This is a genomic window from Aurantiacibacter sp. MUD61, assembly GCF_027912455.1.
Taxonomy (GTDB): Bacteria; Pseudomonadota; Alphaproteobacteria; order Sphingomonadales; family Sphingomonadaceae; genus Alteraurantiacibacter.
Genome location: NZ_CP115446.1, coordinates 515,172 through 741,245 on the forward strand (window position 1 = coordinate 515,172; position 226,074 = coordinate 741,245).

Consider the following 226,074-nt stretch of genomic DNA (forward strand, 5'->3'; position numbering starts at 1 on the left):
AATGTGACAGTTTTGTTGCAGTCGATCTCTCGTCGCGCCATAAAGTGGCCAGAACTCAAGGAGAGAGAGATGTTTGCAACGCTGGTTTTGGCACCCCTGATGGCAGGTCAGGCTGTGACTGCGGAAATGGTCGAGCAGCAGTATGAAACGCGCGAAGTCGCTTTCGAGCAGTTGATTGAAGGCGATGCCGCTGCGGCAGTGACGCGTCTGGAAGCAGAGCTCGAGGCCAATCCGGGCGATCCTGCGATCCTGATCAATCTGGGCAGCGCCCACGCGCAGCTGGGCAATTACGAACAGGCAGAGACCTATTATCAGGCAGCCCGCGATTCCGATGAAGAGTATCAGCTTGAGCTCGCCAATGGCCGCTGGCTCGATTCGCGCGATGCCGCCCGCCTCGCTCTTGCCAGCGTTGAATTTCAGGCTCTCGCTTCGCGCTGATAGGTAATTATCGGCGCGCGCCTTTCGGGAACGTAAAATAAGGGGGTCGGTAGGCAAAAGCCACCGGCCCTTTTTGCGTTTGTGCCGCCTTTCTCCCGGTTCCGTTAACACTACCTGGTAATCGTGCTGTCCAAGCACTCTGCAACGACATTCGGCGAAGACTGTCACGTCTGTGTCATTTGTTGTAAGCATTGGCGGTACGGACCCGAGGGATTTGATGATTCTGCGTTTTGCCACCTTAATGGCCGCGAGTGTGCTGGCCGTGCTGACTGCGCCTTCCGCGCAGGCACAAGTGCTGGAAATCGGCGGCGACGGCGATGCGCGCTGGGTCGATGGCGCGGCGCAGGGGCAGTACGTCAATCCGGCAGCCATTCCCGCCACGCCGGTGGCGGACGTGCCGGTAGAGATCGCCACCGCCGTGCCGGACAGCGCGATCGCAGATACGCAGCAACATGCCGCAGGCGTTCCCGCAACCTACACCGCCACCATCGCCGCCCTGGCCGCGCAATACGATCTCAGCCCCGCTCTCCTTGAGGCTCTCGTCTGGCAGGAAAGCCGCTGGCGCGAGAATGCAGTATCTCCGGCAGGAGCGCGCGGCCTTGCCCAGCTGATGCCCGGCACGGCGCGCGATCTTGGCGTCAATCCGGACGATCCCTTTGCCAATCTTGAAGGCGGCGCGCGTTACCTGCGCCAGCAACTCGATCGTTTCGATGGTGATCTCGAGCTTGCACTCGCCGCCTACAATGCTGGCCCCGCGCGCGTGGCGCGTTCAGGCCGCGTTCCGAATATTCGTGAAACACAAAACTATGTGGCTGCCATCATGGGTCGCCTCTCTGACCACTCCCGGAGTTCTGAATAACAATGCAATTCTTCGCTCGCACCTTTGCCCGTCTGGCCGCTTTTCTGACCGTGGTGGCACTGCCCGCTACTGCCTATGCGCAGGACCCGGCAGGCTCCGATCCGATCAACAATGCCGCGCAATGGATGCAGGGCACGCTGCTTGGCACGCTGGCCACCACGGTTGCCGTGATGGCCGTCGCCGCAGTTGGCTTCATGATGCTGACAGGCCGCGTGAACTGGCGTTTCGGCGCCACCGTGATCGTCGGCGTGTTCATCATCTTCGGTGCCGCATCGATCGTGGCTGGCATCCAGACCGCTGCGGGCTGACGCGAGACACGCCATGCAACTCACCCGTTACCCCGTACATCGCGCGCTGACCCGCCCGCAGATGTTTGCGGGCGTTACGTTCAATTACTTCATCATCAATGCATTGGTGACGGTGGAGGCCTTCCTGATCCTCAAGAGCTGGTGGATCCTCCCCATCCCCTTCATCATGCATGCCATCGGCTATTTCGCCTGTTTGCGAGAGCCGCGCTTTTTCGACCTGTGGATCACCAAGGTCAGCAAATGCCCACGCGTAAAGAATTACAAGCGCTGGGGCTGCAACTCATACGCCGCGTGAGAATAATGCGGACGGGAGCAGAGACATGACGGGCACAGGGCCCAAGAACTGGCTGGGAGCCGCCGCGTGGAGCGCCAAGGAAGCGCATGCCGGCGATCGCCTGCCATATGCGCAGCTGGTGGAGCCCGGCGTCATGCTGCTGCGCGATGGATCGCTGATGGCGGCACTGCAGGTCCCTGGCCTGCTGTTCGAAACCGAAGATACCGAAGCGCTGAATGCCCATGCGGCAACGCGCGAAGTGATGCTGCGCAGCAATCTCGATGCGCGGTTCGTCATGTATCACCACGTCATCCGCCGCCGGGTGAGCGTGGAGCTGGACGCGGAATTTCCCGATCCGCTATCTGCCCACATCGACCGGCGCTGGCGGCAGAAGCTGACGTCCGGATCGCTGTTCGTGAACGATCAGTTCATCACTTTGGTCCGCCGCCCCGCGCGCGGCAAGGCGGGCTTTGTCGAGCGGGCGCGCAAATTCTTCCGCCGCACCCCGACGGAAGCCGAAGAAATCGACGTGAAGGACCTGCGTTCCTTACGCAGTGCGATCCAAGCGCTGACAGCCAGCTTGGGCGAATATGATGCGCAGCCGCTTGGCGATTACACCGGCAATTCGGGCCATACGAATAATGAGCTGCTGGAGCTGCTCTCCGCGCTCTACAATGGCGAAATGCGCCCCGTGCGCCGCCCCGACCCTGAAGTCGATATCGGCGACATGCTCCCCTATCGCCGCGCGAGCTTTGGCCTCGATGCCATGGAATTGCGCGGTGCGGGCGGTGTCGACTTTGCCTCCATCCTGAGCCTGAAGGATTACCCGGACGCGACCAGCCCCGGCCTCCTCGATGCGATGCTGCGCCTGCCTTATGAAATGGTGGTGACCGAAAGCTTTGCGCCGCAGGAACGCCAGAGTGCGCGCGAACGCATCGACCTCGCCATCCGCCGCCTCCGCAGCGCCGATGAAGAAGCGCAGGCCGAACGCGGAGACATGATGGCCGCGCGCGATGAGCTGGGCGCTGGCAGCGTGGCCTTTGGCGATCACCACCTTTCCGTCCTCGTGCGCGAGCGTGATCTTGTGCGGCTGGATGATGCGACCGCCTCGATCGCTGCAAGCCTCGCCGACACCGGCGCGATTGCCTTACGTGAGGATACCAATCTGGAGCCCGCTTTCTGGGGCCAGTTCCCGGGCAATGAGCAATATCTCGTGCGCCGCGCGATGATTTCGACCGCCAATATGGCGAGCTTCGGCAGCTTCCACGGCTTCGCGCTGGGGCAGGCCGAGGGCAATCACTGGGGCGATGCCGTCACCCTGTTGCAGACGACCAGCTCCACGCCGTTCTTCTTCAACTTCCATAATGGCGACCTGGGCAATTTCTCGGTCATCGGCCCGTCGGGTTCGGGCAAAACGGTGGTGATGAATTTCCTCGCCGCGCAGGCACAGAAGTTCCGCCCTCGCACAGTCCTGTTCGACAAGGATCGCGGCGCGGAACTGTTCATTCGCGGTATCGGCGGCAATTATGACCGCATCTCGTCTGGCCAGCCGACCGGCTTCAATCCGCTCGCCCTGCCCGATACGCCGGTCAATCGAGGCTTCCTGCGCGATTGGCTTTCCGTCCTGCTGAACGCACAGGGCCCGGAGGAAAGCGCGACCATCGCGGCTGCGGTCGATGCGGCCTATGCGAATGACAGCTCGCTGCGCCGCCTGCGCCACTTCAAGGAACTGGTCTCTGGCAGCCGCCGCCCTGAACCGGGCGATCTGGCAGACCGCCTCTCCGCCTGGATCGACGATGGCGAGCATGGCTGGCTGTTCGATAACGCCACCGACAACCTCGATCTCGAAACCCGGGTGATGGGTTTCGACATGACTGCGCTGCTAGAAAATCCCAAGCTGCGCACCCCGGTCATGATGTACCTGTTCCATCGCATCGACGAACGGCTCGACGGACAGCCGACGATGATCCTGATCGATGAAGGCTGGAAAGCGCTGGACGATGAAGTCTTCGCCGCGCGCATCCGCGATTGGCTCAAGACTCTGCGGAAACGCAACGCGCTGGTCGGCTTTGCCACGCAGAGTGCGCGCGATGCTCTCGACAGCAAGATTTCGACCGCGCTCGTCGAACAGACCGCCACGATGCTGTTCATGCCCAATGCCAAGGCGCGGGCAGAGGATTATTGCGACGGTTTCGGCCTGACCGAGCACGAACTGGCGCTCATCCGCACCTTGCCCGCCCATAGCCGCTGCTTCCTTGTCCGCCAGCCCGATGCGAGCGTTGTCGTGCGGCTCGACCTGTCGAATGCGCCCGAAGTGCTGACTATCCTGTCGGGCCGCGAAAGCAGTGTGCGACGGCTCGACCACCTGCGCGGCAATCTGGGTGATGCGCCTGCGCAATGGTATCCCGAACTTACCAACACGCCGTGGCCCGGCCCTGACACCCCCGACAAGAGGGAGGCAGCCGAGTGAGCTCCACCCTTGGCAGTGTGACAGCAGCATGCCAGCGCCAGATGGAAGAGGTCGGCGCCGGTATCGGCGCGTCCCTGCGCGGCGTCGACTGCGCTGCCAATGCCATGAGCGAAGCGACGTTCAACAACCTCTTCGCTGAAGGCGGCTTCCTTGGCCCGACTCTCACCGCTGTCCTGACCATTTTCGTCGCGCTGCTGGGCTATGCGCTGATCACCGGGCGCACCCGCATCGGCGTGGCTTCGCTGACGCCCAAAATGGTGACGCTGGTAGCCGTGGTGACCTTCGCGACCAGCTGGTTCGTATTCCAGATTTTCTTCTACAATCTCTTCGTTTGGGGCCCGGACTCGATCGCCACCGCGCTGATGGGAACCGATGGCTCCGCCACCACGATTTTCGCCGACAAGCTGGATGCCGTGATGCTGGCGCTGATGGAGGCGTCGGGGGGCGATGCGATGGATGCGAACACCTCGATCTTCTCGCCACCGGGCCTGCTCTGGTCGGGCGGCACCATGCTTCTGCTGGGCACAGTCGGCGTGCTGGCGACGACCAAGATCGCGCTCGCTATTCTGATGGGTCTAGGCCCGATTTTCATCCTGACAGCCTTGTTTGAAAGCACGCGCGGCCTGTTTACTGGTTGGCTCAAGGCTGTCGTGCTTATGGCGCTCGCCCCGCTCTTCGCAGTGCTCGGCGGATCGCTGATGCTCGAGCTCGCAGTGCCAGTCCTGTCCAGCCTCGCGACCACACCCGGCGAGATCGACGTGCGGCCAGCCATGGCCTTCTTCATGATAGGCGCGGTGCATCTGGCGCTCATGTTTATGGTGCTTAAAGTCCTTTCGACCATGGTGTCTGGCTGGACGGTATTCGGCTTTGCCAACCCTGAACGCGCTGCCGATCGCGCTGCAAATGTCGCAGCCGCTGCGAGCACTCCGCAGGCAATCTCTGCCGCAATCGCCAGCACCCGCGCGCAGGACCGCGCTGGCGAGACAGGATCCCCTTCGCGCCGCGCCATCCGCGTCGCGTCGACCACGCCGCTGCCTGCCAACGATCCCGGCTCAAGCAGCACCAGCGTGAGAGAAACGCGCATCGTTTCAGGTGGCCCATCCGGCACCAGCGATGGCCCCACCAGTTCAGCCCCTTCGCGCGCCCGCGGCATCGGCAGCCGCTTCAAATCCGCGCCCAATCGCTCCACGGAGAAAATCTGATGTTCCGCGCCCTGTCTTGCAGCATCGCAGCAGCACTGGCCTTCACTACGCTCGCAGCGCCTGATGTCCAAGCCCAGGATCCGCGCCTGATGGAGCGGCTTTACGATCCCACCCAGGTCGTGCGCATCGAAGGCCGCACCAATGTGCAGACGACGATCCAATTCGGCGAAGGCGAGCGGATCGAGAATGTCGCAGTCGGCAATTCCGCCACTTGGCAGGTGACGCCCAGCCGCAGCGCCAATTTGCTCTTCGTCAAGCCGCTGGAGCCGCGTGCTGCAACCAATATGACGGTGGTGACCAATCGCCACACCTATCTTTTCGATCTGGTCGCCAATCCGGGCAATCGCACGCCGCTTTATATCCTCACTTTCACCTATCCTGAGGAGCTGGTGCCGGAGGATGAAACGGGGATGGCGATGACGCCGCTCCCGTCGGCCAATGCTTTGGAAATGGCTGCGGCGAATGACGATCTGGCGGTGCTTGATCCGGCGGACCTCAATTTCGCGTGGTCGAGCACCGGCACCGCTGCCCTCGTGCCTGCCGAGATTTACGACAATGGCCGCGCCACATTCCTCAACTGGCCGGAGGACCGCGCACTCCCGGCCATCCTGTTGATGGACCGTGACGGTAACGAAGGCCCTGTGAATTATGCCGTGCGCGGGGACACGATCGTCCTCGACCTCGTGCCCGGAGAAATCATCCTGCGATCGGGCGATGATGAAGCACGCCTCGTCAATCTTGGGCTTGCAGGCGCCTATCTGGCGGACGGCACCGCACGCACCGAAACGGATCGGGACTGAAGGGAACAGATGCCATGAAACTCGCCATGCGAATGCCCGAAAAAGGCACTGGAACCGACACCGATCCGCGCGAAGCGATGGACACGGAAGTCATCGATCTGGCGAGCCGGACGAGCTATCCGGTCGTCGCCAATCGCAACCCGCGTTCCGACGCGCTGGGCCTTGCTGCAGGCATCGGCTTCGTCGGGCTTTTGGGCGCAGCAGTTCTCTGGGGGCTCAGTTCTAGCCGCCTCGAGGACGAGAATGCGCAAGCCGCTGGACAAGTGGATCAAGCAGCACCGCCTCCGGTGATGGTTGGTGGAACACCCACTGATGGTCTGCCGAGCGCCAATGCCGTTGCGGCAGAGGTTCCCGCGCCGGTGGCAGCACCCGGCGCCGTGCTGGCCCCCGCGCCTGGCCCCGGCTTTGTTGGTTCGCCCGCTCCGGCTGGCAATCCGTATAACTCCCCCGCCCTGGTATTCGACGGCAGCGCCGCTCCGGCAGCAAACGGGGCCGGAGTTCCTGCAGGAGCAGCCGTCCCGGCGGCAGCCGATACCGGCACCGTCCCGGGCGCTGGCGGCGCTGGGGAATTTGCCGCGCGTATCGGCGGCGTTGGCGGCGGTCCGGCCAGCGCAACGCAAGATTTCAATCCGGCAACCACGGTGACGCAGGGAACGATGATCCCCGCAATCCTCGAAACCGCGATCAACACCGATGTACCGGGATATGTCCGCGCGGTGGTGAGCCAGGATGTGCGCAGCCACGATGGTGCGCGCGTGCTTATTCCGCGCTCGAGCCGCCTTGTCGGACAATATCAGTCCGGCCTGCAGGCAGGCCAGCGCCGTGCCTATGTGATCTGGGAGCGGGTGATCCGCCCCGATGGCGTGTCGGTGCAATTGCGCAGCCCTGCAACATCCTTCGATGGCACTGCGGGTCTGGAAGGCGACGTCAACAACCACTTCTTCAGTCGCTTCGGCTCAGCCATGCTGCTGTCAGTCATCGGCGGGCTGACCACCGTGGCGAGCGGCGGAGCCTCGGTCGTTCTCGGTGGCGGGCAGAGCGCAGCGAGCACCGCCCTCCAGCAGGACGGTCAGCGCCCTCCGACCATTCGCGTCCGCATGGGTGAGCCGATCCGCGTTTACACCGCGCGTGATCTCGACTTCGGCTCTGCGCCAGCGGTTCGCTGAAGGCAGGATCCGGGATGAGCGCAGAGGTATACGATCTTGGCAGCGAGGCGGGCGTAACGCCCGTCGCAGACCAGCCCCTCGCCGCGGGTGGTTCGGTCTATCTCGACGCCTATCTCGCGCCGTTTCGCGAATGGCTGGAGCGGGACACGGTTACCGAAATCCTCGTCAACAAGCCGGGCGAAATGTGGGTGGAGGACGCCGCGGTGCCGGGTCCGATGCAACGCATCGAGCTTACCGCGATTGACGACAAGCTGGTGCAGCGCCTCGCCGAACAGGTCGCACGCATTAGCCATCAGGGCATCAATCGCGAGCATCCCCTGCTCGGCGCGACATTGCCCGATGGCGCCCGCATCCAGTTTTGCGGACCACCTGCCACGCGCAAGCACTGGGCCATGGCCATCCGCCGTCACCGCAGGCTCGACCTGACATTGGACGCTTATGATGCAGGCGCGCTCGCACCGCCCCAGCAGCCGGAACTGCCCGATGCGCAGGCCGAGCCGATCGCTTTCCTCCGCGCTGCCATCAAGGCGCGCAAAACGATCCTAATTTCCGGCGGCACGAGCACCGGCAAGACCACCTTCCTCAACGCGATGTTGGCTGAAATACCCCGCGATGAGCGCGTTGTGCTGGTTGAGGATACGCCCGAGCTAAAAATACCGGGTGCCAATGGCGTGGGCCTAGTTGCCGTCAAAGGCGAGCTTGGCGAAGCGAAAGTCACGGCCAATGAGCTGCTGCAATCGGCCCTGCGCTTGCGACCCGACCGGATCGTGCTTGGCGAGCTGCGCGGCGCGGAAAGCGTCAGCTTCCTGCGGGCCATCAACACCGGCCACCCGGGCAGTTTCTCGACCATCCACGCCAATTCGCTGCGCGGCGCACTCGAGCAGTTGAGCCTGATGGTCATGCAGACCGGCATCGGCCTCACCCGATCGGACACGATCGCCTATGCCGCGAGTGTCATCGATGTGATCGTGCAGCTCGATCGCACCAATGGCAAACGCGGGATCAGTGCGATTGCCGAAGCGCACAAACTGGCGGACAGCTGGGCCTGACACGCTCAATTGTGACCCGGCGCGCTGCTGTCTTGCGCAGCGACGATAGACGCGCCACATGACACCTATGGCGAGCGATCCGAACCTTACCCCAACCGCTGCCAATGATGGCGAGACGACCAGCGCGCCGACGAGCGCGGAAGACCGCTATTTCAACCGTGAGTTGTCATGGCTGGCGTTCAACGATCGCGTGCTCGAAGAAGCCAATAATGAGGCTTACCCGCTGCTCGAACGGCTTCGCTTCCTGTCGATTTCGGGAAGCAACCTCGACGAATTCATGATGATCCGCGTCGCCGGCCTGATCGGGCAGGTACGCAGCGGCGTTTCGGAAACCAGCATCGATGGCCGCACTCCCCGCCAGCAATTAAGCGCGATCAATGCGCGAGTGGATGAGCTGGAGCAGAAGCAGCAGCAGGCACTCGCCACGCTAAGGCCGCTGCTTGAGGAAGAAGGCATACATATCACCGGCGAAGACCGGATCGATGATGAAGCGGAAAGCTGGCTGCGCGCATATTTCCTCGATCACATCATGCCGGTCATCACGCCGCAAGCGCTCGACCCGGCGCACCCCTTCCCCTTCGTGGCGAATGGCGGGATCGGTGCGCTTTTCAATCTGAAGCGGCACGGCACCGGCGGCAGGCTCATCGAAATGGTGCTGATCCCCAGTGCTCTGCCGCGGTTCATCCGCATTCCGGGCGAGGAAGCGATCTATGTCGCGATCGAACGGCTCGTGTGCCGCTATGCCGATATCCTGTTCCCCGGCTTCGACGTGCTGGGTGACGGTGTGTTCCGCGTGCTGCGCGATAGCGATATCGAGATTGAAGAGGAGGCGGAGGACCTCGTCCGCCTGTTCCGCAGCGCCATCCAGCGCCGTCGTCGCGGCCAGGTCATCATGCTGGAGATCGACGAAAGCTTCGATCCCGAAGCCGAGGAATTGCTGCGCGAAAAACTGGGCCTGAGCCAGGCCGCCATCGCCACGACCGAAGGGATGCTTGGCATTTCCGGCCTGTCCGAAGTGGTCGAGGAAGAGCGGCCCGATCTCAAATTCCCCAGCTACTCGCCGCGCTATCCCGAACGCGTGCTCGAACATGATGGAGATTTGTTCGCGGCCCTTGGAGCCAAGGACATCATCATCCACCACCCTTACGAGAGTTTCGAAGTAGTTGTCGATTTCCTGCGCCAGGCCGCAGCCGATCCCAAAGTGGTCTCCATCAAGCAGACGCTCTATCGCGCGGGCAATCAGCCGACGCTCATCAATGCGCTGATCGAAGCTGCCGAAGCGGGAAAGTCGGTGACCGCTGTGGTCGAGCTGAAGGCCCGCTTTGACGAGGAACAAAACCTCAAATGGGCAGGTGAGCTGGAGCGCGCCGGGGTGCAGGTGATCTACGGCTTCATCGACATGAAGACTCACGCCAAGGTGAGCATGGTCGTGCGCAAGGAGGATGATGGTATCCGTACCTACTGCCACTTCGGCACCGGCAATTATCACCCCGTCACCGCGCGCATTTATACCGACCTGTCCTATTTCACCGCCGATCCTGCGCTTGGGCGCGATGCCGCGAAACTGTTCAATTTCGTCACCGGCTATGTCGAACCGCAGAGCATGGAGCGCCTTGCCATCAGTCCGCTGACGCTGGACGACAGAATCATGGAGCATATCGATCACGAAATCGCCCTGGCGCGCGAAGGCAAGCCGGCGACGATCTGGGCGAAGATGAATTCGCTCACCGAAGAGGCGATGATCGACAAGCTATACGAAGCCAGTCAGGCGGGAGTCGATATCGTGCTTGTGGTGCGCGGCATCTGTTGCCTGCGACCAGGCGTGCCGGGCCTGTCCGAGAATATCTCCGTCAAATCCATCATCGGCCGTTTCCTCGAGCACAGTCGGATTTACGCCTTTGGTAATGGCGAACCGATGCCGAGTGACAAGGCCAAGGTCTACATCTCCAGCGCGGACCTGATGGAACGCAATCTGCACCGCCGGGTTGAAGCTCTTGTGCCAATCATCAATCCTACGGTGCACGATCAGGTTCTTGATCAGGTGCTTCTCGCCAATTTGCTCGATACCCAGCAGAGCTGGCTGCTCGATGGCGAGACGGGGGATTACGAGCGTGTGGAGCGTGACGCAGAGGGTTTCAACTGCCACGAATACTTCATGACAAACCCATCCTTAAGCGGGCGCGGCGAAGCGCTGAAACAGGGCGGCGTCCCCAAACTCACATTGCGCAAAGAGACGCAGTGATCGCAATGAGGGGGAAGCGGGGCACACAGATGATAGAGCGGCCTGACAGGGCTGTCATCGACATCGGCTCCAACACCGTACGCCTTGTTATCTATTCCGGTCCGCCCCGCGCTTCGAACGTTTGGCTCAATGAAAAGGTCACCGCGCGTCTTGGTCGTGACCTGACCGCCACTGGCCGAATTCCGCAGGAAGCGGAAGATCTGGCGTTGTCAGGCCTCAAACGCTTTGCCGCCATTATCGACGATCTGGGCGTTACGGATGTGGCCGCAGTGGCAACCGCCGCCGCGCGCGAAGCAGAAAACGGCCCGGAGTTTATCGAGAAAGTCCGCGCGCTTGGCATCAATCCCCGCGTGCTTTCCGGGGTGGAAGAGGCGACCACTTCTGCCTTTGGCGTCATCGGCGCATTTCCCGGCGCTCGCGGAATTGTGGCGGATCTTGGCGGCGGCAGTCTTGAGCTCGTCGCGGTCGAAGACAACGCATGTCACGATGGCATCAGCCTGCCGCTCGGCACTTTGCGCCTGCCCGCGCTGAGGGCCGATGGCGATGCCAGCTTCGATGAAGCAATCACAGCGAATCTTGCCGATGCGAAGTGGGCGAAAGAGCAGGACGGTAATCTCTACCTCGTCGGTGGAACGTGGCGAGCACTCGCGAGCTACGCCATGCACAAGCAGGATTATCCGCTGACCGACCCGCAAGCCTTTTGCATGACCCCACAAGAGGCGGACGCAATCGCCGCCGAACTTTCCGAATCCGATCCCGATGACCTGACATCCATCTCCGGCATTTCGTCGAGCCGCGCGTCAGGCCTCCCCGATGCCGCTGCAATGTTACGCGTGATGATTGCCGAATTGCAGCCTGAGGCGCTTGTCATCTCCGCCTGGGGCATTCGCGAAGGATTGCTGTTTGAGCGGCTGAGCGACGTTGCGCGCCAACAAGACCCGCTGCTCTCTGCCATCACCCACTTCGCGACCCCGCGCGGGGCAGACATCACCAATGCCACTCTCACCGCAGCATGGACGGCGGAGGCTGTCGACGGGCGCAATCGTGGCAGTGAGCGTATCCGCCTGGCAGCGACCCTGCTCACGCAGGCTGCCGCGCGGGTCGAGCCGAACTTGCGGCTCGCCCACTCGGTGGACTGGGCACTCGAGAAACGCTGGCTGGGGCTCGATCACACCGGCCGCGCGATGATCGCGCAATGCCTTCGTGCGAGTTGCGGCTCCCCAAAAATCGTCGATGAATACACCAGGATGGCGAGCGAAAAGCAGCTCCACCGCGCGTCAGCCTGGGGCCTCGCCAATCGCCTTTGCCGCAAAATCGGTGCCGGCACACGCATTTCGCTCACCGGCAGCGCATTGCGGCGGAAGGACGATACGCTCGTCCTGCGCTTCGACGAAAGCCGCGCTTACCTGATGGCAGACAGTGTGGAGTCAGAACTCGCCAATCTGGCAAAGTGGCTGGAGCTCGATCACCGGATGGTGATTGGCCTCGATTAATCAGGCGCATCGCCAAAACTGTTAGTTTCGGGATCACCTTTTCCAGCGAGCAGAATGCACAAGACTGCAAGAGACAGCATATAGAGAAAGTTGCTCGCAAAAATTGCGAGGAACTGTGTCATGTCATTGTTTTCCGACCCGAAGTATTGGCGCATGGATACGGTTGAAAAGATGATGAAGGGCACCGGCAGAAAACCCCAGAACCCACGCATACCACGATCATGGAGACGCCGTGCCACTGCTGCAGCCAAAAGAATGAATGCCAGACCGAAAAAGGTCACCAACCAAGCGAAAATGAGGTTCGTATCTGGCATCAATTCGGGATGATGCCCTTCAACGGTGATTGAATAATGATCAGGTCCGCTACGAATTGTCGCCTTATCTGGATTAGCTTCGGCAAACTCCTGCATTCTGGCCATGCTTTCCGCCATGAGCGGCATAAAAGCGAGCATTCCGCCACCAATTACTACGATGGCAACACCAGAGACATACAGCCAGAACGACTGTTTCGATTCTCTACCCGAGAATTTTAGGAGCCGCGAAAGATTGCTCCTAATTGCTGCCCACCACATGATCGTTTCCCCCTTTTCCTAGAATCCCCAGCGCAGGCCAATCCACACGGTCCGCGGGACACCCAGATCGATACTGCCGCCCTGGTTGCGGGTGACGATTTCCTCATTGAGAAGGTTTTCGGCGCGCAAAGTGAAAGACAGCTGATCTACGATGGGGACCTGCGCAAACAAGTCGATCGTCGTTGCGGCGTGGAGCAGGTCGTTCTCCTGATCGCCTTCGAATTGCGAGCCGACGTGGCGCAGAGTGGCGGAAATCCGGCCGTCGGTCATAAAGGCATAGGCGGCGGTGACACTGGCTGAGAATTCGGGCGTTTGCGGTGGGCGGTTGCCGTCGAGGATGGCTGCCGAGCCCGTGCCGACCACCTCTGCATCTGTGTAGGCTAGCGTCCCGTTCAGACTGAATGGACCGCGCCGCACGCTCGCCGCAAATTCGAGGCCCTGCGCGTCGATGGCATCCAGATTGCGGCGCTGGCGCAGGGTGGGCTCCAGCGTCACATTCGCAATCGCGCCTTCCACCTGATTGTCGAAATAGGTGAGGGAGAGAAAAACTTCGGGTGCCGGGAAAACATCCACGCCCAACTCCCAGCCCTCGAGCCGCTCGGGCTCAAGCGATTCATTGGCTTGGGTCACGACGGGGAAGACCACGAAGGGCCGGTAAAGTTCATTCAAGGTCGGCAGGCGGAAACCCGAATAGACGGCTCCGCGAACTTCCACCGCTTCGCTGAGCGCGTAAAGCGCGCCGGCGCGCCAGGTCACTTCCCAGTCGGCGCGGTCGGCGAATTCATCGTCGCGCAGCACCGTTCCGTCCGCTGCCAGTGCGCGATAGAAGCCATCACCGATGGTGTATCGGTCCGCGCGCAGGCCGCCGGTGAGGAGGAGATCGCCGACCACCCAATCATCCTCCACAAACAGGCCGAGGTCGGTGTTCACGCCGCCAGCAAAGCGGTTCTCGCGCAAGGCGCCGGTGAAGGCCGAATAGGAATCCTCGAACAGCTCTCCCTCGCTGCGGCGATAATCGGCACCGAAGCGCAGCGTGTGCCCGCCGCCGACCGGAGGACGCACTTCAATCTTGCCGCCAAGGCCGGTCGCAGGCGTGTCCTTCTGATCGAGCACACGCACAAACCGCGTCGAGGAAATCACGACATTGGTGAAATTGCGCCACTGGGCATAGCCGAGAACGTCGATTTCCCAATCCCCACGGCTGACAAGCCTCAGGGCGATGTCCTGACCTTCAGAGGAGTTGTCCGCGCCATCGAAGCGCAGCGTGCGATTGTCGTCGAAAGCGAGCACTCGTGCCTGAATCTCAAGATCATCGCCCAGCGGCTGCACTATGCGCCCACCGAGCGACCAGGATTCATAATTGGCCCTGCTGGAGGCTGGAACGCGCTGGTTCTCGGGCGTGGTGAAGAAACCGTCTCCGCGATCCCAGCGACCGTGGATTACGGCAAAGCCATCACCAATTTGCGGCGCGAGGCTTGCAGACAGCTCGGTGCCGCCACGATGGTTGACCAGCGCGCTGGCGTTGAAAAGGCCGAGCGTATCCGCGCCTGCGCTTTGCATGCGGATCGTGCCTGCGAGAGCGCCCGCGCCGAATGGACCGGAGCCGCCACCGCGCGTCACCCGGATTGCGCTCAACTGTTCGGGGCCGATCGAGCTGAAAGGGATATACCCGAAGAAGGGATCCGAAATCGGCACGCCATCGAGCAAGACGAGCGCGCGGCTTGTCGCATTGCCGCCTAGCGCGCGAAGGGTTGCGCCTTGTGCGCTCGGATTGGCCGCGCGGCTATCCGACCGGCGAAATTGCTGGAAGCCCGCGACGCTGGACAGGGCATCTTCCAGCCGCCCGCTACCTGTTGATGGCAGCGCATCGCGATCAATAACGATGGTGGAATATGCAGGCGCGGCAGGCGTCTCGGGCAAACCCTCGCCGAGCACCACGATCTGATCGACAACCGTGACAGGCTGGGCATCAAGTTGATCACGAGCCGTACTGCCAAGATGGCAGTCATCGATCCCGGCATATTCCTCGGGCATGGAAGGACAAGGATCGTCCCTCTCGGGTGTCTCTCGATCCTGCCCTTCATCCTGCGCGGCAGCGGGGAAGGCGGCGAAAATCGCGGCGGTGCTGGCCAGCAACAGGCGTTTCATGATGGATTGTCCGAACAAAAAGGGAATTACACGGCGCATGGCCCTGCAACAAGAAAGCGCGAATGATGCAGGCGTTCCGGCGCTGCCCCGATGGCCGATCAGCCTTCCGCACCGCAGCGGTTTACGTAAATGCGCTCACCCAGGATCGTCACGCGGGCAGTATCACCATTGCTCAGCGTATATTCGCGAATATCGAGCCCGCTGCCGATCTGTTCGTAATCATCGCCCCACAGGTCATCGAGCTCAGCGACACTCGGCGGGGTTTCGCCCTGCAGATCAGCGCATGCGCGCTCTTCTGTCATCTCATCGCCGGAAAGGACATCCTCAACCGGGTCCGCTTCAACTGCAGCAGGCTCTGCGTCGAGATCGCTCAGAAAGTCATCGCCAAGACCGCTGTCGTCAGTCGGCTCATCCCTCTCATCAAGAGCAGCGCTCTCCTCTGCGAGATCGCTCGCCTCGACGTCTTCGAAAGTCTCAGATTCCGGAGCGGGTGCGGGTTCTACGTAAGGCTCTTCGATCACCGCATTGTCGCGGTCGTAAATGCGACCATCTTCAAAGGGGCCGATGGCGGTTCCTGGCGGGACGCGGATCAGCGGGAATGGCTCGAGCGGCGTATCGACATAGGTCATGCGCACCTGGTGCTCGCCGGTCTGTTCGAACTGGAAGACGTTTGATTGGCCTCGCTCGCGGAAGACCAACCGCACCGCGCCCTCGCGTTCGGCTCCGCCGGCTGCCTCCAGCGTGGTCGATCCGCTCATCCGTGCAAATACCGCCCCATTGGTTCCGAATTCGGCGGGCCTCGTCCAGCGCCCACCCCATGTTCCGTCCTCTGCCTGATCCAGCTCGAACAGGAATATCACGGCATCGTCTATCTTCAGCGCCCACACGCCTTCGAGATCGTTGGCGAGAGCCTGCGCCGGGAATGCCAGCAAGGCGGCGATGAGAATGGCGATCCGCTTTATCATGGCTGGACTTGTGCCGCAGCAAGCCGCTGCCTTGCAAGCAAAACCACCGGCGCGCTCTATGCGAGCCAGCGGGCAATGGCCGTGTTGACCTCCTCTGCGCGCTGAAGAGTAATCAGATGGCCTGCGCTTTCGATCACGAGGAATTCGGAGATCGGCGCATGGTCGGCAATCGCTTCATGCTCGGCAGGTGGGGCCATGCGATCATGCTCCCCCGTGATGCTGAGCACCGGACCGGTGAAGTCGCTCAGCACATCGGCAAACGGCGGGCGAGCAAGCAGGGCCTTGTTATGCGCGTCGAACACGGCCTGCCCCTGCGCAATGCACATTGCGCGGAGATCATCGGCATAAGGAGCATCCGCCTCGTCTTTGGACAGCAGGACACCCATCCAGCGGTCGACCAGCGCCTCATACCCCTGCTCATAGCCAATGCGCTGCATTGCCTCGCGCTTTTCTGCTTCGCCCGGAACGGCAGGGTTGAGGCCGCTGGATGCGAGCGCGAGGCGGGTGACGCGGTCGGGCGCGATGCGAAGGACTTCGGCTGCGACACGCCCGCCCATTGAATGGCCGAACAGTTCCAGAGTGTCTGCACCCCGCTCATCAGCCAGCGCCAGAACATGCCGCGCCATCTGGCCAAGCGTATCCGCCATTCTATAGCCATCGAGAAACAGAGCGTCCGGAAAGGCCGCTTTCTGCGGCGCAAATACACGCGAATCGCACAAAAGGCCGGGGCAGAAGACGAGCATCGCAAAATCCCTTTCGTTTCATGGCGCGCGAGCCGCAAAATGTGTCGGAAAAGCGGGGCGAAAGCCAGTGATCATCCGCCGGAGGGGTGCCAATCCCGCGCGCGCCTTCTATAAGCCCGGCCAGACACAAAGCGCGCCAGCGACTGGCAGCAGCAGGATTGGGCCGATGGCAGATATCATAGACGGGCGCGCGATTGCCCGCCAACTCGACGAGCAGACCAAGGCCGATGTGGATGCGCTGGTCGCGGCCGGCCACCCCGCGCCGGGCCTGACCGTGATCCTTGTCGGCAATGATCCGGCGAGCGAAGTCTACGTCCGCCGCAAGATCGAGGCATGCGAGCGCGTCGGCATCCGGTCCAGCGAGCATCGCCTGCCCGACACGATTTCGCAGGAAGCCTTGCTCACCCTGATCGCGCGCCTCAATGTCGATCCGGAAGTGCACGGCATCCTGTGCCAGGTCCCTCTCCCTGCGCATATCGACACCGGCAAAGTCCTCGGCGCGATCGTGCCGGAAAAGGACGTCGACGGCTTTCACCCGGTGAATGTCGGTCGCCTCTCGACCGGAACCGGCGGCATCGTGCCTTGCACACCGCTCGGCATCATGAAGCTCATCCATACGGTGATCGATGACTTGACCGGCAAGGATGTGGTCGTCATCGGCAAGTCCAATATCGTCGGCAAGCCGGTCGCAAACCTCCTGCTGGAAGAGGAAGCGACCGTTACGGTCACCCACATCCACACCCACGGTCTGCCCGATATCGTGCGCAAGGCCGATGTCATCGTGGCGGCTGCGGGCGCGCCGCGCCTGGTGCGCGGTTTCTGGGTGAAGGAAGGCGCGGTGATCATCGATGTCGGGATCACCCGCGTTCCGGGCGAAAACGGCAAGACCAAGCTGGTGGGCGATGTTGCCTTCGACGAAGTGCAGCACGCCAAGGCCGTCACGCCAGTACCCGGCGGCGTTGGCCCGATGACGATTGCCTGCCTGCTGTCCAACACGGTGAAAGCCGCGCGTGCCGCCTATGGTGTGAACACCGATGTTAATAGTGACATTGACCGCGACAGCGGGCATCATACATTTACCGGATCGGGCAGCCTGCCAAACTAAGTGCCCCCACCCAAGTGATACGCAGCAAATGGAACAGCGCATGAGCAAGCCCGACACTGACGTCCTGATCATCGGGGCAGGCCTGTCCGGCATTTCCATGGCTGGCCATATGAAGATGCACTGCCCGGATCGCGATTTCGTGATCCTTGATCGGCGCGACCAGCTGGGCGGCACGTGGGATCTGTTTCGCTATCCCGGCGTGCGCTCGGATTCGGATATGCACACGCTCGGCTTCAGCTTCGAGCCATGGAAGCATGACGATGCGATTGCCGATGGCCCGGCGATCCTCGAATATCTGAACCGTGTCGTCGATGAGCGCGGCATTCGCGAACACATGCGCTTTGGCGAGGAAGTGCTGAGCGCCGATTGGGACAGCGACAATGCGCGCTGGACGATTACCAGCCGGGGCAAGGACGGCGCAGAAAGCACGATCACCGCAAACTGGCTTTATTTTGGCAGCGGCTATTACGATTACGACAATCCGCACGATGCCGAGATCCCGGAGATCGACAAGTTCGGCGGGCAGGTGGTGCATCCCCAATTCTGGCCCGAGGATCTCGATTACAGTGGCAAGAAGGTCGTCGTGATCGGATCGGGCGCTACGGCGGTCACGCTGGTGCCGTCCATGGCGGAGGATGCCGAAAGCGTGACCATGTTGCAGCGCACGCCGACCTGGATGGGAGAAGGGCCGCGACGCGACGAATGGGATCACCGCTTCCGTCGCTGGTTCCCTGAGAAGCTCGCCTATTGGCTGACCCGCCGCAAGAACATCCTTTTCCGCGCCTACGTGTTCAGCCTTTCGCGCCGCAACCCTCAGAAACTGGCCGACAAGCTTCGCGACATGCAGCGGGATGCACTTGGCGACCTGCGCGACCCAAAGCATTTCGAGCCGCCGTACAATCCGTGGGAACAGCGGCTGTGCCTCATTCCCGATGGCGACCTGTTCCAGGCGATGCGCAGCGGCAAGGCGAAGATCGTAACCGATCACATCGAAGGCTTTGACGAAGGCGGCATCAAGCTGAAATCGGGCGAGCACCTCCCCGCCGATATCGTGGTGACCGCAACCGGCCTGCGACTGACTCTGGCGGGCAAGGTCGCGATTTCGAAGGATGGCGAGCCGGTCGATTTCACCGATCACTATTTCTACCGCGGAACGATGTTCTCCAACCTGCCGAACCTCAGCTTCGTTTTCGGCTATCTCAACGCAAGCTGGACCCTGCGCGCCGATTGCAATGCAAAATATGCCTGCGATGTACTCAATGACATGGCAGCGGCTGATGCCGATGTGGCGGTACCTGAACTCGCGCCCGAGGATGAGCCTGAAACGGTTGAGCCTTGGGACTACTCTTCCGGCTATCTTCAGCGCGCGCGCGATCTGATGCCCAAGGTCGGCAAGGATCGGCCGTGGTCGCTGAAGCACGAATATCTGGCCGATGTGCGTGATTTCCGCCAGCGTCCGGTGCGCGACGGCGTGCTGCGCTTCTACAAAGTGGAAGCGGAAAGCAGCGCGAGCCAGCCGGAAGCCGCCAATCAGGGCGAGGCCGACCACTCTGCCATCGCTGCCGAATAAGCGCGCAAGACCATGACGGCATCGGACAAGATCTGGACAGCGGCGCTTGTGGTTATCGGCGATGAAATCCTTTCCGGCCGCACGCAAGACAAGAACATCGCCCAGATCGCCAGCTGGTTGCAACTGCAGGGCATTCGCCTGAATGAAGTGCGCGTGGTGTCGGATGATCTCGATGCGATCGGCGGCGCGGTCAACGCGCTTCGCCAATCGCATGATTACCTCTTTACCACCGGCGGCATCGGCCCGACGCATGACGACATCACAGTGGACGCGGTTGCGGCGGCGCTTGGCGTCGAGGTGGTGATCCACCCCGAAGCGCGCGACATGCTCGCCGCCTACTACGCCAAGAAGCCCGGCGGTTTGAACGAGGCGCGACTGCGCATGGCGCGGGTCCCCGAAGGTGCGGAGCTTATCAAGAACCCGCTTTCCGGCGCGCCGGGCATTCGTCACGGCAATATCTTCCTGATGGCAGGCGTGCCCAATATTACCGCCCAGATGCTGGAGGGGCTCACCGGCCAGCTCGAAGGCGGCAGACCGCTCATTTCCGAGACGATCGGCTGCTGGGCGCAGGAAAGCGAAATCGCCGATATCCTTCGCGCGGTCGAGGATGCGCATGACGATTGCCAGATCGGCAGCTACCCCTTCTTCCGCGAAGGACGCGTGGGAGCCAACTTCGTGATCCGGTCCACCAGTGCGGAAATCCTCGAGAGCGCTGTCGACACCTTGTGCGAAGCCCTGGGTGAAGAGGGATTCGATTTCACGCCCGGCGGGATCTGATCACTTCGCGCTTGTGCAGCGGCGCGGCGGCGTTAGTCTCGATCTTTCGGGGGTCGTAGCATCGTGGAATGGCTGATCATTATCGGACTGTGCGTGGTCGTCGCGCTCATGTTCACACGGCTGCAGGCGCTTGAGGCGCGCATGCAGCGGATTGAGCGCTTCGACTATTCTGACCTGCCCGAACTGATTGACGAGCCGCAAAAGCTGGACGGTCCCACAACTGTCGTGCCGGAGGAGCCACGCGGGACGATTGCCCGAACTGCGCCTATCGCAGCGCCAATCAGTGATGAGCTACCGCCACAAGCCGAGCCAGAGGCGGAGGCCGTTCCGGAGCCGGAGCTTTTCCATTCGGAGGAGCCGCGCAGCAATATCGACTTCCGCCTGCCGAAGCTCGATTTCGAGGACATTTTTGGGCGCAAATTGCCAATCTGGGCAGGTGGCATCGCGCTGGCTGTCGGCGGGATCTTCCTCGTTCGCTATTCGATTGAAGCGGGTCTGCTTGGCCCGCAAGTACGCGTTGCGCTGAGCTTTGTGTTCGGCTTCCTGCTGCTTGCCGGGGCGGAAGCCGCTTACCGATTTGAAGAGCGCATAAACGATCCGCGCGTGCGACAGGCCCTGGCAGGCGCGGGCATCGCGACGCTTTACGCTGCGTTCTACCTTGCTGGCGCGCAATACGGATTGATCGGCCCCGGTGTGGCCTTTGGCGGACTGGCACTGGTGACGGCAGGAGCGCTGGCGCTGTCCTTCCGCTTTGGATTGCCGACAGCTGTATTGGGCTTGGTTGGCGGCTTTGCGACGCCCATGCTGGTCGCGAGCGAGGATGCCAATCTGCCGGTCCTCGCCTTCTATCTCGCACTGCTGACTGCGGGCCTCGCATTGACCGCGCGGCGGCTCGGCTATCGCTGGCTGGGTGCATCGGCGCTGGCGGGCGGGTTTGGCTGGGGGATCCTGATGCTCTTCGGCCAATCCACCGAGCCGAGCGATCATCTGGCAATCGGCCTTTATCTGCTGGCGCTGGGTGCAGCGGTGCCGCTGATCCTCGGGCGCGCGATTGAGCTGCCCTTCATGCGGATGGTGGCGGGCGCGATCGCCACTCTCCAACTCGCAGCGCTCGTGGCACTGGCAGAGTTCTCCATGCTGACATGGGGCCTCTACATGCTGCTGGCGGCTGCCCTTGCCATCCTCAGCTGGGGTGAGGATCGTTTGCGCGCGGCCAATGCCATGGCCCTGGGACTGGGCGTGGTGCTGCTCTTCATCTGGCCCGATGCGCCGCCCGAGGAGTTCGCGCGGATCACCCAGGCGCTTGCAGTGATCGGCCTCGGCTTTCCGTTGTCGCTGGTGTGGAGTAACCGCGCGACCCCGCTGGAGCTGGCGCAATTGAGCCTTGGCGCGGTAGGCCTTGGCTGGGCTAACCACGCCCGCTTTGCCATTCCCTTTGTCGACGCGTTCCAGCCGTGGCTGGCCACGACCCTGATCCTGCTTGCAGCTGCGGCGGCGCTGGGTGCGGGGCGGCTCTGGATGAAGGACAGCACGCTTTCCCGCCTTATCGCTCTTCCCGTGGCTGCCGCTGCCATCCTGACCTACGGCGCAGTCCACGCGCTGTTGCCCGAATGGTCCGAAGTCATCGGCGCTGCCGCCATTGCGCTTGCCATCGCCGAGCTGCTGAGAAGGCGGCGCGATGTGCCTCTGGCTGGCGTAGCCTGGGGAGCTGCGGTACTGGCTCTCTTCACCTTGATCGGGACAGGCCTGACCGGGCGCGAGCTTTCCTATGCGATCGGCGATGCCTATGGCGAACGCGATCTGGGGCAGGCGATCATCCGCTGGAGCGCCGCCGCCCTTCCCTTTGCTGCGCTCGCCTACCTCGAATGGCGGCGTATACCCATGCGCATTGCCGAGGTCGCCCTTGTCCTGACGGCCTATGTCGCGCTCTCCCAATTCGTGCCTGCCGAGCTGCTCGCTTGGACTTGCGCGCTGGCGGCGGCGGCGGCGCTGTGGTTCCTGCCGCAGCGCACCGGCCTCTGGACTACGCCGCTCAGCTTGGCCTTCCTGTGGACCCTGATCCCTATGGGCGAATGGGCGACCCATGCACTCGGCGCGGTGGGCGGCGTGCCGATGCTTGTCGGTGACGTCCCCTCACCAGAGGATACGCTGCTATACGTTCTGCCTTTCGCTGCCGCCTGCGCCTTCGCTGTGTGGCGCGTGGCAGACCGGATGTGGCTCCGCCGTGCGCTCATCATGCTCGCAGCCTTCAGTGCCGCAGTGGTCGTGCATTCGCTCTGGAAGCAGGTCTTCGCCATCGACAGTGACGACGCCTTCACACAAGTGGGAATGGCCGAGCGCACTCTCTGGCAGGCTCTCCTGATTGGCTCCGGTATCGCGCTCCTTCGCTGGCAAGCGGGTTGGCGCAGAATAGGCGTAGGTTTGCTTATCGCAGGCCTCGGCCATTTCGCCTGGTTCACGCTGATGCTGCACAATCCGCTGTGGAGCGAGCAGGCGGTCGGCGCATGGCCTATCTTCAACTGGCTTGCCCCTGCCTATCTGGTCGCCGGTGTCGGCACGTGGTGGCTGTCCCGGCAAGGAGACGGCGCGATGCAGGCGCGCTTCCGGCAGCTGGGCGATGCGGTCATCATGGCGCTGATCCTATTGTGGGCCTTGAGCGAACTCCGCCACGCCTTTGCGGGCAGCTTGTTGACATCCATGCCGATGAGCCAGACCGAGGACCTGCTGCGCTCACTGACCGGCATCGTCTTGGCAATGGCTTTCCTTATGTGGGGATCGCGCAGGGATCAGCGGCGCTGGCGCATCGGATCGCTGGTCCTGATGGTGCTCGCGGTGTTCAAGGTGTTCCTGCTGGATACTGCTGGACTCGACGGCTATCTCCGCGCCGCCAGCTTTATCGCTCTCGGCTTCAGCCTGATCGGTATCGGTTGGTTCTACTCCAAGCAATTGTCAGGCCGGAGTGCTGACCCGGCGGAAACCTAGCGGCGTCCTCTTACGAGTTGCGCATCTCGCGCGTGTTCTGCTCGGCCTTGCGATAGGTCGCGTCGCTCGCGCGCTTGTTGCTCACATAGCCGTAGATAATCACACCCAGCAGGGCGAGCGCGCCTGCGCCTGCTGCGATGCGTGTGTCGGTCCAAAGGGCGAGGCCGGTGATAAAGGCGGCAATCGCGACGAGGGCGATAAGGGTCTTATTCATGATACGTCCTTTCACCCTGTCAACGCGCGGCGTGGCTGATCTATCCGTGCGCGACCTACGGCAAAAGGGCCGTGGAATCGCTCCCACGGCCCTTTCAGACGGCTTTCCCAACCTTGTAGGAAAGCGTTTTCTGTAGCTTGGCAGGCCAAACGGAGCCGCGAGGTTCCGCAAGGCCGACTGGCCGCCCGCAGCGGGGTCAGCTTGCCTGACCGCCTAGCGAGGACGTCCGCGCGGATGCGCGGACGCAAGCCAATCAGGCTCCTTCGATCTCACCAAGATCGACCTTCAGGCCCGGGCCCATGGTCGAGGTCAGCGAGACCTTCTTGACGTATTTGCCCTTCGCGCCCGACGGCTTCGCTTTCACGATAGCCTGCGTCAGAGCGGTGAAGTTCTTCTTCAGGTCTTCATCCTTGAAGGAGAGCTTGCCGATGCCCGAGTGGATGATGCCCATCTTCTCGACGCGGAATTCGACCTGGCCGCCCTTGGCGTCCTTCACGGCCTGTTCCACATTCGGGGTGACGGTGCCCAGCTTCGGGTTCGGCATCAGACCCTTGGGGCCCAGCACCTTACCGAGGCGGCCGACAACGCCCATCATGTCCGGCGTGGCGATCACGCGGTCATAATCGAGATTGCCGTTCTGCATGTCTTCCATCAGGTCTTCGGCGCCAACCTTGTCGGCACCGGCGGCTTCTGCCTTTTCGGCATTCTCACCACGTGCGAACACGGCGACCTTCACGTCCTTGCCCGTGCCACCCGGCAGCGAGACCATGCCGCGGACCATCTGGTCTGCGTGACGCGGATCGACGCCGAGGTTCATGGCGACTTCGACGGTCTCGTCGAAATTGCCCTTGTGCTCACGCAGCGTCGCGATGGCTTCGTCTACGGTGTAGAGCTTCTCACGGTCGAGTTCAGCGACCTTCTGCTGCTTCTTTGTCTGTGCCATGGTTTCAGCCCTCCACCACTTCGATGCCCATCGAGCGGGCGGAACCGGCGATGATCTTGGTCGCCTGGTCGATGTCGTTGGCGTTCAGATCAGCCATCTTGGCTTCGGCGATCTCGGCCAGCTGGCTGGTCTTGATCGAGCCGATGATGTCCTTGCCGGGCTCTTTCGAACCCGATTTGATCTTCATCGCCTTCTTGATCATGTAGCTTGCCGGCGGCGTCTTCGTTACGAAGGTAAAGCTGCGGTCGGCATAGACGGTGATCTTCGTGGGGATCGGCGCGCCTTTTTCCATGTCCTGCGTAGCGGCGTTGAAAGCCTTGCAGAATTCCATGATGTTCACGCCGCGCTGGCCCAATGCAGGGCCGATGGGGGGCGATGGGTTGGCGGTGCCGGCGGGCACCTGAAGGTTGATGTAACCTTCGATCTTCTTGGCCATGATGGCCTCCTTTTCTCACTGTTCCCCGCAGTCGAAACTGCGGAGTCATGTTAAGCGGTCGAACGGCTTGCCAGGGCGAGCCTCCCGCACGGGTTTCCCGATACTGTGAACGAGAGAGCGCGCACTTAGCGATTTTGGCGGCAAATGCAAGCGATTCGCCCTCTGATCCGTCCTGTGGCAGGCCGCAGGGTGTGACAGGTGTGACAGTGTCCAAAGCGGAAAATCCGGAGCGGCCGGAATGGCGCAATTCTGCGGTTTGCGGTGCTTTCGGAGAAAACGGGACCAGTTGCAGAGAAGTGCGCATCATGCCTTCGTCCGACCACATGCCACGCCTGTAGGAAAGCACGACTGTCCTCTTGTGCCGGAGCCTTTCCCGCGCGAAAGCGATTATGACGGGCAGCAAGGGGTCTATGATGAATCAGTCGGCAGATGTTTTCAGAGATGAACCAGGGTCGCCAACGCGCAGCTCTGTGACTTTCCCGCCGCCAGCTATTGAGAAAATCGGCTGGGGTCTGCTGCTGGCGCAAATCATCACGGTGGGAGTTATCTATATCGTCGGCAGCACCCTGCCCGCGCTGCCCGCCGTCTTCGCCCATTTCGCCAGCGGAGCCGAAGGCGAGCCCGTGCTCGGCTCCTTCACCGTGTGGTCCACGGTCATCGTCGGCATGGCGCTCGGCCTGATGGTCGCGTTCCTGTGGCTGCGGCGCGAGGCGCGCGTGCTCGACGCATGGACGCTGACCTCGCCTCCGGGCGGCTGGGGCAAGGCGCTCGGCTGGGCGGCAGTGGGAACTGCCGTGATTTTCCTGATCTTCGGCCTCGGCGGAGCAGCGGTGGAAGCGCTTGGCCTCGACTCGCCCGATGCCAGCATGGTGCTCGATCTGATAACCGAGAGCCCGGTGATCTTCGCGCTATGGATCGTCGGCGTGGCGTGGCTGGCGGCGGGCACGGGCGAAGAGTTGCTGTATCGCGGTTTCCTGATGGACCGCCTCGCCCGCTTATCGGGCCTGCGCGGCAAACCCTGGCTCGTCATCGTGATCCAGGCCGCCCTGTTCGGCCTACCACACGCCTATCAGGGCTGGGGCGGCGTGCTGGTGACCGGCGCTGTCGGCCTGTTCCTCGGCTGGCTGCGCATGCAGCAGAAAGGCAATCTGTGGGCCTGCATCATCGCCCACGCCGCCGTAGACACGATCGCCATGGGCCTGTTCTACGCAGAAGCGATGGGGTGGATTGCGGTCTGAGGCTGGAAGCGGTAGCGCTGATCGCGTAATCCTCACTCCCATGCGATCGCTCATCATCGATGCCAGGACCGGATCTGTCAGAGCCAGCACTTGGGTGGTCGCCGGTGCCGCCCTGCTATTCACCGCCTACGTTCTCGTCTTCGCGCTGACCACGGGGGACGATTTGCGGGACAACGCCCGCGATGCAGTAGTGAACACGCTGCCGGCCATTCTATTGGCGCTCTTGTTCCACGCGGTTTTGAAAACGCAAATCTGGCCGCGCTCTCTCCCCATTCGGCTCGCGTCGCAAATCCCCTTGGCGCTGCTTTTCGCCTCATCGTGGTATCTGACAATCTTGCTGATGCAGGGCCTGCAATCGGGCTGGATGCAGTCGGGGATTGCGATCCGCCCCTTCGTGCCGATCGCCTTTGTCTGGCAAATGTTTCAGGGTGTGACACTTTACGCCGTGATTGCGCTGGGCAGTTTGAGCTGGTGGCTTTCCCTCAGGCTCGCGCTTGAGACTGGGGCTACCGAAGAAGAGGCTAGACCGCCAACTCCAAAGACCCTGCTGTTGCGCAACGGCAAAGAAAGCGAAGCGGTCTCGATTGACGACTTAGTGAGGATTTCTGGTGCGGGCGATTACAGCGAAGTCGTGCTCCGCACCCGACGGGTGATGTCCACATCCCCGCTGACGTATTTTCAGAAGCGCCTGCCCGAAGCCGAATTCCTCCGCGTGCACCGATCGCATATTGTGCGGCTCGGCGCGGTGGAACGGTCCGAGCCGGGCGGCAATGGCCGCGCAATACTACACCTCGTGAATGGGGACAGTATAACCAGCAGCCGCTCGGGCGCGCAGGCCTTGCGAAAACGCGTGCTCTAATTCCGCGATCGATGTCGATTGGCGTCTCCCACATGTCGGTTGGCGGATTTTTTCCTTCCGAACCAAGAGATCGGGCGACAACGGGCGATGACCCCGTTTCCGGAGATTTTGATGTTTCGACTGTCTGCCGCCTTTGCTGCTTCTGCCATCCTCCTTTTCCAACCCGCCCTCGCGCAGGACTCTACGTCAATCGCATTTGACGATGTGCGGGTACTGACCATGCAGGATGGAGCCATTATCGAAGACGGCTATGTGATCATCGAAGGCAGTCGGATTGCTGCGCTGGGCGAAGGCGCGCTGCCTGCCGATTTTGCAGGCCACGTGATTGATGGCGATGGCGCGACATTGATGCCGGGCCTCTCCGACATGCATGTGCATTGGTATGAGACCGACATGGGCGCGATGTTCCTTGCCAATGGCATTACGCGTGTCCGCAATTTGACGGGGAGCGTCTGGGTGCTGCGACGCAATCAGGCGGCGCTCGATGGCACGCTGATCGCACCCCGCGTCGATACCAGCGGCCCGATCATCGATGGCGGTGAAGGTTTCCCGAATGATTTCTTCGTGAGGGCGCGCAATGCGGATCAGGCCGTGGGTGCGGTGCGCAGCCAGGCGCGCAGCAGCTATGATGCGGTGAAGCTCTACTCCAACCTCTCGGAAGAGGCTTATCGCGCAGCTTTTGCCGAGGCACGCGCAAACGATATGCAGGTTTACAGCCACGTTCCGGACAGCATGACGCTTGGCGATTTGCTTGAACTGGGGGTCGACAGCATAGAGCATCTCGATGGCTTTGCCATCGCCCTGGCTCGCGACGGTTTCAGCACCGAGCGCGATAATGCGTGGCCCGAATATTGGGCCAACATGGATGAAAGCCTGATGGATGAGTGGATCGAGCGCACGATTGCTGCCAATACATGGGTCGTGCCGACGCTCGCGATCACTTACGGCCGCATCGCCTCTGCCGATCCCGACGCTTATTTCGCGCGGCCCGAAGCCGCCCTGTTGCCAAGCTGGGCTAGCAGCTGGCGCGGCAACATCGAGCGTTTCGACCTCAACCGCCGCTATTTCGAAGCGCAGCTCGCCAATAAGGGGCGATTCTCGCTGGAGCTATATCGCGCTGGCGGCGGTGTGCTGATCGGCACCGATGCGCCCAATCCCTTCGTCACGCCGGGCTATTCGATCCATGACGAACTGGCCGGCTTTGCAGCTGCCGGATTCACGAATGAAGAAGTGCTCTATATAGCCACGGCGGAAGCCGCGCGGTTTTCCGGCGAGGAAGGGCGAGCTGGCGTAGTCGCGGAAGGCGCAGTTGCCGATCTCATACTTCTAGGCGGCGATCCGCTAACGGATCTGGACGCGCTGCGCGACCTGCGCGGGGCCATGGTGAATGGCCATTGGCACGATCGCGCTGCGATCGACGCAGCGCTGGACGCGCGAGCACGGCGACTCGCGCAGTAAAGCGAATGCTTACTTGACCAGTTCGACCTGGTCGAAATCCAGTTCCACCGGCGTTGCGCGGCCGAAGATCGAGACGCTGACCTTGACCTTCGCCTTGTCGAAATCGAGCTCTTCGACTTCGCCGTTGAAGCTGGCGAAGGGGCCTTCCAGCACCTTGACCTGATCGCCGATTTCGTAATCGACGTGAATGTCTTTCTTCGGCGCGGCCTTGGCTTCTTCGACACCGCCGAAATAACGTGCGGCTTCCTTCTCGGAAATCGCCTGCGGCTTGTTGCCGGCGCCAAGGAAGCCCGTCACCTTCGGGGTGTTCTTCACAAGGTGATAGACGTCATCGGTCATATTGAGCTTGGCGAGGACATAGCCGGGCATGAACTTGCGTTCGACCTGTACCTTCTTGCCGCGCTTGATCTCGGTGACGGTTTCGGTGGGGACTTCCACCTCTTCCACGCCTTCGGACAGGCCGAGGCGTTCGGCTTCGGAAAGGATCGCGTCGCGCACCTTGTTCTCGAAACCGGAATAGGCGTGAATGATGTACCAGCGGGCTGCCATAATAGTCCCTTTTCCCTCAATAATCCTGTTGGCGCGTGTCTGCGATCAAAGCAGGTCGAGCAGCGATTGCACGACCCAGCCGAACAGCGAATCAACGCCGAGGAAGAACAGCGAGAGGATCACCACGAGGATGAACACGAAGATCGCGGTGCGGATGGTTTCCTCACGCGTCGGCCAGACGACCTTGCTCATTTCCGAGCGCACCTGGCGCACGAATTCGCCGGGGCTGGTTTTCTTCTTCGGTGTTGGTTCGGCCATGATGGCGCTCTTTCCGCTGTTCAAAAACTGTTCGCGCCTTCCGGGTAAGGCTCCGCGCCGCCCCGGGCTAGGTCCGGGAGGGGCTCGATGCTTTACCAATGTCGGAAGACGATTGGCTATCTAGGCGCGTCTCCACACCTTGGCAAGAGTGCGAATTGGGGTGCGATACGGGAAATTGCCAGCAAAACCGGTGCAAATTCGCGCCACTATGCAGATGGGGGCTAGGCAGGGCTGCTCGCCGCCGATAGCAAGGCGCCAATATTTTTGAGGGACGCAAGGGGAATTTCGCAAATGTCAGCGCAGGACGCACCGGTCACTTTGGTAGACCGGGTCACAAATGTTTCCGATTTTATCTGGGGCGGTACATGGAACGGCGAAGTCCTTCCGTGGCTTTCCATTGGCGACCAGCCGATCCCGCCCATGACGCTGATCCTGCTGGGCATCGGCATGTGGATCATGATCGGCCTGCGCTTCTACCCCATCATCAAGCTGGGCAGTGCTTTCAAGGGACTGTTCACCAGCCGCAAGGGCCAGGGCGATGGCGAGATTTCGCCTTTCGCTGCGCTCTCCACCGCATTGTCCGGTCAGGTCGGCACGGGTAACCTTGCCGGTGTCGCGACTGCCATCGCGCTTGGCGGCCCGGGCGCGATTTTCTGGATGTGGATCACCGCTCTTGTCGGCATGGCGCTGGCTTTTGCCGAGGGTTCGCTCGCCATTCGCTACCGTGAGAAGACCTCGGACGGCGTCTATCGCGGCGGCCCGATGACCTACATCATGATGGGCCTCGGCAAGAAATGGACCTGGCTCGCGATTTTCTTCTGTATCGGTACGCTCTTTTCTGCGCTGGTCACAGGCAACTCGATCCAGGCAAACGCGATTGCAGACGGCATGAATGAGCTGTTCGGCATCGAAGAATGGCTGGGCGGCGCAATCACTGCGATTCTCGTATTCATCGTGATTATCGGCGGCATCAAGTCGATCGGTTCGGTCGCTGAGAAGATCATTCCGTTCATGGCAGCAAGCTACATCGTCATGGCGGTGATCGCGCTGATCCTCAATTTCAGTGACCTGCCGGCGACCTTTGGCCTGATCTTCCATGGCGCATTCAATCCGCAGGCGGCAACCGGCGGCTTCGCCGGTGCGGCAATTATGCTGGCCATCCGCGCCGGAGTGGCGCGAGGCCTGTTCTCGAACGAGGCAGGGCAAGGTTCCACCCCGATCGCTCACGCCGTTGCGCAGACGAACGACCCGCAGCAGCAGGGCCGCATGGCGATGCTCGGCACGTTCATTGACACGATCGTCATCTGCACCATGACGGCGCTGGTCATGCTGACGGTGGAAGGCAATTTCACCGCCGGCGAAGAGGCTGTGCGCCACGCATGGAATTCGGACCTTGAAGGCTTCGCCATGACCAGCGGTGCCTTTGCTGCCGCTTTCCCGTTCGAAGTCTTCAGCGTTCCCATTGGCACGCTGATCGCCTCGCTCGCGCTGATCCTGTTCGTGTTCACTACTCTCCTGACCTGGAGCTATTACGGCGAACGCGCGATCACCTTCATCTACGACCGCGTGCCGGGCTCGACTCGCGGCGGCGAGAAGGTGCTGCACATGATCTGGCGCGTGCTGTGGTGCGTTGTGATCTATCTCGGCTCCACTCTGGACCTCACGCTGGTGTGGCGCATGGGCGATATTTCCAACGCCGCGATGGCGCTGCCCAACCTGCTGGCACTCGCATTGCTGTCTGGCGTGGTATTCAAGCTGGCCCAGGGCCAGAAGGATGCCGGCCCCACACACACGGCTGAGACGCCTGAGGAGCCGAATGAATATTAGGACGGCCGCGCCTCGCTAGGCGCAGCTCGCAGCTCAAATGAAAAGGGCCGGAACGCCTTACCCGCGTTCCGGCCCTTTTTCTGTGTTTGGTTGAAGACTGTTAGTAACGACCGAGCATGCGATCGAGCCAGCTGGGTTCTTCCATTGGCAGGATCTTGCCGCGCGAAATCGTCGGTCGGTTCAGTCTCTCGTTGGACATCGGTTCGTTCCAGGCATCGCGCCTGCCCGATCTAAAAATTCTGCGCATATAAGCCTCCGTAAAAGCCCATCCGCGAGAACAATGCCTAAGGATTACGGAAGGTTCCTGCTACTCGTCAGAGATCAGTTTCTGCCGCCGCGCGACCAGATCAGCCACACCAGCGCCAGTGATGCGAGCGGCATAAGGTTTACTCCCAGCGGCAAAGCGGCCGCACGCGTCGCGTAGGGAGCGAGAAACAGCAGGACCAGACCGAGCTTCTCGAAGTCTCGAAAACCTTGGCGCAGACCTTCATGCACCAGCCACAGGATCGGCAGGATGAGAAAAGGCAGATCGTAATTGAAAAGGTATGGCGAGGTGAGCGCAGTCGCTGCCAGCACCAGCGCGCCGCTCGCCAACGGATCGCCGCCAAAACGCTTCCATGAGAGGAAAGCGAGCACGATCATCACCAGCGCCACCGCCGCATTGACCGCCAGGGCGATCGGTACCGGCACGAACAAACGTAGCTGGCTGTAAAGCGTGGCCATGCGCAGGTAGAACTCAGGATCCTCCGCGCGCATGATCGCAGCGCTCGCATTCCAGCTGTCGGCATAGGTCACCATCGTGGCCGTGCCGAAGGTCATCCAGCTTAGCAGCAATAGGCCAATCGCGCTCGCCGCCGCAGCGAAGAAAGCGCGCCACTGCTGTGCTCCGGCAAGCCAGAAGGGAATGAGGATCGCCAGATGTGGCTTGATCACCAATGCGCCGATCAGCGCGCCCGCCAGCAATGGCCTCTGGCCAAGCGATGCAACGGCACCCACCAACAACGCACCCGTCAGGAGGCCAGTCTGCGCGTGTCCTGCCGCGAGCAGAGCACCGGGGAAAACCAGCACGATGGGCCACAAGCGCGGGAACGCCTTGATGCCCGCCCATGCCCACAGCGCGAAAGTGACCACCACCCAAGCGATCCATGCCAGCGGAAATGGCAGCGCTCCAAAGGGAGCTGCGGCAAACAGGAAAGGTGGCGGGTTGACGAAAGCAAACCACCCCTCGCTGCCCGTCCCGGTCTGCACCTGCTCCTGAGCGACAAGATGATACGCCAGCGCCGGATCGCCGCCCACGGTCAGATGCCCTGCGCCCCAGAAGGCGAGGAAATCGGTCCCATCCGGCCCCATGGCTTTGAGGTACGAATTTACCAGCAAAGCGAGCGAAGCAATTCCAAGGATGACCGCATAGCCGCGCACCCTCTCAGGCGTCAGCCAGTCGGACTGGCGGATATGTTGTAGAAGTGGCGCGGTCATTCGGAGAGGATTAGCGCATTCTCGTTAAGATGGAATCCCGCCTAGGTTGCCCCTCCACCATCCTCCGGATGGTCCCCCTCCCCGTCACGGGGAGGATTTCGCGCATCGCGAACTAGCGAACGAAAAACGTGAGCGAAGCGAGGGCAAGCGCGAACGCGCGCCCGCAGCCGCCCCGCAGAGAGGCGCAGCCGACAGAAGGGATTCAGGCGAGGATAGCCTAAGGGAGCGGATGCGACCGCCGGCGCTTGAGGCTAAAAGAATTGGCAGGGGTGACAGGATTCGAACCCGTGGCCCTCGGTTTTGGAGACCGATGCTCTACCAGCTGAGCTACACCCCTGCATTCAGGAGCGCCGCCTCTAGTATGCGAATTGCGCAATGGCAAGCGACGACATGCATCTTGCATGCTACAATTGCGCCATGCACGCCCCCACCACTTCGACAGAGCCGAAGCTGATTCCGCCGGAAATCCTGCTGCTGGCCTATCGCAGCGGCGTATTTCCGATGGCTGATTCGCGCGATGATGAGGAGGTCTTCTGGGTCGAGCCGCGCAAGCGGGCGATCCTGCCACTGGATGGCTTTCGCCGTTCGAAATCACTCGCCAAGCTGCTCAAGCAGGATCGCTTCACCATTCGAGTGAACGGCGATTTCGGAGGCGTTATCCGCGCCTGTGCGCAGCCGCGCATCGACCATCCCGAGACCTGGATAAGCGAAGTGATCGAGGCGAGTTATTGCAACCTCAACGCTCAGGGCCACGCGCATTCGGTCGAATGCTGGCAGGATGATGCGCTGGTTGGCGGGCTCTATGGCGTCGCATTCGACCGGGTGTTTTGCGGGGAAAGCATGTTTGCGCGCACCGCCAATGCCAGCAAGGTGGCGCTCGCTGCGCTAGTCGTGCTGATGCGACGGGCGGGCTACAAACTGCTCGATTGCCAGTTCATCACCGATCACCTTGCCTCGCTGGGCGCAGTCGAAATTACGCGGGACGATTATCAGGTGAAATTGGCAGCGGCCGCATCAGCCCGGCCGATCTGTTCTCTGGCTCAGGCGCTGGAGCAATTGCGTCAGGATTCTGAAGCGGCTTCCTCTTCGCCGGGGAAGCTCATCGCGCAATCCTTGACCCAGACATCATAGACCGGGTGCTCGACCACATTAAGGCTGGGCGATTCCTTGAACAGCCAGCCTGAGAAAATGCGGTTCCACTGCGTGTCATCGCCCGCTTCCTGTCGCTCGTTCACGAATACCTGCACGAAGGCGCCGGTCATTTCCGGGTCTTCCCACGGCGCGGTGCGCTCACAGGCGGCCAGCCGCACGATCACATCGTCGAAACGGCGCGTTTCGCCCGGATACATTTCGATATCGCGGGTTTCATTGTTGCGCTTGTTGACGAGGCCGATGGTGGCGAGCCGCTCTTCCATGGGCGTCCCGATGGCTTCGGGATTGCCGATTTGCAGATCCTCTATCGGTTGCAGCTCTTCGGGAATTTCGGTGGCTTCCGCGCCGGGTTCAGGCGCATCGCCGCCGCAGGCCGAAAGCAGCGCAACTCCTGCCAGCAGGATTGCCGGGCCAAGGGGGCGCCGCGAGAGGATCACGCGTCGGGCGACCATGCTTCGTAATCGCCGCGTGCCGGGGCACGCTTGCCGCCGCGCTCCAGCGCACCTGCAGGCAGGTAGCGGGCATCGGTGCCGGTGGCATTCGGCGTAAAGTCGGTTTCCCAGATCTTGGGCGGCGGCAGGTGGCTTTCGGGCAGCGCGTCGTAGGATCCGTGCAGCCAGCCATGCCATTCGGCAGGCACGCGGCTTGAATCGTTCGCGCCGTCATAGATGACCCAGCGGCGTTCCTGCTGGCCTTCTTTCACCTTCTTGGAGCGGTAATATTTATTGCCCTGAGCATCGGTGCCGACATGCTCGCCATTACGGGCACTCCACAGCATCGTGCCGATGGTGGCGCCTTCCCACCAGGTGAAGATTTTCATCAGAAAGTTCATGGGATGCGCGATTAGCGGATTCGGGTGCGCAGGCCAATAGCCATTACCACTCCACCGTGTCGCCCGGCTGAAGCCCCAGTTCCTCGGCGCGGCCGGCGTTGAGTTCGAGCACGGCGATGCCGTCCCGATCGGATGTAACCGGCTCTTCATTATAGGGCTCGCCCCGCGCGATATTGATCACTTCATAGTTCTCATCGATGAAAATTAGGTCGAGCGGGATGAAGGTGTTGCGCATCCAGAAGCTCTGCGGGCGCGGCGCGTCATAGGTGAAGATCATGCCTTCATCGAGGCCCATCTCATCGCGGAACATGAGGCCGCGCCTTTGGGAATCTTCGGTATTGGCGACTTCTGCCTGCACCACATGCGTACCGGCGGAGGTGTTGAGCGTGACAGGGATGATCTGCAGGCCGGAGACCGGATGCGTATCGGCTGCCTGCTCCTCTACGGCTGCAGGCTGAGCGCTCTCCTGCGCGGCCTCTCCTCCGCATGCTGCCAGAGCCAGCGCCGCGAATGCCGCCAGAGCGCGCTTAGGAAAAACCAAACCCACCATCATTCTCCTCTTCGGCATCCTCTGCTTCGGATACCCAATCTGTAACTGCTGCTTCTCCCAGCGCATCGATCACCGCGCGGGCATGATCGAAGGAATGGCCTGCGCGCAGCATGGCTGCAATCTGTTTTTCGCGTTTTTCCTTATCCGGCGGCTCTACCGCGAAAGGACCGAACCGCCGCCGCTGCGCCAGCCGCATGGCGGCCTGCCGCTTCGCCGCATCGCCGGGCTGCATCGATTCGCGAATGCCCTCACCCACGCCCGCCTGGCCGAGCGCCTGACTGACTCGCCGCGCGCCATAGCCGCGCCGCAGCAGATCGCCCGTCTTCGCCCGCGCCCACACTTCGTCATCGACATAGCCTTTGTCGACGAACCGGCGGACCAGTCCGGGCACATCCGCCTCGCGCTCATCCTCCCACCCGCGCTCACGCAATTTGCGCGCCAGATAGCGTTCCAGCTTTGCCGCTGTGGTGGCAAAACGCGCTACATAGGACAGCGCCAGCTCCTCCATAGAGGCGGCTGAAAGCGGTTTTGGCGCCCGTCTTTTGCGCGTTGCCCCTTGTCGATTGCTGTCCATTGGCCTTATTCGTGCCACACTTCCCTTCAAATGGGAAAGTTTGCGGCGCGGTAAGTTCAACTTCCCCGCCGATTTACTTTGTGGGAAGCGTCAAAAAGGCGCGCTGGAAATGAGGGTTCCCCATCACAGACATGACCGAGCTCACGCCGACGCCCAACGATTGTCCGCTGCCGCGCCGCCGATCCGATTTCGCCACGTTCAACGAGGCGATCGATTATGCTGCGCGTAGCGAAAAGGGCCTGAACTTCTACGATCCGCGCGCCACGCTGGAGCGGGTCTACCCCTATTCGCAGATGCGCGAAGACGCGCTGGTGCAGGCTCGCCGCCTTGCGGGCATGGGAATCAGCAAGGGGGACCGTGTCGCCCTGATCGCGGAAACCAGCCCCGAATTCGTTTCCGCTTTCTGCGCCTGCGTGCTCGCCGGGGCATGGCCGGTGCCGTTGCCGCTGCCGACCACGTTTGGCGGCAAGGATAGCTATATCGATCAGCTGGGCGTGCAGCTTTCCTCGAGCGATCCCGCCGTGCTGCTGTTCCCCGCCGAAATAGACGAGATGGCGCGCGCCGCTGCTGACAAGCAGGGCTGCAAAGGTCTCAACTGGGATCAATTTGCAGAGCTGGATGCGCCCGATGCCGAGCTGCCCCAAGCCGACCCGGACGATATCTGCTATCTGCAATACAGCTCGGGCTCGACCCGCTTTCCCACCGGCGTCGCGGTCACCCACCGCGCGCTGCTGCACAATCTCTATGGTCATGCCGCCAGCATGAATATCGGCGAAGGCGATCGCGGCGTAAGCTGGCTGCCTTTCTACCACGATATGGGCCTTGTCGGCTGTTTCCTGTCGATGGTCGGCAATCAGGTGAGCGCCGATTATCTGCGCACCGAACATTTCGCCCGCCGCCCGCTCGCCTGGCTCGATCTCATCAGCCGGAACGAAGGCAAGTCGATGAGCTACTCGCCCACTTTCGGCTATGACATCTGCGCCCGCCGCATTTCCAGCCAGAGCCAGGTTGCCGATCGCTTCGACCTCTCCCGCTGGCGGCTTGCGGGCAATGGTGCGGACATGATCCGCCCAGATGTGATGCAGCAATTCGTCAACGCTTTCGCCGATGCAGGCTTCAAAGCCTCTGCCTTCACCCCGTCATACGGCCTCGCCGAAGCGACACTCGCCGTCACGGTGATGCCGCCGGGCGAAGGCATTCGCGTGGAACTGGTCGAGGAAGAGCGCCTGTCGGGCGGCAAGCGCGACCTCTCGCGCCCTGCCCGCTACCGCGCCATCGTCAATTGCGGCAAGCCACTACCCGACATGGATGTCGAAATCCGCGGCGAGAACGAAGAGGTCAAAGGCGACCACCAGATCGGCAAGGTCTGGTGCCGCGGCCCCAGCGTCATGCACTCCTATTTCCGCGATCCGCAGGCGACCGAAGACTGCCTGGTGGACGGGTGGCTCGACACTGGCGACATGGGCTACATGGCCGATGGCTACCTGTTCATCGTCGGCCGCGCGAAAGACATGATCATCATCAACGGCAAGAACCACTGGCCGCAGGATATCGAATGGGCGGTCGAGCAATTGCCCGGCTTCAACCATGGCGATATCGCTGCCTTCTCGGTCGAAACCGACAATGGCGAAGAAGCACCCGCCGTGCTGGTCCATTGCCGCGTGAGCGATCCGGAAGAGCGAGTGAAACTGCGCAACGAAATCGCCGACAAGGTCCGCTCCGTCACTGGCATGAACTGCGTCGTCGAACTGATCCCGCCCCGCACCCTGCCGCGCACCAGCAGCGGCAAATTGAGCAGGGCAAAAGCGAAGAAGCTCTACCTCTCCGGAGAAATCGCCCCGCTGGAACTGGCGGCCTAAGGCGTCATCAGCAAGCTCATCACATTGGGATAAGGCAAGGGCTCGCCGACAGCGGCCGCCGCTTCGTTCGCTGCGGCCATTGCCCCTATCATCGCGCTTCGCGCCGCTGCGGTCGCAGCAGCATCATCGCCTGCCGCAGCTGCGTAGTAGGCGGCCTCTGCGCTCTGTGCCGCAGCAAGTTTGGTCGCATAAGTGGTCTGTGCGGTTGTGAATTCGCTTTCTGGCGTGAGCGCGCCGGTCACTGCAGTGCCAAGCGCTTCGGACTGGCCGCTGAGAACATCGGCAACGGCGATGCCGAAACGGCTGGGGCGCCGAACCACGATGAAGGAGACGCGCGCATTGGTAGCGCCAAGCTCGCTCCGGTGGAGGCCGCTGGTCGGCTCACCCTGATCGTCTCTGGGCTGAGGGGCGCAGCGGCTCGCGCCAAAAACGGCATCGTAGAATTGCGCCGGATCGCTCACCGTTCCAAGCGGCGAATAGGAGACACCGCGTAGCCGGCAGCTTTCCGCTTCGGCAGCGGCCAGCGCTGCTCTTGCCACGCGAATTCGCCCTTCGGCCACCGCGATTTTAGTCGGGTCACGAGTGGTGGCAGCTTGCAGTGAGTGAAGGCCGACCAAAGCGTTGAACATCTCAATCTGCGCCGTCACGCCGCGCTGGTCAATCGCATTGAGCGCATTCACGCGGCTCGCAGGATACCCTTCGGCAGGCGCGTTAGGATAGAAAATCTCCGAGACCTCGGAAAGATCTGCCGCATTATAGACCTTATCCCGATTGGGGCGCAGATTTGGCAGCCGCATCCGTGCCACGGAATAAATCGCACCCAGGTCCTGGTTTTCAGCATTCGCAGGAAGGGCCAGTTCGACAAGCAGTTCTGCCGGTCTCGTTCGCGAAGACCCGTTCGCAATCGAGGCACCATACCATGCTGTTACCGGCGTGATGTGCGTGCCCTCAGGCGTCGGCTGAACGCGGATTTCAAAATAGGCGCGCGGGGTGTTGTCCAGAAAACCATACTGTGCAAACACGCCAGCCGGTGTCGAGTCGTCCTCGCTCGCCGCTGCGGTTAAAGCCGTTATGTCAGCGTTTGTAAGACCTGTGTCGCGGAGCAAAGCGGCTTCGAAATTATCCCAGTCATCACCCCCACTTGATGGAACGAAAAACACAAGGCAGTGCGCATCCGCCGTATAGCGCCACGGCCTTGCCGGACTTTCGGTTGGCTGGTGCAGCGTACCGGCGAAATAGGATGTGCTGTCCGATGCGGTGTAGGCATGCTCTTGCGAGGCACGCCGAATGGCGTCGGAAAGTCCGGACAGGGCTTGCTCTGCCACACCGCCGACTACGCCCGCGAGAATGGTTCCAATCAAGCTCTCGGTCTGGCTTTGGCTGGCCTGATGAACGGGACATTGGTCCAGGACTTCCAATCGGCCGACGATTTCGGTCTCGCCTGAACTGGCGAAGGCCGGGCCAGCAGAAATGGCTGCCAGCACGCTGGCGCATGCGTATTTCCAGATTGTCTTCATTTGTTACCCCCTAGTCCAATGAATTCCTGATCAAGCATGAAAGTCGGGTTGGATAGCTGCAGCTGGTCACTTTCCGATGCGGGAAGCCTGATATTGCCGCCGACGATTAGCCCGACGAATGCGGGCGTGTCGGCGTCGGAATCGGCCAGAAAGACCGGCGATCCCGACATTCCGATCACTGTGTGACAGGCCAGGTGGCTCGTGCCCTCCTTGCCGCGCCTCACCGCAACGACTTCGCACAGGTTATCGCGCGGAAAATGGAGCGCATCGACCAAATGCTCTGGGCGATCCCTGCGGTCGTCAAGGTGCGGCCATGCGGCGATAAGGGTGGCTTCGGTGAACGGGGCGGCTTGCTGGTAGGAGACTTTCCTCACCGATACGCTGCCCGGGTCGTCCACCGAATATACCGCCCAGTCCCGGCGATTATTCGTTCCGCCTCCCCCGCCCACAAAAGTGACGTTCAGTGCGCTTCCGCTAGAGGCCTGAAAAATACGATGCCCGGCATTCTGGACATGTTCTACACAGTGATGGGCCGTCAAGAATTGTCCATCAGTCGCGATCAGCCCCGCGCAGATTGGGTTGCTGTCACTTCCGAGGACGATGCCGATCGCGCTGCTCAGCCCGTCAGCTTGCTCTGCATTCTCCAGCACGGCAGCGCGCGATTCTAAAGGCTCGGAAGTCAGCGAGGCGAAGCAATGCGAAAGATAGTTCCGACGCGTCGCCGCCGTCGCTTGCTGCGGAGAGCGATAATATTTCTGAAAACCCGAAGCTGACGTCGCGCAAAGCCGGTTTTCAGCCGCCCCGAGCAGGATTCGATAGACTGATCGATGCGCTTCGCTGAGCAATTCGCATTCATCATCAGGTGATCGCGCGCATCGCTGCCGGAGTCGCATCAAATAGTCGAACATCCTGCCCGGATCAGTATGTTGTTCTCCGCCAGGCGAGGAAAGCAGATGCTGAACCCACTGCCCGTTTGCATCCATCCAAAACTTGAATGAAGGCATGGCCATGGGAGCAGCCGATTTCTCGGCGGCTGTTTCGACGCTGCTGCTATCGTACAGTTGTGGTCGATCTTCTACGCCGGCGGAGGCTGCCATTGACCAGCCCCCCAAACACGCCGTCAATAATATAGACCCCAATCGCAACGAACCGCCCCCAGCCAGCACGTGAATGGGGCAGAGTGAACGCGGTTAACAGTAAGGAGTCAATTCCGCAGCGATTAAACTCTCGTAATCGCGCGCTCCTTCAGGCGCTAAGCCACAGCTAGTTTAGCCCAGCAGCAACACGCCCAGTACATACAGGAGTGCCAGCAGGCTTACCGCCCATACGTAGGTTCGGACCTTAGGAATGCCTGCCCAATAGAGCGGGAGATACACGAGCCGCGCGCCGAGCCACACCCAGGCGGCAATGGCGGTCCACTCGTTCGCCTTGTCGGCCAGCACCACGCCCAGAAGCGCGATGATCGCGAGCGGCAGGGTTTCGCGGAAATTGTCTGACGCGCGTTGCAGCCGTCCGGCAATATCATTGAGCGGCTCTGTATCCTCATCGCGCGCGCCCATATTCCAGTCGACGCCATATTGCTTCGTCTTGTAATGGATCGCTACGAAGATGTGGACGATCAGCAGCACGCCGGAAAGCGCAAGGACGGTAAGTTCGGCTGGCATGATTATTCCCCTGTGACCCATTCGACGGTGACCGTGCCGTAGCCCGGGCCGGTGACGTCTTCCATCATCGTGCGCTCTTCAGCCGAGAGGATCGTGCGCAGCATCGCCACAGATTCGGCCGGACCCGTCAGGCGGACCGGAATGCTCGTCCGGTCCTGCGCCCAGCTTGCCACCATGAGCGCGCGGCGCCCCTCTGCGGTGGGTCGCCACGCCGGACCATCGCCCTCGCCATCAGCCGCCACGCGTTCGAACGGGATGTCGGACAGCGGGCGGACGGGCGGCGTAAAGCGGATGTCCCATTCGGGCTCGGTCGCATCGATCCGGCGCTCAAGCTCGGCATAGGTAGCCATGGTCGCGCCGGTCAGCGGGCGCGCGACAACCAGAGCACGGCGGCGCTGGCGATCAATCGTCACGTCGTCTGCAGGCACGCCTGCAAGCAGTGCGAGCCGATCGGCGATATTCTCCATCTGCTCTGCCGCTTCGGCCTCTCGCAGGCGGGCAGCGGCCAACTGAGCTTCTTCGGCGGCATCCTCACTGGTGCCGACCGGGATCTGGGTGAGCGAAACATCGACCGGACGGCCCAGCCGCTCGGCTATCGATGCTTCGGCCAGGAGCTCAGCATCAGCGATGATTTCAGGCGTCAGCACTGTGGTTACGATCTGGATGGTTTCGCCTTCGTAATTGGGCTCCATCCGGTCCACCCGGGCGCGGCCGTCAAATATCTCCACGATGGCGGAGTTCATCGTGCGGGTGGCGGTCGATTCCCACACGATCTGTCGCAGCGAGAGGAACAGCGGGATGGCCAGCACTACAAAGGCGCTGAAAATCAGGAAGGCCTGCAACTGCGTCTGTTTCTCGGAAAGGCTCGTCGAAAAGCCGTAAGCGCGCGCCATCGCGGTGGCGGTCAGCGCGATGGCTGTGAGGTTGGTAATGAAGAGGAACAGTGCGCCCCAGAAGACCGTGCCGTTCCACACCGCAAGGCCGAAACCGACCACGGCGAGCGGCGGCATCAAGGCGGTGGCGATCGCCACACCCACAATCGTGCCTTCGCGCCCGCGGATCATGGCATAGGCGCCCGCGACCGAGGAAAAAATCGCCACGCCAAGGTCAAGCAAGGTCGGACGGGTTCGCGCGGCAATTTCCGAGGTGATCTGCTGCACCGGCGAGAAGAACACGATCAGCGCGCAGAACAGGATCGCGAATATCACCCCTACTGCGAGCGACTTCGCCGATTGTCGCAGCCATTGGAAATCCCCTATAGCCAGCGCAAAGCCGACGCCCATAATCGGGTCCATCAGCGGGCTGAGCAACATCGCGCCGATCACGACTGCGGTGGAGCCCTGCAGCAGACCGAGCACGGCGATGCCCGCGCTCATACAGGTCATCAGCAAATAGCGGGCGGACAGCGCACATTCCGCGCGGCGCTTTTCGATCACCGCGATCTGGTCCACCGTGCCGCTTACATCCTTGCGCCACCAGCTGTTGAAGTGGGTCAATATCTCGGCGAGATTGGCTTTCGCTTTTTCCAGCGGCTGCTCGGCCGCGCTCGCCTTCTCCGCCTCAGGTGCGTTTGGTGTTTGCATTGCAGCCTATTATCGCGGAAACTCCCAAGGACAAAGGTTGAAACACGTGTCTTGCATCACTAATACAGTGAAGTAGGAGCAGAGAGGGATTTTTGCCGCGATGGCCACGACGAACCAGACGACGACCAAGACCGAAAACGATTTGGAGCTGACACCGCCCGATCCGGTGCCGCATGTCGCGCCCGAAAAGGCCGCTGGCCTCGTCCCCGTGAATGAGGAGCAGAAAAGCAAGCTGCAACAAAAGGTCGATGGCTTTGTTGACGAGCTGATCGCGCTCGATGCCAATTCGCCCGATTTCGGCAAGAAGGTGGACCAGATCACCAATATGGGGCGCAAGGAAATCATGGCGGCCAGCCAGATGTCCAACCGCTTCCTCGATCGCCCGGTCCGCGCGATGGACCAGGATTCAGGCGTCGGTGCCGACCTTGCAGAACTGCGCCGCACGGTCGAAGATCTCGATCCCGGCCGCAAGGGCAAGCTGACCGGGCGCAAGCTCTTCGGCATCATCCCCTTCGGCAACAAGCTCAAGAACTACTTCGACAGCTACACATCTGCGCAGGGCCATATCCAGTCGATCCTCGCCCGGCTCTCCAGCGGCAAGGATGAGCTGATCATGGACAATGCCGCCATCGATGTGGAGCGGCAGAAGCTGTGGGAAGCCATGGGCAAGCTCGAGCAGATGATCCATATCGCCAAGACGCTGGATGGAGAGCTTGAGGAAAAAGCCGCAGAACTCGACGCGACCGATCCGGAAAAGGCCAAGGCTATCCGTGAAACCGCGCTGTTCTATGTTCGCCAGCGCACGCAGGACCTCCTCACACAGATGGCGGTTAGCGTGCAGGGCTATCTCGCGCTCGACCTCGTCAAGAAGAACAATGTCGAACTGGTGAAAGGTGTCGATCGCGCCAGCACCACGACTGTCGGCGCGCTGCGAACGGCAGTGACGGTGGCGCAGGCAATGACCAATCAGAAGCTGGTGCTCGGCCAGATTACCGCGCTGAACCAGACCACTGCCGGGATCATCGATTCCACCGGTGAGATGCTGCGCGAGAACACCGCCAAAATCCACGAGCAGGCCGCCAGCAGCACGATCCCGATGGAGACACTGCAGCGCGCCTTCCAGAATATCTATGACACGATGGACGAGGTCGACAGCTTCAAGATCCGCGCGCTCGACAGCATGAAGCAGACCGTGGATATGCTCTCGACCGAAGTCGAGAAATCCAAGGGCTATATCGCCCGCGCCGAAGGGCAGGCCCAGGCCGCCCAGCAGGTGCAGGACAGCGGCCTGCTGACGCTGGAGCCGTAAGGGCGCGTAAATGGCTGACAGTACACACGAATCTGACCGGATCATGCGAGAGGCTCGCAGCAGCCTGCAGGTCCAGCGCGATGGTGGCTATCACCGCCGCGCTGGTTCCATCGGGGACGGTTCGCGGCGGATCAAGCGCTCCAACCGGATGCAGCGGCTCAAGCTGTTTCTCGGCACTGTTCTCGCCATTCTTGCGGGCGCGAGCATTTTCGGCGCCTTTGTGAATGCGCTTGGTTTTGGCGGCGTGATGATTGTTGCCATGGCGATTATCGCGGCGATTTTCATCTTCTCCAACTTTCCCAAGGTCAAAGCGCCCAAGCGTGCCGACCTCAGCCGCACCATCGATGCCCAGCAACTGGTGGCGCGCACCGAATTGTGGCTGGAGCACCAGCGCGATGCCCTGCCCGCACCTGCGGCGCGTATTGTCGGCGAGCTTGGCGGACAGCTCGATGCGCTCGGCAAGCAGCTCGCCCATGTCGATCCCGGCCATCCGGCGGCAGGTGAAGTGCGCAAGCTGGTGGGCGAGATCCTGCCCGAGACGATTGAGAGCTACACCAAAATCCCTGCGCATTTGCGGACCGAGGAACGCGCCGGCTCAACGCCCGATGCGCAGCTGGAACGCAGCCTCACGAAAATCAGCAAGGAAGTCGATGCCATGACCCGGCAGCTGGCGGAAGGTTCGCTGGACGATCTGGCGATCAAGGATCGCTATCTCGATTACCGTTATGGCGATGCCGAGGGCAATCCGCTGGAAAACGGCGTGCCACTGAACGAGGGATCGGGCGTTCCCCTCCCCGATTTCGATAAAACAAAGGCCAGGAACTGATGCAAGTTGCGATACCGCACAATCTGGGCCGGGAAGAGGTCCGCCGCCGCTTGCAGGAAAACGGCCACCAGATCGGCGACAACATGCCGGGCGGCATGGCCGAAATCACCACCAGCTGGCCGACCGAAGACCGCATGGCGCTTTCCATCACGGCGATGGGTCAGGCGCTGACGGGCACGATCGACATTGAAGACGAGCAGGTGCTGTTCGAAATGATCCTGCCGCCCGCGCTCGGCTTCCTGAAGCCGATTGTCGAAGGAGCCATTGCCGATCAGGGTCGCCGCATGCTGGAGCCGCCGAAAGAATAGGCGATCAGAGCGTGCGCTCTTTCTCCAGATAGCTTTCCGGAATGCGCAGCGCTTCGGTCGCTTCGCGTGTTTCGCGCAGAAACAGCACCAGCGCCCACATCAGCAGCCCAATCGCCAGGATGAATGTGCCCGCTGCAATCGGGTTGAGCCCGATATGCGCGAATTCCTCGGCAAACAGCAGCACCACCGTGACCCCGATTATCAGGCCTGACTGCACCAAGGTCCTCAGCGCGCTGCCGATCAGATCGATGCGCCGGTCAAGCTGGCGGATCTCGCGCACCACCATATCGTGTTCCGCGCCTTCGGTTTTGCCATGAAGCCTCTGCAATTCCCGACTGCGATCGACCACACGCCCCAACCGCTGCGTTAACGTGCCGATAATGCTGCCAATTGCCACCAGCACGAACACCGGCGCCAGCGCCAACTGGATGGTTTGGGCGATCATTGCGCCAGTCTCGATCATGCGTAAGCTCCGTAATTTACTGGACTTTGTGCCCGCGTTCAGCTTCGGTCAGGCCAGAGTAAGTAATCACCTATAGGATTGCGAAGACAAGTTTCCAGCGCGACAGCGCTGCGGGGTGGAGAAAGAGGTCGTGACACAAGAGACCGAAACGGTCCCATTGCGCCTGTTGCTGCGCCAGGAGACCGCTGCGAGTCACGCGGCTCTTGATGCGACAGCCAGCGCCGACGATCTGACCGACCCGGTTGGCTATGCCCGCTTCCTGACGCGTCAGTATCGTGCGCGTGTGCCGATTGAGGCCTGGGTGGAGCGCGCATGCCCGGAGCAAGTCGCGCCGCCTCCTGTCGCGCATCTTATCGCCGCTGATCTTGCCGCCATGGGCTGTGCAATTCCGCAGACCTCTCTCCAGTTCAAACTTCCTGTCGGGGTCGATCCGATCGGTCTGGCGTGGGCTATCGCCGGTTCGCACCTCGGCAATCGCATGATGCTGAAAACGCTACAGGATACCGAGTCCGATTCGCCCTGCAGCTTCCTTGCTGATAAAAAAATGCAGCGTTTCTGGTGCGAGCTTCGCCCGCAACTTGACCGACCTGTGTCCGCAGTCCATGCGCAACCTGCGATCACCGCTGCATCAACGGTTTTTGCTCATTTCTTGACCGTCTTCGCCGATCAGGCAGAAAGCAAAGCCGCCGCATGAATGTTCATTCGCAACCTGTCGATTTGACTAGCTGCGATCGGGAGCCGATCCACCAGTTGGGTCACATTCAGGACTTCGGCGCGCTGATCGCGGTGACCGCCGACTGGAACGTCGCGTTTCGCTCGGCCAATCTCGATGATGTCCTGCAAGCACGCAGCGATGTTGGCATCGGAGACAGGCTGTCCGACCATTTGAGCGCCGATGCTCTCTCCACGCTTCGCGAGAGGATCAGCCACGCCCGCGAGATGGAAGAGGTCGAGCGGATCTTCGGCGTTGATCTGCTGCACGACAATCGCATCTTCGATGTCGCCGTGCATATCTCTGGCGACTACATCGTAATCGAGATCGAGCCGACCCCGCGCGATGGCGCAAATCACCAGACGAGCGCGCTGCGTCCCGTTATGCGCCGGCTTGAGCAGCTCTCCACGATCCCCGAATTGTGTGATGCGGCCGCTCGCGAGCTGAAGACCTTGCTCGGCTTTGACCGGGTCATGGTTTACCGCTTCCATCCCGACGAAAGCGGTGAAGTGATTGCCGAAGCAAGGGAGCGCGATCTCGAAGCGTTCCACGGCCTGCGCTACCCGGCTAGCGACATTCCCAAGCAAGCGCGCCAGCTTTATCTGCGCAACCTGTTCCGCATCATCAGCGACGTCGATGCAACGCCTGTCCCGATCGAGCCTGCAACGACGCTAGATGGTGCGCCGATCGATCTCTCCATGAGCACGCTGCGCTCGGTGTCACCTATTCACATCCAGTATCTGCAGAACATGGGTGTGAAGGCGAGCCTCAGCATCTCGATCGTAGTGCGCGGCAAATTGTGGGGCCTGTTCGCCTGTCACAATTACTCGGCGAAAGTGTTGCCTTTCCCGGTCCGCACCATGGCGGAACTGTTCTCGCAGCTGTTCTCCATGCAGCTCGATCTCGCCATAGTATCTGCAGGACACAAGGTGCGAGATAAAGCCCGCATCTTGCATGAAAAGCTGATGAGCGTCCTTGTCGGCGGAGGATCGCTGTCCAAGAATCTCGGCGTGATCGAAGAGTCGATCGAAAAGATCATCCCGCATGACGGGCTCAGCGCCTATATCGATGGCGAATACACCTCGCGCGGACATGCGCCGAGCGAAAGCGAATTTGCAGCGATCATCCCCTCTCTCAACACCTCTTCTACCGGCAGGCTTGTTCACAATGATTCGCTTGCCGGCATAATCCCGGCCGCCGGAGCTTTTGCCGACAAGGCAGCCGGCGCGCTGATTATCCCCGTATCCAGGCGGCCGCGCGATTATGTCGTGTTGTGGCGGCGCGAAATGACGCAGGTGGTGACCTGGGCCGGCAACCCGCAAAAGCCCGTGCAGGCGGGCCCCGATGGCGACCGGCTCACTCCGCGCGAAAGCTTTGCCGCGTGGAAGGAAGAGGTCAGCGGGAAATCCGCGCCCTGGACCGAAGAAGAGCTGCTGATTGCAGAAAACCTGCGCGTCACGCTGCTCGAAGTCATCCTGCGCATTACCGACGAGCAGATGCAGGAACGCACCCGCGCGCAGGAGCGACAGGAACTGCTGATCGCCGAGCTCAACCATCGCGTGCGTAATATCCTTACGCTGATCCGCAGCCTGATCGGGCAGAGCAAAAGCGAAGCGACAGACATCGGCCAATTCGCAGACATGGTCGGTGGGCGAATTCGGGCGCTGGCGCTGGCGCATGACCAGATTACCCGCAAGCAGTGGTCACCCGCCTCGCTGAAAGAGCTGATCCTTGCCGAGGCCGAGGCCTATCTTTCGGATAAGGCCGACAGGGTAACGATCACCGGACCGGACGCGCTGATTTCGCCCGAAGCCTTCACCGTATTGGCGCTCGTGATCCATGAGATGATGACCAATTCGGCGAAGTACGGCTGTCTGTGCGATCGCAAGGGCCATCTGGAAATCGCGCTTGAATTCAATCGCCATACCGATCTGGAAATCCACTGGCGCGAAATTGGCGGGCCTCCGGTCAAGGCCCCCAAACGGCGCGGTTTCGGCTCGACGATCATCGAGAAATCGATTCCCTATGAGCTCAAGGGCGACGCGCAGATTCGCTATGAATTGTCAGGCGTGGAGGCTGATTTCGTTATCCCATCCAATCTGGTTGACCCTTCGGAACATAGTGAAGAGAAGGATGCAGAGGATGCTGCCATTGAGAAAGAAAGATCTGCACGCGTGAGCAAATCCGATCGCCGCGATGGCGTGCTGGTGGTGGAAGACAGCATGATCATCGCGATGGACGCAGAAGAGATGCTGTCCGACATGGGCTTTGCGAATATCAATGTCGCGGCAAGCTGCGCTTCGGCGCTCGACATGCTGGAAAGCAGTTCACCCGCTTTCGCCATGCTCGACTTCAACCTGGGCGATGAAACCAGCGAGCCAGTCGCAAAGGCACTCGCGGAGCGGGGGATCCCGTTCTGGTTCGTTACCGGCTATGGCGAAGCGATGGACAAGCTTACCCGCACGGAAGCGCGCGGCGTCATCCAGAAGCCTTACGCCAAATCCGATCTCGAAAAGATCGTCGCAGAGCTGAAGAGCTAGACGCGATTACTGGTTTTTCGCGCCCGGAAGCGAGCCGACTTCCTGTGCGCCAGCCATGGTGGTGACGAGCACATCGCCATCGTCGACGACGACAGCCACATCGCTGAGCCCGATAACCGAAACGCGCGGCCCGTCACTGTCGACCAGCACATTGCTGCAATCGACCAAGTCGGCCTTGCCACGCACGCGGTTTCCCTCACCATCGGCCTCGCGTGCATCGCGCAGCGAATGCCAGCTGCCGATATCGGACCAGCCCATGGAGACCGGCACCATGGCCGCGCGGGATGTTTCTTCCATTACCGCGTAATCGACCGATTCAGACTGGATTTGCGCAAAGGCATCGGCCGCCGGATGGAACCGCGCGCCATCCTGCTTGCCGCCATCCACGGACGCACGGACTGCCGCCGCCAGCTCAGGGCGATGTGCTTCAAGCTCGGCGATGAAAGCACCAGCTCGGAAAGCGAAAATCCCGCCGTTCCAGCTATATCCGCCATCGGCCATGAACCCGGTGGCACGTTCCAGATCGGGCTTTTCAACGAACTGCCGGACAGCAAAGCCGCCCTCTAGCGCATCACCCTGCAGGATATAGCCATAGCCCGTTTCAGGATGCGTCGGCGTGATGCCGAAAGCCACCATGTGATCGTCTCGCGCCAGCTTTGCCGCTGCCTGCGCTGCGGCCTGGAAGGCGGGCACATCGGCGATGTGATGATCGCTCGGGCAGACCAGCATCACCGCATCTTGAGGAAGGCGGAGCGCAGCGAGAGCAATCGCGGCGGCGGTGTTCTTCGCCTCCGGCTCGACGATGATTTGCGCGCCCGGCGCCGACAATTGCGCTTCGACATGCGGCAAATGCGCTGTGCCGGTGACAATTACGGGCGCTGCGAATTGTGCCGGATCGCTCGCGCGAGCGAGCGTCTGCTCGAAAAGCGTCGTATCTCCTACCAGCGGCAGGAAAGGCTTGGGCTTGGACTTGCGACTGCGCGGCCAGAGGCGCGTTCCGCTGCCCCCGCACATAATAACAGGATGAATGAGGCTCATGCCGCTACCCTGTGTGGAAACGCGGCCAAGACTGCAAGCCCGAACTCTAGGATCGCGCGCGGAAATCCACGCGGTACCCGTATCGCGCTTCTACCGGCGTGCCCTCTGCGGTCGTAGCCGGATTGAAGCGAATGCGCTCCATCACCAGCGGGCAGACCTGTGCAGTTGTAGCGGCATCGACATTGCTGGAAGCGACCGAGCAGTTCCTCGCGCGGCCATCGGTAGTGACGGTGAAATGCACGGTCACCGATCCGCCGAAGCGCGCCTGCCGGCCCCCTTCGGGCACGGGGAAATCGCGTGCTTCATTGAGCTCGCCGGAGCGGACCGACGGCCCCACTGCAACTGCACCGCCGCTGCCCGAACCGCGCCTGCCGCTGCCCGTGCCATCGCCATCTCCGCCTGCGCCTGTTCCCTCGCCCTCGCGCCGTGCGCCCGAGGCATTGGCGGTGCCGGTGGAGGATGCGCGGGGGGCCGGACTGGGGCGCGGCAGGGGCTGCTCGGGCGCGGTGACTTCCCGTGCCGTCGCTTCGCGGCCTTCTTCTCCGGCAGCGCCTTCATCGGGCTGGGGCGGCGCAATGCTGGGTTCGGCTTCGGGCTCTGCGGTGCGCACGGTGACGGTGACGATCGAGGTCGCCTGCTCAATCACATTGGCGGTGAACTCGGGGACCAGAGCACGGGCAAGACCGTAAAGCACCAGCAGGTGGAACAGCACGATGCCGACCACCAGCTTCCAGTCCAGTTTCTTGCGTTTGCCGAGATATCCGGTTTCCGCCATTACCCTTGTCTCCTCACGCGCCTTTTCGCGCGCTCCCTTTCCTGACGCAAGCGTGGCAATTGTGTTCCGCTTTGCTTAGAGATCGGCGGATGACGGCATCTTATCGCTTCGCCATAGATCGCGGCGGCACCTTCACCGATGTGGTGGCGCAGCTGCCCGATGGGCGGCTGGTGACAACCAAGCTGCTTTCCAGCAATCCGCAGCAATATCCCGATGCCGCAAGCGAGGCCGTGCGGCGCGTGATGGAAGAGCATGGAGAGGCTCCGATTGCAGAGCTGCGCATCGGCACGACGATTGCCACCAATGCTCTGCTGGAACGTCAAGGTGCGCGCGTTGCTCTCGCGATAACGCAGGGACACCGCGATGCGCTGCGGATCGGCAACCAGTCGCGTCCGGACATTTTCGCGCGGCACATCGTAAAGCCCGAACGGCTGGAACAACGCACGATCGAAATTACCGAACGCCTAGGCGCTGACGGCGAAGTGCTGACGCCTCTCGATGAAGCGGCCGCAAAGCGCGACTTGCAGGCATTGCGCGATGAAGGCTTCGACGCGCTTGCTATCGTGCTGATGCACGGCTGGACCTACACCGATCACGAGAAGCGCGTGGCAGCGATCGCGCGCGAGCTGGGTTTTACGCAGGTCAGCGCCAGTCATGAAGTGTCCCCTCTGATCCGCCTCGTCCCGCGCGGCGATACCAGCGTTGCCGACGCCTATCTCTCGCCCGTGATCCGCGAGTACGTCGAGCAATTGGCAGAGCGCCTTCCCGATCACGGCAGTTTGCGCTTCATGCAATCGAACGGCGGCCTCGCCGATGCCCACGCCTTTCGCGGCAAGGATGCGGTGCTTTCCGGCCCGGCAGGCGGCGTTGTGGGCATGGCCCGGACGGCAGAGGCGCTCGGTTACACCAGGCTTATCGGCTTCGACATGGGCGGCACAAGCACCGATGTCTGCCATTATTCGGGCGAATATGAACGCACTGGAGAAAGCGTTGTCGCAGGCGTGCGCATCGCCGCGCCGATGATGCAGGTTCACACGGTGGCAGCGGGTGGTGGCTCGATCTGCCGCTTCGACGGGCAACGTCTGCGCGTCGGCCCCGAAAGCGCGGGCGCTGACCCCGGCCCCGCCTGTTATCGCAAGGGCGGCCCGCTGACGGTGACCGATTGCAATCTGGTTCTCGGCCGGATCGACCCGGAGGAGTTTCCGCATGTCTTCGGGCCGGATGGTGACCAGCCGATCGATCCCGAAGCATCGCGCGCACACCTCGCGGAAGTCGCCGCAACGCTGCCGGAGCCGATGGCGCTGGACGAACTGGCAGAAGGTTTCCTCACCCTCGCCGTCGATGAAATGGCGAATGCCATCCGCAAGATTTCAACCGCGCGCGGGCATGATGTGACCACCCACGCACTAGCCTGTTTCGGTGGAGCGGGCGGGCAATTCGCCTGCCGCGTGGCGGATGAGCTGGGGATGGAAACGGTGCTGGTGCACCCCTTCTCCGGCATTTTGAGCGCCTATGGCATAGGCCTCGCTCCGGTTATCGCCATGCGCGAAGCGGGCGTGGTGAAACCACTTTCGGAAGATTACTCAGCCGCGCTCGCCGATTTGCAGGATGTCGCGCGCGGTGATTTGAATGCGCAGGGTATCGCAGACATCAATATCGCTCTCATCACCCGTTTGCGACTGCGTTTCGATGGCAGCGATACGACGCTCGACCTGCCGCTGAGTGACGATGCAGACAGTACCTTCCGCGAAGAGCATCGCAAGCGTTTCGGCTGGTCTGACGAGGACGCACCGATCATCCTCGAAGCGCTGAGCGTGGAGGCGCAGGGAACCAGCGGCGGGCTCGCCGCACGTGCTGAATGCGAGACCCGGGGTCAGCTTGCGCGCGGTGAGTCTCTGGAAGGCCCCGCGCTCATCGCCGATCCCAGCGCAACGACAATCGTCGAGGAGGGGTGGAGCGCAAAGCTCGTAGAAGACGGCTCTATCATCCTCACCCGCAGCGCAGAGCAGACGCGCGCACCCGCTGCCGGAACGCAGGTAGACCCCGTCCGCCTCGCCATTTTCAACAACGCCTTCATGGCGATTGCCGAAGAGATGGGCGTGGTGCTGGAAGCCACGGCCAGCTCGGTGAACATCAAGGAGCGGCTCGATTTTTCCTGCGCGCTGTTCGATGCGGAAGGATCGCTGATCGCCAATGCGCCGCATATCCCTGTGCATCTGGGCAGCATGTCGGCAAGCATCCGCACGGTCATCGCCAATCGCGCAAACAGCCCGCGCGGCATTCGGCGCGGTGACGCTTACGCGGTGAACGATCCCTACAACGGCGGCACTCATCTGCCCGATGTGACGGTGATCGTGCCGGTATTCTGGAGCGAGAGCTCGCCCAATCCGCAGGCCTTTGTCGCCGCGCGCGGGCATCATGCCGATATCGGCGGGATCGCGCCCGGCTCCATGCCGCCGAACAGTCGCACAATCCACGATGAAGGCATTCGCCTCGACGATGTGCTGCTGGTGGATGAAGGGCGGTTCTGCGAGGCGGAGATACGCGCATTGCTGGGGGCAGGCGAACATCCGGTACGCAATCCCGATCGCAATATCTCGGACCTGAAAGCCCAGCTTGCCGCCTGCGCGCGGGGAAGCGACCTGCTCGGCAATGCCGCGAGCGAGCACGGCGGCGAGGTCATCACCGCCTATATGGGCCATGTCATGGACAATGGCGAAGCGGCCGTGCGCACTTTGCTGGAAAGCCTGCCCGAAGGCGAGTTCGCCTATGGCATGGACAATGGCGCTAAGGTGCGCGTAGGCATCTCCATCGACCGCGAAAACCGCTCCGCAATCTTCGACTTCACCGGGACCAGCGCGCAGCTGGGTGACAATTTCAATGCCCCCGCCTCCATCACCCGCGCCGCCGTGCTCTACGCGCTGCGCTGCCTTGTCGATGACGATGTGCCGCTCAATGACGGGTGCCTGCGGCCTGTAACCCTGCGCATTCCCGAAGGCTCAATGCTCTCCCCCAATCCGCCTGCCGCGATTGTCGCGGGGAATGTCGAGACGAGCCAGGTCGTCACCGACGCGGTGCTGGCGGCGTGCGGCGCGCTTGCCCCAGCGCAGGGCACGATGAACAATCTTACCTTCGGCAATGCCGAGCATCAGTATTACGAGACGATCTGTGGCGGATCGGGTGCGGGACCGGATCATCCGGGCACTGATGCCGTGCAGACTCATATGACCAATTCGCGCCTCACCGATCCCGAAGTGCTCGAAGCGCGGCTGCCGGTGCGGGTGGATGCCTTTGCCATTCGCAGCGGCTCGGGCGGAAAAGGGGCTCAGCGCGGTGGAGAAGGGGTTGAACGCCGTCTTGCCTTCCGCGAGACCATGCAGGTGCAGATGCTCGCCAATCGCCGGAAGATCGCTCCGCACGGCATCAAAGGTGGCGAGGATGCAAAGCCGGGGGAGACCTTTGTGGAACATACCGATGGCCGCGTCACGCAGCTGGGCGCGCAGGGCTCTGCAGAAGTCGAACCGGGCGATATGGTGGTAATCCGCACGCCGGGTGGCGGCGGATACGGGCCAGCGAAATGAGCGTGGATCCATCCATGGCCGGACGTTTCGCGCGCACCGCGCTGGGCCATGTCACTCAGGAATATCCCAACAAGCTTGACCATGTGATGGGAAACGATGCCGATGCGCAAAGCCCGCGCGTGCTGCATCCGGTGTTCTTCGGCAGTTTCGACTGGCATAGCTGCGTGCACAGCTGGTGGCTGCTGCTGACGATCCGGCGGATCTATCCCGATCTGCCCGAAGTCCCGCAGATCACCGCGCTGGCGGACGAGCTTTTTACGGCTGATAATTTCGCCGTCGAAACCGCCTATGCCAAGCGCCCGGAATCGCGCGGGTTCGAGCGGCCCTACGGCTGGGCATGGTATCTCAAGCTGCATCTGGAGGCATCGCAGGATCAGGCAAAGCCCTGGGCGCAGCATATGGAGCCGCTCGCGCGCCAATTCGCCGCCGGGTGGCGCGATTACCTTAAAGCCCTCGCCTATCCGATCCGCACCGGAACCCATTTCAACACGGCCTTCGCCATGCGCCTGTCGCTCGATTGGGCGGAGGTGTTCGATCCGGCGCTCGCCCGTTTGATCGGCGATAGCGCAATGGGCTGGTTCGAGGGGCAGCGCGATGTCCGCCCGATTGAACCTTCCGGCGATGATTTCCTCTCCGGCACGCTCACCGTGGCGCAGCTGATGCGCAAAGTGGGCCGCGTGCCCTTTGCCGAGTGGCTGGATGGCTATCTGCCCGATCTGGAGCAGGGCCGCCCCGCCTGCCTGTTCGATCCCGTGGTTCCCCGCGACCGCAGCGATGGCAAGATGGCCCATCTCGACGGGTTCAACATCTCGCGCGCATGGAGCTGGATTGAAATCGGCAAAGCCGCCAATCTGCCGCCCCGCGAGGGCCCCCCGGAAATCGCGCTGTATAACGCCTCCATCGATCAGATCGATCAGGATTATATGTCATCCCATTGGTTGGCGAGTTTCGCGCTGCTCACCATATTGGCCTATGAGGAAAGGCATTCATCATGACCGATACAGACACCGCTCTCCAGCAAGCCACCACGCAGGTAGAGGCAGCATTGGCCGATGCGGCAAAGCGCCCCACCATCGCCGGTTTCTTCGACGAGGCGACCAATACCATCAGCTATGTCGTCAGCGATCCTGCCACGAAAGAAGCGGCGGTGATCGATTCCGTGCTCGATTATCAGGCGGCATCCGGGCGCACGTCCTACGGCTCGGCTGACCGGATCATCGAATATGTCGAGGCGAACGATCTCACCGTCACCTGGCATATCGAGACCCATGCCCATGCCGATCACATTTCGGCAGCGCCCTATCTGCAGGAAAAGCTCGGCGGAAAGCTTAGCATCGGCAAGCAAATCATCCGCGTGCAGGATGTGTTCGGCAAGCTCTTCAATGCAGGCACCGATTTCGAGCGGGACGGATCGCAATTCGATCACCTGTTCACCGATGGCGAGCATTTCAGCATTGGCGAATTGGAAGGCATCGTCCTGCATGTGCCGGGCCACACGCCCGCCGACATGGCATTCATCATCGGCGATGCGGCCTTTGTGGGTGACACGCTGTTCATGCCCGACTTCGGGACTGCACGCGCGGATTTCCCCGGCGGCGATGCACGCCAGCTATTCCAGTCGATCCGCCGCCTGCTCCGCCTGCCAGACGATACGCGGCTCTTCCTCTGCCATGATTACAAGGCGCCCGGGCGCGATGAATACGCTTGGGAAAGCACGGTCAAATTGCAGCGCGAGAACAATGTCCACGTGAAGGACGGCACCAGCGAGGATGAATTCGTCGCCATGCGCACCGCGCGCGATGCGACGCTCGACATGCCGACGCTGATCCTGCCCAGCGTGCAGGTGAATATTCGCGGGGGTCGCCTTCCCGAACCTGAGGAGAATGGGGTGAGCTACATAAAGATTCCGGTGAACGCGGTATGACGCTGCTCGCCTTCATCCTGCCCGGCTTTCCCGACGCGGCACCGCTGGCGGGTCTTGCCGGCGGCGCGCTGATCGGCATTGCGGCGGCCATCATGCTGCTCGGTCTTGGACGGATCGCCGGTGTCTCCGGCATCGCTGCCAAAGCCGCAGGCCTCGGCGGAAGCGGCATGGACCGGATGAGCGCATGGGCCTTCGTCATCGGCCTGCCGCTTGGCGCTTTCATCATCGCGCTGGCGAGCGGCGGGCTTGAGCCGAGCTTTGCCGGCCCCGTTCCGCTGATCATCGCCGGATTGCTGGTGGGCGTGGGCACGCGCATCGGCAGTGGTTGCACCAGCGGGCACGGCGTATGCGGGATGAGCCGCCTGTCGGTGCGCTCGATCGTCGCAACGCTAACTTTCATGGCGACGGGCATCGCCACGGTGGCAATAATGAACGCCATGGGGCTGGAGGTGCTGTCATGAGCGCGCGGGCTATCACAGGATTGATCGGCGGGACCGTGTTCGGCGCTGGCCTTGCACTTGGCGGAATGACCGATCCGGCACGTGTGCGCGGTTTCCTCGATCTCTTCGGCGATTGGGACCCGACCCTTGCCTTCGTCATGGGCGGCGCGCTCATCGTCATGGCGATCGCGTGGCGTATCGTTCCCGGTATGGCGCGCCCGCTGTTCGAAGACGGCTTTCACGTCCCCACCCGCAGCGATTTGGACGCAAAACTGATTGGCGGCGCAGCGCTGTTCGGCATTGGCTGGGGCGTTGCAGGCCTTTGCCCCGGCCCTGGCTTTGCCGCGCTCGCAATCGCCCCTGTCGATGCCGCAATCTTTGTTGTCGCGATGATGGCAGGCATGCTGCTGGTGCGTTTCACCGAAAGGAAAAGCTGATGTATATTCGCAAAGTCGATGATCGTTTCGCGGTCGCGCCGCAGGTGCAGGCAGAGGACATGCAGGCGCTCGCCGATGTGGGCTACACCGCCGTGATGTGCAATCGCCCCGATGGTGAAGAGCCCGGCCAGCCGCCGCTCGCAGAGCTCAAAGCCGCAGCCGAAGCAGCGGGCCTCACCTTTCACCACGTGCCCGTATCGGGAGGCCATTTCCCTGAAGAGGCCTTGGCGGAATTCGCCCGCATCCGCCGCGAAGCCGATGGTCCGCTGCTCGCCTATTGCCGCAGTGGTACGCGCTGTATCACGATGGAAACGCTCTCCAACCCGATGGGCCTCTCTGTCGATGAACGCATCTCCCGCGCGGCCGAGGCGGGATACGATCTCTCCTCCCTGCGCGGCCATCTGAGTTGAGACGATACTTCCCCATTCTCGAATGGGGACGCGGCTATAGCCGTGCGATCCTGACAGACGATCTGGTGGCGGCGGTGATCGTCACCATCATGCTGATCCCGCAGAGCCTCGCCTATGCGCTGCTCGCAGGGCTTCCGCCGGTTGTCGGCCTGTACGCATCGATCCTGCCGCTGGTCGCCTATGCGATCTTCGGCACCAGCCGAACGCTGGCGGTGGGCCCCGTAGCCGTCATCAGCCTGATGACCGCGAGCGCAGCGGGGGCTGTCGCGGCGCAGGGCACGGCGGAGTATCTGGAAGCGGCAATTACGCTCGCTTTCCTTTCGGGCATCATGCTTGCCGTGCTTGGCTTCCTGCGAGCGGGCTTCCTCGCCAACCTTCTTTCCCACCCGGTGATCAGCGGTTTCATTACCGCCAGCGGCATATTGATCGCGACGAGCCAGCTGAAACACATCCTCGGCATATCGGCGGGCGGAGACAATTGGCCGACCATGCTCGCCTCCCTCGCTGCGAGCATTGGCGAGACCAATCTCTGGACGCTTGCTGTCGGTGTTCCGGCGACGCTTTTCCTGTTCTGGGTGCGTAAGGGGATGAAGCGCAGCCTGCTGGCAACCGGCATGAACGCGCGCGCGGCAGATATCGCGATCAAGGCCGGGCCGGTACTGGCCGTGGCGGTGACGATCCTTGCGGCGATCGCTTTCAACCTCGCTGAGAAAGGCGTCAATCTGGTGGGAGAAATCCCCGCAGGCCTGCCGCCATTCGCCCTGGCTTCAACCGACCTTTCGCTGATCGAGCAGTTGTGGGTGCCCGCCCTCCTCATTTCGATCATCGGCTTTGTCGAAAGCGTTTCGGTCGCGCAGACGCTCGCCGCCAAGCGCCGCCAGCGCATTGCCCCCGATCAGGAGCTGATTGGCCTCGGCGCATCCAATATCGCCAGCGCCTTTTCGGGCGGATATCCGGTCACCGGCGGCTTTGCCCGCTCGGTGGTGAATTTCGATGCGGGTGCGCAGACACCCGCCGCTGGGGCGTTCACCGCAGTGGGCATTGCGCTTGCCAGCCTGTTCCTCACCCCGCTGCTCACCAGCCTGCCGATCGCGACATTGGCGGGGGTGATTATCGTCGCGGTGCTGGCGCTGGTCGATTTCAAGACGCCGGGGCAATTGTGGCGCTATTCGAAAGCCGACTTTGCCGCACATGTCGCCACCATCGGCATTACCCTGCTGGCAGGCGTTGAGCTGGGCGTCATTGCCGGTGTGGGCGTTGGCCTGCTGCTTTACCTCTGGCGCGCCAGCCGTCCGCATGCCGCCATCGTGGGCCGCATGCCCGAAACCGAGCATTTCCGTAATGTGGAGCGGCACAAGGTTTTCACTGTGCCGCATGTGCTTTCGATCCGCATCGATGAAAGCCTCACCTATCTCAACGCGCGCTGGCTGGAGGAATATGTGCTGGAGCGCGTGGCCGAGCGGCCCGAACTGCGCCACGTCATCCTGATGGCGAGTGCGGTAAACGAGATCGATGCCTCGGGCCTCGAAAGCCTCGAAGCGATCAATCACCGGCTGATCGACGGCGGCATCGGCTTGCATTTGTCCGAAGTCAAAGGCCCGGTGATGGACCGTCTCCAGCGCACCGACTTTATCGAAGAGCTGAACGGCCGCGTCTATCTCTCACAGAGTCGCGCCTTCGACGAGCTGCTGCGCGATGACGGAGAGGACACCGCGATACCGGACGATTTCCCGCGCGGGGTGATCTGATCGCGCGCCGCCGCGTCAGCAGCGGATATACACGAATGGCTCGCCATCTTCGAAGCTCTCAGTCAATTGCTGACCATCGGAACTGAGAGTGTAGGTTGTCACCGTAGGAGTGCCTTCGACGCCCTCATCAGAAACGAAAAGCGCGCTCATACGGTATTCTCTATCGTTTACGCGGGTGATGTCGGAAAGCCGTGCCGTGCCGAAGGGGTAAACAAGACGCCGCGCTTCGATAGTGAAGGCGTTGCCGCTATTGCCGGTACAAGCCTCGCCACCTTCTTCATAACCATAGGTCATGTCCCATTCACCATGGAAGCTGCGGGGCAGTCCGCCGCCTTCTTGCGCCACTTCCTGCAGTGGCTCAGCCGGCGCTTCAGCGCAGCGCTCCATCCGCAGGGATGACGATCCCGGCGAGCTCATCATCAGCATGTCAGGCCCTGCCACTGTCAGCCCGAAACGATAGTCTGCTTCGGGAAATTCGGGGTTGCTCACCCGGTCGAATTCGACAACGCCATCGTCCAGAATTTCCATCTTGGACAGTGGCGGCTGGTCGTCGCCCTCGCCCACTTCGGTTGCCGTGATGACAATCGGGTTGGCGCAATCACCCATGAAGCCCCAGGTGCCGTGAAACTCCGCCGGGATTGTGACAGCGGGTTGCTCTGTCAGGGTCTGCCCATCCGCTACCGCAAGCGCGTCAGCCATGCTTTCGCCCGTTTCGTCAGACGCGCTGGCACCGCTTTCCCCGCAAGCCGTCAAGGCCAGCGCAGCGACGACGCCAAGCGGCACGAATAATCCTTTATGCATGAAGCATCCCCCTGATTGTGTTCGCAGTAATGTGAAACAGAACAGCGGGGCTTGTCCAGTGGCTGCGGCGCACCTGCTTACTGATCGGAGATCAGCGCTTCTGCCTCAATCTCGACCAGCCAGTCTTCGCGGCAAAGCCATGCTACGCCGACCATGGTGGCAGCAGGCCGCGCATCGCCGAAATGCTTCTTATGCACTTCGCCGACAGCCTCCTGATCGCCTGGCGAGACGAGGAACATGCGCGTGCGCACCACACCTACTGCGCTGCCGCCCAGGTCTTCGATCGCCTTGATGATGAGGCGGCAACAGCGATCGGCCTGCGCAGCCGCATCGCCTTCAGTCGTGGATCCATCCTCCTCGATTGGGCCTGTGCCCGCGACCACGATGCGATTGCCTTCCTTCACCGCGCGGGTGAAGCCGAATTGCTCTTCAAACGGTGATCCGGATGTTGCGTGGCGGCGCATGAGTTCGATCCTTCTCTTTAGCCAGCGCAGCGTTTGCGGGGCAGCCCGTCGAAGGCATCCTCGCCAACGCCGGACACGATCAGGAACTGGCCTGAGGAATCCATTTCAAACCGATAGGCCTGCTCCCAGCTTTCACCCTCACCGCTCATCGACACGCTGACTAGCCGGTCGCCATTGGACTCGCGCTCGATCCCGGTGATTTCGCCCGAGGATTCGTAGAACTGTAGGGTATCAGCGGTGATTTCGAGCCGCATGTCGGACATGGGATCGCATGTGCCTTCCACATAATCCCACACGCCGTGATAGGTCGGATCGAGCTGGTCGGAATTGGCGAGCTCTTGCGCATCTGTCATGTCTGTCGTTTCTGCGCCTGTCGGCTGAGCGGCTTCCAGAGTCTCCTCGCCATACGCACCTTCGCTCGTCGCCGCGCTTTCCTCCGCCTCGCCGGAACAGGCGGCCAGAGCAAGCGCGCATGGTAGCGCAGTCAGGAGCAGCTTAGTCCGCATCGTCAGTCCTCTTCTTCAATCTGTCCCAGCACACGGCGATCGAATTCGGCCTGCGCCTCTGAAAGTGCATTTCTGGAATACCATCGCGGCGCTGGCAAGTCGCGTTCCCACGCGACCTGCTCGGTCAGCGTGCCCTGTGCGCTCGGGGTATCGTAAGTCGCCGCAAAGGCCGCGAAGGGATCGGCATAGGCCTCGTCTGCCGTGATGATAGACCAGCCATCGGCTTCGAGAGCGTGGATCAGATCGGCGAGGAAGAGCACGGTCACATCGGCCTCATGCAGCAGCATGACATGCGCAGGCGATCGGCCGATCGTCCGCACTGCGAGATCATCGAAGAAATTGGCGGCCTCGACATGGCTCTCGACAAAGAGCTCGCCGAGTGCCTCCATGTCCACGTCGCGGCCTTCGCTGCGCGCTGTGCTGGCAGCCTGATCGTAGAACCAGTCGCTGGCATCGACGGTCACATAGCCATTGGTAAGACCGCGAGCGGCCAGCCCGGCGCGCACGCCATCGCGCTTGGCAATGTCTGCGCGCCCTTCATCGAGGAAGGGATAGCGGAACCACGGCCGGTGGCCTTCCAGTTGCACCAGCCATTCTTCCGCCGCGTCTATTTCGGCGAGATATTCTTCCACCGAGAGATCGCTGAGCGAGGGATGGGTAGCGGCGTGATTGGCCATGACATGACCATCCGCCATATAGGCCAACAGGTGCCCCAGCCCGTTCGCGCGCTCTTGCAGCTTGCCCGTATTGACGAAGAAAGCCGCCTGCTCGACGCCGGCCTCACGCAGAGTTGTCCGCAGCATCTCGGCGCGTTCATCGGTGTCCAGGAAAGCGCCCTGATGCCGCGGGATGTCATCGAACGTAAGCGCGATGCGCCGCTCGCCTACGGGCTCTGCGTCGGTGACGGGCGCGGGAGACGGCATGCAGGCCGCCAGCGCCATTGCCGTGATCAGAACCAACAGCAAACGCGCCAGCATTGTGCTTATCCCATCGTTGGAATGACGAAGGCGTTCGATCCGTCGCCACCGCCATCGGGCCAGCGCTGGGTGACTTTCTTCGCCTTGGTCCAGAAGCGCATGCCTTCCATGCCGTACTGGTCCGCATCGCCAAAGCCCGACCGCTTCCAGCCACCGAAGCTGTGATAGCTCACCGGCACGGGGATCGGCACGTTGATGCCCACCATGCCGACATTCACCCGGTGCGCGAATTCGCGCGCGGCGTGGCCGTTGCGGGTGAAGATGGCGACGCCGTTGCCGTATTGGTGATCGCTCGGCAGCTTGAGCGCATGCTCGAAATCCGTGGCGCGGACGATCTGGAGCACGGGGCCGAAGATCTCTTCCTTGTAGCTTTCCATGTCTGGCGTGACATGGTCGATCAACGTCGGGCCGACGAAGAAACCGTTCTCATGGCCTTGCAGGGTGAAGCCGCGACCGTCGATCACGATCTCGCCGCCTTCGTTTTCCGCCGTGGTGATCCAGTCTTCGACGCGCTGCTTGTGCTCTGGCGTGACGACCGGCCCGTAATGCGCATCCTTGTCGGTCGACACTCCGACGCGCAGCGCATTGATCGCGGGGATGAGCTTTTCCTTGAGCCGCTCTGCGGTGTCTTCGCCCACGGGCACCACCACCGGCAGCGCCATGCAGCGCTCGCCCGCCGAGCCAAAAGCCGCGCCAGACAGATCGTTCACCACCTGGTCGAGATCGGCGTCGGGCATCACAATGCCGTGGTTCTTCGCGCCGCCCATCGCCTGCACTCGCTTGCCCGCAGCAACGCCGCGCTTGTAAACGTAGTGCGCAATGTCGGACGAACCGACGAAGCTGACCGCGGCAATGTCCTCATGATCGAGGATCGCATCGACCATTTCCTTGTCGCCATGCACGACCTGCAACAGTCCTTCAGGCGCGCCCGCTTCGACGAACAATTCGGCGAGCCGCACCGGCACTGAAGGATCGCGTTCCGAAGGCTTCAGAATGAAGGCATTGCCCGCCGCCACGGCCATGCCGAACATCCACATCGGGATCATCGCAGGGAAGTTGAACGGCGTGATGCCCGCGCCAATGCCAAGCGGCTGGCGCATCGAATAAACGTCGATGCCCGGCCCCGCGCCATTGGTGTACTCGCCTTTCAGCACCTGCGGGATGCCGCAGGCGTATTCGATGACTTCGAGCCCGCGCTGCACATCGCCATGGGCATCATCGACAACCTTGCCATGCTCGCTCGAGAGAAGCTCAGCGAGCTCCTGCTTGTGCTCTTCGACCAGCCGCTTGAATTCGAACATCACACGGGCGCGCTTTTGCGGATTGGTCGCCGCCCACTCGGGCTGGACTTTCTTCGCGTTGGCGACAGCGCGGTCGAGCAAAGCCGCATCGCCGAGCGAAACTTCGGCCTGCACTTCGCCTGTCGAAGGGTTCCAGATCTGGTGTTTGCGCGCGGAGGCGTCGCTGCCTTCGAAGCCCTGGATGAAGTGATCGATCTGACGCATGGATATATTCCGTTACAAATGAAACTTGTTGCCTTGGAGCCCTAGGCCTTTGCCGCGCGCGAGTCCAACTCTGGCGCGGCAAATTGAGCTTAGCGGCCCTTCCACTCCGGCGGACGCTTTTCGACGAAGGCTTTCATGCCTTCTGTCTTGTCTTCGGTGGCGGTGAGGATCTGGAACAGGCGCCGTTCGTGGATCATGCCCTGGCTGAGCGTCGTCTCATACGCTGCATCGACCAGCTCCTTGTTCACCTTGACTGCCATGGGCGCCATGGAGGCGATAGTTTCGGCGGCCTTCATTGCTTGGTCGAGCAGCTGATCATGCGGCACCACGCGGGCGACGAGGCCAGCGCGCTCGGCTTCTTCGGCATCCATCATCCGGCCCGTCAGGCACAGATCCATCGCTTTCGACTTGCCGACCGCGCGGGTGAGACGCTGGCTGCCACCCATGCCGGGTGCAACGCCCAGCTTGATTTCGGGCTGGCCGAATTTCGCATTCTCGGAAGCGATGATGAAATCCGCCATCATGGCGACCTCGCACCCTCCGCCGAGCGCAAAGCCGTTGACCGCAGCGATCCACGGCTTGCGCGTTTTCGCGGTCATTTCGTTCCAGCCGGCGAAGAAGTCTTCATTGTAGAATTCGGCCGCGGGCTTGTCAGCCATTTCCTTGATGTCGGCGCCAGCGGCAAAGGCCTTGTCGCCAGAACCTGTGATGACCGCGCAGCCCTGGCTGTCATCGGCGTCATACTCGGCAAAGGCTTTCGTCAGTTCGGCCAGCACAGTGGTGTTGAGCGCATTCAGCGCATCGGGACGATTGATAGTGATCAGCGTGACCGAACCGCGCTGTTCGGTGGTGATGGTTTCGTATGCCATGGTTTGTGGTCCTGAAAATCTGTGTTTTTTCGCTTCTGTAAAGGAAGCGCGTGAGGGGCTATTCGAGTTCCAGAATCACCGCATCCACAACGAGCGTCTCGCCTTCTTCGGCATTGATGGTGGCGATAGTGCCCGCCTTCTCGGCGCGCAGGATGTTCTCCATCTTCATCGCCTCGACCGTGGCGAGCGGCTGTCCGGGCTGGACTTCCTCGCCCTCCTCGACATGCAGTTTCACCAGCAGGCCGGGCATCGGGCAAAGCAGCATTTTGGAAGTGTCGGGCGGCTCTTTTTCGATCATGTGTCCGGCGTGCTCGGCCAGCCGCGCTTCGAGGACGCGCAGCTCATGGCTCGCGCCGTGGGTGGTCATGACATAGCCGGTGCGGGTGCGATCAATACCGATGCCGTAGCTGGCCACCGCTTCCGCATCTTCATCGGTGCTGTCGAACACCGAGACATCGACCATTTTTTCGCCCGGCGTGTAGGTAAATTCGAGAACGACCTGTTCGCCGTCGACGAGCAAGCCTTCCTCGCCCAGCGTAACCTCGTGGTCACTCTCACCATTGCGGATAATCCAGTCGCCGGGCGGAAGCAGCGGGCCGTTGAGCTGGCCCGAAATCCGCCGTGCGCGATCGGCATCGGCTGTGGCCATGACGCCTGCTACCGCGGCGAGGACGCGCCACGTCTGGTCACTGACAGCTGCACCCTCAAACCCATCGGGATATTCCTCGGCGATAAAGCCGGTGGTGAGTTCACCGCTGCGGAAGCGCGGATGCTGCATCAGCGCGGAGAGGAAATCGACATTGTGGCCGAGCCCGTCGAGCTCGATCCGGTCGAGCGCGGCGATCTGCAAATCCGCCGCTTCGTCACGCGTCGGTGCCCATGTCACCAGCTTGGCGATCATTGGATCATAGAAGATCGAGACCTCGCCGCCTTCCTGTACGCCGGAATCGAAGCGGGTGCCGTCCACACCGCGAAGGTCGCCCGCCCATGGCTCCACGGGGGTGCGATATCGCACCAAGCGACCGGTTGAAGGGAGGAAGCCGCGATACGGGTCTTCGGCGTAAATCCGGTTCTCGATCGCCCAGCCATCGATACCGATATCGTCCTGCGACATCGCGAGCTTTTCGCCCGCCGCAATGCGGATCATTTGCTCGACCAGGTCGATGCCGGTGATCGCTTCGGTGACGGGGTGTTCCACCTGCAGTCGGGTGTTCATTTCGAGGAAGTAGAAGCTTTCGCCCGTCGGGTCCGCGCCGCTGACGATCAGCTCCACCGTGCCCGCCGAGTGGTATCCCACGGCCTGCGATAATGCGACCGCCTGCTCACCCATCTTACGGCGCATTTCGGGCGTGACGAAGGGAGACGGCGCTTCCTCGACCACCTTCTGGTGGCGGCGCTGGATGCTGCATTCGCGCTCGTTCAGATAGAGCACCGTGCCGTGCTTGTCGCCGAGCACCTGGATCTCGATATGGCGCGGGTCTTCGATAAATTTCTCGATGAAGACGCGGTCGTCGCCGAAGCTGTTGAGGCCCTCGCGCTTGGTCGCCTCGAACCCGTCCTTCACATCCTGATCGTTCCACGCGAGCCGCATGCCCTTGCCGCCGCCGCCAGCGCTGGCCTTCATCATCACCGGATAGCCGATTGCGTTGGAAACGCTCAGCGCCTCGTCGGTCGTATCGATGGCATCTTCGGAGCCGGGGACGGTGTTGACGCCCGCTTCCTTGGCGAGCTTCTTGGACTCGATCTTGTCGCCCATCGCCGCAATCGCGCTGGCGGGCGGGCCGATAAAGGCGATGTTCTCTTTCTCCAGCGCCTCGACGAAGCTCGCACGTTCGGACAAGAAGCCATATCCCGGATGCACCGCCTCTGCCCCGGTCTGCTTGCAAGCCGCGATGATCTTGTCGGCGAGCAAGTAGCTCTCGGCAGCAGGCGGCGGTCCGATATGCACGGCCTCATCGGCCATCTGCACGAAAGGCGCGCGCGCATCGGCATCGGAATAAACCGCGACCGTGGCGATATCCATGCGCCGCGCAGTCTTGATGACCCGGCACGCGATTTCACCACGATTGGCGATGAGGATTTTGGAGAACATTTAGGTATTTACCCCTTGATTGTCAGAGAGGCGGACCATCGCCTGCCAAGCCGTGATTTGATCGCCCTGCTGCAAATCCGTCCATGTCGCGCCGTCACCGACGTGTTTCGACAGATGACGTATGAAATCATGAAAGTCTTCGTATGCGATGTCAGGCGCCGCAAGCTCCGTCCCGACATAGCCGTTCGCCGCCCACATTAAACCGCTGGAAGTCGCCTCGCACCACAAGTGAATATACTCCAAGTCAGGCCGAGCGACTTCGACGCGTATAATTGGAGACCCGCTCACTCCGCGCCCTCCCACAACCGCTTAATCGCCCACGCCCATACCAGCATCAGCGCGAGGGCGACCAGCCACAGCACGTTCTCATACCAGTATGGCGCGTCGGGAAAGCCGGAGATGCGCGCATCTTGCTTTTCCGATGCCGATCTGCCCGCGAGGCAGGATGTCGGCAGCAGGACCAATGTGATGATGACCGAGCGAAAGATGAAGCTCTTGTTCACTCTCCCTCCTCGCACGGCACGTCAAAACCCCATTCCGCATCGAAATCATACCCGGTCGGCAGCAGGTACTGCATCACCGTGGGGGTGAGGATGTGGTAGGCGGTCGCGTGCGTCAGTTCAGGCGTTGCGAGCAAGCAGCCCTGCTCTCCCGCTACCGCTGCGACCATTTCAACCGCTTGCTGCGTTTCCGGACCTTCGTTGGAATAGCTGATGATAAGACGCGGCGCGTCATCCTCGCCAGCCCGTGTTTCCGCAGCCGAGCGGGCGAGCGCCTGGCCGTCCCACCACAGGCTGGGATTGACCGCGCCATAGGCATCGAAGAGGTCCGGTTCTATCAGCCACGTTTCGACGATGAAAAGCCCCGCAAGCGATTCCCCGAGCGCCACATCCGTGCCGTCGGTGCGATAGGTGCTGTCGATCAGCGGCTTTACCTCGTCGCGGATAAAGGCGCGAAAAGCTGAGGCATTGCCCGCTGTCGGAAAAGCCTCCTGCTCCTCCGCCGTTCCGGTCGATCCGATCAGCTCCGCGCGGCGATCGCGCGTTGTGATGCCGACGACGATCGCGGACTGCGAGCGGCCCCACAGCGCATTGAGCGCACTGGTGCCGGTGACGTGGAGGAAATCCTGGTTCATGCCGCCATCGATCAGGTAAATGACCGGAAAGGCCTCCTCGCCCTCGCGATAATCGGTCGGCAGGTAGACATTGATATGCCGCGCGACAGGCTCTTCATCGAAGGCGAGCATGTGCGTTTCGCCAATGGTTATCGGCGCAGCATCTTGCGCCAGCGCGGGGCTGACGGTCAGTGCAACACTCGCTGCGAAGACAAGCGCGGCGCGGCGGATCACTCGGCATCCTCCAGCGTTTCGTCGGCGGGAGGCATGTTGTGGCCGAGTAGGCGCAACACATCCGCCGCCGCCTCGACCACATTGGTGCCCGGCCCGTAAATGCCCTGCACACCGGCCGTTTTGAGAAACTCATAGTCGGGCTGCGGGATCACGCCGCCTGCCACCACCTTGATATCCGCGCGGCCTGCATCGCGTAGGTGCTGGATCAGTTCGGGGATCAGGGTCTTATGGCCTGCCGCGAGTGAGCTTGCGCCCACGGCATCGACATCGTTGTCGAGCGCCATTTTCGCCGTTTCTTCCGGCGTCTGGAACAGCGGGCCGGAGAGCACGTCGAAGCCCATGTCGGCAAAGGCGGATGCGATCACATTCGCGCCGCGATCGTGCCCGTCCTGCCCCATCTTCGCGACGAGGATACGCGGCTTGTGACCGAGGCGGCGCGCGACGGCTTCGACACCGGCAACGACTTGCGCGTAACGCTCGTCATTCTCGTAAGCCGCGGCGTAAACGCCCTTCACGGGCTTGGGCAGCGTGTCATAGCGACCGAAAGCGTTTTCCATCGCGCTGGAGATTTCGCCCAGCGTCGCATCGTGGCGGGCGGCCTCGACTGCAAGGGCGAGGAGATTTTGCGAAAGGTCCGTTCGTGCTGAGCTTGTCGAAGCGCGATTGTCCTCCGCCGCGCCTAGTCGCCCTTCGACAGGCTCAGGACGAACGGGGGTGGTGCGGCATGCTTCGGTAAGCGCCTTCAACGCCTCCTGGCATGCGCTCTCATCGCGGCCCGAACGGACTTTCTCCAGCCGCGCGATCTGGCTCTGGCGCACCGCGTGATTGTCGATATCGAGCGTGTCGATTTCGTCTTCCTTGTCGCGGCGGTACTTGTTCACGCCGACGATCACTGTCTCGCCCTTGTCGACCTTGGCCTGCTTCGCGGCTGCAGCTTCCTCGATCGCGGCCTTCGGCGCGCCGGAGGCCACGTAAGCGGTCATCCCGCCCGCTTCCTCGACTTCGGCCAGCAATTCGCGCGCCTTGTCGGCGATTTCGGCGGTCAGCGCCTCGATGTAATAGGAGCCACCCAGCGGATCGGCGACATTGGTGATGCCGGTCTCTTCCTGTAGGATAAGCTGGGTGTTGCGGGCGATGCGGGCGCTGAAATCCGTGGGCAGCGCGATGGCTTCATCCAACGCATTGGTGTGCAGAGATTGCGTCCCGCCGAGCACTGCCGAAAGCGCTTCCAGCGTGGTGCGGATGACGTTGTTGTAGGGGTCCTGCTCCTGCAGCGAGACGCCGCTCGTCTGGCAATGCGTACGCAACATTTTCGACTTGGGGTTTTTGGCGCCCAGATCTGTCATGACATCGTGCCACAGCATGCGCGCGGCGCGCATCTTGGCGATCTCCATGAAGAAGTTCATGCCGATGCCCCAGAAGAAGGACAGGCGCGGCGCAAAGGCATCGATGTCGAGGCCCGTTTCCATCGCCCGCTTCGCATATTCCTTACCGTCGGCGATGGTGAAGGCGAGCTCCTGCACCGCCGTCGCCCCGGCCTCGTGCATGTGATAGCCGCTGATCGAGATGCTGTTGAACCGCGGCATGTGCTGGCTGGTGTAGGCGATGATGTCCGACACGATCCGCATCGATGGCTCGGGCGGATAGATATAGGTGTTGCGGACCATGAACTCCTTCAGGATGTCGTTCTGGATGGTGCCGCTGAGCTTATCCTGAGAAACGCCTGCCCGCTCCGCCGCGACGATATAGAACGCCATCACCGGGATCACCGCGCCGTTCATCGTCATGGAGACGGACATCTCGTCGAGCGGGATCTGGTCGAACAGAATTTCCATGTCGCGCACGGTGTCGATGGCGACCCCCGCCTTGCCGACATCGCCAACAACGCGCGGATGGTCGCTGTCATATCCGCGGTGGGTGGCAAGATCGAAAGCGACCGACAGGCCCTTCTGTCCTGCAGCAAGGTTGCGGCGGTAAAAGGCGTTCGATTCCTCGGCGGTGGAGAAGCCCGCATATTGCCGGATTGTCCACGGGCGGCCAGCGTACATGCTGGCATAGGGTCCGCGGGTGAAGGGCTCGAAACCGGGCAGGCCCGGGCCTTCGTCAGGCGCATCTTCCGCCGTGTAGAGCGGCTGCACGGCGATGCCTTCGGGCGTGTGCCACGTCAGGTCGCGCCCTTTGACTTCCTTCGCGGCCTTTTCCTGCCAGTCTGCCTTGGTGGGTTTGTCAGTCATAAAACAATCCGGATGCCCTGAGCTTGTCGAAGGGCTGCACTTTCTTTTGTAGGCCCGCGCTTCAACAAAAGCAGCCCTTCGACAAGCTCAGGACGAACGGGTGTGTGGTTGATGCCCTCAATTGGACCAATGCGCGCCGTCCTTGGGCGTTTCCATGATTTCGGTCAGCTGGCCCATCATGTCCTTCGGGTGGAGGAAGAAGATCGGCGTGCCATGCGCACCGATGCGGGTGGGGCCGAGGATGCGCTTGCCTAGCTCCTCGAACCATTTGCGCGCGTCCTCGATATCCTCGACTTCGTAACAGACATGGTGCTGCCCGCCCGCCGGGTTCTTCTCGAGGAAATTGGCGAGCGGACTGTCGGGGCCGAGCGGCTCGATCAGCTCGATCTGTGTGCCTTCCGTGCCGTTCTGGCCGGGCGTGTCGACAAAGCAGACCTTCACCCCCTGCGCCTCGAGGTCGAATGGCTCATGGAACGAGGTCGCGCCCATGACATTGCGGTAATAGCGTATCGATTCCGCGATGGATGGCGTGGCTACACCGATATGGTTGAGACGGCCTAGTTTCATGATGCGGCTCCCAAGAATTCCATGACCTCAGTCCACTTTGCCACTAGCAAAACGCTGGGGCCGACAACGCCAAGCAACGCAAAGATTGCAATGTACATCCAGAACAACAGAGGCTCTTTGTCTCTGGTTGATGTCCGCCCGCGAAAGGTTAGCGCCCCTTCTTGCAATGACACTCGGATTCCCCAAACAGCCCATATCGGCATGGCTACAATCATCGATAGAATGCCCGCAGCTTGACCAAATGCCTCCCAAACCAATAGCAAAGCTATCGAAAGCGCGACACCAAGCACCCATCGGCTAACTGCCATTAAGCGCCCATCCTCGAATGCAAGCCCGAGACGAAAACTCACAGCGGCAGATTATCATGCTTCTTCCACGGATTCTCGAGCTGCTTGTTCCGCAGCTTCCGCAGCCCCAGCGCGATCCGCTTGCGGGTCGAGTGCGGGTAGATCACTTCGTCGATATAGCCGCGTGAGGCTGCCACGAAGGGGTTGGCGAAGCGGTCTTCGTATTCCTTCGTTTTCTCGGCGATCTTTTCGGGGTCGTCGCGGTCCTTGCGGAAGATGATTTCCACCGCGCCTTTGGCGCCCATCACGGCGATTTCGGCGGTCGGCCAGGCGTAGTTCAAATCGCCGCGCAGGTGCTTCGAGGCCATCACATCATAGGCGCCGCCATAGGCCTTGCGCGTAATAATAGTGATCTTGGGCACGGTCGCCTCGGCATAGGCGAAGAGCAGCTTTGCGCCGTGCTTGATGATGCCGTTGTGTTCCTGCGCGGTGCCGGGGAGGAAGCCGGGCACGTCCACCAGCGTCACGATCGGGATGCTGAAGGCATCGCAGAAACGCACGAAGCGCGCGGCCTTGCGGCTGGCATTGATGTCGAGCACGCCCGCCAGCACCATCGGCTGGTTGGCGACGAAGCCCACCGGGCGGCCTTCGATGCGGCCGAAGCCGGTGATGATGTTGGCGCCGTGTTCGGGCTGGATTTCGAAGAAGGTGCCCTCGTCCACCACCTTCGCGATCACCTCATGCATGTCATAGGGCATGTTGGCATTGGCGGGGATGATCGTGTCGAGGCTTTCCTCGTGCCGGTCCCACGGATCGTCGGTCGGCAGTTCGGGCAGATCGGCCTTGTTGTTGGCAGGCAGGAAACCCATCAGGTCGCGCGCGGCGAGCAGCGCCTCGATATCGTTTTCAAGTGCGAGGTCGGCAACCGAAGTCTTGGTGGTGTGCACCACTGCCCCGCCAAGTTCTTCCTGTGTGACTTCCTCATTGGTGACGGTCTTCACCTCTTCGGGCCCGGTCACGAACATGTAGGAGCTATCCTTCACCATGAAGATGAAGTCAGTCATGGCGGGCGAATACACCGCACCGCCCGCGCATGGCCCCATGATCAGCGAGAGCTGCGGCACCACGCCGGATGCGAGCACATTCGCCTGAAACACTTCGGCATAGCCGCCGAGCGATGCCACTCCTTCCTGAATACGCGCGCCGCCGGAATCGTTGAGGCCGATGACCGGCGCACCCACGCGCATCGCCATGTCCATGACCTTGCAGATCTTCTCCGCATGCCGCTTGGACAATGAGCCGCCGAAGACAGTGAAATCCTGCGAGAATACGTAAACGAGCCGGCCATTGATCGTGCCCGACCCAGTGACGACGCCATCGCCCGGGATCTTTTGGCTTTCCATGCCGAAATCGACGCAATCGTGCTCGACATAAGTGTCCAGCTCTTCGAAGGAATCCTCGTCAAGTAGGACGTCCAGCCGCTCTCGCGCGGTCAGCTTGCCCTTGGCGTGCTGTGCGTCGATGCGCTTTTGTCCGCCGCCCATGCGGGCAGCTTCACGGCGGCGTTCCATTTCGGCGATATTCGCGGACATATCTGTGGCTCTCCTCGTGCCAATGCCGTTGCACGGGAAACCGGTTGAGGTCAACGCATCGGGCAGCCAATCATGGCCGCGATGTTACATTGCGCAGGCGGGTGCTTCCTGCGGCTGGGCCTCGAGCCAGGCGATGGTCGCATCGACCTGTTCTGCTGAAGCACCGAGATAGCTGTCGAAATCGAGCAGCTCGTCGATCTGTCCGGCGATCAGCGGAGCCAGCCTGTCATCTGCGAGCAAAGCTTCGCGGAAGGGAATACCCTCTTCCTGCGCGTGATTGGCGGCTTCGGCGACATGTTCTTCCGCAGCTTCCTTGCCAAGCTCATCTTCGACCGCGAAGACGATCCGCTGGGCGAGCACCATGCCATCCGTGCTTTCGAGATTGGCGCGCATCCGATCCGGATTGATCACCAGCCGATCGAGCAGCGTGTTGAGATCGCCCGTCATCTCTCCTGCCGCCAGCGAGATATCCTCGATGGTCGAATTGGGGCGCGAAGTGTTGTCGCGTTCGAAATAGTTCGCCACGTCGTCGATCAAAATGCTCGAAATCGCGGGGATCACCCGGCCTGCATGCATCAGCTGTTCGGAGCGGCTGGGATTGATCTTGTGCGGCATGGAGCTCGAGCTGACCGCTGTCGAAATGCGCCGCTCGTAGAGCTCGCCGATATCGGTCATCTGCATCAGGAACACCTCTTGCCCGACATGCGCCTGCGTGCGCGACATGATGGCGAGCACGCTGGCATATTCGCCGAACACATCGCGAAGCCCGTGCCAATCCGCCGGTGTCACCGGGCCGAGGCCGAGATAGTCCGCCGCTGCGATCTCCATTGCCGGGCCATCGGGGCCGAGCCCCAGATGCGTGCCGACCGCGCCGCGCAGCACGCCAAGCGTTCCCACCCGGCACGCGACTGCATCGAGCCGCTCGATATTCCTGCGATTGGCCGCCGCCCATGTCGCCACTTTCTTGCCGAAAGTGATCGGCAGAGCATGCTGGCCGAGCGTGCGCCCGACCATTGGCGTATCGCGATGCTCCCGCGCCAGCGCGATCATGCGGCCTTCTGCCTCCACAAGATCGGCGCGCAGCAGGGCAATCGTCTGGCGGATCTGCAGGATGCGCACCGTGTCATAGACATCGACTGTGGTGACACCGCGGTGGAGCGCATTGCTCGCATCTTCCGACAGCACTCGCCGCCACACATTGAGCAGCGCAACCATGCGGTGGCGCACGCGGCTGTATTCATCGGAAACGTCTTCGAGCGGGGCGTATTCGATCGACGCGGTGCGCGCGATTTCGTCCGCCGCCTCCTGAGAGATATAGCCGTAATCGGCCTGTGCCTGCGCGAAAGCCGCCTCGACATCCATCACCAGCTCGTTGCGATATTCGTCGGTGAACACGGCATCCACATCATCGGGAACGGGTGTTTCCGATTGCGCGAATGCGGGTGTGGAGCCGCATAACAGGGCGGCAAGCAGGGCGCGTTTGAACATCAGTCGGTCTCCGCAGGCGGAAAGTCTTCGAGCAATTGTGCCATCATGGCTTCTGCAGCCGCGCGTGCAAGCCGCTGGGTGCGCGCAAGATCGGTCTCGTCGCCGATTTCGAGCGTTACGCCCGGACGGTGAAAGGTGCGGGTAAACCAGCTGCGCGCCGTGGGCAGGCCGGGATTGTTGCCGGTGATCGGTTCGAAGCCGGGCTCGTCACCCATCCTCGCATCCACACGCGCGATCCAGTTGGAGAGGAACGGCTCCACACCCGGCGCATCGGGCTGCGGCACATAAAGGACATCGCCCACCCGCGTTGCATGGAAATCGACCATCAGAACAGGCCGCTCGCCCGCCTGCCAGCGATCGTAGACGAAGCTGCCAACAGCATGGCTTTCGATCTGCGAGTAGATACCCCAGTCGCGGTTCAAATCCTCCAGTCCCGCCGTCGTGCGCCAGTGCCCCGCCGCGATCCCATCGGGATTGAGCAGCGGGAAAGCGTCGATCCGGAAGCGGGCGCGGAACCGGTTGGCGAGTGCACCATCCTCCGCGATCCGCTCCAGAAATGCGCGCATGGCGAGGGAGCCGGACACTTCTGGCGGGTGCTGTCCGCCGAGCAATAGCACGATGAGCGGGCTATCGCTCACATCTGACGTGAGCCGGACGATGTTGCGCCCTTCACGCGAAGCACCGGCGATATGGAAGGAGAAGTCACTGGCTTCAGCGAAACCGCGCGCCCATGCGACGCGATCGGGACTTGGGATGACCGGCTGGGCAGATACGCGGAAGCGCCCGGCAGGGAGAGTCAGCGTCAATATGGCGCGCTCGCCAAGGTCCTCGGTCGAAACACTCGGCTCCATCTCCGCGCGCGAAGTATCGCGCACTTCGATTTTCGGGACGTAGCGATGCTCGCCATAGGTATAGCGGAGTTCCACCTCCACGGTGGCTGGCTGTTCTGCCGTGATATCGAAAGCATACCACGGGCTGCGATTGATGGGCGTCGTTTCGGGCGCGATGGTGATGGCAAATCCCGTGTCGGTGCGCTCGCAATCGCGGCCACCCGCTCCCTCGAAATCGAGATGGAGGCCGACCTCGCCGTCAGCGCATGACTCGGATCGTCCGTCCTGCGCTGCAGCAGGCATCGCGCCCACTGCCACTGCCGCGCCAATCAGAGAGAGAAAGGCTCGGCCGAATTTCACCCGAACACCACCGGCACCAAATAGATCGCCGCCAGTGCCAGCACGCCCACGCCTACGAGGTTGAGGACGAAGCCCGCCCGCATCATGCGAGGAATGGATACCGCGCCAGAGCTAAACACGATTGCGTTCGGCGGGGTCGCTACCGGCAGCATGAACGCACAGCTGGCAGCAAGCGTCACCGGTACCACGAACAGCAGCGGGTCCTGCCCGGTCTCAACCGCAACGGCCGCCATTACCGGCAGGAAAGTGGCCGTGGTGGCAAGATTGCTGGTCAGCTCGGTGAGGAAAATCACCAGCGCCGTCGCCGCGATCAGCAGCAGGGCGATATTAAATGTGCCAAGCGGCGCGAGCGACTGGCCGATCCATTCGGTGAGACCGCTATCGGTCATCGCGCCCGCCAGTGCGAGGCCGCCGCCGAACAGGATCAGGACCCCCCACGGCAGGCGGCGCGTATCGTCCCAGGTGACCAGCGCCTTGCCATCGTCCCCGCTGGGAATGATGAAAGCGAGCACCGCCATCGCCATCGCAATACCGGCATCGGAAAGGCCCTCCAACCCGGTGAGGTCTGCTACAACGCCACGGAACATCCAGCCGATCACGAGGAAGGCAAACAACAGCGCGGTACGCTTTTCGCCCGTGCTTGCCTTGCCCAATTCGCCGCTCAGCCGCGTGAGGTGCCGCTTGGCTTCTTCCGTCGCGCGGAAGCGGACTTTGTACATCAGCTGCGTCAGCACCAGCCAGGTAATCGGCAGCATAACCAACGCAACGGGCAGACCGACCAGCATCCAGCGGCGAAAGTCGATCTCGATGCCGTAATTGTCTTCCAGGAAGCCGGCCATGAAAGCATTGGGGGGAGTGCCGACCAGCGTCGCGACCCCGCCCAGCGTTGCGCCATAGGCAAGGCCGAGCAGCAGCGCGGTCTCGAAATCGGCGCGTTCCTTATTGCCCATATCGCTCATGGAATCGCGGATCACGGCGATCACCGACATGGCGATCGGCAGGAGCATGAGCGTGGTCGAGGTGTTGGAAATCCACATGCTGATCGCCGCAGCCGCCAGCATGAAGCCGCCGATCAGCGAGCGGCCATTGACCCCTGCCATGCGGAAAATCTGCAGGGCGACACGCCGGTGCAGGCCCGATCGCTCGATAGCGAGCGCGATGACGAAACCGCCGAGGAACAGGTAGATAATCGGATTGGCATAGCGCGGCGCGACTTCGTCAATCGGCAACACGCCTGCAAACGGCAGCACCACGAGTGGCAGGAATGCGGTGACGGCGACCGGAATGGCCTCCGTCGCCCACCACACTGCCATCAGCACCGCCATCGCCGCCACAAACCGTGCGGGCTCTCCCAGCCCCGCTGGGTCGAACAGCGCATAGGTAATCAGGGACAGCACCGGTCCTCCAAACAGGCCGATAGTCTGATAGCGCGGACGTTCTTCCTGCGCAGTTGTCATAAATTCTCCAGCCAGGCTGATTGTGTATCAGAAAATACGCCCCGCCAAAGGTGCTGGCGGGGCGTTATCGGCAATCAGAAGCTGATGCGTACACCGGCGCGGAAAGTCCGGCCATTGAAGGATGCGAAGTCCGGGAATTGCTCACCGCGGCCACGGGTTTCGTAGGTCGTCGGGCGGCGACCGCCATCGAGCAGGTCGTTGACCGAGGCATAGATGCTCGCCCGGCGCAGACCCAGCAGCCCCTCCAGCGAATATTCCACATCCACATCGAGGAAGCCTCGGCCCTGCTGATACTGGCTGAGACCGAACGTGCCGATCTCTTCCAGCTGGATACCCTGATAACGGTAGGCGATCGTCGCCTCGAAGCTGTCATCCGTATAGTAGAGCGCGGCATTGCCCGTCACGCTGGGCGAATTGAACAGGTCGAATTCCTGCGTGAAGGTGTCTCCGGCGGACGCGATGCCCGCGACGACGACCGCATCGCCCGCTTCAACCCTACCAAGATCGAGATCGATCGCGCTTTCCTGCAACGTCAGATTGCCAGAGAAGCTGAGATTGGACAGGAGGCCCGGCAGGTAATCCATCTGGTGGAACACCCCTAGTTCGATGCCGTAGACTTCGGCGCGATTGCCATTGGCCGGCTGGCGGATGTTCACCTGTGCGCCCGGACGGGCCAGGATTGCTTCAAGCCCGCCAAGCTGTGCCAGCAAGGCTTCACCTTCGGCGCTGAACGGCGCATCGCGCACGGCACTTGCCGGATCGAACTGGCCGCCACCTGGCGTAATCGCCCCTTCGATCGCGAAGGAGTTGAAGATGAAATCGTCGATGGTTTTGTAGAAAGCGGCAACCGAGAACACATTGCCGCGGCTGGCATACCATTCGAAGGACAGATCGAGGGCCTGCGAATAGGCGTTGCGCAGGTTCGGATTGCCGAGATCGAAATCGATTTCGACATCGGTAATGTCCGCCGCAGTCGCCGAATTCGGATTGACGCCATCGGCTAGCTCGATACGGAAATCGCCGTCCACTTCGGCTGCAAGCAGGTCGAAAGTCGGACGCGCAATCGCCGTCGTGTAGGAGAAGCGCAGCAGCATGTCGTCGCTCAATTCGTAGTTGAACGCGACACGCGGCAGCACCTCGAAATTGTCGGTCTCGGTGACGTTCTGCTCGAGCGAGGGAGCGGACAATTCGACACTGTCATTGCCCGAGCCGAGATCGAAGGAGATGCGGGCATCGAATGTCTGCGGCGCAGAAAATTCGCCGTCATATTGCTCGATACGCGCACCACCCACGATGTTGAGGCGGCCGAATTGCAGTTTCGCCTGCGCGTAACCTGCATAGAAGCGCTCATCGGCTGTGACAAAGGTCACTTCCTCGAAATCGGCGCCAGAAGCGAAGAAGGTGTCACGGAAAGTGCGGCGCAGATTGCGCAGCGCAGTCGGGTCGAACAGGACGACCCCGTTCAGCCCGATATCGGCGAAGGGATTGCCGATCCGGTCGTATGTGGAGAGCGAGCCGTCCACCAGGCCATAATCACCGATGACGGCGTTATTGTCCGGCAAGCTGCCGCCAAACGCGTCGGAGTCGTCGACGCCGAGGAATTCGCCATTGGGCCCCAGACTGTCATCTACATCGGAAATGTCGACGAACCGGGTTTCGAAATCGGACTGCTCGATCAGCCCACCGAACTTGATGTAATCGAGCACGCCGCCATTGGTGAATTCATAGGTCGTGTCGAGCCGCGCCGAATAACGCTGGTTTTCCCGGCTATCTTCAAGCGCCTCGTCGAAATCGTTGATTTCACCGCAGCGCCCCGAGCTCTCGGCAGGATTCTCGCAGAACGGATCGATGCCAAGCAGGAAGACATCGAGATCGCGCGGGAGAGGTGCGGCGAACGGCGGGTTGGAAAAGTCGAGCGGCACGAAGGTGACTGCATTGTCATTTCTGCCACCAGGCACATCGTCGAAATCATTGGTGAAATCGATCGAGAGGACGGGCTCATCCTCATAGGCGCGCGAATAGCCGAGCGTGTAATCGAAGGTCCAATTGCCCGCTTCGGTCACACCGTTGAAGAAATAGCGCTCGCGAATTTCGACCGAGTCTTCGATCTGGCCTTCGAATGTGACTTCCGGATCGGGGAAGTCGGACGGCAGGAAACCGCCCATGCCATCGGGATCGATATCGCCATTATCGGCATCGAATTCGACGTTGGAGGTCGTCTGGGTCGTGTCATCGCGCGTGTAGCGCCCACCGAGGGTGAAGATGGTCGAGCTGCTCGCCTGCCACTGCAGCGATCCTGACAGGCTGTAATTGTCACGCTCGATCAGATTGTCTTCAAAGTTGATCTGCTCATTGGTGAAATCATTGGGATCGAGGAAGCCCTCCGGCACCAGTTCGAGCGGATCTTCTTCGGTGAAAGTGGTGCCATTGATGGTGATCGCGTTCAGCTGCTCGAGAGTGAAGCTGGCGGGATTCACATACAGCGTATCGAGATAGGTGCGGCGGAAAGCGGCGTTTACATTGACCGCGAAATTGTCCGTCAGCTGGTGTGTGTATCCGCCCGCAAAGCGGAAGCCGTAGTCATCGACAAATGTGTTGTCGGTGATCTCTGCGGAAAGGAAGCCGCCCTCGCGCCGTTCCAGCGCGCCGCGGGTGCGGATGTTGACGATACCGCCGAGGCCTTCGGAGTAGTGCTCGGGCAGCGGGGCCTTGATGACTTCAATCAGCGAGACGCCGTTAGAGGTCACAATATCGAGCGCGGTTCGGCGGAATTCGTCTGCCGTACCGGTACGAAGGCCGTCGTAGAGAACCGTATTGTAGGCAGCGTCGAGACCGCGGATCGAGATGAACTCACCATCGCCTGTGTCGTTTTCACGCTGGAAGCCGACGCCCGGAATACGCGCGAGAGCCTCTGCCACATTGGGATCGGGGAAGCGGCCGGCCTGGTCGGCGCTCAGCACGTCGATCACCGAATCCGCATCGCGCTTCACATCGATCGATTCAAGGATGGCTCCCACCTGGCCTTCCACGATGATCACATTTTCCGGGTCTGCCTGATCCTGCGGCGCGGGCGCGGGCGTCGCACCATCGGTGCTCTGCGCCGCGACGGACGCAGGCAGTGCGGCGAATGCCAGTGTGATTGCGGTTCCGGTTAAAAACGCTGCGCGCTTGCCCTGCATGATGAATCCTCTCTGCAATTTATGTTTATTCGCCTCATGACGTAGTCAGCACCTGAACACTGTCAATGTTTTTTGAACAGTCGGTTCAAAAATATCGCTTGAGTGTGTGGCCTGCATGTCACATAGGATGCACCATTGCCGATCATCGGGATCGAGGAGAACAGACTGTGGGAAGCCCTGCCGGGGTGCGATTATCCAGCGCATCACGCGATGAAAAACGGGGCCTTATCCTGAGCGAAGCGGTGCGCCTGTTCAACCAGCAGGGCTATTTCGATACGCGGCTGGAAGATGTGGCGCAGCGGCTCGACACCGCTAAGACCAGCATCAGCTATCACTTCAAATCGAAGGAAGTGCTGCTTGCCGAAGCCTATGGCGCGAACCTCGTCTTCGCCGAGCAGATCATTGCCACGGCAGCGAAGGAGAATAGCGGCCTTGACAAGGTCACCAAATGGCTGCGCCTCTACGCCGAAGCCGCTAGCGAAATAGCTCTCGGATCGCGCGCGCCGTTCGCCACGATCAGCGACTTGGCAGGCCTCTCCGATGCCGATCGAATGGCGATCACATCGCGCATGGAAGCCGTCGCGAACGAGCTTGGCACTTTCGTCGAGCAGGGCGTGGAGGATGGCAGCATTGCGGTAACATCGGTGGAAGCGACGTTGTTCTTCCTCCTCAATTCCGCGCACTGGCTGGCCACCTGGCTCGGGCAAATCCCGCCATCCACGCATGGCGAAGCGGTGGACGCGCTGGTCGATCTTATTTTGTACGGAGTGCTCAGCAATCCGGACATGCCGCACCAATCCTATCTGGGCAGCAGCGCGATGGAGAATCCGGACTTCCTGTTCGATCGGGAGGCGCGCAACAAGGTGAAAGTGGATGCATTCCTGCGCGCTGGGACGCGGCATCTGAACCGCAAGGGCTACACCAGTGTTTCGCTGAGCGATGTCGCGGCAGACCTGGGTGTGAGCCGCGGATCGTTTTATTATTACATCGATGACAAGGACACGCTGCTGCGCGGCTGCGTCGACCGGTCGCTTTCACAGATCGAGAAAGCTTTCGAGCAATATGGCAAGCGCGGCCCGGCGGGCGAGGCCCTGTTCCAAATCGCTGCGACGATTTACCAGGGCCACGTCACCGATCTCGACCCGCTTCTGCGCCTGCCGATGCTGCATGCACTCTCCACCACCGAACGCCGCGCCGCCAATGCAAGGCTCGCCCGCATCCGGGCGAATTTCGATGAGCTTGTCGCCACGGGGATGGCAGATGGCAGCGTCCGGCAGCTTGAGGCGGAAGCGATTGGCGAGATTATTCTCGGCGCCATTCACGCGGCAACCCCGCAGCGGCTGGAGTCCTTCGGTATTCGCAAGGCAACGCCCGGGCCGCACTCGGCAACCGCGACGGCTTTCTTCGAACCGCTGTTCACAGGCATTGCCGCCCGCGAATAGGGGCGCAATCAGCTGATGTCAGAGATATCGGAGAAAAGGTGGTGAGCCGTGCTGGGTTCGAACCAGCGACCTACTGATTAAAAGTCAGTTGCTCTACCGACTGAGCTAACGGCCCGACCACGGGCGCTGCAACTAGGGGCAGGTGGCGGGCGGGTCAAGCCGCTTGGTCAATTCGCTGCGGCTAATGCGCGTTTCGGCAAGCTTTCCACCGGTTTGCATTCAGTTTGCAGCAAGCCCGATCGTTGATAGGTGAACGTTCTCAATTTCTCCAGCAAGGGAATCGACATGTTTCGCCTGACACTGCCACTTGCCGCCGCTCTTCTGGCGAGCACTGCCCCTGCCACCGCGCAGGATATCGAGCCGCGCAATACTCCCGGCCTGCCCGACCACCTCTCCGCGATCGATGATGTTCTCACCGGCGGACTGCTCAATGATCCGACCGATCTCAATTGGGCGCATTACGGCCTGGGCCGCGAGCTTATAGTGGATGAGACATATCCCGGTGGCGGCGCCGCTCTGCGCATTGCCATTGGTGAAACAGCGAATGCCTATGATGGCGGGGTGAGCATCCCCCTGCTCGGCCGCATCCGTGCGCGCGACACAGTGACTATCGGGTTTTTCGCGCGGACGATCAGCAGCGAAGCATCCGACGGGCTTGGCCGCGTCAATGTCCGCTTCCAGATCGATCGCCCACCCTACGGCGGTTTTGGCGATCAGGTTGTCGAGATCGGCGCCGGATGGGACTTTTATGAAGTCACCACGACGGCAGACAGGGCCATCAGCCGTGATGGGATTGTGGCGCTACAATTCGGTCTCGAAGAACAGGTCGTCGAGATCGGTCAGGCCTTCGTGGTGAGCGGCGCGCCGTCTATCCTCGACTGACACTAGCCCCGTCGGGCCGCCAATTGGCGCAGGGTGAACCCGCTCAGCGGATCGCGCCAGTCGGGCGCGATCTCAGCCGCGGGTCCGAGAACGAAGTCTCGCTCGCGGAACAGCGGATGGGGGATGATCAGGTCGTGGGTCGCAACGATCCCCCCACTCCACAGCACAATGTCGAGGTCGAGCACCCGCGTCTGCCAGCGCTGCCCTCTGCGCTGACGACCCAGCGCCGCTTCCGCTTCATGCAGGACGGCGAGCAGGCTAAGCGGATTGAGCCGCGTCTCCAGCAACAGCGCGGCATTGGCGAAACGGCGCTGACTCGGCCCGACGGGGTCACTGTCGACGATGTGAGAGCATGCGGTGACCGTGCCCGCCGTCCCATCGAGCAGCTCCATCGCCATCGCAACGATCTCTCGCGGCCTACCGAAGAGCTGATGCCGCTGATTGCTGCCGAGTGCGATCACATAGGTGTGATCAGCCTTGGCCACACCCACCAAATCGTCTCGCAGCCTGCGCATCGCGATCAGATGTCCTCCGCAATCCGCCCGTAAAGCTGGGGGCGGCGATCGCGGAAGAAACCCCAACTCGCACGGTGCTGGCGCGCAGCGTCGAGATCGAGCGTGGCGGTCAGCACGCCGCTTTCCGCCGCGCCATATTCGGCCAGCATGTCGCCCCATTCGTCGCAGATGAAGGAGTGGCCGTAGAAGGTCGTGCCGTCACTATCGCCGCCTTCATGACCGATGCGGTTGGCGGCGACGACAGGCATGCAATTGCTCACCGCATGGCCGATCATTGCGCGGCGCCACATGCGGCTCGTGTCCATCTCCGCATCCTTCGGCTCGGAGCCGATGGCGGTGGGATAGAACAGAACCTGAGCGCCTTTCAGCGCCAGCACACGCGCGGTTTCGGGATACCACTGGTCCCAGCAGATACCGATGCCTATGCGCGCACCGAAAACATCCCACACTTTGAACCCGTCATTGCCGGGGCGGAAATAGAATTTCTCCTCATAGCCCGGCCCGTCGGGGATGTGGCTTTTGCGATAGGTGCCCATAATCTCCCCATCGGGACCGATCATCGCGAGCGTGTTGTAATAGTGATGCCCGTCGCGCTCGAAGAAGCTGGTGGGAATCGCCACGCCAAGGCTCTTCGCAAGCTTCTGCATGGCCACGACCGAGGGATGCTCCGCCGTGGGCCGTGCGAGGGCGAAGAACTCGTCCTTCTCCTCGCGGCAGAAGTAAGGGCCGGAAAATAGCTCGGGCGGCAGGATCACCTGCGCGCCCTGCTGTGCCGCTTCCTCTACCTGCGCAGAGACAGCGGCGATGTTCTCGCTCTCATCGTCGGAGCCCAGCGCAAGCTGGAGCGCTGCAACGGACAGTGTGGCCAAGGCGCGTCAGTCCCGCTTGCGGAAGAGCAGCGTCATGCGGTCGCTCTCACCCACGGCTTCGTAGCGCGCGCGGTCTTCATCGCCGTAACGCAGCGTCGGCGGGAGCGTCCACACGCCGCCTTCCCAATCCGCCGGATCGTTCGGATTGGCATTCACTTCGCTGGTGCCTGCAAGCTCGAAGCCGTGCAGCTCGAACAGACGGACAACATCGCTCTGACGCAGGTAGCCGCGCGAGCCGTTGGCGTCTTCGAAAGAAGCGTCTTCCGGCGCGCGGTGCTGGACCACGCCAACCATGCCGTCATCAGACAGCATCGTGCGCACACCACGCAGCACGGCGTCCGCGTCATTCCCGCCCAGCAGGCCGTGGAGCGAGCGGAAGATCAGCACGCGGTCGAATGTGCCGGCCGCATCTTCCGGCACGGCATCGGTTTCGAATGCGCCGATCATGGCACCTTCAGCCCATCCAGCCGATGCTGCTGCGGTCGAGAAGCGCTGCGGCCAGGTGGTGCCATCTTCGGCCGTGCCGGTCGGGCGCTGCACTGCAAAGTACTCTCCCTGCGGCGCAAGATAAGGCAGAAGAATACGCGTATACCAGCCGCCGCCTGGCCCGTATTCAGCAACCCGCATCGTCGGCTCCACTCCAAAAAACTCAAGCGTTTCGATCGGGTTGCGATACTCGTCACGCGCGCGGTCTTCAGCCCGTCGCGGGTGCAACAGGATGTCGTTCAGGTTGAGCGCATTCTCGCTCGCCTGATGGTCGCCATGCTCATGCGAACCATGGTTGTGGGCGGCAGCGGGGCTGGCGATGGCAAGCGCTGCAGCAGCGGCAAACAAAGGGGTGTAACGCATCATATTCTCCCAACGATTGTGTGGATGCGAGATGGCAGTCCATTGGCCAGATGACAAGCGCCGCCTTCGTCCCCACATAGCACGGCAAAGGAGACCATGATGAGTGAGACTGTAATCGTAGCCGGCGGATGCTTCTGGTGCACCGAGGCTGTGTTCAAGGATGTGATCGGCGTCGAAGCGGTGGAAAGCGGCTATATCGGCGGCGATGTTCCGAACCCCACCTACAAGCAGGTGTGCACCGGCAGCACCGGCCATGCCGAGGGCGTAAAAGTGACTTTCGATCCGGAGCAGGTCACTCTGCCGGAGATCTACGACATGTTCATGGGCACGCATGATCCCAGCCAGCTCAACCGGCAGGGCAATGACGTGGGAACGCAGTACCGCAGCGCCATCTTCCCCCTGTCCGACGAACAGCGCGCCGAGGCCGAAGCCGCGATCGCCCGCTGGAACGAAAGCCATGAAGGCCAGAGCGCCGTCACCACGATCGAGAGCAGCGAATGGTATCCGGCAGAGGACTACCACCAGGAGTATTGGGAAGGCGAAGGCCAGCGAAACCCTTATTGCATGGCGGTAATTCCGCCCAAGCTGATGAAGCTGCGCAAGAGCTTTGCCGACAAGGTGAAGGGATAGGACAGGTTCCGCTTCCTCCCCGGTTCGGGGAGGATCTTAACTTCCACGAAACTGCTCAAGCGCGCTTGAATTAACCATTGCGTACTGCCCGAGCCATGCTGTCAGGGCTCGGGCAGTACGCCAAACCTTGCCAATCCCATCTCCTATGGTAGCGTTACCATAACCGCACTCGGGAGATGCCGATTGACCTCTAAAGCCGCCCTTGCCACCCTCAGCGTGGCCCTGTTCTGCACCCCTGCCAGCGCTCAGGCCGATCCGGCGCCTACGGCCAGCTTTGCATATCTGGAATACAGCGCACAGGAGGAAGAGCCCGCGACCCCGCCGGGCACATTCCGCAACCGGGTGCTGCCCGGATTCCATCCAGACCCGTCCATGGTGAAAGTCGGCGATGATTTCTACGCTGTCACTTCCACATTCTCATGGTTTCCCGGCCTGCCGATTTTCCATTCTCGCGACCTCGTGAACTGGCGGCAGATCGGCAATGCATTCGACCGAACCGGACAGGTGGATTTCTCCGGCCTCGGCATAAATCGCGGCCTGTTCGCCCCTGCGATTACGCATGATGGTGAGCGCTTCTGGATCGCCAACACCTGCATCGATTGCGGCAGCAATTTCGTCATCACGGCAGATGATCCTGCAGGGCCATGGAGTGATCCGGTATGGCTCGATTTCGGCGGCATAGACCCGTCACTCTATTTCGAAGGGGATCGCGCGTGGATCGTGTACAATGACGCCCCACCGGGGGAACCGCTATACGAAGGTCACCGCGCCCTGTGGTTGCAGGAGCTCGACCTCGAGACGATGCAGATGGCGCCCGAGCGCACGCTGCTGGTGAATGGCGGGGTGGACCTTTCGGCAGAGCCGGTCTGGGCAGAGGGCCCGCATATCTACAAGGTCGATGGATGGTACTATCTGCTGACGGCAGAAGGCGGCACGGCAGACCAGCATTCGCAAACGATCTACCGTTCGCGCGATCTGGCCGGGCCTTATGTGCCCGGGCCACTCAATCCGATCCTGACCCAGAGAAACATGCCGGCAGACAGGCCGGACCGGGTGGAAGCGACCGGCCATGCCGATTTCGTGCAGCTTGACGATGGCAGCTGGTGGGGGCTGTTCCTCGCCACCCGTCCGTTCGCCGAACAATCGACGCTTATGGGCCGGGAAACCTTCCTGCTACCGGTGACGTGGGAGGATGGCTGGCCCTATTTCCTACAACCGGGCGAGCCCGTGCCGGCAACCCCTCGCCAGCCGGACCTGGCTGACGGATCGGGCACCGACTGGCGCAATTGGCGAGACGATTTCGATGCGCGCGAACTTGGCCCCGAATGGCTTTCCATCCGCACGCCATCGCCCGTCCAGTCAACGCATCTGGCCGAGGGCGCGTTTCACCTTGTGCCCGCTGCCGATGGTGCGGCATCCTTCGGCAATCCGGCCTTCGCCGGGCGACGCCTGCGTCATCATGCCGCGCAATTCGAGACGCAAATCGACTTTGAACCGGGAGAGAATGGACAGCGCGCCGGCCTGCTCGCCTTCATGGATGAAGGCCATTTCCTTACCGCCACGATCGAGCGATCGGAGAATGCTCGCGCAGTCGTTGTCAGGCGGCGATCCGAAGAGGGCGATCCGGAGGCAGGAGAAGAGATGGCGCGTCTGACACTCTCCGCCGCCGGTCCAGTCGGCCTGCGCATCCGCTTCGATGGCGGGACCGCGCATGTCAGCGCACAGCAGGCGGGGAATGACTGGCAGGAGGTGGGCGGCCCAATCGATGTCGAACCGCTGGCGTCCGTTTACGCCGGATTGTTCACCGGCGTGGTCGTCGGCCCCTATGCGGTGACATCAGAGTAAGCCCACACCAAGCTAGCGGCGTACTTCGGCCGATAAAAAGGCGCGCCCGTCCTCGCACCGTCGGACGAGCGGCGAGCCTCCTTCTTTCGAAAGGTGTTAACTTGCTAGCGAGCGATATTCGGCAGCGGTGATGAACTCACCGAAGGCTTCACACCAGACCACCACTGTCGTGTAATCCTCGATATTCACGCCTTCGGGAACATCGAGCAGGAAGCCGTCGAAGGTCTTGACCGAACCGATGCGAACGGCATCGGCTTTGATGGCTTCGAACCCGGCTTCGTCCTCCACGAAAGTGTCAGTCAGATAGACCATATAGTCCGGCCCCGGCGCCAGCTCGCCCTGATGGACAATTCGGCTTTCGGACACGCTGATCGTGCCTTCACCCCAATGCAGGGCATCGCTGCCAGCAAGATCCCGATTCAGCTCGGCGGAGTATTCAGCAGCAGCAACCTGCTCCTCCAGCACTTCGGCTGCAGGCGCATCCGGAGCAGTCAGGATCGGCAAGAAATAAACCCCCAGCGCAAAGCCTGCGCCAAGCGCGGCAATGTGGGTGACAATCAGGGCAATAATCTTCTTCATGGTGCCTCCCGGCAAAGTGGATTGCTATGCGGGGAATATTCGCTGGAAAGCGCGATTGGTTACATCAGGCTGAGGTTACGCAATGAACCGGGCGATGAAGAACCCGTCCAGCCCGCCCGCCTCAGCCAGCATCCCGGGATGGGTGCGGACCCAGCCTTCGCTTGTTGGCGTGATGCCTTGGGGAAGTTCTTCGGCGTGCACCGGATCGGTGGTAAGATCGCAAGCCGCGGCGATATCCTCGCCCTCTTCGCGCTCGAGCGAGCAGGTGGCGTAGACCAGCGTCCCGCCCGGCTTCAACCAATTGGCGGCGCGCTCCAGCAATTGCGATTGCAGCAGCGCCATCGCCTCGATCTGGCGCGGGCCGATGCGGTGGATCACGTCCGGATTGCGGCGACAGGTACCCGTCGCCGTGCAGGGCGCATCGAGCAGGATGGCGTCGTAGAGCTCATCCGGATGCCACCCCATCGCATCGGCTTCCACGATATCGGCGGAAAGGCCGGTGCGCTCCAGGTTCTGCCGCAGCCGTTCGAGGCGGCGGGAGGAATTGTCGAGTGAAGTCACTTTCCATCCCGCAGCGGCCAGTTGCAGTGTCTTGCCACCGGGCGCCGCGCACAGGTCGAGCACGCGCTTGCCCTCGCCAGCGCCGAGTAGACGCGCAGGGATCGACGCGGCCAGATCCTGCACCCACCATGCGCCGTCATCGAAGCCCGGCAGGTTCTCGATAGCCGTGCCACGCGGCAGGCGGACATGTCCGGGAAGCAGGCTTTCGCCTTCCAGCCCCTCCGGCAGATCCCCGCGCAATGACAGGTCGAGCGGTGGCGGAGCTGCGATACCCTTGGCGATCTCTACCGCCATGTCGCCCCAGCGATGTGCGACCGCATCCGGCAAAGTCGGCGCGTCGGGCAATGTCGCATCCTGCCGGGTGAGCGTGGCGAAGACGCCATGCGCCAAACGCTTTGGCCCGCCAGCGAGCAGAGGTAGCGCCGTCGCGATCACCGCATGCGGCGGTGTCTCCAGCCGCAGCCATTGGGCGAGCATCATGCGCAGCACCATCCGCGCCTTGGCGTCATCGGGCAGCGGCTTTTTCGTGGCGCTATCGATCAGCGCATCAAGATCGGTGAGCCAGCGCAGCACTTCGCCGGCAATCGCGCGCGCGAGCGCACGATCGGCAAAGCTTGGCAAGCCGTTCGCCGCGCCGCCCGCCTGCTCCATCGTATCGCCGCGCCGCAGCACGGCATCGAGCATTTTCAGCGCCGCCTTGCGCGCCCCGCTTCCCGGAATGGTGTTCATAGGGGTGCCCCTAGGCCCAGTTGCGCATCAGCGCCAGAGCGCCCATGTTGCAGAGGCTATGAAACGCGCAACCAAACGCCCCGAAAACTTCACAAAGCCCGCCCACTGGACAAGCGAACCGCCGCCCGAGCCCGAAAAGGGCGAAGTCGACGAAAAGCTCAGCCCCACCCGCTACGGCGATTGGGTCCACAAGGGCATTGCGATCGATTTTTAGAGCTTAAACCCAGCCCGCCAATTCACGGCGAATAACCGCCTCGATCATGTCCATGCCGTTGGTGCGGGCATTGAGGCATTCCAGACGCGCGAATTGTTCGCCGCCTGCTTCGATGAATTCATCGCGGCCTTCCATTCCGAGTTCTTCCAGCGTTTCGAGGCAATCGGCGGAGAAGCCCGGCGCGGCGATCGCCATGCGTTTGGTACCCGCTTCTGCCTCTGCGATGATCGTGTCATCGGTCGCGGGTTCGAGCCATTTGGCAGGGCCGAAGCGGCTCTGGAATGTCGTCACCATGCGGATGTCCGGGCGGTTCAGTTCCGCCTGCAGCAGGCGCGATGTCTTCTGGCAGTGGCAGTGATATGGATCGCCCTCGGTCAGCGTGCGCAGCGGCATGCCGTGGAAGCTCATCAGCAAGACCTCAGGTGTGAAATCGAGTGCATCGAGCTGCGTGCCGATATCCTTCGCCAGCGCGCGGATGTAGGTCGGATCGTCGTGATAGGGCGGCACCGTGCGCATCGCCGGCTGCCAGCGTTGCTCGCGCAGCCAGTCGTTGACCTTGTCGACGACGGTAGCCGAGGTCGCGCCCGAATATTGCGGATACATTGGCGCCAGCAGGATGCGATCGCAGCCCGCCTCTTTGAGTTTATCGAGCTGCGGCGCGATGGCGGGCTCGCCATATCGCATCGCCCAGTCGACCATCACAGTCTCGCCCAGCCGCGCCTGCAAACCGGTCGCCTGATCTTCGGTAATCACTGCCAGCGGCGAACCGCGATCCCACCACACCTTCTTGTAAGCCGCCGCGCTTTTCTTGGGCCGCGTGTTGAGAATGATACCGCGCAAGATTGGCTGCCAGATCAACGACGGAATTTCGATGACGCGCTTGTCCGACAGGAATTCCGCCAGATAGCGCCGCACCGGCCCCGTCTCCGGCGCATCGGGTGTGCCGAGATTGACGAGCAGCACTCCGACCTTGCCGCTTTTCACTGGCGGATGGTCAGCGGGTAAGTGCTGGGGGAGGCCGGAAAACGGCTCTGTCATTACAAACTTCCTGCCAGGCGCCGGCAAAACCGGTGCCGAATGGATTGGACGCATACCGCGCCCCGATGTTCCGTGACCCATGCCCTAGCTGAGGCCGAAAGGAAACTCGCCCCAATGTCGGTAATCGCAGGCCTCATGCAAATGCGGATAGCAATGGCAGGCGTCGTAGGCGCAGGCCCGTGGCGCTGAAGAAGGCATTGGCGACGGCCGGGGCGACGGGCGGCACGCCGATCTCGCCCGGATCGAAAGGCGCAGCATCGCTGTCCAGCAGTTCCACCGTGATCTGCGGGCAATCCTCCAGCGTCGGCAAACCAAGTGCGGCGAGCCGCTGGTGCGTCGGCAAGCCGTCGGCATATTCGGTCGCGCCGCCCAGCGCCTGCGCAAGGCCGAAGACCAATCCGCCCTCGATCTGCTGGAGCGCAATGTCACGATTGACGACGCGGCCGATATCGACCGCTGCATAAAGATGGCGCACCCGCACGCCGCCTTCACCCGCACTGGCCTGCGCCACGAGAGCGATGCGGCCCGTCGCTTCGCCCAATTGCATGCGGTGGCAGGCGAGCCCCTGCCCGCTGCCGCGCGTTCCGCCATCCCATGCCGCCAGCCGCCCGGCGCGCTGCAGCAGATCGACCATGGGCGCATCCTGCCCCAGCATTGCGATGCGATAGGACAGCGGCTCCCGCTCATACTCCTGCGCGATCTCGTCGATAAAACTTTCGCGGAAGAAGCACGTATAGCCATGCGCCCCGCCGCGCATGGGTGCCGTCGGCAGATCGAGCGACACGGGAATGTGCTGCACCACCATGTCCGGAATGGCGTAGCTTTGCGCAAAGCCTTCGACAGCGAGAGGATCAGCCTCTCCCGCCACCGCTTCAATCGCCGCCCAGCTCACGGTATTTTCAAACAGGCGCTCGCCGAATTCGCGCATGGTCGAAGGCGCGGCGATCCGGGCGCGCAGCTGGCTGATCGAGCCTTCCTCGCGCAATTCCGCGCCGACCAGTGCGGCAACCGGTGGGCGCGGATAGGAGGCGGCATGCTCCTGCCAGCGCGACCAGGTGAGCTGGACAGGCCGTCCCGCCTCGCGTGCCAGCAGAGCCACTTCGACCGCCGCCTGATTATCCAGCCGCCGATCAAAACTGCCGCCTGCCGCAACGGGATAAAGCACAACGTCGGAAGCCGAGAGGCCGATTGCCTTCGCCGCCGCCTGCCGTGCGGCTTCGGGTGCTTGCGCCGCCATCCACAGTTCCAGCAAGCCATCGCTCAGCCGCGCAGTCGCGGTGGTGGTTTCGATGGTGGCGTGGACACCGGGTGCGACATCATATCGGCGCGCTTCATCGGGCGCATAATTGTCATCGCCTGCACCGCGGAGTTCTATCGTGGTAGGAACACCGCGCCGCACGGCGGCATCCAAGGTCTCGACAATTTCATTGCTGTCCACCGGGCGTTCGACCACGAAGCGCGGCGCGATGCGGCGCAGCGCCTCTTCGGCGGCCCACCAGTTTTCGGCAATCGCCGCCAGCCAGCGTTTTCCGCGCACCAGCTGGATCAGCCCGCGCTGGCCTGACGCGAACGTTTCGTCGAACGTGCCCAGTTGCGATTGGTTGAGCGGCCCGTGCCGGATCGCTGCGAACACCATATCCGGCAGGCGCACATCACCTGCGAACACATAGCTGCCATCGACTTTGGACGGCAGATCGAGCCGCGGCCAGTCGAGGACGCGCTCACCTTCCATCTCGCTAGGTGGAGCGCGCTCTGCCGGCTCTTCGGGCAGCAATGGCGGAGGGTCGGGGGCAGAGAAGCCCGCCGATTCTAGCGCCAGCTCGGCAAAGCTCGCGCGATTGCCTTCGTGATAGATAAAGCCGTTCTCCGCGCGGCATTGCTCCCACGGCACATCCCAGCGCTCTGCCGCCGCTTTCGCCAACATAGCGCGCGCCGAGGCTCCGGCATTGCGACACGCCATTTCATAGGCGGCAAGCGATGTGCCCTTGGCGGTGACGTTGAACTTGTTCTCGCTCGCCCAGCGTTCGAGCAGTGCATCGTCTGCGTCATCCGCCAGCGCGGGGATGACCGGCTTCCACAGCGGAGCCCATTCTACCGCGAGAGGGAGATTAGCATAAGCGCCGCTGACGGGCGCAGGCTCCACCGCGACCTGCCGCCAATCCGCGCCAAGCTCCATCGCGACAATCTGCGGTAAAAGGGTGGTGACGCCCTGCCCCATTTCCAATTGCGGTACGGCAACAGTGACAACGCCATCGGAGGCAATTTTCAGCCATGCATCGTAAGCGATTTCTTCCGGCCCGGGGGACAGCGGCGTCTCGAATTCGCGCGGCAGGAAGTTCCACGCGACCAGCAATCCGCCGCCAACGGCAGCGCCTGTCAGGAGGCCGCGCCTGGTGACTTTCATCCCACCTTCTCCAGCGCCTGATGCAGCTGCGCGGCGATGCCGATGAAAGGCTTGCCCATATCGCTGTCTGCAGCGGCAGCGGGAGGCGTGCCCGCATCGCTCTTTTCGCGAATTTCCATTGCGAGAGGTATGCGGCCGAGGAAAGGCAGGCCCAATTCCTTCGCCGCAGCTTCAGCTCCGCCCTGACCGAACGGATCGCTGATATCGCCGCAGGACGGGCACATATATCCCGCCATGTTCTCGACAATTCCGGCAATCGGCACCTGCGCCTGCCTGAACAGGTCGAGCGCGCGCTTCGCATCGATAAGTGCGAGATCCTGCGGCGTGGAGACGACCACGGCGGCGCTCGGCTTGAATTTCTGCAGCATGGTCAGCTGCACGTCGCCGGTGCCGGGTGGCAGGTCGACCAGCAGCACATCGGTATCGCCCCAATCGGCATCCATCAGCTGGCTGAGCGCCTGCCCGACCATCGGGCCGCGCAAGGCAATCGCCTTGCCCGCTTCGACCAGCTGGCCCATCGAAACGAATTTGACGCCAAAATCGCTGTCATGCGGGATCAGCTTTTCGCCCTCGGCGCGCAGCTTGCTCGGCGCGTCGGCCAGCAGAGTCGCCTGCGAGGGGCCGTAGATATCCGCATCGACCACGCCGACCTTATGACCCATGCCCGCAAGCGCAACGGCAAGATTGGCCGTCAGCGTGCTTTTGCCGACCCCGCCCTTGCCCGAACCGACGGCGATGATCTGCCGCTCTTTCCTGTCCGCCATCAGCGCCACGCGCACCTCGTTCACCTGATCGAGCGCGCCCACCGCCTCTTCCAGCTCGCGCTGCAACTGCGCTGCGGCAGAGCGGCCAAGGCCACCGGCATCGACCACCAGCGTCGCCACCTCATCCCGCAGCTTGGCCGAACGGACCATGCCCGAAAGTTCGGCTGGAATGGCGGCGCGAATTGTCTCATCAATACTCATCTCAGGCCTTGCTAGCGGCTTGAATTGGTGCGGTCAGCAATTTTGCTGCGCGTTCCCCCCTGTTTTTTGCGAAACAGCTACCTATAGAAGAGTGTATGGAACGATTGGGCGGTTTTATCGAGAGAATTGGCCTGGCTATGGCCGGGAAACGCAACCCCTGGGGCAAGTCCTCCGGCGGCGGCAGCGGATCGGATGGAGGCGACTCCGGCGATGGCGATGCGCCTTCCGGCAGCAATGGTGGCGGCGGACCGGACGGTCCGCGCAACCCGTGGCTCCCCGGCGGCGGCGGTGGCAAGGGTGACGGCGGTCGCCGTGGCCCCAATATCGAAGACATTTTCAAGAACCGCGGCCCCGAAGGCCCACGCCGTGGCGGCGGTGGAGGCGGAGGCCCGACTTTCCGCATCCCGCAGCGGCCCGGCGGCAAGAGCTGGTTTCCGGTTGCGCTCGTCGCGATCGTTGGCGTCTGGTTCCTCGCAACATCGTTGCACATCGTAGACCCTTCAGAAAAGGGCTACAAAATGTGGTTCGGGGGCAAATATTCGGGCGATCTCGTCGATGGTCTGAATTTTACCGCCCCCTGGCCAATCCAGACGGTGAATATCGAGAATACCGACGAAATTCGTCGCCTCACCATCGGCGATGGCGGCGGAGAGAATCTGATCCTGACGGGTGACCAGAACCTGGTCGACCTGTCCTACCTCGTGCGCTGGCGCGTGCGCGATCTGGTGCAGTATCGTTTCGAGCTGGAAGATCCCGAAGACACGCTGCGCGAAGCAGCCGAATCGGCCATGCGTGCGGCGGTCGCGGAAACCACGCTCGATAATATCCTGTCGGGTGAAGGACGCGCTCAGGCACAGCTTCGCGTGCGCCAGCGTATGCAGGCCTTGCTCGATAGCTACGGCGCGGGCATCGAAGTCGATGGTGTCGACATCAACCGGACGGAAGCGCCCGAGCAGGTGATCGAAGCCTTTAACGACGTGCTTGCCGCCCGCCAAAACCGTGAGCAGCTGCTTAACCAGGCGCGCCGGTATGAGCAGCAATTGCTTGCCCAGGCACAGGGTGACGCGGCGCAGTTCAACGAAATTTACGAGCAGTATCGCCTCGCCCCCGAAGTGACGCGTCGCCGCCTGTATTACGAGACAATGGAAACCGTGCTGCGTGGCACTGACAAGACCATCATCGAAGCAGACGGGGTCACCCCTTACCTGCCGCTCCCCGAAATCAACCAGCGCGCGCGCGGCGCATCTTCGCCGCCCTCGCTCTCGGTAAGCCCGCAGGGAGGCCAGTAAGATGGATAAGCTCTGGCAGAACCACAAAGCTGCGCTGATCGCAATTGGCGTGTTCATCATCGTGGCGCTCAGCACCATCGTGATTGTCCCCGAAACCCAGCAGGGCGTGGTGATCCGTGCAGGTGAGCCCGTACGCGTGATCAACCGCTTCGATCCGGGTCAGGAATTCGGCTCGACCGGCGCTGGCATTTCCTGGCGCATCCCCGGTTATGAGCGTGTGCAGATGGTCGATCGCCGCATTCTCGATCTCGATATGGAAGGCGAAACCGTCCTGTCGAACGATCAGCAGCGTCTCGAAGTAAACGCCTATGCGCGCTATCGGATTTTCGATCCGGTGCTGTTCGTCGAACGTGCGCGGACCGAGGAAAGTCTGACCGACCAGCTCGAACCGATCCTCAGCTCGGCGCTGCGGCAGGAGCTTGGCCGCCGCACCTTTGCCAGCTTGCTGACCGCAGAGCGCGGCAATGCGATGAGCAACATCCGCGACACGCTGGATGCGGAGGCACGCGGCTATGGTGCGCAGATCATCGACGTGCGCATCAAGCGCGCCGACCTGCCCGTAGGCCGACCGCTGACGGCTGCGTTTGAGCGGATGCGTTCGGAACGTGAGGAAGAGGCAGCGACGATCCGTGCAGGCGGTGCTCGCGACGCGCAGATCATTCGCGCAGAAGCCGAAGCTAATGCCGCGCAGATCTACGCCGAAGCCTATAATCAGGACCCCGGTTTTTACGATTTCTACCGCGCGATGGAGAGCTATCGCCGCACATTCGGCCCCGTGCAGAATGGCGAGAATGCGGAGAATGTCGGAGACAGTTCCGTCGTGCTGAGCCCGGATAATGAATATCTGCGCCAGTTCCGCGGTGGTCGTTAATCAGTGAGCCCCGCCGGGTTTGCGACACACGATTACAAGTGTCGTTAAACGAGCATTCAGCCGCTATCGGCTGGAAACATCGGCGGGGCCCACACGCTCATGGGCGAAGAAGTTTGCCCTGAACGGACATAACAAAGAGGAACAAAGGACGTGAAGCCAGTGCGCTATTCTTACGGCATCACAACTGCACTGCTTGTTGGCGGTGCGGCCATTTCAATGATCACCGGCTACCCCGCCGGCGCGCAGGTTGCGCAGAACGATCGCATCCAGATTCAGGACGCCGTGCCTGTCGACGGAGCTCCTGCCAGCTTTGCCGATCTGACCGAAGTTCTGCAGCCCGCGGTGGTCAATATCTCCACCCGCCAATCCATCACGGTGGAGCAGCAGGCGAGCCCGTTCGACCAGTTCTTCAACCGCCGCCGTGCGCCAAGCGGACCGCAGACGCGCGAAGCGACTTCGCTCGGCTCAGGCTTCATCGTAAGCGCGGATGGCTATGTGGTCACCAACAATCACGTGGTCGCGCCTCCCAACAATGGCCGGGTGCAGGCGACGCTGGAAGAAGTGACGGTTACCCTGCCCGATGGGCGCGAATATGAAGCCGAAGTGGTCGGCACCGATCCGCAGAGCGATCTTGCGGTGCTCAAGATCAATCGTGCAGAGCCCTTCCCCTTCGTGCGCTTCGGCGATTCCAGCCAAGCCCGTGTGGGTGACTGGGTGATCGCGATCGGCAACCCGTTCGGCCTTGGCGGCACGGTGACGAGCGGCATCGTCTCGGCAGTGTACCGGAGCACCGGCCAGGGTGGCGCGTTCGACCGCTTCCTGCAGACCGATGCTGCGATCAATCGCGGCAATTCAGGCGGTCCGCTGTTCGACATGCAGGGCAATGTGATCGGCATCAACAATGCCATTCTCTCGCCTTCGGGCGGCAGCGTCGGCATTGGCCTCGCCATTCCGGCGGAAGATGCCGAACCCATCGTCGCATCGCTGATCTCCGGAGAGGAAATCCTGCGCGGCTATCTCGGCGTGCAGATCCAGCCGGTGAATGATGACATCGCCGAAGCACTCGGCATTGAAGAAGATCGCGGCGAGCTCATTCAGATGGTCCAGCCCGATGAAGCCGCAGAGCGTGCAGGGCTGCGGGCTGGCGACGTCGTGCTGACGGTGAATGGTGAAACCATCACGCCGGACAATACGCTGTCCTACATCGTCGCCAATATCGCTCCGGGAACGACTGTTCCGGTGACCTACATTCGCGACGGCGAACGCCGCAGCGCGAATGTGACTGTCGGCCGCCGCCCGAGCGCAGAGGAAATGCGCCAGCAGCAGATGTTCCAGAACGAGGACGATAATACGCCGGACGATGCCCCGTCGGATGATGGAAGCTCCATGGTCGAAGATGCGCTGGGCATTCGCGCCGTGGCTATCAACGCGAATATCGCGCGGCAGCTCGGCGTTTCGTCGGACACCACCGGCGTCGCCATCGTCAGCGTCGATCCGTCGTCGGATGCCGCACGCCGCGGCCTCGCACGCGGGGTGATCATCAGCCGGGCGAATGGCCGCGATGTGGCGAGCCTCGCCGATCTCGAAGCGGTCATCGCCAATGCGCGCGAAGCCGGTCGCGGTGCGATCCTGCTGCGCGTTCAAGCGCGCGGCGGCCCTGCGCAATCGATCCCGGTTCGCCTCAACGATTGAAGCGCTGGCAAGCTGGTTGAGGCCGGCTGGGATAAAGAAAAACCCGCTTCCCTGCATCGCGCCGGGAAGCGGGTTTTCTTTTGCCAGAGTAGATAGTGGATCAGAACCGCTGTTCATTCACCAGTGCATCGCCAGTGCGTCGCTGGCGCGGTTGATCTTCCGGGACTTCGCGACCGGTCGCGCGTTCAAGGAAGTCATCGCTTGCTGCTGCCGGGGGCTTGTCCTCTGCCGGTCGATTGCCAGAGGGATTGGCGGGGCGATTGCCGATGGAAATGCCGGGCCGCGGGCCACTGCGCTCATCGTCCATGCCACGCGGGTCGAGCGGATCACGCGGCTCTCGCCGTTCGCCTTCCTGATCGAATTCACCATTGCCGATCCGCTCGCTGCGTCCCGGCTCGATCAGATTGCCCTGCTCGTCAATGTAGTAATAATATTCGCCCTCTTCGCCGAGGTAATATTCGTCGTCTGGCTCCAGCTGCCAATCCGGCAATTTCAGATCGGTATCGAATTCTTCAACCGGGCGATCACGCACGGCGTAACGCATATAGGACGCGAAGGCACGCGCCGGGGCAGTGCCCCCGCCGAGCCCGCCGACACGGCCATTGTCATCGCGGCCCATCCACACGCCAGTGGTGATGCCGCTGGAAAAGCCCACGAAATAACCGTCGCGGTTTTCGCTCGTGGTGCCCGTCTTGCCCGCGACGGGTCGCCCGATCTGCGCCGCGCGGCCGGTGCCGGTGGCGACCGCCGTCTGCAGCAGATCTGTTATTCCCGCTGCGACATAATCGGGCACAAGGCGGTAGCTGCGCGCATTCTCATGCCGGTAAAGCTCGTCCCCGTCGGCATTGGTCACACGCAAGATGCCATAGGGCTCTACCGATTGCCCGCCCGCAGATACTGCGGCAAAGGCGCGCGTCATGTCGATAAGGCGCACTTCGGAAGAGCCGAGCACCATGCTGGGATAAGTCGAAATCGGCGTCGTAATTCCGAACCGCCGCGCCATGCTGGCGACATTCGAAAAGCCCACTTCATTGCCAAGCTGCGCCGCGACCGTATTGGTCGAATAGGCAAAGGCGCTTCGCACGTCGATCTCGCCCACATTGCGGCCATTGGAATTGCGCGGCGACCAGCCTTCGATGGTGACAGGCGTATCGACCACCATGTCATCCGGCGTATAGCCTGCTTCGAGGGCACTGAGATAAACGAACAATTTGAAGGAAGAGCCCGGCTGCCGCATCGCATCGGTAGCGCGGTTGTAATTGCTGGTGACGTAATCGGTGCCGCCCACCAGCGCCAGCACCGCGCCATCACGGTCGAGGCTGACCAGCGCGCCTTGCGTATTCTCCGGCACATTGCTCTGCACCGCTGTGGTGGCCGCGCGCTGCATTCCGACATCGAGCGTGGTCCAGACTTCGATCGGCTCGAACGTGCCGCTCGGCAAAAGCAGGTCGAGCTGCGGCAGCGCCCAGTCGGTGAAGTAGCGGATCGAATCCTGCCCCACATCCTCGCGCAAATTGACCGCATCGACATTGACTTGCCGGGCCACGGCAGGATCGAGCCCGCCATAGGTCACCATCTGCCCGATCACGACATTCGCGCGGCTGACGGCTGCATCGATATCTGCCGTCGGCGAATAGCGGCTGGGTGCCTTTACAAGGCCAGCAATGATCGCCGCTTCTTCCAGCGAGAGCTCGCGCGCCGAATGGCTGAAGAATTTGCGGCTGGCGGAATCGATGCCGTAGGCGCCGCCGCCGAAATAGACCTTGTTAAGGTAGAGCTCGAGGATCTCGTCCTTGGTGAAATTCCATTCCAGCGCCAACGCCAGCACCGCCTCGCGCATCTTGCGATCCATGGTGCGATTGGAATTGAGGAAGACGTTACGCGCCAGCTGCTGCGAAATAGTGGACGTGCCGCCGATCCGGTCCTCCCCGAAGACGCCTTCGATGATCGCTCCGCTGGTGCGGATGAAGTCGATGCCGAAATGCGAATAGAAGCGGTGATCTTCCACGCTTATCATCGCATCTTTCATAACTTGCGGGATTTCGTCGGCTTCCAGCCATTGGCCATAGCTTGGGCCCAGTTCGACGATCTGCGACCCATCGCGGGCTCGCACCAGAATGGTCTGGCCGGTCTGGCTCTGACGCAATTCAGAGAAGGTCGGCATGGATTGCGCGGCGAAATAGACCGAGGTGAACAGCGCGATCGCGCCAATGATGAGGAGTGCCACAGAGGCAATCGCACCGCGTTTGGTCCACTTCCAGAGCGACGACTTCCAGCCGCCAGCCCGCGCTTCCCGCGCCTCTGCGGCTGCCTTGCGGGACCGGTACCCTCTCTTCTTGGAGCTGCCGCTCCTGCGCCTGGCCATCAGACCCTAAATTCCCTCTGTGGGCGAAGCGCCGCTTGCACGCAGCCGCCCGTCAAATTCGCGAATTGCCGCCATGCATAGGCCAAATGTAACCGGGCGTGAACGCTCCAATGCGTTCAATCGCCCGCTTTTTCCTCCGGTTCGAAATCGAGCGAGGCGGAATTGATGCAATAGCGCAATCCTTCTGGCCCGGGGCCATCGGGAAAAACGTGACCCAAATGACCTTCACAGCGCGCGCAGACGACTTCGGTGCGGACCATGCCGTGCGACATATCCTTGTTAAGCTCGACATTGTCCTGATCAGTCGGCGCCGTGAAGCTTGGCCAGCCGGACCCGCTGTTATACTTCGTGTCGGACGGAAACAGCGGCAGCCCGCAGGCGGCGCATTTGTACAGCCCCTCGTCCTTGTTATTCTCATATTTGCCAGTGAAGGCCCGCTCCGTGCCGCCTTCGCGCAGGATCTGATACTGCTCCGGCGTCAGCTTCTCACGCCATTCGGCTTCGGTGAGTGTCATTTTTTCGGTCATTTTTCTCCTTTCGCACACCCATCCGGGCGCGCGTCCTCGGTGCTATTCGCTCCGGCGGGACTGCGTTCCGCCTGCGCGGCACCTGCGGGCTTCGCGGTTGCTCGCTGTCGCTGACCTGCGGCCAGCGAAACCAGTGCTTCATTTATATAGGAACGCGGAGCACGGGCGACTAGCCCGCAAGGCCGAACGGCCGCCCGCAGCGGGCGCGCAGCGTAGCGGAGCGCATCTAGCGAGGACGAAGCCGCGGATGCGGCTTCGCAAAACCAGTTACGCATTTACATCCGCATATTGCCGTGCAGGCGGCAGGCCGTCCATCTTCTGTCGCAGCAGGGGCGAGAAGCTGGGGCGGCTTTTCATCACGCGATACCAGCCATGCGCGCTGTCGTGGCCTTTCCAGTCGATATCGCCGAAATAGTCGACGACCGAAATCTGCGCGGCGGCGGCAAAATCCGCGAGGCTCAGCTGCGACCCTGCAAGCCAGCGGCGATTGTCGATCAGCCAATCGATATAGTCGAGATGATCGTGAAGCAGGCGCTGCGTGTGGCGGAGCACCTGGCTGTCCGGCGATTGGCGCAGGACCAGCCGCTTCTTCATCTTCTCCACCAGCAGTGGCCCGGTGATATCGCCGAAGAAACTCTCATCGAACAGCGCCACCAGCCGCCTGATTTCCGCGCGCGATCGCGCCGAACCGAGGATCAATGGGCGATCGCTTTCGGTCTCGTCCAGATATTCGCAAATCGCCTGACTATCGATCAGCGCGAAATTCTTGGTCGGGTCATGCAGCACCGGCACCCGTCCAGCGGGGTTCAGCTGACGAAAATTCGGGTCCGCATCCCATGGGTAAAGCGACACCAGCTCATAGCCCAGGCCCTTCTCGCCAAGCGCGAGCTGGACCTTGCGGCTGAATGGACAGAGCGGGAAGTGAAAGAGGTGCCACATATGTGACCATCGCTATTGCCCCATGCGTGGTTCCCGGTCCAGCCGGGATTTCCCGCTAATTGTCAAGCAGGGCAAGGCATGCAGGCATAACGTCGTCCAGCGTGTCATTGTCCCACAAATCCTGCGCTTCGGAAGAGAACAGCACGGTGAGCTGCTCGCGCGAGAGGCCTGCTTCATCCATCAGGCGCGCGCCGGCCTGCACGAAAAACTCACTGCCGCTTTCGCGAATATCCGGATAGCGCAGCGCAGCGGCATTGCCGTTGGACTGCCCCTCGGCCACCAGCGCGAAAGCTGCCGAACAGCGCGCCAGCATACGATGCTCAAGGGAGAGCTCAGGCAGATTGTCCTGCGCCGTGGCAGTCAGCGGTGAAACGGCAATAGCGAGCGGGGCAATGATCGATAGCATGGTCCGCATTATGACTGTGTCAGGATGAACCGCAAGTTCACAGGAAGCCGCGTGGGGCTCATTTGCTTGCGTAGCCGGGAAATCGCTTGAAGGTGCTGCGTTGGATGAGGATATAAGCGCGCAAGGAGACACCATGACAGATTACCCCACGCTTCACCTGCTTATCGACGGCGAACAGATTAGCGGCGATGGCCGCGAGACCGAAGAGGTCATCAATCCCGCCACAGAGGACGTGCTCGGAACTCTGCCCCATGCCACGGCAGACGACCTCGACCGCGCACTTGAAGCAGCCGAGCGTGGGTTCAAGGAATGGCGCACGACGAGCGCGGACAAGCGCTGCGCAATCCTGACCAAAGCGGCGAACCTGCTCCGCGAACGGGCGAGCGATCTCGGCACGATCCTGACGATGGAACAGGGCAAGACGCTGGCCGAGGGGCGCGGCGAATTCATGTATTCCGCCAATTTGCTGGAATTCTACGCGCAGGAAGCCAAGCGCACCTTTGGCCGCACGCTGGTGCGCCCTGAGGGTAGCCGGGTGGAAGTGCAGTATCACCCCGTAGGCCCTGTGGCAGGCTTTGCGCCGTGGAATTTCCCCGCGATCAATGTGATGCGCAAGATCGGCGGCGCGCTTGCGGCGGGCTGCTCGACGATCGTCAAGCCAAGCGAGGAAACCCCCGCTTCGGGCATCGCCGTGGTGCAGGCACTGCTCGACGCGGGCGTGCCTGGCGGCGTGGTGCAATGCGTGTTCGGCGTGCCGAGCGATGTGAGCGAGCACCTGCTCGGCTCTCCGATCATCCGCAAGCTGACGTTCACCGGCTCCACCCCCGTCGGCAAGCATCTCGCCAAACTCGCGGCGGAAGATCTCAAGATCACGACCATGGAACTCGGCGGCCACGGCCCGGTCTTGATTTTCAACGATACCGATATCGACAAGGCATTGGATACCATGGCCCCCGGCGCTTACCGCAACGCGGGCCAGGTTTGTGTCAGCCCCACGCGCTTCCTCATCGAAGAGGATGTGTTCGGCAAATTCCGCGATGGCTTTGTCGAGCGGGTCGAGAAAATGCAGGTCGGCAATGGCCTCGAAAAGGGCACGGACATGGGGCCGATGGCCAATTCCCGCGGGCGCGAGAATGTCGGCAAGCTGATCGCGCAGGCGCAGGATGCTGGCGGCACTCTGCTTTCAGGCGGAGAGCGTATCGGTAACCAGGGGTTCTTCCACCAGCCCACGGTGCTCGCCGAAGTACCCACCGATGCCGACATCATGAATGAAGAACCGTTCGGTCCCGTCGCCATCCTCAACCCGATGGCAGGCGAGCAGGCGATGATCGACGAAGCGAACCGCCTTCCCTATGGCCTTGCCGCCTATGCATGGACGAACGATCCGGCCCGACGCCGCCGTTTGGCTGCCGAAGTGGAAGCAGGCATGCTTGCGATCAATGGCGGCAATGTCTCGACCGTCGATGCGCCGTTCGGCGGCGTCAAATGGTCAGGCTATGGCAGCGAAGACGGCCCCGAAGGCGTGCGCGCTTGTCTGGTCCCCAAGGCCGTTCACGAAGGCTGAGGAGAGACACATGAAAACCCGCGCCGCGGTCGCATTTGCGCCGAAACAGCCGCTTGAGATTGTCGAGCTTGACCTCGAAGGGCCCAAGGCGGGCGAAGTGCTCGTTGAAATCATGGCGACGGGCATCTGTCACACCGATGCCTACACGCTCGACGGGCTCGACAGCGAGGGCCTGTTCCCGAGCGTGCTGGGCCATGAAGGTGCAGGCGTGGTGCGCGAAGTGGGCGCTGGCGTGACCAGTGTCTCACCGGGCGATCATGTGATCCCGCTTTACACTCCTGAATGCCGCCAGTGCAAAATGTGCCTTTCGGGCAAGACAAATCTGTGCAGTGCCATCCGCGAAACGCAGGGCAAGGGACTGATGCCGGACGGCACCAGCCGCTTCTCGTACAAGGGCGAGACGATCTACCACTACATGGGCTGTTCGACCTTTTCGAACTTCACCGTCCTGCCTGAAATCGCGGTCGCGAAAATCCGCACCGACGCGCCGTTTGAAACCTCCTGCTACATCGGCTGCGGCGTCACCACCGGCGTTGGCGCGGTGACCAATACCGCCAAGGTGCAGCCGGGTGACAATGTCGTCGTGTTCGGCCTCGGCGGCATCGGATTGAACGTCATCCAGGGCGCAAAGATGGCGGGCGCGGACCGCATCGTCGGCGTCGATATCAATCCGGCCAAGAAAGAATGGGGCGAGAAATTCGGCATGACCGATTTCGTCAATCCGAAGGAAACGTCGGATGTGGTCGCACATCTTGTCGACATGCTCGATGGCGGAGCGGATTACTCCTTCGATTGCACCGGCAATACCGATGTGATGCGCCAAGCGCTGGAATGCTGCCACAAGGGCTGGGGCACCAGCATCATCATCGGCGTGGCCGAAGCGGGCAAGGAAATCGCCACTCGCCCATTCCAGCTGGTGACCGGCCGGAACTGGCGCGGTACGGCGTTCGGCGGAGCGAAGGGCCGCACCGATGTGCCCAAGATCGTCGACTGGTATATGAACGGCAAAATCGCCATCGACCCGATGATCACCCACACGCTGACACTGGATGAGATCAACAAGGGCTTCGACCTGATGCATTCGGGCGAAAGCATCCGCAGCGTGGTGGTCTACTAGGAACCAAGACGCGTTCGTCCTGAGCTTGTCGAAGGGCGATTGCGAACACTCGAGAGGAATTCATAAATGTTCAGTCACGTAATGATCGGCACAGACGATCTGGAAAAATCCGCAAAGTTTTATGAGAAAGTTCTCGGCGTCCTGGGTGCCGGAGCGCCGATGATGCATGAAAATGCGACTGGTCAAACGCGTGCGCTGTTCAATCATGACGGCTCCATTCTCATCCTCACCACGCCGATCGATGGCAATCCTGCCAGCTGCGCAAACGGCTCGACGATCGGCCTGCGCTGCAGTTCAACCGAGCAGGTGAAGGAGCTGCACGATGCGGCCGTAGCCGCCGGCGGCACCAGTATCGAAGACCCGCCCGGACCGCGCGATGGCGGAGCGCTGGGCACGCTGCACCTGTGCTATTTCCGCGACCTTGATGGTCACAAGATCTGCGGCATTCACCGGGCCGGTTGATGGAACAACTCAGCACCACCAAGAGCTTCGGCGGCGATCAGCAGGTCTGGCGGCATGACAGTGCCGCCACCGGCACGCCGATGACCTTTGCCATCTATATTCCCGATCACAAGGAAGGCGCGAAGCTGCCGGTGCTCTGGTGGCTGTCCGGCCTCACCTGCACACATGAAAATGCGATGACGAAGGGGCATTACCAGCAGGCCTGCGCCGAGCATGGGATCGCCTTCATCTGTCCTGACACTTCTCCGCGTGGAGACGATGTCCCCACCGACGAAGCCTATGATTTCGGACAGGGCGCAGGCTTTTACGTCAACGCGACGCAAGGCCCGTGGGCAAAGCACTTTCACATGCGCCGCTATGTCGAGGAGGAGCTTCCCGCGCTGGTCGCCGAGCATTTCCCTCTCGATATGCAGCGGCAGGCGATCACCGGCCATTCGATGGGCGGGCATGGCGCGCTGACCGTGAGCTTGCGCAATCAGGGCCGGTTCCGCTCGACAGGGGCGTTCTCGCCCATCGTCTCCCCGCTCAATTGCCCTTGGGGCGAGAAGGCGCTGGACGGCTATCTCGGCGACGACCGGACAGCTTGGCGAGAGTATGATGCCTGCGCGCTGATCGAAGATGGCGCGCGGCTCGATCACCTGCGGGTGGAACAGGGCATGGCGGATGATTTCCTGATCGAGCAATTGAAGACGCATTTGCTCGCGGAGGCGTGTGAGAAAACCGGTATGGAGGCCGATATCCGCCTGCACGACGGATATGATCATTCCTATTTCTTCATCAGCACCTTCATCGCCGATCACATCGCCTGGCATGCCGCACGGCTGAAGGACTGAGGCTTTCCGGCACCAGGCAGAAACCATTCGGCAATCTCCGGCGAATACAAAGGAACTGCAACGGCATTTCCGCGCTGGAGTAATATGGATTTTACCGCGCCTTCATGGTTGCCCCTCGGCCTGATCGAGGGACTGGCTGCGACGCCTTATGGCGCCTTCGCAGCGCCGGCCATGCTCGCGCTGCTGGCCTTTGGCATCATGCTGTTTTCCGTGCCCGGCGCGATGACGCCCACGGCCTTCATATCCGGCCTGCTGTTCGGTATCGGCGGACTCTTTATAGTCCTTTTCGCCGCGCTGCTCGGCAGCCATGTGCTGTTCCTCGCCACACGCCACTGGCTGGGCGACCGGATGAAGCTGCGCTTCGGCAAGCGGCTCGATGTCATGACGCAGCATTTCGGGAAGCGCGGCCCATTCTATGTGGCGACCGCGCGCTTTGGCGGCGTTCCGCACCTGCTGATCACGGCAGGCGCTGCGCCCACGCCGATGACAGCGCGCGCCTTCGCAATCGCCAGCCTTGTGGGAATGCTACCCGTCCTGACGATCGCGGCGCTCGCCGGCAGCGGTCTGGCGATGCTTTAACGGCTCAGCCTGAAGACCGCATGTTCGGCGCGCCAGTTGGCATTCGATCCGCCGATTTCGCGGCCGCCGACGAAGAACCAGCTATCCTCGATGGTGATGCCCATTTCGTGGGCGAGATCCTCAAAATCGTGGATTGTTAGATGGTGGATGTTCTTGGTCTCGTACCAGGTCACCGGCAGGTGCCGCACGACCGGCATCTTGCCGCCGAGGAGCAGCGCCATCCGCATGCGCCAATAGGCGAAATTGGGAAAACTGACGAAGGCGGTGCGACCGATGCGCAGCAGCTGGTGAAGCAGGAAATCGGGCCGCTGCGCCGTCTGCAAAGTCTGGCTGAGGATAGCCACATCGAAGGCGGCATCGGGGTAATCCATGATGTCGCGATTGGCATCGCCCTGCACCACGCTCAGCCCCCGTGCAACGGCCTTTTCCACCTCTTCCGCCTCGATCTCGATCCCGCGCGCATCGACGCCTTTGGCATCGCGCAGTTCCGCCATCAGAGCACCATCGCCGCAGCCGACATCGAGCACGCGCGCACCCCGCGGTACATTGGCGGCGATCTTGGCGAGGTCGGGACGCAAGGTGCTCATCCGATGAAGCCTTTCACCACCCGGTCTAGCGCGGGGACATCGAGCAGGAAGCTGTCATGCCCGTATGGCGAGGAAAGCTCGACGAAACTGACCGGCGCGGCGACGGCGTTCAGCGCATGCACCACTTCGCGCATGTCGGCGGTGGTGTAGAGCCAGTCCGTGTCGAAGCTGACGAGGCAGAAGCGCGTGTCCTTCGCGCCCGCAAAGGCATCGGCGAGTTTCCCGCCCGCTTCCTCTGCCAGGTCGAAATAATCCATCGCGCGGGTGATGTAGAGATAGCTGTTCGCATCGAAGCGATCGGTGAAAGTGATGCCCTGGTAGCGCAGGTAGCTTTCGACCTGGAAATCCGCATCGAAGCCGAAGCTCTTCGCATCACGGTCTTGCAACCGCCGCCCGAATTTCTCGGTCAGCCCCGCTTCGGAAAGATAGGTGATATGCGCCGCCATGCGCGCGACGGAAAGGCCTTTATCGGGCGTTGCGCCGCCGTAATAGGCCCCGCCCTGCCAGTTGGGATCGGCCATGATCGTTTGCCGCCCGACTTCGTGAAAGGCGATGTTCTGCGCGCTGTGCCGCGCGGTGGTGGCGATGGCGAGCACGCGCTCTGTCCGCTCGGGAAAATTTGCCGCGCAGCTGAGCGCCTGCATTCCTCCCATCGATCCGCCGACAATCGCATGGAGTTTTTCGATCCCCAGCACATCGAGCAGCGCCATCTGCGCGCGCACCATGTCGCGAATGGTGATGACCGGAAAATCCATCCCATAGGGCTCGCCGCTGGGCCCAGCACTCGCAGGCCCGGTGGAGCCCATGCAGCTGCCAAGCACATTGGCGCAGATCACGTGGTAGCGGTCCGTATCGATCGGCTTACCGGAGCCGACCATGCGTTCCCACCAGCCAGGCTTGCCCGTCACCGGATGCTCGCTCGCCACGAATTGGTCGCCCGTCAGCGCGTGGAAGATCAGGATCGCATTCGTCTTATCGTTCGCCAGATCGCCATGCGTTTCGTAGGCAATCTCCACGCCTGCAAGCTCCCGCCCGCTATCGAGTGCGAGCGCTTGCGGCAGGGTCACCTTCTGGACGGAAAGGGCGGTCTGGCTGGCCATAATCAGAGAAAAAGCGACTTGGGCGAGGCCTTGCCTACTGTCAATCGAAGAGCAACGGCGTTATCGCCACGCGCATGACTGCGAAACGTCCAGAAATGAAGCCCTATGTGGCGCAGATCCATGCCTATGTGCCGGGCAAAAGCTCGGGCAAGGACGGCAAGCCGCTGGTGAAGCTTTCGGCGAATGAAAACCCGCTCGGTTCCTCTGCGGCTGCGCTGGAAGCTCGCGCTGCGGCACCCCTGCCCAATGCCTATCCGGACCCGGATGCACGCGAATTGCGTGGGGCGCTGGGCGAATTGCATGGCATTGATCCGGCGCGCATCGTCTGCGGAACGGGTTCCGACGAGCTGCTCAACCTTGCCGCGCAAGCCTATGCCGGTGCGGGCGATGAAGTGATGTTCAGCCGCTTCAGCTTTGCGGTTTACGATATCGCCGCCAAGCGCTGCGGCGCGACACCGGTGGAAGTGGACGACACCGACTACACTGCCGATGTCGACAAGCTGCTGGCGGCGGTGACCGACAAAACGCGGGTGGTCTTTATCGCCAACCCCAACAATCCGACCGGCACTTATCTGCCAGCCGCCGAGATCGCGCGCCTGCATGCAGGCCTTCCCGCCGATGTGCTGCTGGTGGTCGATCAGGCCTATGCCGAATATCTGGAGCCGGGCGAGAATGATGGCGGGATGGCGCTCGCAGCCGCCCATGAAAACGTGCTGGTCACCCGCACCTTCTCCAAGATCTACGGGTTGGCAGGCGAGCGCATCGGCTGGGCCACCGGCGCGCCGCATATTATCGACGCGCTCAATCGCATCCGCGGGCCGTTCAACGTGACATTGGCGGGCCAGTCCGCTGCCGTTGCTGCGGTGGCGGATCAGGACTTCGTCGCGCGTAGCCGTGATCACAACAATGCCGAGCTTGCGCGCTTTGAAGAGCGTATCGCAGCGCTGGGCAATCACGGCCTCACGGCCATTCCGAGCAAGGCGAATTTCTCCCTGGTGCGCTTCTCCGGCGAAGTGACCGCAGAACAGGCGCTGCATGCGATTGCCGATGCCGGTTATGCAGTGCGCCATTTACCCGGGCAGGGCCTTGGCGATTGCCTGCGCATCACCATCGGCAAGCGAGAGGATATGGATCGGATCGCCGATGTGCTGGCAGAGCTGACGGGCGCGGCGAATGGCGTTTCGTAATGTCGCGATTATCGGGCTCGGGCTGCTCGGCAGCTCGCTCGGCCTTGCCGTGCGCAAGCATCTGCCCGACGTGCAGACCACCGGCTTCGATGCCGATCCCGCCGTGCGCAAGAAGGCTCGCGAGCTGGGGCTGTGCCACAAGATCGCAGACGATGCGGCGGAAGCGGTGCAGGGTGCTGACCTCGTTGTGCTGTGCGTGCCTGTCGGCGCGATGCGGGCAGCGGCTACCGCAATCGCGCCGGGCCTATCGCCCGATGCGGTGATCAGCGATGTCGGTTCTTCCAAGCAGCGCGTTGCCAATGCGCTCGCCGAGACACTGCCTTATCACACAATTATTCCGGCGCACCCGGTCGCCGGGACCGAGCAGTCCGGGCCGGAAGCAGGCTTTGCCAGCCTGTTCGAAAAGCGATGGTGCATTATCACGCCGCCCGCTGGTGTCGATACGGATAAGCTTGAGGCACTCAGCGCTTTCTGGCGCGGGCTTGGCTCCACGGTCGAGATCATGGAGGCCGATCACCATGACATGGTGCTCGCGGTGACCAGCCACATCCCCCACCTCATCGCCTACACCATCGTCGGCACGGCGAGCGACCTTGAGGATGTGACCCGCAGCGAGGTCATCAAATATTCCGCCGGTGGTTTCCGCGATTTCACGCGTATTGCCGCCAGCGATCCGACCATGTGGCGCGATGTCTTCCTTCACAACAAGGATGCTGTGCTGGAAATGATGGACCGGTTCCTTGGCGATCTGGGCGCAATGCGCGATGCCATCGAAGCGAGCGATGGCGAGAGAATGTTCGATCTGTTCACCCGCACCCGTGCGATCCGCCGGGGCATCCTTGAACAGGGACAGGATGATGCGCGGCCCGACTTTGGCCGTGAACACAATTAGGCCGGAAATACGATCAGGAGAGAGCGATGAGCGAGAATGTGACCATTACGCAGGATGAGGGAATCCTCACTCTGGTGATGAACCGCCCCGACAAGAAGAACGCGCTGACCGATGCCATGTACGGCGCGATGGCCGATGCGATGGAGGCGGCGCAGGATGACAAGGCCGTGCGCGTCATCGTGATCCGCGGTGAAGGCGAAATGTTCTGCGCCGGCAATGACATTGGCGATTTCATGGTCGCGGCTAGCAGGGGCGATGCGCATGAAGCCAATGTCTTCCGCTTCATCCGCCTGCTCGGATCCGGCACAAAGCCCCTGATCGCCGGTGTGCAGGGCCGCGCTGTCGGCATCGGCACCACCATGCTGCTGCATTGCGACTATGTCGTGCTGGCTGACGATGCGAAGCTGACTGCGCCATTCGCCACCCTTGGCCTCGTTCCCGAAGCCGCATCGAGCAAGCTCCTGCCAGCCGCCATCGGCCACCAGCGCGCCTTTGCCATGATGGCGATGGGCGAAGCGATGCTGGCCACCGATGCCCTCGCCCAGGGTCTCGCCAATGAAGTGACTTCGCGCGACGGACTGGACGCAGCGGTTGAGGCAGCAGCCAAGCGGATCGCCGCATTGCCGCCGGGTGCCATTCAGGCGACCAAGGCACTGATGCGCGATAGCGATGCAATCGCGGCGACAATGGAAACGGAAATCGAAATTTTCGGCCAGCGCCTACAAAGCGAGGAAGCGCGCGAGGCCTTCACCGCTTTCATGCAGAAGCGCGCGCCTGACTTTTCGCGTTTCTAGCCGCGCTCTGGGTCGGCATTCTTCGAATTACGGAATGTCAGACCAGCTTTCGATACCCGCCTCTACGCGGGCGAGCCAAAGTGCAAATTCGCGCCTGAGTTCGCGTTTTTCGCGAAAGAACGCTGCGTTGGAGCCGCCCCAGCGCCTGCAATCGGTTGTGACGATGAATTCCTGCGATGGGCCGTAACGGTTCTCGTAGGCTTCGCGAACGCGCTCCACGCGGTACCGGAAATAGCGGTCAAATTCTCGCTGGGCTGCCTCTCCCAACTCGCGGTCACATTGCTTGTAACCGGCTGCCTGATAGCTGGCCCAATAAATGTCACCCGCGTAGCCATTGTCTTGCAGGAAGATGGGCTCGACAGGCTCGCTCGCTTGATGTGCGCAGCCTGCAAGCAAACCGAGCGCGACAAGAGCCAGCAATCTCCTCATGCCTTCGGATCGGTCCCGCGCTTCCACGCCATCAGATTGGGGCGGAATTCCTGTTTCAGCGCATCGTGCTGGTTGAGCGTCCGGCATTGCACCACGATGCGCGCGCGACCGGGTTTGGAGCGATTGGGAATGATCTCCTCGATTCGCGTCAGCAGCCGCAGCCGGTCGCCGGGGCGAGTGGGTTCCGGCCAGCGCAAATCGCCGCCCGCGCCGATCGTCCCATTGGCGAAGGGCACCGATTGAACCATCAGCCGCATGGTGACTGCCGCCGTGTGCCAGCCGCTCGCGGCGAGCCCGCCGAAGAAGGTCTCCTGCGCTCCCTCGGGATCGGTATGGAAGACCTGCGGATCATAATCGCGCGCAAAGGCAATGATCCGCTCCTCGGTCATTTCATATTCGTCGCTTTCGAATGTGTCGCCAACCGACAGGTCGTCGAGATAAATCTGGCTCACCGGCATTATTCCGCCGGTTCGGGAATCTTCGCAGCATGCTCAAGCGTGGCAAGGAAACGTTCTGCATCGAGCGCCGCCATGCAGCCGGTGCCCGCTGCCGTCACCGCCTGACGATAGGTGTGATCCATCACATCGCCGCATGCGAACACGCCGGGGATTTCGGTCTTGGGCGTGCCGGGTTCGACCAGCAAATATCCGCTATCGTCCATCGGCAGCTTGCCTTTGAACAGCTCTGTCGCAGGCGCGTGGCCGATGGCGACGAACGCCCCGTCCACTTCGAGCGTTGAAAGCTCATTCGTCTGCGTATCACGCAGCTCGAGATGATGCAGCTTGCCGTCCTCGCCCTCGACAAAACGCTCGACCGTCTTGTTCCACATCGGCGTGATCTTCTCGCTGGCGAAGAGGCGATCCTGCAGGATCTTTTCGCTGCGCAGCTCATCGCGGCGGTGGATCAAGGTCACATCGTCCGAGTGGTTGGTGAGGTAGAGCGCTTCCTCGACAGCCGTGTTCCCGCCGCCGATCACCGCGACCTTTTTGCCGCGATAGAAGAAGCCATCGCATGTGGCGCAGGCGGACACGCCCTTGCCGCCCAGTTCCTGTTCACCCGGAACGCCGAGCCACTTCGCCTGTGCGCCCGTGGCGATCACCAGCACATCACCGACATATTCATCGCCGCTGTCACCGATTGCCTTGAACGGCGATCCGCCTTCCAGATCGACTTCGACGATCGTGTCCCACATCATCCGCGTGCCGACATGCTCGGCCTGCTTCTGCATCTGCTCCATCAGCCACGGGCCCTGGATCACATCTTCAAAGCCGGGATAGTTCTCGACATCGGTGGTGATCGTCAGCTGGCCACCGGGCTGGAGGCCCTGCACCACGATCGGCTGCATCCCGGCGCGCGCGCCATAGATGGCGGCAGAATAGCCTGCCGGGCCGGAGCCGATGATGAGCATGCGGGTTTTGTGGGTGGTCATATCTGGTCTCGAATCGGTTTTCGTGTTCGCTACGGAGGTAAGGCCCCCCTGCATTCGCTTCAAGCGAGCCGAAGGTTTCTCCCCAAGCCACCTTCTCCTCACACAGGAATTGGGCTGCATTTGGTAACAGATGATACTATACCGCTGCGACACTGGCCTTTGATTGGCAGCGCTGCTGATCTATTCGGGCTACAAGGAGACTGCGTTGAGCATCAAGCGGACAATCGAAAACGGTATCGAGACTTTCGAAGCGGAGCTCGATGGTGAGCGGATCGTGTGGGATCGCGGCCTGACCTATGCCGACCACTTGCAGACCGATCCCCTGCTGAGCGCGCAGGTGCCGATGAGCGGCAAGCATGACGAGATGCTGTTCATCATCATGCACCAGACGATGGAATTGTGGATCAAGCTGCAGATCCACGAGTGCAAGCAGGCGATGGCGCACATCCGCGCAGACGAGCTGCCGCAAGCCTCGCGCACGCTCGACCGGATCGCAACGATCATGCGGCACATGATCCATTCGTGGGAAGTGCTTGCCACGCTCAGCCCCTCCGAATTCATGACCTTTCGCGGCTATCTGGGCAAAGCTTCCGGGTTCCAGTCGCACCAGTATCGCGAACTGGAATTTCGCCTTGGCCTGAAGCGTCCTGAACTCATCACCATCCATATGGACGATCCAGAACGCACCGCCGCGCTGGAAGAAGCGCTAGCCGCGCCATCGCTCTATGACGAAATGCTCTACCTGCTTGATCGCCGCGGATACGAGATTCCCAAGGAAGTGATCGGGCGCGACCTGACCAAGCCCTACGAATCCGATCGCACGATCGAGAATGCATGGCTGGAGATTTACTCCAACCCGCAGGAGCATTGGGAGCTTTACGCGCTGGCGGAAAAGGTCACCTCGCTCGAATATTACTTCCAGGAATGGCGCTTCAAACACATGAAGACCGTATCGCGCGTCATCGGCCACCGGCATGGCACCGGCGGCTCGGCAGGGGTGAAATACCTCGTCAAGGCGCTGGAACTGCGCTTCTTCCCCGAACTCTGGTCGATGCGCACGCGGATGGAAGCGGACAAGCCTGAAGGTGGAAGCCACGGCGGCGGGCATGGCGAAGGCTGCCCCGTATGAGCGACGCGCGCATCTGGGACATCTCGCAGCGCCTCAGCAGCAACACTCCGCTGTGGCCCGGTGAGCCGGAGCTGAAAGTCAGCCGCCACGCGAGCATTTCGCCTGAATGTCCGGTCAATATCGGGGCAATTTCCTTGCCCCTGCATTCGGGCACCCATGCCGATGCGCCGCTGCATTACAGCAATGATGGCGTGGCGAGCGCGGACAGTCCGCTGGAGCCTTATGTGGGGCGCTGCATGGTGGTCGATGCACGGGCGAGCGGTGCGCGGATCGAAATGCAGGATTGCGACTGGAGCGTGATCGAAGGAGAGAAGCGCGTTCTTTTCCGCACCTATGAAAACTTCCCGCACGATGCGTGGGACAAAAATTTCACCGCCGTCGCTCCCGATGTGATTGCCCGCCTGCGCGATGCCGGCGCGCTGCTGATTGGGATCGATACACCTTCGCTCGATCCGCAGAACTCAAAAACGATGGATGCGCATCAAGAGGTGCTGGAAGGCGACATGCGTATCCTCGAAGGGCTTGTGCTCGACCATGTTGCACCGGGCGCCTACGAGCTGATCGCGCTTCCACTTGCCATCGAAGGTGCCGATGCCAGCCCGGTGCGCGCTATCCTGAGGGAATTGCCATAATGGACGCTCTTTTCGCCAAAGCCGATGCGCTCGATGCGTCCGATCCGCTACGCTCCTTCCGCGATGCATTCGCGCTGCGTGACGGGCTAATCTACCTCGACGGCAATTCGCTGGGCGCGATGCCCAAGCGCACACCGGCGCGCATGGATCACACGATCCAGCAGGAATGGCGTGAGGGGCTGATCACCAGCTGGAATGCGGCGGACTGGGTCAATGCCCCGCGCCGGATCGGCGACAAGATCGCCCCGATCATCGGCGCTGGCGAAGGCGAAGTGGTGGTCACCGATTCCACTTCGATCAATATCTTCAAGGCGCTGACAGCGGCACTTTCGCTCCAGCCGGAGCGCTCGATCCTGCTGACCGAGACGACCAATTTTCCCACCGATCACTACATGATGCAGGGCATCACCGCCTTTTCCGGCGGACGGATCGAGACGCGCTCTGCTGCACCCGAGGAAGTGCTCGATCACCTCAGCGATGATGTGGCGGTGCTGCTCCTCACCCATGTGCATTACAAGACCGGCCAGATGCGCGACATGGCGGCGGTGACGGCAAAGGCGCAGGAACACGGCGTGCTCGTTGTCTGGGATCTGAGCCATAGCGCGGGCGCGGTGGAGCTGGCACTCAACGCGGCGAATGTCGATTTCGCGGTCGGCTGCGGATACAAATTCCTCAATGGCGGCCCCGGCGCGCCCGCTTTCCTGTTTGCGGCCAAGCGCCATCACGAAGCCATGCCTGTGCTTGCCGGATGGTTCGGTCACGCCCGCCCCTTTGCTTTCGAGGAAGAATACGAGGCGGCGGACAATATCGAGCGCTTCCTCTGCGGCACACCCGGCATTCTCGGCATGGCGGCGCTGGAGGAAGGCGTGGAACTGATGCTGCGCGCCGATATGGGAGAAGTGCGGCGGAAGTCGGCTGCACTGGGTGATTTGTTTATCGAATGCATGGACGGCTGGGCGGCTGAACACGGCTTCACGCTCGTCAGCCCGCGCGATGCGGCGGAGCGTGGCAGCCACGTCTCCTATTCCCATGCCGAGGGCTATGCGATCATGCAGGCGCTCAAAGCCTCCGATGTGATCGGCGATTTCCGCGAGCCCGATGTGATGCGCTTCGGCCTCACGCCGCTTTACCTCTCTTACCGAGACATGGTGGAAGCGGCCGCGCGGCTGCGCTCGATCTGCGAGAACCGCGAATGGGACAAGCCCGAATATAAAGAACGCGCGGCCGTTACCTGACCGCGCGCTCTGTTTCCAAATATCGGAAGTCTTAGGCGGCGAGCTTTTCCGCTTCGGCCTTGGCTTCTGCGATCTTCTCTTCGCCGCCTTCGCCCATGATGCCATCGGCAGCGACCATTTCGACGTCGCTGATGCCTAGGAAACCGAGAAAGAATTTGAGCCACGGGGTCATGTGATCGATGTCGCTACCGACCGGTGTTCCGCCCGAGGCAATCGCGACATAGGCTTTCTTGCCCGTCAGCTTGCCCTTCGGACCTTCGGGTGTGTATTCGAAAGTGGTGCCCGCGCGGGCGACAAGATCCGCCCAGGATTTGAGCGTTGCTGGCGCATTGAAATTGTAGATCGGCGAACCGATCACGATGATGTCGGCATTCTGCAATTCCTCGATCAGCGCGTCTGCAATCGCGGCCAGCTCGTGCTGTTCGGGCGTACGCTCGGCATAGGGTGACAGATTGGCGGCGAAGCGATCGGCATCGACATAGGGAATGTCGTTCTTCGACAGATCGCGCTCGGTCACGGTTACGTCGCCCTTGGCTTTCAGGCTTTCGACAACGCGGTTGCTGAGATCGCGGCTGACGGACTCGTCGCCGCGGATGCTGGCGGTGATGTGGAGAATATTGGTCATGGTCTGGCCTTTCGGAATTGGTTGTGAAGGGGTGGCCCCTTCCGCCTGAGGGGGAGGGAGGGGATTGCGGAAGGGGCCGGAGCTTATGCCGCGTCGACGAGGACGAGTTCGCTGTCCTCGAGCGCGGTGATGGTGACGCTTTCGCGCTGGGTGATCGCCACACCGTCGCGCGCCTTGGCCTCGACATCCTCGACCTTCACCTTGCCGGTGGCGGGGACGAGGTAGAGATGGCGCGAAGCATCGCGGGGCGTGTAGGTGACGCTTTCCCCCGCCTTCACCGTTGCGCCGAGAACGCGGGCATCGGTGCGGATCGGGAGGGCATCGTCGTCGTTCCCGATACCGCTGGCGAGCGGGACGAACTGGCCGGCGCGATCATCCTTGGGGAATTTGCGCGCGCCCCAGCTCGGCTCACCGCCGCGTTCGGACGGGATGATCCACAGCTGGAACAGAGTGCATTCCTCGTCATCCATGTTGAATTCGGAATGCTGCACGCCATTGCCTGCGCTCATCACCTGCACATCGCCCGCTTCGGTGCGACCTTCATTGCCCATGGAGTCGCGATGCGTGATCGCGCCTTTGCGGACATAGGTGATGATTTCCATGTCGCTGTGCGGATGGGTCGGGAAACCGCTTTTGGGAGCGATCGTATCATCGTTCCACACCCGCAGCGCGCCCCAGTTCACCCGCGAGGGATCGTGGTAACCCGCAAAGGAAAAGTGGTGGTTCGCTTGAAGCCAGCCGTGGTTGGCAGAGCCGAGGCTTTCAAAAGGACGCAGTTCGATCATTTCGATTCTCCTTGTTGGAGTGTCTTTCCATGACGCCGAGATAGGACTTGTCGGTCCACCTGATAACTGCGATAAAACGCAGCCAAATGTTCAGGAAATCCGAACAATGAAATTGGGTGAACCCACGCTGGACCAATTGCGCATCTTCCTCGCCGTTGAGGAGGAAGGCAGTTTCGGCGCGGCGGCGAAGCGCATGGGACGCGCTATTTCCGCCATCAGCTACGGGATCGCGCAAATGGAAGCGCAGCTGGGCGTGACGCTGTTCGAGCGGGAGGGATCGCGCCGCCCGGTGCTGACCGATGCCGGGCGCGGATTGTTGAGCGAAGCGCAGGCAATCACCGACCGCGCAGATGCCCTGCTCGCCAAGACGCGCAGCCTGCATGCCGGGCTGGAAAGCGATCTTGCGCTGGTAGTCGATGTCATGGTGCCCGGCGATGTGATCGCCCGTGTGCTGCGCGATTTCCGCGCCATGTTCCCCACCGTCGCATTGCGGTTGCAGATAGAGGGACTCGGCGCAGTGGCCGCTTGCCTGATTGACAAGGAATCGCAGCTTGCCATCGGCGGTCCGGTGATTGCCGATCATCCCGACTTCGAGCGGCAGGCGATCGGAACGGTCGATCTGGTGCCGGTTGCGGCGCCCGGCCATCCGCTCGACCGGCCCGATGTAAAATCCGGCCAAAGTCGCGAGCATCTGCAGCTCATCCTCACTGATCGCTCTCGCCTCACGCAGGGACGCGAATTCTCGGTGTTGAGCCCGCTCGCATGGCGGCTGGGCGATTTGAGCGCCAAGCACGCGCTGCTGAAGGAAGGGATCGGCTGGGGCAATATGCCGCGCCCGCTGGTTTCAGAAGATGTTGCGGCGGGCCGACTGGTCGTGCTCGACCTGCCCGAAAAGCCCGGCGCCAATTACACTTTCAGCGCGCTGTGGCGACGCGACGACAAGCCCGGCCCCGCGGCCAGCTGGATGATCGATGCATTTCGGGAGTCCCTCGCCTAGCAGCTTAAGAAGCATGCACGTCCGGAGGCAAAGCCTCCGCAAGCGCCACCGCGCGCCCGCAGCAGCCCTGCAGCGAAGCGGAACGAATAGCTGCGAGGATGCTCGCCCGGATGGGCGAGCGCAAAACAAAAGGGAAAAGATGGTGCGGTCGAGAAGACTCGAACTTCCACGGCCTTTCGGCCACAACGACCTCAACGTTGCGCGTCTACCAGTTCCGCCACGACCGCACATCAATGAAGGAAGGACCGCATGCCGGCCCGCCTTGGTAGGAGCGCGCCACTAGCAAAAGGGTTTCGGGCCTGCAAGCACTCTATTTGCCCCTCACGCAAGCGGGCACAGGCTTACTCGGGCTTCCACCCGATCTGGACGTTGCGCGCCGCGCGCGGAACGTCGGTCACCGCTTCGTTCACCACCACGGTTTCGCCCGGAGCAAGCGTGCGCTGCGGCGGTGCGACCACCCATTCATAGACCTTGCGATCACGCGAATCGCGCAGCACGATCAGGATCGAAGGAATATCGCGCGTGGTCGTGCCGATATTGGTGATGGTGCCGCTGGCGCCGAAATATTCGGTCCCATTGGGAAGCGTGCGCCGCTCCCACTGCTCGGGCGGGAAATCGAGCTGAAGATCGGCATCGGCTGCAGCAAAGGTCGGGCGGTCGACCGGAACCCAGTCGGGCAGGCCCCAGAAGGATACTGCGAAGATCGTTGCCGCGGCCAGCACGGCAAAGATGCCTGCGGCCCATGTCCACAGCTTCAGCGGATTGCGGCGCGGACGGAATGGCGGCTCATGATCGAAATGCGATGGCTCGTCTTCGCCGTAGAAATTCTCGACCGGAGGATCGGGCACTTCATCGGAAACCGGCGGCGATGGCGGAGAAGGTGGCGGCTCCGGCAACGGCGGATCTTCATCGAGGCCGGATGATGCCGGCTCTTCCATCCGCTCGTCACGTGCCGACTTTCGCTCCTGCGCGGGCGCGGGGGGAGGAGGCGGTGGAGGTGCTGGCTGTGGGGCTGGGGGCGGCGGCGCGGCAGCAGGCGCGGCCTCCTTCGGAACGTCGATAACCGGCCCGTCCTGAAACCAGCTGTGGCGGCATTTCGCGCAGCGCACAGTTCGCCCTTCAACGCCGATGGCTGTGTCGGGAACGACGTATTTCGTCGAACAGGCGGGGCATTGAATGATCATGGGCCGAGAAGATTCCTACGCCCGCTATGTCCAAGCAACAAGATTAACAGCGCCCACCAGTGCCCCGAATGCGCCCTTTTTCCACAAGGAGCAGCCTGAAATTCCGCATCCAGCGCCGCAAACGCCCTTTCCGTCCTTTGCGCAAAGCCTTAGCTAAGCCACATGAGTGCCTCCGACAGATCCATTGTCCAGTTTGCCAATGTTGGCTTGCGCTACGGCACCGATCGCGAAGTGCTGAGCGATATTTCCTTCACGCTCTATCCGGGCAGCTTCTATTTTCTCACCGGCGCCAGCGGCGCGGGTAAGACCAGCATGCTGAAGCTGCTGTACCTGGCCCAGCGCCCATCGCGCGGGATGATTTCGATGTTCGGCAGCGATGTCATCACTCTTCCCCGCGGCGATCTGCCCGATTTTCGGCGCCGGATCGGCGTGGTGTTTCAGGATTTCCGGCTCGTCCCTCACCTTTCCGCCTTCGACAACGTCGCCCTCCCGCTGCGGATCAGCGGCATGTCCGAAAGCCAGATCCAGAAGCCTGTCGCCGATATGCTCGAATGGGTGGGCCTGACGCACCGCATGGATGCACGGCCTGAAACGCTATCAGGCGGTGAGCAGCAGCGCGTCGCCATTGCGCGGGCCGTCATCGCCCGACCGGAAATTTTGGTGGCCGATGAGCCGACCGGCAACGTCGATCCGGAAATGGCGGTCAAATTGCTCCGCCTGTTCGAGGCGCTCAACCGGCTCGGCACGACCGTGGTCGTCGCAACGCACGATGTGCATCTGCTGCGCAAAGTGCCGGATTCGCTCATCATGCGGCTCGACAAGGGGCGTCTGTCCGACCCCACCGGCGCGCTACGCTATCCGCCCAAAAGAGAGTTTGGCAGAGAGGCTAGCAGCAAGTGAGCTCGCCCTCCCCTATTCGCCGCGGCGCACCGCGATTTGGCGATTCCGCGCGTATCCTGCAGCAGGCGCGGATTGCAGGCCCTATGCCATGGGTGATCGCGATCATGATCGCGCTGACGGTGATGGCGGCATCCGCCGGTCTCGCGCTGAAGAACGTTGCCGACAATGCGCGCGATGAGATCGCCGGCGGCATCACCGTGCAGATCGTGGAAGCCGCCCCGGCAGAACGCGATCGCCAGGCCGAGCGCACTGTCTCCTATTTCTCCAATCGCGATGATGTCGCCAGCGTGCGGCGTGTCCCCGATGATGAGCTTGAAGCGCTGCTCGAACCGTGGCTGGGCGAATTGGGTGACAGCGCGGAGGACGGCGTGCCGATACCCGCGCTGGTGGATGTGCGCCTCTCCGGCCCCGTTACTGCGGAGCGGCTGCGCGATATGCGGGGCGAATTGCTGGCGCAGGCGCCCGCAGCCCGCGTGGATGCGCAGGCGAGCTGGCTCGGCCCGGTGTTCGATGCCATTCGCTCGCTGCAAATCCTCGCCCTCGGCCTTGTCATCCTGCTCGCGATCACCAGCGCGGCCGCTGTCTGGCTGGCAGCCCGCAGCGCGCTGGGCACCAATCGCGACACGATCGAAGTGATCCATCACCTTGGCGGAACCGATGGCCAGATTGCCGCTATCTTCCAACGCTCCATCGCATGGGACGCAGCGATCGGCGGCGCGGCGGGGCTGTTGTTGGGTCTGGCGGCTGTATTCATCCTCGGCCAGCAATTCGCTGAGCTGGGATCGGGGCTTGTTGCCGGAGGGGGGCTTGGCCCCGTCGACTGGATCACTATAGGGGCGATACCCATAATAGGGATTATCCTTGCCGCCATTACAGCGCGGTTCACCGTGATCACAGCATTGAGGCGCATGTTGTGACGAAGCCAGTTCGCCAAGCCCAGGGAATGCCCAAGGAATGACAGTCCGGCCATGATCCGCCGCATCATCGCAATTCCGCTCATCATCTGGGCGCTGGGCTTCGTGCTGTTCGTCATCACTTTGCCGCAGCCCCTGCCGCTCGCGCAGAGCGATGCCGTCGTTGTGCCGACGGGCAGTGGCGGGCGCATCCAGCGCGGTCTCGAGATTTTGCAGCAGGGCGGCGCAGAGCAGATGCTGGTGACCGGCGTTGACGTTGCGGTGCAACCGGGTGAGTTCCAGGTGCAATACGATGTGCCGGACCGTCTGATGGCTTGCTGTGTCGAACTGGGCTTTTCCGCGCTCGACACCAGAGGCAATGCTGTCGAGACGGCGGAGTGGATGGAGCAGCAGGGCTATACATCCATGCGGCTCGTCACAGCTGACTGGCATATGCGCCGTGCGGCAGTGGAACTGGAAGCGCAGCTGCCCGACAATATTTCCGTCTCCCACGATGCCGTGCGATCGGAACCGAGCCTGTGGACGCTGTTCCTCGAATTTCACAAATTCATCGCCGCATGGCTGCTGATGGTGCTGGGATAATCCCGCGATGATCGTGCTGCGCAATCTCGCCTTCTATCTGGTCTTCTACCCCGGTTCGCTGCTGATATCGGCGGCAGCGGCAGCGGCGAGCTATATCCGCCCGCAATGGGTGCGGCCGCTGTGCGACATGTGGTCCGGCCTGCATCACTGGAGCTGCACGCGGCTGCTCGGCCTGACGATCCGCGAAACCGGATCGCGGCCCGAAGGCCCCGCGCTCTACGCCATCAAGCATGAGAGCTTTTATGAAGCGATTGCGATGGCGCATATGTTCGAGAATCCCGCTGGCGTCGCCAAGCAGGAGCTGTTCGACCTGCCCTTCTGGGGCCGCGCAGGGCTCGCCTATGGCCTCATCCCGGTCGCGCGGGAGCAGGGCGCGGTGGCGCTGCGGCAAATGCTGCGCGCAGGAAAGCAGGCGGTGGCGCAAGGTCGCCCGATCGTGATCTTTCCCGAAGGCACACGCGTGCCGCATGGCGAGCATCGCGAATTGCGCCCGGGCTTTGCTGGCCTCTACAAGCTCTTCAAACTGCCCGTTGTGCCTGTCGCTGTGAATAGCGGGCCGGTCTATCGGCATCTGCTGAAGCCCAAGGGCACGATTACCTGGCATTTTGGCGAGCCGATCGAACCGGGCCTCCCGCGCGATGAAGTCGAGCGCCGGGTGCATGAGGCGATCAACGCCCTGAACGCTCCCGCGCCGGACAAGGTGACGGACTAGCTTTCGATCAGCGCGATCATGTCCTTCGCCCAGCGCCGCGCATCCTCGCGCTCGCCAGTATCGGCGACAAATTCCTGCCCCCGCGCAACGCTCTGCAAGCGGCCATCGCCGAGCCAGCGGTCTTCACGCGCATGATAGGATAGGCCGGTTTCCTCCAGCCACGCCGGGATGCGCCAGACGCTCGGGTTCTCGCCTTCAACCGTCAATTGCAGCGCGTCGTCCGCAGGCGCGTCAGCGGACCCATGCCCGCAATAGATCGCATCGTTGCTCGCATGCATGCCCAGCGCATGCGGGTGATCCAGCGTAGCAAATTTCGACCTCTCAGCCTCGCTGCACTCCGCCAAATGGACGACACGCTCGACCTGAAGATAGCCGAAGATGCGGTGATGCGGCGCGCCGCCATCTTCACGAAACAGGCCGAAGAACAGGAACACATCCCCCTGCCCCACGCCGTGATTGGCGAGATGCGTTTGCGCCGCGCTGCACTGGCCGAGCAGTGCCTGCCCATCGTCCCAAAACATCGGATCATTGTGACAGCGATGGCGGCCTGACAGCTTGCCCCGGCTCGCGCGCCTGGCATGGCCGCCGAGTCCAAGATTGCCGTAAGTCGTGCGCGAAATGCCCATCGTGTCGGGGATCGGCAAGCTCAACGCGCGCCCTTTCACGATGGGTGACGGCCCGCCACCAGACGCGCTATCGAAGCCCTTGCGACTAAAGATAATTTTCATGGAACCACCCTTAACGAAGTGCGCGCGGCCTTGCACCTGTTCGACTTCGCTTGATTGCACCCGAAGCCCTATGCGATGGGGCGCAACGTATGACAATTGATCGACTCGCTCTCCGCCAAGCCTACCGCATGGAAGAGGAGGCCTGCATCGCCGAGCGGCTGGAACAGGCCGCCCCCGTGTCCGCCGTGCATGACGAAGCCAAGGCGCTCGCCACACAGCTGATCGAAGGCGCCCGTTCGCGCACGAGCAAAGGCATGGATGCCTTTATGGCGACCTACGGCCTCAACACCGATGAAGGCATCGCCCTGATGTGCCTGGCGGAAGCGCTGCTGCGCATTCCCGATCAGGAAACCGCCGATGCGCTGATCAAGGACAAGCTCGCCAATGTCGATTGGGCCGAGCATCTGGGCGAGAGCCGTTCGGTCTTCGTCAATGCGGCCACCTTCTCGCTGATGCTGACGGGCGAAGTCCTGCGCGGCAGCGACAAGCGTGAGACCGGCCTCGCCAATACGCTGCGCCGCACGACGGGGCGACTGGGCGAGCCGGTCATCCGGCAGGCAGTGCAGCAGGCGATGCGCATCCTTGGCGGCCAGTTCGTCTACGCCCGCACCATCGACGAGGCGATGAAACGCGCCGCGCCGGAGCGCAAGAAGCACCTGACGCACAGCTTCGACATGCTTGGAGAAGCGGCGATGACAATGGCTGATGCGGAGAAGTACCGCCAAGCCTATGCCCGCGCTATCCAGCGCCTTGCCAAGGAAGACGGCGGCGTTCACGGCGGCCCGGGCATTTCGGTGAAGCTGTCGGCGCTCTATCCCAAATACGACTTTCTCCACGCGGATGCCGCGCGCGAGCACATCGTGCCCGTGCTGCGCGATCTGGCGGAGCAGGCGCGTGAGGCGGATATCCATTTCACAGTCGATGCCGAGGAAGCCGAACGGCTGGAACTCAGCATGGATATTATCGAAGCGCTGGCGAAAGACGATACGCTCTTCACCAAGGCCGATGGCACGCAGTGGGACGGCTTCGGGCTTGCCATCCAGGGTTATCAAAAGCGCGGCGTGCCGCTGTGCCGATGGGCCGCGCGGCTGGCGCGCAAGCACGATCGCAAGTTCTTCGTCCGCCTGGTGAAAGGCGCCTATTGGGACGCCGAAATCAAGCTGAGCCAGGTGGGCGGGCATGAGGATTACCCGGTCTTCACCCGCAAGATCGCGACCGATGTATCCTATCTCGCCTGCGCCAAGGAATTGCTCGCGGCAGACGATGCGATCTACCCGGCCTTTGCGACGCACAACGCTTATACCGTCGGGGCGATCAAAGCCTTGGCTGGTAACACGCCCTTCGAGTTTCAGCGCCTGCACGGTATGGGCGAAGAGGTCTATGACACGCTCGCCAAGATCGAGCACAACGCACCCACCCGCGTGCGCATCTACGCTCCTGTCGGCGGGCATAAGGAGCTGCTCGCCTATCTCGTGCGCCGCCTGCTGGAAAACGGGGCCAACTCTTCCTTCGTCAATCGGATGGCCGATGCCGATGTTCCGATCGAGGAGATGACGGGCGATCCGGTGGCCGAGCTTGCGGACATGAACCCGCGGCGTAATCCGAGCATTCCGCTGCCTGCGCATATCTACCCCAACCGCCGAAATTCCATGGGCGTGGACCTTGCCGATCCGCTGGTGCTCGCGCCGCTGCGCGAAGAGCTGGACGAGTGGTCCCACGATGATCCACTCGCCCGCCCGACATTGCGCGCCCAGCGCGGCGGCGAGATGCATCCGGTCTGCTCGCCATTCTCCGGCAAGGAAGTGGGCGGATGGGTCTCCGCGACGGAAAAGGATATCGACCTTGCCATCGCCCGCGCCGTGGCGGCCCAGCCCACGTGGGATGCGCGCGGCGGTGAAGAACGCGCGCAGCTGCTCGTCAAGGCGTCAGACCTGCTCGAAGACAATATGGCGCGCCTGCTCGACCTATGTCAGCGCGAGGCCGGAAAATCGCTGCCCGACGCCGTGCTCGAAGTGCGCGAGGCTGTCGATTTCCTGCGCTATTATGCTTGCGAGGCGCGCATGCTGTTCGGCGCACCGCAGCCGCTGCCCGGGCCTACGGGCGAGACGAACCTCCTGCGCCTGCACGGCCGGGGCGTGTTCGCCTGCATCAGCCCGTGGAATTTCCCGCTCGCCATCTTCATGGGGCCGGCCGCAGCCGCGCTCGCCGCAGGCAATTGCGTTCTGGCCAAACCGGCAGAACAAACCCCGCTGATCGCCGCACTGGCGATCGATCTGTGCCACGAAGCGGGCATTCCCAAGGATGTGCTGCAATTCGTGCCCGGAGACGGCAAGGTGGGCGCAAAGCTGACGTCCGATGAACGCATTGCGGGCGTCGCCTTCACCGGCTCGACCGGTACGGCCCATGCCATCAATCGCAGCCTTGCCAAGCGCGATGGGCAGATCGGCACACTGATCGCGGAGACTGGCGGCCAGAACGCGATGATCGTCGATTCCTCCGCCCTGCCCGAGCAGGTGACGCGCGATGTAATTGCCAGCGCATTCCAGAGCGCGGGCCAGCGCTGCTCTGCGCTGCGCGTGCTGTATCTCCAGTCGGACATCGCCGATACGATGCTGGAAATGATCAAGGGCGCCTTCGATGCTCTGGTGGTGGGCGATCCTGAGGACCTCGCGACTGATGTCGGCCCGGTGATAGACCAGGAAGCCAAGGACAAGCTGGAGGCCCATGTCGCCGAAATGGCGGAGGAAGGCTTCCCGGTCACGCGCCTGCCGCTGCCCGATGCCTGCAAGAACGGCCATTTCGTCGCCCCGACGATAATCGAAATCGGCTCCATCCTCGATCTGGACGAAGAGCACTTTGGCCCGATCCTGCATGTGGTGCGCTACCCTGTTGGCAAGTTGCGTCAGGTGATCGACGATATCAATGCGACCGGATACGGCCTCACCATGGGCCTGCATAGCCGCATCGAGGAAACGCGCAAATTCGTGGAAGCCCATGCCAAGGTCGGCAATTTCTACGTCAACCGCAACCAGATCGGCGCCGTGGTCGGCAGCCAACCCTTCGGCGGCGAAGGTCTCTCCGGCACTGGCCCCAAGGCAGGCGGACCACACTACGTGACCCGCTTCGCCACCGAGCGTGTGACGACGATCGACACAACCGCGGCGGGCGGGAATGCGAGCTTGCTGGCAGGCGGCTGATCAGCGCGTTGCGTAACCGCTGATCAGGGCAAAGCGTTCATTGAAGCCGTCGAAATTCTGGTCTTGGTTGGCGTAGATCACGAAGCCCGCTTCACGCCCCTGCGGCCCGTAAAAGCCGCCTTTGATGAAATATTCGGGCGCGCCGCCGAAGTTGAGGATGCCCTCGAAGCCAGCACGGCCATCGCCGCTTAGGTCGATCGACGCTTCGCCTGTCAACGGGCCAATCGTTGTCCTTGCACCGCCACTCGCTTCGACAGTGAAGGTCAGGCTGATGCTGATAATGCCGGTTTCGGTATTGCCTTCAAAAGTACCCGAGGATTCCACAATCTGTGAAATGAATGACGAACCACCAGCCGGGTTTTCATCGAAAATCGCGCCGACAAATTCGACATCGTTATAGGTGACGGTCGTCGCGCTCGGTATGTCATCAGGATCGGTTGGTACGCCAAGTGTGCATATCGCCGTTTGCAGGCCGCCTCCCTCTAGAGCCAGGCGAAAAAATACATTGCGGCCATACTCGGCAAGGCCTCCGCTGACCGGCGGGGCGTTGACCACATAACGCGTCGGGATCGGCGCTTCCGTCCCCTCATATTCCAAGCGTTCCGGCGATTCGAGAACCAGCTCGCTCGGCCCTACTGACGCAGTGCTTCCGCCATTGATTTCCGAGATGGTCCATACGCCGGTATCAGCGTTCAAATCGATCACGCCGGGGCCTGAAAAAGGCACAAAGCCGTCCGCAAACGGCACACCATTTCCACGCACAGCATAGGTGAAGCAAGCTGTCCCGAAATCCTGCTGGCCGGTGAGGTTGGCAAATTCGGTGTAAGTGAAGGTCGGCGGGGGAGGAGGTGTCGGCGTGGGCGTACTGGTCGCCGTCGCTGTAGGGGTCGGGCTTGATCCACCGCCACCACATGACACAACCAAAACACCCGCCAGAACGGCAGAACTTACACGACCCAGATTTTTCACGCGACCTGTCCCTATTTACATGACCCCTGCAGCTATTCTTTACGCAGGTTTTTCTCTGTGTCTTGCATGAGAGCGACATTTTCCACTGCGCCGGCGGGGGATAAGATAGCCGCTCGCTTGCCAGCGCGCTCGCCTTAGGGAATCCCTCGTGCATGGCGATTCTTTCGGACAAGTGGATTCGGGAACAGGCGACCCAACACGGCATGATCGAGCCGTTCGTCGAGGCGCAGCGGCGCGGTGGGTGCATTTCCTATGGCGTCAGCTCCTTCGGCTATGACGCGCGGGTGGCGGACGAGTTCAAGATTTTCACCAATGTCGACAGCGCGGTGGTGGACCCGAAGAACTTCGACGGCAATTCGCTGGTCGACCGGCAGACCGACGTCTGCATCATTCCGCCCAACAGCTTTGCCCTCGCGCGCACGGTCGAATATTTCCGCATTCCGGACGATGTACTGGTGATCTGCCTTGGCAAGAGCACCTACGCGCGCTGCGGGATCATCGTGAATGTCACCCCGCTGGAGCCGGGCTGGGAAGGCCATGTGACGCTGGAATTTTCCAACACGACGCCACTTCCAGCGAAGATCTACGCCAATGAAGGCGCGTGCCAGTTCCTATTCTTGCAGGGCAATGAGCGGCCCGAAGTGACCTACGCCGATCGTGCAGGGAAATATATGGGGCAGCGCGGCGTTACGTTGCCGAGATTGTGATTTCGGGAAAATTTGTTTCATGAACCTACATCCGCAGGTTCGGCCTCGCTAGACGCGCTTCGCTCCGCTGCGCGCCCGCTGCGGGCGGGCGTTCGCCCTTGCCCTCGGCTTGTCGCCGAGCGTGCTCCGCAAAATTGATTGAATGTGGCACAAGTCTCGCTGGCCGCAGGCTAGCGACAGCGAGCGAATGCGAAGCCCGCAGGTGCCGCGCAGGCGGAACGCAGTCCCGCCGGAGCGAATAGCACCGAGGACGCGGCCACGGATGTGGCCGCTTGAGACAAGTAATCGCCGAGGACGAAGCCGCGGATGCGGCTTCGCAAAACTAGAAACTCGCCCGAGCCGTCACACGGAAATTGCGGCCCACCAGCGGCACGAAGTCCTTGGTGAAGCTCGCCGCGCGGCGGCCTTCGGTGTCGAAGATATTGTCCACCTGCGCGATCACCGTCAGATTGTCCCGGCCTTCGAACGGGTGCCACGCGAGCGAGGCATTAACGAAGGCGAAGCTGTCGGTCGGCGTTTCGAACGGCGCGAGGTTCGACTGGCTGTCATACCATTCCACTTCGCCGCGCAGATCGAAATGGTCCCAGCGGGCCTCCACCGCGCCATACAGGCTGAGCGGCGGGATGCGCGGGGCATTGGTATCGTCTTCCAGTTCGATGCGGGTGTAAGAACCGCGCACATCGCCGAGCAGCGAGAAGTCGCGCGCTTCGACGATGGGGAATGTCACCTGCGCTTCCGCGCCCCATTGGTCCGCATCCTGCTGCAGGTATTGGAAGACCGGCAGCTCGTCCTCTTCCTCACCCGTTGCAGCAAGGTAGATGAAGTCACCGAACCAGTTGCGGTAGACGCTGGCGTTGATCTTCACTTCACCCACTTCGCCGCGGAGATAGGCTTCCATGCCCCAGCTCGATTCTACATCCAGCGTGGGGTCGCCCACTTCGAATTGTTGCGTGGCGATATGCGGGCCTTCGGCGAACAATTCTGCCGCCGTCGGCGCGCGTTCGGTGTGCGAGGCGTTGAGGCCAACGCGGAAATCGTCGAACAGCATCGCACCGCCGCCGAGCGAGGCCGAGAAGGTATCGAAGCTGCGCTCGATCCCGAGCGTGCTCGCTTCGAGCTCGGCTTTCTCGTAACGCGCACCCGCTTCCAGTTCGAAACGGTCGAGGTCGATTTCCTGAAGGGTGAATACGGCCAGCGTCTCAACATTGTTGGGCGGGATATAGGCTTCTTCGCCCTCGGCCACGAAATCGATAGCGGAAACCTGCGCGCCGATGGAGCCCCCCCAGCCACCCTGGCGCGACTGGACGAGTTCTACCCGGCCTTCGACGCCGGTGATGTCGAACACGGTGCCGACTTCGTCACCTTCGAATTCGGTATGGGTGTAATCGGAATAGCCGATGCGCGAACGCACGCTGTCGAAGAAGCCGTCACCCAGATCGATCTCTGCGCGGAAATCTGCGCGGTACTGGCGCAGGCCGATGGAGACTAGCTCCTCGCCTTCCTCTTCACCCTCTTCCTCTTCGCCTTCTTCTTCGCCGTGGTGATGGCCGGCACCCGGGGCACCAGGCACGCCGTATGTCGTGTCATAGATGTCGAAGGATACGCCGAAATTGTTCTCGCCAAGGAAAAACGCAAGGCCGGTGCCTGCGGTCCATGTCTCGGTGTAGCTGTTGGGAACCGTATCTTGGATATTGGCTGCCTCGCGAAGCTCTTCGGCTTCCTCGAACTCGCCTTCCTCTTCTTCCTCGGCAGCGTCAGCGAGCAGGTCTGCGCGAAGCGTGTCGGACGCGGCGAAACCCGGAATGTCGAAATCGTCAGTGTTGCGGTAGGAGCCATCGACATGGAACACGATGTTCGGCGTAATCCGCACATCGAGCGATCCGCCGCCTTCAAGCAGGCCCGTCGCCGTATCCGCACCGGCGGCAATATCGAGATGGAAAGGCTCGTCCAGAGGAGCGGGCGGAATGCGATTGGTGATCACATTCACCGCGCCGCCAATCGCCTGGCTACCGTAGAGAAGGACGGCAGGACCGCGCAGCACTTCGATGCGATTGGTGATCAGGCCCTCGGTCGCCACCGCGTGGTCATCCGACGCGCCCGACGCATCGAGCGTGCCGATCCCATCATTGAGGATGCGCACACGGTCCCCGCCAAAGCCGCGCAGGATCGGGCGGGAGGAACCTTGCGTGAAGCTGCTGGCAGAAACGCCGGGCACATTGGCAAGAATATCGCCCAGCTGCGGCGAACTTTCGCGCTGCAACTGGATACCCGTGATGACCGACGTTCCGGCGATCACATCAAGCCGGTCGACCCCGGCGGCAGTCACATAGATATTGCCGTGAAAGTCATCGTCCGATGGCTCTGCGCGCTGCTCTGTTTCGGGCGCGGGTTCCGGTTGGACGTCCTGCGCGAGAACGGGAAATGGCAGGGCAGCAGAGGCAAGAAATAAAGCAGATTTACGAAGCATGGGGGGAATTGCTCTCAATTAAGGTAACGATGTATCATCGCGCGATCTAGCGATTGGCGCCTTACGGTCAAGTGAATTGGCCGCAAATTCGGCAAAAAGTGATGTGTGGCCGACGAATTGCTTCGGGACGTCAGCCCGCTGCGGCTTGCGCGAGCCTTTCACGCGCGCGCTTCTCTCCGATCAGCAGCAGCAATTCGCCCATATCCGGCCCGTGATCCATCCCTGTCAGCGCCTGGCGCAAGGGCAGGAACAGCGCCTTGCCCTTGCGGCCGGTGCTTTCCTTCAGCGCAGCAGTCAGATCCTGCCATGGCGTGCCAGACCAGCTGAGCGCCTCTGCCGCCTGCGCCAGATAGTCGCGCGTCTCGGCATCGAATTCGCGCTGCTCGATGGGGCCAGTAACCAGCCGCCACCATTCCCCGGCTTCCCTGACGGTCGAGAGGTTCGGGCGCACGGCGTGCCAGCCTGCCTCGTCCATGCCATCGGGCAGGCGTGGTGCGGCATCGGCAAACGGCATGGCGTGGACGATCGCGGTGTTCACCCGCTCCAGCTCTGCATCGTCGAATTTTGCGGGCGCGCGGCCGAAAGTCGAGAGATTGAAAGTGTCAAGCAGCACCTGCCGGTCGGCAATCGGCTCGACAGGCCGCGATGTACCCAGCCGCGCGAGCATGGCAATGAGCGCTTCGGGCTCGATTCCCTTCTCCCGCATGGCATCGCAACCGAGCGAGCCAAGCCGTTTCGACAATTTGCCTTCCTTGCCGACCAACAGCGCCTCATGCGCGAAACGCGGCGGGTGCGCGCCCAGCGCGGTGAACATCTGGATTTGCACGGCAGTGTTGGACACATGGTCCTCCCCCCGCAGCACGTCGGTTATACCCATGTCGATATCATCGACCGCGCTCGGGAGCATGTAGAGCCAGGAGCCGTCTGCACGCCGGATCACGGGATCGGAAAGCTGCGCCGGATCGAATTTCTGAGCGCCGCGCACGCCATCTTCCCAGGTAATGGCCTCATCATGATCGAGCTTGAAGCGCCAGTGCGGCGCAATGCCATCCGCCTCTTTCGCCGCACGGTCGGCATCGGTCAGCTTCAGTGCGCCCCGATCGTAAATCGGCGGTAGGCCCCGCCCCAGCTGGATCTTGCGCTTCAGCTCCAACTCCTGCTGCGTTTCATAGGCAGGATAGACGCGGCCACTCGCCTTCAGCTTCTCGAACGCGGCACCATACAGCGCGAGCCGCTCGGACTGGCGCTCTTCTGCATCGGGGGTCAGGCCCAGCCAATCGAGATCGGCGCGAATCGCGTCGACAAACCGCTCTTCGCTGCGCTCTGCGTCGGTGTCATCGATCCGCAGGACAAAGCGCCCACTCGCTTTGCGCGCCAGCATCCAATTGTGGAGCGCGGTGCGGATATTGCCGACATGAAGCCGGCCCGTTGGCGAGGGGGCGAAGCGGGTGATCGTGGTCATGCAGGCGCACTTAGCGCACGGTGTGGAGGAGCGCTACAGGCCTTGGCAGAAGCGATGACGGTCTAAAGCGTTTCCATGACCATCAGCGCTTCTGCAAATAGGCCCTCGCGCTGCGCGGGAGGCAGGAAACCGTCGAGCACAGCATCGAAAGCACGGTGATCGCCGTCGCTGGCGGCCTGCGCCATTCCGGCAATAATCGTCTCGTCCGGGCTGAGCTCTGCGCAGCATGGACGATGGACGTGCAGCGCATCGGGCCAGAGCGCTCCGCAGCGATCCAAGAGACCGAGCATGCTTTTCGCCGTGCGCACGTCATTCAAGCGGCGCGTCAGCTCCGCCATCGGATCGTGGCCGGACTTGCTGCACAGCGCCACCAGCCGCAGTGCCATCACCGTCTTTGCCGCATCGATCCCATAGTCGCCAATACGCGGCATGCGGGAAAGCGCCGACACGACGCGGGTGGCCGCTGCCTGCGCGGCGAAAGACTGCGATTTACGGCTGTAAGACATGCGCGGACCTCTTTTGCGATTGATTTGCAACTAATCTAGCAAGTGATGCCGCAATTACAATGCGAATGATTTGCAATAGCGATAAATAATGCGGCTTACTGTCGGTAGAGCGTCACACTGCGTCCGCCACCCGAGATACGCACGCCATTGCTGGGTGTGACTTCAATGCTTTCCGCTGCGTCGATAGCCTGCATGACTTCCGTCACACCCGGCGGCGGAGCGATTGTACAGACAACAGGCGTTGGCACCCCCTCAACCGCAGGCGGCGTGCGGGTGGGCGAGCCAAAAGTGATCGCATTGCCGACGATGACATATCCCCGAATGGCCCCGAAGCAGCGCGGCTCCCACCACAATTCCTCATCATCGGCAGTGAGGGCCAGTCCGTAATTCGTATCCAGCGCTTCGCCGTCGATCCCGGCAACGCGCCACTCGCCTGCCAGCGTGGCCGCCGCAGGTGCGGAAGGCGCGAGGGGCGGATTTTCGACACCGTTTGGAGCGGGTAGCGTTGTCAGCTGCTCATCGGAGGGTGCGGGCTCACACGCCGCGAGCAAAGAGGCGCAAAGGCCCATGATCAAAAGCTTGCAATGCATAATGTCGGAGAATTAGTCCCCGATCGCTGAACCTGCGCTTATGCATCAGGGCACGGGGGGCTCTTCGAATGACACCTAGTCCTTCGCAAAACCACATTCATCGGCGAGGTCGTAGTAATTCTGTCGATACTCCTCAGCCGGTTCGACTTCCCAACCTTCGATATTGCGCCGCAGGGAATCGATCGTCAGCTGGCGCGACCTGAGCGATCGCCTCAAATCGATAGCTGCCTGGCGCAGCTCCTCCTGCTCGCGCTCGCTTACCCCGCCGAATTCCTGCGCGAGCAATTCGTATTCCGCCCATGCTTGCGTAATTGCGGTATTTGCGTTCGTGATCGATTCCGCATTGCTGACGAGTATGGCGTGACGCCCCACGGTTGACCCCCCGAAATTATCGCGCACGGCACCAACCAGTCGATCAGACCATGGCGTGATCTGGACCGATGGCAGCAGCGGCGCTTCGAGCGCCTCGGGCGGGACCGTGCCACCGGACATCGCGATCCCCAAAAGCGCTTCGCTCCGCTCTCGCAGGCACGGCGCGGTTTCCTCACTGATTTCAGCCAGTGCCAGCAGCACCGATGCCTCACCCTTGGCCAGAGCAAGCGCGGCTCTCGCATCTTGCCGCTGCCGTGAGTCGACCACGGCCTCACTCAGCAATTGCGCGGTCAGCACGCCCAGCACAACGATCACGAATTCGAAGAGGAACAGCTTGGCGATACGGCGTTTGCGCCCCGGTGTCCGATCCCGCTTGCGGAAAAACCATTCGCGAATTGCCAAAAACATAGATGCGTCCCCTCACGCCAGAATGAGCGACAAAGGTTTCAAGAGCAAACAAAAAGCCCCGCCGGATCGCTCCGGCGGGGCCTTTGTAATTGCGAATGACGCTCGCGCTTATCCGGCGCTATCGTCCTTGGCTTCTTCCGTCAGGTAGTCGCCAGCATCGGCATCAGTGCCATGCGCTTCGCCTTCGGCCTTGCCGATCGGGTTGCCCATGGCAGCCAGCATCGCTTCTTCGCTGGTGGGTGCATCGGGTTCGACATCGTCGACATCCGCTGCGGCCTCTTCAGCTGCGAGAGCTTCCTGCTGCTTCTTGTACTGCGCACGGATCGCCGCGTCGCGCGACGAAGCCGTCACACGCATGCGGTTCATGCCGGCACCGGTACCCGCCGGGATGAGGCGGCCCACGATCACGTTCTCCTTGAGACCGACGAGCGTGTCCTTCTTGCCTTCCACGGCCGCCTGCGTGAGCACGCGGGTGGTTTCCTGGAACGATGCAGCCGAGATGAACGAGCGCGTCTGCAAGCTTGCCTTGGTGATCCCCAGGAGGATCGGCTTGCCTTCCGCCTTCTTCTTGCGCGGAGGCAGCTTCGAATTGACTTCGTTCATCTCTTCCAGATCGACCTGTTCGCCCGGCAACAGGGTGGTGTCGCCACCGAACGTGATTTCAACCTTCTGCAGCATCTGGCGAACGATCACCTCGATGTGCTTGTCGTTGATCTTCACGCCCTGCAGTCGGTAGACTTCCTGGATTTCCGTGCAGAGATATTCGGCCAGAGCCTCGATCCCCAGAACTTCCAGAATGTCATGCGGGTTCGGCGAGCCGGAGATGAGCGTGTCGCCCTTCTTGACGAAATCGCCTTCCTGCACGTCGATCACCTTGGTCTTGGGGACCAGGTATTCGACTGGTTCACCTTCCTCCGGAACGATCGCGATCTTGCGCTTCGCCTTGTAGTCGCGGATGAATTCCATCCGGCCACTGATCTTGGCGATCACCGCAGCATCCTTCGGAATGCGGGCTTCGAACAGCTCGGCAACACGCGGCAGACCACCGGTGATGTCGCGCGTCTTGGCGGCCTCACGCGAAGCACGCGCAAGAATGTCGCCTGCCTGCACTTCCTGGCCGTCTTCGACCGAAAGCGTGGTGCCCGGAGCCAGCATGTAACGCTGGGCTTCGGTTTCCTCGCCCTTCTTGGTCTTGCCCTTGCCCTTGATGTCATCTTCACCAAGGAAAGTCAGGCGCGGACGCAGGTCTTCCTTCTTGGATCGGCCGGCGGCGCGATATTCAGTGACCACGCGCTGGGCGATACCCGTCGCATCGTCGACACGCTCTTCCAGAGTCTTGCCTTCGACAAGATCCTGATAGCGAACGATACCGGCCTGTTCGGTGATAATCGGCAGGGTGAACGGATCCCACTCTGCCAGACGATCGCCTTCCTTCACCTTGCCGCCGTCCTCGAACATCAGGACAGTACCGTAAGGCACACGGTGGATCGCGCGCTCACGGCCCTCGGCATCGACAACGACCATTTCACCCGAGCGAGCCAGCGACAGGCGACGGCCCTTCTTGTCCTTGATGGTCGGCATGTCGCGATAAACGACCTTACCATCGGAGATCGATTCAAGGTGCGAGGTTTCGTTGATCTGCGCAGCACCACCGATGTGGAACGTACGCATGGTCAGCTGCGTGCCCGGCTCACCGATCGACTGAGCGGCGATAACGCCGACAGCTTCACCGATGTTGACCGGCGTACCGCGCGCAAGGTCACGGCCGTAGCAGGTCGCGCAAACGCCCTGTTCGGCTTCGCAAACCAGCGGCGAACGGATCTTGGCGACCTGTACTTCGGCCTCCTCGATATCCTTCATCAGCGCTTCGTCCACCATGGTGCCGGCCTTGACGATCACTTCGTCCGTTGCGGCATTCACGATGTCTTCGGCAACCGTGCGGCCCAGAATACGCTCACCCAGCGAGGCGATTACGCTGCCGCCCTGCACGATGGCGCGCATTTCCAGCGCATTGTTGGTCTTGCAGTTCTCTTCCACGATGACGCAGTCCTGCGACACGTCGACAAGGCGGCGAGTCAGGTAACCCGAGTTTGCCGTCTTGAGAGCGGTATCCGCGAGGCCCTTACGCGCGCCGTGGGTCGAGTTGAAGTATTCAAGAACGGTCAGACCTTCCTTGAAGTTCGAGATGATCGGCGTTTCGATGATCTCGCCCGACGGCTTGGCCATGAGGCCACGCATACCGGCAAGCTGCTTCATCTGCGCGGGGCTACCACGGGCACCGGAGTGGCTCATCATGTAGATCGAGTTGATCGGTGCCTGGCGACCATCGTCGTCCTTCGGCATCGCCTTGATCTCGTCCATCATGGCAGCAGCAACCTGGTCACCGCAACGCGACCACGCGTCGATCACCTTGTTGTACTTTTCCTGCTGGGTGATGAAACCGTCCTGATACTGCTGCTCGTAATCGGCAACCAGCGACTTGGTTTCCGCGATCATGCCGTCCTTGCTGTCCGGAATGATCATGTCATCCTTACCGAAGGAAATGCCGGCCTTGAACGCGTGGCGGAAGCCCAGCGCCATGATGGCGTCGGCAAACAGCACCGTGTCCTTCTGGCCAGTGTGACGATAGACCTGGTCGATCACGTCGCCGATTTCCTTCTTGGTGAGAAGGCGGTTCACAACGTCATAAGGTACGGTGTGCGACTTCGGCAGGCATTCGCCGATCAGCATGCGGCCCGGCGTCGTCTCCACGCGCTGCATGAAGGTCTTGCCCTTTTCGTCCGTCTGCGGGACGCGGGTGTGGATCTTCGAGTGCAACGTAACGGCACCGACGTGAAGCGCCTGGTGCACTTCGTCGATATCGGCCAGCACCTTGCCCTCGCCCGGCTCGCCTTCGCGGTCCATGGAGAGATAGTAGAGACCCAGCACCATGTCCTGCGAAGGAACGATGATCGGCTTGCCGTTGGCGGGCGAGAGGATGTTGTTGGTCGACATCATCAGAACGCGCGCTTCCAGCTGGGCTTCAAGGCTCAGCGGAACGTGGACAGCCATCTGGTCACCGTCGAAGTCGGCGTTGAAGGCCGAGCACACGAGCGGGTGTAGCTGGATGGCCTTGCCTTCGATCAGCACAGGCTCGAATGCCTGGATGCCGAGACGGTGAAGCGTCGGCGCGCGGTTCAGCAGAACCGGGTGCTCACGGATCACTTCGTCAAGGATGTCCCAGACTTCCTTGCGCTCTTTCTCGACCCACTTCTTCGCCTGCTTCAGGGTCATCGAAAGACCCTTCGCATCGAGGCGGGCATAGATGAACGGCTTGAACAGTTCGAGCGCCATCTTCTTCGGCAGGCCGCACTGGTGCAGCTTCAGTTCCGGACCGGTCACGATGACCGAACGGCCTGAATAGTCGACGCGCTTACCCAGAAGGTTCTGGCGGAAGCGGCCCTGCTTGCCCTTGAGCATGTCGCTGAGGGACTTCAGCGGGCGCTTGTTGGCGCCGGTGATCACACGGCCGCGGCGACCGTTGTCGAACAGCGCATCGACCGATTCCTGCAGCATGCGCTTTTCGTTGCGGACGATGATGTCCGGCGCGCGCAGCTCCATCAGGCGCTTGAGGCGGTTGTTACGGTTGATGACGCGGCGATAGAGATCGTTGAGATCGGACGTCGCGAAACGGCCACCATCCAGCGGCACCAGCGGGCGCAGCTCGGGCGGAATGACCGGCACGACTTCGAGGATCATCCATTCGGGACGGTTGCCCGATTCGATGAAGCTTTCGACGACCTTCAGGCGCTTGATGATCTTGGCGGGCTTCAGCTTGGACTTGGTGGTCTCCAGCTCTTCCAGCAGATCGGCCTTTTCCTGCTCCAGATCGAGATCCATGAGCATCAGCTTGACGGCTTCGGCACCGATACCGGCAGTGAAGGCGTCTTCGCCATATTCGTCCTGCGCATCCATCAGCTCGTCTTCGGTGAGCAGCTGGAACTTCTCGAGCGGAGTCAGGCCCGGCTCGGTGACGATGTAGCTTTCGAAATACAGCACGCGCTCGAGCTGCTTCAGCTGCATGTCGAGCAGCAGGCCGATGCGCGAGGGCAGCGACTTCAGGAACCAGATGTGCGCGACCGGAGCGGCGAGCTCGATGTGGCCCATGCGCTCACGACGCACCTTGGTAACGGTGACTTCGACGCCGCACTTTTCGCAGACGACGCCCTTGTACTTCATGCGCTTGTACTTGCCGCACAGGCATTCGTAATCCTTCACCGGACCGAAGATGCGCGCGCAGAACAGGCCGTCACGCTCGGGCTTGAACGTGCGGTAGTTGATCGTTTCCGGCTTCTTGATTTCGCCGAAAGACCAGCTGCGGATGCGCTCTGGCGAGGCAAGACCGATCTGGATCTGGTCGAACGTCTCCGGCTTGGAGAGCTGGTTGGTGAATTTTGTCAGTTCGTTCATGTCTTCACTTCCCTTGGGGGGATAAACAGGGGTTGGCGGGGAGGCGGACCGTGCGGCCCGCCCTACCCCTGTTATTCAGCGGCGATCTGGCCAAAGCCGTCTTCGTCTTCCTCTTCGCCATCGGTGAGCGAAGTGAGTTCGACGTTGAGGCCCAGCGAGCGCATTTCCTTGACGAGCACGTTGAAGCTCTCCGGAATGCCGGCTTCGAAGGTGTCGTCACCCTTGACGATCGCTTCGTAAACCTTGGTGCGGCCGACCACGTCGTCCGATTTCACCGTCAGCATTTCCTGCAAGGTGTAGGCGGCGCCGTAGGCCTGCAGAGCCCAGACTTCCATTTCACCGAAGCGCTGGCCACCGAACTGCGCCTTACCGCCCAGCGGCTGCTGGGTGACGAGCGAGTACGGGCCGATCGAGCGGGCGTGGATCTTGTCATCGACCAGGTGGTGCAGCTTGAGCATGTAAATCACGCCCACGGTCACCTTGCGGTCGAACACCTCACCGGTGCGGCCGTCGTACAGGTCGGACTGGCCGGAGCTGTCATAACCTGCCTTCAGCAGCATGTCGGTCACATCGCCTTCACGCGCGCCGTCGAACACCGGCGTGCCCATCGGGACACCGGCACGAAGGTTGTGTGCGAGTTCGGCGACTTCTTCACCCGTGCGGCTTTCCAGATCGTCGTAATAGTTCTCACCATAGACGTCCTTCAGCTTGTCCATCAGCGCAGCAGGCGGCTTGCCGGCAGTAGCATCGGGGTTCGATGCGCGCCATTCGTCAAGCTGCTCGCCAATCTGGTGGCCAAGACCGCGTGCGGCAAAACCGAGGTGGGTTTCGAAGATCTGCCCGACGTTCATGCGCGACGGCACGCCCAGCGGGTTGAGCACGATATCGACCGGCGTACCGTCTTCGAGGAACGGCATGTCTTCTTCCGGCAGGATGCGCGAAATCACACCCTTGTTACCGTGACGGCCAGCCATCTTGTCGCCCGGCTGCAGCTTGCGCTTCACCGCGACGAAGACCTTGACCATCTTCAGCACGCCCGGGGCGAGTTCATCACCGCGTTCGAGCTTCTCCTTGCGGTCCTCGTACTTGTCCTTGATGGCCTTTACCGCTTCATCATACTGGCCTTTCACAGCTTCGAGCTGGGCCTGCATGTTGTCATCGGCAACGGCGAACTTGAACCAGTCGCGCTTCTCGATGCCTTCCAGCAGCGATGCGTCGATCACCGTACCCTTCTTCACACCCTTCGGAGCGGCAGACGCGGTCTGGCCGGCCAGCATTTCTTCAAGGCGGTTGTAAGTCGCACGGTTGAGGATGTTGCGCTCGTCTTCGCTATCCTTCTTGAGGCGTTCGATTTCCTCGTTCTGGATGGCACGCGTACGGTCATCAATTTCGATACCGTGACGGTTGAAGACGCGGACTTCCACGACGGTACCGGCAACGCCCGGCGGCAGGCGGAGCGAGGTGTCACGCACGTCGCTGGCCTTTTCACCGAAGATGGCGCGCAGCAGCTTTTCTTCCGGCGTCATCGGGGACTCGCCCTTCGGCGTGATCTTGCCGGCCAGGATATCGCCCGGGTGCACTTCTGCACCGATGTAGACGATGCCCGCCTCGTCGAGGTTGCGCAGCGCTTCCTCGCCGACATTGGGAATGTCACGGGTGATGTCTTCAGGGCCGAGCTTGGTGTCACGCGCCATGACTTCGAATTCCTCGATGTGGATCGAGGTGAAGACGTCGTCCTTCACGATACGCTCGGAAATGAGGATGGAGTCCTCATAGTTGTAGCCATTCCACGGCATGAAGGCGACGAGCGCGTTCTTGCCGAGAGCGAGTTCACCCAGATCGGTCGACGGACCGTCTGCGATGATGTCGCCCTTCTCCACCACGTCGCCCACTTTCACCAGCGGACGCTGGTTGACGCAGGTGTTCTGGTTGGAGCGCTGGAATTTCTGCAGGCTGTAGATGTCGACGCCCGGGTTACCGGCATCGACTTCGCCCGAGGCGCGGATCACGATACGGGTCGCATCGACCTGATCGATCACGCCGCCGCGCGTTGCCGCAATGGCAGCGCCCGAATCGCGGGCCACGGTTTCTTCCATGCCAGTGCCGACCCAGGGCGCCTCTGCCTTGACCAGCGGCACAGCCTGGCGCTGCATGTTCGATCCCATCAGTGCGCGGTTGGCGTCATCGTTTTCCAGAAATGGAATGAGCGATGCAGCGACCGAGACGAGCTGCTTGGGCGAAACGTCCATCAGCGTGACCTGCTCGTTCGGGCTCATCACGAACTCGCCGTTCTGGCGGGCGGAGACGAGCTCTTCGACGAACTGGCCCTTGTCATCGGTAGCAGCCGAGGCCTGTGCCACGGTGTGCTTCTGCTCTTCCATGGCCGAGAGGTAGTTCACCTCGCTCGACACCTTGCCATCCTTCACCGAACGGTAGGGCGTTTCGATGAAGCCGTACTTGTTCACGCGGGCGAAGGTCGACAGCGAGTTGATCAGACCGATGTTCGGGCCTTCCGGCGTTTCAATCGGACAGATACGGCCATAGTGCGTCGGGTGAACGTCGCGGACTTCGAAGCCTGCGCGCTCACGCGTCAGGCCGCCCGGGCCCAGCGCCGAAACGCGGCGCTTGTGGGTGACTTCCGACAGCGGGTTGGTCTGGTCCATGAACTGCGAAAGCTGCGAAGAACCGAAGAACTCGCGCACTGCGGCAACCGCAGGCTTCGCATTGATCAGGTCGTTCGGCATGACAGTCGAGACATCGACCGAGCTCATGCGCTCCTTCACGGCGCGCTCCATGCGCAGCAGGCCGACGCGGTATTGGTTTTCCAGCAGCTCGCCCACCGAACGCACGCGGCGGTTGCCGAGATTGTCGATGTCGTCGACATCGCCCTTGCCGTCCTTCAGGTCGACAAGTTCCTTCACCACGGCGAGGATGTCTTCCTTGCGCAGCGTGGTGACGGTGTCTTCGGCATCGAGGCCGAGGCGCATGTTGAGCTTCACGCGGCCAACTGCGGAAAGGTCGTAACGCTCGCCATCGAAGAACAGGCCTTCGAACAGAGCTTCGGCGGTTTCCTTGGTCGGCGGCTCGCCCGGACGCATGACCTTGTAGATGGCCTCGAGGCCTTCTTCGCGGTTCTCCGCCTTGTCGACAGCCAGGGTATTGCGCATCCACGCACCGGTGTTGACGTGGTCGATGTCGAGCAGTTCGAGCTGGTCGACGCCTGCAGCATCGAGCTTCTCGAGGTTTTCCGGCGAAACTTCTTCGCCCGCTTCGATGTAGATGCGGCCGGTCTTTTCGTCGATCATATCCTTGCTGGCATAGCGGCCGAAGATTTCCTCGGTCGGGATCAGCAGGGTCTTGAGACCATCCTTTTCGGCCTTGTTGGCAGCGCGCGGGGATACCTTCTGGCCGGCGGGGAAGACTTCTTCGCCGGTCTTGGCGTCAACCAGCGCGAAAGCGGGCTTGGCACCGCGCCATGCTTCGGCAACGAAGGGGATTTCCCAGCCCTCGGCGCCCTTCTTGCCGCCGGAACGCTTCCACGTAACCTTGTCATAGAAGTGGTCGAGGATTTCTTCCTGGTCGAGACCAAGCGCGAACAGCAGTGCGGTGACCGGCAGCTTGCGCTTGCGGTCGATACGGACATTGACGATGTCCTTGGCGTCGAATTCGAAATCGAGCCACGAACCGCGATAAGGAATGACGCGGGCAGCGAAGAGGAACTTGCCCGAAGAGTGCGTCTTGCCGCGGTCGTGATCGAACAGCACGCCCGGCGAACGGTGCATCTGGCTCACGATCACGCGTTCGGTGCCATTGATGATGAATGTGCCGTTCTTCGTCATGAGCGGCATGTCGCCCATGTAAACGTCCTGCTCCTTGATATCGAGCACGGAGCGGGATTCGGTTTCCTGGTCGACTTCGAACACGATCAGGCGCAGCGTCACCTTCATCGGGGCTGCGTAGGTGATACCGCGCTGGCGGCATTCGGTCGTGTCGTATTTCGGCGGCTCAAGCTCGTAATTCACGAAATCGAGTTCGGCGGTACCGGCAAAGTCGCGGATCGGGAAAACGCTGCGCAGCGTCTTTTCCAGACCGGAGACATAATCGATCGAAGGATCGGAGCGCAGGAACTGTTCGTAGCTCTCGCGCTGCACCTCGATCAGGTTCGGCATCTGCACCACTTCGTGGATGTCGCCGAAAATCTTGCGGATGCGCTTCTTCTTGGAACCCTGAACTTCAGGAGCTTTCGCCTTGGTCGCCATAATGTGGACGGGCCTCTTCTTCGCGTGTGTGCGCCAGCGAGTTTGCGGGCGCGAAAATTTTCGTGAGCGGGAGTATCGCGCGAGACGCAGAAAAGGCCGACGATGAGCGCACCGCTACCGGTGCCGCATCGCAGCCTTGATCAATCCATGTCTCACGCAGATGCCGAAACTTCCGTTCTTGGATGCGCCCCCGCGTAAAGGCCCACCTTGCTCGAAGCTCTTCGGCTGTGAGGGCCATATAGGGAGCGTGTAGGATTCGGTCAATGGGCCGCAGGCAACTGGACAGACCAAGCGTGACGACGCAATGATAGCTATCGAAGGGGAAATCGAATGCGCCACATCCTGTCGCTGATACTGCTGTTCCTGCTCGCCGTTCCCGCCCATGCCCAGCAAAGCGGCACCGGATCCTATGATGACCTGCTCGAACTGCACGAAGAGTTGCGCGACTATATGGTGCCAGCTTTCACCAATGCAGTGGTGCTGGATTCCGGAGCGCAGGTTGGGGAGGCCTATGCCGACAGCCTGATGGCGGAGAAGGTAGCGGGCCTCGAGAGCTTTGAGGAGCGGCTCGACGCCATGGATGTCGCAAACTGGCCGCGTGAGCACCAGGTCGAATATCTTGCGGTTCGCTCCATGCTCAATGGCTACCGCTTCAATCTCGAAGTCCTGCGCCCGTGGAAGCGCGATCCGGGCTTTTATCTCGACCCGCTAATGCGCGTGGCCTTCGCCGAAGTTCCGGCGAGCGGAGAGGATCTGGCAACACTGCGCGAGCAACTGGCGACAGTTCCGCTGATGCTTGCCGATGCGCGCGCCAATCTGACAGAAGTTGCGGGTGATTATGCCGATCTGGCTTTGCACAACCTCGATAATAGTGACGGGGTGAACCACTACCATCCCTATCGCGAGGTGCCACCACCCGGCATCATCGGCTGGTATGATGACCTGCTTGCACGGGCACGCGAAAGCCAGCCGGAGCTCGTTCCCGAAATACAGCAGGCGCGCACCGCCCTGATCGCATTTCGCGACTGGCTGCAGGACGAACGCCCCGGCATGGATGCAGCGGCAGGAGTGGGCTCGGCCCGCTATGACTGGTTCATCCGCCATGTCCGCATGATCCCGATCACGGGTGACGAGATGCTGGTGCTGGCTGAGCGCGAGCACGAGCGGATGACCGCTGCGCTCGCGCTGCTGCGTCATCGCAATCGCGACGAACCGCAAATCCCGCTTTCGACGAGCCGCGAGCAGCAGGAGGGTCGCATCGCCGAGACCGACCGGATCGTGCGCGATTTTCTGACCGAAGAGGAATTCATCACCATCCCCGATTATGTCGGTGAGCTGGGAGCGAACACGCCTTACATCGAGCGCCCGACCGGTCCCAATTTCTGGGAGCAGATCCAGTTTCGCGATCCAATCCCCGATCACGTCCATGCCGTCATTCCCGGTCACCGGTTCGATGCCGTGCTCGCCGCGCGGGATGAGCGCCCCATCCGCGGCCGGTTCAGCGAAGGATCGCGTGCCGAGGGATGGGCCACTTATCTGGAAGAGGCCACGATGCTGGCAGGCGGCACCGATCATTCACCCCGCGCAGACGAGTTCATGATGATCTTCGGCATCTTCCGCGCCGCCCGCGTGCCTGCCGATGTCTATATGCAGCGAAACGCATGGAGCGTGCGCGAAGCGGTAGACTTCATGCGCGCGCAGACGCCGTGGCTGGACGAGGATGTGGCCCGCGTCGATGCGGAAATCTATTTGCGCCGCCCGCCGGGGTATGGCGTGGCCTATACAATCGGCAAGCTGCAGATGGACGCCTTGCTGGCGGACCGCGCGATGCAGCTGGGTGACGATTTCGTGCTTCGCGATTTCCATGACGAGTTCATGGCGGCAGGCCGACTGCCGATCGCGCTCATTCGATACGAAATGACCGGAGCTGCGGATGAGGTGGCGCTGTTCTGGGAAACACCGGCCATCCCGCCGGCGGACTGATCATCGCTATTAGGCCGGAGGCGCGGTCAAGCCGACCAGTCGCATGATCGCAGCCATCGCCAGCATCGCTAAGAGCCAATAGGTCGCGGCTGACGTTATCGCTTTGCCGCGCGCTCCACCCACAGCAAGCGTGACAGCTAGCGCGGGCAGGACGAAGCCACACCAGATCACCACTGCGCTCCCGATGGTCATCGCCCACACGCCCGCTTGTTGCGGCGCGAGGATAAGCGCGCCCGCAAGAATCGCGGCTAGCCAGAAGATCGCGATTGCAGCGAGGGCGATAATTCCGGCACGAGGTGTGGCTCGGCCTGATAGGCGCAACCAGAGCCAGCCAAGCACGAGGCCCGCGAGCGTTGCCGCGCCAATGGGCAGAATGTTTTGAAGAATGTAGATCATTTCAAAGCCGTAGCGGGTTTGGCGACCCGCCAACAAGCCCCTCTCATCCGGTGGCTTTTCGCAAAACGATGTCTCACATATCGTTTTTCAATATTATTGATTGACAATAAGAAGCGACTCGGCCATATCGTTTTTCAACAAACACGATATAGGAGATCGATAAATGACCCGCTTCGCTACCAACACACTCGCCGCTCTCGCAGCCGTAATCCTCACCTCGACGAGCTTTGCCGTCGTCACCAACGTACCGGTCGATCCGCAGCCGGTTGCGGCCGCATCGACGCTGCTGGCTTGATCACAACAGAACGGGAAGGATGAAGCCAATGGACACTGATAACAGACCGAACGATCTGCTGCTGGCTGGCGGCAAGGCACTCACTGTGCTTATGCAAGGCGTGCTGGGGATAGCCGCATTCGCGCTCGCCATCGTCATTCCAGTCCTGCTGATTTTCCGCGAGACCATTCGCGCCGAACTGATCGACGAATTGGGCCCACAAGCGTCCGATCCACCAATGGCAGCAGCAATCGCTGTTCTGGTGCTGGCCCTCGTAGCTGTGGTGATGATATTCATTTTCTTCGGGAAATTACGCAAGATCATAAGCACGGTTGGCGATGGCGACCCTTTCGTGCCGGAAAATGCCGACAGGCTGAGCGTGATGGCCTGGCTCCTCTTGGGCGTCCAGCTGTTGTCCATCCTCATTGGAGGCATCGGCCTGATGGTCGCAAAGTGGGCGGATGAAGTTGAACACGCCGACATCACGATAGACGCCGGACTGGACTTTACGGGCATACTCATGGTGATCGTCCTCTTCATCCTCGCTCGTGTGTTCCGCCACGGCGCAGAAATGCGCGATGATCTGGAAGGGACTGTGTGATGCCACCCAAATCCTCATCCGATAATGAAGGAGCCGCAATCATGGTGAAACTGGATGATCTGCTGCACGAACGGCGCATGACCCTCACCGAGCTGGCAGAACGTGTGGGTCTCACCCTCGCCAACCTCTCGATCCTGAAGACCGGCAAGGCCAAAGCGATCCGTTTCAGCACGCTGGAAGCGATCTGCCGCGAACTGGAGTGCCAGCCGGGCGACTTGCTGCAATATGGGGAAGACATTGCGGCAAAATAATGGCAACAGGCGGAACCCATGCCGATTGAATCGGTTATCGAGGGGACGCCGGTGCAAACCGGCTTCAGTTTAGGAAGGACTTAGAATGAAAAAGATTATCGCTTTTGCCGCCGCTCCCGCTCTCATGCTCGTCGCTGCTTGCGACGGCACCGCTGAAGAAGCTGCCGAGCAGGAAGACGACATTGCTGAAATGGAAGCTGAAGTGTTGGACGCCGAAGCCGGTGTTGCAGAAGCCGAAGCCGAGCTCGCTGAAGAAATGGGCAACGAAGGCGCCGAAATGGAAGCCGAGCAGGAAGCTGAGACGCTGGAAGAAACTGCTGACGAAATGTAATCAGCAACAGCTGATTTAAGCAGTTTTGCTTGACTCTCGGGGCGTGGCCTTTATTGGCCCGCCCCGATTGCTTTGATCCATACGGATCGGGGCATTCATCCGTCCGAGACAGTTGGTGATGGCAATCGGGCCATCTTAATTTCCAGCCTAGACGGGGAAACGAGATTTTTCGCGTGGCCACCATGGCCTCGCAATCAGCGTGATGCGTCACGCACCTCCTTCCCCATCAACGGACTTTTGCCCTGTCGCATGAGCGGCGGGGTGATTTGAGCCGGTCGTCCGCACGATATGCGGTCGGCCATAGTGAAGGAGTACGGCATGGATCGTTCGCAAAAAACCGAAGCGGTCGCCCAGCTGAACGAAGTCTTCAACGAAGTTGGCGTGGTCGTCGTGACCCGCAACCTCGGCCTGACGGTGGACCAGTCCACCGAACTGCGTACGAAGATGCGTGAAGCCGGTGCGTCCTACAAGGTCGCGAAGAACCGTCTCGCCAAGCTCGCCCTGAAAGACACCGATTACGTCGGCATCGAAGAGTTTCTCTCCGGTCCGACAGCACTGGCATGGTCGGAAGACCCTGTCGCAGCTGCAAAGGCTGCTGTCGAATTCGCCAAGTCGAACGACAAGCTGGAAATCGTCGGTGGCTCGATGGGCACGCAGGTGCTCGACGAAGCAGGTATCAAGTCTTTGGCTTCGATGCCCAGCCTCGACGAACTGCGTGGCACGATCGTTGGTCTTCTCAACGCCCCGGCGACGAAAATCGCCCGCGTTGTCAATGAACCGGCGGCCAAGCTTGCTCGTGTCTTCGGTGCCTATGGCGCCAAGGATGCAGCGTAAGAGACGCTTTCTCGCACGAGATACGAAACATACTAGGGGCCACCCGAACAAACGGAGCGCCCCAACAATTGGAGTGATACATCATGGCTGATATTGCCAAGCTGGTTGAAGACCTTTCGAAGCTGACCGTTATGGAAGCAGCTGAACTCGCCAAGGCACTGGAAGAAGAGTGGGGCGTTAGCGCCGCTGCTGCAGTTGCTGTTGCTGGCCCCGCTGGTGGCGGTGCTGGTGAAGCTGCTGCTGAAGAGAAGGACGAATTCGACGTCATTCTCACCGGCGACGGTGGCAAGAAGATCCAGGTCATCAAGGAAGTCCGCGCCATCACCGGCCTGGGCCTGACCGAAGCAAAGGGCCTCGTCGAAGGCGCGCCGAAGCCGCTCAAGGAAGGCGTGAACAAGGCAGAAGCCGAAGAGATCAAGGGCAAGATCGAAGCAGCCGGCGGTACCGTCGAACTGAAGTAAGCGCGTGTCCTCGCGGAAGCGGGGATCAGCTTACGCTTCGATCTCTTCCGAGAGATCACCAAGGGGGCGTCACCAGCGATGGTGGCGCCCTTTTTTGTTGCGGATTACGAAAGCGGCACCAGCCGGATTTCGTCCTGAACGATAATCGCTTCGACATCGCCGGATGCATCGCGTTCGACCGCGAAGTTCAGGCCGCTGGTCACGAAAAATCGGTTCTCGTCCTGGGCATGAAAGCGGGTGCGATCGCCCAGTGCGCCCTCGATCCACAGCTGCCCGTCGGTGATGGATATGGCCATGAACGGCTCTGCATCAGCGGCGGACCAGCCGTAATCGCCAGCGATAGCCTGCATGTCCGGCGCATCCAGCGAGACTGTCTCTCGCACTTCATGCCCATCCTGCCGCCAGCCGTAGACATGGCCCACTGCGCTCAGGATTTCGCGGATCAGGTCCCCGCCGCTGTCCGAATTGGTAAGCACTGCCACGCTGGCGCGGCCATCGGCATAGTTGATCCAGCGCGCGCTGTAGCCGGGATTGTGTCCGCTATGGACGAAGGCCACCCCGTCGCCATCATCGTTGAGGCCGAAGCCGAGACCGGGTTCTCCCGCATCCTCGGGCACCAGCTGGCGGGCGAGCCCTTGATCGAGGAAATAGAATTCGGAATTGCGGGCACGCGCGACCAGCGATCCCAGCCGCACCAAATCGCTCGGTGTCGTCCACATCCCCGCTGCGGCCAGTTCCGGATAGGCGAGCTCTGCTCCTGCCATCGATGTCGATTCTGCCCCGGCATGGCCCACGGCCGCATTGGCATCGCTCACCGGGTAATCGAAATGGCTACGCGCCATGCCGGCAGGGTGGAAAATCCGCCCCTCGACCACATCGGCAAAGCTGCGTCCGCTTGCATCCTCTATCGCCAGTTGCAGGATGGTGTAGCCGCCGCCCGAATAGCGATAGCTATCGCCCGGGAGCTGGTTGACGATCACCGGATCGGTGTTGGCGGGCGGCTGACCGTCAAGGATTTGCGGCAGGCTCGGCAGTTCGGATCCCATCGGATAGCCGCGAAAGCCGTGGATCGTCGTACCGCCGCGATGGGATAGCAAATGGCGGATCGTGACCGGCTGCTGCGCGGTTAATGCATTGTCCGGGATTTGCCATCTTGTGAGAAACCGGTTCGCCGGATCGTCGAGTGCCAGCAAGCCGTCCTGCACCAGCGCAAGCGCGGCGAGCGCAGCCACCGGCTTCGACAAAGACGCGGCCTGAAACATGGTCTCGGTGTCGACAGGCGTATCGCCATTCTTGTCCAGCACTCCGTAGGCGCGCGCCCAGACCAGTTCCCCGTCGATGGCGACGGCAATGCTCACGCCGGGCACATCGTAATGACGGATCCGCTCTTCAAGCGTCCAGACTTCGCCCTCTTCCCCGGCGACACCATAGGTCGGCCTGAGCCCGTTTTCGATCGCGGCGATTTGGCTGGCATGATCCGCGCCGGTTTGCGCTGCGGCAGGCATGGCGAGGGCTGACAGGACGACTAGGCTGGGCAAAATGGAACCGCGAAACATGGCATTCTCCAAAACGTTCCACCCGTTTCGATTACAAATGTAGTCGCGTCAAGCTATGCAAAGTCTAAAGCGCATTGACACGCCTGATTTTGCCTTTATGTAAGCAGTTGCGCAATTACTTGCATATCTAAGGATGAACGCGCTTGCTTTTGAACGATGCCTATCTCGGAAAACGCCTGCAAGACCTTCTCACGGTCACGGAAGGGCAGATGAAATCGGTCTATGCGGCGCATGGCCTTGTCATTCCGGTCGAAGGCTCATCGACCCTTCACATTCTCGCGCCGGGCACATGGATGTCGCTTACCGAGATAGCGCGCGACCTCGGCCAGTCTCATCAGTTGATCGCCCAGCGCATCGACAAGCTGCTCAAGCTGAAGCTCGTCACCAAGCGCGACGATCCGGAGGACGGGCGCAGGTCCGAATACGGCCTCACCCCTGCGGGGCAGGAGCAGTGGCAGCGGTTGGACCAGCTGATGCTGGCCACGACGAAGGTCAATCAGCAGCTTTTCGAAGAGATCGGCTGCCACCTCATCCAGGCGCTCGACACCGCGCGAGAGGCGCTCATCCGGCAAGATTACCAGACACGTTTCGGGACTATCACAAGCACTATCGAGCACGAGGAGGCCCGAACATGATTTTTCATAACAACAACCCCAATAAGACATCGAAGCGCACTGTCTCAGCAGCGGCTTTGCTGGCCACCGCCGCCGCAATGGCACTTGCCGGATGCGTGGCAGGCAACACGGCTGCGCGCGCCGAGGCACAGCAGACGACAGCAGCTTCAGCTCAGGATGAGCGTGCCGCCCGCAGCGAAGTGCTCGCCCAGCTCGCCGACAGGCTCGAAACCGGATATTTGTTCCCGCAATGGGGTGCTGCCTATGCCGCTTATCTGCGCGAACGCGGCATCAGTGAAGCGGACGCTGCCTTGTCCGCGGAAGACTTTGCGAGCCTGATCACCGACGAACTTCAGGAGGTGTATCCCGACGGGCACCTGCGGCTGGAGGTGATGGAAGAGGGCGAAGATGAGCACCCTCACGGCCCCCCGCCGCCCTCCAACTTCGCCGCGCATCATGCCGATGGCGTTTCCTATATGCGGATAGACCTGCTCTTCGGTCTCGAAGAGACCATGGTGCTCCTAGAAGACTTCGTCACCGCCGCCGCACCGGGCAAGGCCATCATCATCGATCTGCGCGAAAACCGGGGCGGTGGCCTGCGCGAAATGGACTTCCTTTTCGCTGAAATGTTTGCCGAGCCGACAGACCTTGTCGTGATGGAAATCCGCGAGATCATTTTCGAAAATGACGGCGCGCCTTTTGGCGGAGCCACCAGCCTGCATCGCATCGATGCGCCCGAGGGCCTTGTCCACCACATGCACCGCACCGCGCCGGCATCGCCTCCGCGCCTTGCAGATCATGCAATCTACGTGCTCACCTCGAACATCACCGGATCGGCGGGAGAGCATATCACCATGGCTCTTCAGCGGACCGGCCGGGCCATGATCGTAGGCGAGGCAACTCGCGGCGCGGCGCATTTCGGCGGGATGCTCCCGGTAGGGCATGGCTTTGCGGCCTTTGTCCCTGCAGGCCGGACTTTCAATCCCGATACGGGAGAGAGCTGGGAAGGAACGGGCAACCAGCCCGACATAGCAACTGCGGCGGATCAAGCATTGCGGCGCGCTCTGGCCGAGGCCGGTTTAGGCGATGCCGCCATGCAGGAGTTCGTCGCTGCGATCGACGCGGCGCCCGGCCCGTAAAACCTTCTTGAAGCTTTTGCCGTTATGCACTTTTAGCATGAGCACGACGCAGAGAACCCAAAGCATCTCCGTGAACGAAGATCTTCGCGAGGTGCATTTCACGATCGGTGGCGAGTGGGATCTCGCCGGGATGAAGGCATTCCTGCATGAGATGAATGCCAAATCGGCTCCGCTCGTCGAGAGCGGTGGACCAATTTACGGGCTTGGCGTGATGACGGACATGGTGCCCGCCAATGACGAAGTTTACGATTACATTCGCAATCATCTGATGGCGTCCAAAGAAGCCGGGCTGTGCCGCGTGGCCATCATCGATCCGCCGATGCTCGTGAAACTCAGCTACAAGAAGCTGAGCGAAGGGCTGGAAGTCGAATACTTCTACAGCAAGGATAAGGGCCTCAACTGGCTGCGCGAGAACCGCTGACGCAGTAGGCTTGCGCCGCCCTGTGGCCGCAGGGTCGCAGCGCTGCCACATTCGCCCTTCGCCTCTTTCAAGATACTGCCCGCAGCCCTATTCGGTCCGGCTGTGCGGACCCCATCGAGTCGCGTCGCAGCGCTTGAACCATGCGGCCGATTGCCCATCCCGAGACGCCCGACTGGACAGTCGAGACGCGCGAGACGCTGAAGCTGGCGGGGCCGTTGGCGCTCGCCAATCTGCTGCAGATGCTGACCTATGCGATCGACGTGATGTTCATCGCGCGGCTGGGCCCAGATGAGCTCGCCGCATCGGCGCTGGCCATCGCGCTGTTCGGGCTGATCGTCTGGGGCTTGCAGGCACTCACCGGCGCTGTCGCTCCGATCATGGCGGCGGAGATTGGCGCGCGCGGTCCGGCACTGCGACCGGTTCGCCGTTCCGTGCGCATGGCCTTGTGGCTCAGCGTCATCGTTTCGGCGATCGGTATGGTGCTCTGCGTCCTTGCTGGACCGCTGATGCGGCTGACAGGGCAAGAGCCGCAGATCACCGCGCTCGCCGTCTCCTACATGCAGGTCTTGCTATGGTCGGTCGCGCCGATGGTGATCGCGGGCGTGCTGCGCAACTATGTCTCGACGCTGGGCAAGCCGATCATCGCGACGGCGATCACCGGCGTGGGTATCGGCGTGAACGCGCTAGCGAATTACGCCTTCATCTTCGGCAACCTTGGCGCACCTGCCATGGGCCTGCCCGGTGCGGCGGTCGCGACACTGATTACCTCGCTCGCGATACTTGCCATGTATGCCGCAATCATCCGCATCGACCCGCGCCTGCACCGCTATCACATCATGGGCTTTTTCTGGCGACCGGACTGGCCGCGTTTTTGGGAAATGCTGCGGATCGGTACGCCTATCGGGATCACCGTGGTGGCAGAAGCGGGCGTTTTTGGCGCTGCGGCATTCCTGATGGGGCGCGTCGGCGGGTTGGAGCTGGCCGCGCATACGCTCGCGCTCAACCTCGCTGCCTTTGCCTTTCAGGTCCCTTTCGGCGTGGGACAGGCGGCAACCATCCGGGTCGGCTATTTCTACGGCGCGCGCGATCCCGTTGGAATGGGCCGCGCAGGCTGGACGAGCATCGTCATGGGAACCGGTTTTATGGCGCTGACGGCCATCGCCATGGTCGTGATGCCGCACGCCCTGCTCTCGGTCTATATCGATATTGGCGACCCGGCGAACGCCCAGCTTCTCGCTGCGGCCACCGGCTTCCTGATGGTCGCCGCTGCATTCCAGCTATCCGACGGGGTGCAGGCCGTGGCCGCAGGCGCGCTGCGCGGTCTCAAGGACACGCGCATTCCGATGTGGATTGCGATCTTCAGCTATTGGCTGCCCGGCTTCGGCCTTGCCGCCGGTCTCGGGCTCGGGACGCAGCTCGGCGGCACGGGCGTCTGGATCGGCCTTGCGACCGGACTAACCTTTGCTGCGGCCCTCCTCCTCTTGCGCTGGAATGCGCGCGAAAATCTGGGGCTGACGCAGCGCAATTCCTGACCTGCCCCGCGAAGGCCACGCTCTGGCCGATCGCGTGCAACTTTTTCGCTGCCACAGCCATTGACTCTGCATGAACGCGCACCCAAATGCGCCGCACTGGCACTCTCGGTCGGAGAGTGCCAATCACGTTTAACCACTCAATTGGAAGAGGTCATAAACATGGCATTCCGTCCACTGCACGACCGCGTACTGGTCCGCCGCATCGAAGCCGAAGAAAAGACGGCTGGCGGCATCATCATCCCCGACAGCGCCAAGGAAAAGCCGAGCGAAGGCGAAATCGTCGCTGTCGGCAACGGCTCCAAGGCTGAAGACGGCACCGTCACCGCTCTCGACGTAAAAGTCGGCGACCGCGTGCTGTTCGGCAAATGGGGTGGCACCGAAGTGAAGATCGACGGTGAAGACCTGCTGATCATGAAGGAAAGCGACATCATGGGCGTGCTCGGCTGAGCCCCCTGACCACGCTTCCCAATACAACCCAATTCAGGAGAAGATCCAATGTCTGCTAAAGACGTAAAATTCGGCCGCACCGCCCGCGAAGGCATCCTCAAGGGTGTCGATACGCTGGCCAATGCCGTCAAAGTCACGCTCGGCCCCAAAGGTCGCAATGTCGTGATCGACAAGAGCTTCGGCGCACCGCGCATCACCAAGGACGGCGTCACTGTCGCCAAAGAAATCGAGCTCAAGGACAAGTTCGAAAACATGGGCGCGCAGATGCTGCGCGAAGTCGCATCGAAGGCGAACGACGCTGCCGGTGACGGCACCACGACTGCAACCGTGCTGGCCCAGGCCATCGTGCGCGAAGGCATGACCGCCGTCGCTGCCGGCATGAACCCGATGGACCTTAAGCGCGGCATCGATCTCGCCGTGAACAAGGTTGTCGCAGACCTGCAGAGCCGTTCGAAGGACGTGTCCGGTTCGGACGAAATCGCACAGGTTGGCATCATCTCCGCCAATGGCGACAAGGAAGTCGGCGAGAAGATCGCCGAAGCCATGGAAAAGGTCGGCAAGGAAGGCGTAATCACCGTGGAAGAGGCCAAGGGTCTCGAATTCGAACTGGATGTCGTTGAAGGCATGCAGTTCGACCGCGGCTATCTCTCGCCCTACTTCGTCACCAATCCGGAGAAGATGACGGTCGAGCTCGAAAACCCGTACATTCTGATCCACGAGAAGAAGCTCTCCAACCTGCAGGCCATGCTGCCTGTGCTGGAAGCCGTGGTGCAGGCTGGGCGTCCGCTGCTCATCATCGCTGAAGACATCGAAGGCGAAGCGCTGGCCACCCTCGTGGTCAACAAGCTGCGCGGCGGCCTGAAGGTCGCAGCCGTAAAGGCTCCGGGCTTCGGCGATCGTCGCAAGGCCATGCTGCAGGACATCTCGATCCTCACTAATGGCGAAATGATCAGCGAAGACCTCGGCATCAAGCTGGAAAGCGTCACGCTGGGCATGCTCGGTGAAGCCAAGACCGTCACCATCGACAAGGACAACACGACCATTGTCGACGGTGCAGGCGATGCGGAAAACATCAAGGCCCGCGTCGAGCAGATCCGTGCGCAGATCGAAACGACCACTTCCGACTACGATCGTGAAAAGCTGCAGGAACGTCTGGCGAAGCTCGCTGGCGGTGTTGCCGTGATCAAGGTTGGCGGCGCTTCGGAAGTCGAAGTGAAGGAACGCAAGGACCGCGTCGACGATGCGCTGCACGCTACCCGCGCTGCCGTGGAAGAAGGCATCGTTCCGGGCGGTGGTACCGCGCTGCTCTATGCCACCAAGGTGCTGGAAGGCGTCGAAGGCGAGAACAACGACCAGACCCGCGGTGTCGACATCGTGCGTCAGGCCATCATGGCACCGGTACGCCAGATCGCGACCAATGCCGGTCACGATGGCGCCGTGGTTTCGGGCAATCTCCTGCGCGAAGGCGACGAAACGCAGGGCTTCAACGCTGCAACCGACACCTATGAGAACCTGGTGTCCGCCGGCGTGATCGACCCGACCAAGGTCGTGCGCACCGCGCTGCAGGATGCTGCATCGGTAGCTGGCCTGCTGATCACCACCGAAGCTGCCATCAGCGAGATCCCGGAAGACAAGTCCGCACCCGCCATGCCCGACATGGGCGGCATGGGCGGCGGCATGGGCGGCATGGGCTTCTAAGTCCCACCGCTCGTCTCACCGACGACATAAAAGAGGCCCGGCAGGAGCGATCCTGCCGGGCCTTTTCTTTTGCTCCCCGCGCCGCCATTGTTCCGCTCGGGACGCCGGAGTCGAATTCGAGGGATCACACATCATGAAACGTTACGCAGCACTTCTGCTGGCATCGGTCGCCGTGGCTGGCTGCCAGGCCGCCGAGGCAGAAACCGCCACGATCGAATGCGCCACCACGCAAACCGAATGCATCAACACCTGGTTCGAGGAGAAGTTCGAGGAATATCTCGCCTTCAGCCCGATCCTGCAGACCAGCCTCGGCATCAAGACCGATTATGGCGCGCTGGATGATTTCAGTGTCGAAGGGATCGAGGAGCAGAACGCGTGGTTGCAGCAGGCCCGCGCCGACATGGAAGCCAATTTCGATTACGACGCGCTCGATGATGAGGCCAAGCAATCATACGACATGATGATCTATCTGGCGGAGAGTTCTGCCGGCCGGATGGAATATCTCGACAACGAATATATCCTGCACCAGATGCAGGGCGCCCACGCCTTCCTGCCGAGCTTCCTGCTGGGCCAGCATACGGTGGAGAGCGAGGAAGACATGGTCGCTTTCATCTCCCGCCTCGAAGCCATGGGCCCGGCGATGGACCAACTGCTCATCCGCGCGCAGGCCAATGCCGAGCTTGGCACACGCCCGCCGCGCTTTTCCTATGATGCGGTGATCGCGGAATCGCAGGGCCTTATCTCCGGTGCTCCCTTCGACGATGGCGAGCCATCGGATCTGTGGGCCGGCACCGAAGAACGTCTCACTAGTCTGGTCGAGGAGGGCACGATCACTGAAGAGCGCGCCGAAGAACTCCGCGAAGATGCGCGCGTCGCACTTACCCAGAGCATGGCGCCCGCCTACCAGCGCGTTGTCGACTGGTTCAGCGAAGACATCGAGAATACCGTGGCAGGCAATGGCGTCAGCAGCCTCGCCAATGGTGAAGCCTATTACAACTACATGCTCGAACAGAGCACTACGACCGAGCTGACCGCAGACGAAATCCACGAAATCGGCCTCTCCGAAGTCGCCCGCATCCGCGGCGAGATGGAAGCGATCAAGGAGCAGGTCGGCTTCGAGGGCACGCTGGACGAGTTCTTCGTCTTCATCCGCGAGGACCCGCAGTTCTTCTTCTCGAATGATGAGGCGGGCGCGCAGGCCTATATCGACCGTGCCACCATGCATATCGACGAGCTGACCGAGCGGCTGCCCGAATTCTTCGGCCGCCTTCCGCGCGCTGCGCTGGAAGTGCGCCGGGTGGAGCCGTTCCGCGAACAGGATGGCGCCGCGCAGCATTATCGCCCCGGTACGCCCGACGGCTCGCGCCCCGGTGTCTATTACGCGCATCTCTCGGATATGACGGCCATGCCGATCCCGCCGCTGGAGGCGATCGCCTATCACGAAGGCAATCCCGGCCACCACATGCAGATCAGCATCAGCCAAGAACTCGAAGGCATTCCGCGTTTCCGCACGCAGGGCGCGTACCAGACCGCCTATGTCGAAGGCTGGGCGCTCTATTCCGAAGTGCTGGCGAAGGAAATGGGCGGATATGAAGACCCCTATTCCGAATTCGGCCAATTGCAGAGCGAGATGTGGCGCGCGATCCGCCTGGTGGTCGACACCGGCATCCACGCCAAGGGCTGGACCGAGGATGAGGCGGTTGCCTATTGCCTCGAAAACTCGCCCAATCCGGAGACGGTCGCACGCAGCGAAGTGCAGCGCTATTTCGTGCTGCCGGGGCAAGCGACCAGCTACAAGATCGGCATGATGCGCATCCAGGAATTGCGCGCGGAGGCCGAGGAAGAGCTGGGCGATGATTTCGACATCCGCGGCTTCCACGATACGCTGCTCAATGGCGGTTCGATGCCGCTATCGATCCTCGAGCGGCGTGTGGATCTGTGGAAGGCTGGCCTGCAGGAAGGCTGAGCAATAACGCGTTCTTGTTTGACATGATGGTCCATCTGGCCTCTCCTCCCGATCGGGGGGACTGGCCGGATGGACCAATCGTATAAACCGCCGCGTGTCATAGGACTGGCCGGCGCGACACTCATGAATCTCAACGGCGTTATCGGCGCCGGGATCTTCGCACTTCCTGCGCTGCTTTACGCAGGCGCGGGAAGCTACGCGCCGCTGGCCATTTTCGCCTTCGCCCTTTTGAGTTGCAGTACGCTTGCCATTTTCGGGAGGCTCAGCACGCGGTTCGACCAGTCGGGCGGTCCGCAGCTCTATGTCGAATATGCCTTCGGACGCTTCGCAGGTTTCGAAGCGGGCTGGTGCATCATGGGCGCGAATATCGCCGCGCGTGCGGCCAATTTCCACGTAATCGTCGCTTACCTGGCCGCGATCTTCCCGGTGTTCGACGATCCGGTGATCCGCCTGGTGACCATCATGGCGCTGATTGCGGCCTTCACCCTGCTCGCCATATCCGGCACGCGCCGTTCCATTGGCGCGCTGTGGGTCGGAACGGCGCTGAAAGTCACGCCAATCCTCCTGCTGTGCATCGTCGGGCTGTTCACCAGCGGAATACCGGACGAATTCGTCGCCCCGCAATTCAGCGAAGTCGAGGCCACTGCCCTGCTCCTCGCCTATGCGTTTTCGGGTGGAGGCGTCTCGACGATCACCGCCGGGGAGACGCGCAACGCGCAGCGCACCGTCTTCCTGTCGATGTATATCAACCTCGCAATTGTTGCGGCGCTATATGTGCTGGTCCAGCTGACCTATGTCGCCATTGCGCCGGAAGCAGCCAATATGGATCGCCCACTGGCGGCTGCCGGTGAGGCCGTGTTCGGTGCATGGGGCGGTATCCTGATCTCCATTGCCGCGATCTTTTCGATTGGCACCGGCCAGCTCAATTATTTCGTTGCCATGCCGCGCCTGTTTTACGGCATGGGCAGGCGCGGACTTTTGCCGCGGCACTTTGCCAGCATTTCATCGCGCTTCGACACGCCGTGGTTTGCCATCACGGTGTACGGCTTCATCATTGCCGCCCTCGCGCTCAGCGGGACTTTCCGATCGCTGGCGGAGCTGATGGTCGCAACCGAAACGCTGGTGGTCATTGCCGGCATCTGTGCCTTTATCGCCATGTGGGTGCGCAATAGCTCGGGCTTTGCGAAGGGTATGGGAGTGCTCTGGGGTGGCATCACGATGATCGCGATCGCGTTCAATTTGTGGCTGCTCGCGCAAGTGCCATGGAGCGCCGCATTGCCGACCGGTGGCATCCTTTTGGTGGGCGCATTAATCTATCTGATTGCCCGGCGCAGGGATGGCGATGTCGAGGCGATCCACATCGCACAAACATAGGCCGCGCGGCGCTCTATTCGCCCGGCGTGGGAGTACCCGGATTCACTTCGCCTTCGAATTCGGGAATAGGCCGCGCATCGCCTTCGGCGCTGGTGGCTGCAATGCCGTTTGCCTCGATGTCTTCGATCAGCCAGCGCATCTCGTCGATCTCCTTGCGCTGGGCGCGGATGATATCGTTCGCCAGTTTGCGCACCCGGACATCCTCGATCCCGGCGCGCTCGCTCGTCATGATTGCGATCGAATGGTGCGGAATCATCGCGGACATATATTCGCTGTCGTCGATCGTCGTCTGGCTGCGCACGAGGAACAGGGATAGCGCAAAAGTAACCACTGATACGCCGATGATGATCCAGTTCTTGGCCGTGTTCTTGTACATGCCCCACATGAAATGCAGCATGACGACAGCCATCACCGCGCCCATGACGAACATCATCCAGAAGCGCGTTTCGCTCCAGAACACGTGGCTCAGTGCATAGGTGTTGAGATACATGAGGCCGAACATAATGACGGTGGATGTGCCCACCATCGCCATAAAGCGTTTGTAATCGCCTTCGTTTTTGCTGCCGCTTTCACTCATCAAATCTGGTCCCTGTTAGTGCCTTCTGAGCCCATAACGCAGCATAGGGGGGATTGAGTTCCTAGACTTTGCCGAAGCTAAAGGATCGCAGGCTTCACCAGCATCCATACGGCCATGCCGACCATGAACAGGTTTTCGGTTAGCGAGATAAAGCCGAGCGGCACGTTGCTGTCGCCGCCGACGCAGGCGCATTTCAGCTCTCGCTTGTCGATGTAGACCGCCTTGAACACACTCACCGCCCCGATGGTGCCGATGAACAGCGCGACGGGAATAGAGACGATGTTCAGCACATGCGCGGTCATCAGTACGCCCGCCAGCCCCTCGGCCCATGGGTAAATGTAGCCATACGGGACCCAGCGTTTGGCGAGCAGATCGTAGTTGAGGAACATGGTCGAGAAACTCTCGATATCGCGCAGCTTGAGATAGGCGAGGACGCACATCGAGAAGCTGACGAACCATTCGGCAGACAGGATCGATAGCGCCTCTCCGGTGGCCACGAAGGCTCCACCCAGCGCCATCAGCGCAGTCATCATGAATAGCACGGCGACGGGCCAGTAGCTCGTGCCGTCCTTGTTCACGGGATTGCCGAAATGCGCGCGCAGGTCGGTATAGCCACCGATCCGCTCATCGCCGATCCAGGCCTGCGGCGTGGTCTTCACACCGTGCTTTTCCTTGAAAGCGTCGGTCTCTGCGCGGTTATCGAGCGTATGATCCTCGACAGTATAACCCTTGCTTTCCAGCAGCCATTTCGACTTCAGGCCATAAGGACAGGTGTGGTTTTCCATGTCCATGCGATAGAGTGTGGCGGTCTTGCTCATTTGCGCGTCCTTTCCAGAAGGTCGACGAGCTCGGCAAACTTCTGTTCCTGTTCTGCACTGTCGCCGGAAGCGATGGCTTCCGCCACGCAGCATGCGGCGTGGCGCTTCAGGATTTCGCTTTCAGCCTTGGCCAAGGCAGACTTCACTGCCTGCATCTGGTTCAGCACATCGATGCAATAACGGTCCTGTTCCACCATGCGTGCAACGCCCTGCACCTGCCCTGCGATGCGGTTCAGGCGGTTCACCGTGGTTTTGGCGCTGGCGGTGGCAGACATGGACAAAAGACCTCTTTCAATACCCTGTGGGGGTATATATATGGCCCCATCATGAGCAATGGCAAGATCATTCCCCCCGCCCTTTCCCGCCGCACCCTGCTGAAAGGCACGGGAGCACTGGCAGCGGCCGGTCTCGCAATCCCGGCCTGGGCGCGCGGACAGTCTCTCAGTCATGCGCGCAATGGCTTTGGCGAGATCTCGGGCGAGAGCATCGACCTGACGATCGACAATCACCATTTCACCACGGGCGGCCGCAGCGGTCACGCCATCGCGGTGAATGGAAGCGTTCCGGGTCCGCTTATTCGCCTGCGCGAAGGGCAGGATGTCACGCTCAATGTCACCAATAACCTCGATGAGGACAGCTCGATCCACTGGCATGGCTTGCTGCTGCCGTTCCAGTTCGATGGTGTGCCCGGCGTCAGCTTCCCCGGGATCAAGCCCGGCGAGACATTCCAGTACCGCTTCCCGATCCGCCAGAACGGCACATACTGGTGGCATTCGCACAGCGGCTTGCAGGAGCAGGCAGGGCATTACGGCCCGCTGGTCATCGATGCTGCCGAGCCCGATCCGCGCTATGACCGCGACCTTGTCGTTCTGCTGAGCGAATTCACCCCGCGTCACCCGCATGAAATCGCACGGATGCTGGCGGTGGGTGAGCATTATTTCAACCGCTCCATGCAAACTGTTGGCGATGGTTCGATGAGCCTTGAAGACCGGCTGATGTGGGGCGCGATGCGAATGAACCCGCGCGACATTTCCGATGTCACCGGCTCCACCTATACCTACCTCATCAACGGTCACGGCCCTGCAGACGATCTGCAATTCCAGTTCCAGCCGGGCGAGCGCATTCGCCTGCGCATCATCAACGGTTCGGCGATGACGCTCTTCAACGTGCGCATCCCCGGCGTGCCGATGACGGTAATTGCCGCCGACGGTATCGATGTGGACGATGTCGAGGTTGATGAATTCCAGATCGGCGTGGCCGAGACTTACGACGTTATCGTCACCCCGCCCGATGGCAGCCACGCGCTGGTGGCAGAGGCGATGGACCGATCCGGGATGGGAGTGGCCAGCCTCACCTCGCACGCCGGCCACCGCGCCACCCCGCCGCCGCTGCGCGAGCCGGTGAACCTGACCATGGTCGACATGGGCATGGGCAGCATGGACCACGGCGGAGGACATGGCGGCGGCCACGGCGGAATGGACCATGGCGCGATGGGACACGATATGTCCGGCGAAGGCGACATGGCGATGGATCACAACATGCGTGATACCTCGCTGCTGCCGCCCGATGTCGAGGTGAATGCCGGGGTCGATATGGTCAGCCCGATGCCGATGGACCGTATGGACTTTCCCGGTCTCGGCCTCGACAATGTCGATCACCGCGTGCTGCGCTACACCGATTTGCGCGCCAAAAACGCGAACCCGCACCGCATGCCGACGCGGCAGCTGGAGATTCACCTCACCGGCAATATGGAACGCTACATGTGGTCATTCGATGGCCGCCAGTTCAGCGCCGTGACCGACGATCCGATCCGCTTCGCCTATGACGAGCGGGTGCGGGTGAAGCTGGTCAACGACACCATGATGGCCCACCCGATCCACCTGCATGGACACTTCTTCGAACTGGTGAATGGTGCGGACCATATGCACCAGCCGCTGAAGCACACGGTCGTCGTGCAGCCGGGTGGCACTGCGACCTTCGACCTGACCGCAAACGAGCCGGGCGACTGGGCCTTCCACTGCCATTTGCTCTACCACATGCATGCAGGGATGATGCAAACCGTCACCGTGCGCCCCTTCCCGCTCGAGGGAGAAGGATGATGCGGGCTATTTTCCTTGCAAGTGCCGCCCTGATCGCCAGCCCCGCGATGGCACAGGATCATGGCGATCACTCGGGCCACGCCCAGCATCAGGACCACTCGGCTCAACAGCAGGCGGAAGAGGCCGAAGCTGACGCAGAACCGGATCATTCCGCGCATCAGGCGATGGATCACTCCGCCCACCAGATGGCCACCGATCCGGAAGAAGAGCAGGACCATGCGCAAATGGATCACGGGGCGATTGACCATTCCCAACATGGCCAGATGGACCATTCGCAGATGAACCATGGCGCCATGGATGCAGAGATTCCCTCCGGTCCGCCGCCTGCCGAAGCTTTCGAAGGTCCGGCGCACGCCGCAGACGCGATCTGGGGCGAAGATGCGATGGTGGCCGCGCGCGGATACAACCGGGCGACTCATGGCAATGCGCGGTTCGGCGTAATCCTTGGTGAGCGGCTCGAAGCGCGCATTGGCGAAGGCCATGACGAATATCTCTGGGACGTGTCCGGCTGGTATGGCACCGCGACCGACCGCGTCGTTTTCAAAAGCGAAGGCGAAGGCGAGTTTGGCGGCGGTGTGGAAGATGCCGAGCTGCAATTGCTCTGGGGCCATGCCATCGGCCCATGGTTCGATTTGCAGGCAGGCGTGCGTCTCGATGTCGAACCGGACACAACCGCGCATCTCGCCGTGGGCGTGGCGGGCCTCGCGCCCTACATGATCCATGTCGATGCCGCCGCTTTCCTCTCCGATGAGGGAGATCTGACCGCCCGCGTCGAAGCCGAACACGATATGCGCCTGACCCAGCAGCTGGTACTGCAGCCGCGCATCGAATTCGATCTCGCGGCGCAGGACATTCCCGAGCGGGGCGTTGCCGCAGGTCTGGTCAAGGCCGAGCTGGGCGCAAGGCTGCGCTATGAATTCGTCCCTGAATTCGCGCCCTATGTGGGTATGGAATACGAACGCGCCTTTGGCGGCACTGCCGATATCATCCGCGCCGGAGGGGACGATCCAGGTGGCTTCGTGTTCCTTGTCGGCCTTCGCGCCTGGTTCTGACACGAAAAAGGGGCGCTCCACCATTGGCGGAGCGCCCCCTTTTTATCTCGGCAGAAGCTGGCCTTAGCCGCCCATGCGGCTGCGCTCCGCAGCTTCCATGGCTTCTTCGCTCCACGTCACCGGAACCTGCGTCTGCGGGTTGAAAGTGTTACCCATTTCGGCAGCTTCGGCAGCGGCGATTTCTTCTGCGGTCAGGTACTCGCTCGGCTCCAGTGCGAAAACGTCGATACCGCGCGCAATCTCGGTCGCGTAGATGCGGCCGTTGTACCAATAGGCGGACCAGTAACCGCCGGTCACCAGCTGGTCTTCATCCACCGGACCGCGATCGAAGAAAGCTATTTCATACGGATTGGTCGGATCGGTGAAATCGATCACCGAGAGGCCGCCCTGGTACCACGCCTGCACGAAGATATCGCGCCCCGGCACAGGGATGATCGAGCCATTGTGCGCCACACAGTTTTCCATGTCGCTCTGCGCACCGGGGATCTTGAACGTGCCGCGATAGACCAGCTCACCATCCTCGATACCGTAGAAGGCATTGGCGCCCCAGGTGGCGGGGTCGGCTGCCTGACAACGCGGGCGGCCACCGCCGCCCCATTCGTCGGTGAACAGCACGACAGAGCCATCATTGTTGAAGGTCGCCGAGTGCCAATAGGCAAAGCCCGGATCGGTCACCGCGTCGAGACGGACGGGGTTATACGGGTCCGAGATATCCATGATGATACCGTTGCCCGAACACGCACCAGCAGCGAGGTTCAGCGACGGGAACACGGTGATATCGTGGCACTGGTTCGTCTGGCTGGTGGTCTGCGTGCCATCGCCATGGTCACCGCCGAGCCACAGGCCTGCGATATTGCCATCATCATCGGCGAAGACGCGCGGGGACGAGGTAATGCGCGACTGCGAGGGGTCGGCCAGCGGGATTTCGATCACATCGATGCTGAACAGCGCGGTGCGATCGTCGCCCGGAATATATCCGACGCAGCCTTCGAGCTCTTCGCCATCGCGGACGCCGGCGGTGCCGGAGTTGTAGACGATGATGCGCTCTTCATTGGCATCGACGACCGAGTGCGTGTGGCTGCCGCGGCAGGTCTGCACGAGGCCAACCTGAACGGGAGCGCGAATGTCCGAAATATCGAACACTCGAAGGCCGCGGAAACGATCTTCGCTCACATCTTCGGTAACGCCATCACGCCCGCAGTCGACACGGCCACGGGTCTGCTCGACACTCATGATCAGGATGTCGCCGACGACAGAGACGTCGCCCTGCCCGCCCGGACATACGACCGAGCTCACAAGTTGCGGCACGCCATCGTCGCCCAACATATAGGCGTTGAAGCCGTGATAATTGCCCGCGATCATCAGATCGCCGGAGAACGCCATATCGGTATTGGCAAAGCTCAGCAGGCCGCCGCGCTGGGCATAACGGACCGGCGGTGCCGTTTCCTCTTCAGCTTCGGTTTCCTCTGCGTCGGGATCGGCTTCTTCTGCGTCAGCCGCTGCTGCCATCGAGTGGCCGGCGTGCGTATCGTCATCGCCCGCAGTGTCGGTTTCTTCTTCTTCCTCTTCAGCCGGAATGACCATGCGGCCGCCAGCGGGGTTGGCGGGATCGTAGAAACCGGCAGGCTTGCGCAGGAATGCGACGTGACGGAGGTTGCTGATCGCTTCCTCTGCATCGAACAGGCCGCCGGCAAGACCGGAGCGCGGATCATCGGACAGCGACGCGAGCTCAACCGACATCCGGTCGATTTCGGCCTGCTGATCGCTGCGGACTTCGCTGGTGAAATCGAACAGCACCGGATCGGTGGCGGTGCCCTGGATGGAGAACAGGTCACGCACCATGGTCAGTGCGCCATTGTGGTGGGCGATCATCAGCTGCAGGAACTTGCGGTCGAAATTCACGCCTCGCGCATCGCGCAATTCGGCCATGTCTTCGGCGCTTGCCATGCCGGCCATGCCAACATGATCCATATGACCCATGCCGGCCATGCTGGCGGGCTGGCCGTAGCCTGCAAGCCATTCGATCATGAAGCTGATTTCATCCTGCTGTGAAGCAGCGATGCGCTCCGCAATCGTCTGGATCGCTTCATTATTGGTACGGCCATCGACAAGCGCGGCCATTTCAACAGCCTGCTGGTGGTGGACGATCATGCCCTGCATGAAGTCGATATCGGCAGGCAGGTAATTCACGCGGGCAAGCTGGGTCGCCTCGTCTTCGGAAAGGGCGCGCGCGCCCTGACCCGGTGCGCCCGGCTGGACGATCTGGACATCCTGGGCAAGCGCAGGCGCGGTAGTTGCCAGAAGCATGGCGGCAAAAGATAATGAAAGCGGTGTCGAACTCTTCAAACTCATCAGGCGGTCCCTTCACGTGATATTTTGTCACGGGCATGAAGCGTATCCGTCAGCTTCGGTCAATACGGGATAGGGATTGCGGTCTGCCAATAGAGGACTAGGTTCGACGAGGGACATGGAGGGAGAACGTCATCATGCATCGTCTTGTTACCGCAGCTATCGCCGCATCCGCATTTGGGCTCACCGCATGCAGCGGTCCGGAGGAAACGCCGGGCGAAGAAGCGGCCAGCGAATATAATGCGCGCCAGTATATGCAGGCGATCAACGATATCGGCCGGCTGGACGATCAGGAACAGGATGCCACGCGTAAGCCCGGCGAATTGCTCGCCTTCGCCCAGATCGATCGTGGCGATGTGGTGGGGGACTTCATTATGGGTGGCGGGTATGTAACGCGGCTGCTCGCAACGGCAGTCGGAGCCGATGGCAAGGTCTATGCCTTCCAGCCCGAAGAATTTATCGCTTTCCGCCCCGAATATGCGACCGAGCAGGACGAAACGGTTCGCCGCTACTCCGACAACGATGGCAATCCGATCAACATCTTCCCAGTTCGTGGCTCCTTGGCAGAGCCGGGCTGGCCCGAACAGCTCGATACGATCATCACCGTGATGAACTTCCATGATCTCTATCTGGAGGAATTTCCCGAGGGGACCGCTGAACAGGCTGTGGCCAGCCTTTACGATGCGCTGAAGCCGGGCGGGACGCTGGTTGTCGTCGACCACCTCGCGGCTGACGGCGCTGGCGCTGTGGCGGCAAACACCTTGCACCGGCTCGATCCGCAACTTGCGATGGACGCATTGACTGCTGCGGGCTTCGTCCGCGAGGCAGAGAGCGACATCTATGCGCAGCCCGGCGATCCGCTGACCGCGAATGTCTTCGACGAGGAAATTCGCGGCCAGACCAACCAGATCGCCTGGCGGTTCGTGAAGCCAGAATAGGCGCGTAGGGCAACAAAACCCCGAGGAACTCCGGGGTTTCTGTCATTCTGGACTCAGTTTGGCGACAATCCGGCGCATTTCGTCGCGCGGAACTCGTCACCTCATGTAACATTAAGCATTTACAAACCACGTTACTGGCATGTTTGGTGACATGATGATTTCAAAGCTCGGACGTTTCTTTTCTGCATTCGCTTTGGCTGCTGCGCCGCTGGCAGCTTTACCGGCCTACGCCGGGACCGGAGACGAGCCGCAGGATTTCGAATCCGCCTTCGACAGCGCCTTTGGCACCGAAGTGCGCAGCCCGCGCGATTATACGCCTGAATTCGACAACCAGCTCGAATATCGCATTGCCCAGCTTGCCGACGGCAGCGAGGGGCGCATCGGCGTTGCCGCAATCGATCTTTCGACCGGCCAATCGGTCTCGATCCTCGGCGATCAGCGCTTCCCCATGGCGAGCACCAGCAAGATTGCGATTGCCGCCGCCTATCTGGAAGGCGTGGACCAGGGTCGCTGGAGCCTGACGAGCGAGTGGCCGCTTCTGTGGCCGGTTCGCTCACGTCCATTTTCCTCTGCCGCTGCGCCTGTGCGCCAGGGCGAATATATGAGCGCGCTCGAACTCATCGATCTGATGATCACGCGCAGCTCCAATCCCGCCACCGATGCGCTGATTTCGGCGCTGGGCGGAACCGATGCGGTAAACGATTGGGCGCGCCGTGCCGGTCTTACCGGCTTCAGCCTCGATCGCGACATCGCCACGCTCGTGCGCGATGACGGCGAATTCGACCCGGAAACCTACATCGACATGCGCGACAGTGCGACGCCGGAAACCATGGTGCAGCTGCTCGCAGGGATTTATCAGGGCCGTTGGCTCTCCCCGTCGAGCCGCAACGTCATCATCGACGCGATGGAGCGCTGCCGCACCGGCACTCGCCGCATTCCTGCCCTTATGCCGGACAATGTGACGGTCGCGCATAAGACCGGATCGCTCAACAATACGTCCAGCGATATCGGCATTCTGACTGCGCCTGATGGCCGTTCGATCGCCGTGGCGATTTACGTGACCGGCAATACCACGCGCCGCAATCGCGAAGCCCGCATCGCTTCGATCGCGCGCGGCCTGTATGACGGGTTTGAGGTCGAAGCGAACCGCAATTACGCCCGCGCCGACTACAACGGGAATTAGGCCGAAAGATAATCAGACAGGCGAGCGGGTCTGCTGATTGCGCTCACCATCAGGCAAAGAAAAAGGCGTGGCCATCGCTGGCCACGCCTTTTCTTTTTCAGTCCGAAGACCGAAGCGAGGATTACTCAGCTTCGTTCATTTCTTCGACAACTTCAGCTTCCATTTCAGCTTCAGCATTGTCGGTAGCAGCGTCAACTTCAGCAGCCGTTTCAGCGACTTCGTCGCCAGCAGCTTCAGCGTTGGCTTCGGTGTCAGCCATTGCACCTTCTACGGTGTCTTCAGCGCTTTCCTCGGTAGCTTCCGAGCAAGCAGCGAGCGAGAGTGCAGCAGCCGAAGCAGCAGCAACGAGAGCAATCTTACGCATAGGTTTGAACCCCTTAATCTGCGAATAATTGAGAGAGGATTTGTCCTCATCCCAAGCCCACCATCCGGTCGGCTCACTGCCTAAATAAGGCCACATTTGGGCCTGCGCAAGCGAATTATGGCACAAATAGGGCGGAATTCCGGCGCAATTGGGGCGCTCCTACCCGTAAAACTGCCATTATCGCGGTAGTGGAAATATCGCCCCAATCCATGCTGACCGGGCCGATTTTGCGTGCTAGCAAGCCTGCCATGGCCGAAAAACAGCATCTCTACCTGGTCGATGGTTCGGCCTATATCTTCCGCGCATACCACCGCCTCCCCCCGCTCACCAATCCGGAGGGAACGCCCGTAGGCGCAGTTTACGGATATACGACCATGCTGTGGAAGCTGGCGCAGGATCTCGACGAGGCCGACGGGCCGACTCACCTCGCCGTGGTGCTCGACAAATCGAGCAAGAGCTTCCGCAACGATATCTATCCGGAATATAAAGCGAATCGCCCCGATCCGCCCGAAGACCTCGTCCCGCAATTCCCGCTGATTCGCGATGCCACCCGCGCTTTCTCCCTCCCCATGGTGGAAGAGCCCGATGTCGAGGCGGACGATATGATCGCATCATACGCCTATGCCGCGCAGGATGCCGGATGGGATGTGACCATCGTTTCCTCCGACAAGGACCTGATGCAGCTTGTCGGAGAGAAAGACGGCGCCAAAATCGACATGCTCGATACGATGAAGGATGCGCGCATCTATATCGACGAGGTGAAAGAGAAATTCGGGGTCGAGCCCGCTCTGGTAGGCGATGTCCTCGCGCTGATGGGCGATAGCGTCGATAATATTCCGGGCATTTACGGCATCGGTCCCAAGACCGCGTCCAAGCTGATCGGCGAAAACGGCTCGCTTGCCGCTGCGCTCGATTCCGCGCCCGACATGAAGAAATCGAAGCTCAAGGAACGTCTGCTCGAAGGGCGCGAGATGGCGGAGCTCAGCCGCGAGTTGGTGGAGCTGAAAAGCGATTGCCCGCTGCCCATCGCCATCGAGGATATGAAGCTTGACGGCATTCCGCCAGAACCTCTGGCCGAATTTCTCGAAACCCACGGCTTCAACTCGCTGCTCAAGCGGCTGGAGGCAGGCACGGGCAGCCCCGGCCGCACAACCAATCTCAACCCGGAAAAGGCCGATACCAAGGGTGATGAGGGCACGCCGGAAGGCAATATCCAGCCGCTACCCGCATGGCCCGATGTGGACCGCAGCGCCTACGCGACGGTGCAGACCGAAGACGCACTGAAGGAATGGATCGCGCGCGCTCGCGATTTGCGCGTCCTCGCCGTAGATACCGAGACCAGCAGCCTCGATGCGATTGCGGCGGATCTGGTTGGGGTCAGCCTCGCCCTAGGCCCGAACGATGCCTGCTATATCCCGCTGCGCCACGGCGGCAGCGACATGTTCGATGAGAAGCCCGATCAGGTCGATTTCGATACTGCCATCGCATTGCTGAAACCGCTGTTGGAGGACGATTCCGTCCTCAAGATCGGGCAGAATATCAAATACGATATCAACGTGCTCGCCCGCCACGGCATCGCGATGGGCCCCGTCGATGACACGATGATCATGAGCTTCGATCTCGATGCGGGCCGCTCGCAGGAAGGGATCGGCGGCGGTCACGGCATGGACGAACTGGCCGAACGCCACCTTGGCCACACCACGATGAAGTTCAAGGATGTGTGCGGCACCGGCAAGAAGGCGATCCCCTTCGGCGAAGTGCCGCTGGGCAAGGCCACCGAATATGCCGCCGAGGATGCCGATGTGACGTGGCGGCTCCACGCGCATCTCGCGCGTCGCATGCCCGATGAAGGTGCGACGCGGATTTACCAGCGCGTCGATCGCCCGTTGATCCCGGTGGTCGCGAAGATGGAGCGCGAAGGCATCAAGGTCGATCGCGCCGAGCTCTCGCGCCTTTCCGAAACCTTTGCTGAGACCATCGGGCGGCTGGAAAAGGAGATCCATAAGGACGCGGGCGAGGAATTCACCATCGGCAGCCCCAAACAGCTGGGCGAAGTGCTGTTCGACAAGCTCGGCTACAAGGGCGGGAAAAAGGGCAAGAGCGGCCAGTATTCGACCGACCAGAGCGTGCTGGAGCGCCTGTCAGGCGAAGGCCATGCGATTGCCGACAAGGTCCTCGAATATCGTCAGCTCTCCAAGCTCAAGAGCACCTATACCGATGCGCTGCAGGAAGCGATCAACGAGCGGACCGGGCGGGTGCATACAAGCTACAGTCTCGTGGGCGCGCAGACGGGTCGACTTTCCTCCACCGATCCCAATTTGCAGAACATTCCCATCCGTACCGAGATCGGGCGGCAGATCCGCAAGGCCTTCGTGCCCGAAAGCGGCAATGTCCTGCTTGCCGCCGACTACAGCCAGATCGAGCTGCGCCTTGCAGCCCACATGGCCGATGTGCCCGAACTGAAGGAGGCCTTCGAACAAGGCGAAGACATTCACTCGCGCACGGCGAAGGAAATGTATGGCGAAGTGGACCGCGACACCCGCGCCGCTGCCAAGACGATCAATTTCGCCATCCTCTACGGCATTTCGCGCTGGGGACTTGCGGGCAGGCTCGGCATCGAACCCGATGAGGCGCAGGAAAAAATCGACACCTATTTCCAGCGCTTCCCGGGCATCCAGTCCTACATCCACGCCACGCTCGAAAGCGTCCGGGCGAAGGGATATTCGGAGACTTTGTTCGGCCGCAAGACGTGGTTCCCGCGGATCAATTCCAAGAACCAGGCCGAGCGGCAGGGCAGCGAGCGCGCAGCAATCAACGCGCCGATACAGGGCACCAGCGCCGATATCATCAAGCGCGCCATGGCTCGCATGCTACCGGCGCTGGAGGCTGAAGGCTTGAACGATGTACGCATGCTGCTGCAGGTGCATGACGAACTGGTATTCGAATTGCCCGAAGGCGATGTCGAAAAGGCCACCCCGGTGATCGAACGCGTCATGGCCGAGGCGGCACAGCCCGCTGTTACGCTCGACGTGCCGCTCGGCATCGAAATCGGCACCGGCCCCAGCTGGGATGACGCGCATTAGGCTTGCATTGGCAGCACGCGCGGCGGAATAGGACTCTTGATGCTGACAGGCTTCGAACAACCCCAATGGGCGGTCGATACCGAACTCGCGATTGCCACCGCGATCGGGCTTGCCGTGCCAGTGGTGGCGGCCTTCATATTGCATTGGATCATCTTTGGCATCCTGCGGAAGATTACCGCGCGCACACCCTACCATCTGGACGATTCCATCGTGCAGTCCATGCGCAACCCAGTGCGCTGGGCGATGGTCGGTTTTGGTCTCTCCATCTCCGCCCATGTGGATACGCTGGTCGGCCAGGAATGGGATATCGCCGCGCGCTGGTTCACCCCGGTGCTGCTGGGGTGGGTCGCGTATAGCTTTGTCGGCGCGGTGGCCAAGGGGCTGCGGGAGGATGCAGAGCAGCGGTATGACGCGGTGTCGGTCCGCTCTCACACGACAAGAATCTCGATCTTCTCCCGTACTGCGAAGCTGACGATTATCATCATCGTTATCGCACTGGTGATGCTCAATATTCCGGGTGTGCGCGATGTCGGTGTGACGCTGATGGCGTCTGCCGGTCTTGCTGCGCTGGCGGTCGGCGCAGCAGCGCAACCGGCGCTTAAATCACTGATCGCGGGCCTGCAAATGGCCCTGACCCAGCCGCTCCGGCTCGGTGATCTGGTGAAAGTCGATGGCGAGGCGGGCCGTGTCGAGGAAATCCGCATGAGCTTTGTCACGGTGCGCACATGGGATGAGCGTGTGCTGGTCGTGCCGACCAGCCGCTTCCTCGACGACAGCTTTGAAAACTGGTCGCGTGTGAACGAGCAGTTGAGCGGCCCGGTGTATCTTCATCTCGATCCTATCGCCGATGTCGGCCCGATCCGTACCGAATTCGAGCGGTTCGTGGGCGCGCACGAGATGTGGGACGGGCGCATGTGCCAGCTGCTCATGACCGAAGCCTATCCGGAGAGCGTAGAGCTGCGTCTCGCCGTCAGCGCAGAAACGATCGCCAACCTATGGGTGCTGCGCTGCGCGGTGCGCGAACACATGCTGGAATGGCTGCGCGAAAACCAGGAAGTTGCGCTGATCCGCCACCGCCTTGAAGTGCCGGGAGGGCACGCCAAGGCGGGTGAAGCGGGCGGCCCGAACTAATGCTTTGAATCCCTCGTGCTCTCGACCATTCCGTCGGTGATGAAACCGATCGGTCTGACTTCGAGCGCACGCTTTTTCAGCTCGCCTTTCATCTTCTTGTATTCGGCTTCCATCTTGGCCGTCACCGTCGGGCGGCTGTCTTCCATGGCTTCGTCGAAATCGGCCTTGGTCACCGTTTCAGGCACACCATCGCTGCGGCGGATGGCCACAAGGCCGGCGCGGCGCGTCACGTCTTCCAGATCGGCACCGGTGAACCGCTCGGCCTTCTTGGCGATCGCGGCAAGATCGACATCGTCGGCCAGTGGCATGTTCTTGGTGTGGATCTTGAGAATGTGTTCGCGGCCGGGTGCATCGGGCGCGCCGACATAAACCAGCTCGTCGAAGCGTCCGGGGCGAAGCAGCGCCGGGTCGACGAGGACCGGGCGGTTGGTTGCGCCGATCACGACGATCGAGGAGAGTTCCTCCATCCCGTCCATCTCGGCGAGGATCGTGTTCACGACACGCGCCGTCACCTGCGGCTCGCCTGCGCCCGATCCACGGGCAGGAACAAGGCTGTCGATCTCGTCAATGAAGATCACGCAAGGTGCTACGGCGCGGGCGCGGGCGAACATTTTCGCGATCTGCTGCTCGCTCTCGCCATACCATTTGGAAAGCAGGTCGGAGCTTTTGATCGAGATGAAATTGGCCTCCGCCTCTTTCGCGACAGCCTTGGCGAGCAAGGTCTTGCCGGTGCCGGGAGGTCCGTAAAGGAGGAAGCCCTTGGCTGGCCGGATGCCGATTTTCTCAAACGCTGCGGGGTTCTTGAGCGGCAGCTCGACACCCTCTTTCAGCTTGTCGATAGCATCGTCCAGACCGCCGAGGTCTGTCCATCCCACGGTGGGGGCCTGCACCATCACTTCGCGCATGGCAGACGGCTGCACGCGCTTCAGCGCTTCGCGGAAGTCTTCCTTTTCGACGCATAATTCATCGAGCACATCGGCAGGGATTTCCTGCGCGTCGAGATCGATGCGCGGCATCATCCGCCGCACGGCTTCGATGGCGGCCTCTCGGGTGAGGGCCGCAAGGTCAGCGCCGACAAAGCCATGGGTCGAGCGGGCCAACTCGTGCAAGTCCACGCCTTCACCCAGCGGCATGCCGCGCGTGTGGATGGACAGGATTTCGCGGCGGCCGCTATCATCGGGCACACCGACGACGATTTCGCGATCGAAACGACCGGGGCGCCGCAGCGCCTCGTCAATCGCATCGGGCCGGTTGGTCGCGGCGATCACCACCAGATTGGTGCGCGCCTGCAATCCGTCCATCAGTGTGAGGAGCTGCGCAACAAGCCGCTTTTCCGCTTCACCCTGTGTGCGCTCACGCTTGGGCGTAATCGAATCGATCTCGTCGATGAAGATGATCGCGGGTTGGCTCTTCTCAGCCTCTTCAAACACTTCGCGCAGGCGCTTTTCGGATTCGCCATAGGCGCTGCCCATGATCTCGGGCCCGTTGATGGTGAAGAACTCGGCATCGGATTCGTTTGCCACGGCCTGTGCCAGACGCGTCTTGCCGGTTCCGGGCGGGCCATGCAGCAACACGCCCTTGGGCGGATCGACGCCGAGGCGCGTGAACAGTTCAGGATAGCGCAGCGGCAGTTCGACCATTTCGCGCAGCGCCTTGATGGTATCGTCCATCCCGCCGACGTCATCGTAGTTGATCATGCCGCGGGCATCGCGCGGTTCTTCAAATTCGGCGCGCAGCTCGACTTCGGTATTCTCGTCGATGTGGACGATGCCCTTGGGGCTGGTGGAGATGACCTGCAGGCGGATCTGCGTCAGCGCATAGGCGGGCGCGTTGAACATGCGACGCACTTCGGGCGGCACGTTCTGCACCGGCTGCTGGCCGTGGGTCGCGACCAGATCGCCAGCGGTCACGGGCTTGCGGAAGAAGACACGCTTCAGCGCTTCGGTCGGACCCTGCAGGCGCATTTCCTTGCGCGCGGGAGCGAACACGACGCGGGTGGCCGGCTTGCTATCCGCACGGCGCACGATGACATGTTCGCCAGAAGATGTTTCGGCATTGCCGCGCTGCAAACCATCGAGCCGGATGACATCGAGCGCTTCGTCTTCGTCATAGGCGGGCGCTGCAATTGCAACCGTGGCACGCTTGCCTTCGATTTCGACCACGTCGCCTTCGGTAATGCCGAGCGCCTGGAACGCGGTGCGAGGCATGCGGACGACGCCGCGTCCCGATTCTTCCTGCCGCGCCGCTGCGACTTGCAGCCTTACCGTATTCTCTTCGACCTTAGCTGCGTCTTCCTGCGCCATTCAGTGCGGACCTTCTTGCCGTTTGTTGTGTGTGGAGACCTAAGAAGCCCCCTTCCACATTGCAAACTGGCATGGCGCGCATTGGTGCCAGAAAAGAAAAAGGCCCGGTCGTTGCCGACCGGGCCATGGAAGTTTTGGGAGAGGATGCCTGAAAGGCAGGGAGACATATGCAAGCGGGGCCGTGATTCCGCAAGTGCGAAAAGGTCACCGCGTGTTGCATCGGATGCAACACGCGTCTTTAACGTTGTAATTGCTTAATAAATATACCGTCGCCCTGATTGACAAGCACTCACCACAAGGCTTTTTTGGCAAAGTTGAATGAATTTTCATGTTGCGACGCACCATTGCGCACTCGCGGGGTGACACAGCCAACATCACCCTCTATTCCCGCGCCATATAGCTGGATTTCGACAAAAGGATTGTTCGCATGCAGAAGCTCTTCCCCGATGCCGCCGCCGCTCTTGATGGATTGCTGCGCGATGACATGCTGATCGCCGCTGGCGGTTTTGGCCTGTGCGGTATTCCGGAGCGTTTGCTCGGCGCGATCCAGGATAGCGGGGTGAAGAACCTCACCTTCGCCAGCAACAATGCCGGCATCGACAATGAAGGCATCGGCAAGCTGCTGCGCACCAAGCAGGTTAACAAAATGATCAGCTCGTACGTCGGCGAGAACAAGGAGTTCGAGCGGCAATATCTGGCAGGCGAGCTGGAAGTCGAATTCTGCCCGCAAGGCACTCTGGCAGAGCGCATGCGCGCCGGCGGCGCTGGCATCCCCGGTTTCTACACCAAGACCGGCGTCGGCACGCAGGTCGCCGAGGGCAAGGAAGTGAAGCAGTTCGACACCGGCGATGGCCCGGAAGATTACATCCTTGAAAAGGGCATTTTCGCCGACCTCTCCATCGTGAAAGCGTGGAAGGCGGATGAGACGGGCAACCTCATGTTCCGCAAGACGGCGCGCAATTTCAACCAGCCCGCTGCCACTTGCGGCAAGGTCTGCGTCGTCGAAGTCGAAGAGGTCGTCAAAGCGGGCGAGCTCGATCCCGATAGCATCCACCTGCCCGGCGTCTTCGTGCAGCGCATGATTATCGGCGCACCCTACGACAAGAAGATCGAATTCACGACCACGCGTGAGCGCGCAGCCGCGTAAACCCGTGTCACCCGCCCGCGCCCTCTTACTGCTTGTCGCTGCTTTCAGCCTGCAGGGCTGCCTGCTGGTGGCGGCCGCCGTGCCTCTGGCGGCAGGCGGGGCGATTGCGGGAAATGCCGTTTTCGGAGAACGCACCGCGCAGGCGATTGCGGAGGGAACCGAAATCGATCCCGACACGATCGGTGAGCGAAGCTTTGGCGAATATGCCCTGCTGCCCACCGGCGTTCTGCCTGCACCTGTCTCCTCCGCGCCGATCAGCGGCAGTTACGCCGCTTTGCGCAGCTTCGTCAGCTCCGGCCTGATCGGGATGACGGTGGATGAGGCCGCGGGGGAGGCCGGCAGCGCGGACGCTGTGACCCGATCAGCACTGCTGGACGATCCAGCCGCACTGGAGCCTGTGCGCGCGCCATGCGATGCCGATATCCCGGTCGTCCTGATCGATCTCGATCCGGCGGACGGACTCATGCCGCTGCAAAACGCCGCCATTGCGAATTCATCGCTCGTGACCGTGGTCGAGGGATTCCGCCTCCAAGGCATCGCAATAGCCTGGATCACCGATCGCGAACCGACCGATGCTGCCGCCATTCGCCGTATCCTGCTCGAAAGCTATCTCGACCCCACGGGCCGCGATCCGCTGTTCGTCCAGCGCTATCCCGGTGAAACCAAGCAGGAACGCCGTCAGGCTCTGCTGGAAACGCATTGCGTTCTCGCCATCGCCGGAGACGAACGCGCCGATTTCGACGACCTCTACACCTACATTCGTGACCAATCCTTCGCCACCGGGCTGGAGCCCATGATTGGCGAAGGCTGGTTCCTAATCCCGACACCGCTGAACTGAAGGAAACCTCATATGCCCTGGACCCGTGATGAAATGGCCGCCCGCGCCGCGCAGGAGCTGGAAGACGGCTACTATGTGAACCTCGGCATCGGTATCCCGACGCTGGTCGCCAACCACATTCCGGAAGGCATGCAGGTCACGCTGCAGAGCGAGAACGGCATGCTCGGCATCGGCCCGTTCCCCTATCCGGACGAGGTGGATGCGGACCTGATCAACGCCGGCAAGCAGACCATCAGCGAACTGCCGCACAGCGCCTATTTCGACAGTGCGACCAGCTTTTCCATGATCCGCGGCGGGCATATCGACCTTACCGTGCTGGGTGCGATGGAAGTCGCCGAGAATGGCGATATCGCCAACTGGATGATCCCGGGTAAAATGGTGAAGGGCATGGGCGGCGCGATGGATCTGGTCGCGGGCGTGAAGAAAATCATCGTGGTGATGGAGCACACCAGCAAGCATGGTGACCCCAAATTCATCCCTGAATGCACCCTGCCGCTGACCGGCACCAATGTGGTCGACATGATCATTACCGACATGTGCGTATTCAAACGCGACGATCACGAAAGCCCGTTCAAACTGATCGAACTCGCCCCCGGCGTGACGGCTGAAGAGGTCGCGGAGAAAACGACGGCCTCTTACGAGGTTGCGCTTTAACGATGGCCCGAGTCGCGCGGAATGGCGGCACATCTTGGCTTGTCGCAGGCGGCTGGCTCTCGATAGCGGCTTCCGCGCTTCATATCGCCTGCATCATCGGCGGTGAGGAATGGTATCGATTCTTCGGCGCGGGAGAAGAGATCGCCATGGCCGCTGCGCGCGGTGAAATCTGGCCGCATCTGATCACATTGGCGATCGCCGCCATGCTTGGCGTATGGGGACTGTTTGCGTTTTCGGGCGCTGGTAAATTCCGGCGCCTCCCACTGTTGCGTACCGGACTAATCGCAATTTCGGCGATCTTTCTGCTGCGCGGACTGATGCTTGTGCCCCTGCACCTCTGGCGGCCTGAATTGACCGACGCTTTCACAGTCTGGTCCTCGCTGATCGTACTGGTTTATGGCATTGCGTATGCCGTGGGCACCTGGAAAGCATGGCCAGCCATTTCTGCAAGGACCGCCTGATGGCTTACACCCTCATCACCGCAAACCGGAATTACTCCAGCTGGAGCTTACGGCCGTGGGTGCTGATGAAGGCGCTGGGCATTCCCTTCGAGGATCGGATCGAACCATTCACGCAGGCCGTGAATTACGAAGCCTTCCGCGCCTTCTCGCCAACGGGTCAGGTGCCGGTGCTGTTGGACGGCGAGCGGACCGTGTGGGACTCGCTCGGCATCGTGCTCTATCTTGCTGAGCGGCGTGAGGGCGTCTGGCCCAAAGACGAAGACGCACGCGCTTTCGCCATGTCTGCGGTCACCGAAATGCATGGCGGCTTCTCCGCGCTGCGCAATCAGTGCCCGATGAATGTCGGCGTGCGCGTCAAAATGGCGCCGCACGATGCGGCCCTGCGCAAGGACGTGGCCCGGCTGACCGAGCTCTTCGGAGAAGGTCTCGACCGGTTCGGCGGCCCATGGCTGGCCGGACCCGATTTCACCGCCATGGACGCCTTTTACGCCCCCGTCGCCTTCCGCATCCGCACCCATGGACTGGACGTGGGCGGTGCGCAGACTTGGGTCGATGCGATCCTCGCCCACCCCGCCATGCAGCAATGGGAAACAGAGGCCCTCGCCGAAAGCTGGCGCGAGCCGAGCCATGAAACCGAAGTCGGCGCGAGCGGTGAGACTATCGAAGATTTCCGGAAGGGTTGAGGCGTTCCGCCAGATGCTCGCCCAAGGTAAAGGGCCGCGCCTCATATGCTGCGCGCCAATGGGGATCGAGGAAGTCTAGCATGTCAGCCTCCACCGATCCGTAAGCATAGAAAGTATTGCGTTTCCAGATGCCGATGCCCTGCCGCTCAATCGCCCGTATGGAATTGAGCATGCCGAGACGGCGTTCCTCCGCGGCCTGCGCGTAATCGCGATTCACGGCCCCGGCCTCTACAGCCAGCGCTCGCTCAGTCCAGCGGGCAACCCCTTCCTGGCCGGCCTGGAATTCGTAATACAACCAGTGCCGCGCACCCAGTCGCAGCTCTGCCTCCCGCCGCGCTGCGAGATACCGGAGGATGGCCGCGCGCCGCACATCCGCATCTGTGCTTTCAAGGTAGGCGACCGCCGCGCCCGCCATAGGCGCTAGCAATTCCGCTGTCTCCGGCTCGTCATAGGGAAAGGGATGGGTGAGCATCCAGCTGGCATCTGCCGTGCCTTCAGGCCGCAATTGTGCCGAGACCGCGTCCACCGCAGCAAGATACCCCGGCAGGCTGTTCTGGAAGGCGTGGAACATCTCGTGAGCCAGGGTCAGCTGCCAGTCGATCCCGCCATATTCCAGCCCCTCTGGGGTGCCGATCATAGCCACGGCCTCGTCGCCCAATTCGACAATTGCGGCATCGTCGAGATTATTTTCGAGCTGCCTCACCTGAACGCGGCATCCGGTGACTGCATCGCGCGGAGCCGGAGCGAATCCCTGTTGTGGCTGGCGGCAGAAGAGATATTCGCCATCGGGCGTCAACACCAAAGCGGACAGCGCATCGTCCGACCAGCCAGGCCAGATTGCGCTGCCATGCGCCCTGATCAGTGACCGCGTCTCCATGATTTCGTTTGTAGGCAGTGGCGAATATGCAGATGTTGTAGAACACGAAACGGTGAGCACGCTCGCGATCACGACTCCGTTCGTCAAGAAACCACGCATAGCCAAACCGCCGTGTGATGTTGCGTTTCGAGAATATCAGTGAAGCCCGCTGCCGTCCATCGGCTCGTTAAAGCTAAAGCAGCACCATGATGGTGTTGCCGAAGGAGTGCATCACCACCGGCAAGAGCAGGCTTCCTGTGCGCATCCGCACCCAGATCGCCAGCAGCGACGGCACGGCGGTTAGCGCGAAATAGATCGGGTCGAAGCCGAATGCCCCTTGCGAATAGCTGAAAGCATGTGCGAGCCCAAAGGCGATGCAGGCGAGCAGCGCGCCCCAGCTCCAGTCGATCCCCAGCCAGTGTGACCGGCCACGAAACGCCTCGAAGAAAGCGAGCAGCAGGATACCCCGATAGAGGGGCTCCTCCTCGAAACTCGGCATGGTCAGCTGGAAGGCAATCGTCTCTGCCGAAGCATCCTCATTGGGAAACACGAGCGCAAGCGTGAGGAAGAACAGGCAATACAGCAGAGCGACCGGCAGGGCGCTGTGCAGGCTGCCCGGTGCCTGCGCCAATGTCAGGCCTGATCGTTTCCAGCCAAATGCCGGGTGCGCGGCAATCGCGAGCGTTGCCAGCAGCGCCAGTGCCTTGCCCTGCCAATTCCATTCCAGGTCCGGAGCGATCCGCGGCAGGGTGCCGTAGAGATTGGTGAGCAGCGCATCGTTGATCAGGATCAGACCGCCCGCCATCAGCAGCCAGCGGATGGAAAAGTTCCGCCGATCCAGCAGGCCCAGTGCAATACCCGCACCGAGCAGGATGGCGATAATCGCCCCAATCGCAATCAAGCCGTCGGGCATCTATCCTCTTCCCTTCTGCAGTTGAGGATGCTGATCATGCTGCGGCTGAATATTGACCGAATTACCGCCCCGCTTCGCTCGACTTCAGCCAGCCGACCATGCGCTTCCACGTTGGCTTGCCATCGTTGAGCAGGCTCGCGCGGAAGAGGCGGCCGAGCAGGCGCAGCTCGATCCATACAAAGATCACCATCAGCACCATCGTGCCGATGATTTCCCATGTCGCAACGCCCGTCCCAAGTCGGGCGAGCATCGCAAACGGCGTATAGATCGGGATCCATGAGAGCACCTTCACCACCAGCTGATCGGGGCCGCTGATCGCCGCCTGCATCACAATCAGGACCGGGATCATGATGAGCAGGATGACCGGGGTGAGATAGCTTTGCGCATCCTGCATGCTCTCGCTCACCGCGCCGATGGCGAGGAACATCATGGCGAGCACGATGTAGCCAGTGACGAAGTAGAACAGCATCGCAAAGATCAGCAGCGGATCGTCCAGCGCCTCGAGCGAAGGCCGCAGCACATCCGCGGCGAAACCTTCAAAATAGAGCGCTCCGATCAGGCCCGTGCCGGCCCACACGACAATGATCATGAAGCCGACCGCGCCAAGACCCAGCAGCTTGCCCTGCATCAGCGCATCAGGCTTGATACAGGCGAGCACGCTTTCGACGAGCTTGTTGGACCGCTCTTCAACCACGCCCTGCAGCATCAGCGATCCGGTAGTGACCGCGGTGATGAGAAGCAGATAGACAAGGGCAATCGGCACCACCGATCGGGTCGCGACAACGCTGCGGCCAGCACCCGGAGGCGGCTCGATCACGGAGACCGGCGCCTGCAGTCCCTGAATGGCGAGCGCAGCATCGGGCGCTATACCCTGCGCTGCAAAGGCACCGTCCCGCAGGCTGCCGGAAAGCTCTTCACGGATGATACGGATCAGCCCGGTATTCGATCGGCCGTTGGTGAAAACGCGCGCTTCCGCGCCGGGTTCGCCGAAGTTTGCAGGGATTTGCAGCACCGCACCGAAGGGGAGCTCCCGGTCTTCGATATCAACGTCGCCTTCAAGCGCCGCGATCAGTTGCTCGTCCGGCTCCTCACCTGCCGCGGGCAAATTCAGTCCATCGGGGAAGGCGACCTGCTCGTAAGATCGATCATCGGGTTCGAATTCGGGTACGCCTTCCTCGCGGAAGGGTTCGAGAGCTTCGATGGCCGCTTCCGACCCGCCCATGTCGGCGAACCGCTGGATTTCGGCCGGTATCAGCCAGCTCTGGCGGCTCGCCCATGGCGCATCGGGAACCGCGTCCTGCAATTCCCAGCGTTCGACGTATTCGGCGAGGTCGCGCAGTTCGCTCGCCTGATAATCCAGTTCCAGCCGCGCGGTAATGCGCTCTTCATAGGCGTCGGTCTCGTCGACAATGCTGAATGCGACCGAGCGTTCGGGCGCGAGCTTGCTGCTGGCAAAGCCCGAAATGGCAAGCGCAACCGGCACGGCAGCAATCATGAACCAGAAGCCCTTGGTGCCAAGGACCTGGCGAATTTCGCGCATGGCGACAAGCATGACTTCTCTCATCGCTCGATCTCCTCATTGGCACCGACAAAGTGGATGAACACCTCATGCAGGCTGGGTGTCTGCACATCGAAACTGCGCAGGCCGAAACCGTTCGTGGTGCAATGTTCCAGCAGCTGCTCGGGCGTGACCCCGGCGCTCAGCCGAACGTCATATTGGGTCCAGCCATCCTCGGCTGCGCCAATGGCTTCGGCGTGATCGACCCCCGGCAGGGCCGTTGGTGCAGTCCTGCTGGCGAGTGCGAGGCGCGCAGGCAATGCGGCGCGCGCTTCATCCTGTGTGCCATCGAAAGCCTTTTTTCCGCGCGCCAGCATCAGCAGGCGATCGCACAGGCGCTCGGCATGCTGCATGACATGGGTGGAGAAGATCACCGTCGCGCCACCCTTTGCGGCATCGGCGATCAGGTCTTCGAGCATCTTCTGGTTCACTGGATCGAGGCCGGAAAACGGCTCATCGAGCATCAGCAGCTTGGGCGAGTTGACCAGCGCAGTCGCCACCTGCACCTTTTGCGCCATACCCTTGGAAAGTTTCTCGACCGGGGATTTGGCCCAATCGGCGAGTTCCAACCGTTCGAGCAGCGCCATGGCAGATTGTTTGGCGGGGCCCGGCTCCATCCGCTTCAGCCGCGCGAAATAGACAATCGTGTCGAGCACGCTCATCTTCTTGTAGAGCCCGCGCTCCTCGGGAAGGAAGCCGATGTCGCTCGCATTTTCGCGGCTGGGCGGGCTGCCGAGCACATCGATCCGGCCAGCAGTTGGGGTCAGAATATCGAGCGCCATGCGCAGCGAAGTCGTCTTCCCCGCGCCATTGCCGCCGAGGAATCCGAAGATCGTGCCTTCTGGGATCGAAAAGCTGAGATCGTCGACGGCTGTAAAATCACCAAAACGCTTGGTGACGCCGTCGAAAGCGAGTGCCGTGGCGGCCATGTGAGTGATGCTCCCGAAAGACCCCGGGCGCTAGCGACGCCCTAGCGCGGAGTTAACCCGCTCTGCGACCGGCTGACAAGCGCCAAGCGCCCGAAATTACCGGCCTTCCGCCTTTTGGCGGATCACTTCGAGCACATTGGCCTGGATATCGCCGAGGAACAGGTCGCCCCAGAGCGCGGCATATCCGTTGAAATGGGTCTGCGCGGCGTAGGTTGTATGGAGCCGCAGTAGGTGGCGGCCATCCGGCAAGGGCTCGAGCTCGTATCCCCCGCTTTGGATGCGCATGTAGGGGCCATCGGGCCGCAAATGCGGGTCGGTAATGTCCCAGCCGTCGCTTTGCGTAAAATCGAACTGCCAGCCGATATTGCGGCCCGGTTCCCAGCGATCGACTACTTCGTCGAAATACACGCCCCGGTCCCAACGCGCGTGGCGGCGTGCGCCGACCCCCTTGCCATCGAGCTGCGCAAAACGCGGACGCGGGATGCCGATGACGCTCTGGCTAATATTCCACTGCCCCGCATCCGGATCGACATGGCCCATGCCCTGCATCAGCGGCCAGATCTCTTCGGCAGGCGCATCGATCACGACCTCGTCGGTGACGGTGTAATGGGCAATCGGCGGAGTGAGCGTCGTTTCGACAAACAGTGCAATCATGGGCAGCACGAGCAGGCCATGCGCGGCGAAGGTATCGGCGACATTGTCCTCCCCGTTTTGGTCACGCAGCATCCAGGTGAACAGCGTGCCTGCCATCCCAAACAGGATCCAAAGCGGTGCCAGCATGGCGATGCACACCGCGCCTTCCTGCAATACGAACACAGAGACCAGCACCATGCCGGCCCCGCTCACGAGCGGGACGAGCGCATAGTAGCGGCGGCTGCGTGTGCCGAGCGGATCTCCGACATAGGCAATGAAGGCGCAGATCGCGGCTGGCTGTATAATCGTGAAGCTGACCGAGACCACGCCGCTGTCGGGCCGCGCCCACTCAACGAAGAAAAAGCAGCCTATCGCCCAAAGCGCTGCGATTCCGCAGGCCTTTGCAATTTGCCATCCGGCCGCCTTTGGCTTCGTATCTGTCATCGCGCGTCTCCGCCTGCCGCCGCGGTGCCCCTGGCCTGAGTGCTCGAGGGGCTTGACCGACTCGATTGGTTCCTTTATTTCAGTTTTTACAGAAATGAAAGAGAGATGAGAATAAACGCATGAAAGTGATCGACATCCCCGAAGCCCGCGCTTTCATCCTCCACTGGGGGGAAATGGGTAGCCATTGGGGCGTGAACCGGTCGGTCAGCCAGGTGCATGCACTGCTCTATCTCAGCGAAGAGCCGATGCATGCGGAGGAAATCTGCGAGACGCTCAGCCTCGCGCGCAGCAATGTCAGCACCGCGCTCAAGGAATTGCAGAGCTATGGCATCGTCACCCGCACCCATATCATCGGCGACAGGCGCGATCATTTCACCGCCGAGACCGATCTGTGGGACATGCTGATGAAGATCGTGATCGAGCGCAAGAAGCGCGAGATCGACCCGACCATCCAGACCCTGTCCGACCTCACCGACCAGATGGCCGCGCGCGATGATGTGCCCGAATATGTGCGCGAGCGGATCGGGCGGATGCACGATTTCATGGGCACGCTGTCAGGCTGGTACGACGATGTGCGCCGCCTGCCCAAATCCACTCTCGTCGCGCTGATGAAAATGGGCGGCAAAGTCGCCCGCTTCATCCCCGTCCGCAACCAGACGAAGCACTAGAGCCTCTTCGCAGGAGCAAGCCATGCAGACCACGCCAACACCTCCTCACGCCCCTGCATTTCGGAAATTACCGAAAGGACAGGATGTGCCGTCGCATCTCAAGGCGTTTGGCGTGGCAGTGGCTGCCGGGACGATGGCAGGTGGCGGGCCATGGCTCTTGCTCTCAATACCACTGGCGATTGATCGTCTTGGAACCATCGGTCTGCTGGATGCGATAAGAGTGATGCTTGCCCCGTTGCTTTTTGGAGCACCCTTTGCGTTGCTCGGCATGCTGACAGTCGGACTGGGCGCAACCCGATTACTGCATCACAACTCTCGTGAAAGCATGCTGTCCTACCTGGCAGCTGGCGTGATCGGAGGCGCGATTATCGCTCTGCTGTTCGTGCTCATTCTGAGCGGCGAACTCACCGAATACCCGCTTTTTGCGATTTTCAGCGTGCTGGGCGGCGCCGGTGCGAGCCTCACATGGGGGCGACATCGCATGCGGCTCAAGAGGCTACGCGAAAAAGCGCGAGCCGAGCCCGCCAATCCCATTCACGACCTGCTGTTTTGAATCCCCAGTCAACCAATCCCAAGCGGACTAACCAAGGAGAAGTCCCATGATCGAAGCCAGCTATTTCGCCTATCTCATCATCGCCATTGCCATGACCGGTTGGGTGGCGCGTACGCTCAGCGTCAATGGCGAGGTGTTCCTGGTCGATTGCTTCGGCCATGATGAAGTGCTGGCGCGCAGCACCAACCACTTGCTCGTCGTAGGCTTCTACCTCGTCAATATCGGCTTCATCCTGCTGACCATCAGCCTTGGCAGCGAGCCGACCACCTATGCCGAGGCCATCCGCTTCGTAGCCACCAAGGTCGGCCTTGCCGTGCTGGTGCTCGGCTGCTGGCACTTCTTCAACATGCGCGCGATTGCCCTTTACGGTCGCAAGGTCGGCCGCTGGGTGCGCGAGCAGAAGGGTGATCTCGCCCTCGCGGATTGAGGCACTGTCCTCGATTGCCCACCCCCGACCCCTCCCGCTTGCGGGAGGGGAGCGAGACTTGGCCCATCCCGGACTTGTTCCGAGGTGGGCTTAGTCGCAGCGGGGTGGGCTGGTTTAAAAAGGGCCAGAGCACCTTCCGCTCGGCTACTTTGCTGCTAGACCAGCTCCCATGAGAACCCGCCGCAATTCGCCATGGCTCGCGCTGGGCATCCTCGCTGCGATTGCGACGGTCGGCTTTATCGATCGCATTGTCGTCAATGTGCTGGTCGAGCCGATCAAGCAGGAATTCGGCCTCAGCGATACGCAAGTCTCCATGCTGACATGGGCCTTCGCGGCGCTGAATGTGCTCGGCGGATTTGTGACCGCGCGCTTTGCCGAACGGGTGCGGCGGCTCACTCTGATTGCAGGCGGGGTCACCATATGGTCGATGTTTACCGCTGCCTGCGGGCTGGCGGGGAGCTGGGTCCAGCTGCTCACCGCGCGCATGGGCGTAGGCCTTGGCGAAGCCATCGGACTGCCGCCCAACCAGTCGGTGATCTCCGATTATTTCCCCGCCAACAAGCGCGGCCTCGCGATCTCGATCCTGCTGCTTTCCCCGCCTCTGGGAGCCTTCATCGGCTTTGTCGGCGGCGGCTATGTCGCGCAGAATTTCGGGTGGGAAGCGACCTTCCTCGTCGCTGCCATTCCCGGCTTCGTGCTGGGCATCGCCGCCTATATCTTCGTGGGCGAACCTAGGCGCGGTCAATTCGATGCCGAGCAAGGCGATGACGTCCCGCCGATCAGCGCCTTTATCGAGCGGATCTGGTCTCTGCCGAGTGCGCGATACCTGATCCTCGGCAGCTTCATCGCGGCCGCGCTCAGCTATGCGCTCAACTTCTTTTTCGCATCGCTGCTGGTGCGCAAGTTCGATATGGGGCTGGCCGAAGCAGGGCTGTACACCGGCGTGCTGGCGAGCCTTCCCGCCGCGCTCTCCATTGTCGGCGCAGGCTGGCTGGGTGACCGGCTGGGAGAGCGCAATCCTGCGGCATACGCGCTGATACCCGGCGTCGGCCTCGCGATCGGCGGACCGCTCGGCGTGTTCGGTATTCTGCAGGGCGATCTCACCATCCTGCTGGTGTGCGTTGGCGGGTCGATTTTCTTCACGCTCAGCTATCTCGGGATCACTTTCGCCACCATCCAGAACTTGATGCACCCGCGCATGCGCGCGACTGCCTCGGCTACGCTCAATGGCATCTATACGCTCGCCGGCGGCGTCGGGCCGACGCTGATCGGGCTGCTGAGTGATGCCTTGAGCGAGGAGCATGGCGCGGGACAGGGCCTTGCCATTGCTATGGCCATTGGCGGCGCGGTCTATCTGCTGGCGGCGCTATTCTACTTCCTCGCCGCGCGCCATCTGCGCAGCGATACGGAGCGGGTCAGCGGCGCAAGGGCAGCAGTCTGAGCCCAGCAAGGCTGCGCCACAGCCACTCCGCCGGACCCTGCCGGAACCGCGCGAGCCAGAGCGGCGACCAGATCAGCATCAGCGTGACCGGCAGCAGCACCAGTGCCTCTGCCATGCCGCGCCCGATCTCTCCGTAAAGCCCCAGCCCGCATGCGTGGAACAGTGCGGCGAACACCACGCTGGTGGCGAGGTAATTGGTGAGCGCCATGCGCCCCGTCGCTGCCAGCCGCGTGGTCAGGCGCGCCCCGCTCCATCGCCCGCCGAACAGCGCCATTGCGGCGGCGGCATAGGCGACACCGAGCAGCAGGTCGAACGGCCCCGTAAAAGCGAAGAAAAGCGAAGCCATGACGATAGCATCGAAGCCCGAAGCGATCGCCCATGCCGCGAGTGCAACCAGAGGCGGCACGGAAACCAGCGCCAGCCGCTTCGCCAGACCCAAGGCCCGCGACGTTTCCCATTGCCCCGCCAGCATGCCGCTACGCCACAGGCCGAGGCCGACCAGCATCGCTGCGAGATTGGTGGGCACCTGCACGACTGCGGCAAACAGCATCGTTTCCAGCTCGCCGAGCCGTCGCGCAATCCGCTCGCCGAAACCTTCCTCCGACCGCTGCAGAAAGTCCGCCGTCGTCTCCGGATTAAACCCATAGGTCTGTTCCGCCGATGCCACGGATGCCGTGTCCGGATCGACAAGATAGAAAATCGCGAAGGCTCCGGCGACGAGCGTTTGCACCGTGACGATTACCCCCGCAGCAACAAGCAGGCGCCGTACAGGCCAGCCCAGCACAAAAGGCAGCAGACAGCCGGTGAGCGCGTAACTCCGCAGGATATCGTTCCCTGCGAGCAATATCGCGTGGAGCAAGCCGATCAGGAGCAAGACCGCCATGCGCGCATAGTGATCGCGCCGCGGGTGCGCGGTCGCCTTGTCCAGCAGGATCGCCACGCCAGCCCCGAACATCATCGCGAAGAGGGTGCGGAACTTGTCCTCGACCAACACAAAGGTGATCGCCCAGAGCACGGTTTCGAGCGGCCCGTCGCCGCCGCCCGCGCGCGGATTGATATAGGCGGCAGGCACCATCGACCAGGCGATGACATTCATCGGGATGATGCCGATCACCGCCACGCCGCGCAGCGCGTCGAGCGCTTCGATCCGCTTTTTCGCAGGAGCGGCGGTGAGCGAAGTGTCTTGCGTGCTCACCGCCCGTCTCGTGTCAGGTCAGGCCAAAGCTGCCTTGAGATCGTCCACCAGATCGGTGCGTTCCCACGGAAAGGCATCCCCTTCTGCCGAGCGGCCGAAGTGACCGTATGCGGCGCTCTGGCGATAGATCGGCTTGTTGAGGCCGAGGTGCGTGCGGATGCCGCGCGGGGTCAGGTCGCCCAGCTTGGCAATGGAGCGGATCGCATCCTCGATCTTGTCGTCTGCCACCGTGCCGGTGCCGTGGGTGTCGACATAGAGCGACAGCGGCTTCGACACGCCAATGGCATAGGCGAGCTGGATCGTGCACTTCGTGGCAAGGCCAGCCGCGACGATATTCTTGGCGAGGTAGCGGGTGATGTAAGCCGCGCTGCGGTCTACCTTGGTCGGGTCCTTGCCCGAAAACGCGCCCCCGCCGTGCGGGCTTGCGCCGCCATAGGTATCGACAATGATCTTGCGACCGGTGAGGCCGGCATCGCCATCGGGGCCGCCGATTTCGAAGCTGCCCGTGGGGTTGATGTGCCACACGGTGTTGTCGGTGATGAAACCATCGGGAAGGATATTGCCAACCACGCCCTTCACATAGGCATGAAGTTCGGCCTCCTTTTCGCCCTTGTCGTAACCCGGCGCGTGCTGGGTCGAGACGACGATTGCGGTGCATTCCACCGGCTTGCCGTTTTCATACCGCAGCGTGACCTGGCTCTTGCTGTCGGGCTCGAGGAAAGGCGCGGTGCCATTCTTCCGGTCGGTCGCCATCTGCTGCAGGATCTTGTGGCTGTAATCGAGCGTCGCGGGCATGAGGTCAGGCGTCTCGTCACAGGCAAAGCCGAACATGATGCCCTGGTCGCCCGCGCCTTCGTCCTTGTTGCCGCTGGAATCGACACCCTGCGCGATATGCGCGCTCTGGCCGTGGAGGTGGTTCTCGAAAGTCAGCGTTTCCCAGTGGAAGCCATCCTGCTCGTAACCGATTTCCTTGACGGTGTTGCGGGCGATCTGTTCGATTTCAGCCTTCTTGCCCGGCAACCAATCGCCATCTTCAAAAACTCCGCGACAGCGAATCTCACCAGCAAGAATGACACGCTGAGTGGCGGTCAACGTCTCGCAGGCGACACGAGCTTCGTTGTCGTGACGGAGCATAAAATCGACGATGGCATCGGAAATCTGGTCGGAAACCTTGTCCGGATGGCCTTCGGAGACGCTTTCGGACGTAAACAGGTAGGATTGGCGCATGTTGGAGATTGCCTTCTCTTTAATTCGAATAGGATATTCAGCGGGCGGCTCTAACCGGCTCTCCGCCCTCTTGCAACGATAGCAAGCGCAAGGAGTGATATTGCCCATAAAAGCGGGAGTATATTGCCCAAACGTGCGAACAGAGTGGGATCGGCCGCGGGCGGAATGATCGCGTCGATCCGGTCCTCCTCGCTCGGCCTGAGATAAGCGCGCACAACGCCGCGCGGATCGATCACGGCGCTATAGCCATTGTTGGTCGCGCGCAGCACGGGCAGCCCCTCCTCAATCGCGCGCATGCGTGACTGGGCGAGAAATTGCGGCGGACCGTTGGATCCGAACCAGCCTTCACTCGACGGGTTGTAAATGTAATCGGGACGCGCATCGCGGTCGACGACTTGGCCGGAGAATATGATCTCAAAGCATATCTGCGGGCTGACGCTGCCGAACTCTTGCAGGTCGAGCGTCTGCGCACCCGGCCCGGGCCAGAAATCGATGGAGCCAGCCACAAGGCGGCTCAGCCCGATCGGCTCAAGCCATTCGCGCATGGGGAGATATTCACCGTAGGGCACCAGATGCGCCTTGGCATATCCGGCAAGGATCTCACCTTCCGGCGAGAGGGCCGTCACCGCATTGCGGGCACCGAGCGCGCGCACATAGCCGGTTTCATCCTCGCCGATTTCCAGATCGATCGCGCCGGTGAGGAGCACACTGTTTTCGCCCACCGTCCCGCCAATACGGCGGCGTGCGAATTCGGGACTGCCGAGCGCGGTGGTCGCATCGTAATAGCGCTGCGGATAGCCGGGGCGCAAATAGTCCGCCATGCCGCTTTCGGGCCAGAGGACGACGCGCGGACCGGATTGCTCGTCAGCTGCGCGTGCGGAAAGCCCGGCGAGCTCCTGGAAATTCGCCTCATAACGGCGCGGGTCGGCAATATCGGGCTGCGGAATTTGCGGCTGCACGATGGTGACCACCTGCGTGCCTTCGCGCGGCGCAGGGGCGGGCCAGTACATCCCAGCGATCAGCAGCGCGCTCACCAGAATACCGACACGCCAGCGCCGCTCCGCCGCCAGCAGCACGAACGCAGTGCCCAGCAGCACGCCGATACCCGACAGCGCATAGGTGCCCATGATCGGAGAAAGCGCGGCAAGCCCCGGCCGGTCGAACGGACCGAGCAGCGCCATCGCAAAGGGATTCCACGGATAGCCGGTAAAGACCCAGCTGCGCAGCCATTCGGCAATGATCCATGCGCCCGCCAGCACAAGGGCAAAGCTCCAGCCCGGTCCGCTACGCACAGCCAGCCGCGCGGCAAGACCGGCGAGCGCGGGGTAGAGGCCGAGGTAGATCGCCAGCAGCGGCACCGCGAGCCAGCCGAGGAAAGCGGGCATTTCCGATTGATAGGTAAAGGCTGTCGCGATCCAGTTGTTGCCGAAAGTGAAATGCGCCCAGCCAAACAACCAGCCAAGCCAGAGCGCCTGCTTCCAGCTTTCACTGCGCGCAATCATCACGGCGAAAAGGCCCATCGCGATGAGAGCGACAGGCCACAGTCCGAGGGGCGCAAACCCCGTCGCAGCGAGCAGGCCAAGGCCGATCGACCACGCCCAAGCGCGGCGCGGCATCGCGTCGATAATCGGATAGCGCCTTTCGGGAGCCTGTGCAGCAGGAGCCGTCATGCCTGAGCCTTCATGCCCCCTGCCCGCCAGACTTGCGCGTGATTAGCCTACTGCCTCGAGCGCTTCTTCGCCGTCATCCTTCGGCTTGCGGCGCGGCTTCAGGCCCCTGCGAGCCTTGGGCGCTTCGTCGCCAGCAGCAGCGTCATCGCCCCGCGCAATTGCCGGCGGCAGCACGCCGGGATCAAGGTTGCCGGCGTCATCGGTAGCGACCTCGTCCTTCTTCTTGCGTGGCTGGCGAGCCTTGCGCTCTTTCTTCGGCTTTTCATCATCGCGGTTGAAGGGATTGTCATCATCCCCCTGATCGCCGCTTTCGCCTTCCTGCCCGCTGTCCTGATCGGGGTCGCCCTTGCGCGGACGACTGTTCTTGCGGCCGCGCGGCTTCTTGTCGTTCTGACGATCATTCTGGCGATCGTCCTGACCGTCATCATCGTCGTCATCGGAGGAATTATCCTGCCCGCGATCGTTATTGCGCTTGGCCTGCGCCTCTTCCTTCTGCGCCTTTGCATCAGCGATGACGCGGAAGTAGTGATCGGCGAACTGCAGGTAATATTCGGTCTGCACCCGGTCGTCATTCAGCTGCGCTTCCTGCGCCAGCTTCTTGTACTTGTCGAGCAGCTGCGGGGCATTGCCACGCGCGCGGCTGTCGATCCGGTTGTTCTGCATGGGGTTGCCGCCGCCACGATTGTTGTTGCGACCACCACCACGGCGACGATTGTTATTGCGATTGCTATTCAAAGGAACTTCGCTTCCTTGTTGCGATCCCCGGCCTTTTCGGCGCGACGATTTGCGCTTTTGCGCAAGGCACCCAAACGGGTGCGTGTTAGCCCTTCACCTGCATAGTCCTGTGGCGGTCATCCCGCCTCAGCCAACAAATGTCGGTAGTTGCGGCGGAGAGCAAATCTGTCTGCATCTCCTGCCTGATTCGATAGCTAACTACTCGATTCGGCTTTGCCAAGCCTTAATCGCAAGATCACCGCACGATCGCGCCCGGCCAGATCCTGGCGGACTTGCGCGGAAAATCCGTGATTGTTCGCTATTTCAGATACTTGCGCTTCTTGATTAGCTCCGATCTCGAGCACCGCGACGCCATTTTCTGTCAACAGATCGGGCAGCTGCGGTATCAATATCCGGTAATCATCGAGTCCATCTGCGCCAGCAAACAGCGCTTCGGCAGGTTCATAATTGCGCACATTGGGCGCAAGATCGGCATCGGTCTCGACATAGGGCGGATTGGCAATGATGAGGTCGAACCGGCCCAGCTCGTCGGCCCAGCCCGCTTGCGTCCAGTCGCCCGGACGAATGTCGGCACGGCCGGCGAGACCCAGTTCCTGAGCATTCCTGCTGGCGATGGCACGCGCGGGCTGCGAGCGTTCGATGCCGATTCCCTGCGCCTCGGGCAGCTCGGCCAGCAGCGTCAGCAGCAGCGCGCCGGAGCCTGTACCAAGATCGAGCACACGCCGCGCATCGGGTGCTGCGCTCAGCGCCGCGTCGACGACACTCTCGCTGTCAGCGCGGGGGATCAGGACGGCGGGAGTGACGCGAAACGGGCGCCCGTAAAACTCCTGTTCGCCGATGATATGGGCGACCGGCTCATGCTGCGCGCGGCGGTCGAGAAAGTCCGCGAACGAAGCGGGGGTGGCTTTGTCCTGATGCCGCAGCAACAGGTCCGAACGCGAACAGCCGAGCGCATGCGCCATCAGCAATTCGGCATCCAGACGCGGCGTATCGCTGGTGTTGCTGAGCAGCTTGGCAGCCTGAATAAGCGTTGTCCTGACTGTTGCCATACCCCGTTCCGTTCGTTCTGAGCTTGTCGAAGGGCGACCGCGCCAACGCCCTTCGACAAGCTCAGGACGAACGGCTGTTGGTTTAATCCGCAAGCGCCGCCAGCCGCTTGGCCTCGTCCTCGGCGATCAGCGCATCGGTCAGCTCGCTCAGCCCTGGTCCAGCGAGCACTTCATCGAGCTTGTGCAGCGTCAGCCCGATCCGGTGATCGGTCACGCGGCCTTGCGGGAAATTATAGGTGCGAATGCGTTCGGAGCGGTCGCCGCTGCCGACCATCGCCTTGCGCGCCTCGGCCTCGGCCCCATGAGCCTCCTCGCGCCGCTTTTCGTAAAGCCGCGCGCGCAGCACTTTCATCGCCTTGTCCCGGTTCTTGTGCTGGCTGCGCTCGTCCTGCATCGCGACGACAATGCCGGTGGGCACGTGGGTGATCCGCACCGCGCTATCGGTGGTGTTGACGTGCTGTCCGCCCGCACCGCTGGAGCGGTAGATGTCGATGCGCAGGTCGTTGTCGTCGATCGAAACATCGACCTCGGTCGGCTCTGGCAGCACCGCAACGGTCGCCGCGCTGGTGTGGATGCGCCCGCCGCTTTCGGTGACAGGCACGCGCTGTACGCGGTGCACGCCGCTCTCGAATTTCATTTTGGCGAACACGCCTGAGCCGGTGACGTTCGCCACGATTTCCTTGAAGCCGCCGACTTCGGCTGCGTTCATGCTCACCGGCTCAACTTTCCAGCCGTTCTCCGCCGCGTAGCGTTCATACATGCGGAAAAGATCGCCCGCGAACAGCGCCGCTTCGTCCCCGCCCGTGCCCGCGCGGATTTCGAGCATCGCGGGGCGCTGGTCGGCGCTATCCTTGGGCAGCATGGCGATGGAAAGCGCGCGCTCGGCCTGCGGCAACGCCTTCTTGAGCGTCTCCAGCTCCTCCTCCGCCATGGCTTTCATTTCGGGATCGGCGAGCATTTCGGTGAGTCCCGCGATTTCCTCGCGCATGGCCTGCACCTCGGCAGCCGACTTCGCGACCGGCTCCAGCTCGGCATAATCGCGCGAAGCCTGCACGAAGGCCTCGCCCTCCAGCTGCCCAGACGCCATCCGCGCCTCGAGCTCGGCGAAGCGGTTGGCGATCTGGTGAAGGCGTTCGGCTGGGATGGTCACAGGGGATCGACGATCTTGCCTGAGGGGAGCGTCCAAAAGACACTACCTTCAGGTTTAATTGGCATACGATCCGCTAAGGCTGGCGGCGAACCATTCTCGAACCCGTCCCAATCCTCGAACAGAAAGTCCGCAATCACCTGTGGCAAAAGTGGTGCATGCAGGGGAGCTTGCTCGCCTGTCTTCATGGCCTTCAAGGTGACTTGACTAGCTGCCAATTCTTCATCTCCAATGACCACAGCATAACGAGCCCCAGCAGCATCTGCTCTGGCCATGCGCTTCTTCACCTTTCCGGTGGCGAATATCTCGGTCCGGTTTGAAGCATCGCGCAGCTTCCGGGCAATCTTTGCCGCTTCCAACTCGGCTGCTTCGCCCATTGGAATTATCGCAACGTCCAGTTCGTCTTGTGGGGCAGTCTCCCCAACCAGCATCGCCAGCCGCTCGATCCCCGCAGCCCAGCCCACCGCAGGCGTCGGCGCGCCGCCGAGGCTTTCCATTAAGCCATCATAACGCCCGCCGCCCAAAATCGTGCTCTGGCTACCCAGCGCATCCGCCGCCGCCGAGCCCTCATCCGGGATGAACTCGAACGCGGTGTGGCGGTAATAGTCGAGGCCGCGCACGAGGCTTTCGGCGCGCACCCATTTCACGCCTGCCGCATCGAGCCCACTCGTCACCGCATCGAAGAACGCCCGCGCCTCATCCGACAGGAACGCGTCAATCTTCGGCGCATCGGCGACGAATTTGCGGTCGCGCGGGTCTTTCGAGTCCAGAATGCGCAGCGGGTTCTTTTCGAGCCGCTCCTGCGATTCTTCGGAAAGCTCACCCTTCACCGCGCTGAAATACTCCACCAGCGCCGCGCGCCATGCTTCGCGGCTGTCGCCATCGCCCAGCGTGTTGAGGTGCAGCGTCACGCCCTCGATGCCCAGTTCGCGGATCACCTGGTCGGCCATTGCCAGCAGTTCGACATCGGCCTGCGGTTCGGCTGCGCCAATGATCTCAGCGTCGATCTGGTGAAACTGGCGATAGCGGCCCTTCTGCGGGCGCTCGTAGCGGAACAGCGGGCCGTGCGTCGCGACCTTGAGCGGCGCATGCTGCTGCCAGCCGTTGGAGAGGTAGGCGCGCGCAATCCCGGCCGTAAATTCGGGCCGCAGCGTGAGCGAGTCCCCGCCGCGATCCTCGAAGGAATACATTTCCTTGGAGACAACATCGGTCGTCTCACCAATCGCGCGGCTGAAAACCTCGGTCTTCTCGAACACCGGCATTTCCACGCGGCGGAAGCGGTAGAGCTTGCGCACGCGCTCGAATGTTTCGACGACGAAAGCGAATGCCTCCGCCTCGGGTCCAAAAATATCCTGCGTTCCGCGGATCGCCTGCGGTGTATTGCCTTTTGCCATGGCGCGGCATCTAGGCAGGTTGCGCGCCAAGGGCAATTCCCCAACGGATGTTCGGGTTGGCAGAATGTCTAACTTGCGCTAGGCGGCGCGACAGTTTTGGGAGGGGGTGTCTTCAGATTCCACAAGGAACGGAACACCACCAATGCGTATCGAACATATCCCGACGGGCGACAATCCGCCGGAGAGCCTGAATGTCATCATCGAAGTCCCGACGGGCGGCGAGCCGGTGAAGTACGAATTCGACAAGCAGTCGGGTGCACTGTTTGTCGACCGCATCCTGCACACGCCGATGCGCTATCCGGCCAATTACGGCTTCGTTCCGCACACGCTGTCGCCCGATGGCGATCCATTGGATGCGCTGGTAATCGCCCGTTCGCCTTTCATGGCCGGCTGCGTCGTCCGCGCGCGCCCGATCGGCGTGCTGAACCTCGAAGACGAGCATGGCGGCGATGAAAAGCTGATCTGCGTGCCGGTCGACACGACTTTCCCGTATTATTCGGACGTTGGCGAAACCAAGGATCTGCCCAGCATCATCTTCCAGCAGATCGAGCACTTCTTCACCCACTACAAGGATCTCGAAGCCGAAAAGTGGGTCCGCGTTGGTGCATGGGGCGATGCCGCCGAAGCCAAGCGCGTTGTCGTGGAAGCCATCGAGCGCGCGAAGCAGGGCTGATCTATCGGTGCGACTCGCGTGTGGGCGAAGCAGGGAAATGCTTTAGCCCCACGCGCGGGCGCGTGATTTTGCGTAATAAAATTTCGCACGGCTTTTCAATGCGATAGTTAACGCGCCCAAGCGTTCAATTGGCGCGACCTACGCAGTCGTCCGGACTTAATATAATCCGATTCAAGGGCTTATCCTCATCCTCGTCCGCACTCAGCGGTCGCAATAATGAGGACTGACCATGATGAAGAGAACCATGATCGCCGGAGCAGCGCTGCTCGCAGCAATTGCCGCACCAACGGCTGTCGCCAATTCGAGCTACACGCCCAACCCGACCAAGCCGTTTTCCTACATCGACAATTATTTCAACGGCGCTTACCAGCAGGTCGGCTACTTCATCCAGTATTGCGACGGTACAACCGAAGCGGCGCGCAAGCCGGGCGAGAATTACTTCTACATCGAGATCGACGAAGGCTCCTGCCTCGGGGATTTGCCATTCCCCGGTGGCGGTGGTGGCGGTGGCCCGGGCGGTTCCTGATCCTTCATCACAGTGCTAGAACCGGCTGAGCGATCGGCTGGCCAAAAAGCTCCCGGGCGTTCCGCTAAGCGCCCGGGAGTTTTTGATTCAGGTCTTCTCTGAAGTAAAGGCGCGCGTGGTTTTCCGGGTTGGGCGGCGGATCGGCACGGTCGGCTGCTTCATTCAGCAACCATTCTACCTCGCGATCTTTCACATCGCCCGGCCCCTCTATCACATAGTGATACATGCCCTTGTTGGCCCGGCGCAGCAGTTCGTCGTAGTCGATCATCCGGTCACCCTGCGGGAAATCATAGGTGACCCAATATCCGTGAAAACTGACGGTCACGATGGTGTGATCGAGGCTCATTCCCGGCGTGTGATGGATGCGAAGCAACCCGTCGCTTTCATCGACGATACGATTGGCCGTCGGCATGGCCTGGACCACTGCCCGCAGCGCCTCGCGACCGATGGCCGCGAGCTCAGGGCCCTGCCTGTCGATCAGGGCATCGAGACGCTGGAGAGGGGAAAGGTCACTGCGATCATTCATCGCACCCGGCTATTCCACCGGGCGTGAGGAGTCGAGCAGGTCATCTGCCTGATCGCCGCCTGAGCTATCGCGCTCTTCCTCCACCATCCGGGCGACTTCGTCTTCCGGCGCGACATCCACATCGACGTCAGTCGGGGTGGGCGTCGGAGCGGCGGACGGAGCTGGTGCGGGTTTTTGTGCGGGCGCCGGTGCGCGCGCCGGCTGATCGCCACTCTCGCCCACATTCTGGAACGGCAGTGTCGCGGTGCGCTGGTCGAAGCGCAGGCGGTAGATTGGCTCCGGAAGGGCAAAGCCTGCATCCTCCAGCGCGACCTTGGCAATCGCGATGGCGCGGCTTTTCGCCTTGTTGAAGTCGGCCTCGCGCTGGTCGATCCAGCCGAGGAATTGCAGCACGACATTGGAATCGCCGACCTCGGTAATGCGGACTTCGGGTGGCGGATCATTGAGGACGAATGGCATGGCCGAGAGCGTGTCCCGGCCGAGCTGGCGCGCCGCCTCCGCATCGTCATCGGCATCCACGCCGAGCACGAAACCGAACCGACGCTGCGGGTTGCGGGTATAGTTTAGGATGGTGCCTTTGAAGACCGTGCTGTTGGGGATGCGCAGATGGTTGCCTTCCAGCGTCAGGATCACGGTCGCACGGCTGGTCAGGCGGATCACGCGGCCCTCATGCGTGCCGTCGATCACGATGTGATCATTCGCGCGGAAAGGTTGCCGGAGCGAGAGCATCAGGCTGGCGACGTAATTCTCCACCGTATCGCGCATGGCAAAGCCCAGCGCGAGACCGATGACGCCCGCTCCGCCCAGCACCGCGCCCATCAGCGCGCCTGCTCCGATCATGTCGAGCGCGACAACAATGCCGAGTACGACGAAGACGAAGCGGATCGCGCTGACGATCAGCTCGGCCAGAAAGGCGTTGGGGGTGATGCGATTCCACAGCGGACGGAAAGACGCGATGAGATAGCCGAGGAGGCCAATCGCAATCGCCACGATCAGCGCCAGCCCTGCAAGCGGGAGCATGCGCCAGAGGTCGGCAATGCGGTCCTCTATCCCGCCGATCCCTTCGCCGAGATCGACCGATACATCGCGCTCTATCGAATTTTCGACCGTCACGACGCTGTCGAAGCCCAAGGCAATGGCCTCCGCGCGCGCAATCGCTGCGTCGTCCGGCGCAGTGCCGGACAGGGTCACCACACCGTTGCTAGTACTCGGCGTCACGCCCGCAAGGCTTGGCACATTGGCAAAGATTTCGCTGAGGCGCGCAGTGATGCGCTCGTCCTCACCCTCCCTTTGCTCGGTTTCCATCGAGCGCGGCTCGGGCGCGGCGGCGGCATCCACGGCTTCAGCCGCCGCATCGCCGCCCGGCACTGCGGCCAGAACCGGCGCGGCCAGCGCGAGCAGAACGCCCGCCAGCACAATGGAAAATAGCTTCAGAGGAGCGCTGCCACGCCCTTGAACAGAAGTGTCAGGCCAATCGGCAAGCCAATCACGCAAAGCCAGAATAAGCCCATCTCCTTCCTGAACATCGGTGCCAGGGTCGCATCATCAACCCCGCTTGCAGTCAGCTGTTCCCACCGTCGCTCGAGATAGCGACAGCCCGGAATGATGGCGATCACCAGCACGACGAGCGCGAAATAGGGCAGCACCGAGCCGCCACTGCTTTTGAGCTGGGTCATCGTCCAGAAAATATGCATGCCGGTGTACACCAGCAGGCCATAAGCGATGTGATCGCTTGCCTTGCGGTGCCATGTGGTGCCGCTGTGCTCTGCCTGTTCCGCCCGCTTTTGCGTTTGCGAAGTATCGGCCAGCGCCTTTGCCATTGCGCGTCTCCCTCTCCAGAGAATCGGGAGCCTAGTCCCAAGCGGGGCATAGTTGCAAGCGCATCAACCAAATGTTCAGCAGCGGGACGGAAAAAGAGAGGCCATGCAGGAATCTTGCCAAACACCCTTCAAACGCCGCGAAAGCGTGCCTATGGAGAGGCTATGAGCTCGCTCGACAATGATCTGATCGATGAAGAGGCACTGGCCGAATCCATGGCCGAAGCGCCCTCCAACGCCGCGCCGGACCTGCCCGAAAGCGGCGGGCTGGAAGTGGTCTCCATCGCGAAGAGCTATGACAAGCGCAGCGTACTCTCGGACATCTCGCTGACGGTGGCGAAAGGCGAAGTGCTCGGCCTGCTCGGCCCCAACGGCGCGGGCAAGACCACCTGTTTCTATTCGATCATGGGTCTGGTGAAGCCCGATAGCGGCCGCATCCTGATGGACGGCGTCGATGTCACCAAGCTGCCCATGTATCGCCGCGCGATCCTCGGCCTTGGTTACCTCCCGCAGGAAACCAGCATTTTCCGCGGCATGACGGTGGAGCAGAATATACGCTGCGTGCTGGAAATGGTGGAGCCGGACAAGGACGTGCGCGAGCGTGAACTCGAACGCCTGCTCGATGAATTCGGCCTCACCCGCCTGCGCGAAAGCCCGGCCATGGCGCTTTCTGGCGGGGAACGCCGCCGCTGCGAAATCGCCCGTGCGCTCGCCGCGAACCCTTCGATCATGCTGCTGGATGAGCCCTTTGCCGGGATCGATCCGCTCTCGATCAGCGACATTCGCGACCTGGTGAAAGACCTCAAAAGCCGCGGTATCGGCGTGCTGATCACCGATCACAATGTCCGCGAAACCCTCGATATCGTCGATCGCGCCTGCATCATCTACGGCGGCCAGGTGCTGTTCGCAGGCAGCCCGCAGGAGCTGGTGGCGGACGAGAATGTGAAGCGCCTCTACCTCGGCGACAATTTCGAGCTGTGATGCTGGTCAGGTAACCCTATGGCACTCGGCCCGAGACTGGACCTCAGGCAATCGCAATCGCTGGTGATGACGCCGCAGCTGCAGCAGGCGATCAAGCTGCTGGCGCTGTCCAACCTCGAGATCGAGACCTTCATCGGCGATGCGCTGGAAAGCAATCCGCTCCTCGAAGCGGGCGAGATGCGCGAGCGCGACGGCGAAGAACCCGCCGAACCCGAACTACACGATTCCACTCCGGGAGACGGCGATTCCGCGCTCGATATCGACGAGAGCGCACTGGACCGGGACCGCGACACCGGCGACTGGTCCGAAGCCATGGCATCGGGCGGCGGCGAGGATTCGGGTTTTGACCTAGAGAACCGCGAAGATGTCGCGCTCAGCCTCGCCGATCACCTTGAGCAACAGGTGGGTGCCTGCGCGCCGTGCCAGCACACTGCCTTTATCGCCCATCACCTGATCGCCCAGCTGGATGAGGCAGGCTATCTCACCGCCAAATTGCACGACGTCGCGAATGCACTGAACGTGCCGCTCGCCGATGTCGAACGCGCGCTCGAATGCGTGCAGAGCATGGACCCGACGGGCGTTGGCGCGCGCGATCTCAGCGAATGCCTCGCGCTGCAGGCGAAGGAGGCCGATCGTTACGATCCGTGCATGGAAGTGATGATCAACAACCTCGATCTCATCGCCAAGGGAGCCTTCGCGCAGATCAAGCGCATCTGCCGCGTCGATGACGAGGATCTGGCAGACATGCTGTCCGAATTGCGCAGCTACAATCCCAAGCCCGGCCTCGCGTTCGGCGGCAGTGGCGCCAGCGCGGTGGTGCCCGATGTGCTGATCACCGAAGGCAAAGGCGAGAGCGCATGGGACATCAAGCTGAACGAAGCGACCCTGCCCCGGCTTGTGGTCAATCGCAGCTATTACCTTGAACTGAAAGAGGGCTCCCCGGGCAAGGACGCGAAGAGCTGGCTCAATGAAAAGCTCGCCGATGCCAACTGGCTGATCAAGGCATTGGACCAGCGGCAGAAGACCATCCTCAAAACCGCCGCCGAGATCGTGAAGCAACAGGACGGTTTCTTCCGCAAAGGGGTGAGCGAGCTGAAACCCCTCACTCTCGCCAAGGTGGCCGAAGCCATCGAAATGCACGAAAGCACCGTCAGCCGCGTGACGAGCAACAAATTCCTCCACTGCGACCGCGGCACCTTTGAGCTGAAATACTTCTTCTCCAGCGGCGTGGCCTCGGCAGACGGCGAAGGCGCGAGCGCCGAAGCCGTCAAGGCCCGCATCAAGGCGCTGACCGATGCCGAGGACCCGAAGAAGATCCTGTCCGACGATGCTCTGGTGGACCTGCTGAAGGCGGAAGGCTTCGACCTCGCGCGGCGCACCGTGGCGAAATATCGCGAGGCTATCGGGATTGGCTCGAGCGTGCAGCGGCGCAGGGCGAAGAAGCTGGCGGCGTTGAGTTAATCGGTTGAGAGCCATTGTAATTCAGGCCCCTCGCCACCATCTATAGATCAGCTACCAGTCGCAATAGACGGTCTGACCGGCGCCAGGACGCGCCCCTTTTTCCATCCTTTGAGCCTCCTAGCCGCAGCCGTGGCCAATACTGGTGCGCTGCACTCTCCAGGAAGGAAATATCATGGCCCATTTCGGCAACATCAAATCCTACAATCAGGACAAGGGTACCGGCACGATTATTCCGGAAAAGGGCGGCGATGCCCTGCCTTTCAAGAAGAAGGACCTGCAGCAGGAAGCTGAGGCTCCGAAGGTCGACCAGCGCTTCTCTTACGAGACAGCCGAAGTCGATGGCGGGCACAAGCGCGCCACCAACCTGCAAATGCAGGCCGAAGAGTCCACCCACGAGGAACAGGCCCGCAATCAGCAGGGCTGATCAGGCATAATGCAACCGGCGCGGCACCGTGGCAGCAATGCTCGCGGTGCCGAGCGGGTCCCCGCCCCGATCCTCCGGCTCCTTGAAGGAGGCCCCCATGTCAATGAACGAACTGCTCTACGATCACCAGCTCGCCATTCTGCGTGCGCAGCATGCGGCGCTTGGCGAGGGCGATCTGGACCTGCGCGATCGGAGCCATCTCTTCGCCCAGCGGATAGCCGACTGGCGCAGCGGCCAAAGCCTGCCGACCGTGGGCTGGCCCGGCCACGCTGAGGATGGCCAACGGCCCGAAACGCACGCTGGGACCGAAACGCTCACCGCGCAAACGCCTCCCGCTGCAAAGGTCACACCATGAATATCGAGCAAGACAGCCTGCGCTCCAGCCCCTTCGGCACCAGTGAATGGGAAAACGAAGGCGGCAGCACCGCACCTCCTCCCGTGCCCGAGAACCTGCCCAACGGCGTGAGTGCCAGGTGGGTCCTCGAATACCGCGTTGGCGAATATCGTTACACCAGCCTTGCCGATGCGAAATCCGAACAGCAACGCCGCAACCGCATGGCGGACAAGGCAAAGGCTGAGGCGCGGAGCAGTTGAGGGAACACGCACAAGGGCCCTTTTTCGGGCCGGAAGCCCCTTCGCTCGCGCCGCGCAAGCACCCGCGCATCAAGCGCTGGCGCTCCATCGCCAAGGCCGTTTCGTGGCGGACGGTCGGCACGCTCGACACACTCATCCTCTCCTACCTGCTGATCACCTATCTCGGGCCGTTTTTCGGTATCGAGCTGGCGCAGGAAGACGCGGTCAAGACCGCCGGCCTGATCGCCGCGACCGAAGTCGCGACCAAGCTCATCCTCTATTTCCTCCACGAACGCGCGTGGCAGGCGATCCAGTGGGGCAAGAACCCTGCGAGCGAACGCAGCCGCGAAACGATGCGGCGGACGACGGTGAAAACCGCCCTGTGGCGCACCATCGCCTCGCTCGACACTTTCCTGCTCGCATGGTTCTTCACCGGCAACGCCGCAACCGCCCTATCCATCGGCGGGCTGGAGATTTTCACCAAGCTGATCCTGTACTTCATCCACGAACGGGTGTGGGGCAGGTTGCCGTTCGGCATCGAGAAGGCTGGGGGCAAGGTGGCTGCTGCGGGGTGAGGGGCTAGTTTCCTCGGCATGAAGATATGGTTTGAGGCAGGCGGTTAGTGGGAACGTCCAGCCCGGATCAGCGATTAAACCACATGCTGCCAAATTATTTTTCGAGCGTCCCACCGCTTTCGGAGTAAATTTCTGCCCGATCCAGCCCAATTTTCAACACCTGAACTGTTTGCAATTTGCGCGGGATGCGCAGCAATCATCGCGCTATTCGGCAGCAAAATGTCCGGCTATGCCGATACCATCGCCGACCGCACGAAATTCGGTGAGGCGCTTGTCGGATCGGTATTGCTCGGCGCTGGCACGAGCATAGCTGGCATTGTCACATCGACAAGTACCGCTGCATCTGGGGCAGCCGATCTCGCTATCACCAACGCGCTGGGCGGGATTGCTGCGCAAACGATGTTTCTTGCCTTGGCGGACGTGGCGTATCGGAAGGTCAATCTGGAGCATGCCGCTGCCAGCGCAGTCAATCTTGGCCAAGCAACGGTGCTGATAATCCTGATCGCCCTGCCGATACTGGCGTGGGCCACGCCCGATTTCACTATCTGGGCGATAAACCCGCTGACGCCCATCCTGGTCGGGGTCTATCTTCTTGGCCTGTATAACGCTCACAAGATTCATCGGCGACCGATGTGGTTCCCGCGTTCGACCAAGGACACCCGCAGCGAAGACGACGACGAGTGCGAAGACATGCGATCGCTGTGGCTTATCGGAACATTGTTTGGAGCGTTTACAATCATTGTAGGCTTGTCCGGCTGGATTGTCGGCATGACCGGTCTCGAGCTTTCGGGCCGATTGGGCATATCGCAAGGCGTCGTCGGCGCGCTTGGCACGGCCGTCATCACATCGCTTCCAGAGCTTGTCACTACAATTGCAGCAGTCAGGCGAGGCGCGCTGCAACTGGCCATCGGCGGCATCATCGGCGGCAATATGTTCGATGCACTGTTTATCGCCTCGAGCGACATCGCCTATCGTGAGGGCTCGATTTACCATGCAGTGTCTGAGCGCGCGATCTTCTGGATGGCGCTGGTCCTGTTGATGACAGCGGTCTTGCTGATCGGCTTGCTGAGGCGGCAGAAACAGGGGCCTGCGGGCATCGGGTGGGAAAGCGTTATTTTGCTCGTATTGTGGGGCGGCGGTGCGACGCTGCAGGCCACTCTGGGCTAAGGGGACTTCGCAGGGTGAAACGCGAATAAGCGTCTCCCCAATGGCCTTTTCCACGCAACGTTCGTAGCGGCGCGAATGACACTACAGTTTACGATGAGGACGCTCGTGTTAAGCTTGGCCCAAATCTAGGAGAGTCCATGAAGCAGCACCGCCCGACCCTGACGATACTCGCCACCCTCGCGCTCGCCACCCCCGCGATCGCGCAGGACGCGCCTGAGCCGCAGCCGGATATCTTCCTTTTCGCCTACGATGCCTCCGCCTCGGATGACGCACTCTCGAACGGCATCAACACCACCAATCGCCCCACGCTCTATGACAACCAGCCGTTCTTCACGGCGGGCGGCGACACTTTCGTCTATTCGCGCAGCGATGGCGCGCAGACCGATGTGTGGGAGTATGACATTGCCTCCGGCGAGCACACGCAGATCACCCGCACGCCGGAGAGCGAATATTCGCCCACGCCCTCGCCGGACAATCGCACGATCTCTGTCGTGTTCGAGCGCAACCGCTCGATCTGGCAGGTGGACCGCGCCGATCCGGGCAACCCCTCATGGCTGCTCGAAACAGCAGGGGTGGACGAGCCGGTCGGCTATTTCGCGCGCAATCATGCGAGCGACGATGTGCTGTTCTGGTCGCGCTATGGCTTCAACGTCGCGCTCAGCCATGCTGGCGAGCCGCGCTATCACTTCGTCAGCGGCCATGCCGTGCCCGCCTCTCCCCATTTGATCCCGGGCACTGCCGAGTTCAGCTTCGTGCACCGGCAGACCAATGAGGAGGTGTGGATCAAGGCGGTCGATCCCCAAACCCGCGCCGTGCGCCCGATCACGCCGATTGCCGGGACCAATGCCAATCACACCTGGGCGCCCGATGGATCGATCCTGCAGATCGAAGGCACGCAGCTGCACCGCTGGCGCGAAGGGGCCGCAGGCTGGGAAGTCATCGCCGACCTTGCCGATCACGGCCTCGCCAGCGCCACCCGTGTCGCGGTGAGCCCCGATGGCTCGCGCGTCGCGGTTGTGGGGATCGCGGCCGAGTAGCGCGTTAACTGGGCGGGTCGATCCGGTAGGTTACCGAATTCGGTCCGGCATTCGCGGTGCCCCATGCCACCGAAATCTCCATGCCCTCTTCCGTTTCCATCAGCGGTTTGAACTCGCCGGGTTCGGGAGGCATGTATTGGTTGGCGGTGCGCAAAGACTGGCGCTCGGTACCGAACGCCATGCGCTCTTCCTCAGTATCGATACCGGCCATGCGCTGCATCAGCTCCAGAATCTCTTCGTAGGCGAGCGGGTGATTGTGATTGGCCATTTCGAAAATGACCGTGCCGGGTGCCGCCTCGGCATTTCCGCCAGTGATGAAAGTAACACCGTACGGCTCCTCGGAGGAAATCTGCCCGATGCACACGACAGCCTCTGCCCCGGCAAACTCCCCGGCGCTTCCGGTTTGCTCTTCAAAACTTCGATTGCAGCCGCGGGCTTCGCTCCGGAATGATTCGAGCGCGGCCATCTGTTCATCCACGCTCGGAGCAGCCGGCCCGCTGCATCCCGCCAGCAAAGCCGAGCCCCCGATTGCCGTCGCTACCATCGCATATGTGCGCATTCATTCCCCCTGTCTTGTGCTGTGCCCCTGTTGAGACGCACAATCTTGCAAAACGGATTTGCGCTGGCAAGGGGCGCGGGTGCCGAAACGCTGTATGAAAACAGGCCTTTCCTACAGCTTTGGCGCGCGCCTAGCTTCGCTTCGCCCTCATTCATGCCGGGGGCAGGCTCTTGATAATCGTCGGCACCCCATCCTCCCCGCCCGGAGATATTACATGGCCCCATCCGGCATGTATTAATTCAACGAAACCGCGTTTCCGCCGCATCGTCACGCTGCGAATCGTCGCAAAGCCCTAATCCTTGAATTGCGCCAAACCGGCAGAAATTAACGGCTTTTGGCCTGTTACCCGAAAGACTCACCGAGAAAGTGTTAACGCCGGAAACAAATTATTTACCTTTTTTGGTGAGAAGTGCCGTGGTTAATTCATGGCAACACCTCCTACCGGGGGGTTACCAACGGGGACACAAGGGGACCCAAAATGCGCGTTCTGTTGATTGAAGACGAGCCGACAACGGCAAAAGCAATCGAGCTGATGCTCACCACCGAAGGCTTCAATGTCTATTCGACCGATCTGGGCGAGGAAGGCCTCGATCTGGGCAAGCTGTATGATTACGACATCATCCTGCTCGACCTGAACCTGCCGGACATGCACGGCTATGATGTGCTGAAGAAGCTGCGCGTCGCCAAGGTGCAGACGCCGGTTCTGATCCTTTCCGGCATTGCCGAAATGGACAGCAAGATCCGCTCCTTCGGCTTCGGTGCCGACGATTACGTGACCAAGCCCTTCCACCGCGATGAGCTGGTTGCCCGCATTCACGCTGTTGTGCGTCGTTCGAAGGGCCACAGCCAGTCGATCATCCGCACCGGCAAGCTGGCCGTGAACCTCGATGCCAAGACTGTCGAAGTCGATGGTGCCCGCGTCCACCTGACCGGCAAGGAATATGCGATGCTCGAGCTGCTTTCGCTGCGCAAGGGCACGACGCTGACCAAGGAAATGTTCCTCAACCACCTCTACGGCGGCATGGACGAGCCAGAGCTCAAGATCATCGACGTGTTCATCTGCAAGCTGCGCAAGAAGCTCTCCAGCGCATGCGGCGGTGAGAATTACATCGAGACGGTTTGGGGCCGCGGCTATGTTCTGCGCGATCCCGACGCCGAGCAGGAAGCTGCCTGAGAATAAAAACGCCCGCTTGAACCCCGGGCCGCGAAGACCCGTTTTCGAATGGGGGGTACCCGAGAAAGCCCCGGCAGCGAGATCCGCTTCCGGGGTTTTCCTATTCCGTAGTCACCCGCAACTGGCCCAGATCGAGCCCGCTCGGCTGCTGATACAAGCGCAGTCCGAATTCCGGCAGGATCGCCAACAAGTGATCGAAGACATCGGCCTGGATGCGCTCATACTCGGCCCACTCGGTGGTGCCGGTGAAGCAGTAGATTTCGAGCGGCAGGCCTTGCGGAGTCGGCTCCAACTGGCGGACAAGCAGGGTGAAGGCTTCGGTCGAAAGTTCCGGGTGGGCCTTTAAGTAAGCGATTACATAAGCGCGGAAGGTGCCGATATTGGTAATGCGGCGCGCGTTGACCGGATTGGTGTCACCCGCCAATTCGCGTGCATTCCATTCGCGCAGCTCGGCATCTTTCGCGCCGAGATAGTCTGACAGCAGGCGGAAGCGGCGCAGGCCCTGCACTTCTTCATCCGACAGGAAGCGCACGGAATTCTGGTCGAGAGGCAGCGATCGCTTGATCCGGCGCCCACCAGCTTCGGCCATGCCGCGCCAGTTGCGGAAACTGTCGGCGATCAGGCGATAGGTGGGGATGTTGACGATGGTCTTGTCGAAATTCTGCACTTTCACCGTGTGCAGCGCGATATCGATCACATCGCCATCGGCATTCATGCCCGGCACCTCAATCCAGTCGCCGACGCGGAGCATGTCGTTGCTCGAGAGCTGTACGCTGGCGACGAGCGAGAGGATGGTGTCCTTGAACACCAGCAGCAGCACGGCAGCCATTGCGCCAAGGCCGGACAGCAGCAGCAGCGGTGATTGTTCGATCAGCGCGGCAATCGCGAGGATCGCAGCCGCGCAGTAGACGACGATCTTGATGACCTGAATATAGCCCTTGATCGGCTTGTTCCGGGCTTGCGGCGTCCGATTGTAGATCTCGTTGACGTAATCGAGGCCTTTGCTGATCGCCATCGCGACACTCAGGATAATGCTGGCCATCGCCACATTCTCGATGAGCTGACGAACTTCCTCTGGCAGATGCGGCACCTGGTAAATACCGCGAGCAATCAGCAACAGGGGAGCGACAGTCGCCAGCCGTGCTGCAGCCTTGTCCGCCGTCAGTGTGCGGGTGTCGAGGAAAGGGGCCGCAAGGCGCAGCAGCACTTTCTTCAGCAGGAAATTCACCACCAGCGCAGCCACCGCCAACAGGATCAGCCCGATGAGCGATTGCGCCCAGAGGGGCTGGGCTTCGAAAAATGCGAGTGCCTGTTCCATATCGCGCGCGACCTAGGGGCTGGCCTGCCGCTCCACAACCCCCACCAAGTCTGGACAGGGCGCAGCCGCCGCATTAGCGGGGCGGCCATGTCTGCATTCAAAGAAGGCGATCCGACGACACTCAACCGGCTGTACGGGCGCAGCCAGGGCAAGCCGCTGCGCGCAGGACAGCAGGAGCTGGTAGACAGTTTGCTGCCGCGCATTTCACCGCCGGCGGAAGGTGAAGTGACTGCGAAATCGCTCTTCGGCGAGGATATCCCCCTGCATTTCGAAATCGGTTTCGGCGGGGGAGAGCATCTCGCCTACCGCGCGGACCTGTTGCCAAATCACGGCTTTATCGGCGCCGAACCTTTTCTTAACGGAGTTGCGCAGGCGCTCACCCATGTGCGCGACCAGAACCTCGGCAATGTGCGCATTTTTCATGGCGATGCACTCGATGTACTCAGCCGCATTCCCGATGGCGCGCTGACGATGCTCTACCTGCTGCATCCCGACCCGTGGCCAAAGAACAAGCATGCCAAGCGCCGCATGATGAACGATGGCCCGGTACAGATGATTGCCGACAAGTTGAAACCTGGCGGTGAATTCCGCTTCGGCACCGATCACCCAGTATATGTCCGCCATGCGCTGATGGTGATGCGGCGGTTTACCGATCAGTTCGAATGGGTGATCGAAGGCCCCGACAATTTCCGCAACCGCCCGTCGGGCTGGCCGGAGACGCGCTACGAGCACAAGGCGCGCAACACCTACGGCCACGAAGTCTGGTATTTCCGCTTTCGTCGTACAGACAAATAATCACGCAGCTGTTGGCGGAACCACCGCCGCGCTGGCTCGCTGATGGATGAAAGCATCAGGAGCAATCGCATGAGTGACAAGACAGCAATCATCATCGGCGCGTCGCGCGGCATCGGCCTTGGTTTCGCCAAGCATCTCGTGGATCGCGGCTATCGTGTAATCGCGACAGAGCGCAGCCGCAGCGACGATCTTCACGCTGCCGCCGAGGCGAGCGACGGCGCGATCACAATTGCCAATTGCGATGTCACCGATATGGCGAGCGTGAAAGCGCTCGGCGATCATGTCGAAGCGGGCGCTCTCGATCTTCTCATCATGAACGCTGGCATCATGGGCGAGCGCCCGCAACCGCTCGATGCGCTGACGCGCGAGAATGTGGCGGACATCGTCCACACCAATGCCACCGCTCCGATCCAGGCCGCGCTCACGCTGCTGCCCCAGCTGAAAGAGGGCGGCACGATTGCTATGCTCACCAGCAAGATGGGCTCGATCGACGATTCATCGGGCGGCGTGAACCTCTACCGCGTGTCCAAGGCGGCGCAGAACATCTTCGCCCGCTCGCTATTCGAAGAGCATGCCAAGGATCGCGGCGTTGGCGTATTGTCGCTCCATCCCGGCTGGGTACAGACGGACATGGGCGGGCCGAACGCGCTGATCGATGTCGATACCAGCGTAAGCGGCATGCTCGATGTGATCGAAAGCGAGAGCGAGCCGCGCCATGTATTTCTGGCCTATGATGGATCGCCTGTGCCCTGGTAATAGCGAATCCGTTGGACAGGGTCTGTAATATGCCCGAAACGGCGGGCATATGATCCTTGCGGGCTCAACCGACATTCTAAGCGAATACTCGGCCTATATCGGCTTGGGCTTGCTCATCGCGCTATTCGTCGCCTTCGCAATGGAGCGCAGACCTCCGGTCGTCATTTCCATCATCGGTGCCGGAGCCATGGTGTTGCTCGGCTTCCTGCCCAGGGACGAGATGCTCGGCGTCTTCGGAAATTCTGCGCCTATCACGATCGCCGCCATGTTCATTCTGTCCGGCGCGCTCCTGCGGACGGGCGCTCTGGAAGCGGTTTCCGGATGGGTGATCGCGCGGACATTGCGCAAGCCGAAACTCGCTTTGGGAGAGATCGCTGCAGGTACGGTCGCCGCATCCGCCTTCATGAACAACACGCCCGTCGTGATTGTGATGATACCCATCGTGAAGCGATTGGCACGCGTGCTGCAGGTCGCCGCGACGCGGCTGCTGATACCGGTCAGCTACCTTTCCATCCTCGGCGGCACTCTCACGCTCATCGGAACGTCCACAAACCTTCTGGTCGATGGGGTCGCGCAGGATGCCGGGCTGGAGCCGTTCGGCATTTTCGAAATTACGATGGCTGGCGCCGCCGGTGCGACGGCGGGGATCGTCATGCTGCTGATCCTCGGCCCGATCCTGTTGCCCAATCGCGTTCCGCGTGCAGAGGATGGCGAGAGCGAGAGCGATGTCTATCTCTCCCACCTGACAGTCGCCCCGGAGAGCCGGTTGCGCGGACGTGCTATTGCCGACACGCAACTTGGTCGCAGGCCAGGACTGAAGTTCCTCGCCTACCAGTCGGGCCGCGAATTGGACCGCAACGATGTCGAGCAAAGGGAATTGGTAGAAGGCGACCAGTATGTCGTCTCTGCATCGCCGCAAGAGCTCGCCTCGCTTGCGGAAGCGCTCGATTTCCGCACCGGTCTTGTCGGCTTGGGCGGCGGTGTCGCCACGCGCCGGGACCAGCGGCCCGAAGACTTGCGTATCGTCGAAGCGGTAGTTTCAGCTACCCATCCCATCGTGGGGCGCAGGCTGGCCGAGATCCCCCTGCTCTCACGCCTGCAAGTTCGCGTGCTCGGCATCTCGCGACCCCGCCACTTGCCAGGTCCCTCGCTCGCCGAAGTGCGGGTGCGCGCGGGTGATCGTCTGCTGATCGCTGCGACGGAAGATGCCGCGGCGACCCTTCAAGCGAATGTGCAGCTCACGAATGTCACCGAAAGCGGCATTCGTTCGTTCCGCCGCGACAAGGCTCCGATCGCGCTCGCGACCATCGCAGCCGTGGTCATCGGAGCCGCTGCTTTCGGATTTCCAATCGAGATAATGGCGATACTCGGCGTGGCCCTGGTCCTGCTGACGCGCTGCCTCGAACCCGACGAAGCCTGGGCCAGTCTTGACGGGAGCACACTGGTGCTCATTTTCGCCATGCTGGCATTCGGCAGGGGGCTGGAAAATGCGGGCACCATGGAGCTGGTCGTCGATACGTTATCGCCGCTGATGATCGGCGGATCGGCTCTCCTTATGCTGGCGACCATCTACGCAATAACCTCGGTGATGACGGAACTCGTCACCAACAATGCCATCGCGGTGATCATGACACCCATCGCCATCGGCCTCGCCACCGCTGCCGGGATCGATCCAAGGCCGATGGTGATCGCGGTGATGCTGGGTGCAAGCGCCAGCTTCGCCACGCCCATCGGATACCAGACCAACACCCTTGTTTATGGCGCAGCCAATTATCGCTTCACGGACTTCCTGAAAGTTGGCGTCCCGATGAACATCGCGGTCGGGATAGCCGTTTGCACGGCTATCACCTGGTTTTACTGACCGAAGCCTCCGATTATCCCACGACACCGGCGCTTGCGAGCACCGCCAGCGTAAGCACTTCAGGCGCGATCGCAGTCATCGGGGCGATCTGCACTGGCTTTTCCATGCCGATCTGAACCGGACCGATGGTGGCATCGCCCGACAATTCGCGCAGCAGCTTTGCCGAGAGATTGGCGCTCTGTAGGCCAGGCATGATCAGCACATTGGCAGGACCGGACAGGCGGCTGAACGGGTACAGCGCCATCACCTTGGGGTTTAGCGCAGCATCGGGTGCGACTTCGCCTTCGTACTCGAAGCCCGGATCCTCGGCATCGAGAATGGCCACTGCATCGCGGATATTGCCGAGCCACTGGCCTGCCGGATTGCCGAAGGTGGAATAGGACATGAAGGCGACGCGCGGCTCATGACCCATGCGGCGCGCAACAGCGGCGGTTTCCTTGGCGATATAGGCGAGCTGTTCGGCGCTGGGCCGTTCATTGATCGTCGTATCGGCGAGGAAAGTCGTGTGGTTCTTCCCCACCACCATGTGGATGCCGAACGGCGTTGCATCGGGCTTGGGATCGAGAACGCGGGCCACTTCTCGCGCGGTCTGGCTGAATGTCCGGGTGAGGCCGGAAATCATGCCATCGCCCTTGCCCGTTGCCACCAGCAACGCTGCAAAGACGTTACGTTCCTGATTGACCATGCGGCGCACATCACGCTCGGTATATCCGCGTCGCTGCAACCGCTTGTAGAGATACTCCACCATCGGCTCGATATCTTCATAATTCGCCGAATTGGCGATTTCGAACTCTTCGGGATTGTCGACCGACAGCTCGCGCAGCTTTTCCAGCACCTTCTCGGTCCGGCCGACGAGGATGGGCTCGCCATAACCGAAATCGCGGAACTGGATCGCAGCACGCAGCGCCACATCCTCTTCCGCCTCGGCAAACACCATGCGTTTCGGATTGGCCTTGGCGTCCTCATAAACGCGGGTGAGCGCGGAGGATGTCGGATTGAGGCGCGAGCGCAGGCGCAGCGTGTATTCGTCGAAATCCTCGATCGGGTCCTGGGCAACGCCGGAGTCCATCGCCGCCTTGGCGACCGCGCAGGAAACGCGCTCCATCAGGCGCGGATCGAAAGGCGCAGGAATGATATATTCGGTGCCGAATTTGTGGTCGATACCGTAGGCGGCGGCCACTTCGTCAGGAACACGCTCGCGAGCCAGCTCGGCAATGGCGCGGGCGGCGGCGACTTTCATTTCCTCATTGATCGCAGTCGCCCGCACATCGAGCGCGCCGCGGAAGATGAAGGGGAAACCCAGGACATTGTTGACCTGGTTGGGGAAGTCGCTCCGACCGGTCGCGATGATCGCATCGGGGCGCACGCGCTTTGCTTCATCGGGCATGATTTCTGGCACCGGATTGGCCATGGCAAAGATGATCGGGTTTTCCGCCATCTTCTCCACCCATTCAGGCTTAAGAGCCCCAGCTGCCGACAGGCCGAGGAAAATGTCCGCGCCTTCCAGCGCTTCTTCCAGCGAGCGGTGCGGCGTTTCGACCGCATGCGCGCTTTTCCACTGATCGACATTATCGCGGCCCGGGTAAATCGGGCCGGAGCGATCGCACACGATCACATTTTCATGTGGAATGCCGACCGATTTGATGAGCGCAGTGCAGGCCAGTGCAGAAGCACCTGCGCCGTTCACCACCATCTTGCAGTCTTTCAGCTCTCGCCCGGTCAAATGGCAGGCATTGATGAGGCCGGCCGCAGCGATGATAGCGGTGCCGTGCTGGTCATCATGCATGATCGGAATATTCATCCGCTCACGCAGGGCCTGCTCGATAATGAAGCATTCGGGCGCGGCGATGTCTTCCAGATTGATGCCGCCGAAGCTCGGCTCCATCAGCGCGACCGCTTCGATGAACTTGTCCGGGTCTTCGGTGTCGAGCTCGATATCGATGGAATCGACGTCGGCGAAGCGCTTGAACAGCACCGCCTTGCCTTCCATTACCGGCTTGGAAGCCAGCGCGCCGAGATTGCCAAGGCCGAGGATGGCAGTGCCGTTTGAAATCACCGCAACAAGGTTGGAGCGCGCGGTATATTTCGCGGCGAGCGAGGGATCGCGGGCGATCTCTTCAACCGGCGCAGCAACGCCGGGAGAATAGGCTAGGCTCAGATCGCGCTGCGTCGTCATCGGCTTGGACGCGATGATCTCGATCTTACCGGGGCGGATGGTCTCGTGATAGAAAAGCGCTTCGCGAGTGGTGAAGCTGGTGTTCTCTTTTTCGTCCAAGACTCATTCTCCTCTATTGCGGCCCCGCATAGAAGGAGTTGGGCCAAAGCGATAGGGGCTTGGCAGGGGAAAGTTTTGCGCCCCGCCCTTTCCGAATCATCGCGAACCCCGCTAGCGGTGGGGGCCAGATGGCCGGTTCCGCAACACCCATGATGCAGCAATATTTCGACCTCAAGGCCGAGGCCGGGGACTGCCTGCTGTTCTACCGCATGGGCGACTTTTTCGAGCTGTTTTTCGACGATGCGAAAGAGGCGGCAGGCGTGCTGGATATCGCCCTCACCACGCGCGGTGAAAACAATGGCGAGCCCGTGCCCATGTGCGGCGTGCCGGTGCATTCAGCGGAAGGCTATCTCGCGCGGCTGATTAAGGCTGGATGCCGCGTCGCCATTGCCGAGCAGATCGAAACGCCCGACGAAGCCAAGGCGCGCGCCAAGCGAGAGGGCACGCCGAGTTCGAAAGCGCTGGTGAAGCGCGACATCGTTCGTTTTGTGACGGCGGGCACGCTGACCGAGGAATCGCTGCTCGAACCACGGCGGTCGAATGTTCTTGCAGCATTGTGCGAAATGCGTGCCACAATCGGTGTGGCATCGTGCGATATTTCGACTGGTACGATGCTGCTGGAGGAATGCGGAGCAGAGCGTATCGGTGCGGTGCTCGCGCGGATCGGCGCGAGCGAAATTGTCGTGCCCGACGACTGGAGCGATGCACCTGCAGATGCGGTAATCCGTCCGCGCGGCGATTTCGCCAGCGATGCGGGTGAGGCATCTCTCAAGAAAGTGCACGGCGTCGCAACGCTCGACGGGTTTGGCCAGTTCAGCCGGCCCATGCTGGCGGCGGCCGGCGGGCTGATCGCCTATCTCGACCATGCCGGTCGCGGGACCCTGCCCTTGCTGCTGCCACCGCAGGCGCGCCAGTCGGGTGAGCACATGGCGATGGACGAGGCAACGCGCGCCAGCCTGGAAATTCTCGCCAGCCAGCAGGGCGGCCGCAGCCATTCGCTCATCGCGGCGATCGATCGCTGCGTTACCGGTGCTGGCGCGCGGCTCCTGGCGGACGACCTTTCCGCGCCGCTCGCTGACAAAGGTGTGATCGAGGACCGGCTGGCTTTGGTCCATTACCTGCACGCCGATCCGCTGCTGCGCGCCGACCTTCGCGGGCTCTTGCGAGCCCTGCCGGATATCGGTCGTGCACTCGGTCGGCTGGTGGCGGGGCGCGGGAGTCCGCGCGATCTTGGCCAGATCCGCGATGGCCTGATCGAGGCACGGCGGGTGCACGATTTGCTGGCGAGCAAGCTGGACCGCCCTGCCCTGCTGAACGCACTGCTACCCGCGCTTACGGGTCATGCCGAACTGACCGATCTGCTCAGCCGCGCGCTGGTGCCCTCGCCGCCTACGGAACGCAGCAATGGCGGCTTTATCGCGAGCGAATATGATCATGCGCTCGATGATCTGCGCGAAGTTTCCGGCAATGCCCGCCGCGCGATTGCGGCGATGGAAGCGCGCTATCGTGAGGAAACCGATACGCCTTCGCTCAAGATCAAGCACAACGGCGTGCTCGGCTATTTCATCGAAGTGCCCGCCAAACATGCCGACAAGCTGATGTCGGCGGATAGCGGCTTCACCCACCGCCAGACGATGGCAAATGCGGTGCGTTTCAATTCGCTGACCCTGCACGAGGAAGCGGGGCGAATTGCCGAGGCCGGTGGCCGCGCGCTTGCTGCTGAAGAAGCGCACTTCGAAGATTTGACGAGCCATCTTGCAAGCCGCCGCGAGCCTATCGCGCAAACGGCTGCTGCGCTCGCTCGGCTTGATGTATCGGCAGGGCAGGCCGAGCGGGCCAGCGAAGGCGAATGGTGCCGTCCCGATATCCTCGAAGAGCCTGTACTCAACATCGTAGCAGGACGCCACCCGGTGGTCGAAACCGCGCTGGCGCAGAGCGGCGATCGCTTTGTCGCAAATGATTGCGCGCTCAGCGAAAACGATCGGCTGTGGCTGGTCGGCGGCCCGAACATGGGCGGTAAGTCGACTTTCCTCAGGCAGAATGCGCTGATTATCCTCATGGCGCAGGCGGGCGGTTTCGTTCCTGCCAAGGCTGCACGGATCGGGCTTGTCGACCAGCTTTTCAGCCGCGTTGGCGCTGCAGACAATCTCGCGCGCGGGCGCTCCACATTCATGGTCGAAATGGTTGAAACCGCCGCGATCCTCAGCCAGGCGAGCGAGCGCAGTTTCGTTATATTGGACGAGGTCGGACGCGGCACCTCCACCTATGATGGCCTTGCGCTGGCTTGGGCGGTGGCCGAAGCCATCCATGAAACGAACAGAAGCCGCTGCCTCTTCGCGACGCACTATCATGAAATGGCGCGGCTGGCGGAGACCTGCGAAGCGCTGAGCCTGCATCATGTGCGCGCCAAGGAGTGGAAGGGCGATCTCGTCCTGCTTCACGAATTGGCCAAAGGCGCGGCAGACCGCTCTTACGGACTTGCGGTAGCGAAGCTTGCCGGCGTACCCGCGCCCGTGGTGAAGCGCGCGCGCGGCGTGCTCGACCGGCTGGAGAAAAGCCGCAATGAAACGGGCGGTCTTGCGGCGGGTCTAGGCGAATTACCCCTCTTCGCAAACGCAATAGTGCCCGAGGAAGAATCCACGGACGCGCTGCGCGAGCGCCTCGACGCAATTGATGCCGACAGGCTCAGTCCGCGAGAGGCGCTCGATCTGTTATACGAGTTGAAACGTCTGTCAGAGCAATCCGACAGCTAGGTAATCAGGTGCCATCACCACGCAGGCCGTCGGGCTTTTTGTCCTTGCCGTATTTGTCGACGTTATCGTCATGGTTGGGTTCGCCAGCGTAGGCGTCCATGTCCACGCGGCCGGAGCTTTCCATGTCGCGCATGTGATCGACGGTGTCCTGCTTCGATGCGCCCTGCACCGCAATGGAATCGGTGACCTTGGTGCTCTCTGTCGGGCTCGCGGTTTTCGGTGAGAGATTTTGCGCCTGCTGAGACACTTCCTGTGCCTGCATGCGGTGATCATCCTGCTCATCATTATGTGTTTCGGGCGCAAGCTTTGCCTGGCGCGCTTCGGGGCTGTCGATTTTCTTGTCTGCCATGGTGCAATCTCCTTTGCCCAACCAACGGTCCAGGCAGCGGAGATGTTCCGGCTTTTCCGGCGCGCTCAGCGGTTGGCGCCGGGCGTCCACGTCACGTCTGCAGCGCCATTGTCATTCATCACGCGGCACAGCACGAAGAGATAGTCCGACAGGCGATTGATATAGGCGAGCGCCGCCGGATTAACCGGCTCAGCATCCGATAGGGCAGTCAGGCGGCGTTCGGCACGGCGAACGCAGGCGCGCGCCATGTGCAGGCGGGCAGACGCCTCGCTGCCGCCGGGCAGGATAAAGCTGCTGAGCGGCTCAAGATTCTCATTGAGCGCATCGATCCGCTTCTCGATCCATTCGGCTTGGGATGGGACCATCCGAAGCACCATTTCGGACGGCTCAAAATCCTCCCCGCCGACTTCACCCAACGGCGTGGCGAGATCAGCACCGAGGTCGAACATGTCGTTCTGAACGCGATGGACATCTGCGGCGTGATCGCCTTCCAATAAAACTGCAGCGTGGCCGATGGCGGAATTCGCCTCATCCACCGCGCCGACAGCTTCCATGCGCAGGGCATGTTTCGGCAGGCGCGAGCCGTCGACCAGCCCGGTGGTGCCATCATCGCCCGTGCGAGTGTAGATCTTGTTCAGCTTGACCATGCTTGCCCCCTTAAAGCGCGACCGGTCAGCTGTTGACCAGTAACAGGATCACCACGACCGCGATCGCAGCAGCCTGGTATTTGATCCGCGCGAACATCGCCTTGTTCTGTCGCATCTGCAGCTCTTGCGAATTGGCGCCGCCCTTTTCCAGATCGACCTTGGTGGTCTGCAAAAAGGCGATAACGCCGCGAACAAGCGACACCACGACCATGATGGATAGGAAGATAATGACGAGAGTCAGAAATGTGTTCATGTTATACCATGTGGGTAGCGTGACAGGGTTATGCCACCCGGCATTTGGCCCATACGCAGCATTTCCGCCAGCCTTTTGCCATCTTCCCCGCTGTTGCGCCGATCCGCCAGAGAAGGCGAGCCACGCCGCTTGGCGAGCTTCTGCCCGTCCGTATCGAGCAGCAGATTATGGTGATTCCAACGCTGCACCGGCAGATCGAGCAGCGCCTGTAGCAGTCGGTGAATATGGGTGGCGTGAAACAGATCCATGCCGCGTGTGACCAGAGTAACTCCGTCCGCTGCATCGTCCAGCGTGGCGGCGAGATGATAGCTAGCGGGCGCATCCTTGCGCACTAGCACGACGTCGCCAAACTCGCGCGGATCGGCACTTTGCTCGCCAGCAATCGCGTCCTCCCACACCAGCGGTCCCGCCCGCTCCATTGCCGCCAGGACGTCGAGCCGCATCGCCGCCGGTTTGTCGGGATCGAAATTGCGCCCCTTGCAAGTGCCGGGATAGACCAGACCCTGCGGCCCCATCCGAGGCTCAAGCGCCTCAATCTCGGCCCGTGTGCAGGTGCAGGGATAAAGCAGGCCCATGTCGACCAGCCGCGCTGCGGCCTGCTCATAACTCGCCAGCCGGGTGGATTGTGCGGGAACTTCCTCCCACTCCAGTCCCAGCCATTCTAGATCGGCGCGAAATTCGTCGGCCAGCTCGGGCCGCGAGCGCGCACCGTCGATATCCTCGATTCGCAGGAGGAAGCGACCACCCGCATCTCGCGCCAGATCATGCGACACAATGGCCGAATAGGCATGGCCGAGATGCAAAGAGCCATTGGGGCTTGGGGCGAAACGCGTGACGATCATAATGCTGCCCGTTGCCATGGCAGAAAGCTGCGCGTGTTCACAACCCTGTGGAAAGCCTGTCTGTAACAGTCTTGACGCTTTCCCGTGCAAATGCACAACTCAGGCCAATCACGGGAGGACACCCAAAGTGTTCAAAGCCGAATTGATGGAACGGGCCGCTGTGTTCCGCAGTGCGGAGGATGACCCCACTCGCAAGCTGGAAAGCTGCCCGGCGCTGGTCCTGAATGCGGACTATACTCCGCTATCCTACTATCCCCTCAGCCTCTGGCCGTGGCAGACCGCTATCAAGGCTGTTTTCCTGGAGCGCGTGGATATCGTCGCGACCTATGACCGCGCGGTGCATTCGCAATCGCTCGACATGAAAGTGCCCAGCGTCATTGCGCTCAGGCAATATGTGAAGCCCAACCAGTTTCCAGCTTTCACCCGTTTCAACCTTTTCCTGCGCGATCGCTTCGCCTGCCAGTATTGCGGGAGCGAGAAGGATCTGACCTACGACCACGTCGTGCCGCGCCGCCTTGGCGGCAAAACGACCTGGGAAAACATCGCCACCGCCTGCGCGCCCTGCAACATGAAGAAGGGTGGCCGTACTCCGCAGCAGGCCAATATGCGGCTGCAATACAAGCCGATCAAACCGACCAGCTGGCAATTGCAGCAGCAGGGCAAGAGCTTCCCGCCCAATTACCTTCACGAGACGTGGAGGGACTGGCTCTACTGGGATATCGAGCTGGAAGAGTGATCAGCGAGGGCTGCGCCTACTGATCGATCACCTTGGTTTCCGGGTGATGCTTGTCGAGATGCTTGCGTACAATCCGCAAGTTGCGGGTGTTGGAGCGGAACATGAAGTCGAACACGTCACCCACCAGCGGCACCGCGCCGACTGCGGTATCGAAGCCGACATTTGCGGCCATGCGCATCAGCTTCCACTTCGGCAGATTCAAATTGCGAGCTTCCCATACGATATAGGCGCCCATGCCCATCGCGATGATATCGCCGACCACGGGCACGAGGCCGATGATGGAATCGAGGCCGACGGGGCGATTGATGCCGGGAATGACGAAACTGCGTTCGAGCACCTGTTCCATCATTTCGATGCGGCGGCGGATCGAATGCACGTCCTTACCCATCGGCATGTCGAAATGCATCGCGCCGGGGCGCGCGGACTGGCCGTCAAACGGCTCCGGCTGCATCGGTACAGGCTTACGATCTTCGACCATCGAGAGGCTCCTTCCTGCCCTTTATCTGGGGATGCGCGCGAGCGGCGGCAAGGGATGGAAGGCATAGGCGTTGGATTCCAGCCCATCGACGCTGCCGCGCACAAGAGTCCAGCGCAGGGGAGAGCCGATGGGAATGTAAATATTCTCCAGCGTCAGCTCTGCCTCCGCTTGCGCCATCAGCGTGGCCCTTTGGGCCGGATCGACCTGAGCGGTCGCCTCTGCCACGAGCGCGTCCACCGCCTCGCTGCATAAACCGCGCAGCACCGTGCAGTTGAACTGGTTGAGAAACCAGCGCGGCGTGGGATAGCGGGCAATTCGGTCGATCAGCACGAGATCGGCTGCCGCCCGGCTATCGGCGCGAACCAGGCGGATATCGATCTCGGCGAATTGGCGCGCGAGATTATCGTACAGCAGATCCCAGCCATTATTGCGGCCCATGGCGATGCTGATCGTGTAGGGCTGAGCAAGGTACCCGTCATCGAATTGTTGCCGCCACGCCCGCACACGGGCGCTCGCCTCGCTCCGTCGCTCTGCCAGTATGATGTCCTGCCATCGCTCACTGACGAGACCGGGATCGCCAGGCAGGCCGGGAGAGACAGGGCGGGTTGTCGGGGTCAATCCGTCGACATTGAAATCCGCCAGCAGGCCCTCGCGATCGAGCGCCATGGCCAGGCCTTCGCGCACGCCCGAATTGCCGAGCAGCCCGTCATCGCTGCGCACCAAAAGACCGAAAAGGCCCACCGCCGCATCGATGCGCAATGTGCCGGAAGAAAGCGGGCCGGTCTCTACGAGCGGCAGGCTGCCGAGATCACCGCCAAGGACCAATTGCACTTCGCCTTCATCGAACATCGCGATGGCCTGCTGCGGCCCAGCCACGCGCACTTCAATATCCCGCACATAGTCCTGCCAGTTGTCGCTATCCGGCTCTCCGCGTTCGAGCGGCGGCTTGAACGCCAGCCGCGCGCCGTTTTCGGTCCGCTCGATCAGCAGCGGCCCCGTGCCATCGCCCGATTGGCGGATGGCAAGCTCTGGCTGGGCGAGCAATTGCAGGAGATAGGGCTCCGGGCTGCTCAAACGAATTTCGAGAACGCGCTCCGTCATCGCGCGAACGTCTTCAATGACAGACAAGTCTTGGCCGAGCGAAGTGCCTTCAAGCTGGCCGATCGTGGTCAGCAGGTCGGCGCGGACGGCTTGCGCGGTAAGCAGGCTGCCATCGGGCCGTTCGATATCGCGCAGACGAAAAAAGAAGCTGAGGCCATCTTCAGTGGGCACCCAGCGCTCCGCGAGCGATGGCACGACTTCGCCGCGCCGGTTCATCGCGACAAGGCCCGATTGGGTGGCTGCCCGAATGTGCTGTGCGCCCGCAGAAAGGCGCAGGCTATCAGCAAATACAGCATCTTCATCACCGATCAGCGCGATATCGATGTCACCATCGTTTCCTACACCGCAACCGGCGAGCAGCAACAACGCCGTCCCCGCTGTAATTGTGTTTGAAAAGATTGTGCGCCGGCCCATCGATTAATCGAATAGGGCGCGAGCGACGTAGCTTCAACCGAAAGCGCGAGGCCCTCGGCAGCGCAGCGACAAATCAGAGTTTGCGAAAGCCGCGCTCACGCTCGCTGCTGCCCAGCGGGCGGCCTTCGGAATCGACCTGAATGGTAGAGCCCTGTACGGGAGCACGCGCCAGCTTTGGATCGATTTCATCGACGAAGGCGATGCCGAAGCGATCACCCTGGCACCACGCCACAGTGCCTGCGACCCAGCCGAGATTGCGCAGCTCAACATCCACCCGGGCGCCGCGCATGACGTCCAGATTGCCTTCCGCCATCATCCCACCGGCAGAGAGATTACGCACTTTCACGCGCGCGGTCGGTTCCTTGCCATCAACCCGGACTTGGGCGAGCAGAAACAGGCTGTCGCGGCCTACCTGGCGGGTGTCGACATTGCTCATTGCGTTCACTCGAACCCTCAATCAACGGGGCCCTTGGGGTCGACGCATTCGCTGCTGGAGACCCTTGGGCCGTGTTACAAATTCATGGCCCCGCGATGGGCGAAAACCCTCTAAGCGAAAGTTAACGCGGTGCAGGACTTGTAAAACTGTATCAAAACGGATCAGTCGTCGCGAGAAATCTTCTCGCGCCGTTCATGCGCCTGCTGCGCTTCTACCGTCATGGTGGCGATCGGGCGCGCGATCAGACGATTGATACCGATCGGATCGCCGGTCACATCGCACCAGCCATATTCACCCTCGTCGATGCGGCGCATGGCCGAATCGATCTTGGCAATCAGCTTGCGCTGGCGATCGCGGGTGCGCAATTCGATACCCCAATCGGTCTCGCTCGAAGCGCGATCGTTGAGGTCGGGTTCGCGGATCGGGCCATCCTGCAAATTCTGCAAAGTGCCTTCTGCTGCTGCGACAACGGATTTCTTCCATTCGAGCAGCAAGACCCTGAAATAATTAAGCTGTCGCGCGGACATATATTCTTCGTCTTCGCTCGGCGTGTAATCCGCAGGCAGGGCACGCTTGGCTTTGGCGAGAACATCAATGTCATCATGCATGGCTGTTGCCATCAGATACTCCAAATCCCTCTTCGGTGCGCTTGTCCTGCTGCAGCAACGCTTGCCCGTTGGAACGGATCTGTTCGCGCCCGGCTGCAAAAGCGCCGTGGTCGGGCGGGCCTATAGGGGGCGAGAAAGTCGCGCACAAGGAGCAATCTGACAAAGGGCACAGAATTGGCACAGTCCCCTCGTCCAGCCGGCCGCCGATACGGAAAGCGTTAAGAAAGAGGGAGGCGCATTAACCATTTATTGACCACGTTCGTCAAAACATCGGGACATCGGAAAGGCCGGGCATTCAGACACCGGCTGCAAACAGGGGAAGACGATCATGGAACTCGCCAAGATCGAAACATTTGCGAAAGTCGAAGCCGCTGATGTCAGTGGTGCGGACATGATGGTTGCGCGCTGCCTTGCCGCTGCCGCCGATGGGGACATCAACGCCTATTACGATTTGGGCGTCGCATTCTCTACCGGTAGCCACGGTGTGAACTGCGACATGATCGAAGCACACAAGTGGTTCAATCTCGCCGCATCCAAGGGTCATGAAGCTGCCAGTTGGTGCCGCGCGGACATTTCGGATGAAATGACTGCTCGCGAAATCAGCGAAGCCCAGCGCCGCGCCCGCGAATGGCTGCGGACCGGCATCAGCCGCGCAGCCTAATCGCCGCGGCGAAACGGCATGCGGCGGGACAGGTAATCCCGGTCTATCGCCACACCGCGCCGCTCGGCTTCGAGGAAGTCCGCAACGGCTTCGCGAAAGCCAAGATCGGTGATCCAGTGCATGCTGGTGGTGGTGACAGGTTCATAGCCGCGTGCAAGCTTGTGTCCGCCCTGAGCCCCCGCCTCTACCCTTTTCAGCCCCCGCTCGATGGCTGCATCTATCGCGCGGTAATAACACAGTTCAAAATGCAAGAAGGGCTTGTCTGCAAGGCATCCCCAATAGCGCCCGTACAGCGCATCCCCGCCGATGAAATTGAGTGCCCCTGCAATCGGCAGCCCTTCCTCAAAGGCGAGCAAAAGCAGAAGCTTATCGCCCATCCGCTCCCCAAAAAGATCGAACGCTTCTCGCGTCAGATAGGGCGTGCCCCATTTGCGCGCGCCGGTATCCTGGTAGAACAGCCAAAAGGCATCCCAATGCTCGGGCTTGATGTCGTCGCCCGACAGTTGCTCGATCGTGATCCTCCCATTCGCCGCGCGCCGCTCCTTGCGCAAATCCTTGCGTTTGCGTGAGGTCAGCGAGCCGAGAAAATCGTCGAAATTGGCGTAATCGCGGTTGCTCCAGTGGAACTGGATATCTTCACGCTTCAGCCAACCCGATTGCTCGAAAAGCGAAGTCTGCTGTGGTTCGACAAAAGTGGCATGTGCACCGGACCAGCCGTTATTCGCAGTCAGTTGCATCACCGCCTGCAACAGCGGCGCTGCGTATGCATCATCCTGCACCAGCAACCTGGGCCCCGTCGCCGGCGTGAATGGAGCGCTGATCTGGTATTTGGGGTAGTAGGCGCCGCCCGCCCGCTCGTAGGCGTCCGCCCAGGCATGGTCGAACACATATTCGCCCTGGCTGTGCCCTTTCAGATAGCCCGGCACAGCCCCGAGCAGAGCATCCTCGCCGTCGCGCAGAACCATTGCAGCACTCTGCCAGCCGGTGCCCGGGCCGACGCTGCCCGATTCTTCAAGAATGGTTAGGAAGTCATGGCTGACGAATGGGTTATCCGCGCCTGCCAGCCGGTCCCAGTCCGCCTTGGCGACGTCGCCTACCGATCCGACGATTTGCGCGCGAAGCTCTGCATCAGCCATTCAGGGGATTTAGGAAGCCGCGTCCCATGCTGCCACCCCGGCGCCTTCAAGAATAGGCACAGCGCCGCATTCTAGCGCCGTTTCTGCCTGCGCTGCACTGCGCACCGTCCAGGTGAGCAGCGGCAGGCCGCGCTTCGCCTGCCCAGCCGCGAACCGGCTCGGCAAGTCGCGAATGTCATAGGCGAGGAACATCGGCCGTGCATGGCGGACCGACATACGGCGCTTGATCGCGCCCGAAAGCGTACGCGCGCCTTCTTCGGTTATGACGAGGCCGCGCGCCAGATCGGGCATAGCCTTGACAAACCAGCGACCAACGCGCGGATCGAAGCTCATCACCGCGACATTGGCCGGATAGCCCTCCAGATCGCGTCGCACCGCGCGGCACAGGCGCTGGATATTGGTGTCTTTGTCGCTCTTGATTTCGATGAGGAGCGGCACCGATCCGGCAATCTGGGCCAGAACGTCGCGCAACGTCGGAATCGTTTCATTCGAGCCGAGCAGCGTCATCGCGGTCAGCTGGCCGACAGATTTGCCCGCCGTCTTGCCCGCTGTCCCTGTCAGCCGCTCCAGATCGGTATCGTGAAACACCATCGCGCGGCCATCTGCACTCAGGCGCACATCGCATTCGATGCCGTATCCGCCTTCAATCGCAGCAGCGAAAGCCGCGCGCGAGTTTTCGGGTCGCTCGCCATCGTGCAGCCCGCGATGCGCATAGGGTTGGCGCGTCAGCCAGTCGGGCGCACCCACCATTGGGTCACTCGGCCTTCAGCGCGATGATCGCATCGACTTCCACCGCAGCGCCCAGCGGAAGGCACGGCACACCCACGGCTGCACGCGAATGGCGGCCTGCCTCGCCGAAAACCTGGAACATCAGGTCCGAAGCGCCATTCGCCACCTTTGGCTGATCGGTATAGTCGGGCGTCGAGTTGACGAAAGCGCCCAGCTTGACCACGCGCTCCACCCGGTCGAGCGGGATTTCGGTCGCGCGAAGCTGCGCAAGGATCATCAGACCACAGGCGCGCGCGGCGGCTTGCCCCTGCTCCAGCGAAATATCCTCGCCCAGCCGGCCGGTCACCAGCTCACCATCGATGAAGGGCAACTGCCCGGACACGAAGGCCATGTTTCCGGTGACGACAACCGGAACGTAGGACGCCACCGGAGCGGCAGCCTCGGGCAGAGTGATGCCGAGTTCGGCAAGACGGGCTTCAACGGACATATCAGTCATCTCCATGCAGGGTTTTCTGGATCCATGGCAGAGCTTCCGCCCAGCTGTCTATCCGCGCATTGGCATGGCCTGCCTCGTGCGCGCAGGGGATATGCGGGGCAATGGCCGGCTCACCGCAAAAATGGAGGCGATGCACATGCGGCGTGTGCTTCGCGGCGGAGGCGTGATGCTGGGCCAGGTCGTCGATAAAAATCGCCCGGCTCGCTCCATGCTCTTCCACTATCGACTGGAGCGCTGCACCCTTCGGCCCCTGATTTGTGTAGACCGGCGCGGTGATCCCGACATCGAGCAATTGCGCACGGCGGGCTTCATTGCGGTGATCGACCAGATTGGTCAGCACCACGACATCGGCATCGCGTTGCAATTCGGTAATCGCTTCCACGGCGCCGGGAATGACGGTCTGCTTGCCCATCTGGGTATCGAAGAACCCGCCGAGCAGCGACCAGACTTCTTTTTCACCGATCACCTCATTGCTCTGCCGCCGGGTCATCGACTGCACGAAAGGATTGCCGTTGAGCGAAAAGGCGATGTCATGCTCTGTATCGAGCCAGTCGGAAAAATGCCGCACCATATGCAGCAAGACTTCATCGCAATCGGTAATAACAAGCGGGCGGCTCATGCGCCAATCTCCCTATGGGCTTTTGCAAAGACTTCGGGCTCGACATCGAGCGCGTGAGCGGCGGCGATCAGGTCCGGCTCATAGGCTGCAAGAAATTCGAACACGGCGCGGTGAGTAGCTTCATCACCGATTGCTGAACGCAGGCTATCGGGCGTGAGACCGGTCAGATCGAGAAAGCGGTGTGCCCGGTCATCCGACTGCATTATCCAGCCGAGCGCGGCGAGCGCGAGAGCAGAGGCATCAGCAGACATCATTTTACAAATCGCAGCAATTGTAGCATTCCCTGTTTGGGAGTATTCGACAGAGTAGCAATTCGCTACCTATGATGGATGCATTCGGGGGCGCAATGACGAAGAGAATCCTCGTTGTCGAGGACAACGATCTGAATCGAAAACTTTTCTGCGATGTCCTGCAGGCGGGCGGCTTTGCTGTCGAGCCTGTTGCCGATGGTCATCAGGCAATCGAACGCGCCCGCGCCTTCTTTCCAAACCTGGTGGTGATGGACATTCAACTACAGGACGTGTCCGGCCTCGATCTGATTGCATTGCTGAAATCCGATAGCGATCTGGCATCCGTGCCCGTGCTCGCAGTCACCGCCTATGCCGGCAAGGGCGATGAGGAGCGCATCCGCGAATCCGGCGCGGAAGGCTATTTGTCGAAGCCGGTCAGTATCGGCCCGTTCATGGCTGCGGTAAAAGGCCTGGTCGACGCGGCCGAGGATACTGCACCTGCGCATTGAGCGTGGTCAGACATTGGCGCTGAATTCGATCCCGAAGACCACCAGCGTCACGATCAAGCCGACAATGAACGCCCTGTAGGCATAGCCAAGATAGCGGTATTTGCGCCGCTGCAGGACCTGCCCATTCTGATAGATGTCGTGAAGCATGGCCCGAAACACGGTTTCATCGGCCTCAAGCTTTTCCAGCACGCTGCCAGTCCATTCCCCTTCGTCCATCGCCGTGAAATGTCCGAAGAAGAGGGGATTGTCTGCCACCTTACCACGCGGGCGCGACACGGACGGAAGCACCGCAAGCACTGCCAGCATGGAACTGAGGAAGGCAAACAGCGCGAGGATGCCGAGCGACCACGGCAATTCGCCGGTCAGCGATCGGCTGACGCAAATCGAAAAGACCAGGAAAGTCGCGCCCATAAGGATGGATGCTTTCTGATCCGCCATTTGTGAGAGCATCAGCGTATTGTTCTGCACCGTACGCAGCATATGCACCGCATTCGGGCTGAAGGAAGCAGCAGTCCCATGGCCGCTTGTTCCCGAACTATCGTTTTGCCTCAGAGATTTATCCGCCATGCG

214 protein-coding genes, 3 tRNA genes and 1 pseudogene are annotated in these 226,074 nt (G+C 61.6%); 107 read left to right on the forward strand and 111 right to left on the reverse strand.

The annotated features are described in order from the left end of the window. Positions 1 to 99 precede the first annotated feature (99 nt). From O2N64_RS02445 to O2N64_RS02495, 11 genes are all read left to right on the forward strand, one after another. A complete protein-coding gene (locus O2N64_RS02445) occupies positions 100 to 438 on the forward strand; it encodes a tetratricopeptide repeat protein (RefSeq protein ID WP_271078704.1) in 339 nt (112 codons plus the stop codon). Positions 439 to 679: 241 nt separating this feature from the next. Then, positions 680 to 1,297 carry a lytic transglycosylase domain-containing protein gene (locus O2N64_RS02450; protein ID WP_271078705.1) on the forward strand — a complete coding sequence of 206 codons (618 nt, stop codon included), beginning with the start codon at positions 680 to 682 and terminating at the stop codon, positions 1,295 to 1,297. A 2-nt stretch (positions 1,298 to 1,299) separates the two neighbouring features. Further along, a complete protein-coding gene (locus O2N64_RS02455; RefSeq protein WP_271078706.1) occupies positions 1,300 to 1,605 on the forward strand; it encodes a TrbC/VirB2 family protein in 306 nt (101 codons plus the stop codon). A 13-nt stretch (positions 1,606 to 1,618) separates the two neighbouring features. Then, positions 1,619 to 1,900: a type IV secretion system protein VirB3 gene (locus O2N64_RS02460; RefSeq protein WP_271078707.1), complete on the forward strand. Its 282-nt coding sequence runs from the start codon at positions 1,619 to 1,621 to the stop codon at positions 1,898 to 1,900. Between the two features lie 25 nt (positions 1,901 to 1,925). After that, the gene (locus O2N64_RS02465) at positions 1,926 to 4,349 is read left to right on the forward strand and encodes a VirB4 family type IV secretion/conjugal transfer ATPase (RefSeq protein ID WP_271078708.1); all 2,424 of its coding nucleotides are present in this window, start codon (positions 1,926 to 1,928) and stop codon (positions 4,347 to 4,349) included. Beyond that, positions 4,346 to 5,551, forward strand: a complete 1,206-nt coding sequence (locus O2N64_RS02470) for a type IV secretion system protein (RefSeq protein ID WP_271078709.1) — start codon at positions 4,346 to 4,348, stop codon at positions 5,549 to 5,551. Before O2N64_RS02465 ends, O2N64_RS02470 begins: the two co-directional genes overlap by 4 nt. Beyond that, a complete protein-coding gene (locus O2N64_RS02475; protein ID WP_271078710.1) occupies positions 5,551 to 6,351 on the forward strand; it encodes a TrbG/VirB9 family P-type conjugative transfer protein in 801 nt (266 codons plus the stop codon). Before O2N64_RS02470 ends, O2N64_RS02475 begins: the two co-directional genes overlap by 1 nt. Before the next feature lie 14 nt (positions 6,352 to 6,365). Further along, positions 6,366 to 7,517, forward strand: coding sequence for a TrbI/VirB10 family protein (locus tag O2N64_RS02480; protein ID WP_271078711.1), 1,152 nt, complete (start codon positions 6,366 to 6,368; stop codon positions 7,515 to 7,517). Positions 7,518 to 7,531: 14 nt separating this feature from the next. Further along, on the forward strand, positions 7,532 to 8,566 hold the full coding sequence (gene virB11, locus O2N64_RS02485; RefSeq protein ID WP_271078712.1) for a P-type DNA transfer ATPase VirB11: 1,035 nt from the start codon (positions 7,532 to 7,534) through the stop codon (positions 8,564 to 8,566). A gap of 67 nt (positions 8,567 to 8,633) precedes the next feature. After that, complete coding sequence (locus O2N64_RS02490) at positions 8,634 to 10,808, forward strand: RNA degradosome polyphosphate kinase (RefSeq protein ID WP_271078713.1); 2,175 nt, start codon at positions 8,634 to 8,636, stop codon at positions 10,806 to 10,808. A 5-nt stretch (positions 10,809 to 10,813) separates the two neighbouring features. Beyond that, positions 10,814 to 12,301, forward strand: coding sequence for a Ppx/GppA family phosphatase (locus O2N64_RS02495; RefSeq protein WP_271078714.1), 1,488 nt, complete (start codon positions 10,814 to 10,816; stop codon positions 12,299 to 12,301). Here O2N64_RS02495 and O2N64_RS02500 read toward each other — a convergent pair. The 4 genes from O2N64_RS02500 to O2N64_RS02515 all read right to left on the reverse strand — a co-directional run bounded on the left by O2N64_RS02500 (position 12,298) and on the right by O2N64_RS02515 (position 16,633). Then, positions 12,298 to 12,873 (reverse strand): DUF805 domain-containing protein, encoded by a 576-nt coding sequence (locus tag O2N64_RS02500; RefSeq protein ID WP_271078715.1) that lies wholly within the window; start codon positions 12,871 to 12,873, stop codon positions 12,298 to 12,300. The two genes, O2N64_RS02495 and O2N64_RS02500, sit on opposite strands and share 4 nt — an antisense overlap. Before the next feature lie 18 nt (positions 12,874 to 12,891). After that, entirely contained in the window at positions 12,892 to 15,021 is a 2,130-nt protein-coding gene (locus O2N64_RS02505; protein ID WP_271078716.1) for a TonB-dependent receptor plug domain-containing protein, read from the reverse strand. Positions 15,022 to 15,119: 98 nt separating this feature from the next. After that, positions 15,120 to 15,986 carry a hypothetical protein gene (locus tag O2N64_RS02510; protein ID WP_271078717.1) on the reverse strand — a complete coding sequence of 289 codons (867 nt, stop codon included), beginning with the start codon at positions 15,984 to 15,986 and terminating at the stop codon, positions 15,120 to 15,122. 56 nt (positions 15,987 to 16,042) lie between these two features. Then, positions 16,043 to 16,633: an alpha/beta fold hydrolase gene (locus O2N64_RS02515; protein WP_271078718.1), complete on the reverse strand. Its 591-nt coding sequence runs from the start codon at positions 16,631 to 16,633 to the stop codon at positions 16,043 to 16,045. A 262-nt stretch (positions 16,634 to 16,895) separates the two neighbouring features. Between O2N64_RS02515 and O2N64_RS02520 the strand changes: the two genes are divergently transcribed. The 4 genes from O2N64_RS02520 (at position 16,896) to O2N64_RS02535 (ending at position 23,163) form a co-directional block, all read left to right on the forward strand. After that, positions 16,896 to 17,834, forward strand: a complete 939-nt coding sequence (locus tag O2N64_RS02520) for a bifunctional 5,10-methylenetetrahydrofolate dehydrogenase/5,10-methenyltetrahydrofolate cyclohydrolase (protein WP_271078719.1) — start codon at positions 16,896 to 16,898, stop codon at positions 17,832 to 17,834. 40 nt (positions 17,835 to 17,874) lie between these two features. Continuing rightward, on the forward strand, positions 17,875 to 19,404 hold the full coding sequence (locus O2N64_RS02525) for a flavin-containing monooxygenase (RefSeq protein ID WP_271078720.1): 1,530 nt from the start codon (positions 17,875 to 17,877) through the stop codon (positions 19,402 to 19,404). Positions 19,405 to 19,416: 12 nt separating this feature from the next. After that, positions 19,417 to 20,181, forward strand: coding sequence for a competence/damage-inducible protein A (locus O2N64_RS02530; RefSeq protein WP_271078721.1), 765 nt, complete (start codon positions 19,417 to 19,419; stop codon positions 20,179 to 20,181). A gap of 63 nt (positions 20,182 to 20,244) precedes the next feature. Next, the gene (locus O2N64_RS02535) at positions 20,245 to 23,163 is read left to right on the forward strand and encodes a DUF2339 domain-containing protein (RefSeq protein WP_271078722.1); all 2,919 of its coding nucleotides are present in this window, start codon (positions 20,245 to 20,247) and stop codon (positions 23,161 to 23,163) included. A gap of 10 nt (positions 23,164 to 23,173) precedes the next feature. Here the strand turns inward: O2N64_RS02535 and O2N64_RS02540 are convergent, their stop codons facing one another. The 3 genes from O2N64_RS02540 to rplK all read right to left on the reverse strand — a co-directional run bounded on the left by O2N64_RS02540 (position 23,174) and on the right by rplK (position 24,756). Continuing rightward, a complete protein-coding gene (locus O2N64_RS02540) occupies positions 23,174 to 23,377 on the reverse strand; it encodes a hypothetical protein (RefSeq protein WP_271078723.1) in 204 nt (67 codons plus the stop codon). A gap of 253 nt (positions 23,378 to 23,630) precedes the next feature. Then, positions 23,631 to 24,320: a 50S ribosomal protein L1 gene (gene rplA, locus O2N64_RS02545; RefSeq protein WP_271078724.1), complete on the reverse strand. Its 690-nt coding sequence runs from the start codon at positions 24,318 to 24,320 to the stop codon at positions 23,631 to 23,633. A 4-nt stretch (positions 24,321 to 24,324) separates the two neighbouring features. Beyond that, positions 24,325 to 24,756 (reverse strand): 50S ribosomal protein L11, encoded by a 432-nt coding sequence (rplK, locus tag O2N64_RS02550; RefSeq protein ID WP_197920406.1) that lies wholly within the window; start codon positions 24,754 to 24,756, stop codon positions 24,325 to 24,327. Between the two features lie 470 nt (positions 24,757 to 25,226). Here rplK and O2N64_RS02555 point away from each other — a divergent pair, with 470 nt between their 5' ends. The 3 genes from O2N64_RS02555 to O2N64_RS02565 all read left to right on the forward strand — a co-directional run bounded on the left by O2N64_RS02555 (position 25,227) and on the right by O2N64_RS02565 (position 28,311). After that, positions 25,227 to 25,994, forward strand: coding sequence for a CPBP family intramembrane glutamic endopeptidase (locus O2N64_RS02555; protein WP_271078725.1), 768 nt, complete (start codon positions 25,227 to 25,229; stop codon positions 25,992 to 25,994). A gap of 40 nt (positions 25,995 to 26,034) precedes the next feature. Further along, complete coding sequence (locus tag O2N64_RS02560) at positions 26,035 to 26,853, forward strand: LytR/AlgR family response regulator transcription factor (protein ID WP_271078726.1); 819 nt, start codon at positions 26,035 to 26,037, stop codon at positions 26,851 to 26,853. Positions 26,854 to 26,964: 111 nt separating this feature from the next. Further along, positions 26,965 to 28,311 (forward strand): amidohydrolase family protein, encoded by a 1,347-nt coding sequence (locus O2N64_RS02565; protein WP_271078727.1) that lies wholly within the window; start codon positions 26,965 to 26,967, stop codon positions 28,309 to 28,311. A 9-nt stretch (positions 28,312 to 28,320) separates the two neighbouring features. Here O2N64_RS02565 and nusG read toward each other — a convergent pair whose 3' ends face one another. Both nusG and secE read right to left on the reverse strand, forming a co-directional pair. Beyond that, on the reverse strand, positions 28,321 to 28,860 hold the full coding sequence (nusG, locus tag O2N64_RS02570; protein ID WP_271078728.1) for a transcription termination/antitermination protein NusG: 540 nt from the start codon (positions 28,858 to 28,860) through the stop codon (positions 28,321 to 28,323). 45 nt (positions 28,861 to 28,905) lie between these two features. Continuing rightward, entirely contained in the window at positions 28,906 to 29,118 is a 213-nt protein-coding gene (gene secE / locus O2N64_RS02575) for a preprotein translocase subunit SecE (protein ID WP_197920401.1), read from the reverse strand. Between the two features lie 291 nt (positions 29,119 to 29,409). Between secE and O2N64_RS02580 the strand changes: the two genes are divergently transcribed. Further along, positions 29,410 to 30,945: an alanine/glycine:cation symporter family protein gene (locus tag O2N64_RS02580; RefSeq protein WP_271078729.1), complete on the forward strand. Its 1,536-nt coding sequence runs from the start codon at positions 29,410 to 29,412 to the stop codon at positions 30,943 to 30,945. Positions 30,946 to 31,045: 100 nt separating this feature from the next. On the opposite strand, the gene O2N64_RS02585 is transcribed toward O2N64_RS02580, so the two are convergent. From O2N64_RS02585 to O2N64_RS02595, 3 genes are all read right to left on the reverse strand, one after another. Beyond that, positions 31,046 to 31,192 (reverse strand): hypothetical protein, encoded by a 147-nt coding sequence (locus O2N64_RS02585; protein WP_271078730.1) that lies wholly within the window; start codon positions 31,190 to 31,192, stop codon positions 31,046 to 31,048. Positions 31,193 to 31,266: 74 nt separating this feature from the next. Then, a complete protein-coding gene (locus O2N64_RS02590) occupies positions 31,267 to 32,421 on the reverse strand; it encodes a glycosyltransferase family 87 protein (RefSeq protein ID WP_271078731.1) in 1,155 nt (384 codons plus the stop codon). Positions 32,422 to 32,682: 261 nt separating this feature from the next. After that, positions 32,683 to 32,758, reverse strand: a tRNA-Trp gene (locus tag O2N64_RS02595). Positions 32,759 to 32,838: 80 nt separating this feature from the next. Between O2N64_RS02595 and aat the strand changes: the two genes are divergently transcribed. Beyond that, positions 32,839 to 33,552: a leucyl/phenylalanyl-tRNA--protein transferase gene (aat, locus tag O2N64_RS02600; protein WP_271078732.1), complete on the forward strand. Its 714-nt coding sequence runs from the start codon at positions 32,839 to 32,841 to the stop codon at positions 33,550 to 33,552. Here the strand turns inward: aat and O2N64_RS02605 are convergent. Genes O2N64_RS02605 through O2N64_RS02620 form a run of 4 tightly spaced genes read right to left on the reverse strand, consistent with a single transcriptional unit; the run spans position 33,483 to position 35,463 of the window. Beyond that, the gene (locus O2N64_RS02605) at positions 33,483 to 34,025 is read right to left on the reverse strand and encodes a DUF2155 domain-containing protein (protein ID WP_271078733.1); all 543 of its coding nucleotides are present in this window, start codon (positions 34,023 to 34,025) and stop codon (positions 33,483 to 33,485) included. The genes aat and O2N64_RS02605 overlap by 70 nt on opposite strands. Next, positions 34,007 to 34,405, reverse strand: a complete 399-nt coding sequence (locus O2N64_RS02610) for an NADH:ubiquinone oxidoreductase subunit NDUFA12 (RefSeq protein WP_271078734.1) — start codon at positions 34,403 to 34,405, stop codon at positions 34,007 to 34,009. Before O2N64_RS02610 ends, O2N64_RS02605 begins: the two co-directional genes overlap by 19 nt. Positions 34,406 to 34,448: 43 nt before the next feature. Then, positions 34,449 to 34,958: a DUF192 domain-containing protein gene (locus O2N64_RS02615; protein WP_271078735.1), complete on the reverse strand. Its 510-nt coding sequence runs from the start codon at positions 34,956 to 34,958 to the stop codon at positions 34,449 to 34,451. Continuing rightward, positions 34,933 to 35,463: a regulatory protein RecX gene (locus O2N64_RS02620; protein WP_271078736.1), complete on the reverse strand. Its 531-nt coding sequence runs from the start codon at positions 35,461 to 35,463 to the stop codon at positions 34,933 to 34,935. Before O2N64_RS02620 ends, O2N64_RS02615 begins: the two co-directional genes overlap by 26 nt. Positions 35,464 to 35,660: 197 nt before the next feature. Here O2N64_RS02620 and O2N64_RS02625 point away from each other — a divergent pair, with 197 nt between their 5' ends. Further along, positions 35,661 to 37,388 carry a fatty acyl-AMP ligase gene (locus tag O2N64_RS02625; protein WP_271078737.1) on the forward strand — a complete coding sequence of 576 codons (1,728 nt, stop codon included), beginning with the start codon at positions 35,661 to 35,663 and terminating at the stop codon, positions 37,386 to 37,388. On the opposite strand, the gene O2N64_RS02630 is transcribed toward O2N64_RS02625, so the two are convergent. From O2N64_RS02630 to O2N64_RS02645, 4 genes are all read right to left on the reverse strand, one after another. Continuing rightward, positions 37,385 to 38,905: a hypothetical protein gene (locus O2N64_RS02630; RefSeq protein WP_271078738.1), complete on the reverse strand. Its 1,521-nt coding sequence runs from the start codon at positions 38,903 to 38,905 to the stop codon at positions 37,385 to 37,387. The genes O2N64_RS02625 and O2N64_RS02630 overlap by 4 nt on opposite strands. Beyond that, entirely contained in the window at positions 38,902 to 40,002 is a 1,101-nt protein-coding gene (locus O2N64_RS02635; RefSeq protein WP_271078739.1) for a trypsin-like serine peptidase, read from the reverse strand. The genes O2N64_RS02630 and O2N64_RS02635 overlap by 4 nt, the downstream gene beginning before the upstream one ends. A 171-nt stretch (positions 40,003 to 40,173) precedes the next feature. Then, positions 40,174 to 40,569 carry an MAPEG family protein gene (locus O2N64_RS02640; RefSeq protein WP_271078740.1) on the reverse strand — a complete coding sequence of 132 codons (396 nt, stop codon included), beginning with the start codon at positions 40,567 to 40,569 and terminating at the stop codon, positions 40,174 to 40,176. Positions 40,570 to 40,571: 2 nt separating this feature from the next. Next, positions 40,572 to 42,152: a TIGR00341 family protein gene (locus O2N64_RS02645; RefSeq protein WP_271078741.1), complete on the reverse strand. Its 1,581-nt coding sequence runs from the start codon at positions 42,150 to 42,152 to the stop codon at positions 40,572 to 40,574. A 100-nt stretch (positions 42,153 to 42,252) separates the two neighbouring features. Here O2N64_RS02645 and O2N64_RS02650 point away from each other — a divergent pair, with 100 nt between their 5' ends. From O2N64_RS02650 to O2N64_RS02660, 3 genes are read left to right on the forward strand one after another with little or no spacing between them, the layout of a single operon-like run. Beyond that, a complete protein-coding gene (locus tag O2N64_RS02650) occupies positions 42,253 to 43,461 on the forward strand; it encodes a toxic anion resistance protein (protein WP_271078742.1) in 1,209 nt (402 codons plus the stop codon). A gap of 10 nt (positions 43,462 to 43,471) precedes the next feature. After that, a complete protein-coding gene (locus O2N64_RS02655; RefSeq protein ID WP_271078743.1) occupies positions 43,472 to 44,287 on the forward strand; it encodes a hypothetical protein in 816 nt (271 codons plus the stop codon). Next, on the forward strand, positions 44,287 to 44,595 hold the full coding sequence (locus O2N64_RS02660; RefSeq protein ID WP_271078744.1) for a polyhydroxyalkanoic acid system family protein: 309 nt from the start codon (positions 44,287 to 44,289) through the stop codon (positions 44,593 to 44,595). The genes O2N64_RS02655 and O2N64_RS02660 overlap by 1 nt, the downstream gene beginning before the upstream one ends. A 4-nt stretch (positions 44,596 to 44,599) precedes the next feature. On the opposite strand, the gene O2N64_RS02665 is transcribed toward O2N64_RS02660, so the two are convergent. Further along, positions 44,600 to 45,058 carry a DUF2721 domain-containing protein gene (locus O2N64_RS02665; RefSeq protein ID WP_271078745.1) on the reverse strand — a complete coding sequence of 153 codons (459 nt, stop codon included), beginning with the start codon at positions 45,056 to 45,058 and terminating at the stop codon, positions 44,600 to 44,602. A gap of 115 nt (positions 45,059 to 45,173) precedes the next feature. Between O2N64_RS02665 and O2N64_RS02670 the strand changes: the two genes are divergently transcribed. Both O2N64_RS02670 and O2N64_RS02675 read left to right on the forward strand, forming a co-directional pair. Beyond that, the gene (locus tag O2N64_RS02670; RefSeq protein ID WP_271078746.1) at positions 45,174 to 45,752 is read left to right on the forward strand and encodes a biliverdin-producing heme oxygenase; all 579 of its coding nucleotides are present in this window, start codon (positions 45,174 to 45,176) and stop codon (positions 45,750 to 45,752) included. Next, positions 45,749 to 48,310: an HWE histidine kinase domain-containing protein gene (locus tag O2N64_RS02675; RefSeq protein WP_271078747.1), complete on the forward strand. Its 2,562-nt coding sequence runs from the start codon at positions 45,749 to 45,751 to the stop codon at positions 48,308 to 48,310. Before O2N64_RS02670 ends, O2N64_RS02675 begins: the two co-directional genes overlap by 4 nt. Positions 48,311 to 48,316: 6 nt before the next feature. Here the strand turns inward: O2N64_RS02675 and O2N64_RS02680 are convergent, their stop codons facing one another. Beyond that, entirely contained in the window at positions 48,317 to 49,348 is a 1,032-nt protein-coding gene (locus O2N64_RS02680; RefSeq protein WP_271078748.1) for a mannose-1-phosphate guanylyltransferase, read from the reverse strand. A gap of 46 nt (positions 49,349 to 49,394) precedes the next feature. After that, on the reverse strand, positions 49,395 to 50,123 hold the full coding sequence (locus O2N64_RS02685) for a TonB family protein (RefSeq protein ID WP_271078749.1): 729 nt from the start codon (positions 50,121 to 50,123) through the stop codon (positions 49,395 to 49,397). Between the two features lie 89 nt (positions 50,124 to 50,212). Here O2N64_RS02685 and O2N64_RS02690 point away from each other — a divergent pair, with 89 nt between their 5' ends. From O2N64_RS02690 to O2N64_RS02720, 7 genes are read left to right on the forward strand one after another with little or no spacing between them, the layout of a single operon-like run. Beyond that, positions 50,213 to 53,704 carry a hydantoinase B/oxoprolinase family protein gene (locus O2N64_RS02690; RefSeq protein ID WP_271078750.1) on the forward strand — a complete coding sequence of 1,164 codons (3,492 nt, stop codon included), beginning with the start codon at positions 50,213 to 50,215 and terminating at the stop codon, positions 53,702 to 53,704. Next, the gene (locus O2N64_RS02695; RefSeq protein WP_271078751.1) at positions 53,701 to 54,699 is read left to right on the forward strand and encodes a DUF2891 domain-containing protein; all 999 of its coding nucleotides are present in this window, start codon (positions 53,701 to 53,703) and stop codon (positions 54,697 to 54,699) included. Before O2N64_RS02690 ends, O2N64_RS02695 begins: the two co-directional genes overlap by 4 nt. After that, positions 54,696 to 55,628, forward strand: coding sequence for an MBL fold metallo-hydrolase (locus tag O2N64_RS02700; protein ID WP_271078752.1), 933 nt, complete (start codon positions 54,696 to 54,698; stop codon positions 55,626 to 55,628). The genes O2N64_RS02695 and O2N64_RS02700 overlap by 4 nt, the downstream gene beginning before the upstream one ends. Next, on the forward strand, positions 55,625 to 56,089 hold the full coding sequence (locus tag O2N64_RS02705) for a YeeE/YedE family protein (protein WP_271078753.1): 465 nt from the start codon (positions 55,625 to 55,627) through the stop codon (positions 56,087 to 56,089). The genes O2N64_RS02700 and O2N64_RS02705 overlap by 4 nt, the downstream gene beginning before the upstream one ends. Continuing rightward, entirely contained in the window at positions 56,086 to 56,505 is a 420-nt protein-coding gene (locus O2N64_RS02710; RefSeq protein WP_271078754.1) for a DUF6691 family protein, read from the forward strand. The genes O2N64_RS02705 and O2N64_RS02710 overlap by 4 nt, the downstream gene beginning before the upstream one ends. Beyond that, the gene (locus O2N64_RS02715) at positions 56,505 to 56,915 is read left to right on the forward strand and encodes a TIGR01244 family sulfur transferase (protein WP_271078755.1); all 411 of its coding nucleotides are present in this window, start codon (positions 56,505 to 56,507) and stop codon (positions 56,913 to 56,915) included. The genes O2N64_RS02710 and O2N64_RS02715 overlap by 1 nt, the downstream gene beginning before the upstream one ends. Then, positions 56,912 to 58,663: a SulP family inorganic anion transporter gene (locus O2N64_RS02720; protein ID WP_271078756.1), complete on the forward strand. Its 1,752-nt coding sequence runs from the start codon at positions 56,912 to 56,914 to the stop codon at positions 58,661 to 58,663. Before O2N64_RS02715 ends, O2N64_RS02720 begins: the two co-directional genes overlap by 4 nt. Positions 58,664 to 58,678: 15 nt before the next feature. Here the strand turns inward: O2N64_RS02720 and O2N64_RS02725 are convergent, their stop codons facing one another. The 17 genes from O2N64_RS02725 to O2N64_RS02805 form a co-directional block, all read right to left on the reverse strand. After that, the gene (locus tag O2N64_RS02725) at positions 58,679 to 59,464 is read right to left on the reverse strand and encodes a hypothetical protein (protein WP_271078757.1); all 786 of its coding nucleotides are present in this window, start codon (positions 59,462 to 59,464) and stop codon (positions 58,679 to 58,681) included. Positions 59,465 to 59,541: 77 nt separating this feature from the next. After that, positions 59,542 to 59,928: a RidA family protein gene (locus O2N64_RS02730; protein ID WP_271078758.1), complete on the reverse strand. Its 387-nt coding sequence runs from the start codon at positions 59,926 to 59,928 to the stop codon at positions 59,542 to 59,544. A gap of 17 nt (positions 59,929 to 59,945) precedes the next feature. Further along, entirely contained in the window at positions 59,946 to 60,434 is a 489-nt protein-coding gene (locus O2N64_RS02735; protein ID WP_271078759.1) for a hypothetical protein, read from the reverse strand. 2 nt (positions 60,435 to 60,436) lie between these two features. Next, positions 60,437 to 61,411 carry a polysaccharide deacetylase family protein gene (locus tag O2N64_RS02740; RefSeq protein ID WP_271078760.1) on the reverse strand — a complete coding sequence of 325 codons (975 nt, stop codon included), beginning with the start codon at positions 61,409 to 61,411 and terminating at the stop codon, positions 60,437 to 60,439. Positions 61,412 to 61,416: 5 nt separating this feature from the next. Next, complete coding sequence (locus O2N64_RS02745) at positions 61,417 to 62,916, reverse strand: CoA-acylating methylmalonate-semialdehyde dehydrogenase (RefSeq protein WP_271078761.1); 1,500 nt, start codon at positions 62,914 to 62,916, stop codon at positions 61,417 to 61,419. Positions 62,917 to 63,005: 89 nt separating this feature from the next. Further along, positions 63,006 to 63,785: an enoyl-CoA hydratase-related protein gene (locus tag O2N64_RS02750; RefSeq protein WP_271078762.1), complete on the reverse strand. Its 780-nt coding sequence runs from the start codon at positions 63,783 to 63,785 to the stop codon at positions 63,006 to 63,008. 58 nt (positions 63,786 to 63,843) lie between these two features. Then, complete coding sequence (locus tag O2N64_RS02755; RefSeq protein WP_271078763.1) at positions 63,844 to 65,877, reverse strand: acetyl-CoA carboxylase biotin carboxylase subunit; 2,034 nt, start codon at positions 65,875 to 65,877, stop codon at positions 63,844 to 63,846. Beyond that, entirely contained in the window at positions 65,878 to 66,120 is a 243-nt protein-coding gene (locus tag O2N64_RS02760; RefSeq protein WP_271078764.1) for a hypothetical protein, read from the reverse strand. Positions 66,121 to 66,161: 41 nt separating this feature from the next. Further along, positions 66,162 to 66,380 (reverse strand): hypothetical protein, encoded by a 219-nt coding sequence (locus O2N64_RS02765; RefSeq protein ID WP_271078765.1) that lies wholly within the window; start codon positions 66,378 to 66,380, stop codon positions 66,162 to 66,164. Continuing rightward, positions 66,377 to 67,225 (reverse strand): alpha/beta hydrolase, encoded by an 849-nt coding sequence (locus O2N64_RS02770; RefSeq protein WP_271078766.1) that lies wholly within the window; start codon positions 67,223 to 67,225, stop codon positions 66,377 to 66,379. The genes O2N64_RS02765 and O2N64_RS02770 overlap by 4 nt, the downstream gene beginning before the upstream one ends. Then, positions 67,222 to 69,459 (reverse strand): methylmalonyl-CoA mutase, encoded by a 2,238-nt coding sequence (gene scpA, locus O2N64_RS02775; protein WP_271078767.1) that lies wholly within the window; start codon positions 69,457 to 69,459, stop codon positions 67,222 to 67,224. The genes O2N64_RS02770 and scpA overlap by 4 nt, the downstream gene beginning before the upstream one ends. Before the next feature lie 117 nt (positions 69,460 to 69,576). Further along, on the reverse strand, positions 69,577 to 70,026 hold the full coding sequence (gene mce, locus O2N64_RS02780) for a methylmalonyl-CoA epimerase (RefSeq protein ID WP_271078768.1): 450 nt from the start codon (positions 70,024 to 70,026) through the stop codon (positions 69,577 to 69,579). A gap of 346 nt (positions 70,027 to 70,372) precedes the next feature. Next, a complete protein-coding gene (locus O2N64_RS02785; protein ID WP_271078769.1) occupies positions 70,373 to 71,905 on the reverse strand; it encodes an acyl-CoA carboxylase subunit beta in 1,533 nt (510 codons plus the stop codon). Positions 71,906 to 71,989: 84 nt separating this feature from the next. Next, entirely contained in the window at positions 71,990 to 73,393 is a 1,404-nt protein-coding gene (locus O2N64_RS02790) for a lyase family protein (protein WP_271078770.1), read from the reverse strand. Further along, positions 73,393 to 74,583, reverse strand: coding sequence for a M14 family zinc carboxypeptidase (locus O2N64_RS02795; protein ID WP_271078771.1), 1,191 nt, complete (start codon positions 74,581 to 74,583; stop codon positions 73,393 to 73,395). Before O2N64_RS02795 ends, O2N64_RS02790 begins: the two co-directional genes overlap by 1 nt. After that, positions 74,580 to 76,040: an SLC13 family permease gene (locus tag O2N64_RS02800; RefSeq protein WP_271078772.1), complete on the reverse strand. Its 1,461-nt coding sequence runs from the start codon at positions 76,038 to 76,040 to the stop codon at positions 74,580 to 74,582. Before O2N64_RS02800 ends, O2N64_RS02795 begins: the two co-directional genes overlap by 4 nt. Before the next feature lie 74 nt (positions 76,041 to 76,114). Next, the gene (locus tag O2N64_RS02805; RefSeq protein ID WP_271078773.1) at positions 76,115 to 79,219 is read right to left on the reverse strand and encodes a TonB-dependent receptor; all 3,105 of its coding nucleotides are present in this window, start codon (positions 79,217 to 79,219) and stop codon (positions 76,115 to 76,117) included. A gap of 167 nt (positions 79,220 to 79,386) precedes the next feature. On the opposite strand from O2N64_RS02805, the gene O2N64_RS02810 reads away from it, so the two are divergent. Beyond that, positions 79,387 to 80,661, forward strand: a complete 1,275-nt coding sequence (locus O2N64_RS02810; RefSeq protein ID WP_271078774.1) for a TetR/AcrR family transcriptional regulator — start codon at positions 79,387 to 79,389, stop codon at positions 80,659 to 80,661. Positions 80,662 to 80,700: 39 nt separating this feature from the next. Here the strand turns inward: O2N64_RS02810 and O2N64_RS02815 are convergent. Further along, positions 80,701 to 80,776: transfer RNA gene (locus tag O2N64_RS02815), tRNA-Lys, on the reverse strand. Positions 80,777 to 80,910: 134 nt separating this feature from the next. Between O2N64_RS02815 and O2N64_RS02820 the strand changes: the two genes are divergently transcribed. Further along, the gene (locus tag O2N64_RS02820) at positions 80,911 to 81,543 is read left to right on the forward strand and encodes a hypothetical protein (RefSeq protein ID WP_271078775.1); all 633 of its coding nucleotides are present in this window, start codon (positions 80,911 to 80,913) and stop codon (positions 81,541 to 81,543) included. A 2-nt stretch (positions 81,544 to 81,545) separates the two neighbouring features. On the opposite strand, the gene folK is transcribed toward O2N64_RS02820, so the two are convergent. From folK to O2N64_RS02835, 3 genes are read right to left on the reverse strand one after another with little or no spacing between them, the layout of a single operon-like run. Next, positions 81,546 to 82,058 carry a 2-amino-4-hydroxy-6-hydroxymethyldihydropteridine diphosphokinase gene (gene folK / locus O2N64_RS02825; RefSeq protein WP_271078776.1) on the reverse strand — a complete coding sequence of 171 codons (513 nt, stop codon included), beginning with the start codon at positions 82,056 to 82,058 and terminating at the stop codon, positions 81,546 to 81,548. A gap of 5 nt (positions 82,059 to 82,063) precedes the next feature. Then, positions 82,064 to 82,927 carry an N-carbamoylputrescine amidase gene (gene aguB / locus O2N64_RS02830; protein WP_271078777.1) on the reverse strand — a complete coding sequence of 288 codons (864 nt, stop codon included), beginning with the start codon at positions 82,925 to 82,927 and terminating at the stop codon, positions 82,064 to 82,066. Positions 82,928 to 82,933: 6 nt separating this feature from the next. Next, entirely contained in the window at positions 82,934 to 83,779 is an 846-nt protein-coding gene (locus tag O2N64_RS02835; protein ID WP_271078778.1) for a class I SAM-dependent methyltransferase, read from the reverse strand. 93 nt (positions 83,780 to 83,872) lie between these two features. Between O2N64_RS02835 and msrA the strand changes: the two genes are divergently transcribed. Continuing rightward, positions 83,873 to 84,406, forward strand: coding sequence for a peptide-methionine (S)-S-oxide reductase MsrA (msrA, locus tag O2N64_RS02840; protein WP_271078779.1), 534 nt, complete (start codon positions 83,873 to 83,875; stop codon positions 84,404 to 84,406). Between the two features lie 183 nt (positions 84,407 to 84,589). After that, the gene (locus tag O2N64_RS02845; protein WP_271078780.1) at positions 84,590 to 86,251 is read left to right on the forward strand and encodes a glycoside hydrolase family 43 protein; all 1,662 of its coding nucleotides are present in this window, start codon (positions 84,590 to 84,592) and stop codon (positions 86,249 to 86,251) included. Between the two features lie 96 nt (positions 86,252 to 86,347). Here the strand turns inward: O2N64_RS02845 and O2N64_RS02850 are convergent, their stop codons facing one another. Together O2N64_RS02850 and O2N64_RS02855 are read right to left on the reverse strand one after the other, a co-directional pair. After that, positions 86,348 to 86,830: a DM13 domain-containing protein gene (locus tag O2N64_RS02850; protein WP_271078781.1), complete on the reverse strand. Its 483-nt coding sequence runs from the start codon at positions 86,828 to 86,830 to the stop codon at positions 86,348 to 86,350. Positions 86,831 to 86,905: 75 nt separating this feature from the next. Continuing rightward, complete coding sequence (locus O2N64_RS02855; RefSeq protein ID WP_271078782.1) at positions 86,906 to 88,120, reverse strand: RsmB/NOP family class I SAM-dependent RNA methyltransferase; 1,215 nt, start codon at positions 88,118 to 88,120, stop codon at positions 86,906 to 86,908. Positions 88,121 to 88,178: 58 nt separating this feature from the next. Between O2N64_RS02855 and O2N64_RS02860 the strand changes: the two genes are divergently transcribed. Next, positions 88,179 to 88,334 (forward strand): DUF1674 domain-containing protein, encoded by a 156-nt coding sequence (locus O2N64_RS02860; RefSeq protein WP_271078783.1) that lies wholly within the window; start codon positions 88,179 to 88,181, stop codon positions 88,332 to 88,334. A gap of 3 nt (positions 88,335 to 88,337) precedes the next feature. Here the strand turns inward: O2N64_RS02860 and hemH are convergent, their stop codons facing one another. From hemH to O2N64_RS02875, 3 genes are all read right to left on the reverse strand, one after another. Next, the gene (hemH, locus tag O2N64_RS02865) at positions 88,338 to 89,372 is read right to left on the reverse strand and encodes a ferrochelatase (protein ID WP_271078784.1); all 1,035 of its coding nucleotides are present in this window, start codon (positions 89,370 to 89,372) and stop codon (positions 88,338 to 88,340) included. A 133-nt stretch (positions 89,373 to 89,505) separates the two neighbouring features. After that, positions 89,506 to 91,776 carry a molybdopterin cofactor-binding domain-containing protein gene (locus O2N64_RS02870; protein WP_271078785.1) on the reverse strand — a complete coding sequence of 757 codons (2,271 nt, stop codon included), beginning with the start codon at positions 91,774 to 91,776 and terminating at the stop codon, positions 89,506 to 89,508. Further along, positions 91,773 to 92,741, reverse strand: coding sequence for an Mrp/NBP35 family ATP-binding protein (locus O2N64_RS02875; RefSeq protein ID WP_271078786.1), 969 nt, complete (start codon positions 92,739 to 92,741; stop codon positions 91,773 to 91,775). The genes O2N64_RS02870 and O2N64_RS02875 overlap by 4 nt, the downstream gene beginning before the upstream one ends. Before the next feature lie 137 nt (positions 92,742 to 92,878). Here O2N64_RS02875 and hflK point away from each other — a divergent pair, with 137 nt between their 5' ends. From hflK to O2N64_RS02890, 3 genes are all read left to right on the forward strand, one after another. Continuing rightward, positions 92,879 to 94,030, forward strand: a complete 1,152-nt coding sequence (gene hflK / locus O2N64_RS02880; protein WP_271078787.1) for a protease modulator HflK — start codon at positions 92,879 to 92,881, stop codon at positions 94,028 to 94,030. 1 nt (position 94,031) lies between these two features. Further along, entirely contained in the window at positions 94,032 to 94,901 is an 870-nt protein-coding gene (gene hflC, locus O2N64_RS02885) for a protease modulator HflC (RefSeq protein ID WP_271078788.1), read from the forward strand. 159 nt (positions 94,902 to 95,060) lie between these two features. Then, complete coding sequence (locus O2N64_RS02890) at positions 95,061 to 96,593, forward strand: Do family serine endopeptidase (protein ID WP_271079592.1); 1,533 nt, start codon at positions 95,061 to 95,063, stop codon at positions 96,591 to 96,593. A 100-nt stretch (positions 96,594 to 96,693) separates the two neighbouring features. Here the strand turns inward: O2N64_RS02890 and O2N64_RS02895 are convergent, their stop codons facing one another. The 4 genes from O2N64_RS02895 to O2N64_RS02910 form a co-directional block, all read right to left on the reverse strand. Next, positions 96,694 to 98,958 carry a transglycosylase domain-containing protein gene (locus O2N64_RS02895; protein ID WP_271078789.1) on the reverse strand — a complete coding sequence of 755 codons (2,265 nt, stop codon included), beginning with the start codon at positions 98,956 to 98,958 and terminating at the stop codon, positions 96,694 to 96,696. A gap of 116 nt (positions 98,959 to 99,074) precedes the next feature. After that, a complete protein-coding gene (gene msrB, locus O2N64_RS02900; RefSeq protein ID WP_271078790.1) occupies positions 99,075 to 99,485 on the reverse strand; it encodes a peptide-methionine (R)-S-oxide reductase MsrB in 411 nt (136 codons plus the stop codon). A 267-nt stretch (positions 99,486 to 99,752) separates the two neighbouring features. After that, positions 99,753 to 100,424, reverse strand: coding sequence for a glutathione S-transferase family protein (locus O2N64_RS02905; RefSeq protein WP_271078791.1), 672 nt, complete (start codon positions 100,422 to 100,424; stop codon positions 99,753 to 99,755). Between the two features lie 55 nt (positions 100,425 to 100,479). Next, a complete protein-coding gene (locus O2N64_RS02910) occupies positions 100,480 to 100,830 on the reverse strand; it encodes a hypothetical protein (protein WP_271078792.1) in 351 nt (116 codons plus the stop codon). Between the two features lie 133 nt (positions 100,831 to 100,963). Between O2N64_RS02910 and O2N64_RS02915 the strand changes: the two genes are divergently transcribed. The 5 genes from O2N64_RS02915 to O2N64_RS02935 all read left to right on the forward strand — a co-directional run bounded on the left by O2N64_RS02915 (position 100,964) and on the right by O2N64_RS02935 (position 105,385). Beyond that, the gene (locus O2N64_RS02915; protein WP_271078793.1) at positions 100,964 to 102,394 is read left to right on the forward strand and encodes an NAD-dependent succinate-semialdehyde dehydrogenase; all 1,431 of its coding nucleotides are present in this window, start codon (positions 100,964 to 100,966) and stop codon (positions 102,392 to 102,394) included. Between the two features lie 10 nt (positions 102,395 to 102,404). Beyond that, the gene (locus O2N64_RS02920) at positions 102,405 to 103,511 is read left to right on the forward strand and encodes an S-(hydroxymethyl)glutathione dehydrogenase/class III alcohol dehydrogenase (protein WP_271078794.1); all 1,107 of its coding nucleotides are present in this window, start codon (positions 102,405 to 102,407) and stop codon (positions 103,509 to 103,511) included. A gap of 66 nt (positions 103,512 to 103,577) precedes the next feature. Further along, positions 103,578 to 103,973, forward strand: coding sequence for a VOC family protein (locus tag O2N64_RS02925; protein WP_271078795.1), 396 nt, complete (start codon positions 103,578 to 103,580; stop codon positions 103,971 to 103,973). Beyond that, positions 103,973 to 104,806, forward strand: a complete 834-nt coding sequence (gene fghA / locus O2N64_RS02930; RefSeq protein ID WP_271078796.1) for an S-formylglutathione hydrolase — start codon at positions 103,973 to 103,975, stop codon at positions 104,804 to 104,806. The genes O2N64_RS02925 and fghA overlap by 1 nt, the downstream gene beginning before the upstream one ends. Positions 104,807 to 104,890: 84 nt before the next feature. After that, the gene (locus O2N64_RS02935; RefSeq protein ID WP_271078797.1) at positions 104,891 to 105,385 is read left to right on the forward strand and encodes a VTT domain-containing protein; all 495 of its coding nucleotides are present in this window, start codon (positions 104,891 to 104,893) and stop codon (positions 105,383 to 105,385) included. Here O2N64_RS02935 and metW read toward each other — a convergent pair. After that, positions 105,382 to 105,972 (reverse strand): methionine biosynthesis protein MetW, encoded by a 591-nt coding sequence (gene metW / locus O2N64_RS02940; RefSeq protein ID WP_271078798.1) that lies wholly within the window; start codon positions 105,970 to 105,972, stop codon positions 105,382 to 105,384. The genes O2N64_RS02935 and metW overlap by 4 nt on opposite strands. Then, positions 105,969 to 107,072: a homoserine O-acetyltransferase MetX gene (metX, locus tag O2N64_RS02945; RefSeq protein ID WP_271078799.1), complete on the reverse strand. Its 1,104-nt coding sequence runs from the start codon at positions 107,070 to 107,072 to the stop codon at positions 105,969 to 105,971. Before metX ends, metW begins: the two co-directional genes overlap by 4 nt. Before the next feature lie 74 nt (positions 107,073 to 107,146). On the opposite strand from metX, the gene hisC reads away from it, so the two are divergent. The 3 genes from hisC to O2N64_RS02960 are packed head-to-tail and all read left to right on the forward strand — an operon-like array spanning position 107,147 to position 109,945. Beyond that, positions 107,147 to 108,259: a histidinol-phosphate transaminase gene (gene hisC, locus O2N64_RS02950; RefSeq protein WP_271078800.1), complete on the forward strand. Its 1,113-nt coding sequence runs from the start codon at positions 107,147 to 107,149 to the stop codon at positions 108,257 to 108,259. Then, positions 108,246 to 109,151, forward strand: a complete 906-nt coding sequence (locus O2N64_RS02955) for a prephenate/arogenate dehydrogenase family protein (RefSeq protein WP_271078801.1) — start codon at positions 108,246 to 108,248, stop codon at positions 109,149 to 109,151. Before hisC ends, O2N64_RS02955 begins: the two co-directional genes overlap by 14 nt. A 26-nt stretch (positions 109,152 to 109,177) precedes the next feature. Next, a complete protein-coding gene (locus tag O2N64_RS02960; protein WP_271078802.1) occupies positions 109,178 to 109,945 on the forward strand; it encodes an enoyl-CoA hydratase in 768 nt (255 codons plus the stop codon). A 27-nt stretch (positions 109,946 to 109,972) separates the two neighbouring features. Here the strand turns inward: O2N64_RS02960 and O2N64_RS02965 are convergent, their stop codons facing one another. The 3 genes from O2N64_RS02965 to trxB are packed head-to-tail and all read right to left on the reverse strand — an operon-like array spanning position 109,973 to position 111,803. Beyond that, positions 109,973 to 110,374 carry a hypothetical protein gene (locus O2N64_RS02965; protein ID WP_271078803.1) on the reverse strand — a complete coding sequence of 134 codons (402 nt, stop codon included), beginning with the start codon at positions 110,372 to 110,374 and terminating at the stop codon, positions 109,973 to 109,975. After that, positions 110,371 to 110,826: a MaoC family dehydratase gene (locus O2N64_RS02970; RefSeq protein ID WP_271078804.1), complete on the reverse strand. Its 456-nt coding sequence runs from the start codon at positions 110,824 to 110,826 to the stop codon at positions 110,371 to 110,373. Before O2N64_RS02970 ends, O2N64_RS02965 begins: the two co-directional genes overlap by 4 nt. Before the next feature lie 5 nt (positions 110,827 to 110,831). Further along, entirely contained in the window at positions 110,832 to 111,803 is a 972-nt protein-coding gene (gene trxB / locus O2N64_RS02975; protein ID WP_271078805.1) for a thioredoxin-disulfide reductase, read from the reverse strand. Between the two features lie 163 nt (positions 111,804 to 111,966). Between trxB and O2N64_RS02980 the strand changes: the two genes are divergently transcribed. From O2N64_RS02980 to kynU, 3 genes are read left to right on the forward strand one after another with little or no spacing between them, the layout of a single operon-like run. Beyond that, a complete protein-coding gene (locus O2N64_RS02980; protein WP_271078806.1) occupies positions 111,967 to 112,932 on the forward strand; it encodes a tryptophan 2,3-dioxygenase in 966 nt (321 codons plus the stop codon). Next, entirely contained in the window at positions 112,929 to 113,564 is a 636-nt protein-coding gene (kynB, locus tag O2N64_RS02985) for an arylformamidase (RefSeq protein WP_271078807.1), read from the forward strand. Before O2N64_RS02980 ends, kynB begins: the two co-directional genes overlap by 4 nt. Next, a complete protein-coding gene (gene kynU, locus O2N64_RS02990; protein ID WP_271078808.1) occupies positions 113,564 to 114,799 on the forward strand; it encodes a kynureninase in 1,236 nt (411 codons plus the stop codon). Before kynB ends, kynU begins: the two co-directional genes overlap by 1 nt. A gap of 31 nt (positions 114,800 to 114,830) precedes the next feature. Here kynU and O2N64_RS02995 read toward each other — a convergent pair whose 3' ends face one another. Further along, complete coding sequence (locus O2N64_RS02995; protein ID WP_271078809.1) at positions 114,831 to 115,424, reverse strand: FMN-dependent NADH-azoreductase; 594 nt, start codon at positions 115,422 to 115,424, stop codon at positions 114,831 to 114,833. 83 nt (positions 115,425 to 115,507) lie between these two features. Then, on the reverse strand, positions 115,508 to 116,209 hold the full coding sequence (locus tag O2N64_RS03000; RefSeq protein ID WP_271078810.1) for a pirin family protein: 702 nt from the start codon (positions 116,207 to 116,209) through the stop codon (positions 115,508 to 115,510). Positions 116,210 to 116,315: 106 nt separating this feature from the next. Between O2N64_RS03000 and O2N64_RS03005 the strand changes: the two genes are divergently transcribed. Then, positions 116,316 to 117,206 (forward strand): LysR family transcriptional regulator, encoded by an 891-nt coding sequence (locus O2N64_RS03005; protein WP_271078811.1) that lies wholly within the window; start codon positions 116,316 to 116,318, stop codon positions 117,204 to 117,206. A 140-nt stretch (positions 117,207 to 117,346) separates the two neighbouring features. Here the strand turns inward: O2N64_RS03005 and O2N64_RS03010 are convergent. Together O2N64_RS03010 and O2N64_RS03015 are read right to left on the reverse strand one after the other, a co-directional pair. Next, positions 117,347 to 117,433 (reverse strand) — tRNA-Leu (locus tag O2N64_RS03010). Between the two features lie 114 nt (positions 117,434 to 117,547). After that, a complete protein-coding gene (locus tag O2N64_RS03015; protein WP_271078812.1) occupies positions 117,548 to 118,390 on the reverse strand; it encodes a zinc-ribbon domain-containing protein in 843 nt (280 codons plus the stop codon). A 162-nt stretch (positions 118,391 to 118,552) separates the two neighbouring features. On the opposite strand from O2N64_RS03015, the gene ftsE reads away from it, so the two are divergent. From ftsE to O2N64_RS03035, 4 genes are read left to right on the forward strand one after another with little or no spacing between them, the layout of a single operon-like run. Beyond that, complete coding sequence (ftsE, locus tag O2N64_RS03020) at positions 118,553 to 119,290, forward strand: cell division ATP-binding protein FtsE (RefSeq protein ID WP_271078813.1); 738 nt, start codon at positions 118,553 to 118,555, stop codon at positions 119,288 to 119,290. After that, positions 119,287 to 120,207: a cell division protein FtsX gene (locus tag O2N64_RS03025; protein WP_271078814.1), complete on the forward strand. Its 921-nt coding sequence runs from the start codon at positions 119,287 to 119,289 to the stop codon at positions 120,205 to 120,207. Before ftsE ends, O2N64_RS03025 begins: the two co-directional genes overlap by 4 nt. Before the next feature lie 51 nt (positions 120,208 to 120,258). Continuing rightward, positions 120,259 to 120,786 carry a YdcF family protein gene (locus O2N64_RS03030; protein ID WP_271078815.1) on the forward strand — a complete coding sequence of 176 codons (528 nt, stop codon included), beginning with the start codon at positions 120,259 to 120,261 and terminating at the stop codon, positions 120,784 to 120,786. Between the two features lie 7 nt (positions 120,787 to 120,793). Further along, positions 120,794 to 121,498 carry a lysophospholipid acyltransferase family protein gene (locus O2N64_RS03035; protein ID WP_271078816.1) on the forward strand — a complete coding sequence of 235 codons (705 nt, stop codon included), beginning with the start codon at positions 120,794 to 120,796 and terminating at the stop codon, positions 121,496 to 121,498. Here the strand turns inward: O2N64_RS03035 and O2N64_RS03040 are convergent. After that, positions 121,495 to 122,226 (reverse strand): hypothetical protein, encoded by a 732-nt coding sequence (locus O2N64_RS03040; protein WP_271078817.1) that lies wholly within the window; start codon positions 122,224 to 122,226, stop codon positions 121,495 to 121,497. The genes O2N64_RS03035 and O2N64_RS03040 overlap by 4 nt on opposite strands. An 89-nt stretch (positions 122,227 to 122,315) precedes the next feature. On the opposite strand from O2N64_RS03040, the gene putA reads away from it, so the two are divergent. Beyond that, the gene (gene putA / locus O2N64_RS03045) at positions 122,316 to 125,423 is read left to right on the forward strand and encodes a bifunctional proline dehydrogenase/L-glutamate gamma-semialdehyde dehydrogenase PutA (RefSeq protein ID WP_271078818.1); all 3,108 of its coding nucleotides are present in this window, start codon (positions 122,316 to 122,318) and stop codon (positions 125,421 to 125,423) included. Here the strand turns inward: putA and O2N64_RS03050 are convergent, their stop codons facing one another. Beyond that, positions 125,424 to 126,392, reverse strand: a complete 969-nt coding sequence (locus O2N64_RS03050; protein WP_271078819.1) for a hypothetical protein — start codon at positions 126,390 to 126,392, stop codon at positions 125,424 to 125,426. A gap of 152 nt (positions 126,393 to 126,544) precedes the next feature. Between O2N64_RS03050 and dcd the strand changes: the two genes are divergently transcribed. Further along, positions 126,545 to 127,099, forward strand: coding sequence for a dCTP deaminase (dcd, locus tag O2N64_RS03055; protein WP_271078820.1), 555 nt, complete (start codon positions 126,545 to 126,547; stop codon positions 127,097 to 127,099). A 322-nt stretch (positions 127,100 to 127,421) separates the two neighbouring features. Here dcd and O2N64_RS03060 read toward each other — a convergent pair whose 3' ends face one another. From O2N64_RS03060 to rpoB, 7 genes are all read right to left on the reverse strand, one after another. Next, the gene (locus O2N64_RS03060) at positions 127,422 to 129,566 is read right to left on the reverse strand and encodes a TonB-dependent receptor (protein WP_271078821.1); all 2,145 of its coding nucleotides are present in this window, start codon (positions 129,564 to 129,566) and stop codon (positions 127,422 to 127,424) included. A gap of 130 nt (positions 129,567 to 129,696) precedes the next feature. Continuing rightward, positions 129,697 to 131,028 carry a glutamate--tRNA ligase gene (gltX, locus tag O2N64_RS03065; protein ID WP_271078822.1) on the reverse strand — a complete coding sequence of 444 codons (1,332 nt, stop codon included), beginning with the start codon at positions 131,026 to 131,028 and terminating at the stop codon, positions 129,697 to 129,699. A 62-nt stretch (positions 131,029 to 131,090) separates the two neighbouring features. After that, on the reverse strand, positions 131,091 to 131,534 hold the full coding sequence (locus O2N64_RS03070; protein ID WP_271078823.1) for a hypothetical protein: 444 nt from the start codon (positions 131,532 to 131,534) through the stop codon (positions 131,091 to 131,093). Between the two features lie 95 nt (positions 131,535 to 131,629). Further along, the gene (locus O2N64_RS03075) at positions 131,630 to 132,109 is read right to left on the reverse strand and encodes a hypothetical protein (protein ID WP_271078824.1); all 480 of its coding nucleotides are present in this window, start codon (positions 132,107 to 132,109) and stop codon (positions 131,630 to 131,632) included. A gap of 90 nt (positions 132,110 to 132,199) precedes the next feature. Next, a complete protein-coding gene (locus tag O2N64_RS03080; RefSeq protein ID WP_271078825.1) occupies positions 132,200 to 132,904 on the reverse strand; it encodes a hypothetical protein in 705 nt (234 codons plus the stop codon). A gap of 108 nt (positions 132,905 to 133,012) precedes the next feature. Further along, positions 133,013 to 137,353, reverse strand: coding sequence for a DNA-directed RNA polymerase subunit beta' (rpoC, locus tag O2N64_RS03085; RefSeq protein ID WP_271078826.1), 4,341 nt, complete (start codon positions 137,351 to 137,353; stop codon positions 133,013 to 133,015). Between the two features lie 71 nt (positions 137,354 to 137,424). Next, positions 137,425 to 141,612: a DNA-directed RNA polymerase subunit beta gene (gene rpoB / locus O2N64_RS03090; RefSeq protein ID WP_271078827.1), complete on the reverse strand. Its 4,188-nt coding sequence runs from the start codon at positions 141,610 to 141,612 to the stop codon at positions 137,425 to 137,427. Between the two features lie 330 nt (positions 141,613 to 141,942). Here rpoB and O2N64_RS03095 point away from each other — a divergent pair, with 330 nt between their 5' ends. After that, positions 141,943 to 143,595: a DUF885 family protein gene (locus O2N64_RS03095; protein WP_271078828.1), complete on the forward strand. Its 1,653-nt coding sequence runs from the start codon at positions 141,943 to 141,945 to the stop codon at positions 143,593 to 143,595. Between the two features lie 9 nt (positions 143,596 to 143,604). Here the strand turns inward: O2N64_RS03095 and O2N64_RS03100 are convergent, their stop codons facing one another. After that, entirely contained in the window at positions 143,605 to 143,991 is a 387-nt protein-coding gene (locus O2N64_RS03100) for a hypothetical protein (RefSeq protein ID WP_271078829.1), read from the reverse strand. Positions 143,992 to 144,154: 163 nt separating this feature from the next. Between O2N64_RS03100 and O2N64_RS03105 the strand changes: the two genes are divergently transcribed. From O2N64_RS03105 to rplL, 6 genes are all read left to right on the forward strand, one after another. Continuing rightward, entirely contained in the window at positions 144,155 to 144,286 is a 132-nt protein-coding gene (locus O2N64_RS03105; protein ID WP_271078830.1) for a hypothetical protein, read from the forward strand. Between the two features lie 28 nt (positions 144,287 to 144,314). Beyond that, positions 144,315 to 144,866, forward strand: a complete 552-nt coding sequence (locus tag O2N64_RS03110) for a DUF2975 domain-containing protein (protein ID WP_271078831.1) — start codon at positions 144,315 to 144,317, stop codon at positions 144,864 to 144,866. 41 nt (positions 144,867 to 144,907) lie between these two features. Then, positions 144,908 to 145,117 (forward strand): helix-turn-helix domain-containing protein, encoded by a 210-nt coding sequence (locus O2N64_RS03115; protein ID WP_271078832.1) that lies wholly within the window; start codon positions 144,908 to 144,910, stop codon positions 145,115 to 145,117. Between the two features lie 85 nt (positions 145,118 to 145,202). After that, a complete protein-coding gene (locus O2N64_RS03120; RefSeq protein WP_271078833.1) occupies positions 145,203 to 145,448 on the forward strand; it encodes a hypothetical protein in 246 nt (81 codons plus the stop codon). Positions 145,449 to 145,766: 318 nt separating this feature from the next. Next, positions 145,767 to 146,282: a 50S ribosomal protein L10 gene (gene rplJ / locus O2N64_RS03125; protein ID WP_197920285.1), complete on the forward strand. Its 516-nt coding sequence runs from the start codon at positions 145,767 to 145,769 to the stop codon at positions 146,280 to 146,282. 83 nt (positions 146,283 to 146,365) lie between these two features. Continuing rightward, positions 146,366 to 146,743, forward strand: coding sequence for a 50S ribosomal protein L7/L12 (gene rplL / locus O2N64_RS03130; RefSeq protein ID WP_197920284.1), 378 nt, complete (start codon positions 146,366 to 146,368; stop codon positions 146,741 to 146,743). Positions 146,744 to 146,847: 104 nt separating this feature from the next. Here the strand turns inward: rplL and O2N64_RS03135 are convergent, their stop codons facing one another. Further along, positions 146,848 to 148,299 (reverse strand): serine hydrolase domain-containing protein, encoded by a 1,452-nt coding sequence (locus O2N64_RS03135; RefSeq protein WP_271078834.1) that lies wholly within the window; start codon positions 148,297 to 148,299, stop codon positions 146,848 to 146,850. Between the two features lie 143 nt (positions 148,300 to 148,442). Here O2N64_RS03135 and O2N64_RS03140 point away from each other — a divergent pair, with 143 nt between their 5' ends. The 8 genes from O2N64_RS03140 (at position 148,443) to O2N64_RS03175 (ending at position 157,490) form a co-directional block, all read left to right on the forward strand. Next, complete coding sequence (locus O2N64_RS03140) at positions 148,443 to 148,934, forward strand: MarR family transcriptional regulator (RefSeq protein ID WP_271078835.1); 492 nt, start codon at positions 148,443 to 148,445, stop codon at positions 148,932 to 148,934. Further along, positions 148,931 to 150,052, forward strand: a complete 1,122-nt coding sequence (locus O2N64_RS03145) for a S41 family peptidase (RefSeq protein ID WP_271078836.1) — start codon at positions 148,931 to 148,933, stop codon at positions 150,050 to 150,052. The genes O2N64_RS03140 and O2N64_RS03145 overlap by 4 nt, the downstream gene beginning before the upstream one ends. Positions 150,053 to 150,089: 37 nt before the next feature. Further along, positions 150,090 to 150,473, forward strand: a complete 384-nt coding sequence (locus O2N64_RS03150; protein WP_271078837.1) for a hypothetical protein — start codon at positions 150,090 to 150,092, stop codon at positions 150,471 to 150,473. Positions 150,474 to 150,613: 140 nt separating this feature from the next. Beyond that, positions 150,614 to 152,005, forward strand: coding sequence for an MATE family efflux transporter (locus O2N64_RS03155; RefSeq protein ID WP_271078838.1), 1,392 nt, complete (start codon positions 150,614 to 150,616; stop codon positions 152,003 to 152,005). Between the two features lie 159 nt (positions 152,006 to 152,164). After that, a complete protein-coding gene (gene groES, locus O2N64_RS03160; RefSeq protein ID WP_197920280.1) occupies positions 152,165 to 152,452 on the forward strand; it encodes a co-chaperone GroES in 288 nt (95 codons plus the stop codon). A gap of 48 nt (positions 152,453 to 152,500) precedes the next feature. Continuing rightward, entirely contained in the window at positions 152,501 to 154,150 is a 1,650-nt protein-coding gene (gene groL / locus O2N64_RS03165) for a chaperonin GroEL (protein WP_271078839.1), read from the forward strand. Positions 154,151 to 154,283: 133 nt separating this feature from the next. After that, positions 154,284 to 156,116, forward strand: a complete 1,833-nt coding sequence (locus tag O2N64_RS03170; protein ID WP_271078840.1) for a DUF885 domain-containing protein — start codon at positions 154,284 to 154,286, stop codon at positions 156,114 to 156,116. Positions 156,117 to 156,185: 69 nt separating this feature from the next. Further along, positions 156,186 to 157,490, forward strand: a complete 1,305-nt coding sequence (locus O2N64_RS03175) for an APC family permease (protein ID WP_271078841.1) — start codon at positions 156,186 to 156,188, stop codon at positions 157,488 to 157,490. A gap of 13 nt (positions 157,491 to 157,503) precedes the next feature. Here the strand turns inward: O2N64_RS03175 and O2N64_RS03180 are convergent, their stop codons facing one another. From O2N64_RS03180 to O2N64_RS03190, 3 genes are all read right to left on the reverse strand, one after another. After that, positions 157,504 to 158,067: a DUF305 domain-containing protein gene (locus O2N64_RS03180; protein WP_271078842.1), complete on the reverse strand. Its 564-nt coding sequence runs from the start codon at positions 158,065 to 158,067 to the stop codon at positions 157,504 to 157,506. A gap of 77 nt (positions 158,068 to 158,144) precedes the next feature. After that, positions 158,145 to 158,885 (reverse strand): MauE/DoxX family redox-associated membrane protein, encoded by a 741-nt coding sequence (locus O2N64_RS03185; protein ID WP_271078843.1) that lies wholly within the window; start codon positions 158,883 to 158,885, stop codon positions 158,145 to 158,147. Then, on the reverse strand, positions 158,882 to 159,160 hold the full coding sequence (locus tag O2N64_RS03190) for a metal-sensitive transcriptional regulator (protein ID WP_271078844.1): 279 nt from the start codon (positions 159,158 to 159,160) through the stop codon (positions 158,882 to 158,884). The genes O2N64_RS03185 and O2N64_RS03190 overlap by 4 nt, the downstream gene beginning before the upstream one ends. A gap of 51 nt (positions 159,161 to 159,211) precedes the next feature. On the opposite strand from O2N64_RS03190, the gene O2N64_RS03195 reads away from it, so the two are divergent. Together O2N64_RS03195 and O2N64_RS03200 are read left to right on the forward strand one after the other, a co-directional pair. After that, the gene (locus O2N64_RS03195; RefSeq protein WP_271078845.1) at positions 159,212 to 160,984 is read left to right on the forward strand and encodes a copper resistance system multicopper oxidase; all 1,773 of its coding nucleotides are present in this window, start codon (positions 159,212 to 159,214) and stop codon (positions 160,982 to 160,984) included. Continuing rightward, the gene (locus O2N64_RS03200; protein WP_333781572.1) at positions 160,984 to 162,036 is read left to right on the forward strand and encodes a copper resistance protein B; all 1,053 of its coding nucleotides are present in this window, start codon (positions 160,984 to 160,986) and stop codon (positions 162,034 to 162,036) included. The genes O2N64_RS03195 and O2N64_RS03200 overlap by 1 nt, the downstream gene beginning before the upstream one ends. A 63-nt stretch (positions 162,037 to 162,099) precedes the next feature. Here O2N64_RS03200 and O2N64_RS03205 read toward each other — a convergent pair whose 3' ends face one another. After that, positions 162,100 to 164,343: a DUF305 domain-containing protein gene (locus O2N64_RS03205; RefSeq protein WP_271078847.1), complete on the reverse strand. Its 2,244-nt coding sequence runs from the start codon at positions 164,341 to 164,343 to the stop codon at positions 162,100 to 162,102. Positions 164,344 to 165,125: 782 nt separating this feature from the next. Here O2N64_RS03205 and O2N64_RS14415 point away from each other — a divergent pair. Together O2N64_RS14415 and O2N64_RS03215 are read left to right on the forward strand one after the other, a co-directional pair. Then, positions 165,126 to 165,254: pseudogene (locus O2N64_RS14415) on the forward strand (class I SAM-dependent methyltransferase); the annotation flags it as partial. 220 nt (positions 165,255 to 165,474) lie between these two features. Continuing rightward, positions 165,475 to 166,506, forward strand: a complete 1,032-nt coding sequence (locus O2N64_RS03215; RefSeq protein ID WP_271078849.1) for a serine hydrolase — start codon at positions 165,475 to 165,477, stop codon at positions 166,504 to 166,506. Positions 166,507 to 166,627: 121 nt separating this feature from the next. Here O2N64_RS03215 and O2N64_RS03220 read toward each other — a convergent pair whose 3' ends face one another. Beyond that, positions 166,628 to 166,870 carry a hypothetical protein gene (locus tag O2N64_RS03220; RefSeq protein WP_271078850.1) on the reverse strand — a complete coding sequence of 81 codons (243 nt, stop codon included), beginning with the start codon at positions 166,868 to 166,870 and terminating at the stop codon, positions 166,628 to 166,630. Positions 166,871 to 167,118: 248 nt separating this feature from the next. Between O2N64_RS03220 and polA the strand changes: the two genes are divergently transcribed. Together polA and O2N64_RS03230 are read left to right on the forward strand one after the other, a co-directional pair. Then, positions 167,119 to 169,953 (forward strand): DNA polymerase I, encoded by a 2,835-nt coding sequence (gene polA / locus O2N64_RS03225; protein ID WP_271078851.1) that lies wholly within the window; start codon positions 167,119 to 167,121, stop codon positions 169,951 to 169,953. A 39-nt stretch (positions 169,954 to 169,992) separates the two neighbouring features. Then, the gene (locus tag O2N64_RS03230; protein WP_271078852.1) at positions 169,993 to 171,084 is read left to right on the forward strand and encodes a mechanosensitive ion channel family protein; all 1,092 of its coding nucleotides are present in this window, start codon (positions 169,993 to 169,995) and stop codon (positions 171,082 to 171,084) included. Here O2N64_RS03230 and O2N64_RS03235 read toward each other — a convergent pair. Further along, positions 171,081 to 173,387: a CDC48 family AAA ATPase gene (locus O2N64_RS03235; protein WP_271078853.1), complete on the reverse strand. Its 2,307-nt coding sequence runs from the start codon at positions 173,385 to 173,387 to the stop codon at positions 171,081 to 171,083. The two genes, O2N64_RS03230 and O2N64_RS03235, sit on opposite strands and share 4 nt — an antisense overlap. 427 nt (positions 173,388 to 173,814) lie before the next feature. On the opposite strand from O2N64_RS03235, the gene O2N64_RS03240 reads away from it, so the two are divergent. From O2N64_RS03240 to O2N64_RS03260, 5 genes are read left to right on the forward strand one after another with little or no spacing between them, the layout of a single operon-like run. Continuing rightward, positions 173,815 to 174,534, forward strand: a complete 720-nt coding sequence (locus O2N64_RS03240; RefSeq protein ID WP_271078854.1) for a CoA transferase subunit A — start codon at positions 173,815 to 173,817, stop codon at positions 174,532 to 174,534. After that, on the forward strand, positions 174,515 to 175,372 hold the full coding sequence (locus tag O2N64_RS03245; RefSeq protein WP_271078855.1) for a hypothetical protein: 858 nt from the start codon (positions 174,515 to 174,517) through the stop codon (positions 175,370 to 175,372). The genes O2N64_RS03240 and O2N64_RS03245 overlap by 20 nt, the downstream gene beginning before the upstream one ends. A gap of 12 nt (positions 175,373 to 175,384) precedes the next feature. Further along, positions 175,385 to 176,026, forward strand: a complete 642-nt coding sequence (locus O2N64_RS03250; protein ID WP_271078856.1) for a CoA transferase subunit B — start codon at positions 175,385 to 175,387, stop codon at positions 176,024 to 176,026. A 2-nt stretch (positions 176,027 to 176,028) separates the two neighbouring features. Beyond that, positions 176,029 to 176,487 carry a hypothetical protein gene (locus O2N64_RS03255; protein WP_271078857.1) on the forward strand — a complete coding sequence of 153 codons (459 nt, stop codon included), beginning with the start codon at positions 176,029 to 176,031 and terminating at the stop codon, positions 176,485 to 176,487. Further along, a complete protein-coding gene (locus O2N64_RS03260; protein ID WP_271078858.1) occupies positions 176,487 to 177,170 on the forward strand; it encodes a glutathione S-transferase family protein in 684 nt (227 codons plus the stop codon). Before O2N64_RS03255 ends, O2N64_RS03260 begins: the two co-directional genes overlap by 1 nt. Here the strand turns inward: O2N64_RS03260 and O2N64_RS03265 are convergent. The 5 genes from O2N64_RS03265 to O2N64_RS03285 all read right to left on the reverse strand — a co-directional run bounded on the left by O2N64_RS03265 (position 177,145) and on the right by O2N64_RS03285 (position 182,503). After that, positions 177,145 to 178,047 carry a hypothetical protein gene (locus O2N64_RS03265; protein WP_271078859.1) on the reverse strand — a complete coding sequence of 301 codons (903 nt, stop codon included), beginning with the start codon at positions 178,045 to 178,047 and terminating at the stop codon, positions 177,145 to 177,147. The two genes, O2N64_RS03260 and O2N64_RS03265, sit on opposite strands and share 26 nt — an antisense overlap. Positions 178,048 to 178,219: 172 nt before the next feature. Beyond that, positions 178,220 to 178,939: a CPBP family intramembrane glutamic endopeptidase, BDIM_20840 family gene (locus O2N64_RS03270; RefSeq protein ID WP_271078860.1), complete on the reverse strand. Its 720-nt coding sequence runs from the start codon at positions 178,937 to 178,939 to the stop codon at positions 178,220 to 178,222. Between the two features lie 61 nt (positions 178,940 to 179,000). Continuing rightward, entirely contained in the window at positions 179,001 to 180,503 is a 1,503-nt protein-coding gene (locus O2N64_RS03275; protein WP_271078861.1) for an ABC transporter permease, read from the reverse strand. Beyond that, positions 180,500 to 181,426: an ABC transporter ATP-binding protein gene (locus tag O2N64_RS03280; protein ID WP_271078862.1), complete on the reverse strand. Its 927-nt coding sequence runs from the start codon at positions 181,424 to 181,426 to the stop codon at positions 180,500 to 180,502. Before O2N64_RS03280 ends, O2N64_RS03275 begins: the two co-directional genes overlap by 4 nt. Positions 181,427 to 181,522: 96 nt before the next feature. Next, the gene (locus O2N64_RS03285; RefSeq protein WP_271078863.1) at positions 181,523 to 182,503 is read right to left on the reverse strand and encodes an SRPBCC family protein; all 981 of its coding nucleotides are present in this window, start codon (positions 182,501 to 182,503) and stop codon (positions 181,523 to 181,525) included. A 119-nt stretch (positions 182,504 to 182,622) separates the two neighbouring features. Between O2N64_RS03285 and O2N64_RS03290 the strand changes: the two genes are divergently transcribed. The 4 genes from O2N64_RS03290 (at position 182,623) to O2N64_RS03305 (ending at position 185,592) form a co-directional block, all read left to right on the forward strand. After that, a complete protein-coding gene (locus O2N64_RS03290; RefSeq protein WP_271078864.1) occupies positions 182,623 to 183,171 on the forward strand; it encodes a GbsR/MarR family transcriptional regulator in 549 nt (182 codons plus the stop codon). An 85-nt stretch (positions 183,172 to 183,256) separates the two neighbouring features. Then, on the forward strand, positions 183,257 to 183,724 hold the full coding sequence (locus O2N64_RS03295; protein WP_271078865.1) for a hypothetical protein: 468 nt from the start codon (positions 183,257 to 183,259) through the stop codon (positions 183,722 to 183,724). A gap of 46 nt (positions 183,725 to 183,770) precedes the next feature. Continuing rightward, a complete protein-coding gene (locus tag O2N64_RS03300) occupies positions 183,771 to 184,151 on the forward strand; it encodes a hypothetical protein (protein ID WP_197920258.1) in 381 nt (126 codons plus the stop codon). A 169-nt stretch (positions 184,152 to 184,320) separates the two neighbouring features. Further along, positions 184,321 to 185,592 carry a spinster family MFS transporter gene (locus tag O2N64_RS03305; protein ID WP_271078866.1) on the forward strand — a complete coding sequence of 424 codons (1,272 nt, stop codon included), beginning with the start codon at positions 184,321 to 184,323 and terminating at the stop codon, positions 185,590 to 185,592. Here O2N64_RS03305 and O2N64_RS03310 read toward each other — a convergent pair. The 7 genes from O2N64_RS03310 to hisS all read right to left on the reverse strand — a co-directional run bounded on the left by O2N64_RS03310 (position 185,567) and on the right by hisS (position 194,009). Next, positions 185,567 to 186,787 (reverse strand): DUF418 domain-containing protein, encoded by a 1,221-nt coding sequence (locus O2N64_RS03310; RefSeq protein WP_271078867.1) that lies wholly within the window; start codon positions 186,785 to 186,787, stop codon positions 185,567 to 185,569. The genes O2N64_RS03305 and O2N64_RS03310 overlap by 26 nt on opposite strands. 18 nt (positions 186,788 to 186,805) lie before the next feature. Beyond that, positions 186,806 to 188,014 (reverse strand): methionine adenosyltransferase, encoded by a 1,209-nt coding sequence (gene metK / locus O2N64_RS03315; RefSeq protein ID WP_271078868.1) that lies wholly within the window; start codon positions 188,012 to 188,014, stop codon positions 186,806 to 186,808. Positions 188,015 to 188,064: 50 nt separating this feature from the next. Further along, positions 188,065 to 189,684: an apolipoprotein N-acyltransferase gene (lnt, locus tag O2N64_RS03320; RefSeq protein WP_271078869.1), complete on the reverse strand. Its 1,620-nt coding sequence runs from the start codon at positions 189,682 to 189,684 to the stop codon at positions 188,065 to 188,067. A gap of 42 nt (positions 189,685 to 189,726) precedes the next feature. Next, a complete protein-coding gene (locus O2N64_RS03325) occupies positions 189,727 to 190,419 on the reverse strand; it encodes a DUF4167 domain-containing protein (protein ID WP_271078870.1) in 693 nt (230 codons plus the stop codon). A gap of 194 nt (positions 190,420 to 190,613) precedes the next feature. Next, positions 190,614 to 191,468, reverse strand: a complete 855-nt coding sequence (gene prmC / locus O2N64_RS03330; RefSeq protein ID WP_271078871.1) for a peptide chain release factor N(5)-glutamine methyltransferase — start codon at positions 191,466 to 191,468, stop codon at positions 190,614 to 190,616. A gap of 82 nt (positions 191,469 to 191,550) precedes the next feature. After that, complete coding sequence (gene prfA / locus O2N64_RS03335; RefSeq protein ID WP_271078872.1) at positions 191,551 to 192,618, reverse strand: peptide chain release factor 1; 1,068 nt, start codon at positions 192,616 to 192,618, stop codon at positions 191,551 to 191,553. Further along, positions 192,615 to 194,009 carry a histidine--tRNA ligase gene (hisS, locus tag O2N64_RS03340; RefSeq protein ID WP_271078873.1) on the reverse strand — a complete coding sequence of 465 codons (1,395 nt, stop codon included), beginning with the start codon at positions 194,007 to 194,009 and terminating at the stop codon, positions 192,615 to 192,617. Before hisS ends, prfA begins: the two co-directional genes overlap by 4 nt. A gap of 142 nt (positions 194,010 to 194,151) precedes the next feature. On the opposite strand from hisS, the gene ppa reads away from it, so the two are divergent. After that, the gene (ppa, locus tag O2N64_RS03345; RefSeq protein ID WP_271078874.1) at positions 194,152 to 194,682 is read left to right on the forward strand and encodes an inorganic diphosphatase; all 531 of its coding nucleotides are present in this window, start codon (positions 194,152 to 194,154) and stop codon (positions 194,680 to 194,682) included. A 229-nt stretch (positions 194,683 to 194,911) separates the two neighbouring features. Beyond that, the gene (locus O2N64_RS03350; protein ID WP_271078875.1) at positions 194,912 to 195,208 is read left to right on the forward strand and encodes a hypothetical protein; all 297 of its coding nucleotides are present in this window, start codon (positions 194,912 to 194,914) and stop codon (positions 195,206 to 195,208) included. Positions 195,209 to 195,272: 64 nt separating this feature from the next. On the opposite strand, the gene O2N64_RS03355 is transcribed toward O2N64_RS03350, so the two are convergent. Genes O2N64_RS03355 through O2N64_RS03365 form a run of 3 tightly spaced genes read right to left on the reverse strand, consistent with a single transcriptional unit; the run spans position 195,273 to position 197,554 of the window. Next, a complete protein-coding gene (locus O2N64_RS03355) occupies positions 195,273 to 195,734 on the reverse strand; it encodes a hypothetical protein (RefSeq protein ID WP_271078876.1) in 462 nt (153 codons plus the stop codon). A gap of 9 nt (positions 195,735 to 195,743) precedes the next feature. After that, on the reverse strand, positions 195,744 to 197,150 hold the full coding sequence (locus O2N64_RS03360) for a mechanosensitive ion channel family protein (protein WP_271078877.1): 1,407 nt from the start codon (positions 197,148 to 197,150) through the stop codon (positions 195,744 to 195,746). A gap of 14 nt (positions 197,151 to 197,164) precedes the next feature. Continuing rightward, a complete protein-coding gene (locus O2N64_RS03365; protein ID WP_271078878.1) occupies positions 197,165 to 197,554 on the reverse strand; it encodes a hypothetical protein in 390 nt (129 codons plus the stop codon). A 213-nt stretch (positions 197,555 to 197,767) separates the two neighbouring features. On the opposite strand from O2N64_RS03365, the gene lptB reads away from it, so the two are divergent. The 8 genes from lptB to O2N64_RS03405 all read left to right on the forward strand — a co-directional run bounded on the left by lptB (position 197,768) and on the right by O2N64_RS03405 (position 203,769). Beyond that, a complete protein-coding gene (gene lptB, locus O2N64_RS03370; RefSeq protein ID WP_271079593.1) occupies positions 197,768 to 198,532 on the forward strand; it encodes an LPS export ABC transporter ATP-binding protein in 765 nt (254 codons plus the stop codon). A gap of 18 nt (positions 198,533 to 198,550) precedes the next feature. Next, positions 198,551 to 199,993 (forward strand): RNA polymerase factor sigma-54, encoded by a 1,443-nt coding sequence (gene rpoN, locus O2N64_RS03375; protein ID WP_271078879.1) that lies wholly within the window; start codon positions 198,551 to 198,553, stop codon positions 199,991 to 199,993. Positions 199,994 to 200,165: 172 nt separating this feature from the next. After that, positions 200,166 to 200,417: a cold-shock protein gene (locus tag O2N64_RS03380; protein ID WP_271078880.1), complete on the forward strand. Its 252-nt coding sequence runs from the start codon at positions 200,166 to 200,168 to the stop codon at positions 200,415 to 200,417. A 97-nt stretch (positions 200,418 to 200,514) separates the two neighbouring features. After that, positions 200,515 to 200,772 carry a hypothetical protein gene (locus O2N64_RS03385; protein ID WP_271078881.1) on the forward strand — a complete coding sequence of 86 codons (258 nt, stop codon included), beginning with the start codon at positions 200,515 to 200,517 and terminating at the stop codon, positions 200,770 to 200,772. Further along, on the forward strand, positions 200,769 to 201,011 hold the full coding sequence (locus O2N64_RS03390) for a hypothetical protein (RefSeq protein WP_271078882.1): 243 nt from the start codon (positions 200,769 to 200,771) through the stop codon (positions 201,009 to 201,011). The genes O2N64_RS03385 and O2N64_RS03390 overlap by 4 nt, the downstream gene beginning before the upstream one ends. Further along, positions 201,008 to 201,565 (forward strand): DUF2061 domain-containing protein, encoded by a 558-nt coding sequence (locus O2N64_RS03395; RefSeq protein ID WP_271078883.1) that lies wholly within the window; start codon positions 201,008 to 201,010, stop codon positions 201,563 to 201,565. The genes O2N64_RS03390 and O2N64_RS03395 overlap by 4 nt, the downstream gene beginning before the upstream one ends. A gap of 219 nt (positions 201,566 to 201,784) precedes the next feature. Next, positions 201,785 to 202,732, forward strand: coding sequence for a sodium:calcium antiporter (locus tag O2N64_RS03400; protein WP_271078884.1), 948 nt, complete (start codon positions 201,785 to 201,787; stop codon positions 202,730 to 202,732). Positions 202,733 to 202,869: 137 nt separating this feature from the next. Further along, on the forward strand, positions 202,870 to 203,769 hold the full coding sequence (locus O2N64_RS03405; protein WP_271078885.1) for a TolB family protein: 900 nt from the start codon (positions 202,870 to 202,872) through the stop codon (positions 203,767 to 203,769). A gap of 4 nt (positions 203,770 to 203,773) precedes the next feature. On the opposite strand, the gene O2N64_RS03410 is transcribed toward O2N64_RS03405, so the two are convergent. After that, on the reverse strand, positions 203,774 to 204,328 hold the full coding sequence (locus tag O2N64_RS03410; protein ID WP_271078886.1) for a hypothetical protein: 555 nt from the start codon (positions 204,326 to 204,328) through the stop codon (positions 203,774 to 203,776). Positions 204,329 to 204,806: 478 nt separating this feature from the next. Here O2N64_RS03410 and ctrA point away from each other — a divergent pair, with 478 nt between their 5' ends. Continuing rightward, positions 204,807 to 205,502 carry a response regulator transcription factor CtrA gene (gene ctrA / locus O2N64_RS03415; protein WP_271078887.1) on the forward strand — a complete coding sequence of 232 codons (696 nt, stop codon included), beginning with the start codon at positions 204,807 to 204,809 and terminating at the stop codon, positions 205,500 to 205,502. Positions 205,503 to 205,602: 100 nt separating this feature from the next. Here ctrA and O2N64_RS03420 read toward each other — a convergent pair whose 3' ends face one another. Beyond that, a complete protein-coding gene (locus tag O2N64_RS03420) occupies positions 205,603 to 206,820 on the reverse strand; it encodes a mechanosensitive ion channel family protein (RefSeq protein ID WP_271078888.1) in 1,218 nt (405 codons plus the stop codon). Positions 206,821 to 206,907: 87 nt separating this feature from the next. Here O2N64_RS03420 and trmB point away from each other — a divergent pair, with 87 nt between their 5' ends. From trmB to O2N64_RS03435, 3 genes are all read left to right on the forward strand, one after another. Then, on the forward strand, positions 206,908 to 207,615 hold the full coding sequence (gene trmB / locus O2N64_RS03425) for a tRNA (guanine(46)-N(7))-methyltransferase TrmB (RefSeq protein ID WP_271078889.1): 708 nt from the start codon (positions 206,908 to 206,910) through the stop codon (positions 207,613 to 207,615). Positions 207,616 to 207,684: 69 nt separating this feature from the next. Continuing rightward, positions 207,685 to 208,371, forward strand: a complete 687-nt coding sequence (locus tag O2N64_RS03430; protein ID WP_271078890.1) for an SDR family NAD(P)-dependent oxidoreductase — start codon at positions 207,685 to 207,687, stop codon at positions 208,369 to 208,371. Between the two features lie 49 nt (positions 208,372 to 208,420). Continuing rightward, positions 208,421 to 210,232 (forward strand): SLC13 family permease, encoded by a 1,812-nt coding sequence (locus O2N64_RS03435; RefSeq protein WP_271078891.1) that lies wholly within the window; start codon positions 208,421 to 208,423, stop codon positions 210,230 to 210,232. A 13-nt stretch (positions 210,233 to 210,245) separates the two neighbouring features. Here O2N64_RS03435 and O2N64_RS03440 read toward each other — a convergent pair whose 3' ends face one another. Next, positions 210,246 to 212,507, reverse strand: coding sequence for an NADP-dependent malic enzyme (locus O2N64_RS03440; protein WP_271078892.1), 2,262 nt, complete (start codon positions 212,505 to 212,507; stop codon positions 210,246 to 210,248). Positions 212,508 to 212,635: 128 nt separating this feature from the next. Between O2N64_RS03440 and mutS the strand changes: the two genes are divergently transcribed. Then, positions 212,636 to 215,260, forward strand: a complete 2,625-nt coding sequence (gene mutS, locus O2N64_RS03445; RefSeq protein ID WP_271078893.1) for a DNA mismatch repair protein MutS — start codon at positions 212,636 to 212,638, stop codon at positions 215,258 to 215,260. Positions 215,261 to 215,264: 4 nt separating this feature from the next. Here mutS and O2N64_RS03450 read toward each other — a convergent pair whose 3' ends face one another. From O2N64_RS03450 to gluQRS, 4 genes are all read right to left on the reverse strand, one after another. Continuing rightward, positions 215,265 to 215,609, reverse strand: a complete 345-nt coding sequence (locus tag O2N64_RS03450; protein WP_271078894.1) for a hypothetical protein — start codon at positions 215,607 to 215,609, stop codon at positions 215,265 to 215,267. Between the two features lie 65 nt (positions 215,610 to 215,674). Then, positions 215,675 to 216,256 carry a cob(I)yrinic acid a,c-diamide adenosyltransferase gene (locus tag O2N64_RS03455; RefSeq protein WP_271078895.1) on the reverse strand — a complete coding sequence of 194 codons (582 nt, stop codon included), beginning with the start codon at positions 216,254 to 216,256 and terminating at the stop codon, positions 215,675 to 215,677. 25 nt (positions 216,257 to 216,281) lie between these two features. Continuing rightward, positions 216,282 to 216,509: a hypothetical protein gene (locus O2N64_RS03460; RefSeq protein ID WP_271078896.1), complete on the reverse strand. Its 228-nt coding sequence runs from the start codon at positions 216,507 to 216,509 to the stop codon at positions 216,282 to 216,284. Further along, positions 216,506 to 217,351: a tRNA glutamyl-Q(34) synthetase GluQRS gene (gene gluQRS / locus O2N64_RS03465; protein WP_271079594.1), complete on the reverse strand. Its 846-nt coding sequence runs from the start codon at positions 217,349 to 217,351 to the stop codon at positions 216,506 to 216,508. The genes O2N64_RS03460 and gluQRS overlap by 4 nt, the downstream gene beginning before the upstream one ends. A 127-nt stretch (positions 217,352 to 217,478) precedes the next feature. Here gluQRS and O2N64_RS03470 point away from each other — a divergent pair, with 127 nt between their 5' ends. Continuing rightward, the gene (locus tag O2N64_RS03470) at positions 217,479 to 218,087 is read left to right on the forward strand and encodes an HNH endonuclease (protein ID WP_271078897.1); all 609 of its coding nucleotides are present in this window, start codon (positions 217,479 to 217,481) and stop codon (positions 218,085 to 218,087) included. A gap of 16 nt (positions 218,088 to 218,103) precedes the next feature. On the opposite strand, the gene O2N64_RS03475 is transcribed toward O2N64_RS03470, so the two are convergent. The 4 genes from O2N64_RS03475 to dksA all read right to left on the reverse strand — a co-directional run bounded on the left by O2N64_RS03475 (position 218,104) and on the right by dksA (position 221,136). Next, complete coding sequence (locus tag O2N64_RS03475) at positions 218,104 to 218,565, reverse strand: DUF4112 domain-containing protein (RefSeq protein ID WP_442866741.1); 462 nt, start codon at positions 218,563 to 218,565, stop codon at positions 218,104 to 218,106. 21 nt (positions 218,566 to 218,586) lie between these two features. Continuing rightward, on the reverse strand, positions 218,587 to 220,080 hold the full coding sequence (locus O2N64_RS03480) for an ABC transporter substrate-binding protein (protein WP_271078898.1): 1,494 nt from the start codon (positions 220,078 to 220,080) through the stop codon (positions 218,587 to 218,589). Between the two features lie 73 nt (positions 220,081 to 220,153). Continuing rightward, positions 220,154 to 220,516, reverse strand: coding sequence for a PilZ domain-containing protein (locus tag O2N64_RS03485; RefSeq protein ID WP_271078899.1), 363 nt, complete (start codon positions 220,514 to 220,516; stop codon positions 220,154 to 220,156). Positions 220,517 to 220,677: 161 nt separating this feature from the next. Further along, positions 220,678 to 221,136 carry an RNA polymerase-binding protein DksA gene (gene dksA / locus O2N64_RS03490; protein WP_197920225.1) on the reverse strand — a complete coding sequence of 153 codons (459 nt, stop codon included), beginning with the start codon at positions 221,134 to 221,136 and terminating at the stop codon, positions 220,678 to 220,680. Between the two features lie 316 nt (positions 221,137 to 221,452). Between dksA and O2N64_RS03495 the strand changes: the two genes are divergently transcribed. Next, a complete protein-coding gene (locus O2N64_RS03495; RefSeq protein ID WP_271078900.1) occupies positions 221,453 to 221,785 on the forward strand; it encodes a hypothetical protein in 333 nt (110 codons plus the stop codon). On the opposite strand, the gene O2N64_RS03500 is transcribed toward O2N64_RS03495, so the two are convergent. From O2N64_RS03500 to O2N64_RS03520, 5 genes are read right to left on the reverse strand one after another with little or no spacing between them, the layout of a single operon-like run. Continuing rightward, complete coding sequence (locus O2N64_RS03500) at positions 221,782 to 222,921, reverse strand: GNAT family N-acetyltransferase (protein ID WP_271078901.1); 1,140 nt, start codon at positions 222,919 to 222,921, stop codon at positions 221,782 to 221,784. The genes O2N64_RS03495 and O2N64_RS03500 overlap by 4 nt on opposite strands. Before the next feature lie 9 nt (positions 222,922 to 222,930). Then, on the reverse strand, positions 222,931 to 223,671 hold the full coding sequence (locus tag O2N64_RS03505) for a glycerophosphodiester phosphodiesterase family protein (RefSeq protein ID WP_271078902.1): 741 nt from the start codon (positions 223,669 to 223,671) through the stop codon (positions 222,931 to 222,933). Between the two features lie 4 nt (positions 223,672 to 223,675). Further along, positions 223,676 to 224,137, reverse strand: a complete 462-nt coding sequence (locus O2N64_RS03510; RefSeq protein WP_271078903.1) for a RidA family protein — start codon at positions 224,135 to 224,137, stop codon at positions 223,676 to 223,678. Position 224,138: 1 nt separating this feature from the next. After that, the gene (locus O2N64_RS03515; RefSeq protein ID WP_271078904.1) at positions 224,139 to 224,765 is read right to left on the reverse strand and encodes an HAD family hydrolase; all 627 of its coding nucleotides are present in this window, start codon (positions 224,763 to 224,765) and stop codon (positions 224,139 to 224,141) included. Continuing rightward, positions 224,762 to 225,019 (reverse strand): DUF3572 family protein, encoded by a 258-nt coding sequence (locus O2N64_RS03520; RefSeq protein WP_333781573.1) that lies wholly within the window; start codon positions 225,017 to 225,019, stop codon positions 224,762 to 224,764. Before O2N64_RS03520 ends, O2N64_RS03515 begins: the two co-directional genes overlap by 4 nt. A gap of 92 nt (positions 225,020 to 225,111) precedes the next feature. Here O2N64_RS03520 and O2N64_RS03525 point away from each other — a divergent pair, with 92 nt between their 5' ends. Then, a complete protein-coding gene (locus tag O2N64_RS03525) occupies positions 225,112 to 225,504 on the forward strand; it encodes a response regulator (protein ID WP_271078905.1) in 393 nt (130 codons plus the stop codon). A gap of 6 nt (positions 225,505 to 225,510) precedes the next feature. Here O2N64_RS03525 and O2N64_RS03530 read toward each other — a convergent pair whose 3' ends face one another. Further along, the gene (locus O2N64_RS03530) at positions 225,511 to 226,071 is read right to left on the reverse strand and encodes a Pycsar system effector family protein (protein ID WP_271078906.1); all 561 of its coding nucleotides are present in this window, start codon (positions 226,069 to 226,071) and stop codon (positions 225,511 to 225,513) included. Between the last annotated feature and the right edge of the window lie 3 nt (positions 226,072 to 226,074).

Excerpts from the sequence above, each read along its gene's own strand:
- O2N64_RS02610 (WP_271078734.1), bottom strand. The coding sequence starts at position 34,405 with ATGAACTTTCTGATGAAAATCTTCACCTGGTGGGAAGGCGCCACCATC.
- O2N64_RS03005 (WP_271078811.1), top strand. The coding sequence starts at position 116,316 with ATGAAATTGGGTGAACCCACGCTGGACCAATTGCGCATCTTCCTCGCC.
- O2N64_RS02495 (WP_271078714.1), top strand. The coding sequence starts at position 10,814 with ATGAGGGGGAAGCGGGGCACACAGATGATAGAGCGGCCTGACAGGGCT.
- O2N64_RS03280 (WP_271078862.1), bottom strand. The coding sequence starts at position 181,426 with ATGGCCGCCACGGCACTCGCTTTCGACGGCGTCACCAAGCGTTTTGGT.
- metX (WP_271078799.1), bottom strand. The coding sequence starts at position 107,072 with ATGGCCAGCCAGACCGCCCTTTCCGTCCAGAAGGTGACCCTGCCGCAA.
- O2N64_RS03435 (WP_271078891.1), top strand. The coding sequence starts at position 208,421 with ATGATCCTTGCGGGCTCAACCGACATTCTAAGCGAATACTCGGCCTAT.
- O2N64_RS02650 (WP_271078742.1), top strand. The coding sequence starts at position 42,253 with ATGGCCACGACGAACCAGACGACGACCAAGACCGAAAACGATTTGGAG.
- O2N64_RS03000 (WP_271078810.1), bottom strand. The coding sequence starts at position 116,209 with ATGATCGAACTGCGTCCTTTTGAAAGCCTCGGCTCTGCCAACCACGGC.
- O2N64_RS03450 (WP_271078894.1), bottom strand. The coding sequence starts at position 215,609 with ATGGCAGACAAGAAAATCGACAGCCCCGAAGCGCGCCAGGCAAAGCTT.
- msrA (WP_271078779.1), top strand. The coding sequence starts at position 83,873 with ATGATGAGTGAGACTGTAATCGTAGCCGGCGGATGCTTCTGGTGCACC.
- folK (WP_271078776.1), bottom strand. The coding sequence starts at position 82,058 with ATGCGCAGGCTGCGAGACGATTTGGTGGGTGTGGCCAAGGCTGATCAC.
- O2N64_RS02620 (WP_271078736.1), bottom strand. The coding sequence starts at position 35,463 with ATGGAGGAGCTGGCGCTGTCCTATGTAGCGCGTTTTGCCACCACAGCG.
- O2N64_RS03095 (WP_271078828.1), top strand. The coding sequence starts at position 141,943 with ATGCGCCACATCCTGTCGCTGATACTGCTGTTCCTGCTCGCCGTTCCC.
- O2N64_RS03030 (WP_271078815.1), top strand. The coding sequence starts at position 120,259 with ATGATCCGCCGCATCATCGCAATTCCGCTCATCATCTGGGCGCTGGGC.
- mce (WP_271078768.1), bottom strand. The coding sequence starts at position 70,026 with ATGAAACTAGGCCGTCTCAACCATATCGGTGTAGCCACGCCATCCATC.
- O2N64_RS02805 (WP_271078773.1), bottom strand. The coding sequence starts at position 79,219 with ATGCAGGGCAAGCGCGCAGCGTTTTTAACCGGAACCGCAATCACACTG.
- O2N64_RS02540 (WP_271078723.1), bottom strand. The coding sequence starts at position 23,377 with ATGAATAAGACCCTTATCGCCCTCGTCGCGATTGCCGCCTTTATCACC.
- O2N64_RS03215 (WP_271078849.1), top strand. The coding sequence starts at position 165,475 with ATGATGATTTCAAAGCTCGGACGTTTCTTTTCTGCATTCGCTTTGGCT.
- msrB (WP_271078790.1), bottom strand. The coding sequence starts at position 99,485 with ATGACCGAAAAAATGACACTCACCGAAGCCGAATGGCGTGAGAAGCTG.
- O2N64_RS02680 (WP_271078748.1), bottom strand. The coding sequence starts at position 49,348 with ATGAGCCTCATTCATCCTGTTATTATGTGCGGGGGCAGCGGAACGCGC.
- lnt (WP_271078869.1), bottom strand. The coding sequence starts at position 189,684 with ATGACGGCTCCTGCTGCACAGGCTCCCGAAAGGCGCTATCCGATTATC.
- O2N64_RS02530 (WP_271078721.1), top strand. The coding sequence starts at position 19,417 with ATGACGGCATCGGACAAGATCTGGACAGCGGCGCTTGTGGTTATCGGC.
- O2N64_RS03150 (WP_271078837.1), top strand. The coding sequence starts at position 150,090 with ATGAGCACGACGCAGAGAACCCAAAGCATCTCCGTGAACGAAGATCTT.
- O2N64_RS02660 (WP_271078744.1), top strand. The coding sequence starts at position 44,287 with ATGCAAGTTGCGATACCGCACAATCTGGGCCGGGAAGAGGTCCGCCGC.
- O2N64_RS03265 (WP_271078859.1), bottom strand. The coding sequence starts at position 178,047 with ATGGAGACGCGGTCACTGATCAGGGCGCATGGCAGCGCAATCTGGCCT.
- rplL (WP_197920284.1), top strand. The coding sequence starts at position 146,366 with ATGGCTGATATTGCCAAGCTGGTTGAAGACCTTTCGAAGCTGACCGTT.
- O2N64_RS03080 (WP_271078825.1), bottom strand. The coding sequence starts at position 132,904 with ATGTTTTTGGCAATTCGCGAATGGTTTTTCCGCAAGCGGGATCGGACA.
- O2N64_RS03155 (WP_271078838.1), top strand. The coding sequence starts at position 150,614 with ATGCGGCCGATTGCCCATCCCGAGACGCCCGACTGGACAGTCGAGACG.
- O2N64_RS03115 (WP_271078832.1), top strand. The coding sequence starts at position 144,908 with ATGGTGAAACTGGATGATCTGCTGCACGAACGGCGCATGACCCTCACC.
- O2N64_RS02625 (WP_271078737.1), top strand. The coding sequence starts at position 35,661 with ATGACCGAGCTCACGCCGACGCCCAACGATTGTCCGCTGCCGCGCCGC.
- O2N64_RS02565 (WP_271078727.1), top strand. The coding sequence starts at position 26,965 with ATGTTTCGACTGTCTGCCGCCTTTGCTGCTTCTGCCATCCTCCTTTTC.
- O2N64_RS03305 (WP_271078866.1), top strand. The coding sequence starts at position 184,321 with ATGAGAACCCGCCGCAATTCGCCATGGCTCGCGCTGGGCATCCTCGCT.
- O2N64_RS02455 (WP_271078706.1), top strand. The coding sequence starts at position 1,300 with ATGCAATTCTTCGCTCGCACCTTTGCCCGTCTGGCCGCTTTTCTGACC.
- O2N64_RS03060 (WP_271078821.1), bottom strand. The coding sequence starts at position 129,566 with ATGCTTCGTAAATCTGCTTTATTTCTTGCCTCTGCTGCCCTGCCATTT.
- O2N64_RS02710 (WP_271078754.1), top strand. The coding sequence starts at position 56,086 with ATGAGCGCGCGGGCTATCACAGGATTGATCGGCGGGACCGTGTTCGGC.
- O2N64_RS02500 (WP_271078715.1), bottom strand. The coding sequence starts at position 12,873 with ATGTGGTGGGCAGCAATTAGGAGCAATCTTTCGCGGCTCCTAAAATTC.
- O2N64_RS02520 (WP_271078719.1), top strand. The coding sequence starts at position 16,896 with ATGGCAGATATCATAGACGGGCGCGCGATTGCCCGCCAACTCGACGAG.
- O2N64_RS02730 (WP_271078758.1), bottom strand. The coding sequence starts at position 59,928 with ATGCGCCGCCACGCAACATCCGGATCACCGTTTGAAGAGCAATTCGGC.
- O2N64_RS03270 (WP_271078860.1), bottom strand. The coding sequence starts at position 178,939 with ATGCCCGACGGCTTGATTGCGATTGGGGCGATTATCGCCATCCTGCTC.
- O2N64_RS03350 (WP_271078875.1), top strand. The coding sequence starts at position 194,912 with ATGATGAAGAGAACCATGATCGCCGGAGCAGCGCTGCTCGCAGCAATT.
- O2N64_RS03235 (WP_271078853.1), bottom strand. The coding sequence starts at position 173,387 with ATGGCGCAGGAAGACGCAGCTAAGGTCGAAGAGAATACGGTAAGGCTG.
- O2N64_RS02925 (WP_271078795.1), top strand. The coding sequence starts at position 103,578 with ATGTTCAGTCACGTAATGATCGGCACAGACGATCTGGAAAAATCCGCA.
- O2N64_RS02590 (WP_271078731.1), bottom strand. The coding sequence starts at position 32,421 with ATGACCGCGCCACTTCTACAACATATCCGCCAGTCCGACTGGCTGACG.
- hflK (WP_271078787.1), top strand. The coding sequence starts at position 92,879 with ATGGCCGGGAAACGCAACCCCTGGGGCAAGTCCTCCGGCGGCGGCAGC.
- O2N64_RS02785 (WP_271078769.1), bottom strand. The coding sequence starts at position 71,905 with ATGTCCGCGAATATCGCCGAAATGGAACGCCGCCGTGAAGCTGCCCGC.
- O2N64_RS03510 (WP_271078903.1), bottom strand. The coding sequence starts at position 224,137 with ATGTCCGTTGAAGCCCGTCTTGCCGAACTCGGCATCACTCTGCCCGAG.
- O2N64_RS03175 (WP_271078841.1), top strand. The coding sequence starts at position 156,186 with ATGGACCAATCGTATAAACCGCCGCGTGTCATAGGACTGGCCGGCGCG.
- O2N64_RS03200 (WP_333781572.1), top strand. The coding sequence starts at position 160,984 with ATGCGGGCTATTTTCCTTGCAAGTGCCGCCCTGATCGCCAGCCCCGCG.
- O2N64_RS02480 (WP_271078711.1), top strand. The coding sequence starts at position 6,366 with ATGAAACTCGCCATGCGAATGCCCGAAAAAGGCACTGGAACCGACACC.
- O2N64_RS02665 (WP_271078745.1), bottom strand. The coding sequence starts at position 45,058 with ATGATCGAGACTGGCGCAATGATCGCCCAAACCATCCAGTTGGCGCTG.
- O2N64_RS03260 (WP_271078858.1), top strand. The coding sequence starts at position 176,487 with ATGGCTTACACCCTCATCACCGCAAACCGGAATTACTCCAGCTGGAGC.
- rpoB (WP_271078827.1), bottom strand. The coding sequence starts at position 141,612 with ATGGCGACCAAGGCGAAAGCTCCTGAAGTTCAGGGTTCCAAGAAGAAG.
- O2N64_RS02920 (WP_271078794.1), top strand. The coding sequence starts at position 102,405 with ATGAAAACCCGCGCCGCGGTCGCATTTGCGCCGAAACAGCCGCTTGAG.
- O2N64_RS03275 (WP_271078861.1), bottom strand. The coding sequence starts at position 180,503 with ATGAGAGAAGTCATGCTTGTCGCCATGCGCGAAATTCGCCAGGTCCTT.
- O2N64_RS03520 (WP_333781573.1), bottom strand. The coding sequence starts at position 225,019 with ATGATGTCTGCTGATGCCTCTGCTCTCGCGCTCGCCGCGCTCGGCTGG.
- ppa (WP_271078874.1), top strand. The coding sequence starts at position 194,152 with ATGCGTATCGAACATATCCCGACGGGCGACAATCCGCCGGAGAGCCTG.
- O2N64_RS02690 (WP_271078750.1), top strand. The coding sequence starts at position 50,213 with ATGACGGCATCTTATCGCTTCGCCATAGATCGCGGCGGCACCTTCACC.
- O2N64_RS02505 (WP_271078716.1), bottom strand. The coding sequence starts at position 15,021 with ATGAAACGCCTGTTGCTGGCCAGCACCGCCGCGATTTTCGCCGCCTTC.
- O2N64_RS03495 (WP_271078900.1), top strand. The coding sequence starts at position 221,453 with ATGGAACTCGCCAAGATCGAAACATTTGCGAAAGTCGAAGCCGCTGAT.
- O2N64_RS02560 (WP_271078726.1), top strand. The coding sequence starts at position 26,035 with ATGCGATCGCTCATCATCGATGCCAGGACCGGATCTGTCAGAGCCAGC.
- O2N64_RS02605 (WP_271078733.1), bottom strand. The coding sequence starts at position 34,025 with ATGGTCGCCCGACGCGTGATCCTCTCGCGGCGCCCCCTTGGCCCGGCA.
- O2N64_RS02960 (WP_271078802.1), top strand. The coding sequence starts at position 109,178 with ATGAGCGAGAATGTGACCATTACGCAGGATGAGGGAATCCTCACTCTG.
- O2N64_RS02955 (WP_271078801.1), top strand. The coding sequence starts at position 108,246 with ATGGCGTTTCGTAATGTCGCGATTATCGGGCTCGGGCTGCTCGGCAGC.
- O2N64_RS03230 (WP_271078852.1), top strand. The coding sequence starts at position 169,993 with ATGCTGACAGGCTTCGAACAACCCCAATGGGCGGTCGATACCGAACTC.
- O2N64_RS03070 (WP_271078823.1), bottom strand. The coding sequence starts at position 131,534 with ATGTCTTACAGCCGTAAATCGCAGTCTTTCGCCGCGCAGGCAGCGGCC.
- O2N64_RS02875 (WP_271078786.1), bottom strand. The coding sequence starts at position 92,741 with ATGAGTATTGATGAGACAATTCGCGCCGCCATTCCAGCCGAACTTTCG.
- hisS (WP_271078873.1), bottom strand. The coding sequence starts at position 194,009 with ATGGCAAAAGGCAATACACCGCAGGCGATCCGCGGAACGCAGGATATT.
- nusG (WP_271078728.1), bottom strand. The coding sequence starts at position 28,860 with ATGGCAGCCCGCTGGTACATCATTCACGCCTATTCCGGTTTCGAGAAC.
- O2N64_RS03195 (WP_271078845.1), top strand. The coding sequence starts at position 159,212 with ATGAGCAATGGCAAGATCATTCCCCCCGCCCTTTCCCGCCGCACCCTG.
- O2N64_RS03410 (WP_271078886.1), bottom strand. The coding sequence starts at position 204,328 with ATGCGCACATATGCGATGGTAGCGACGGCAATCGGGGGCTCGGCTTTG.
- O2N64_RS02755 (WP_271078763.1), bottom strand. The coding sequence starts at position 65,877 with ATGTTCTCCAAAATCCTCATCGCCAATCGTGGTGAAATCGCGTGCCGG.
- O2N64_RS03505 (WP_271078902.1), bottom strand. The coding sequence starts at position 223,671 with ATGGTGGGTGCGCCCGACTGGCTGACGCGCCAACCCTATGCGCATCGC.
- O2N64_RS02685 (WP_271078749.1), bottom strand. The coding sequence starts at position 50,123 with ATGGCGGAAACCGGATATCTCGGCAAACGCAAGAAACTGGACTGGAAG.
- O2N64_RS02835 (WP_271078778.1), bottom strand. The coding sequence starts at position 83,779 with ATGATGCGTTACACCCCTTTGTTTGCCGCTGCTGCAGCGCTTGCCATC.
- O2N64_RS02935 (WP_271078797.1), top strand. The coding sequence starts at position 104,891 with ATGGATTTTACCGCGCCTTCATGGTTGCCCCTCGGCCTGATCGAGGGA.
- dksA (WP_197920225.1), bottom strand. The coding sequence starts at position 221,136 with ATGGCAACAGCCATGCATGATGACATTGATGTTCTCGCCAAAGCCAAG.
- polA (WP_271078851.1), top strand. The coding sequence starts at position 167,119 with ATGGCCGAAAAACAGCATCTCTACCTGGTCGATGGTTCGGCCTATATC.
- virB11 (WP_271078712.1), top strand. The coding sequence starts at position 7,532 with ATGAGCGCAGAGGTATACGATCTTGGCAGCGAGGCGGGCGTAACGCCC.
- O2N64_RS02645 (WP_271078741.1), bottom strand. The coding sequence starts at position 42,152 with ATGCAAACACCAAACGCACCTGAGGCGGAGAAGGCGAGCGCGGCCGAG.
- O2N64_RS02510 (WP_271078717.1), bottom strand. The coding sequence starts at position 15,986 with ATGATAAAGCGGATCGCCATTCTCATCGCCGCCTTGCTGGCATTCCCG.
- O2N64_RS02630 (WP_271078738.1), bottom strand. The coding sequence starts at position 38,905 with ATGAAGACAATCTGGAAATACGCATGCGCCAGCGTGCTGGCAGCCATT.
- O2N64_RS03185 (WP_271078843.1), bottom strand. The coding sequence starts at position 158,885 with ATGAGCAAGACCGCCACACTCTATCGCATGGACATGGAAAACCACACC.
- hisC (WP_271078800.1), top strand. The coding sequence starts at position 107,147 with ATGACTGCGAAACGTCCAGAAATGAAGCCCTATGTGGCGCAGATCCAT.
- O2N64_RS02995 (WP_271078809.1), bottom strand. The coding sequence starts at position 115,424 with ATGACCAATATTCTCCACATCACCGCCAGCATCCGCGGCGACGAGTCC.
- O2N64_RS03300 (WP_197920258.1), top strand. The coding sequence starts at position 183,771 with ATGATCGAAGCCAGCTATTTCGCCTATCTCATCATCGCCATTGCCATG.
- O2N64_RS02850 (WP_271078781.1), bottom strand. The coding sequence starts at position 86,830 with ATGAAGAAGATTATTGCCCTGATTGTCACCCACATTGCCGCGCTTGGC.
- aat (WP_271078732.1), top strand. The coding sequence starts at position 32,839 with ATGCACGCCCCCACCACTTCGACAGAGCCGAAGCTGATTCCGCCGGAA.
- O2N64_RS02465 (WP_271078708.1), top strand. The coding sequence starts at position 1,926 with ATGACGGGCACAGGGCCCAAGAACTGGCTGGGAGCCGCCGCGTGGAGC.
- O2N64_RS03220 (WP_271078850.1), bottom strand. The coding sequence starts at position 166,870 with ATGCGTAAGATTGCTCTCGTTGCTGCTGCTTCGGCTGCTGCACTCTCG.
- O2N64_RS02745 (WP_271078761.1), bottom strand. The coding sequence starts at position 62,916 with ATGCGTCAGATCGATCACTTCATCCAGGGCTTCGAAGGCAGCGACGCC.
- O2N64_RS03250 (WP_271078856.1), top strand. The coding sequence starts at position 175,385 with ATGCCCTGGACCCGTGATGAAATGGCCGCCCGCGCCGCGCAGGAGCTG.
- O2N64_RS02475 (WP_271078710.1), top strand. The coding sequence starts at position 5,551 with ATGTTCCGCGCCCTGTCTTGCAGCATCGCAGCAGCACTGGCCTTCACT.
- kynB (WP_271078807.1), top strand. The coding sequence starts at position 112,929 with ATGAGCGACGCGCGCATCTGGGACATCTCGCAGCGCCTCAGCAGCAAC.
- rpoC (WP_271078826.1), bottom strand. The coding sequence starts at position 137,353 with ATGAACGAACTGACAAAATTCACCAACCAGCTCTCCAAGCCGGAGACG.
- ftsE (WP_271078813.1), top strand. The coding sequence starts at position 118,553 with ATGAGTGCCTCCGACAGATCCATTGTCCAGTTTGCCAATGTTGGCTTG.
- O2N64_RS03105 (WP_271078830.1), top strand. The coding sequence starts at position 144,155 with ATGACCCGCTTCGCTACCAACACACTCGCCGCTCTCGCAGCCGTAATC.
- O2N64_RS02580 (WP_271078729.1), top strand. The coding sequence starts at position 29,410 with ATGTCAGCGCAGGACGCACCGGTCACTTTGGTAGACCGGGTCACAAAT.
- O2N64_RS03530 (WP_271078906.1), bottom strand. The coding sequence starts at position 226,071 with ATGGCGGATAAATCTCTGAGGCAAAACGATAGTTCGGGAACAAGCGGC.
- O2N64_RS03110 (WP_271078831.1), top strand. The coding sequence starts at position 144,315 with ATGGACACTGATAACAGACCGAACGATCTGCTGCTGGCTGGCGGCAAG.
- O2N64_RS03365 (WP_271078878.1), bottom strand. The coding sequence starts at position 197,554 with ATGGCAAAGGCGCTGGCCGATACTTCGCAAACGCAAAAGCGGGCGGAA.
- O2N64_RS02585 (WP_271078730.1), bottom strand. The coding sequence starts at position 31,192 with ATGCGCAGAATTTTTAGATCGGGCAGGCGCGATGCCTGGAACGAACCG.
- O2N64_RS02735 (WP_271078759.1), bottom strand. The coding sequence starts at position 60,434 with ATGCGGACTAAGCTGCTCCTGACTGCGCTACCATGCGCGCTTGCTCTG.
- O2N64_RS02965 (WP_271078803.1), bottom strand. The coding sequence starts at position 110,374 with ATGAGGAGATTGCTGGCTCTTGTCGCGCTCGGTTTGCTTGCAGGCTGC.
- O2N64_RS03255 (WP_271078857.1), top strand. The coding sequence starts at position 176,029 with ATGGCCCGAGTCGCGCGGAATGGCGGCACATCTTGGCTTGTCGCAGGC.
- prmC (WP_271078871.1), bottom strand. The coding sequence starts at position 191,468 with ATGGCAACAGTCAGGACAACGCTTATTCAGGCTGCCAAGCTGCTCAGC.
- O2N64_RS03475 (WP_442866741.1), bottom strand. The coding sequence starts at position 218,565 with ATGGTCGAAGATCGTAAGCCTGTACCGATGCAGCCGGAGCCGTTTGAC.
- O2N64_RS03190 (WP_271078844.1), bottom strand. The coding sequence starts at position 159,160 with ATGTCTGCCACCGCCAGCGCCAAAACCACGGTGAACCGCCTGAACCGC.
- rplJ (WP_197920285.1), top strand. The coding sequence starts at position 145,767 with ATGGATCGTTCGCAAAAAACCGAAGCGGTCGCCCAGCTGAACGAAGTC.
- groL (WP_271078839.1), top strand. The coding sequence starts at position 152,501 with ATGTCTGCTAAAGACGTAAAATTCGGCCGCACCGCCCGCGAAGGCATC.
- O2N64_RS02915 (WP_271078793.1), top strand. The coding sequence starts at position 100,964 with ATGACAGATTACCCCACGCTTCACCTGCTTATCGACGGCGAACAGATT.
- O2N64_RS02640 (WP_271078740.1), bottom strand. The coding sequence starts at position 40,569 with ATGCCAGCCGAACTTACCGTCCTTGCGCTTTCCGGCGTGCTGCTGATC.
- hemH (WP_271078784.1), bottom strand. The coding sequence starts at position 89,372 with ATGACAGAGCCGTTTTCCGGCCTCCCCCAGCACTTACCCGCTGACCAT.
- O2N64_RS03035 (WP_271078816.1), top strand. The coding sequence starts at position 120,794 with ATGATCGTGCTGCGCAATCTCGCCTTCTATCTGGTCTTCTACCCCGGT.
- O2N64_RS03400 (WP_271078884.1), top strand. The coding sequence starts at position 201,785 with ATGTCCGGCTATGCCGATACCATCGCCGACCGCACGAAATTCGGTGAG.
- O2N64_RS02615 (WP_271078735.1), bottom strand. The coding sequence starts at position 34,958 with ATGATGGTGGGTTTGGTTTTTCCTAAGCGCGCTCTGGCGGCATTCGCG.
- O2N64_RS02725 (WP_271078757.1), bottom strand. The coding sequence starts at position 59,464 with ATGCATAAAGGATTATTCGTGCCGCTTGGCGTCGTCGCTGCGCTGGCC.
- O2N64_RS03040 (WP_271078817.1), bottom strand. The coding sequence starts at position 122,226 with ATGAAAATTATCTTTAGTCGCAAGGGCTTCGATAGCGCGTCTGGTGGC.
- O2N64_RS02800 (WP_271078772.1), bottom strand. The coding sequence starts at position 76,040 with ATGACAACTGCGCAGGAAGAACGTCCGCGCTATCAGACTATCGGCCTG.
- groES (WP_197920280.1), top strand. The coding sequence starts at position 152,165 with ATGGCATTCCGTCCACTGCACGACCGCGTACTGGTCCGCCGCATCGAA.
- O2N64_RS03180 (WP_271078842.1), bottom strand. The coding sequence starts at position 158,067 with ATGAGTGAAAGCGGCAGCAAAAACGAAGGCGATTACAAACGCTTTATG.
- O2N64_RS02870 (WP_271078785.1), bottom strand. The coding sequence starts at position 91,776 with ATGAAAGTCACCAGGCGCGGCCTCCTGACAGGCGCTGCCGTTGGCGGC.
- O2N64_RS02705 (WP_271078753.1), top strand. The coding sequence starts at position 55,625 with ATGACGCTGCTCGCCTTCATCCTGCCCGGCTTTCCCGACGCGGCACCG.
- gltX (WP_271078822.1), bottom strand. The coding sequence starts at position 131,028 with ATGACCACGATCACCCGCTTCGCCCCCTCGCCAACGGGCCGGCTTCAT.
- O2N64_RS03500 (WP_271078901.1), bottom strand. The coding sequence starts at position 222,921 with ATGGCTGATGCAGAGCTTCGCGCGCAAATCGTCGGATCGGTAGGCGAC.
- O2N64_RS03405 (WP_271078885.1), top strand. The coding sequence starts at position 202,870 with ATGAAGCAGCACCGCCCGACCCTGACGATACTCGCCACCCTCGCGCTC.
- O2N64_RS02445 (WP_271078704.1), top strand. The coding sequence starts at position 100 with ATGGCAGGTCAGGCTGTGACTGCGGAAATGGTCGAGCAGCAGTATGAA.
- dcd (WP_271078820.1), top strand. The coding sequence starts at position 126,545 with ATGGCGATTCTTTCGGACAAGTGGATTCGGGAACAGGCGACCCAACAC.
- rplK (WP_197920406.1), bottom strand. The coding sequence starts at position 24,756 with ATGGCCAAGAAGATCGAAGGTTACATCAACCTTCAGGTGCCCGCCGGC.
- metW (WP_271078798.1), bottom strand. The coding sequence starts at position 105,972 with ATGAGCACCTTGCGTCCCGACCTCGCCAAGATCGCCGCCAATGTACCG.
- gluQRS (WP_271079594.1), bottom strand. The coding sequence starts at position 217,351 with ATGATCGTCACGCGTTTCGCCCCAAGCCCCAATGGCTCTTTGCATCTC.
- secE (WP_197920401.1), bottom strand. The coding sequence starts at position 29,118 with ATGGCCGAACCAACACCGAAGAAGAAAACCAGCCCCGGCGAATTCGTG.
- O2N64_RS03135 (WP_271078834.1), bottom strand. The coding sequence starts at position 148,299 with ATGTTTCGCGGTTCCATTTTGCCCAGCCTAGTCGTCCTGTCAGCCCTC.
- O2N64_RS02715 (WP_271078755.1), top strand. The coding sequence starts at position 56,505 with ATGTATATTCGCAAAGTCGATGATCGTTTCGCGGTCGCGCCGCAGGTG.
- O2N64_RS03385 (WP_271078881.1), top strand. The coding sequence starts at position 200,515 with ATGTCAATGAACGAACTGCTCTACGATCACCAGCTCGCCATTCTGCGT.
- O2N64_RS03100 (WP_271078829.1), bottom strand. The coding sequence starts at position 143,991 with ATGATCTACATTCTTCAAAACATTCTGCCCATTGGCGCGGCAACGCTC.
- scpA (WP_271078767.1), bottom strand. The coding sequence starts at position 69,459 with ATGACTGACAAACCCACCAAGGCAGACTGGCAGGAAAAGGCCGCGAAG.
- O2N64_RS02750 (WP_271078762.1), bottom strand. The coding sequence starts at position 63,785 with ATGGCATACGAAACCATCACCACCGAACAGCGCGGTTCGGTCACGCTG.
- O2N64_RS03355 (WP_271078876.1), bottom strand. The coding sequence starts at position 195,734 with ATGAATGATCGCAGTGACCTTTCCCCTCTCCAGCGTCTCGATGCCCTG.
- O2N64_RS03120 (WP_271078833.1), top strand. The coding sequence starts at position 145,203 with ATGAAAAAGATTATCGCTTTTGCCGCCGCTCCCGCTCTCATGCTCGTC.
- O2N64_RS02450 (WP_271078705.1), top strand. The coding sequence starts at position 680 with ATGGCCGCGAGTGTGCTGGCCGTGCTGACTGCGCCTTCCGCGCAGGCA.
- O2N64_RS02460 (WP_271078707.1), top strand. The coding sequence starts at position 1,619 with ATGCAACTCACCCGTTACCCCGTACATCGCGCGCTGACCCGCCCGCAG.
- O2N64_RS02700 (WP_271078752.1), top strand. The coding sequence starts at position 54,696 with ATGACCGATACAGACACCGCTCTCCAGCAAGCCACCACGCAGGTAGAG.
- rplA (WP_271078724.1), bottom strand. The coding sequence starts at position 24,320 with ATGGCACAGACAAAGAAGCAGCAGAAGGTCGCTGAACTCGACCGTGAG.
- hflC (WP_271078788.1), top strand. The coding sequence starts at position 94,032 with ATGGATAAGCTCTGGCAGAACCACAAAGCTGCGCTGATCGCAATTGGC.
- O2N64_RS03515 (WP_271078904.1), bottom strand. The coding sequence starts at position 224,765 with ATGAGCCGCCCGCTTGTTATTACCGATTGCGATGAAGTCTTGCTGCAT.
- metK (WP_271078868.1), bottom strand. The coding sequence starts at position 188,014 with ATGCGCCAATCCTACCTGTTTACGTCCGAAAGCGTCTCCGAAGGCCAT.
- O2N64_RS03420 (WP_271078888.1), bottom strand. The coding sequence starts at position 206,820 with ATGGAACAGGCACTCGCATTTTTCGAAGCCCAGCCCCTCTGGGCGCAA.
- O2N64_RS03485 (WP_271078899.1), bottom strand. The coding sequence starts at position 220,516 with ATGAGCAATGTCGACACCCGCCAGGTAGGCCGCGACAGCCTGTTTCTG.
- putA (WP_271078818.1), top strand. The coding sequence starts at position 122,316 with ATGACAATTGATCGACTCGCTCTCCGCCAAGCCTACCGCATGGAAGAG.
- lptB (WP_271079593.1), top strand. The coding sequence starts at position 197,768 with ATGGCCGAAGCGCCCTCCAACGCCGCGCCGGACCTGCCCGAAAGCGGC.
- O2N64_RS03460 (WP_271078896.1), bottom strand. The coding sequence starts at position 216,509 with ATGAACACATTTCTGACTCTCGTCATTATCTTCCTATCCATCATGGTC.
- O2N64_RS03525 (WP_271078905.1), top strand. The coding sequence starts at position 225,112 with ATGACGAAGAGAATCCTCGTTGTCGAGGACAACGATCTGAATCGAAAA.
- fghA (WP_271078796.1), top strand. The coding sequence starts at position 103,973 with ATGGAACAACTCAGCACCACCAAGAGCTTCGGCGGCGATCAGCAGGTC.
- O2N64_RS02515 (WP_271078718.1), bottom strand. The coding sequence starts at position 16,633 with ATGGCGGATACGCTTGGCCAGATGGCGCGGCATGTTCTGGCGCTGGCT.
- kynU (WP_271078808.1), top strand. The coding sequence starts at position 113,564 with ATGGACGCTCTTTTCGCCAAAGCCGATGCGCTCGATGCGTCCGATCCG.
- O2N64_RS03015 (WP_271078812.1), bottom strand. The coding sequence starts at position 118,390 with ATGATCATTCAATGCCCCGCCTGTTCGACGAAATACGTCGTTCCCGAC.
- O2N64_RS02905 (WP_271078791.1), bottom strand. The coding sequence starts at position 100,424 with ATGTGGCACCTCTTTCACTTCCCGCTCTGTCCATTCAGCCGCAAGGTC.
- rpoN (WP_271078879.1), top strand. The coding sequence starts at position 198,551 with ATGGCACTCGGCCCGAGACTGGACCTCAGGCAATCGCAATCGCTGGTG.
- O2N64_RS02695 (WP_271078751.1), top strand. The coding sequence starts at position 53,701 with ATGAGCGTGGATCCATCCATGGCCGGACGTTTCGCGCGCACCGCGCTG.
- O2N64_RS02675 (WP_271078747.1), top strand. The coding sequence starts at position 45,749 with ATGAATGTTCATTCGCAACCTGTCGATTTGACTAGCTGCGATCGGGAG.
- O2N64_RS02895 (WP_271078789.1), bottom strand. The coding sequence starts at position 98,958 with ATGGCCAGGCGCAGGAGCGGCAGCTCCAAGAAGAGAGGGTACCGGTCC.
- O2N64_RS03480 (WP_271078898.1), bottom strand. The coding sequence starts at position 220,080 with ATGGGCCGGCGCACAATCTTTTCAAACACAATTACAGCGGGGACGGCG.
- mutS (WP_271078893.1), top strand. The coding sequence starts at position 212,636 with ATGGCCGGTTCCGCAACACCCATGATGCAGCAATATTTCGACCTCAAG.
- O2N64_RS02655 (WP_271078743.1), top strand. The coding sequence starts at position 43,472 with ATGGCTGACAGTACACACGAATCTGACCGGATCATGCGAGAGGCTCGC.
- trxB (WP_271078805.1), bottom strand. The coding sequence starts at position 111,803 with ATGACCACCCACAAAACCCGCATGCTCATCATCGGCTCCGGCCCGGCA.
- O2N64_RS03290 (WP_271078864.1), top strand. The coding sequence starts at position 182,623 with ATGAAAGTGATCGACATCCCCGAAGCCCGCGCTTTCATCCTCCACTGG.
- O2N64_RS02855 (WP_271078782.1), bottom strand. The coding sequence starts at position 88,120 with ATGAACACCATTCCGGGAAGCGGGGCGCGCAAGGCGGCGCTGAAAATG.
- O2N64_RS03240 (WP_271078854.1), top strand. The coding sequence starts at position 173,815 with ATGCAGAAGCTCTTCCCCGATGCCGCCGCCGCTCTTGATGGATTGCTG.
- ctrA (WP_271078887.1), top strand. The coding sequence starts at position 204,807 with ATGCGCGTTCTGTTGATTGAAGACGAGCCGACAACGGCAAAAGCAATC.
- O2N64_RS03145 (WP_271078836.1), top strand. The coding sequence starts at position 148,931 with ATGATTTTTCATAACAACAACCCCAATAAGACATCGAAGCGCACTGTC.
- O2N64_RS03430 (WP_271078890.1), top strand. The coding sequence starts at position 207,685 with ATGAGTGACAAGACAGCAATCATCATCGGCGCGTCGCGCGGCATCGGC.
- O2N64_RS03390 (WP_271078882.1), top strand. The coding sequence starts at position 200,769 with ATGAATATCGAGCAAGACAGCCTGCGCTCCAGCCCCTTCGGCACCAGT.
- O2N64_RS03170 (WP_271078840.1), top strand. The coding sequence starts at position 154,284 with ATGAAACGTTACGCAGCACTTCTGCTGGCATCGGTCGCCGTGGCTGGC.
- O2N64_RS02860 (WP_271078783.1), top strand. The coding sequence starts at position 88,179 with ATGAAACGCGCAACCAAACGCCCCGAAAACTTCACAAAGCCCGCCCAC.
- O2N64_RS03205 (WP_271078847.1), bottom strand. The coding sequence starts at position 164,343 with ATGCTTCTGGCAACTACCGCGCCTGCGCTTGCCCAGGATGTCCAGATC.
- O2N64_RS03455 (WP_271078895.1), bottom strand. The coding sequence starts at position 216,256 with ATGGTCAAGCTGAACAAGATCTACACTCGCACGGGCGATGATGGCACC.
- O2N64_RS02740 (WP_271078760.1), bottom strand. The coding sequence starts at position 61,411 with ATGCTGGCGCGTTTGCTGTTGGTTCTGATCACGGCAATGGCGCTGGCG.
- O2N64_RS02635 (WP_271078739.1), bottom strand. The coding sequence starts at position 40,002 with ATGGCAGCCTCCGCCGGCGTAGAAGATCGACCACAACTGTACGATAGC.
- O2N64_RS02525 (WP_271078720.1), top strand. The coding sequence starts at position 17,875 with ATGAGCAAGCCCGACACTGACGTCCTGATCATCGGGGCAGGCCTGTCC.
- O2N64_RS02790 (WP_271078770.1), bottom strand. The coding sequence starts at position 73,393 with ATGTTCAAACGCGCCCTGCTTGCCGCCCTGTTATGCGGCTCCACACCC.
- O2N64_RS02910 (WP_271078792.1), bottom strand. The coding sequence starts at position 100,830 with ATGCTATCGATCATTGCCCCGCTCGCTATTGCCGTTTCACCGCTGACT.
- O2N64_RS03380 (WP_271078880.1), top strand. The coding sequence starts at position 200,166 with ATGGCCCATTTCGGCAACATCAAATCCTACAATCAGGACAAGGGTACC.
- trmB (WP_271078889.1), top strand. The coding sequence starts at position 206,908 with ATGTCTGCATTCAAAGAAGGCGATCCGACGACACTCAACCGGCTGTAC.
- O2N64_RS02490 (WP_271078713.1), top strand. The coding sequence starts at position 8,634 with ATGGCGAGCGATCCGAACCTTACCCCAACCGCTGCCAATGATGGCGAG.
- O2N64_RS03285 (WP_271078863.1), bottom strand. The coding sequence starts at position 182,503 with ATGACAGATACGAAGCCAAAGGCGGCCGGATGGCAAATTGCAAAGGCC.